A 225844-nucleotide genomic window follows, 5' to 3' on the forward strand; every position below is an offset into this window, starting at 1 on the left:
CGCGGTCGCACCGGCTACCAGTACGCGTCCGGGGAATCCGCCGAGACCGTCGACCCGGCGCGCGCGGGCCGGCTGCACATCCTGGAGGTGCAGCGGCTGATCCGGTTCATGCCCAAGCCCGTGATCTGCCTGGTGAACGGTTGGGCCGCCGGCGGCGGACACAGCCTGCACGCGGTGTGCGACCTGACGCTGGCCAGCCGCGAGCATGCGAAGTTCAAGCAGACCGACGCCGACGTCGGCAGCTTCGACGGTGGCTACGGCAGTGCCTACCTGGCCCGTCAGGTGGGCCAGAAGTTCGCCCGGGAGATCTTCTTCCTGGGCCGCACCTACAGCGCCGAACAGATGCATCACATGGGTGCGGTCAACGAGGTCGTCGAACACGCCGAACTCGAGAACGTGGCCCTCGAGTGGGCCGCCGCGATCAACGGCAAATCCCCGCAAGCGCAACGGATGTTGAAGTACGCGTTCAACCTCCTCGACGACGGCCTGGTCGGTCAGCAGCTGTTCGCCGGGGAGGCCACCCGGCTGGCGTACATGACCGACGAGGCGGTCGAGGGCCGCGACGCGTTCCTGGAGAAGCGGGATCCGGACTGGAGCCCGTTCCCGCGCTACTTCTAGCGATTTTGGCGTGATTTTCCACGCTGGGCGTGGGAAATCACGCCGAAATCCCTGAGTTAGGGTGCACTCGATGTCCAATCCGCTGCGCAGACTGACCGACGCCCTGGCGTTGGCCGGGATGCGGCCACCGCTGAGCCTGCCGACCGGCACCAACATCGATCTGCGCGGCAAGCGGGTGCTGCTGACCGGTGCGTCCTCGGGCATCGGCGAGGCCGCCGCCGAACAGTTCGGCCGGGCCGGGGCGACGGTGATCGTGGTGGCGCGCCGCCAGGAGTTGCTCGACGCGCTCGCGGCCCGAATCCGCGCCGACGGCGGCGCCGCCGAGGCCGTCACCTGCGACCTGGCCGATCTGGACGCCGTCGACGACCTCGTGAAAACCGTTGGCGACGTGGACATCCTGATCAACAACGCGGGGCGGTCCATCAGGCGGCCGATGGCCGAGTCCCTGGACCGCTGGCATGACCTGGAACGCACCATGGCGCTGAATTACTTCTCGCCGCTGCGGCTGATCCGCGGCTTCGCGCCCGGCATGATCGAGCGCGGCGACGGCCACCTGATCAACGTGGCCACCTGGGGTGTGATGAACGAGGCCGCCCCGCTGTTCGCGGCCTACAACGCCTCCAAGTCCGCGCTCGCGGCGGTGAGCCGGGCCATCGAGACCGAGTGGTCGCCCAAGGGCGTGCACTCCACGACGCTCTACTACCCGTTGGTGGCGACTCCGATGATTGCGCCGACCAAGGCCTACCAGGGGCTGCCCGCGTTGAGCGCGGCCGAGGCCGGCGAGTGGATGGTGCGCGCCGCCCGGACCCGGCCGGTGCGCATCGCCCCGCGGATGGCGGTCACCTCTCGAGCGGTCGACGTCGTCGCACCCGGTCTGCTGAACGCCATCATGAAGCGCCAGGGCATCCAGCCCAGCTGAGACCCGGCGCGAACGGGCGCAAAGTACGGAAAACCCGCGGCGTGTCAGGCGGGGACACGCCCGCTCGCGGGGGGTGGGGCTCGCGGGGGTGGGGGTCGCGGAGGTGGGGGTCGCGGGGGTGAGAGCGGGGGGTGGCGGGCATCGGGTAGACACATCAGCATGGAGATACTTGCCAGTCGCGTGCTGTTCCGGCCGGCCGATTACCAACGGTCGGTGCGTTTCTACCGTGACGACATCGGGTTGGCGGTGGCCCGCGAGTACGCGGGCGGCACGGTGTTCTACGCGGGGCAGTCGCTGATCGAGCTCGCCGGCCACGGCGCCCCGCCCGCCGGGACGCCGCCGTTCCCGGGCGCGCTGTGGCTCCAGGTCCGCGACGTCTACGCCGCCCAGTCCGAACTGCAGGGCCGTGGGGTGCCGATCACCCGCGAAGCCCGCCGCGAGCCGTGGGGCCTGCACGAGATGCAGGTCAGCGATCCCGACGGGGTCACGCTGATCTTCGTCGGGATCCCCGAGGACCATCCGTTGCGGCGCGACACCCGCGGCTAGGATCGTCGCATCGCTACTTTGCGCACACTCGTAGTTCCGCCGGGCCCGTCGGCGCAGTCGATGATGGCCGCGCTGAGCGCCGTCCTGGACGGGAGCGCCACCCCCGTGCTGCCGGTGCCCGGCGGGGACCTGCGCCAATACGAGCTGTTGACAACGTCTTTGCGGGTCGGCGAGGAGATCGACGACGATGTCGCGCTGGTGGTGCCCACCTCCGGCACGACGGGCACCCCCAAGGGGGCGATGCTCACCGCGCCGGCGCTGATCGCCAGCGCCACGGCCACCCACGACCGCCTGGGCGGTCCGGGCACCTGGCTGCTGGCGCTGCCCCCGCACCACATCGCCGGCGTGCAGGTGCTGATCCGCAGCGTGGTGGCGGGAACCACCCCCGTCGAGATCGACGTATCGGCCGGCTTCGACGTCGCCGCGCTGCCGGCGGCGGTGTCCGCGCTGATGATGGGTTCGGGCCGCAAGTACGCCTCGTTGGTCGGTGTGCAGTTGGCCAAGGCACTGGCCGAACCGGCCGCCGGCGCCGCGCTGGCGCAGTTGGATGCCGTGCTGCTCGGTGGCGGACCGGCCCCGGCCTGGGTGCTGGAAAGCGCTGCGGTGGCGGGAATTTCGGTGGTGCGCAGCTACGGGATGAGCGAAACCGCCGGTGGTTGCGTCTACGACGGGCTGCCGCTGGACGGCGTCCGCGTCCGCATCGACGACGACGACCGCATTGTGCTGGGCGGGTCGACGCTGGCCAAGGGCTATCGCAACCCCACCACCCCCGACCCGTTCGGCGAGCCCGGCTGGTTCCGCACCGACGACATTGGCGCCCTTGACGATTCGGGGGTGCTGCGGGTCCTCGGCCGCGCCGACGACGCGATCAGCACCGGGGGCCTGACGGTGCTGCCGCAGCCCGTCGAGGCGGCCTTGAACACCCATCCCGACGTGGTCGACTGCGCGGTGTTCGGCCTCCCCGACGAACGGCTGGGCCAACGGGTCGCGGTGGCCGTCGTGCTGGCCGAGGCCGCCGCGGCGCCCACCGTCGCCGAACTGCGCGAGCACATCACCCAAACCCTGGACCCCACCGCGGCCCCGCGGGAGGTCCACATCGTCGACGAGGTGCCGCGGCTGGGCATCGGCAAGGTGGACCGGCGGGCCTTGGTGCAGCGCTTCTCCATCGGCTGATCGAGCATGATGGAGACCATGCGTCGTGAAGTCAGCACCGCCGAAGACCTGCGCGAGATCGTGGGCCACCCCAACGAGTACGTCGCCAACAAGGTCGGCCGCAAGCTGGCGCCCATCCACCGGGACTGGCTGGCCCATTCGCCGCTGGGTTTCGTGGCCACCACCGACGCCGACGGGCGCGTCGACGTCTCCCCGAAGGGTGATCCGTCGGGCTTCGTCCAGGTGATCGACGAGACCACCATCGCCATTCCGGAACGCCCGGGCAACAAGCGCGTCGACGGCTATCTGAACGTGCTGCAGCGACCACAGGTCGGCACGCTGTTCGTCATCCCCGGTCGCGGCGACACCCTGCGGATCAACGGTCGGGCCACGGTGCTGGCCGACGCCGACTACTTCGACGCCATGAGCATCGCCGGCAAGCGACCGCTGCTGGCACTCGAAATCGCCGTCGAAGAGGTGTTCTTCCACTGCGCGCGGGCCTTCCTGCGCGCCGACGCATGGGTACCGGAGAGCTGGAATCCGACCGCACTGCCCAGCGTGGCGCAGATGGCGCAGGCGCTGCGGACCGGCATGAGCCTGGCCGAGTTGGAGGCCTACTACAACGAGGACAACATGCGCACAATGCTGTACTGACGAGCCACGGTCACCACACCGACATCAGCGCCACGTACACCGCGGTGCCGACCAGGATGCTCAGCAGGGCGTGACCGCGCCACCAGTGCAGTCCCGCGGTGACGACGACGGCGATCACCAGCCACAGCAGGTCCAGTCCGCCCGCCACCGCCCCGGGGCGCAGCGTGTAGATCACCAGCATCACCATGACCCCGAGCGGCATGTGCAGGCCGAGGTACTTCACCAGCACGCTGTGGCGCATCGGCGCCAGCCCGGCGAACGGCAGCGCCCGCAGCAGCCAGGTGATGGCCGCGGCGACCAGCACCAGCACCGCGATGTAGCCGTTGTCGGGCACCTCAGCCCACCCCGGCCGGGCGCCGCCAGAACCGCACCACGAGCGCGGTGGTGAACGCCGTGAACGCCACCAACAGCAGCTGCCCGGGCACCACGATCCAGGCGGCGATCGCGCACGCCGCGGCCGTCAGCGCCGTCAACCGGTCCGGTCGTTGCCGGTACGCCTCGATCGCCAGCACGATGAACAGCGCGGTGAGCGCGAAGTCCAACCCCTCGAGCCGATCGATGGGCAGCGCCGTCCCCACCAGGGCGCCCAGCGCCGCGGCCGTCACCCAGAGCCCCTGCAGAAACAGCTGCATGGTCACGATCGGCCGGGTGGTCCACGTCGCGGCCTCCGGGCTCACCGCCACCGCGTAGGCCTCATCGGACATCGCGTAGGTGCTGAACAGCTTCACCCACCAGCCGCGGACCCGCTCCAGCGGAAACGACAGCGCGTAGAACACGTGCCGCGAGTTCACGATGAACGCCGTCAATGCCACGGTCGCCACCGGCGCACCGGTCGCGGCCAGGCCCACCATCAGGAATTCCAGCGAGCCGGCGTAGATCACCGCGGCGAACACCGGGGCCCACCACCAGTCCAGTCCCGCGTTCACCACCAGCACCCCCAGCGCCATCCCCAACGGGATGAACGCCAGCCCAATCGGCACCGTGAGCCCCAACACGTCGCGCAGGGTGTGCCGGGGTGGACGATCGGACATGCCCAACAGTGTCGCGCCCGGCCAGGCGCTCCGGCGAACCGGTGGCATCGACGCAGGTAGTGGAGTTTCGTCAGGAACGCAAAAGGGTACAGACGGCCCATGACCACGCGGGTTCTCGTAGCCGACGACGACCTCGTCGTCCGCGACATGGTGCGCCGGTACCTGGAACGCGACGGCATGGTGGTTTCGGTGGCCGGCGACGGCCTGCAGGCGCTGCGGCTGCTGGAGAACGAGCGGGTCGACCTGGCGGTCATCGACGTCCTGCTACCCGGCTGCAACGGTCTGACGTTGGTGCGGCGTCTGCGCCAGGGGGGCGACTTCAGCGTCCCGGTGATCCTGTTGACCGCGCTGGGCGAGGAGGACGACCGCATCGCCGGCCTGGAGGCCGGCGCCGACGACTACGTGACCAAGCCGTTCAGCCCGCGCGAACTCGCGCTGCGGGTGCGTTCGCTGCTGCGCCGTGCCCCCGGCACCGCGGCCCAGCCCGCGGGCGAACTCACCGCCGGCGCCATCACGGTCTCCACGACGGCCCGCGCCGTCACGGTCGACGGTGAACCCGTCGGCCTGACCAACCGCGAATTCGACCTGCTGCTGTTCTTCCTCACCCACCGCGAAACGGTGTTCAGCCGCCAGGAGTTGCTCAACCAGGTGTGGCATTGGGACTACGGCGATCTTTCGACCGTGACCGTGCACGTGAAGCGGCTGCGCGCGAAGCTCGGCGACCATCACCGCATCCACACGGTGTGGGGCCGCGGCTACTTCTGGCGGAACCACGCCGCCATCCGGAACGCCGACAGTCACCGTGCCGGATGACCTGATCAAGATCGTCGGGCTGGCGCTGGCCTGCTCGGTGCCCGTGGTGCTCGCCGGCACCCTGCTGATCCGGCTGGCGCGGTCCTGGTCCTTGGCGGCCAGCATGGTGGCACTGGTGCTGATCCCGTTGGCCGCCACCTTCACCGGGGTGCTGGGCGTCAGCGGTTTCATGATGAGCGACACGCCGGCCAAGACGGCCGTGGTGGTGGTGATCGTGTCGGTGGTGACGATCCCGGCGGCGGTCATGCTGGGCCGCTATCAGGCGCGACGCACGGTGTGGGAGCGCGAGATTCGCGATGCCGAACGCGCCGCCGAGGACTCTCGGCGCAAGCTGGTCGCGTTCGTCAGCCACGATCTGCGCACCCCGCTGGCCGGAATCCGGACGGTGGCCGAGGCGCTCTCCGATGGCCTGGTGGATCCCGAGGACATTCCCCAGCACGCCAAACACATTGAGCAGGAATCGATTCGGGTTTCCGAGATGGTCGAGGACCTGTTCGAGATGTCCAAGATCAACGCCGGCGCCATTGCACCGGCGACCGACCTGGTGGAACTGGACCAGGTCATCGACGATGTGGCCGCCGCCTATCAACTCGTCGCCCAGCGCGCCGAGGTGGCGTTGCGCACGGTGCTGCCCACCGAACCGATCCGCGTCGTCGGTAGCCACCGCGACCTGACCCGGGTGTTGTCGAATCTGGTCGCCAACGCCATTGCCCACACCCCGGAGCGGGGCTCGGTGACCATGACGCTCGGCTGCGACGACGACGCCGCCTGGATCCGGGTGGACGACACCGGCTCCGGTATCCACGACGGGTCGCTGGCCCGGGTCTTCGACCTCGCCTATCGCGGATCCAACGAGCGGGTGCCGCGCTCGGATCCCTCGCTGCCCAACGGTTCCGGGCTGGGGTTGGCGATCGCGGCCGGCCTGATCACGGCCCACCGCGGCACGATAGCGGCGCGCAACACCGACACGGGCGCCCGGTTCGAGGTGCGGCTACCGTCGGACTGCTGAGGGCTACTCCGCCAGCGAGCCGGCCAGGCGCTCGGCCGCGGCCACGTAGTCCTCGATGAACTCCAGCACCACCTCGCGCGCGGGCTTGACCTTGTTCATCAGGCCGACCCCTTGGCCGACGAAGTAGGTCGCCAACGCCTGGGCGCCCTCGTGACCCGAGGCGGCCAGCTTGTCCACCCGCCGCAGTTCGGATTCGACGAGCATCGACTGCAGCGGCAGGGGCAGCGGCTTCTGCGCCCCCTCGTTGGGCGCCCACGCATCGGTCCAGTCCGAAACCAATTGGCGCGACGGCTTTCCGGTGCGCCCGGCCGACCTGATGGTGTCGCGCGAGGAGGCCGCCAGAAACTTCTGCACGGTGTACGGCGCGGTCTCGGCCTCTTCGGTCGTCAGCCACACCGAACCGGTCCACGCACCCGCCGCTCCCATCGCGACGCAGCCCGCCATCTGCTTGCCGGTCACGATGCCGCCGGCCGCGAGCACCGGTGTGTCGCTGCCCATCTCCGCGAGGGCGGCCAGTACCTCCGGCACCAGCACCAGGGTGGACACCTCACCGCAGTGCCCGCCGGCCTCGGTGCCCTGGGCGACGATCAGGTCCACACCCGCGTTGACCTGCTTGATCGCATGCTCCTTGGCGCCCACCAGCGCGGCCACCGGAACACCGGCGGAGCGGCCCGCCTCGATCATGTAGTCCGGCGGCACCCCCAGCGCGTTGGCCATCAGCTTGATGGGGTGCCGAAGCGCCACGTCCAACAGTGCCTCGCCGGTGTCCCCGGACAGGCTGCTGCCGCCGAGCCGACGATCCTCCTTGACCGGGATGCCGTGGCTGGCCAGCAGTTCGTCGACGTAGGTCTTGTACTTCTCGGGGATCCGATCGGCGAGTTGGGCACCCGTGACGCCCTCGCCCTTGCCCTCGTACTTGGCCGGCACGATGATGTCCACGCCGTAGGGCTTGCCCCGGACCTGCTCGTCGATCCAGGTGAGCTCCTGCTCGAGCTGCTCGGGCGTGTACGCGGTGCCACCCAGCACGCCGAGCCCACCCGCGTTGGTGACCGCCGCGACGACGTCGCGGCAGTGGCTGAAGGCGAAGAGGGGGAAGTCGATGCCGTACTGCTCGCAAATCGGTGTCTTCATTCGGCCAGTATGACTTTACAGGTGTCAAAAACTCAATCGCCGGCCACCGCATTCGACGTCAGGGCAGTTCAACGGGCCGCATCAGGTCCACGTGGGTGCGGCAGTGCGCGCAGGTCCCGGTGCCGGTCACCCGGCCCAGGGCATCGAACACCAGCCGCTGGAACGGCCTCGGGTGGTGTTGGGATTCGGCGTCCGGGTCGGCCACCAATGCGATGGCCGCGTAACACATTTCGAATTCACGGGCCAGCGCCGACTCCGGACAGCCGGTCAGGTTGATCAGGGTGCCGCCGTCGGCGACCTCGCCCAACCCGGTCACCGCCGACCGCAGTCCCGGACAGTACGGGTCCGGCACGACGACGGCACCCGGTCGCAACGTTGCAGTGCGGCTGCCCACCGTGCACGGCCCGAAGATCCGCCGCACCCCCAGGGAGCGCAACGCCCACATGTTGGCGCGGTAGGGCACCGCGTGCGGCGAGTTCTCGCGGTGGTGGCCGTGGCGGGGCAGGAAGGCCACTTCGCGATCGCCGACGATGCCGAAGGTGATGGGCCCGCTGGGCAGCCCGTAGGGCGTATCGAGGGTGACGGTACGCGCGTCCGTGCCGAAGAACGAGTAGAAGCCGCGGCCCCCGATGACTCCGAGCATCCGGCCATTCTGCGGCATGCGACGATCTGTGCATGGCCACCGTCGCGCAATGGATCCAGGGCGCCCGTCCGCGGACCTGGACCAACGCCATCGCCCCCGTGATCGCCGGCACCGGGGCCGCGGCCGCGCTGGGCGCCGCCGTGTGGTGGAAGGCCCTGCTGGCGTTGGTGGTCGCGGTGGCACTGATCATCGGGGTGAATTACGCCAACGACTATTCCGACGGCATCCGGGGCACCGACGACGAGCGCGCCGGACCGCTGCGGCTGGTCGGATCGCGGCTGGCCACACCGCGTTCGGTGCGCGCGGCGGCGGTGGCGAGCCTGGCGGTCGGCGCGCTTGCCGGGGTGGCGCTGGCGCTGGTGAGCAATCCGTGGCTGATCGCCGTGGGGGCGGTCTGCCTGGCCGGTGCGTGGTTCTACACCGGTGGTTCAAAACCCTACGGGTACAGCGGCTTCGGCGAAATCGCGGTCTTCGTCTTCTTCGGCCTGGTGGCGGTCCTGGGCACGCAGTACACCCAGGCGCTGCGGGTGGACGTGGTGGGGCTGGCGGCGGCGCTGGTGATGGGCTTGTTGTCCTCGGCGGTGCTGGTGGCCAACAACCTGCGCGACATCCCCACCGACACCACATCGGGGAAGATCACGCTGGCGGTGCGCCTCGGCGACGTCCGGACGCGCCGGTTCTATGTGGCGCTGCTGGTGCTGGCCGCCGCAATCACGGTGGCCCTGGCGTGGGTGACGCCGTGGGCGTTGCTGGGCCTGTTGGCCGCCGCCCTAGCGGTGCGCGCCGCGCGGCCGGTGGCCTCGGGCCGCACCGGTGCGGCGCTGATCCCGGTGCTGCGCGACACCGGGCTGACGATGCTGGTGTGGGCGATTGCGGTGGCGCTGGCGCTGGCGCTGGGCTGAGCAACCGGCCCGGGCGCGGGCCAGTCCCGGCCGGAACGCTCAGGCGGCCTGGTTGAGCAGCCCGACAATCGCGGCGCGCAACTGCACGACGTAGACGTGCTCGGTGATGACGCTCAGGGTGTAGCGGTCCCCGGCCCGCACGATGCCGAGCACCACGTGTTCGGTGCGGATCTCTTTGCTCTTGTGCGCCAAGGCTTCCCGAAGGGCAAGCTCGAGCGACTTCTTGGCCGACCGGTTGAACGGCAGGTGCCCGCGTCGGCGTCGGCGGCGCCCGGATTTGCCCAGGGCGGCGTCGAAGGCCCCCGGACCGAAGGACGCGCTGACCGCCTCGCGGACGGCGTGCAGATCGATGCCGATCGCACGCAACGCCTCGGCGTCATCCTCGGAGACGGCGGAATCGTCGGCCGCGAGCCGGGCGCGCACCCCGTCGGCCGTCAGCCCGTAACCGGCGAACACCGCGGCCAGGTCCTCCCCCGCGCTTTGCAACGCGCCCACCAACAGATGCTCCGGTCCGATTTCGCCGGCACCGAGGTCGCGCGCCTCCTCCTGCGCCAGCACGACGGCGGCGCGAGCGCTGCGGCTGAACCGCTCGAACATCGGCTACCTCCTCCGGTTGTACTTCTGGTGGACGGCCTGCCGGCTGACATCGAGCGCGTCGGCGATGGCCTGCCAGCTCCACCCCTGCTCCCGGGCGTTGGCGACGTGCAGCGCCTCGAGCCGTTCCTGCAGCCGCTGCAACGCACCCACCGCGCGCAATCCGACGGCGGGATCGATGTCGCCGAGCGCCTGATCGAGACCCGCGTCCTCCGGTTCCGGGACAGCAGTCATAACTGTCAAGCTAACTTGACATGTCGGTTCGTGTCAATGGATGTTGACAGATGCCCGAGGTAGTGACAGATGACATCCAATCTGTAATGTCTGTCGGGCGCGGCCGGGACGGACGTCGGGACGCCCCTGATGTCCGAGCGGCCAGCTTGAGGGAGAAACCATGGGACGTCCACTGCTGCAGGCACGGTCGGCGCTCGGCTTGGTCGGCCACCTCGGCCGCGGGGTCCAGCGGGTCGCCACCGACGCGGTCCTGGGCTCGCGGCTCGGCGCGCCGCGGGCGGTCGAGGATCTCGATGCCGCGACCCTGACCAAGATCATCGGCCGCCGAGTCACCGATGTCGCCGTGCTCGACGGTGATGCCGGCACCTCGTCGCGGGCGCGACTGGCGCTGACCGGTGACGGGGTGCCCAGCTCGGTGTTCGTCAAGATGCCCGCGAACAACCCCGCCACCCGGTTGATGGGCGAACTCGGCCGGCTGGCCGACACCGAGGTCCGGTTCTACCGCGAGCTGTCCCAGGAACTCACCGGGGTGCCGCGGGCCTACGGCACGTCCTTCGACCCTCTCACCGGCCGGTTCGTCATCGTCCTCGAGGACCTCGCCGTCGGCGGGTGCGAGTTCCCCGACACCTTGCATCCGCTGAGCCCCGCCCGGGCCGGTCTCATCGTGGAGCTGCTGGCGCAGCTGCATGCCAAGTTCTGGGGTCGGTTGCCGACTGGCCGCGGGCCGTTGGATTGGCTCTACACCGCCTCCGGCGACAGCACCTCCCTGCTGACCGGAGCACTGATGAACACCTCGGTGAAGCGGCTGGCCGACCGCACCGAGATCCCGGTCGAGAACGGCCGCTTCATCATCGACAACTACCGCGCGGTCGCGACCCTGATCGACACACCGCCGCATACCGTCATGCACGGCGACGCCCACCCCGGCAACGTGTACTTCCGCGACGGCGCGGCCGGGCTGCTGGACTGGCAGGCCGTCCGGCGCGGGCATCCGTGCCGCGAACTGGCCTACACGCTGATCACCGGCATGACCCCGGAGGACCGCCGGGCCTGCCAACGCGACCTGCTCGACCAGTACCGCGGGGCGCTGGCCGCCGGGGGCGGACCCGAACTGGCCGCCGACGACCTGTGGCTGCGGTTCCGGCAGGGTGCGCTGTACGCCTACGTCGCGGCGCTGATCACCGCGGGGCTGGGCGGCATGCAGGTCGAGGACATCGCGATGGAAGGGCTGCGCCGTGCCGTGGCCGCCCTCGATGACCTGGAGACGGTGGCGGCTCTGCAGGCTGCGCTGTAGGCGCGGGTCACGACGACGGCGGCGGGTCTTCGCCGCGCAGGCGGGCCTGCAGCTGTTCCCGGTCCCGGCGACGACGCTCGTCCACCGCGGCGATGCTGGCCGTGGCGCGGCGACGCAGCGGCGCGAACAGCCAGATCCCCAACGGCAGCGCGATCACCAACGCGAACAGCATGGCGACCACCAACGGGATGTCGCCGACCCCGATCAGGTGCGCGCCGTAGAAGATGACGGCAGTCAGCAGCCCCACCAACACCAAGCGCGCGCCGATGTAGGCGAGCACGTCGAGCACCATTGCACCGGTGGAGTCTTTGTCTGCCACGGGTCCGAGCCTACCGACACCGCGTATCATCGAACAAAGGAGGTTTACGTGCTCTACCTGCTCGTCATCCTGATCATCGGGGCCCTGGTGTACACCGGTTGGCGTTTCATGCGCGCACAGGCCAACCGGCCGCCGACCCGCGTCATCGGACCCGATGACGACCCAGAGTTCCTCTGGCGACTCAGTCACGGCGATAACAACCCGCGCTGACCACCGGCCGCCGGCGGCGGTGGCCGGTTTCAGGCCGGCCGGAACTCGGCGGGGAACCCGTCGGCGACCACGGCCGCCAATTCGACCAGCGCGTCCCGCGTCGATGGATGCAGCCGGTCCAGGCTGATCTCGGCACCCTCCTCCAGGTGCGGATCGAACGGCACCGTCCGCACCGCCCGACACCGCCGCGAGAAGTGGTCGACAACCTTCTGCATGTCGACCTTGCCCGAGCGCGGCCGCACCGCGTTGACGACGCAGACCGAGTTACGCACCAGCTGCTCGTGGCCGTGCGCATCCAGCCAGTCCAGCGTGGCCGAGGCGCTGCGCGCCCCGTCCACCGAGCCGGAGCTCACCACGATCAAGGTGTCGGCGGCCGAAAGCACCGCCGACATCGCCGAATGCATCAACCCGGTGCCGCAGTCGGTGAGCACCAGGCTGTAGAAGCGTTCCAACACCTCCAGCGTGCGGGCATAGTCCTGGGAGCTGAATGCCTCCGAGACCGCCGGATCGGTCTCCGAGGCCAGCACCTCCAGCCGGCTCGGCGATTGCGAGGTGTACCGGCGCACGTCGCTGTAGCGCTCGATGCCCTCGGCCTCGCGCAGTAGGTCGCGCACCGTCGCGGGGGTTTCCAGCGGCACCTTCTGGCTCAGGGTGCCGCGGTCGGGGTTGGCGTCCACCGCGACCACCCGGTCGCCCCGGATCGAGGCCAACGTCGCACCGAGCGTCGCGGTGATGGTGGTCTTGCCGACCCCGCCCTTGAGGCTGAGCACCGCGATCTGATAGCACCCCTGCAGCGGATGGTTGACGTGCGCGATGAGGTTGCGGCGGTGGGTGTCCTTGGGGCTTTCACCCACGTTGATGGTCTTGCCCGAAAGCACGTAGAGCAGCCGGCGCCAGCCGCTGGCGGGGGCCGGTTTGACGGGCCGGAGCAGCGCGCTGGTGGCCAGATCCGGATACGGCGTCTGCGGCACTTCCGGCCGGTACGGCGGCGGCAGGACCGCTCCGGGCGGGTGGGCGCCGGGCGGCGCGGGCGGCCACGGCGCGGGCGGCGGCCCCACGGGTCCCGGTGCACCCGGATAGTGGCCGACGACCGGGAATCCGGTCGGCGGTGTCGGATCGTTCCATTCCGCCGGCGGGGCCGGCGCACTGAAGCGCTGCTCGTGGCGGAATCCCGTGGGTGCCGGATAGCTGCGCTGCAGATCGGGGTCGGACGGTTCGGGCGCCGAATGCCGCGGCGCCTCGTCGGCGGACGGCGGGTCCGGCAACCAGGCGGGCGGGTCGTCGTGTTCTCTGCCGTGACGAGCATCCGCGCCGTGCGCCGGTTGGTCAGACAATGGCCCATTCCCCCTAGTCGATGTCTGGTGCGTGCACCTTATCGCAGGGAACTCCGCCGTCGCGCCCCCGGAAATCTCCGGCGGATACCGGTGCCGTCAGCCGACGCCGGCGTAGGAATGCAGGCCGACGGTGACCAGATTGATGAAGAACAGGTTGAACACCATCGCCACGAATCCGACCACGTTGATCCAGGCCGCCTTCTTGTCGCGCCATCCGGCGGTCGACCGGGCGTGCAGGTAGGCCGCATACACGACCCACGCGATGAACGACACCGTCTCCTTGGGGTCCCAACCCCAATAGCGTCCCCACGCCTCCTCGGCCCAGATGGCCCCGAAGATCACCCCGAAGCCGAACACCGGGAACGCGAAGATCGTGGTGCGGTAGGCGATCCGGTCCAGCGTCTGCGCATCCGGCAGCCGCGAGACGATCCGCGACATCACCCCGTCGCCCGAACTCTGGGGGTCGCCGAACCGGGACATCTTCAGCAGGAACAGCAGACTCGCCACGCCGGCGACCAGAAACACCCCGGAGCCCAGGCTCACCACCGAGACGTGGATCGGCAACCAGTACGACTGCAGCGCCGGCATGACCGGGGCGGCGTGGCTGTAGAGCCACTTGCCCGACACCGTCAGCAGGATCAGCACCGGCACCAGCACGAACACCCACAGCGCGCGGTACTGCGGACGCCGCAGCACCACCGCGGCCGCCGCCAGTCCGCAGAAGCTGGTGAGGTTGATGAACTCGTACATGTTGCCCCACGGCACCCGGCCGGTGGACATGCCGCGCAGCACTATGCAGGCCAGCAGGAAGACGATGCCGAGATAGACCAGCGCCAGGCCGGTGCGGCCGACCCGGTCGTCCAGAGAGCGGCGCGGGCTGTCGTCGACGACGACGCCGGGGGTGTTGCTGTCGGTGCTCACCGCCGCACCCGCCCCGGCGCGCACGAGTTCGCGCTCGTCGACCTTCTTGCTGCGGCTGTAGGCCAGCTCGACGGCCAGCAACAGCAGGGCCACCGTGAGGACCAGGACCGACGAGGTGAACGCCCAGTCCGAATACCGGGCCAGCTCGAGGTCCACGTGCTCGCTGTTCATCAGACTCTCTCCTTTGCCGCGCCCACTTCGACGACGGCCAACAACCGTTTCGTGAGCCGTTCGAACTCGTCGCCCCAGCCCGAATTGTCGGTGCGCGCCAACCCGCCCAGCTCGACGTTCACGGTACCGGTGACGTCCGGGTTCGCCGCACCGGCGGCCACGGCCGGGGTGAGGCGCACCCAGATCCGGCGCCGGCGGATCACCAGCGACACCAACAGTCCGGCCATCATCGTCAGCGAGAACACCAGCACCCACAGCTGACCCGGATCGTGCGACACCTGCAGGTTGACGAACGGCGTGACCCGATCGAAGCTCAGCACCGAACCGTCGTCGAGGCGCACGTCGTCGCCGACGCGCAGGTTGACCCGGTCGAGTTTCTCGAGGCGGCCCTGGTCGATGAGCTTCTGGTCGAGGCTGAACAGCGACTGCGGCCGCCCCGAGTCCAGGCCGGTGTCGCCGCGGTAGATGTCGATCGCCACGGCCGGGTTGTTCGGCGCCGGATAGCTCGAGGACAGCAGCGTGCCGTGCAGTTGTTCGGTGGGTGCCAGCAGACCCTGGACCGCGATCTGCTGTTTGCGGCGTTCGTCGACGTCGGGGTACATGCCCGCGGGCGGGTCGATCCGCACCACGCCCGAGGACAGCAGCGTGAGCTGGTCGTCGGGCCGCCACTGGATGGTCTGGGAGCGCTGCTCCCCGTTGGGGAACGTGACGGTGAACGTCGGCGCGTAGCCGTGGCCCTGCAGGTAGACCCGGTCACCGGCGACCCGCAGCGGATGGTTCACCGCCAACGCGTGCGGCTGCCAGTTGTCGGCGGCCAGCTCGTCGCCGGCCTGATAGGAGACGTTGGCCGCGAACGAGATGGCCTGGCCGCTGGGCAGATACTCCGCGTCGAAGTCGTGCACGCGCACGCAGATCGGCTCCAGGGACGTGCCGTCGACGGTGTTGCCGGCCCGGAACGAGTCGAAGGCCGCCGGTGAGGCCGAGCAGAACCCCGGGCCGCCGTCGGCGATGACGATCACGTTGCCCTCGTAGCCGAACATCTTGCCGAACGCGATCGCCACCAGCAGGCCCAGCAGCGAGAAGTGGAAGACCAGGTTGCCGAACTCGCGCAGGTAGCCCTTCTCGGCCGAGAGTTCGACGGCGCCTTCCGTACCGGCCCCGCCGGGGCGCACCACCTTGCGCCAGCCGCGCAACCGGCCCGCCATCGCGTCGGCGATCTGGCGCGCATCGCCGACGAGTTCGGCCTCGGCGTGCTTGGGCAGCCGCCCCAGATTGCGGGGCGCCGGCACCGGCACCGCGCGCAGCGTGCGGACGTGCTCGATCATCCGCGGCGTCAGACATCCCACCAGCGAGATGAACAGCAGCACGTAGATCGCGGTGAACCAGAAGCTGGAGAACACGTCGAAGAACTGGAAGCGGTCCAACCACACCCCGAGCGTGGGATGCGCGCCAAGGTACTCGTCGACCTTGCCGGCGTTGAGGCTGCGCTGCGGCAGCAGCGCACCCGGGATGGCCGCCAGCGCCACCAGGAACAGCAGCACCAGGGCGGTCCCCATGGATGTCAGCCCGCGCCAGGTGTTGCGAATCGTCGCCAGCACCCGCCGGATCATGCCGGTCAAATCGGCAACCTCACGTCGCTGATGAACGCGTCGCGCACCCAGGAGATGAATTCGTTCCACAGCCCGCTCACGAGCGCCAGACCGACGAGGATCAGCAACACCCCGCCGATGACCTGGATGGTGCGGGTGTGCCGGCGCAACCAGTCCAGCCCGCCGAAGGCCCACGACGAACCGAGGGCCAGCAGGATGAACGGGAGGCCCAGGCCCAGGCAGTAGGCGATCACCAGCACCACCCCGCGGGCGATCGTGGTGCCGTCGGTGGCCGAGGCCACGGTGATGACGCCGGTCAGGGTCGGTCCCAGACACGGCGTCCAGCCCAGCGCGAAGACCGCGCCGAGCAGCGGCGCCCCGGCGACCGTCGACAGCATCTTGGGGGTCAGGCGCGCCTGGCGCTGCAGGGTCGGGATGTACCCGATGAACGCCAGCCCCATGATGATGATCACCACGCCGCCGACCCGTTGCAGCACAAGCTGATTGGTGATCAGGGAGGTCGTCATGCCCAGTACCGCGACGGTGCCCAGCAGGAACACCGCGGTGAAGCCGGCCACGAACAGCAAGGCCGACCCGGCCACCCGCAACCGTTGCGTGCGCAGCTTGACCGCGCCCGCGGCAGCGTCGGTGTGCTCATCGACGCCGACCACCGCGGCCAGATACGACAGATATCCGGGCACCAGCGGGACCACGCACGGGGACGCGAACGACACCAGGCCGGCGAGCACGCAGAGCCCGAGCGCCAGCAGCAGCGGGCCCGAGGCGGCGAGTTCGGCGGCCCCGGTCACGGCTGCGGTCCCGGTGCTGGTTCGGCGGCCAGTCGCTGCACGACGGGCAACAGATCCTCGGCGAGCAGTTCACGCAGGAACACCGCGGCCACGCGGTGCTCGCGGTCCAACACGATGGTGGACGGGATGGCCGAGGTGGGGTACCGGCCGCCGAAGGCGATCATGGTGCGCATCGGCGGGTCGTAGATCGACGGGAACGTGATGTTGCGGTCCAGGATGAAGTCCTTGGCCGCGTCGCGGTCGTTGTCACGCACATCGATGCCGAGGAAGGCCACGCCGTCGTCGCGGGTGGCGTCGTACACCTGTTGCAGCTGGGTCATCTCCGTGCGGCACGGACCACACCACTGGCCCCAGACGTTGATCACCACCACATCGCCGGCGAACTCCGCGACGGAGCGCTCCCGCTCGGGGTCCATCAGGTCGGGTCCGCGGATCGGTCCGGGCTGTCCGCGGGATTGCGGCGGGTCGTAGAAGATGTCGGTCTTGCCGCCGGGCGCGACGAACTCGAACGTCCCGCCCTGGGCGACGGCGTCGTCGCCGGTGGCGCAGCCGGTCAGCGCGAGGCAGCCGGCCATCGCCAGCGCCACCAACGCAAAGATCCGACCGCGCCGACTCACAAGCCGGCCGCCGGTTCCGAATACGACACGTCGACCAACCGGTCACCGTCGAAGGTGAAGGTGGTCAGCGAGGCCAGGTTGCACTGTCGGCGACGCGGATCGTGCGCCAGGCGCGTGCCCTGCATGAAGCGGCGCAGCGTCTCGACGGGCAACTGGTGGCTGACGCAGACCGCCTCGTGGCCTTCGGCCTTGAGTCGGGCCCGGTCCACCGCGGCCGACATCCGCGCGGCGATCACCCGGTACGGCTCCCCCCACGACGGCGTCAACGGGTTGCGGACCTGCCACCACACCTTGGGGTGCCGCCACACCCCGTCGCCGGGCGACATCCGCTTGCCCTCGAAGTAGTTCGCCGATTCGATCAGGTCCTCGTCGGTGCCCAGCGACACCCCGTGATAATGCGCGATCGGTGTGGCGGTCTCCTGCGCACGCTCCAGCGGGGAGGCGATCACCACCGCAATGTCATTGTTCGCCAAGGAATCCGCGACGGCCTGGGCCTGGGCCCGACCCCGTTCGGACAGGTGGTAGCCGGGCAGTCGGCCGTACAACACACCCTCCGGGTTGTGCACCTCACCGTGGCGCATCACATGGACACGCGTCTTCGAACTCACTCAGGCCTCCGGGTCGGTAGCGGCAGCCGCGGCGCGGGCCGCCACCGGCAGCGCATCGGCGATTCGGGTGAATGCGTCGTCGTCGAGCGCCGCCGAGACGAACCACGCCTCGTAGGCGCTGCACGGCGGGTACACCCCGGCGTCGAGCAGAGCGTGGAAGAACGGCGGGAAGCGCCAGGTCTGGCTGGCGCGCGCGGCGGCGAAATCGATCACCGGATGCTCGGTGAAGAACACCGACAGCATGTTGCCGGCGCGTTGAACCCGGTGTGTCACACCGGCTTCGGCCAGCGCGTCGGTGAGCAATGTGGCCAGCCGGTCGGCGTTGGCGTCGAGCTTGGCGTAGACGGCGTCGTCGGCCGCGCGCAGCGTCGCCAGGCCCGCGGCCATCGCCACCGGGTTCCCCGACAGCGTGCCGGCCTGATAGACCGGGCCCAGCGGGGCCAGCCGGTCCATCACCTCGGCGCGGCCGCCGAAGGCCGCGGCGGGCAACCCGCCGCTCATCACCTTGCCGAAGGTGAACAGGTCGGCCTCGACCGGGTCGAGGCCGTACCAACCGCCGCGGCTCACCCGGAATCCCGTCATCACCTCGTCGAGGATCAGCAGCGCCCCGTGCTCGGCGGTGATCCGGCGCAGCGCGGCGTTGAAACCCGGCTGCGGCGGCACGCAGCCCATGTTGCCGGGGCTGGCCTCGGTGATGACGACGGCGATCTGGGCGCCGTGCTCGGCGAAGGCCGCCTCGACGGCGGCCACGTCGTTGTAGGGCAGCACGATGGTGTCGGCGGCCGTGGCGCCGGTGACCCCGGGCGAGGACGGCAGGCCGAGCGTCGCCACCCCCGAACCGGCGTCGGCCAGCAGCGCATCGACGTGGCCGTGGTAGCAGCCGGAGAACTTGATCACCTTGGAGCGGCCGGTGAAGCCGCGGGCCAACCGCACCGCGCTCATGGTGGCCTCGGTGCCGGAGTTCACGAACCGCAGCTTCTGCACCGGGGCGACGCGGTCGACGATCGCGGCGGCCAGTTCGGTTTCGGACGGGGTCGGGGCCCCGAAGGACAGGCCCTGCCCCGCGGCCGTCGATACCGCGTCGACGACGGCCGGGTGCGCGTGGCCCAGGATCATCGGACCCCAGGAACACACCAGGTCCACGTAGCGGTTGTCGTCGGCGTCGGTGAGCCAGCAGCCCCGCGCGGAGGTGATGAAGCGGGGCGTTCCGCCGACGGCGCTGAATGCCCGCACCGGCGAGTTCACCCCACCGGGGATCACCTCGGCCGCCGCGGCGAACAGCTTGGCGGACTGATCGGTATTGGCCATGGCCTCCAGTGTCCCAGCTGCCGTCGCCGGGATCTCCTACAGGGTGTAGTTGTTAGGCCGGGGTCAGCACGAAAACCGGGTGATCGGCCGCGTCGGGCAGCTCACGAAAGTACCCTTCAACGGTCTTTCCGAGCTTGGCGCGGTAGGCCGTCAGCACCGGCGGCCGCTGTTCGACCGGAATTTCGCTGGCGGTGAAATGCGCGGTTCCGGTGCGGTTGGCCACGCTGACCCGCGCGGTGGCGCGCACATTCTTGACCCAGTGCGCCTCGCCGCGGGTGGAGACCAGATAGCGCTGGCCGTCCACCAGGACCGTCGTGACCGGGATCTGCTGCGGTTCACCGGTGCTGCGCCGGGTCACCGTGAGGGTTTCCGCGCCGGCCAGTCCGGTGGCCATCGCGATGCGGTTCAACACCTTGGCGGTGAACCAGTTCTGCTTCAGATAAACCATGTTCGCAGCGTGCCGCAGCCCTGGTTCTACCGCAATGTCGAGGAGATAATGACCGGCATGCAACTTCCGCAGTGGCTGGCCCGGTTCAACCGGTATGTGACCAATCCCATCCAGCGGATCTGGGCGGGCTGGGCGCCGACGTTCGGGATTCTCGAGCACGTCGGGCGCAGGTCCGGCAAGACCTACCGGACCCCGTTGACGGTGTTTTCCACCGACGAGGGCGTGGCGATCCTGCTGACCTACGGTCCCGACCGGGACTGGCTCAAGAACATCACCGCCGCGGGCGGCGCCCGCATGAAACGCCGCGGCCGCACCTTCGCCGTGACGGACCCACGGGTGGTCAGCAAGGCCGAGGCCGCCCCGTATGTCCGGGGCCTGGGCAGCGGGCTGTTCCCCAGACTGCCGTTCGAGAACGCGGTGCTGCTGCGCCGGGTTTGACCCCAGGCCTCGCCGTCGCTAGTGCACCGACAGGAAGTCGGCGAGCGCTGCGGTGATGCCCGTGTGTGCGGGGCCGATCCAATGCAGGTGCGTCGGGCTGGTCGTCTCGTAGAGCGTCGCACACCGGATCGTTGCCGCGAAGTTCTGCGCGTGTCGAAATGAAACCGCGCCGTCGGAGCGAGATGCGGTTATCAGTGTTGGGACGGTCACCAGAGAATGAATGTGGGCACGGTAGTCGCTCAGCTGGCGGGTTGCTTGGCGGATGTCGTTGCCGAAACCATAACCCGAACCCATTGCGTTGAACATGGCACGCGCGCTCGCGCGGTCAGTCGGCGACATCTGCGGCCACCACTCGTCGTCGGGTAACCGCGTCAACGACTTCATCATCGTCCTCAGGCCGGCGTCGCTGGCCACCAGCCGCCGGATCGCGGCCCACGTCATCTTCTGCGTCACCGACCCGAAAACGCAGCGTGCTGCCGCACGCTCCATCAGGGTGTCCGGATAGGGCAGCACCGACGGCGCGCAACTGTGCAGAGTGAGTTTCGGGGCGAGCTCGGGCGCCAGTACGGCGGTATGCATTGCCTGTAGACCGCCGAAAGAGACTCCGACGGCACCGGCCGAGCGCTCAATACCGAGACGCCGGCACGTTTCGACGACCAGCGCTACAAACTCCGCCGCGGTCAAGGGGCCAACATCCGTGCCGCCGTATCCGGGACGCGAGAAGCACAGCACCCCGTGGCCGAGCGCGGTGTAGAGACGCTCACCGGTTGGCGTGGCCGCACTGGTGTGCCCGCCGGGAAACAGCAGTATCGGCGGCTTGGCCGCGGGCAGGTAGCGGACCTCGACCGGTCCTGCGCCGGTATTGACGATCTGCGTTCCCTCCACCCGGTCCATGATGGACCACGATGTCAGAAGCGGTAGCGCAAGACCCACACGCGGCGCCGCGCCTGGGCGCGCCACCGAGCGAAGACTTTAGCGATAACCCTTGTGGGCCAGGGTAATAGGGCAGTCTCGGGCGCTTGTGCCCCGAGCTGTCCTTCGACAAGTATCAGCCGCGGGTTGAGTTGGCCACCACATGCGGATCGCTGAATCCGAAGCCCCGGTATGCCGTCGAACGGATCAAACCGGAAGCGCTGCAAGCACTCTGCTCCACACCGATGCCTGCCGGCGCACATGGCCATCGCCGACGGGGAGCGCGGCCGGCTGCGGGGACCTACGGCACCGTGCAACGGTGTCGCTGCGCACCGCGGCTAGTCATTCGAACGGGCCATCGCGGGTCACCGCCGCTTCGGGTAGTTGGTGCCACCGATCCAGTACTGCCGGGAGCTCGGCCATCAGAAAGGCATAGAAATCGCGCATCTGGGTCAGGCGCGCACGAGCCGGGCTGTGATCGTCGGTGACGGCGATGCCGGCATCCGCGGCAGCCTGCATCAACCCCATCGTCTCGTTCTTACTGGTGAACAGGACGGCCCAGGCATTGTCCCGCAGCCGGTAGTGGTCACGGCGGCTGCCGGGTGCCGGAACCCGCTCGGCCAACCCGACCGACGTGAGCATCTTGAGCGCCCCCGAAATCGCCCCGGCGCTCGCATTGAGGGTTTCGGCCAGTTCACCCATCGTGACGCTGGACTGCTCGGTGAACAACAGTGTCGCCAACACCCGTGCGGTCATCCGCTGCAACCCGTTGTTGGTCAACACGACGGCGAGCTGCTCGGCCGCCTGTTGCAGATCGAGAGACGCGTCCACCTCGAATCCTCCTCACCCCAATACTCTTCACTAATTACTGAAAGTTTAGTACAGTCAGCCTCGGTGTTCCGGGAAGTCTGGTCGGAGATGTTGTAGCTCGCTGTGCGCGGTGCCCGCGCCGACCGGAAAGGCTACCGAGAACCCGATGCCCACGACGCCGAGCAGAGTCGCTCCACCACCTACCAGCACCGAAGTGATCCAGGTCGAAGAGCTGACGTTCACCTATCCGAAAGCGGCCCAACCGGCGGTGCGCGGTATGGATTTCACCGTAGGGCGGGGCGAGGTTTTCGGGTTCCTGGGCCCCAGCGGCGCAGGAAAGTCGACCACCCAGAAACTGCTCATCGGACTCTTGCGCGGACACGGCGGCCAGGCCAGCGTGTGGGGCTGCGATCCGCAGGCGTCGGGCCCGGATTACTACCAGCGGGTCGGGGTGTCCTTCGAACTACCCAACCACTATCACAAGCTGACCGGCCTGGAGAATCTACGCTTTTTCGCCTCCTTGTATGACGGGCCGACCGCAGACCCGATGGCGTTGCTGGAGTCGGTCGACCTGGCCGAGGCCGCAAATACCCGAGTTGGCAAGTACTCCAAGGGAATGCAGATGCGGCTGACATTTGCACGGTCGCTGATCAACAACCCCGAGTTGTTGTTTCTCGACGAGCCGACCTCGGGACTGGACCCGGTCAACGCCCGCAAGGTCAAAGACATCATTCTGGGACTCAAAGCCGAAGGCCGCACGATCTTTCTGACCACGCATGACATGTCCACCGCCGACGAGTTGTGCGATCGGGTGGCGTTCGTCGTCGACGGCGGCATCGTCGCGCTCGACACGCCCGCCGAACTGAAGATCGCCCGTAGTCAACGGCGGGTACAGGTGCAATACCGCACCCACGACGGGACATTGGCTACCGCCGAGTTCGCCATGGACGGTCTGGCCGACGACCCGGCGTTTCACGCCGTGCTGCGCAACCATCATGTCGAGACCATTCACAGCTGTGAAGCCAGCCTCGACGACGTCTTCGTCGAAGTCACCGGAAGGCAGCTGACATGACCCGCCTCGTTACGGCGCTGCGCCTGGAACTGACGCTGCAGACTCGACAGAAGTTCCTGCACGCCGGCCTCTTCTCCGGCCTGATCTGGCTGTCCGTGCTGTTGCCGATGCCGCAGCACCTGCGCCCGGTCGCCGAACCCTATGTGCTCGTCGGCGACGTCGCCATCATCGGATTCTTCTTCATCGGCGGTGCGGTCTTCTTCGAAAAGCAGGAACGTACCCTCGGCGCCATCATCTCCACACCCCTGCGGTTCTGGGAATATATCTGCGCCAAACTCATTGTGCTGGTGTCGATTTCATTGTTTGTAGCGATCGCGGTGGCAACAATCGCGGGCGGGTTCGCCTATAACCCGCTGCCACTGATCGCCGGGGTCGTGCTGGGCACCCTGTTGATGCTGATGGTCGGGTTCATCACCTCGTTGCCCTTCAGTTCAGTGACCGACTGGTTTCTGGCCGCGACAATCCCGCTGTCGATCATGCTGGTCCCACCACTGATCTACTACTCCGGGCTGTGGCCGAACCCCGTGCTGTACGCCATCCCCACCCAGGGCCCGTTGCTGCTGCTGGGCGCGGCGTTCGATCAGGTGGACCTGAGCACCGGTCAGATCATCTACGCAGTGAGCTATCCACTGCTGTGCCTGGCCGGTTTGTACCGGGTCGCCAAGGTGCTGTTCGGCCGGTATGTCATCGAGAGGTCGGGCGCGTGGTGACGGTCATGACTGGATTTCGTGCAGGCAGAGCCCTCGCCGCGTTCGGCCGCAACGACCTCCTCGGCACCTACCGTGATCCGCTGCTGGTCATGCTGGTGGTGGCGCCGGTGATCTGGACCACCGCCGTCGCCGTCCTCACTCCGATGGCCACCGATCTGCTGACGCAACGCTACGACTTCGATCTGGTGTCCTACTACCCGTTGGTGCTCACCGCATTTCTCCTGCTCACCAGCATCATCGTCACCGGCGGACTGGCAGCGTTCCTCGTCCTCGACGAGATCGACGCCGGCACTCTGACAGCACTGCGAGTCACCCCGGTGCCACTGGCGACGTTCTTCGGCTATCGCGCCGGCACCGTCATGGCCGTCACCACCATCTACGTCATCGCCACGCTGTCGTTCAGCGGAATTCTGGAACCGGGATTGATCCCGGCGCTGATACCGATCGGGATGGTCGCCGGCCTAGCCGCGGTAGTAACGCTGCTGATGATCGTGGCGGTGGCGAGCAACAAGATTCAGGGCATCGCGATGGTCCGCGCGCTGGGCATGCTCATCGCCGGACTGCCATGCCTACCTTGGTTCATAGACTCGGCGTGGCATCTGGCTTTCGGTGTTCTGCCGCCATATTGGGCGGCCAAAGCGTTCTGGGTAGCATCCGACCACGGCACCTGGTGGCCCTACCTGCTCGGCGGTGTGATCTACAACGTCGCCATCGCCTGGCCGCTGTTTCGCCGCTTCGTCGCCAAGAACACCTGACCGGCCACACCCCGGTTCATCAGCGCAGGTGGCGGTTGAGGCAGGCCCGCGCCGCGATCCCTGTCAGGAGTCGCCGAGCACCCCGTAGATCTCGCGGCGCGCGGTGTCGACGATGTCGATGATGCGCTGCTGCTGCTCGGCGGTGGCGGTGTAGGCGGACTGGCCGACGGCGCCCATCAGCTGGGTCACGGCGGTCGTGAGGGTGGCGTGGTGCGGTTCGTCGTTCTTGGCGTCATCGGCGATCTGTTGCCACGGCGGCGTCTCGATCTTCTCCGCGGCTGCGCGCCCGTCGTCAGTGAGCTCGAAAAGCTTTTTGCTGCCGTCGCTTTCGACTGAGGCGAGCAATCCCTCGTCGACCAGCAGTTGCAGGGTCGGGTACACCGAGCCGGGACTGGGACGCCACAGGCCCTGACTGCGTCCGGCGATCTCCTGAATCATCTCGTAGCCGTGCATCGGCCGCTCGGCGAGCAGCGTGAGGATGGCCGCGCGGACGTCGCCGCGGCGGCCGCGGCCGGCCCGCCGTGGGCCGCGCGGGCCGCCCGGCCCGAATCCGAAGCCCTTGCCGAAACCCCTGCCGAAGCCGCCGAACGGCATGACGGGGATGACGGGGCCGGGGAACCCGGCATCGGCGGCCTGCTCCCGGAGGTGGCGCTGACCCTCACGCGCCTGTCGATACAGCGTGCGCGGGTCGACACCGTAAATGCCGAAGCCCCCGGGCGGGGATCCAAATGGGTTGGTCATGTCGGTTTCCTTCGTCGCGAGGAAACGCCCGAATGCGCTCCCGATACATCAACGATATATCGGGAACTATCGTCTGGCAATGATTTTCTGTCGTCGATCAGGCGTGCCAGCTGAGCACCTCGCCGGTCCCCTGGGTCAACACGCTGGCGGGCATGACCCGCAATCGCCGGGGGCGCAGTCGCCAGGCGGCGAACTCCGGCGCGGTGGGCCCGCCCTGCCAGACCGGGATGATCGCGGGGTCGTAGCCGACGGGTTCGGGCGCATTCTTGAGCTTCTCCCACACCGCGGTGCGTCCGTCGTCGTCGAACACCCACTCCGCGCGGCACTCCGCGCTGCAGGTGTCGTGGTTGGGGGCCCAGTAATTGATCGAGATCTCGGGCTGCGCCGCGAGGTGGGCCCGCTTGATCGGCGTGGGACCGACGGCGATCCAACCCACCAGGTCGGTGCCGTCGAACTCCCAGAACGGATGCAGGACCCTGATGCGCGGGCGCCCCTCGGGATCCACGGTGGCCACCGATGCCCACACGATCGAATGGGCCATGTCGACAAACGCCGGCGCGATCTGCTCGAGGGAACTCATGCCCCCTTTATACGGAAATGGCCCGCAGCGCCGCAGGCAAGCTGGGCAGAAAATGCGCGGTGGCAAAGGCCCGGATCTCGTCCTCGGTTCCGATCGGCTGCAGGCTCGGCAACAGCAACGCCATCAACGAATAACGCAGGATCGCGTCCGCGAGCGCGGCCACCGTCGGCGCGCCGACCCGGTCGGCGAAGCCGGCGGGGAAGATGATGTGCAGGGCCGCAACGATTCTGGCCACCGCGGCAGCATAGTGCTCGTGCGCCAGCTCGAGTGCCAGCGCCGGGTCGTCGATGATCATCCGGTTGAGCACCCGATGGTCACGGAACTTCATGATGGCCGCCGTGAACGCCTCGATGTAGATATTGGCTTGGGGCCCAGCGCTTTTGATGTGCGCGGCGATCTCGGTGAACAGCGTCTCGTTCTCCCGGTCGATCACCGCGGCGACCAACTCGTCGCGTCCGGCGAAGCGGCGGTAGATCGTGGTGCGACTGACCTTGGCCCGGCGGGCGACGTCGTCGAGGGCGACGCGCCGGAAGCCGTGCCGCTCGAACTCCCCCACCGCCGCATCCAGGATGGCGGCGGTGGCCGTGTCGGACTTGCCGCCGGCTATGGCGTCACACCTTCGCGGGCATACGCCTTCTGGGCGTATTTGTTGTAGCGCACCGACATCGGCAGCCGGTCCCAGATCCAGTTCACCGGCCTGGAGCGCCACACCGCGGCGAACCGCTGATAGCGCCGCTCCTGCTTCTCGGTCCACGGCAGGTCGAGCATGTCGCGGGCCCGCGGCGGCAGCCCGCCGGTGGTCAGGAAGGCCGCCATCGGATTGAACACGGGCGCAACCAGTTTCCACACCAGCGGCGAGACCGCTTTGGGCTTGGGGAAGCCCTTGGTGACGTAGCCGACGCCATACTGCGCGGTCTTGTGCGGGACGACTACGGTCTCCAGCATCCGGTCCCAGTATGCGGTGAACTCGGCGTAGTCGGCGGGCAGGATGCTGTCGCTGACGCCGTAGCGGCGGTACCACGTCTTGGATTCGGCGTAGATCTGTTCCCGCTCGGCGTCGGTGAGCCGTTTGACGAAGGTGTCGGCGAAATAAAACACCTGCTCGACGAAGGTGGCGTGCGCCCAGAAGTAGGTCTCCGGATTTAGCGCATGGTAGCGCGACCCGTCGGGCATCTCGCCCTTGATGTCGACGTGGTAGTCGCGAACGTTGAGGCCCGCGTTCTTCTCGCCGGAGCCATACACCGTGTTGAAGATCGGCGGGATGGTCCGCTTGAGCCGTTCGGCGGTATCGGAGAAGAACACCGAATGGTCCAGCACGCCCTGCCCGAGTTCGGCGAGCATGTTCTGCAGCACGGCCGGCCGCGGACCGATCAGGTACATCCGGTTGTCGCCGAAATAGCGCCAGATCAGCGACTGCCCGCCCAGGGGCGCCGCATCGGGACGCGTCTCGGTATCCATCAACTCCGTCATGCGCACAGTGTTACAGATTTTGCACTCTGTACCAAGTGTGCGTGAGCGGCAGCACTGCTCGGGCGGGCGTGCGCAGAACCGGACCAAACCACGGCGGGTCGGCCGGGGACACGCCCGCTGGGCTTATTGGGGGGTGGGGCTGGGGGTTTAGCGGAACGCGCGCAACCGCAGGCTGTTGGCCACCACGAGCACCGACGAGGCCGCCATCGCGGCGCCGGCGATCATCGGGTTCAGCAGGCCGACCGCCGCCAGCGGGATCGCCGCCGCGTTGTAGAAGAACGCCCAGAACAGGTTGACCCGGATGGTGCGCAGCGTGCGCGCCGAGAGTCGCAATGCCCTCGGCACCGTGCGCAGATCGCCGCGCACCAAGGTGATGTCGCCGGCCTCGATCGCGGCGTCGGTGCCCGTGCCCATGGCCATGCCGATGTCGGCGGTCGCCAGGGCCACCGAGTCGTTGACGCCGTCGCCCACCATCGCGACGCGCTTGCCCTCGGCCCGCAGCGCGGCGATCACCTCGGCCTTGCCGGTCGGCAATACGCCGGCGATCACGTTCGACCGGTCGATGCCGACCTCGTCGGCCACCCGCTCGCTGACCGCGGCGCTGTCGCCGGACAACAGCATCGGCGTCAAACCCATCGCGGTGAGCTCGGCGATCGCCTGCGCACTGCTGGGCTTGACGGTGTCGGCGACCCGGATCGTGCCGCGCACCCGCCCGTCCCAGGCCACCTCGACCTCGGTGCCGGGCGCCCCCGGCTGCGGCGAGCCCAGCAGGTCGACGCCGGCCAACGTACCCGCGCGCGACACCCGCACCCGCACACCGGCCACGGTGCCGGCCACCCCGACGCCGGGTTCGTTGACGAAGTCGGTGACCGGCGCAACGGTCAGGTCGCGCTGCCGTGCGGCGGCGACGATCGCCGCGGCCAGCGGATGCTCGGAGGCGGCCTCGACCGCGGCCGCGCGGGCCAGCACCTCGTCGCGCTGCTCCCCGGAGTGGGCCTGCACCTCGGCGACGCTCATCGCCCCGGTCGTGACTGTCCCGGTCTTGTCCAGCACGACGGTGTCGATGCCGGTGACGGTCTCCAGCACCTGCGGGTTCTTGATCAGGATGCCCAGCTGCGCGCCGCGACCGGTGCCCACCAGGATCGCGGTCGGGGTGGCCAGGCCCAGCGCACAGGGGCAGGCCACGATCAGGACCGCCACCGCCGCGGTGAACGCGGCGCTCACCGCGCCGCCGAGCAGCAACCAGCCCAGCACCGTCAGCGCCGCGATCACCAGCACGACGGGGACGAACACCGCCGAGATCCGGTCGGCCAGCCGTTGGATCGAGGCCTTGCCGTTCTGCGCCTCGGTGACCAGCTGCCCCATCCGCGCCAGTTGGGTGTCGGCGCCGACCCGCGTCGCGCGCACCTGCACCCGGCCATAGGTGTTCACCGCGCCCCCGAGCACCGCAGCGCCGGGGCGCACGTCCACCGGAACCGACTCGCCGGTCATCGCCGCGGTGTCCAAGGCCGAGGCGCCCTCGACCACCACCCCGTCGGTGGCCACTCGCTCGCCGGGCCGGACCACGAAGACGTCGCCGACGGTCAACTCCGCCACCGGGATCTGGACCGGTGCGCCGTCGCGCAGCACGGTGGCGTCCTTGGCGCCCAGCGACAGCAGTTCGCGCAGCGCCGAGCCGGCCGAACGCTTGGCCTTGGCCTCGGCGTGACGACCGAGCAGCAGGAACACCGTGACGACCGCAGCCACCTCGAAGTACAGGTGCTCATGAAAACCGCTGAAGCCGCCGCCGGTATGGCCGGCCACGCTCACCACGGCGTAGAGCGACCACAGGTAGGCGGCCAGGGTGCCCAGCGAGACCAGGGTGTCCATGGTCGAGGACCGATGCCGGGCGGCCTGGGCGGCGGCGCGATGGAACGAGTAGCCACCCCAGAACACGATCGGGGTGGTCAGCGCCAGCAGCACCCACTGCCAGCCGGGAAACTGCCAGGCCGGGATCATCGAGACCAGCACCACCGGCAGCGCCAGCACCGCGGAGACGAGCAACCGCGGCCGCAGATCCGGTCCGGTGGCGTCCGGTCCGGCATCCTCGACCGCTGCCCCGCGGCCGATCACCGCGGCCTGGTAGCCGGCCTGCTCGACGGCGCGGACCAGGTCGGCCTCCGACACCCGTTCGCTGTGCTCGACGTGGGCCCGCTCGACCGCGAAGTTGACGCTGGCGCGCACCCCCTCGAGGTCGTTGAGCCCACGTTCGACCCGCGCCGCACAGGACGCGCAGGTCATCCCCGAGAGGCGAAGGTCGGTCACCAGGCTGGTTGCGGTCATTCCACCAATATACCCCTAGGGGGTATGAAGCGGGGGGTTCACCCGGCGGCGCGACGGAGCCGGGCCACGCCCAGAACCGCGAGTACCCCCGCCGCGGCGGCCAATAACAGCGACAGCGCCAACAGTGGCGGGTAATAGGTCACCGAGGTGGTGGCCGGCTCCCCCTCGAGCACCGGCGCCACCGGCGTCGTCGTCCCCGCGGCCAACCAGGCTGCGACGCAGCCGGCCGCCGCCAGCAGCGCCAAGCCGAGTTCGATCGTCGCGCGACGGCGTGCCGTCACGGGCGCCCGTCGGGGTTGGTGCGGGCCTCGATCAGCGGGGTCAGCTGCGCCCGCAGCTCGCGATGGTTGCGCGCCCACGCCTGGACCGTGCGCTTCCCCGTGAGCCGCAGCCCGATGCCGGTCCGGCCGCGCGGGACGCCGGTGAGCTCGCCGAGCGCGCGCGCGGACTGCCACTTCTCCACGGTCGCCCGGTCGGTGTCGGGCGGCCGTTCGCGTTCGGGTTCGGGCTCGGCGAGATCGGCCGGGTCCAGGCCCGCCTTCTTCATGGCGCGGCTGCTCAACGCGTTGCTCCGGTTGAGCACGCTGCCGTCGTAGTGCCGACGGCCGCCGTTGACGGGTTCCGGGTAAACCTTGACGATCTCGTCGAGGTTCACCGTCTGGGTGCCCTGCCGCAGGTGCGTGGCGGTCAGCTCGACCGACGTGTGAATCCGGGCGGCCTTGACCTGCAGGGCGACGAAGCCCGACACCAGGACGAGGAACGCGATCGGCACCACCCATTGGATTCCGAGCCCGCTGGAAAGCTGCACCAGCAGCATCGCGAGCGCGGCCACGGGCCCGGACAACAGCCACAGCCAGCTGGCGCCGGGCTCGGCGAACAGGATCTCCGCAGCCGGGGCGTCGGCGTCGTGGATCTCGGCGCCGTCGGGCATATCGTCCATGTCAGCCATCCGCGCCATCCGTCCCGGTCGTGACCGCCGGGGAGAACCATTGGGCCGCCGCGGGCCGCCGCAGCAGCATCGCACCGACGATGAGCGGCAGCAACGCCAGCAACGCGACGATATTGGTGCCGATGACCAGCGACAACACCGCCACCAAGACGATCGCCGCCAGGGCCAGCGCGACCGTCGCGCGCCGGAAGCGCTCGTCGCCGGCGCGGGTCTTGCCCGCCACGAACGCCAGCGCGGCGCCGGCCACCAGGCAGAAGACCCCGGCGCCGCGGTGCAGCGTCAGATAGTTGCGCAGCTCCTCGTCGGACATCGCGGCGTCCGCCATGGACCGGACGGTGTCGAAGCTCAGCGTGACCGACATCAGCCCGCCGAAGATCAGTAGGACGGCGCCGGCCAGCAGCAGCCAGACCGCGACGTCGACGACGCGGGGGCGCGCATGCGGAGAGGGTGGAGGAACCTGTCGATCAGTCATTGTCGGGTCAGCCTAGCGCGGCACTCAGCGCGTGAAGTAGGCGTGCGACGTCCGTCGATGCAACAGGTAGATGCCGCCCGCCACCAGCACGGCGCCGAAGATGCCCGTCACCGCGTAGATCGTCGCGCCGAACTCGGATCGCTGCGTGCCGAACAGGTTCATCGTGACGTACACGATCGAGCTGAGTCCGCCCGCCGTCAGCACCGTGCGGGCCCAGCGGTAACCGGCGCGCATCAGCACCAGGAACGTGCCCACCACCGCGACCAGGATGATCGCCACGAACACGGCGAAGGCGATCACGATCGGCACGCCCGTCGGCGCGGTCACCACATCGGTCAGGTAGCTCGTCACCAACAGCGGCAACGCCACCGCCCACAGCCAGAACGCGGTGTCGACGTCCTCGGGCCGGTCGGGGGGCTCCGGCGTCACGCCAGCCAGCCGGCGACGTCGGCCGCCCAATAGGTCAACACGATGTCGGCACCCGCGCGGCGGATGCTGATCAGCGATTCCAGCGCGGCGGCCCGCCCGTCGATCCAGCCGTTGGCGGCGGCCGCGGCGATCATCGAATACTCACCGGAAACCTGATAGGCGGCCACCGGTACCGGGGAAACCTCGGCCGCGGCGGCGACCACATCCAGATAGGCCATGGCGGGCTTGACCATCACTATGTCGGCGCCCTCGGCGATGTCGAGTTCGATCTCGTGCACCGCCTCGCGGGCGTTGCCGGGCTGCTGTTGATAGGTGCGCCGGTCCCCGGACAAGCTCGAGCCGACGGCCTCCCGGAACGGTCCGTAGAACGCCGAGGCGAACTTGGCCGCATACGCCAGGATCACCACATCGGGGTGGCCCGCGGCGTCGAGCCCGTCGCGGATCGCGCCGACCTGCCCGTCCATCATGCCGCTCGGACCCACCACGTGGGCCCCCGAATCTGCCTGTGCCACCGCCAATTGCACGTACTGCTCATTGGTGGCGTCGTTATCGACGCGGCCGCGCTCGTCGAGTACCCCGCAGTGGCCGTGGTCGGTGAACTCGTCGAGGCAGGTGTCCGCCATCAGGACCGTGGCATCGCCGAGATCGGCGGCCAGGTCCCGCAACGCGCGGTTGAGGATGCCGTTCGGATCGATGCCGGCCGACCCGGCGGCATCCTTGTCCTCGTCGCGCGGCACACCGAAGAGCATCAGCCCGCCCACCCCGGCGTCGACCGCCGCGGCGGCCGCCGTGCGCAACGAAGCCCTGGTGTGCTGCACCACGCCGGGCATCGAGGCGATGGGTCGGGGTTCCTCGATGCCGTCGGCCACGAACATCGGCAACACCAGATGCCGTGGCTCGAGCGTCGTTTCGGCGACGAGACGGCGCAGCGCCGGTGTCGACCGAAGCCGGCGCGGCCGCACCCGGGGATAACTCATGCGCTCAGCCTGGCCGGGCTCGTCAGCGCCTGCGGCTCTTCTTGCGCGGCGGCGGCAACGCACCCTCGGCGCGCAACCGGGCGGCGTGCTCGGCCAGCGCCTCCACCAACGGTCCGACCGCGGCGGTCTCGGGTTGCACGTCGACGCGCAGCCCGAACTCCGCGGCCGTCTCGGCGGTCTTGGGTCCGATGCACGCGACGATCGTGCGGGCGTGCGGCTTACCGGCGATGCCGACCAGGTTGCGCACCGTCGAGCTGGAGGTGAAGCAGACCGCGTCGAAACCACCGGTCTTGATCAGCTCGCGGGTCTGGGCCGGCGGCGGTGCGGCGCGCACCGTCCGGTAGGCGGTCACGTCCTCGATCTCCCAGCCGCGTTCGCGTAGGCCCTCGGCCAGCGTCTCGGTGGCGATGTCGGCCCGCGGCAACAGCACCCGGTTGACCGGGTCGAAGACGTCGTCGTACGGCGGGAAGTCCTCGAGCAGACCCAGCGACGACTGCTCGCCGGAGGGCACCAGCTCGGGGCTGATCCCGAAGGCACGGACCCGATCCGCGGTGGCCTCGCCGACGCAGGCAATCTTCACGCCGGAGAAGGCGCGCGCATCCAGGCCGAACTCGGCGAACTTGTCCCAGACCGCGCGCACCGCGTTGGTGGAGGTGAACACGATCCACTGATAGCGGCCGTCCACCAGGCCCTTGACGGCGCGTTCCATCTGCGCCGGGCTGCGCGGGGGTTCGACGGCGATGGTCGGCACCTCGACGGGGGTGGCCCCGTGGGTGACGAGCCGGTCGCTCATCTCGCCGGCCTGCTCCCTGGTGCGCGGCACCAGCACGGTCCAGCCGTACAGCGCGCGACTTTCCCACCAGTTCAGCTTGGCCCGATGGGCCACGGTGCGCCCGATCGTGACCACCAGCGACCCAGTCAGCGGGCCCGCCGGATCGGTGCCGCCGATGGCGGCCCGGTCGGTCAGCGCCGACAGCACGGTCTCGACGCTGCGCTGCGCGCAGGTGGTGCCCTGGGCGGTGACGACGCACGGCGTGTTCTCGGCCAGGCCGAACTCGATCAGCGTGCGCGCCGAGTCCGCCAGATGCTGCGGGGTGGCGTGCAGGATCAGCGGTCCCGGCGCGGCGGCCAGCGCGGCCCAATCCACCTCGGGCGCACGCACATCGGCCACGGTGTGCGACGAGCCGAGCGGCAGCCCGGCGTAGGTCGGCACGGCGGTCGAGGCCGGCAGGCCCGGGATGATCTCGAACACCATCTGCGCCTTGGCCACGGCGGTGACCTCGGCCAGCACCGAGTCCACCGACAGCGGATCGCCGGCGACCATGCGGACCACGTCCGCGCCGGTCTTGGCCTCGCTGATCAGCAGCTTGGCCACCTCGGCGGGATCGCCGAGCGCGGGGCGGATATCGGGCCCGATGTTCACCACCGGTGGCTCATCCTTCGCGGGTGCCTCGCCGTTCTTCTCCGGTGCTCCCTTGGGTTCCGGAGCCGGTGCCGGTCCGGAAGCCGGTGGCAGTTCCAAACCCACCACCGACAGGACCGGTTCAGGCACATCCGGGTCGGTGAAGACCAGCGCGGCGTTAGCCAGCACGGCTCGCGCCCGCATCGTCAGCAGGCCCGGATCGCCCGGTCCCGAACCGACAAACATGATGCGCCCCGGCTTCGGCTTACGCACTCGAGTCATCTGCAAACTCCTGCCCTTCCAGGCTTCGTAGGCCGTCAGCGACCCAACAGTTCGCGCGCACCCAGCTCGAATAACTCCTCGGTGACCGAGAGCCCCAGCTCTCGAGCCCGATCGGCCGTCCCGATACCGGACGCGCGGATCATGTCGGATCCGTCCACTGCCGCCACGCATGCGCGCAACGACAGCTCGTCAAAGACGTTGCCGTCCTCATCGATGGACTCGACCACTTCCGCGATCGCGCCCACCGGTGCGGAACAACCCGCCTCCATCTCGGCGAGCAGGACACGCTCTGCGGTGATTGCCGCGCGGGTGTCGGCGTCATCCAACTCCGCCAACAACTGCGCCAACTCGACATCACTGGATCGGCACTCGATCGCCAGCGCCCCTTGAGCCGGGGCCGGCAACATCTGCACCGGGTCCAGCGTCTCGGTGATCACGTGGAGGCGTCCGATACGGGCCAGTCCCGCCCGGGCCACCACGATGGCATCGAGTTCACCGCTGCTTACCCTGTTCAACCTGGTATCTAGGTTGCCTCGTAGGGGGCGAATTTCCAAACCGAGACCCAGTGCTCTAAGCTGTGCCCCCCTGCGGACGGACGACGTGCCGATGGTCGAGCCCGCCGGCAGCTCCCCCAGCACCATCCCGTCACGGGCCACCAGCGCGTCCCGCGGGTCCTCCCGGGGCGGGGACGCCGGAAGCAGGAAGCGGGGGTCCTGCGCGGTCGGCAGGTCCTTGTACGAGTGCACCGCACAGTCGACCCGGCCGTCGGCGATCGCTTCCCGCAACGCGGCGGTGAAAACGCCGACGCCGATCTCGGCGATGGGTGCCGACGAGAGGTCCCCGTCGGTGGCGATGATGACCAATTCGGCGGGGTGCCCGCGTGCGATCAACGCGTCGCGGATGGTACCGGCCTGCGTTGTCGCCAAGAGGCTGCCGCGGGTGCCGACCCGGATCACATCGGGAATCGAGGACGTCAAGTTGGTATTCGAGGTATTTTCCAAGCTACTCGGATGGTTCCGTCAACGCTTCGAAATCCGTTGCAACTAACGGCAATTCGCCAACCGTTGCAACCGCGTCGACGGCGGTGGGGTCTAGTTCGAACAGTTCGCGCAGCGCCTCGGCGTAGCTGTCGCCGCCGGGCGCACTGGCCAACTGTTTGACGCGGACGGTGGGCGCGTGCAACAGCTTGTCGACCACCCGTCGCACGGTGCGGGCCACCTCGTCGCGGTGGGCTGAATCCAGGCTCGGGAGCCGGTTGTCCAGGCGCAGCAGTTCGGACTCGACGACGTCGGCGGCGCGGCGCCGCAGCGCGGTCACCGTCGGCGTCACCTCCGCCATCCGCTGCCCCGCCAGGTAGGTCGCAAGCTCGGTGGCCACGATGGTGCGGGCCGCCTCGGCGTCCGCGGCGGCCGCGCGCGCCGACGGCTCGCGCTGGATGCGTTCCATGTCGACGACCCAGACGCCGGGCAGGCCCCCGACCGACGGGTCCACATCGCGCGGCATGCCGAGGTCGCAGACCACCAGCGGACGCGGCTTCGGCCCGTCGCTGTTGCGCTGGGCCAGCGCGTAGTGCATGTCGGCCAGCGACACGACGGGACGCACCGCGCCGGTGCTGCTGACCACCACGTCGACGTCGACGAGTGCGGCGGGCAGGTCGTCGAGGCTCATTCCGGTGGCTTCCACGCCCTGCTCACGCAGGTTCTCGGCCAGCCGCTGGGCCCGTGGCAACGACCGGTTGACCACGTGCACGCGCTCGATGCCCGCGCGCACCAGATGCGCCCCGGTCAGCGCGCCCATCGAACCGGCGCCCACCACCGCGGCGGTGCGGCCGGCCAGGCCGCCCAGGCGCGCCTCGGCCATCCCGAGCGCCACCGACACCACCGAGGCGCCCGCGGCGTCGATCCCGGTCTCGGAGTGCACGCGCTTGCCCACCGACAGCGCCCGCTGCGACAGTTCGTGCAGGGTGCGCCCGACGCTGCGGTTGACCTCGGCGGCGGCATAGGCGCGCCGCACCTGACCGAGCACCTGCTGCTCCCCGATGACCGCCGAATCGAGGCCGGAAGCCACCGAGAACAGGTGCTCGACGGCCGCCTCGGCGTAACGGACGTAGGCGTATTTGGTCAGGTCGTTCATCGGCATGCCGGCGTGGTCGGCCAGCACCTGGCCGATCGCGGACAGACCGCCGTGGAAGGCCTCGACCACCGCGTACACCTCGACGCGGTTACACGTCGAGAGCACCATGGCCTCGGTCACCAGCGAGGATTCCAGTATCCGATCGACGATTTTGGCCTGATCGGCCTCGTCGGTGGACAGCTGCTCCAGGACGGGTACCGGCGCACTGCGGTGCGAAACCCCGAAAAGCAGGACGCTCACGACACCGCCTCAGTCACCAACCGAGCACTCACCCGCACGCTCCCTTGCCGCTATCAGGTGAAATGAATTCAGCTCATTCTGGTTACAACCGTAGCCGCCCACCTGCGAACTCCCAAATTATCAGGTCGGTCCCTCGGCGTCATCGCACGTCGCCGCGTGCAGCCAGGTCGCGGCGCAACCTCGGCTCGTCGATTTCCCAGTAGCTGTGCTCGGTTCCGTCGAGTAACACCACCGGCAGCCGGTCGCCGTACTCGGCCCGCAGTTCGGCGTCCCCCGCCCGCGCGGCCTCGTCGACGTCGACGACGCTCAACTCGAAGTCCAACTCCCCGGCCAGCGCCGTGAGCTGATCACCGAGCCGACCGCAGATCTGACAGCCGGACCGGACCAGCAGGCAGACCTGCGCGGCGCTCATCTGCCGATGATGACATTTGGATAGGGTGACTGAGCAAGTCGAGAGCACAGAACAGGGGGTGTCCGTGGCAGGACCGCAGGCCGAGGGCGGGGACGCCACTGTGCCGGCCGCCGGCGCGGCCAGCGCCGAACTCGCCGTCGAATCGCTCACGGAGGACTCCGGAGCCCCGCTGCCGCCGCCTGCCGACCTGACCGCCGCGGCGTTCTTCGACGTCGACAACACCATGGTGCACGGCTCGTCGTTGGTGCATTTCGCGCGCGGACTCGCCGCGCGCAAGTACTTCACGTACCGCGATGTCCTCGGCTTCGTCTACGCGCAGGCCAAGTTTCAGCTCACCGGCCGGGAGAACAGCGACGACGTCGCCGAGGGCAAACGCAAGGCGCTGTCGTTCATCGAGGGGCGCACCACCGCCGAACTCTCCGCCGTCGGCGAGGAGATCTACGACGAGATCATCGCCGACAAGATCTGGCCCGGCACCCGTGATCTCGCGCAGATGCACCTCGACGCCGGTCAGCAGGTCTGGCTCGTCACCGCCACCCCCTACGAGTTGGCCGCGATCATCGCCGACCGGTTGGGCCTGACCGGCGCGTTGGGCACGGTCGCCGAATCCGTCGACGGGGTCTTCACCGGCCGGCTGGTCGGCGAGATCCTGCACGGCGCGGGCAAGGCACACGCGGTGCGCGCACTGGCGATCAGGGAGGGTCTGAACCTGCGCCGCTGCACGGCCTACTCGGACAGCTACAACGACGTGCCGATGCTGACGCTGGTGGGCACCGCGGTGGCCATCAACCCCGACGCCGAGCTGCGGGATCTGGCCCGCAAGCGGGGCTGGGAGATCCGCGACTTCCGCACCGCACGCAAGGCGGCCCGGATCGGGGTGCCCTCGGCACTGGCGCTCGGTGCCGCCGGCGGGGCGCTGGCCGCCATCGCCTCGCGGCGCCACGACAACTGAGCGACGGGGCACCGGTGCCCGGGTTGATAGGCTGCGCCTGACATTTGCCGAGCAAGGATGCACCAGCACACATGGCCATTGCCGAAGAGATCATCGGGACGCATTACCGCTACCCCGACAAGTTCGTCGTCGGGCGGGAAAAGATCCGCGAATACTCCGATGCCGTGCTGGACAGCCATCCGGCGCACCACGACGAGGCCGCGGGCCGCGAGCTCGGGCACCCGGGTGTCGTGGCGCCGCTGACGTTCATCGCCGTCGCGGGGCGACGCGTTCAGCTCGAGATGTTCAAGCAGTTCGACGTGGGGATCAACATCGCCCGCGTCATCCACCGGGACCAGAAGTTCAAGTTCCACCGCCCGGTGGTCGTGGGCGACGAGCTGTACTTCGATTCGTATCTGGATTCGGTGCTCGAATCGCACGGCACCGTCATCGCCGAGCTGCGCGCCGAGGTCACCGACGGCACCGGTGCGCCGGTGATCACCAGCGTCGTGACGATGATCGGTGAGGCCGCCAGCGATTCGGAGGCCAACGAGCAGGTCGCGGCGATCGCGGCGCGCCTCGGGCTCTGACCCCCGGGCTAGGGGCTAGCCCAGGAACGTGTTCCGCCGGTCGGCCAGCAGCTGATACAGCGTGTGCTGGATGGTCTCGCGGACGTGGTCGGTCAGTTCGAAGGTGATCATCGGGTCCTCGGCGGCGGACTCGTCGTAATCGGCGGTCGGGATCGGCGTGCCGAACTCGATGTGCCACTTCGACGGCAGCGGTACCAGCCCGGCGGGCCCGGCCAGCGGGAACAGCGGCGTGATCGGGAAATACGGCAGCCCCAGCAGCCTGGCCAGCAGTTTGACGTCGGCCATCATCGGATAGATCTCCTCGGATCCGACGATCGAGCACGGGATGATGGGCGCCTTCGCGCGCAGGGCCGCCGAGACGAAGCCGCCGCGGCCGAACCGCTGCAGCTTGTAGCGGTCCTTGAAGCGTTTGCCGAGGCCCTTGTAGCCCTCCGGGAACACCGCGGTCAGTTCGCCGCCGTCGAGCAACCGGTGGGCATCGGAGGTGCAGGCCATGGTGTGGCCGGCCTTACGCGCCGCGTGCCCGAGCACCGGCATGTCGAACACCATGTCGGCGGCCAGCAGCCGCAGATCCCGATTGGTCGCGTGATGGTCGTGCACCGCCACCGACAGCATCAGGCCGTCGAACGGCAACACCCCGGCGTGGTTGGCCACCACCAGCGCGGCGCCGTCAGTGGGCAGGTTCTCGATGCCGGTGACCTCGACCCGGAACCAGGACCGGAAGAACGGCCGCAGCAACGGCAGGAACACCGCCTCGTTGAGGTGCGGATCGAAGCCGAACTCGTCGACCACGTAGTCGCCGGTGAGTCGTTTGCGAGCAAATTCAGCAACGGCGGCGATCTTCTGCGCCAGTTCGTTGGGACCCTCGGCTTCGGCGCCTGCCGCACCGGAGCCCGCGCGGTGGGCGTCGATGTCCCGGACGACGGCGGCGATCTCTTCGGCCGCGGCCCGGCCACCGGGATCGGTGTGCAGCGACGGATGTCGGCGGGCCGCCTCGGCGCGCTGAACGGCCCTTCGCGCAGTTGTTGCACGATTCGAATTGCCGTGCAGCGGAATAACTTTGGCTTTGAAATCGCCCGCCACGCTCAATACCTTCTCCCCACCCGCATATCAGATCTCTAGCTACCCCACCGCTGCGCCAATGCAACCGCCCGTTTCTCCGTCGAGCGTACCCACCGGGGATCGATTATCGGCGTCAATCCACGACCACGTACGTAGTCATCGAATGCCTCCAGTGTGGTCCATTTCGGCTCGTAGCCCAACTCCGAACGCATCCGCGTGGTGTCCATGACCCGGCCATACGTCATGTAGCGAAGTTGGTCGCGATTGATCTCGCTGCCGCCGGCGGCCTTCAGGAGCGAGTCGACGATCCGGACTCCGAACGAGGGCAGCGGCAACGCCACCCGGCCCGCCCGCCGCACCGCCTGCGACATCATGATGATGCCGTCGGCGCCGATGTTGAAGGTGCCCGCGCGGCCCGCGATCGTCGCGCGCTCCAGCGCCCCGAGGGCGTCCTGCTCATGCAGCAGTTGCAACCGGGCGTCCCGACCCACGGTGGTCGGCACCACCGGCCCCGCCAGATAGCGCGAGAGCTGGGTGTCCATCGCCGGGCCGATCATGTTGGCCAGCCGCAGAATGGACACGCTGATATCGGGGCGACGCCTGCCCAAGCCGCGGGCGTACCCCTCGATGTCCATGCTGTCGCGGGCGAATCCGGCACCCAGCGGACGCCGGCCGCTGCTGTCTTCGGTGAACATCACCGGGTCGAAGGCGCTCGAGCCGTAGACCTCGGAGGTCGACTTGAGTACGACGGCACGGACGGTGGGCGCCTTTTGACACGCCGCGAACAGCTGCATCGCGCCCATCACGTTCAATTCCTTGAGCGTGGCCCGACCGCCGCTGCGGGGCGCATAGGACGCCGCCGCCGCATGCACCACGGTGTCGACGTCCCCGTTGCGGATCACCTTGGCAATGAACGGATTCCGGATGTCGGCCCGAACGAACTCGGCGCGACCCATCCGGCGGAGCAGATCCTTGCTGGGGGTGATCGCGTCCACGGCGATGACCCGCTCGACGGCCGGGTTGGCGGCCAGTCGAGCGGTCAGGAAACCGCCGAGAAAGCGACACGCACCGGTGACCAGAACGACCTTCGGATGCGCAGCGTCGGAGGTGTCGTCCGGTCCCATCTGGCTAGGCTACCGGCCGATCCGGCCGACAGCATGCCCACAGCCGGACGGGACGGCTACTTGCCGAGTTTTCTACGCTGCACGCGGGTGCGGCGAAGCAGCTTGCGGTGCTTCTTCTTCGACATACGCTTACGCCGCTTCTTGATGACTGAACCCATGTACTCCGCTACCTACCGATGCATAGACACGACTTAACCTGGCCACCCTACCGAAATCCGCCCGGATATCGAAAACGGGTGCCCAGTCTGACAACGCGGTGATCGACCGGGCTCAGCCCGCGTCGAAGTAGGAGGTCTCCAACAGGTCGTGCACGGCCTTGGCGTGCACGCGGAACGACCGGCCCACCCGCACGGCCGGCAGTTCGCCGTTGTGCACCAACCGGTAGACCGTCATCTTGCTGACCCGCATGAGCCCGGCCACCTCGGCCACAGTCAGAAACTGTGTCTTGGCCGGCTGCCCGTCTCCCGTTCCTGAATTCCCAGCGTCCCGCTTGGCACTCACCGAATCCCGTGCCGATGGCCCGTTCATAGACGTCATCGCAACCCAATCAATCAGGCACGGCCAGTTCCAGTGGCTTCCCCTCCGCTGGAACGAACGCGTGCATACACCCTGGAGAATAGCGGGGCAGATGGGGTTGCTGCGACGGGTGTGGGGTATTCCGTCGAAAATTGGTGAAACCGCCCAGAACTACTCCGTTGTGATTCCCAACTGCTCAGAGCGGGTTTTTGCGGCGGCCACCGCGTCGGCCACCGCCGCCCGCAAACCGCCGCGCTCGAGTTCGCGCAGACCCGCCGCGGTGGTCCCCGCCGGGGACGTCACAGTCGCGCGGAGCTGGGCCGCAGTGGTGTCCACACCGGCCGCCACGGCACCGTCGCCGGCGGGCCTACGGGCCTTGTCGAGGCCCTCCAGCAACATCGCCGCCGAGCCCGCCATGGTCTGCACCACCAGATCGGTGGCCACCGGCCGCGACAATCCCTGCGCCACGCCCGCGTCCACCAACGCCTCGACCATCAAGAAGAAATACGCCGGCCCGGAGCCGGAAACCGCCGTCACCGCGTCGAGCTGACTCTCGGCGACGGTGAGCACGCCGCCGACACAGTCGAACAATTCCGAGACACCCTTGAGCTGTTCGGGGGTCACGAAGCGGCCCTTGGCCAACGCGCTGACGCCGGCGCCGACCAGTGCCGGCGCGTTGGGCATCACCCGAACCACCGGGGACCCCGCCGGCAGCTTGGCTTCGAAGAATGCCGTCGTGACACCGGCGGCGACGCTGACGAAGACCTGCTCGGCGCTGTCGGCCTCGGCCTTGGCCGCGGCCTCGGCGACCTCATCGAGGATTTGCTCGACGTCGGAGGGCTTGACCGCGATCACCACGACGTTCGCGTGCTCGGCGGCATCGACCACCGGCGCTACCTGCACCGAATACGTTTCCGAGAGGTGCTTGGCGCGGTCGGGCATCTTTTCCGAGACGACGAGGTCCTTGACCTGCCGGCCCGAGCGCAACAGGCCCGCCAACAGGGCCTCACCCATACTGCCGCCACCGATGATCGCGATTCTGGCCATGGACGCAAACCCTATATCCGCGGGTGCGGCGATTCGGGGAGGAGGCGGGGGGCCCGGCCCGTCGAGGCGGCATCCTGGGGCGTCGAAATTGCCGCCAAGGCGCCGAGATTGCCCTACGGGCGAGAATCCGCGCGGATTTCCGCCGTCAGCTCAAGCTGGGCGCCGCAGGTTCAATCTCGAACGCCGGAGGTCGATCGCCGCGTTCACCCGTCGCAGCACGCCGGCGGACGAATCCTCCATCACGACTCGGATCACGATCCAGCCGAGGCGTTCCAACATCTCCAGCCGCCGGATATCGCGCACGTACTGCTGCCGGTCGGTCCGGTGCTGATCGCCGTCGTATTCGACCGCGATCATCAGTTCGGGCCAGCCCATGTCCAACCGAGCGATCGGGTAGCCGGCTTCGTCGCGCACCTCGATCTGGGTCTGGGGTGCCGGCAGGCCGTTGCGGATCAACAGCAACCGCAACGAGGTCTCCTTGGGCGATTCGGACCCCGGGTCGACGAGCGCCAGCACGGCCTCGGCCCGCCGCAGCCCGCGCACGCCCGGATGCCGAGCCGCCAACCCTTCGACCTCGGTGACCGTCACGCCGGTGGCACGCAGCAGCGCGTCGAGGGCGGCGACCGCGCGGTCGACGGGTTCGGTCCGCGCGATGTCGAACGCGGTGCGCGCGCCACTCGTGACGGGCAACCGCCCGACAAACGCGACCTCACCGGCCGGCAGTTCATCGTGACGACATCGAATCCCCTTGGGAGGACGGGTATTCGGATGTACCAGTTCAATGATCGGAGCTGTCACCCAGTGCGCGCCCAGCAGATGCGAGGCCGCCAACCCGGCCACCACCGCCGTGCGCCGCGACCAGAGCCAAGCGGCTGCGATCCTGACGTCGAGCGTCGGCGCCGTGGACTTCGCCAGGTAGACGTCCGGGAACACGCGCGCAAAACGCGTCCGGAGTTGATGGCGGTTCAGCACCCCGTCGGCAATCGCCCGGGATCCCACGAATGGCGCGGTCAAATCCATCGGCCCAGCGTGCCAATTCTCGACAATCGACGCCGACGGCCATCCACAGGCGCCCGTGCGTGCGCCGAGATTGCATCGTGGGCCTCCAGATTGCATTCCCGGCCCTGACATTGCCCCCAGGGCGGAAATCCGCGCGGATTTACGCCGTCAGCTCAAGCTGAGGGCCGTGAGTGCAATCTCGAACGCCGGGGGCACCCACGCGCACCCGCCCAAACCTCAGGGCGCGGGCACCATCGCCAGCTGTCGGGTCTGCACCACGATGCGGCCCGTGCTGTCCACCACCAGGTGGTCCTCGTCGAACCAGTCCTGCCCAATCTGGGTGGTGGTGCACATGATTCGCAGCCAGCCATCGGCGGGCAGACCCCGCAGGTACGCGGTGAGCTGAATGGTGGGCGCCCACCCGGTGCGGCCCACCGCAAACGTGACCGGCATCGAGATGTCGCCGCACATCAGCGCGAACAACACATCGGGTGCCTCCGTCCGCGGACGCACCCACAAGCGCGTCACGGGCGATTGTCCGGCCGGCACCGACCACAGACCGGCCATGTCGGGCCGAATGTCGCATCCCGCCGCGAGGTGATTGATCTCGGCCAACGGGTGTCCCGGTCCGATCGACTCGATCTCCGCGGGCGGCTCGGGCGCCATCTCGGCCGGCACCGGGTTGGTCGACAGCAGCGGGGCCGCGTCGTGCTCGGGGGCGGCCAGCGTGACCGAGGTGCGCACCGCGACGCGCTTGCCCTGAACCAGTTCGACGTCGACGAGGCTCACGGTGCGGCCGCGCTTGCGGATCCGGGCGAGGACCCGCACCGGCCCCGGATCCGGCGCCGACAAGAAGCTCGCCGACACCGCGACCGGCGCCGGCCCCGCACCCGTGGGGTCGACCGCGAGCCCGGCCGCCTTGGCGCACAGCGCGAGCATCACCCCGCCGTGGATCTTCGGCCCGATGGTCCAGTGCAGATTCAACTCCCCATCGAAGGCCACCGCGTCGGCGTCGCCGTCGGACTCCTCGGGGGCGGCCGGGTGCAGCGTCATGGCCCGGGCGAAGCTCGCGGGTCCCGTCATCGCAGCAGATACGTTCTGGCGAACTCCAGGGACTCCTTCAGCAGCGCCTCGCGCTCGGCTTCCGACCGCGCGTCCGAGGTGGTGACCTCCAGGATCACGTGGCCATTGAAGTCGCTGGCGGCCAGCATCTGACACACCTCCACGGTGGGTTGGGTGCCGCGGCCCGGCACCAGGTGCTCATCGGCGGAGGCGCCGTTGCCGTCGCACAGGTGCAGGTGCACCAACCCCTCGCCCATCCGGTGGGCCATCTCCAGCGCGTCGGTGCCGGCGGTCGCGGTGTGGGAGAGGTCCAGCGTGTAGTGCGCGTGGTTGCCGTCCAGCGGGTCGTAGGACGGCGCGAACGCCGAGATCCCCGCCCCGGGCCCGCCGCCGCGTTTGCGCATCCGCTCGATCGATGTCTGGCCGGCCCCGAACAACCGGTCGGCCCGGAACGGGAACATGTTCTCCACGGCCACCAGGATGCCGCTGGTCGCCTCGAGCTCGGCCACCTGGGTGCTGAACCCCTCGGCATACCGCCGCTGCCATCGGAACGGCGGATGCACGACGACGGTCTGGGCGCCCAGCTGCTCGGCGGCGCGCACGCTGCGGTCCAGTTTCGCGATGGGGTTCGGGCCCCACACCCGCTGCGAGATCAGCAGACACGGTGCGTGCACCGACAGCACCGGCATGTTGTACCGCTCGGAGAGCTCCTGCACGGCATCGATGTCCTGGCTGACGGTTTCGGCCCACACCATCAGCTCGACACCGTCGTAACCGAGGCGAGCGGCGTAGTCGAAGGCCGCCTCGGTCCGTAGCGGGTAGACCGAGGCTGTCGAGAGGCCGACCTTGATCGCGGGGCGCACGAATCGCGAGTGCTAGCTGGCCTGGAGCAGGGCCAGCGGACCGAAGGTGACCAGCGCCCCCACCGCGACGGCGGTCAGCGTGCTGCCGATGTCCTCGGTCTTACGCACGATCCGCACCCCGACCACCAGGCCCAGGATGACCAGCACACCGAGCACCAGCGCCACCAGGCTGTTCCATCGCCACAGCTGATTGAAGGCGATGAACAGGCCGCCGCCGAAGGCCACCGCCAGGATCGACTGCAGGGCGATCCAGCCGCCCCGCACCACCTGCTGCATGCGGGTCAGCGGTTCCTCGTCGGCCAGTTCGATCGCGGCTTCGGATTCCTCCGACGCCTCGAGTTCGTCCACCAGGTCGTCGGTCTTGCGGCTGCCCCGGCGGGCGGCGTCGTCGGCCACCGAGTCGCCACCGAACAGCGCACCGGCGTTCGAATGCAGATAGGACGCATCGCCGATGCCGAGTTCGTCGGGGCCGGCCTCGGTCAGGGTGTCGTCGGTGAGCGCGAGTTCGACCTCGGCGTCTTCGAGGTCGACGGGATCCGGGCTCATCAACTCGGCGCCGGCGCCGCGGTTGCGGGGGCCGCGCTCCGGTCCGGGCCGGTCCCGCTTACGGGTCGGGCGCGGATAGTGGCTGCGTTCCGGCGCGGTGACCGGACCCCGCCGCGGCAGCGGCTCCGACGTGCGCTGCAGGGGTTCGGGGACCGCGACGTCCTCGTCGGCCTCGGTGCGCACCGCCTCGGTGACGGGTTCCTCGACCGGCACCGCCGGGGCGGATTCGGTCTCGGCGGCCGTGTCGGTCTCGGCGACCACCGGCATTTCACCGGTGCGAATGACGGGGATCTCGCCGGTGAGTTCGGCGACGGTGACCGCGTCGCTGTTGCCGCGCCGACGACGCCGGCGGCCCCCTACCGGTGGTGCGCCGATGGTGCCGTTCTTGGCAAGCAACTCGGCGACCGATATCGAGCGGGCGCCGGGCTGTCCGTCGTCTGGTCCAGTCATCGTCTATCGCCTCGCCTGTCGACCGGGGTTTGCACCGCTGCGGTGCCGTCGGCTGCGCTGTCGAGTGAGCGCAGGATCAAGCCGCCCCGCAGCGCCCTCGGGCGACTACTTACCGCTTCCATTGATAGCGCTCGCATGCTTGCCTCCGCCACCAGTGCGTCCGCCGCAATCCTGCGGTGCACGCAAGGCGCCGACTCCTTCCAGTTTCTGCACAATCCGCCGCGGTCATCCTAGAGATCAACGCTATGAGTTTTCTGAGACCGCCGGCTGTCAGTCTCCTCTTTACCCGCAGCTCGCCGCCAGCAGGTGCAGCTGAGGCGCGACGCGCCGCCGAACACGCAGCATAGCCAGCCGCGCTGTTGGGCCGAAGGGCGCAACGTCGTCTACCGTTGGTGGGTGTGGCAGATAGCGCTTCTCCCGGTGAGGTCGAGCTGGACTTCCCGCGCGAGTGGGTGGAGTTCTACGACCCCGACAACGACGAACATCTGATCGCCGCCGACCTGACCTGGCTGCTGTCGCGCTGGACCTGTGTCTTCGGCACGCCGGCCTGTCAGGGCACCGTGGTGGGGCGACCCGACGACGGTTGCTGCTCGCACGGCGCCTTCCTTACCGACGACGACGACCGCGCCCGCCTCGACGACGCCGTGCAGCAACTGAGCGCCGAGGACTGGCAGTACCGGGACAAGGGTCTGGGCCGCAAGGGCTACCTCGAGATGGACAGCTATGAGGACGAGCCGACGCTGCGGACCCGCAAGTACAAGGGTGCCTGCATTTTTCTGAACCGTCCCGGGTTCGAGGGCGGTATCGGCTGCGCCCTGCACAGCAAGGCGCTGAAGATCGGCGTCGAGCCGCTGACCATGAAGCCCGAGGTGTGCTGGCAGCTGCCGATCCGGCGGACCCAGGAGTGGATCACCCGGCCCGACGACACCGAGATCCTCAAGACCACCATCACCGAATACGATCGCCGCGGCTGGGGGTCCGGCGGCGCGGACCTGCATTGGTACTGCACCGGAGACCCGGCGGCGCACGTCGGCAGCAAACCGGTCTTCGAATCCTACGCCCCCGAGCTGACCGAACTCCTGGGCGATAAGGCCTATGCCGAGCTGGCGGCAATGTGCAGGCGGCGTGCGGGTTTGGGGCTGATCGCCATCCACCCGGCGACCCGCGCCGCGCAGTAGTCGGCCGGTTACCGCTCGGCCGCCCGCAGCAAATCTCGCACCCCCGCGGGGCTGGCGATCTTGAGTTGATGTTCGTCGGCGAGCTTGCGTTTGACCTCGGCGGTGGCGGGCCAGCCGCGCGCGTGTACGGCCGCCACCATCGTGGTCCCACCGTGCACCTCGAGCGGGTAGGCCGCCACCACCGACATCTGCACCGCCGCCAGCATGGCGCTCAGCGCCGTCAGCGTGTAGTACGCGAAGTGATTGTGCGACAGCAGCTCCCAGTGGGCTTTCCGAACCATGTCGGCCACCGATTCGAACTGCATCAACAGCACGCCCTCGGGTGCGGTGGCCGCGGCCAACTGCGCAATCGCCGCACGCTGGTCTCGGTCGTGCATGGCGCCGAAGCAATCCACCACCACGTCGGCGGTCCCGGCGTAGACGGGTGTGAAGCCCAACTGCATCAGCAACGGCAGCCAGCTGCCGCCGTGCGTGCCACCGAACTGCCGCACCGCGTCCCCGCGCAGCAGGTCGGCGGCGTCGGCGGTGCGCACCGCCTGGGTGACGTGTTCGGACCGGGCCCGGATGCCCGGGTGACACGCGGGGGTGCCGATGACCGTCCCCTCCCCCGGGTGCACGGGCAGTTGCACCAGACCGCAGTCCTCGCACAGCACCACGGTCAACTCGCCGCGCACCAGCACCTGATGCAAACCCCCCGCCCCACAAGCGCGGCACGGCACGGCATCGATCCCCATGTCCGGCTCCCCCCCGAACGTAACCCCCGTCGGGCGTGACGCCCGATGGGCGAACACTAGCAAAAGTGCCGAGCCGGCCGTCAGCCTTCCAGCTTGTATCCCAGGCCGCGCACGGTGACCAAAAGCACCGGATTCGCCGGATCCGGCTCGATCTTGGAACGCAGTCGTTTGACATGGACGTCCAGCGTCTTGGTGTCCCCGACGTAGTCGGCACCCCAGACCCGGTCGATGAGCTGCCCGCGGGTCAGTACCCGGCCACTGTTGCGCAGCAGATACTCCAGCAGGTCGAACTCCTTGAGCGGCAACGTAATCGGCTCGCCGCCCACGCTGACCACATGACGTTCGACGTCCATCCGCACCGGGCCGGCCGCCAACACCCCGACGTCGGAGCCCACGTCGTCGACCTCCCCGCCGCGGCGCAGCACGGCGCGGATCCGGGCGATCAGTTCGCGCGCCGAATACGGTTTGGTCACATAGTCATCGGCGCCCAACTCCAGGCCGACGACCTTGTCGATCTCGCTGTCCCGTGCGGTCACCATGATCACGGGCACGCTGGACCGGGCCCGCAGTTGTTTGCACACGTCGGTGCCGCTCATCCCGGGCAGCATGAGGTCCAGCAGCACGATGTCGGCCCCGGACCGTTCGAACTCGGCCAGTGCGCTCGGTCCGTCGGTCACCACGGTGGCTTCGAAACCCTCCTTGCGCAACAGGAACGCCAAGGGATCGGCCAGCGACTCCTCGTCCTCAACGATCAGCACACTGGTCATCGCAGCAACGGTCCTCTCGTCAAACGTGCCTTACTCATCAACTAACCCTTCATCGCGGTAGGCCGGTACCGACAGCGTGAACGTCGATCCGGTGCCCGCTTTGCTCCACAACCTGATCGAACCGTTGTGATTGACCGCAACGTGTTTGACGATCGCCAACCCCAGCCCGGTGCCCCCGGTCGCGCGCGACCGCGCCTTGTCCACCCGGAAGAACCGCTCGAAGACCCGCTCCTGATCCGGCGGCGCGATGCCGATCCCGCGGTCGGTCACGGCGATCTCCACATTGCCGCCCCGACGGGATCGGGTGATCGAAACCGTGGACCCCCGTGGCGAATACGCGATGGCGTTGGAGATCAGGTTGGCCACGGCGGTGACCAAAAGCGGTTGGTTGCCCACCGCGTGAAGACCGGTGGGCGCATCGGTGGCGATCGTGATATCGGCATTCTCGGCCGCCAATCTGTAGCGCGAGATCGCCTCGGACACAACCAGATCGATGTCGACGGAATCGAAGCTGGGCAGCTTCTCGGCGCCCTGCAGCCGGGAGAGTTCGATCAGCTCGCCGACCATGTCCGCCAGCCGCTTGGACTCGCCGAGCACCTGTGCACCGAACCGGCGCACCGTCTCGGGATCGTCGGCGGACTCCAGGATCGCCTCGGCCAGCACCCCCATGGCGCCGACCGGCGTCTTGAGTTCGTGGCTGACGTTGGCGACGAAGTCGCGACGGGTGGCCTCCATGCGCGCCTGCTCGGACTGGTCGTAGACGAAGATCACCGCGAAGGTGCTGTCGTCGGCCAGTCGGCGGACGTGGCCGCGGATCGACATGCCCGGCCGGCTGATCGCGCTGCGGCGCCGCGGCGACAAATCCACCTCGTTGTCGGCCCCGGTGGCCAGTGTGCGCTGCACCGCCGCCCAGGCGCGGTCGTCGAGCAGTCCGTCGTGCACCGGACCCAACTCGCCGTGCCGGGCCCGTTCGTTGGTGAACACCACGTTGCGATACCGGTCGACGACGACGACGCCCTGGGGGGCAAGTTCGACGATGTGCCGGAGCATCTGCGCGATGGCGAATCCGGCTAGTTCGGCGGAACGCCGCTGCCGGCGCCCGACGACGCGGGGCCACAGCCAGGCGCCGATCGCGACTCCCATCGCCAGCGCCAACACGGCGACGACCCCGGCCAGGGTCAGTGCCGACACCACACTCACGCGATGATCGTACGCAGATGAGTGAACGTCATCCCAGCAGCAAGCGGCCAAAACGCGACAACTCACAGTCCCCAGACCAGGAGTTTGGGCGCCGTTCACCCGCGTTCATGTGAAGTTTGCCAACCGCTTGCCCAACGCGGGCCGCGGTGCCCCAGGACGCTACTTGCTGCCCTGGCTCGCCACCGCCGCGGCGCCGGCCGCGGCGGCCTCCGGGTCCAGGTAGGTGCCGCCGGGCAACTTGGGCTTGAGATTCTCGTCGAGGTCGTAGCGCAGCGGGATGCCGGTCGGGATGTTCAGACCCACCACGTCCTCGTCGCTCATCCCGTCGAGGTATTTCACCAGCGCGCGCAGCGAGTTGCCGTGCGCGGCGATCAGCACGGTCTTGCCGGCCTTGAGGTCCGGCTCGATGGCCCCGGTGTAATACGGCACGAACCGCGCCACCACGTCGGCCAGGCATTCGGTCAGCGGGCCGCCGCCGATGTCGGCGTAGCGCGGGTCGGCGTCCTGGCTGAACTCGCTGCCCTTCTCGATGGGCGGCGGCGGCGTGTCGTAACTGCGCCGCCAGGCCATGAATTGTTCCTCGCCGTACTTCTCTTTGGTCGCGGCCTTGTCCAATCCCTGCAACGCCCCGTAGTGCCGCTCGTTGAGCCGCCAGTCGCGGCGCACCGGGATCCACAGCCGGTCGGCGGCCTCGAGCGCCAGATGCGCGGTGGTGATGGCGCGTCGCAGCAGCGAGGTGTAGAGCACATCGGGCAGGACGCCCTGTTCGGCCATCAATTCGCCGCCGCGGACCGCTTCGGCCCGGCCCTGGTCGGTGAGGTCGACATCGACCCATCCGGTGAACAGGTTCGACGCATTCCATTCGCTCTGGCCGTGCCGGAGCAGCACCAACGTGGAGTCAGACATGCCCCGAATCCTCTCATGACCGCCGCGGCGCGGCGTGCGACCGGACCGCTATTCGTCGATCAGGTGCTCGAATGCCTCGAGGTTCTTCAACGACTCGCCGCGGGCCACCCGCCACGCCCATTCCTTCTGGATGGAGGACCGGAATCCCAGCTCCAACAAGGTGTTGAAGTCCGAATCGACGGCCTCGAGCACCTGTCCCAGCACCCGGTCGATCTCGTCGGCGGTGACCAGCTCCAGCGCCATCCGGCCCACCAGATAGATGTCGCCGACGTTGTCCAGGGTGTAGGCCACGCCGTACAGCCGGCCGTTGCGCTTGAGCAGGAACTTGTAGACCGCTTCGAAGTCCTCGTCGGGCCGGCGGCACACGAACGCCTCCACCCGCACCGAATGCTTGCCGATGCTCAGGATGGTGTTGGTGGTGAGCTTGCGCTCGCCGGGCAGCTGCACCACCAGGCCCGGCAGCCCGCCGTGGGCGCCCTCGTGGCGGGTGTAGCTCAGCTCCCGCTCGTCGAGTGCCTGCTCGATGAGCTTCTGCACGTCCTCGGATTGCGCGCTCATGCGCGCACTCCCCGCCGCCGGGTCCAACGCCGCCCGCGGCGCACCGACGACACCGAGAGCGTGTCGCGGGCCACCCGTTGGTGGGCCAGGTCGTAATCGGTGATGGCGCGGCGGTAGGCGCTCAGCAGCGCGTCGACGGTGTGGTCCCAGGAGAACGTCGACGCGTGCGCCACCGCGGCCTGGCTCATCGCGGCCAGATCGCCGTGCTGCAACAGCTCGCCCAGGGCGGCAGCCCACCGGTCCGGATCGTGGCCGTCCACCAGCGCACCGGTGTGCCCGTCGCGCACCGCCACCGGCAGACCGCCCACCGCGGCGGCCACCACCGGGGTGCCGCAGGCTTGGGCCTCCACTGCCACCAGGCCGAAGGATTCCGAATAGCTCGGCACGGCCACCAGGTCGGCCGCGCGGTACACGTTGACCAGGTTGTCGCGGGTCTGCGGCGGTAGGAACGTCACGCGGTCGCCGATACCCAGGTCGTCGGCGAGCCGCATCAGCCCGTCGGGGGCGGCCAGACCGCTGCCGGACGGCCCGCCGGCCACCAGTACCCGAACCCCGGGCAGCTTGGCCGCCGCGCGCAGCAACACATCGGGGGCCTTGAGCGGCTGGATCCGCCCGACAAACGCCACGGTGGGCCCGTCGGGCAGTCCCAGCGCGGCTCGCGCGGCGTCCTTGTCACCGGGGGTGAAGACCTGTAGGTCCACTCCGGGGTGGACGATGTCGATCCGCGACGGGTCGGCGTTGTGCAACGAAACCAGTTGGTTCGCTTCATCTTCGGTGTTCACAATGAGTCGGTCCGCCTCGTCGACCACCTGCTGCTCGCCCACCGCACGCAACGCGGGTTCGGGGGCGTCGCCCTCGGCCAGCGCGGCGTTCTTCACCGCGGCCAGCGTGTGGGCGGTGTGGACCTGCGGCACCGCCCAGCGGTCCCGGGCCAACCAACCGACCTGGCCGGAAAGCCAATAGTGCGAATGCACGATGTCGTAGTAGCCCGGCTCGTGGGTGGCCTCGGCGCGCAGCACACCCGCGGTGAACGCGCACAGTTGAGTGGGCAGGTCGTATTTGTCGAGGCCCTCGAACGGCCCGGCGACCACGTTGCGCACCACCACGCCCGGGGCGACCCGCACCAGGGGCGCATCGGTCGACGAGGTCGCGCGGGTGAAGATCTCCACCTCGACGCCGCGCTGCGCCAGGTGCAGCGCGGTCTGCAGGACGTAGACGTTCATGCCGCCGGCATCGCCGGTGCCCGGCTGGGCCAAGGGCGAGGTATGGACCGACAAAACCGCGACGCGCACACTTCATCCTTACACCAGGGCTCGGCGGCGCAGGTAAGCGCGGTCAGCGTGCGACCGCAGCCACCCGTGGGCGGGTGGCGCGCCGCAGCGCGCCCACCGGATCGGCGTAGAGCGCACTGAGCGACACCACGCCGGCACCGACCTCCTGCACCCGGTTGCCGAATGCGCTCACCCGGATCTCGCGCGGCGCCAGCACCGAGCGCCGGGCGAAGGCCTGTTCGACCCCCTTGACCGTGTCGCCGTACTCGGTGAAGGCCTGGCCGCCGACCACCAACTCGTCCGGGTTGAACAGATCCCGCAGCAGCGCCACCGCGTCGCCGAGCACCCGCGCCCGCTCGGCCAACAACCGGTGCGCCGCATCGTTGCCGCGCCGCGCGGCCGTCACCACCGCGGCGACGGTACCCACCTCCGAGCCCTGGCCGGACCCGATCCCGAGTCGACGGGCCGCGGCCACCACCGCCTCGTCGCTGACAGTGGACTCCAAAGCGCCTGAGCCACCGAGCAATTCCGATTGCACCGGCAGTGTGGCGATGGTGCCGGGACCGCTGCTGGGGCTGTGCACGCGGCCATCGATGATCAGGGCGTACCCGACGGTCTCCCGGGCGTAGACATAGAGACTGGTCGACGGCGCGGCCGAGCGACGCACGCCCAGCAGCAGTTCGGCCGCGCCCATCGCGTCGACGTGGGAAGCCACCGACACCGGCAGCCCCAGGGTGTCGGCGAGCACCGGGCCGACCGGCGCCTCCTGCCAGCCCAGCCGCGGATGGTCGACGGTGCCGAGGCCGGCGTCGACGATGCCGCCAGTCGCCACCCCCACCCACAGGGTCTGACGGCGATGCCAGCGGCTCAGGTAGCGCTGCACGCTGGCCGCCAGCGCCGCCAGCGCCTGGCCCTGCGCGCCGCGCGGCGTGGGGGTCTCGACGGCGTCGAGCGTGCGGCCGAACAGGTCGGTGGCCACGATGCTCGTGGTCTTGGCGCCGATGTGCACGCCGACCGTCAGGTACGGCTCATGGTTGACCTCCACCGGGACCCGGGGCCGGCCGATGGCACCGGAGGTGGCGAGGTCGGCGCGCTCACGCAGCAGTCCCGCCTCCAGCAACGCGGTGACCTGCCGATTGACGGTGGCTATCGAGAGTTTGGTGTTGCCGGCAATGGCGTCGCGGGCCACGGGGCCGCGCAACCGCACCGCGGCGAAGACCGCCGCGGCCGCGCCCTCGGGCAGTCGCAGGGCCGCCGGCACGACCTGATGCCGGGAGCGCAGCGCATGAAGATGGGAAACGGGGGCAAGGGTGGTACGCACGATTGTGTCCTAAGGGGTCCGGTTCGGTTGGGGCGTCGAGGAAACCGCGCCAACCCGACCGAAGTCAGGACTCGTCAGACGCGGTGAGCACCGGGACAACAACACGACAGCGCCCTGCACGCCATGGCGTGCGGAGCCGATGTTGCTCCCAGGAACCGGTTGGACACAAAGCAGAATTTAACACAGGAATTAGAGTTGGCACGATGAGCGAGAACCGTGACGGGACCCAGAGGGTCGCTGTGGTCACCGGAGCCAGCTCCGGGATCGGCGAAGAGACCGCGAAAACGCTTGCCGCCCTGGGCTTTCACGTGGTGGTTGCGGCGCGGCGGCATCAGCGGATCGAGGCGTTGGCCGCCGAGATCGGCGGCACCGCGGTGGTGACGGACGTCACTGACGACGCCTCGGTGGCGGCGTTGGCCGAGACCGTGCGGCGCCTCCCCGGCCCGCTGGCCGTGCTGGTGAACAACGCCGGCGGCGCCAAGGGCCTGGAACCGGTGGCCGACGCCGACCTCGAGCACTGGCGCTGGATGTGGGAGACCAATGTGCTGGGCACGCTGCGGGTCACCCGGGCGCTGCTGAACCAGCTGATCGATTCCGGCGACGGCCTGATCGTCACGGTCACCTCGATCGCGGCGTTCGAAACCTACGACGGCGGGTCCGGCTACGCCGCGGCCAAACACGCCCAGGGTGCGGTGCACCGCACCCTGCGTGGCGAACTGCTGGGAAAGCCGGTGCGGCTCACCGAAATTGCGCCGGGCGCGGTGGAAACCGAGTTCTCGCTGGTCCGCTTCGACGGCGACGAGAAGCGTGCCGATGCCGTCTACGCCGGCATCACGCCGCTGGTCGCCCACGACGTCGCCGAGGTGATCGGATTCGTCGCCGCCCGCCCCGCGCACGTCAACCTGGATCAGATCGTGATCCGACCCCGGGACCAGGCGCCGCACGGGCGGTTCAACCGCCGGACCCCGTAGGCACCGGCGCCTGCGTCGTCGCGGGGGCTTCGGTGGTCGGGGTGCCCGACAACGTCGGCGCATCCGTCGGTGTGGCCGGCGCGGTACTGGGCAACTGCTCGGTGGCCTCGGCATCGGACAGCGCCGACATCGCCTGCCAGTCGGGCCAGGAGATCACCCAGTCCCAGATGTCGCCGTCGGCGTAGGACAACTCGATGCGCGTGCCGGTGACCTCGACGGGATCGCCGTAGAGCGCCGAATGGAAGTACTGCTCGGCATCCTCGAGCGACAGATTGATGCAGCCGTTGGTGACATTGGCGCTGCCCTGGGCGCCCAGGCTCGCGGGGTTGGCGTGAATGAACTCGCCGTTGTTGGAGATCCGCACCGCGAACCGTTCCCGCAGGTTGGCGTAACCGGCGGCGGGATTGGTCATGTAGAAGTCCTCGTACTTCTCGGTGACCACGTGGATGCCGCTGCGAGTCACGTTGCGATCCACGTCGCCCTCGCCGTAGCTGCACGGGAAGTCCATGATGACCCCGACGTCGGTGAGCACCTGGAGCCGGTGACTGTTGGCGTCGGCCCGGACCACCTGGCGGCGGCCGATCGCGAAGTCCAGGGTCGAGTCGGCCGCCCCGTAGGCGCCGTCCCCGAAGTGCACGCCGTAGAGCGGGGCGTCCACGCGCACGGTCGCGCCCGCCGGGAGGTACTCCCGGGTGCGCCAATGCACCCGGGCGCCCCCGGCCTCGTCCGGCAACCAGGCCCAGCCGCCCTCCACCGGGGGTGCGACGCAGACCCGCAGCGCCCGCTCGACGGCCGCCTTGTCGCTGATCGCCCCGTCGAACTGCAGGATGATCGGCGCGGCCACCCCGACGGTCTGACCGTCGGCCAGCTGGAACTGGCCGCTGATCACCCGGCTGGGGGCCACCGTGGTGAAGCTGCCCGACACCGGGACCGCTCGACCGTCGCCCCCGATCACGGCACCGTCCCAGGTATAGGTCACGCCGTAACCGAGCGGCTCGGTGGTCATGAAGCTGGTGCGTTCGCGATCCAGCACGCCGGCGACCACCCGCCCGTCCGGGATTCGCAACGCGATTCGCTGAAACCGTCCGTAGCGGACCTGCAGGCGCACCGGCGAGGTCGGCAGCACATCGGTGGCGTCGACGGCCGGGGTGAACTCCACCTCCGGGGCCGGCGGCGCCCCGTCGTCGCCACCCGGTCCGTCCGGACCTCCGACGCAGGCGGCCAATGCCGCCGGGGCCAGCGCACCCAGTGCCAGCACACCGATCGCTCGTCGTCGCGTCACCGACGGCGGTAGCGCGGGATCGCGCGCGGGACTCACACCATAAAAGGGTACGGCCCCCACCGGCGCACGGTCAGATCACCGCGCCGATGATCACCGGTTCGGGCTCCAGCCGGATGCCGAAGGTCGCCAGCACACCGTCGCGCACCCGCCGCGCCAACGCGACGATATCGGCGCCGGTGGCGCTGCCTCGGTTGGTCAGGGCCAGCGCATGCTTGGTGGACAGCCGCGCCGGCGCGTCGGCCCCCGGGAAGCCCTTGCCGAAGCCGGCGGCCTCGACCAACCAGCCGGCGGCCAGCTTCACCTCGGCGCCGGCCGGATAGTGCGGGACGGCACCGTCGGCCTTCGCGGCGACGGCCTCGAAGGCCGCGCGGCTGACCACCGGATTGGTGAAAAACGAACCGACGCTCCAGGTGTCGTGGTCGGCCGCGTCCAGCACCATGCCTTTGCCGCGGCGCAGTGCCAGCACGGCCTCTCGCACCCGCGCCGGCTCCACCCGGTCACCGGCCGCGGCGCCCAGCGTGTCGGCCAACTCCCCGTACCGCAGCGGCGCGCTGCGACCCCGGTCGTCCAGCGCGAACTCGACCTCCAGCACCACGTGGTTGCCCGCGTCGGGTCCGTGCTTGAGCACACTGGTGCGATAGCCGAAACGCAGCGCCTCGGGACCCACCCAGGACACCTCGCCGGAGCGACGGTCCAGCAACCGGACGCGCGTGATGGTGTCGGCGACCTCGGCCCCATAGGCTCCGACGTTCTGCACGGGCGTGGCACCCGCCGAACCGGGGATGCCGGACAGGCATTCGAGCCCGCCCAGCCCCGCGTTCAACGACGCCACCACCACGTCATCCCAGGCGGCGCCGGCCTCGGCCCGCACCAGGTTGCCGTCGACGGCGATGTGGTCGGTGGCCACTCGCACCACCGTCAGATCCGCCCGATCACCGGTCAGCACCACGTTGGAGCCGCCGGCGAGCAGCAGAACCGGCTCGTCCCGCAGCGCGTGCAGGGCCGCCACAATCTGCTCGGTTTCGACCGCCGTGACGAGCCGACGCGCCACCGGCCCCACCCGCAGGGTGGTCAGGGACGCCAGCGGCACCTGCTCGGTCACCGCCGCGCCCGCGAATTGTGAACCGGCCACGGGCCGTAACGGTAGCGTGACCAGTCATGCCGCGTTCATTCGACTTGTCGGCCAACTACCAGGGCAACGTTGCGCAGGTGCATTCGGCGTTCGCCGACGAGCAATTCTGGCTGGCCCGGCTCGACGACTCCGGCGCCGACGACGCCACCCTGGATGCCCTCGTCATCGCCGCGGACGGCGCGATCGACGTCACCACCACCCAGGTGCTACGGGCCGATCGGCTGCCCGGTTTCGTCACCCAGTTGTATCGCGGCGACCTGCACATCACGCGCAAGGAGTCCTGGAGTGCGGTCGTCGCGGACCGCTCGACCGCGGCGATCGCGGCCCACATCCCCGGCGCTCCGGTGGCGGCCACCGGAGCCGGCAATCTCTACCCGGACGGCGCGGGCGCCAAGGTCGATCTGACGATCACGGTGGAGGTCAAAATCCCGCTGCTGGGCGGCAAGGTCGAGGGGTTCATCGGCAGTCAGCTCGCCGAGCTGCTGATCAGCGAGCAACGATTCACCACGGCCTGGATCCTGGACCGGCAACACTGAGCGGCAAGCCGACGCCGCATCGCCCGATCGGACAGCCGACCCGCGGCACCACCGGACACAACCGGTTGCGGCGGGCCGACCGGTGGCTGGTGCATTCACCGCGGGTGGTCGCGGCGCTGGCCGCGGCCGCCGATCCGCTGGTGGTCGACCTGGGCTACGGCGCCCTGCCGGTGACGACGTTGGAGTTGGCGGCCCGGTTGCGCGGGGTGCGTCCCGATGTCCGGATGGTCGGACTGGAGATCGATCCCGAGCGGGTCCGCGCCGGGCGCGCCGCCGCCACCGGTGCGGTGGACTTCGCGTTGGGCGGCTTCGAGCTCGCCGGCCTGCATCCGGTGTTGGTGCGCGCGTTCAACGTGCTGCGGCAGTACCCGGCCGAAGAGGTCCCCGGCGCGTGGTCAACCATGCGGGCCGCGCTGGCCCCCGGTGGCCTCATCGTCGACGGCACCTGCGACGAGTTGGGGCGACGGTCGTCCTGGGTGCTGTTGGACCGCGACGGCCCGGTGAGCCTGACGCTGGCGTGCGACCCGCGGCACATCGAACGCCCCTCGGATCTGGCCGAGCGGTTGCCGAAGGTGCTGATCCACCTCAACGTGGCTGGGCAACCGGTGCACGAGTTGCTCACCGCCGCCGACCGGGCCTGGGCGGCCACGGCCGCCCACGGCGTCTTCGGGCCCGGGGAACGCTGGCGGGCCATGCTGACCGCGCTGCAGGACGCGGGGGTGCCGCTGCAGCCGGTACGGCGCAAGATCCGCGACGCGGTGCTGACCGTGCCGTGGTCCGTCGTCGCCCCCGCCTGAGCCGGACTTCGGTCACCATATCTTTGCCTAGCCTAATTAACATTTCCGTCAGCCGCTGCACCGGTCGTGACTACGGATGTTCTCATTGCTGTCCGGCAGGCAAATTAGAAGATTGCTCAAATAATTCACTCACCTGCGCCCGAGTTCTCGATACCGGCGTTAAGCTACCGGACATGCGCGAAGGAACGTGTTCTAGTACGCCACGGCAGCCCTGCTCCCGCCGCGTCGGCCAGACCCGTAGTCAACTTTGCCAGAAGGGGTGATTACGACAATGAACAGCGACTTTTCGTCACGCTGCGCATTGCGGGCGGCCGTCCTCGGACGGCGACCCCATGACTTCTAGCGTGCTGCGTGAATACGACACCCCGTCTGAGGATCCGGCCGGTTCACCGGCGCAACTCGACGCCGCCGAGCAGCAGTCCTGGCAGCGGTTCCTGGACGCGTCCACGCTGCTGCTCGAGACGTTGAACCGCGAACTCAAAGCCGTACACCAGCTCACCCTCTACGACGTCCTGCTGCTGGACCGGCTCGCCAAGTCCGAGGGTGGCGCCGCCCGAATGAGCGACCTCGCCAATGACCTGGTGCTCATTCCGAGTCGGGTGACCGCGCAGATCCGCCGGCTGGAGACCCAAGGCTTGGTACATCGGCAGGCGTGCCGCAACGACCGCCGCAGCGTGATCGCCCGCATCACCGAGCGGGGCCGGTCTCGGCTCGGGCCGGCGCTTCGGACCTACGCCGAGGGCGTCCGCGCCCTGTACTTGAACCCACTCTCCCGCCAGCAGGCCGGGGCCCTCGGCGATAGCTGCCGCCGCGTCAGCACGGGTCTGAAGGCATCGGGATTGTTCCTGAAACCACCTCCTTCCTAGTGCGGTGCGCTGGGCGCCCGACCAAGGCGGGTGGCCTCCGGCCCGCCGCTGACCGTCCTGGCCGCCGGGGTCCGCGTCTAGCCTGAAACCATGCGTATTGCTCTCGCCCAGATCACCACCGGTACCGACCCGGCGGCCAACCTGGCGACCGTCGAGGAGATCAGCCACCGGGCCGCGGCCGAGGGCGCGAGCCTGGTGGTGTTCCCCGAGGCCACCATGTGCCGATTCGGGGTGCCGTTGGGACCGATCGCGCAGCCCCTCGACGGGCCGTGGGCCGACGGGGTGCGGCGGATCGCGGCGGCGGCCGACCTCACCGTGGTCGCGGGCATGTTCTGCCCGGCGCCCGATGGCCGGGTGACCAACACCCTGATCGCCGCCGGACCCGACGTCGATACGCATTACGACAAGATCCACCTCTATGACGCCTTCGGGTTCACCGAGTCGCGCACGGTGGCACCCGGCTTCACCCCGGTGACCATCGAGGTCGCGGGCGTCACGGTCGGCCTGACCACGTGTTACGACATCCGTTTCCCCGAGTTGTATGTCGAGTTGGCGCGTCGCGGTGCGCAGCTGATCACGGTCAGCGCCTCCTGGGGGTCGGGCCCCGGCAAGCTCGAGCAGTGGACCCTGCTGGCCCGGGCCCGCGGGCTGGACACCGCCGGCTACCTCGCCGCGGTGGATCAGGCCTATCCGGGCGACGAACTCGCGGCGGCCGGGCCCACCGGCGTCGGCGGCAGCCTGCTGGTCGGTCCGTACGGCCAGGTGCTGGCCGCGGCGGAGGCGGATCCGCAGCTCATCGTCTGCGACGTGGACGTCGAGACGGTCGCCAAGGCACGCGACGCGTTGGCCGTGCTGACCAACCGCTCGCCCTTCACTCAGCTCGATAGGGCAGAATCGCGCGGGTGACGAATCCGCCGCAGGGCAACGACCCGACGTGGGCCCGCCCCCCGCAAGGCACGCCCCCGCCCGAGTCCTTCAATCCCACCGAACGCATGAGCACCGCCCCGGGCGCCGAGGCCCGGCCCACCGAGCGGATGGAGCGACCCGCACCGGAACCGGATCCGGCCACCCAATACATCCCACGCCCGGATGCGCCCCCGCCGGGCGCGCCGGGAACCCCGCCGCCGGGCGCGCCGGGAACCCCGCCGCCGGTCGAACCGGAGCGGGGCAGCGCGCTGCGCAGGTTCTTCCGGGACCCGCTGTCGATCGTGCTGGTACTGGTGATCGTGGCCGCGTTGTCGATCGCCGGCGTGCTCGGCGGCGAGCTGTACGCCCGCAAACGCGCCAATAGCATTGTGGCCCAGGTGACTTCGTGCGTAGTGCAGGACGAAGCCACCGCGTCCTTCGGGGTGGTGCCGCCGTTCCTGTGGCAGCACGTCCGCGGCGACTACACCAATATCTCCATCGAGACCGCCGGTAACCAGGTCCGCGACGCCAAGGGCATGAAGGTCAACATCGAGATCGAGGATGTCCGGCTGCAGGAGACCGCGAACTCCGGGGGCACCATCGGATCGCTGGTGGCGACCATCACCTGGACCGCCGAGGGCATCAAGCAGACCGTGCAGGACGCGATCCCGCTGTTCGGGGGCATCATCTCGAGCGCCCAGACCAACCCGAACGACGGCACCATCGAACTGCGTGGCGCGCTGGGCAGCGTCACGACCAAACCGCGGGTCGAGGACGACGGCCTGGCGCTGGAGGTGCTCAGCGTCAGCGGGCTCGGGTTCAGCCTCCCGCGCGAAACCGTGCAGCCTGCGCTGGACATGTTCACCTCGCAGCTGACCAAGAACTACCCGATGGGTATCCACGCGGACAGCGTGACCGTCACCGACACCGGCGTGACGGCCCAGTTCTCGACCACCAACGCCGACATCCCGCTGAGCAACGAGGATCCCTGCTTCGCCGGTCTGTGACAGGCGGCCGTCAGGAAAGGCCGTCGAGCACCGCGGCGGTGCCCGACAACCCGAGCCGGGTGGCGCCGGCCTCGAGTAGCGCGATCGCATCGGCGGCCGTGCGGATCCCGCCGCTGGCCTTGACGCCGAGGTCGGCACCGACCGCGGCCGCCATGATCGAGATCGCGGTCACCGACGCTCCGCCGGCGGGGTGAAACCCGGTCGAGGTCTTGACAAAATCGGCGCCCGCGTCGGCCGCGGCGCGGCACGCCGACGTCAGGGTGTCGGCGTCGGCGAGCGAAAGCAGCGCCGCGGATTCGACGATGACCTTGAGCACGGCCGTCGGCACCGCCTTGCGGACCGCGGCCACCTCGGCGGTCACCGCGGCGAAATCCCCGCTCAGCGCGGCTCCGACGTCGAGGACCATGTCGACCTCGGCAGCGCCGGCGGCCACCGCCAGCGCGGCCTCGCGGGCCTTGATCTCGCGCAGATGCTTACCGGAGGGGAAACCGGCCACCGTGGCAACGGTCAGGTCGGCCGGGGCCGCCGCGACTGCGGCGTCGACCATCGACGGCGACACGCACACCGCGAAGGCGCCCACCGCCACGGCCTCGGCCACCAGCGCCGTCACCGCCGCGGTGGTGGCCTCGGGTTTGAGCAGGGTGTGATCGACGAGCGCGGCCACCCGCTCGCGGGTCCAATCCGACATCAGAAGGGCTCCTGGGTGCCGCCGGGGTTGCAACCGGTCTCGATCATGGTCGCGGGATCGACCTGAGGACGCCACGGCTCCAGATTCCAACTGGACTTGCCGGGGTGCGCGAACTCCGCCAGTTGCCAGTGGCACCGGAACTGCTCGTGCATCCCGGGGATGTCGGCCTCCGGTGCGGCCGCGAGCACCTGGCGCCACGCCGCCTCGCCCACGGCCCGGTTGCGCAACTGGCCGGCCTCGGCGCGGCCCACCGCGGTGGGGTACACGCGCAGACTTTTCAGATCCCCCCACTGGGCCCACTCGGCGTGCTCGATCAATGCCGGCGTCGGTGCGGCCTCGTCGGCGCCGGCGGTGGCGAGCGCCGGGCACATGGCGAGGCCGGACAACACCGCCAGGGTCGCGGTGACCAACGGCAGGCGCATCGCGCTCAGCGCGACTTTCCCTGGATCTCGAGGAGTTTGGGCTTGACGTCGACGAGGTAGACGCCCGCGGCCGTCGCACAGATCGCGGCCCCGAAGATGCCCTGGAACAGCAGCAGCAACAACAACCCGCCGCCGAGGATCAGCAGCCAGACCGGCTTGGTGAGCTTGTCGACTGCGGGGTAGGCGTCGGCGCCCTGCATAGCGGCGTGCACAAACGCATAGAGGCCGGCGCCGGCTGCGGCGATCATGACGACCAACACAATGACGCCCATTAGGTTGGCAAGAATCACCTCACCACCCTAATCGGGCGTCATCGGCTGGTCGACTCCAGGCTGTGCCGCTTCGTCGACCCGGCTACGGGTTTTACTTCTGGGTGACCTTCTTGGCCGGCGCCTTCTTGGCCGGAGCCTTGGCGGCGGCAGCCTTCTTGGCCGGCGTCTTCTTGGCCGGGGCCTTCTTGGCGGGCGCCTTCTTGGCGGCCTTCTCCACGGCGATCTCGGCTTCCAGCACGGCGTCATCGACGCGGCCGGGCAGATCGACACCGACCAGCTTGGCCGCCCGCTCGCCTACGGCACGGGTCTGCGCCGCAACGGTGCCCAGCGCATCCTGGGTGACCTCGACGGCCTGGCCCACGTAGCCCTCGGCACGCCCGGCGGCGTCCTCGATGACCGGCTGGTTGCGCAGCCGCTCAAGGGCGGCCTCGCCGCGCTCGACGAGCCGGTTGTAGGTGGTCTGTGCCTGCTCGGCGTAGCCCTCCGCGACGCGGCGGAGCTCGTCGGCGGTCAGCTTCTCACGCAGGTCGCCGAACTCCTTGGGCAGCTCTTCCTGCAGCTGCACCAACCGGTCCCGCGCCTCGTCGACGCGCCCGGTCAGCTTGGCGCGACGCTCCTCCGCGCGGCTGCCGACGTCGGTGCGGGCCCCTTCGGCACGCTCGCGCAGGGTGACGACGATCTCGTTGACGGTGGCCAGGGCCAGATCGGCGGCGCCGACGGCAGCCAGCAACGGGGTCTTCAGCTCTTCGATGGTCGGGTTCTCTGCCATGTTGATCATTCCTCTCGGTCGCAAAATCTGTGGTTTCCGGTGTTGGGCGGGTGTGCTTCGGTCGCGCTGTGGTTATTCAGTGGCCGACTCCTCGCCTGCGACGATCGCGTCCTGCTCAAGCGCCGCTTCGTTCTGTTGGATGAACGAGTTGTAGATGTCCAGTAACACCTGTTTCTGCCGCTCGGTGATCGCGGCATCGGTGACCACGGCGTCCCGCACCGCGTTGCGCTCGCCGGGTTCGAGAATTCCGGCCTGGACATAGAGCACTTCGGCCGAGACGCGCAGCGCCTTGGCGATCTGGTTGAGCACCTCGGCGGACGGCTTGCGGAGACCCCGCTCGATCTGGCTGAGGTAGGGATTGCTCACCCCGGCCTTCTCGGCCAACTGCCGCACCGAAACCTGCGCCGCCTCCCGCTGACTGCGGATGAAGCTGCCGATATCGGAGGCAGCATGGGTCACCACAGCGGCAAGATTTTCGTCCTGCGTCATGGCTTCCCTCTCGTCGGTGTGGGTGTCGCGGTTGCGGAGCGCATCGGGACAAAACCCGCTGTCACAACCTGACAGATTCCCACCCTACGACGGGGTGCTAACAATTGCAAGCACTAGCTAGCGCAGGTCAGAATATGATTTGGGCCACAGAGTAGATGACCAGGCCCGCCAACGCACCCACCACGGTGCCGTTGATTCGGATGAATTGCAGGTCGCGGCCCACGTGTAATTCGATGCGCCGGCTGGCGTCCTCGGCGTCCCAGCGCTCGATCGTCTCGGTGATGATCGAGGTGATCTCGACGCCGTACTGGCCCACCAGATGCTGGGCCGCGCGCACGATCCAGCTCTCGACCTTGTCGCGGAGTTCGGGGTCGTCGCGCAGGGATTCCCCGATGCGCACCACCGTGTCGGCGATCCTGGTCCGCAGCGCGCTGGAGGGGTCGTCGACGCCGTCGAGGACCAGCCGCTTGAGCGTCTTCCACGCGGTCTCGGCCGCCCGCGCGACCTCGTCGCGGGCCATCAACTGTTCCTTGACGTTCTCGGCCTTACCGATGGTGGCCGCGTCGTTCTGCAGGTCGTCAGCGAACTCGAACAGGAACCGGGTCGCCGACCGGCGCAGCTCGTGATCCGGATCGCGCCGCACCTTGTCGGTGAAATCCATCAGCTCCCGGTGGATGCGGTCGCCGACGAGTTGATCGACGAACTTCGGCGACCAACTCGGCGAATCCCGCGTCACCACGCGCTCGATGGTCTCGCCGGCGTTCAGCGACCACTGGAAGGCCCGGTCGCACAGCAACTGCAGCAGAGCCTCCTGTCGGTGCTCGGCGAGCAGTTGGGCGAGCACCCGTCCGACCGGCGGACCCCACTGCGGTTCGGCGATCCGACGGACGATCATCCGGTCGATGATCTGCTGGACGTCGTCGTCGTTGAGCAACTCCACGAGCACCCGCAACACGGTCGCGGATTCCTCGGCTACCCGGTGGGCGTTGGCGGGCTCGGCCAGCCACTTGCCCACCCGGCTGGGCACCTGCGCGTCCCGCAGCTTCGTCTCGACGACGTCGGGCGACAGGAAGTTCTCCCGGACGAACGTGCCCAACCCCTCGCCGAGCTGGTCCTTCTTGCGGCGGATGATCGCGGTGTGCGGAATCGGTATCCCGAGCGGATGCTTGAACAGTGCGGTGACCGCGAACCAGTCCGCCAGCGCCCCGACCATGCCGGCCTCGGCCGCGGCGCGCACGTAGCCCACCCACTCCGGGGCGGTGCCGTCGCGTTGCGCCCAGGTGCAGACCAGGAAAATCACCGTCGCGCCCAGCAGGAAGCTCAGCGCGACCAGCTTCATCCGGCGTAAACCGCGCTGGCGTTCCTCGTCGCCGGCCGGATCGGCTCCCGCGATGGACTGCACCAGCGAACCCCGCGCCTGCGACATCGCGGTGGCTCCCGCCAACAGCGACGGCAGGCTGGACTCGCCATTCTTCGATACCGGCACTTCCGGTCGTACTACCACCTGACCATCATCCGCTATCTCCGACGGGCGCCGCCCGAGCGACCCAAACCAGTTAATGTGACCGTCACCGGGGTCCGGAGCCCGTTGGCCCGTATCATGAAGGCCACCTAAGGGAACGGATCTGCACCACAGTGGCACAACAACCCCAACCGGGCGCTGTCCGGGTCGACGGCCGCAAGCGGCGCTGGCACCAGCACAAGGTGGACCGACGCAACGAGTTGGTGGACGGCACCCTGGAGGCGATCCGCAGCCGCGGCCGCGACGTCAGCATGGACGAAATAGCAGCGGAAATCGGAGTTTCGAAGACCGTGCTGTACCGGTACTTCGTCGACAAGAACGATCTGACGACGGCGGTGATGATGCGGTTCGCGCAAACCACCCTGATTCCCAACATGGCCGCGGCGCTGTCCACCGAACTCGACGGCTACGACCTGGTCCGGGAGATCATCCGGGTGTATGTCGAGACCGTCGCCGCCGAGCCGGAAATCTACCCGTTTGTGTTCGCAAACAGCTCCGCTAGCAAAAGCAAGGTGATCGCCGACAGCGAACGGATCATCGCCGGAATGCTCGCCGTGATGTTCCGCCGGCGCATGCAACGGGCCGGCATGAACACCAAGGGCGTCGAGCCCTGGGCCTACATGATCGTCGGCGGTGTCCAGCTGGCAACCCACTCGTGGATGTCGCACCGGCGGATGAGCTCCGACGAACTGATCGACTATCTGACCATGCTGTCGTGGAGCGCCCTGGTCGGCATCGTCGAGGTCGGCGGGTCACTGGAGCAGTTCAACAGCATGCCGCACCCCACCCCGATCGTGCCGCCCTCCTCGGACTAGGTCGCGCCGGGCTGCGGGTCATTTAGGCTCCGGGGCATGACTCTGCCCGAGCTTTGGACCCACCATCCGCAACAGATCCTGGCGTTCCAGGCCGGCGACCGGGTCGAAGACATCGACGCCAACTCCTCCCCCGGGTTCGACGGGACCAAGAGCGATGCCCCGGCGTTGCAGCAGCAACGCAACGAGCGTTTCGCCGAACTGCAGGAGATGCTGCATGCCAACGGCCGCAGCGGTGACCACCGCTCGGTGCTGCTGGTGCTGCAGGGGATGGACACCGCCGGCAAGGGCGGCATCGTCGAACATGTTGTGGGCGCCGGGAATCCGATGGGCATCCGCTACACCAGCTTCGGTGTCCCCACCGCCGAAGAGTTGCAACACCATTACCTGTGGCGGATCCGCAAGGCCCTGCCGGGCGCCGGGCAGATCGGGGTCTTCGACCGGTCCCACTACGAGGACGTGCTGGTGGTCCGCGTGCACAACCTGGTGCCGCCGCAGGTGTGGGGGGCGCGCTACGACGAGATCAACGCCTTCGAACGGGAACTGACCGACGCCGGCACGAGCATCGTCAAGGTCGCGATGTTCGTGTCGCTCGAGGAGCAGAAGCAACGCCTGGCCGACCGGCTGGCAAGCCCCGACAAGTACTGGAAGTACAACCCGGGAGACCTCGACGAGCGGGCGCTGTGGCCGCAATACCGGGAGGCCTATCAGGCCGTCCTGGACCAGACGTCCACGGCGCACGCACCGTGGTACGTGGTGCCCGCCGACAAGAAGTGGTACAGCCGCCTCGCGGTCACCGAACTCCTGATCGAGACGCTGAAATCCCTGGAATTGCCTTGGCCCCCAGCTGATTTCGATGTGGAGGCGGAGAAGAAGCGGTTGCTTTCTTCCGCGTAGCGACGAAACCCCGAGGGACGAGGGGTGAGGAGCTGCGCCGTCCAACCCCGCGTAGCGACGAAACCCCGAGGGGGCCGGAAAACACTTTCGCCGGGTGCCATCAATTGACGGCACCCGGCGAAAGAACGGCTGAAGGCTACTTCACCAGGGTGAACTGTCCGACGTTGGTGATGCCGCGCTTGAAGAAGTCCGCGCACCCCGTCAGGTAGTGCATGTAGCGGTCGTAGACCTCTTCGGACTGGATCTCGATGGCCTTGTCGCGGGCCTGCTCCAGGTTCGCGGCCCACATGTCCAGCGTGCGGGCGTAATGCGGCTGCAACAGGTGGGTGCGCTCCAGGGTGAAGCCGGAGTTCGCGGCGAGCTTCTCGATGTCCTCCACGGCCGGCAGCTGACCGCCGGGGAAAATCACCTCACCGATGAACTTCATGAACTTCAGGTCACTGATGGTCAACTTGATGTTGTTGTCCCGGAAGAACTTCTGGGTGTGGGCCAGGATGGTGTGCAGCAACATCCGGCCACCGTCGGCGGGCAGGATGTCATAGGCCCGCTCGAAGAACACCGGGTAGCGCTCGGCCTTGAAGGCCTCGAAGGCGCCGATGCTGACAATGCGATCGACCTTGTCGGTGAATTCTTCCCAGCCCTGCATCCGCACCTCGACCGAACGCTTGGTGTCGATCCCGGCCAGCATCTTGCGGCTGTACTCACTTTGGTTCTTGCTCAAGGTGATACCGATGACGTTGACGTCAAATTTCTCGACTGCCCGGCGCAGCGCGCCGCCCCAGCCGCATCCGACGTCCAACAGGGTCATCCCGGGTTCGAGGTTCAGCTTTCCGAGGGCGAGATCGAACTTCGCGTTCTGTGCCTCTTCCAGCGTCATGTCGTCGCGTTCGAAGTACGCGCACGTATATCCCATGGTTGGATCGAGAAACAGAGCGAAGAACTCGTCCGACACGTCGTAGATCGACTGCGATTCCTCGTAGTAGGGCGCAAGTTCAGGCTCGACCGATGACATGCTCTGTGACACTCCTTGTTGTTGACAACGCGCGGGTCTGAGCAAATGCTCGGACAAAGTGGCCATCCGGCGACAACCACGTCCCCGACACGGACCCGAAGGTCCACCGCCCGATAGGCTAACCAACCAGACGGTCAGACGCCAAAGTGCGTCCGCGCCCATTGTGGTCCATTGATCTCAATAGTTGTAGAACCCTCGGCCGGATTTTTTACCCAGCAACCCTGCCTCGACCATACGCTGCAACAGCGGCGGTGGGCCGTACAACGGCTCCTTGAATTCCTCGAACATCTTGTCGGCGATCAGCTTGAGCGTGTCGAGACCGATCAGATCCGACAACCGCAGCGGACCCATCGGGTGCGACAGCCCTGCTACCACTGCCTTATCGATGTCCTCGACGGTTGCCACACCCGCTTCGGCCATCCGCACCGCCGCCAGCAAATACGGCACGAGCAGGGCATTGACCACGAATCCGGACCGGTCGGAGCACCGCACCACCTGCTTGCCCAACACCGAGCCGGCAAACTCTTCGACGCGCGCGGCGGCGGCCTCGGTGGTCACCAATGTGCTCACGAGTTCCACCAGCGGCAACACCAGCACCGGGTTGAAGAAGTGCAATCCCAGCACCCGCTGCGGATTCTTGGTGGCCGCGGCGATCTTCATGATCGGGATGCTGGAGGTGTTCGACGCCAGCACCGCGTCCGGATCGGTGATCACGCTGTCCAACTCGGCGAACACCTTGGCCTTGACGTTCTCGTCCTCGACGATCGCCTCGATGACCAATTGCCGGTCCGCCATGTCGACCAGCGACGTGGTGTAGGACAGGCGGTCCACCGTCGCGTCACGGTCCTGCTCGGAGAGCTTGCCCTTGGCCACCGCACGCTCGAGCGACGCGGTCAGCCGGTCCCGGCCCCCGGCGAGCAGCTCCTCGGTGGGCTCGAAGACCAGGACGTCGACGCCGGCCCGCGCCGACACCTCGGCGATCCCGGCGCCCATCTGCCCCGCACCCACCACGCCTACCCGCTCAATTGCACCGCTCACAGATCATCCTTCGTCTAGGTACGCGACAAGCCCCGCTCAACAAAGCTGAGCGGGGCCTGCGCTGTCAAGCCGGAACTAACTCAGTGGCTACGGCTGGTCGGTTCCACTTCGCAAGCTCAGTGGAACTGTCCCTCTTCGGTCGAACCCGCCAGCGAGGTGGTCGAGCTGGTCGGGTCCACCGTGGTGGCGATGCGGTCGAAGTACCCCGCACCGACCTCGCGCTGGTGCTTGGTCGCGGTGTAGCCGCGCTCCTCGGCGGCGAACTCGCGCTCCTGCAGCTCGACGTAGGCGCTCATCTGGTTGCGGGCGTAGCCGTGGGCCAGATCGAACATCGAGTAGTTCAGGGCGTGGAAGCCGGCCAGCGTGATGAACTGGAACTTGAAGCCCATGGCCCCCAGCTCCCGCTGGAACTTCGCGATGGTCGCGTCGTCGAGGTGCTGCTTCCAGTTGAACGACGGCGAGCAGTTGTAGGCCAGCATCTGGTCCGGGAACTCGCTTTTGACGCCCTCGGCGAACTTCTTGGCCAGCTCCAGGTCGGGGGTGCCGGTCTCCATCCAGATCAGGTCGGAGTACGGCGCATACGCCTTGGCACGGGCGATGCACGGCTCCAGGCCGTTCTGGATCCGGTAGAAGCCCTCGTTGGTGCGCTCACCGGTGATGAACGGGCGGTCGCGCTCGTCCACATCGGAGGTGATCAGCGTGGCGGCCTCGGCGTCGGTGCGGGCGATGACGACGGTCGGCACGTCGGCAACGTCGGCCGCGAGACGCGCCGAGGTCAGGGTGCGGATGTGCTGCTGGGTCGGGATCAGCACCTTGCCACCGAGGTGGCCGCACTTCTTCTCCGAGGCCAGCTGGTCCTCCCAGTGCGAACCGGCCACACCGGCGGCGATCATGGCCTTCTGCAGCTCGTAGACGTTGAGCGCGCCACCGAAGCCGGCTTCACCGTCGGCGACGATCGGGGCGAGCCAGTTCTCCACCGAGGTGTCGCCCTCGACCTTGGCGATCTGGTCGGCGCGCAACAGTGCGTTGTTGATGCGACGCACCACCTGCGGCACCGAGTTGGCCGGGTACAGGCTCTGGTCGGGATAGGTGTGGCCGCTCAGGTTGGCGTCGCCGGCGACCTGCCAGCCCGACAGGTAGATGGCCTTGAGGCCGGCACGCACCTGCTGGACGGCCTGGTTACCGGTCAGCGCGCCCAGCGCGTTGACAAACTCCATGTCGTGCAACTGCTCCCACAGCACCTCGGCGCCGCGGCGGGCCAGGGTGGCCTCCTCGACGACGTGGCCCTGCAGCGCGACGACATCCTGTGGCGTGTAGGTGCGGGTGACGCCCTTCCAGCGCGGGTTGTTGTCCCAGTCATGCTGGATCTGTTCGGGGGACTTCGGCGTGCCAACAGTAGACATTGACTGCTCCTAGCGGATTCGATGAGATCAACTGCCAGGCGCGGAGGCGTTGCCGGGATCGCCGGCGTGTTAACGCCCCCGCCGCCTAACTGGTGTGTTAACAACACCATGCCACCGTCTATACGTGCAGGTCCACCCGTTTTCGTTGCCAATTTCGGCTAGGGCCCCCGGTCGTTTTGCAAAGTTTGCGAAGATTCTGTTGCTGAACCGGTTCAGTAGCTACTGAACGGTAACAACATTGCCGCAGGTCAACGTCGAAAATACCGGACAAGCGTACTGTTAGAGCGCGAACAGCGCCGCGACCGCTTTGACGTCGTCACCGACGGCGTATGTGAGGGTTGTAACAGTGCGGTCGGTCAGTTCCGGTCCGAACATCTCGGTCGAACCGGGCGGATAGACGTGCGAAACGATCTCCAGTTGGTCGGTCAGCGCCACCGGCGCATCGTGCTCGATCGTCACCCGCAGCGGCGCCGCCACCAATTCCGGGTGTCGATGCAGATGGTCTTCGATCACCGACCAGTACACGGCATTGTTCATGTGGTCGAACATGTCGATGTCCGACACTCGCACCGGGTACGGACGGATCTCGGTGGCGTCCTGGCGCGATCCGGCCTTTAGATAGGCCTTCCATCGCAACCGGTCCACATCCGTCGTGCGTCGCAAGCCCTCGAGGAAGTCGTCGGAGATCCGCGAGGGCGCCTGGGTGTCGCGGTTGACGTTGATCCAGAACGCCTCGGACTCCATCAGGCCGCCCTTGCGCCCATCTATGCGGACCCGCATCTCACACCATCGGTTGGAGGTACCCGAACACCAGCGACGCAACCGCAGGAAGTCCTGGAATTCGATGGGTCTGATGAGGTCGACCATGGTGCGCCGGACGATCCACGCGGGGTGGACTTCCTCGAATCCGAGTTCGCGCAGGTGGTCTTGGCCGATGTCCTGGATGTGCCGGCAGGCCGCGTCGAATTTGAGCCGCCCCGCGCTGTCGATGTCGCCGACCCGCAGTGGCCACTCCCGGTTGAACACGTCCGGGTGCGGATCGGGCACCGGCATCAAGGCCTTGGCCAATCCCGCACCGGTCATCACACTGCTTCCTGTCACAACTCCCCCTCACCGACCGTCCAGCCCCCCGGCTGTCCGCCGCGATCATGCCAGTACATGGGGTTCGGCAGCTAGCCCAGCCCGTTGCAAAGCGTGTGAAGGGCCGATTAGCAACCGAGTAGCCTGGTCTCCGTGTCCAAGACGTTCGTCGGCGCCCGGGTGCGGCAGCTACGTAACGAGCGCGGATTCAGCCAGGCCGCGCTGGCACAGTTGCTCGCCATCTCGCCGAGTTATCTGAATCAGATCGAACACGACGTGCGGCCCCTGACCGTGTCGGTGCTGGTGCGCATCACCGAGGTCTTCGGGGTCGACGCCACGTTCTTCTCCTCCCAGGACGACACCCGGTTGGTGGCCGAACTACGCGAGGTGACCCTGGACCGCGACCTGGACCTGGACGTCGAGGTCGCCGAGATCGCCGAGATGGTCAGCGCGCACCCGAAACTCGCGAAGGCCCTGGTGAATCTGCACGCCCGGTACCGCCGCACCACGGCCCAACTCGCCGCCGCCACCGAGGGCCGGTTCAGCCTCAACTCCGAAGGGAGCGGCACCGGATCCATCACGATGCCCCACGAGGAGGTCCGCGACTTCTTCTACCAACGGCAGAACTATCTGCACGAACTCGACGCCGCGGCCGAGGACCTCACCCTTCGGATCCATATGCACCGCGGCGACCTGGCCGGCGATATCGCGCAACGACTCTCGCAGTTGCACGGGGTGCGCATCGTCAAGCGCGTCGATCTCGGGGACACCGTCCTGCACCGCTACGACCCGCATACCAAGACCCTGGAGATGAGCACCCATCTTTCGACGGGCCAGCAGGTGTTCCGGTTGGCCACCGAATTGGCCTATCTGGAGTTCGGCGGTCTCATCGACGAGAAGGTCACCGAGGGCAAGTTCACCAGTGACGATTCCCGCACCCTGGCCCGGCTCGGGCTGGCCAACTACTTCGCCGCGGCCGTGGTGCTGCCCTACCGGCAGTTCCATGAGGTCGCCGAGAAGTTCCGGTACGACATTGAACGGCTCTCCGCGTTCTATTCGACCAGCTACGAGACCATCTGCCACCGGCTCTCCACGCTGCAGCGGCCCTCGATGCGCGGGGTCCCGTTCTCCTTCGTCCGAGTGGACCGGGCGGGCAATATGAGTAAACGCCAGTCCGCCACCGGATTTCACTTCTCCTCCGCCGGCGGCACCTGTCCGCTGTGGAACGTCTACGAGACGTTCGCCAACCCCGGCAAGATCCTGGTCCAGATCGCGGAGATGCCCGACGGCCGCAACTACATGTGGGTGGCGCGCACCGTGGAGCGTCGCGCGTCCCGCTACGGTCAACCGGACAAGACCTTCGCCATCGGCCTGGGCTGCGAACTGCGCCACGCCGAACGACTGGTCTACTCGGAGGGCCTGGACCTCTCGGGCGCGGTGTCCACACCGATCGGCGCCGGTTGTCGGGTGTGCGAGCGCGACAACTGTCCGCAGCGCGCATTCCCCGCGCTGGGTCGAGCCCTGGATCTCGACGAGCACCGCAGCACGGTGTCCCCCTACCTGGTGAAGCACTGAAACCGAAAGGCCTTCACAATGACGTTTGAACCCGCGCGCATCCCGGTCAGCAGCACCGTGCGCGACATCGGACCGATCAACTGGGCGATCTGCCGTCTGGGCGCTCGTGGTATCCGCGCCCCGCAGTTCCACCTGTTCAATGCGTTGTCGCGGCACAGCGCACTGTTCTGGGCCTGGCTCCCGTTCTCGGGGGTCCTGCTGTACTGGGGTCGGCTATCGCGTCAGGACGCCGAGATCGTGATCCTGCGGGTCGGGTCGCTGCGTGATTGCGAGTACGAACTGCAACAGCATCGACGGTTGGCGCGTTCGCGCGGTATCGACGACGGGTTGCAGCAGAAGATCTTCGCCGGTCCGGACGCCGACGGGCTCACCGATCGGCAGCGGACGCTGCTGCGCGCGACCGACGAATTCATTCTGGATCGGGCCGTGACACCGGCTACCTGGACCGCGCTGGCCGCCCACCTGAACACCAAGCAGCTCATCGAATTCTGCCTGCTGGCAGGCCAATACGACACGCTCGCGGCCACGATGAACACCCTGCAGTTGCCGCTGGACTTCCCGGACTAGGACGCCGATCCGCCGAAGGTGCTGGTCTTCTCGGCGGTGACCTGGAAGCCCTGCGGCGGTCCGCCGGCCGCCGCCAGGCAGGCCACCCCACCGTCGGTCAGCGCCAGGCACGTCCCGCCGTTGGAATCGATGCGGTGCCCGGCCGGCAACTGCCGGATGGGGCCGGGATAGGCCGGCGTACTGAACGGCGGGTTGCCCGCCGGGCGGGTCCCCACCGGTCCCGGTACCCGCGCGAAGATCTCGTTGTGGCGGTTCTCGACGCCGGGAAGCGGGCCGTCGCAGGCGATTTCACCCCCGCTGAACAGTGCCATCTTGCAGGTGAGACCGCCACTGACGGTGAACACCGGGAACAGGTTCTTCGGCCCGGATCCCACGAGGTAGCTGTCCTCGCTACCGACGAAGTCGTTGGGGTCGGGAAAGTCGGCGGGCAGGCCCGCGGTCGGCGGCCCGATCTCGGTGCCGTCGGCCGATACCGTCATCCACGCGGTCGCCGGAGTACCCTTGGTGCACACCGTCTTCGGGCCCTGCCCCACCGCACATTCGAAATCGGCGAAGCTGATCTTGTGTCCCACCTCGAGCACGCGCGCGGCCCCGCCGGTCGGCTTGACGAACTGTGGGGTCGCGGTCGCGCGCAGGCCCCGGTCGTGCTGATCGGCCGACAGCACGATCTCGTTGGCGGACACCGGCACGCCGGGCAGCGGACCGTCACAACCGGCCCTGCCCTGCGCGGGCCGCATCGCGCACAGCAGTCCGTCGGGAGTCTGGAAATACACCTCACCGCCGTTGGCCGAGGTGTCCAGGTAGCGCTCCACCGGTGCCATCTGGTAGCCGCTGAGGTCGGGCGCCTCGGGGGCGGCCGCGGCCGGGCCGGCCGCAAACAGCGCCAAGGGCGCCGCTATGGCCGCCGCCGCCAGACTCGCCGCAGATCGCATGATCAAAAGTTGATCATGTGCCCGGTGAGGCCGTGGAAACACTCCTGCAGGGCCTCGGACAGCGTTGGGTGGGTGTGGACGTTGCGGGCCAACTCGTTGACCGTCAGATCCCACTTCTGGGCCAGCGTCAGCTCCGGTAGCAGTTCGGCGACATCCGCGCCGATGAGATGTCCGCCGATGAGTTCCCCATACTTGGCATCCGCGATGAGCTTGACGAAACCGCTGGGGTCGCCGAGGCCGTGCGCCTTGCCGTTCGCGGTGAACGGGAACTTCGCGACCTTGACGTCGTAGCCCTCCTCGCGGGCCTGCTCCTCGGTGAGGCCGAAGCTGGCCACCTGCGGCTGACAGAACGTCGCCCGCGGCATCATCCGGTAGTCGCCGAGGGTCAGGGTCTCGGCCCCGGCGATGGTTTCGGCCGCCACCACGGCCTGCGCCTCGGCGACGTGGGCCAGTTGCAGCTTTCCGGTGACGTCGCCGATCGCGTAGATGTGGTCGACGTTGGTGCGCATGTAGTCATCGATACCGATGGCGTTGCGGTCCGTCAGCGAAACCCCGGCCGCCTCCAGGCCGTAGCCCTCGACGTTCGGTGCGAATCCGATGGCCTGAAGGACCTTGTCGGCCTTGAGTTCCTGGGTGTTGCCGTCCGTGCTCACGTGCACGGTCACCGAGGAGCCCTCGTCCTTGATCGCCTCGACCTTGGTCCCGGTGAGGATCTTCACGCCCAATTTCTTGTACTGCTTCGCGATCTCCTTGGAGACCTCGGCGTCCTCGTTGGGCAGGGCGCGCGGCAGGAATTCGACGATGGTGACGTCGACGCCGTAGTTCTTGAACACGTAGGCGAACTCCATGCCGATGGCACCGGCGCCGGCGATGATCATCGACCCAGGCAACTCCCGGGACAGGATCTGATCCTCGTAGGTCACCACGTTCTCCGACAGCGACGTGCCGGGTACCAGGCGGGTGCTGCTGCCGGTGGCGATGATCGCGTGAGAGAACTCGACCTGTTCGGTGCCGCCCTCGTTCAGCGCAACCTCGAGCGCGTTGGGCCCGGTGAACTTGCCGTAGCCATGGATCTCGGTGATCTTGTTCTTCTTCATCAAGAAGTGCACGCCGGCGACCCGCCCGTCGGCCACCTTGCGGCTGCGGTCGAACGCCGCGCCGTAATCGAAGGTGGCCTCCCCGGAGATCCCGAAGGTCTTGGCCTCCTTGGCGAACAGATGCGCGAGTTCGGCGTTGCGCAACAGCGCTTTAGACGGGATGCAACCGACGTTCAGGCAGACGCCACCCCAGTACTTCGGTTCGACGATGGCGGTCTTCAACCCGAGTTGAGCAGCGCGGATAGCCGCGACATAGCCACCGGGTCCAGCTCCGAGAACGACGACGTCATAGTGAGTCACGCGACCAGCCTAGTAGGCGGCCATGCTCACCCGCCTACGGTTGGGCGGTCAGGGCGTGATCCAGCGGAATACGTACATGCCGTAGAGCGCCGCGGCGCCGAGGCCGACCGCGAACGGCGTCGTCAGCACCGCAATCGACGTCACCGCCACCAGCGGTCGGTCCTGGACCATCGCCATCAGCAATGCGGCGACGGTGCAAACGATCACCGCCATCAGCACGGCGAATTCCGGCCAGGCCTTGTCCAGGGATTGGAACCACCAGTAATAGAAGCCCGCTCCGGCGGCGGCGGCCACCGCCCAGACGCCCAGCGTCAGCAGGATGAACTTCCACCGCTTGACTGCGATCAACTGCCCAGGAACCACGGTGGGCTGCGCGGGCACCGGCACCGGTTCGGAGCGTTCGTCGAGGTCAGAGCTGTCGTCGTCGGCGATATCGCGCGCCGCGTCGTCGAGTTCCGCCTCGGTCGCGGCGGACTCCTCGGGACCGCCCCACAGGCTCAGCGGTTGCGGGTGCGGACCGGTGTCGAAGATCGGCGCGGGATGCGGTTCGGTGAGCGGCATCGACCCGGTGTCCAGGCGCGGCGGCGTGAACCACGGTGATTTCGACTCAGGCATTTCGGACCACCTGGATCAACACGAGTACGGCGAACCAGCCCGGCGCGATCGCCAGCAGGAATGCCCCGAATGTGGTCACCCAGCGTTGGGCTGCGGTGAGGATCATCGCCAGGCCGAGTACGGTCGGCACCCCGAGGACCAGGGCGATGACGACGTCGGGCCGCAACGGCGCCTGAATCTGCAGCGCCGCGACGATGCCCAGCACGACGCCGACCGCGGCGCCGATCAGCATCGCGCCAGTCAGTTGCCACGCCCTCGGAAGGGGAATCACACCGAAAACAGTACGGCGCGATCCGGTGTCGACCCGGCTACCCGCGCGGCGTGGCACACACAGTTACCGATTTGGTACAGGACAGACATCTGCGGCCTCGGCCACCACCGCGCCACGCGGGCCGGGCGGGGCGAGTCCGCGTTCGTAGTCAGCCCCGGTGAGGGCCGGGACCTGCGCCAATGCTGTGAGTTCGGGTTCGGTGAAGGCCCGGCCCCGGGCCAGGAAACGCACCCCGTCGGGGACCTCGAGGCTGAACCCGCCACCGCGGCCCGCGACCAGGTCGATCACCAGCTGAGTGTGCTGCCAGGCGTCGAACTGCGGCCCGGAGATCCACACCGGCACGCCGTCGGGTTGCCGCTCACAGCTCACGTCGAGCAGCCCGAGCAACACGTCGCGGTCGCCCACGATGAAGTCGCCGTCGGGGTAGCACATCGGCGACGAGCCATCGCAACAGCCGCCGGATTGGTGGAACATCACCGGGCCGTGCCGCTGCTGCAGACCGCCGAGGTGGTCGGCGGCGGTGCGGGTGATCAGCACACGCGGGGGGACCGCCATGCACGCCACCCTACTGGTGCCGGGACAATGGCGACATGGCTGACGTGACGGCAACCGACCCGTACCTCTGGCTCGAGGACATCACCGGCGACGACGCCCTGGACTGGGTGCGCGCCCACAACGAACCCACCCTGGCCGAACTCCGCGACGAGCGCTTCGAGCAGATGCGTTCCGAGGCCCTCGAGGTACTGGACACCGATTCCCGGATCCCCTACGTGCGCCGCCGCGGTAAATTCCTCTACAACTTCTGGCGTGACGCGGCCAATCCACGGGGCCTGTGGCGTCGCACCACCTTGGCGCAGTACCGCACCGATACCCCCGACTGGGAGGTGCTCATCGACGTCGACAAGCTCGCCGAGGTCGACGATGCCAACTGGGTGTGGGCCGGGGCCGATGTCATCGAACCCGATTACAGCCGCGCGTTGGTCAGCCTTTCCCGGGGCGGGTCGGATGCGGCCATTGTCCGTGAATTTGACATGGCGACACTGGAATTCGTGTCCGACGGGTTCGAGGTGCCCGAGGCGAAGACACAGATCACCTGGGCTGACGCCGATGCCGTACTGATCGGCACCGACTTCGGGCCGGACTCCCTGACCGACTCCGGCTACCCCCGCATGGTGAAGCGGTGGCGGCGCGGACAGCCGCTGGCCGAGGCGCAGACGGTGTTCACCGCATCGAAACAGGACGTCATCGCGGCGGCCGCGGTGGACCGGACACCGGGTTTCGAGCGCACCTTCATCCGCCGCGCCGTCGACTTCTTCAACGACGAGGTCTACGAGTTGCGCGGGGAGGAGTTGATCCGCATCGACGCGCCCACCGACGCATCGGTGTCGGCCCACCGGAACTGGCTGCTGATCGAACTGCGCTCGCCCTGGTTCGCCGGCACCGTCGAGTACCCCGCCGGATCGTTGCTGGCCGCCGACTACGACGAATTCCTATCCGGCACAGCGTCGTTGACCGCGGTTTTCGAGCCGGATGCACACACCGCGCTGCATCACTACGCCTGGACGCGGGACCGGCTGGTGATGGTGACGTTGGCCGATGTGGCCAGCCGCGTGGAGGTGCTCACTCCCGGCAGCTGGGAGCGGGCCGCCGTGCCGGGCATCCCCGAGAACACCAACACCGTGATCGTGACCACCGACGAACTCTCCGATGAGGTGTTCCTGGACTCCAGCGGTTTCACCACCCCCTCCCAGCTGTTGTGGGGGCCGGCGGGCGGCGCACTCGAGGCCGTCAAGTCCGCGCCCGCGTTCTTCGATGCCGAACACCTCGAAGTGGTACAGCATTTCGCCGCCTCGGCGGACGGCACCGCGGTGCCCTACTTCGTCGTGGGCCCGTCCAACGCCGACGGCCCCCGGCCGACGCTGCTGGGCGGCTACGGCGGTTTCGAGGTCGCCAGGACGCCGGGGTACGACGGCGTGCTCGGCCGGCTCTGGCTCGCGCGCGGCGGCACCTACGTGCTGGCCAACATCCGCGGCGGCGGGGAGTACGGCCCCACCTGGCACACCCAAGCGATGCGGGAGAACCGCCACAAGGTGTACGAGGACTTCGCCGCGGTGGCACGGGATCTCGTCACCAAGGGCATCACAGACGTCGAACACCTGGGTGCCCAGGGTGGCAGCAACGGCGGGCTGCTGATGGGCGTCATGCTGACCCGGTACCCGGAATTGTTCGGTGCGCTGGTGTGCCAGGTGCCATTGTTGGACATGAAGCGGTTCCACCTGCTGCTGGCCGGTGCGTCGTGGGTCGCGGAATACGGCAATCCCGACGAGCCGTCGGACTGGGAGTTCATGGCCGAATACTCGCCATACCAGAATATTTCGCCCGAGGCCGACTACCCCGCGCTGCTGATGACCACCTCGACCCGCGACGACCGGGTGCACCCCGGCCACGCCCGCAAGATGACCGCCGCGCTGGAGGCCGCCGGGCACCGGGTGCGGTACTACGAGAACATCGAGGGCGGCCACGCGGGTGCGGCCGACAACGCGCAGACCGCGTTCAAGTCCGCCCTCAGCTACAACTTCCTGCACCGCATGCTGGGCTCGGTGGCGACCGAATAGACCTGCCCCGCGCCTGGCTGCGTCAGGTCACCGCATCCTCTGGCTCACGCTGGACCGGCTGGGGCCACGGCGACGGCCGCGGCCGCGGACGCACCTGCAGCGGCCACCAGAACCAGCGTCCGAGCAGGGTGGCGAGCGACGGTGTCATCAACCCTCTGATCACGAAGGTGTCGAAGATCAGGCCTATCGCGATCGTGGTGCCGACCTGGCCGATGACGATCAGATCGCTGACCGCCATTGTCGCCATCGTGAAGGCGAACACCAGGCCGGCGGCCGTCACCACGGGGCCGCTGCCGGCCATGGCGCGGATGATGCCGGTGCGCAATCCGGCGTGGACTTCCTCCTTCATTCTCGATACCAGCAGCAGGTTGTAGTCCGCGCCGACGGCCACCAGAACGATGACCGACATCGGTAGCACCATCCAGTGCAGGGGAAGTCCGATGACGTGTTGCCACAGCACCACCGACATCCCGAATGCGGTGCCCAAGCTCAGCGCCACGGTGCCGACGATGACCAGCGCGGCCACCAAGGCCCGGGTGATGATCATCATGATGACGAGGATCAACATGAGGGCCGCGGTGACCGCGATGAGCAGGTCGTAATCCGCGCCTTCCTGCATGTCGTCGAACATCGCCGCGGTGCCGCCGGCGTAGACCAGGGAGCCTTCCAGTGGAGTCCCCTTGATCGCCGCAGCCGCAGCCTTTTTGAGCGGTTCGATGCGGGAGATGCCCTCTTCGGTCAGCGGGTCACCCTGGTGAATGATGGTGAACCGGACGGCATGCCCATCCGGTGACATCATCAGATCCATGCCGCGGATGAAGTCGGCGTTGGTGAATGCTTCCGGCGGAACGTAGAACGAGTCGTCGTTCAGGGCTTCGTCGAACGCCTCGCCCATTGCGGAGCTGTCTTCCTGCTGTGCCATCGTCAGGTCCTGCTGAGCCTTCTGGACCTGATACTGGTTCAGCATCATCTGCTTCTGGTTTTTCATCGACTGGATCATCGCCGGCATCACGGCGGTCATCTGCAGCGTCAGATCGGCCATCCGGTCGAGGTCCGGCACCATGTCTTGGAAGTCGTCGGACATCGTCGACATCCCGTCGATCGTTTCGAAAATCGAACGCATGGCCCAACAGACCGGAATGTTGTAACAGTGTGGCTCGAAGTAGAAGTAGTTGCGTATCGGGCGGAAAAAGTCGTCGAAGTTGGCCAAGTGATCGCGCACCTCTTGCAAGGTTACGGAAGTGTCGCCCATCTTGTCAGCCATGCGCCGCGTAACCTCGGACAGTTCCACGGTGATGGAATGCATTGTCTCCATGGAGTCGACGGTGTTCTGCATCTCGTCGGCCTGAGCCAAGATGTTGTCGATGACGCGCTGTTGGTAGTCGTTGGCCATCAGCTGGCCGACGCCCTGCTGGCCGATCATGTACGGGATGGTCGTATGTTCGATCGGCTTGCCATCGGGCCGGGTGATGGCCTGCACCTGGGCAATTCCCTCGACGCCCGCGAGCGCCTTCGCGATCTTGTCGATCATCAGGAACCCTGCGGGGTTTCGCAGATCGCGGTCGGTCTCGACCATCAACACGTCCGGGTTCATCCGGGCCTCGGAGAAATGCCGAGTCGCCGCCGCGTAACCGACGTTTGCCGGTATGTCGTCGGGCAGAAACAGCCGGTCGTTGTAGGTCGTGTGATAACCGGGCAGCGCAAGCAGGCCGACCAGGCATCCCGCGAGGGCGATCACCAAGAACGCACCGGGCCAGCGGACGGTCGAGGTGCCGATCCGACGCCACGCCCGGGTCGACGTCTTGGCCTTGGGCTCCAGCACGTTGCCGAACCGACTAACCAACGAGATCATCGCGGGACCGAACGTCAAGGCGATCACGATGCCGAACACCATCGCCACGGACATCGGATAGCCCATGCTCTCGAAGTAGGGCAGCCGGGTGAAGTTCAGGCAGAAGGTGGCACCGGCGATGGTCAATCCGGAAGCCGCCACCACGTGCGCGGTCCCGTGAAACATCGTGTAGTACGCCGATACTCGGTCCTCACCGGATCGGCGCGCCTCCTGATAGCGGCCGACCAGGAAGATCCCGTAGTCGACCGCCGTCGCGATGGTCAGGGTGACCACCAGGTTGGTGGCGAAGGTCGTCAGCCCAAAAACGTTGTGATGGCCCAAGAAGGCGATCAATCCGCGCGCGCCCAGCAGTCCCATGGCAAGCATGCTGAGCAGGACCAAACTCGTTGTTATGGACCGGTAGATCACCAACAGCATGACCACGATGAGACCGAAGGTGAGCGTTTCGATCGTCCGCATGCTCTTGTCGCCCACGGCGTTCTGATCTGTCATCGTCGCTGCCGCGCCCGTCACGTACACGTCCACCCCTGGGGGCGTCGGGTGCCTTACGACGATGTCGCGGACGGACTGCACCGACTTGTTGGCCAAGGTCTCGCCTTGGTCGCCGGCGATATAGACCTGGGTGTAGGCGGCCTTGCCGTCGACGCTCTGCGCGCCGGCCGCGGTGAATGAGTCGGACCAGAGGTCCTGCACGTACTGGACGTGTTCGGTGTCCGCGCGCAGGTCGCGGACCATCTGCTCATAGAACGCGAGCGCTTCGATTCCCAGCTTGTCCTCGCCCTCGAGCACCACCATCACCGAACTGCTGGTGTCGTACTCCTCGAACGTGGTACCGATGCGCTTCATCGCGATCATCGACGGCGCATCCTGCGGACTCATCGAGACCGCGCGCTGCTTGCTCACCACCTCCAGTTGCGGCACCGCGGTGTTGAGCAAAGCGACGATGACAATCCACGCCAAGATGATCGGCAGTGCGAAGAGCCGGATCAGCCGCGGCAGCCATGCCCGCTTCGGTCGGGTGATGGGGTTCGGTTCTGTCGCGGGTTCGTCGACCGGTGCGGTCATGCGGACTTCACCAAACAGAACGTCTGGGCGTTGACACCCGTGACCATCTTTTCATCCTTGATTTCGTCGTCCACGGTGATCCGGCAGGTGATCGTCTGCCCGTCGGTTTGGGCAATGATGTTCGGCGCGACCGACGGTGCCGTGGTCTCCAGCGTCAAGGTCCACGGCAGCGCCACGGTTCCGGCGCGCACCGGCTTGCCGTCGAGGTCGAGATAGTTGACCACTGCGGTGCCCGAACCGAACACCTCGTAGGTCACGACCTTGGGGATGAACTTCTCCGCGGTGTCCGCGCCGATCGGCGTCACCAGGACCGGTTCGGAACCGAATACCGTCCGCAGCTGCGACACCGTGAGAAAGCCGACTACCGCCGCGACGACGATCATGGCCGGTAGCCAGACGCGCATGATCAGCTTCATCGCCGGCGTCCCCTCGGGCAGACGGCGGCCGACAGCACAGGTCGGAATCGATCGACGGCAGTCAATGTGGTGGCCTTCCGGCGTCGTGCGGACCCCGGGGCCGAACACGGGTCGCAGGGTTAATCAGAAAAGCTAACGAACTAACTGGATGAGGTCAATCCGCTTTGGTGTGGGTCGCATTACACTCGGATCGGTGACCGCGCATGAGTCCCCAGGTCGCCCGCTGCGTAAAGATGCCGAGCGCAATCGCAGACGGGTGCTCGCGGCGGCCCGTGATCTGTTCGCGGCCAGGGGCTTGGAACCCAACCTCAACGACGTCGCCCACCACGCCGGAGTTGGGGTGGGGACGGTGTACCGGCGGTTCGGCACCAAGGACGAACTGCTCGAAGCGATCTTCGTCGACGGCCTGGACCAACTCACCGAGCTTGCCGAAGCCGGCCTGCGCCGCGACGACCCCTGGGACGGCTTTGCGTGGTTCGTCGAGCAGATGTGTGAGCTCACCGCCACCGACCGCGGCCTTCGGGAGATCGCGTTCAGCAAGACATACGGCGGCGATCGAGTGATCGCGGCGCAGGAACGGCTCGGTCCGATAGTCGCGAAACTGGTTGAGCGAGCCCAACTCGCCGGGAGCCTGCGTGCGGACATCTCGGCCACCGACATGCCGATCATCAGCCTGATCGGCGGCATGGTCAGCGAGTTCGCGGGACACGTCGACAACCATCTGTGGCGTCGGTTCACCGCGCTGCTGCTGGACGGGATGCGCTGCAGCAACAGTAATCCGCCGTTGCCGGTGCCCGCGCTGGACGATCAGGGTCTCGACGCGGCGATGCACGCCTGGGAGCCCTAGCTTTCCGCTCGGGCCGGGCGCGAAAGCGCGGTTTCATCCGCGACTCGCCGTCGGGGCGGATAAAGCCGCACGCTCGGCGGACCCGAGGTGAACCCGCCGCCCGAAACTGGTGAATAGACACCCCTACGGCGGCCAGTAAGCTCTGGTTCAAAGTTTGCTGAGGGGAGCTGATCGTGTTCGTCGACGTCGAGCAGATGCGTGCCGGGGCCAACAAGTCCTACGCCGCCTCCGGGTTCGCCGACGAGGGTGTCCACGCGCTGTCGCGGGGGCGGGTGGGATCCGGGATGTTCGGCGACTTCGCCGCGGCCGAGCTGTTTCAGACGGCGGTCAGCGGGGCGCACAGCCAACACGTCGACAAGCTGCGCAACCAGGAACGACGCCTCGGGGTGCTCGGCGACAAAACGCACGTCACGGCATCGTGTTTCGTTGACATGGAACGACGGAACACCGAAGCCCTCGAAGCGGTCCAGTGGTCGCTTACCCAAGGCTGACCCACATCGACGTCGGCGCGCTGATCGCCGAAGTGGGCGGCGACCCGTGGCAGGTGATGGCCACCCTGGAAGCCGGTGACCCCGGCCAGATCTCCGAGCTGGCACGAGCGTTCTACGAAGCCGGCGCGTGCGCCGAGGAAACCAAGAACGAGTTCAAGGCGGCCACCGAACGCTTCCACGACTCGTGGAACCGGGAGAACGGCGAGCACCCCATCAACGACTCCGCCGAGGTGCACCGGGCCCAGACTCAGCTGTTCGTCCAGGCCGAACAACTCCCCCACATCGGCATCGACCTGCAGAACATCGCGGCCGATCTGGCCGAGGTGCAGCGCATGGGCAGCCTGAACATCGACAGCCTCAACGAGTACCTGGTGCAACTCGACGAGTTGATCGGCGCCGCGCTCGACGCGGACATGGACACCGACGGGTTCGAGAAACGCGCGATCGAGAAGACGAGCGCCACCCTCGGCGCCGTCGAGATCTACCGCGACAGCTATTCCGGAAAACTTCAAGAAGCGTTGACCGATCTGCGACACAAGCACGGATACGATCCGGCGGCCATCGACGATGTCGACGGTGACGGCGTACCGGGCGCCGAACAGCGCGGACAGTCCGCAACCGAGCACTACGACGCCAACCAGCGCGTCAAGGACGAAGAATTGGTCAATGCACCCGGCGAGATGACCCAGGGAAAGGCCGACGCGGCGGGACGTCTGCGCGACTTCGCCGCCGTCAACGACCCCGGCGCCACCCCGGAGGCACGGCGTCTGGCCGGCGAACGCCTCGACGACTTCCGGATGGCCAACTTCGTCGGACCGCTGCCGAAGGACCCGATGCTGGGCGGCGACGCCCGAACCCGCGCACGGCAGCGCCTGGACATGCAGCGCCAACTCGAATCGGGTCGGGTCCATCTGGGCGACGGCCAGTACCACGAAGTCGGCTCCATGACGCCCGACCAAGCCACCGAAACCCTCAACAGCGGTGAGCAATTCGCGCGTGTCACCGCGACGAGGCAGGCCTTCACCTTACTCACCGTCAACGGGATGTCTCCGGACGGCGCCAAGCAAGTCATCACGAACCTGTTGAACGGCACGGGTCGCCTCGCCACTGGAGCCGAGGCCTACGGCGACGCCGTGCCCCAGGGCAAACACGCGTTGGTTACCGGTTTGTCCCCGGATGATGCAAAGGTGTTGGCGAAGTACGCTGGCCGCCTCGTGAGGGTGACCGATTTGATCCAGTTCGGCATGGCCTTTGACGACTGGCAGAACGGCGGCAGCAACGAGGACTTCGGCCGAAGCACCGGCACTCTCCTTGGCGGCATGGCAGGGTCTTACGGTGCCACGCTGGCCGCGGGTTCATTCTTCGGCCCGGTAGGCACTGCCGTCGCCGCGGTAGGCGGACTGATCGTCGTCGGAGCTGCTGGTGGAAAGATCGGCGGCGGCGTGGGCAGCCTATTCGATCCCGCGCTGCTCAGTGGTGGCGGCGGAAGGAGTTGGTAGATGGCGAACACCTCGAACGACTTCTCAGCAGTCCTGGGCTACCTAGGTATCGCGGCGCTGGTGCTCGGTGGGGTGCTCAGCACTTTCCCGCTGTGGAAGTCAGCGACACTGTCGCCCGACTCCATCGAACGCCGTGTGTACTGGACTAGCACCACACTCGCGATCCTGTTGTTCTTTCTCTCGGCATTGCCGAATTGGCGGGCCGGCTTGTTCGTTTCGGTCGCGGCGGCGTCGGTTGTCGTGGCGGTCGCCCTGCGGTGGACCAACCACGTCAAAGTCGGAGGGCGCATCTACGGCACACGTCGAAACCGAGGCGCAGACCGTCCTCCCGCGCTGGCACCAAGGCACAATGACGGCTGAACCGCTCAGCTCGGCTCGCGCACGGTGCGTTGCCGCATCCCGCCCAACAATGCCACCAGCACGCCGACCACGACCAGACCGATGCCCGCGGCCAGCGCGATGTTGAGCCACTGATGCATGCTGTCGGTCGCGTGCCGGATCAACGCATCGGCAATCTTGCGGATGTCAGCGCTGGTCTCCGCCAATGCCGCATCGACATAACGCCGGCCCACCTCTAGGCCCGCCCAGCCCGCCGCGCCCACCAAAAGACCTGATATCCCCAGGGCAGCAAGGGTTTTACCGCGTGATCGGGACGTGGCCAGCGTAAGCAAGGCGAGAACGGCCGCCAGCACCGTCGCACCCACGCTCACCCACGGCCCCCAGGTGGCGACGACACGCAACTGGCCCGGTCGAATCGAATCCGGCGCGTTCTGGGTCAGCGGCACCGGCAGCGTCGAGGGCACCGCGATGTCGAATCGCTCGAGCGTCGCGCTGAACGAGCGATCCTGGAGCATCGGGGCCAGGTCGACCACCCAACGCCCCTGTGGATCCTCCCCCGAGGACACGGTGTCGGTGAACATCCAACGGTGCGCAAACCGGTTGGCCTGGGCGAACTGGGCGGGGAACGCCGATCCCGACGTATACGCCGATGCCACGTCGCGCAGCAGGTCCTGGTCGCCGGTGTAACCGAGGGCCACCACCTGCGTCGCCAATTCCCCGGCCACCGCCTGCTGCAGCGCTGGATCGGCGGCGGCCCGTTCGGTGAACGCGGCGTATCCGTCGATGTCGACCAGGTTGGTCTGGGCCCAGGCGGTCGGCAGCGCGACCGCCAGCGCCACTGTGGCCAACAGCCACAGCAATGCCGTGAGTACGAACCGCATGGGCCCCTCCCCGCTTCTTGTCGCACTCGAACTTACCGAGCACGGCCCGCACGGCGTCGGCCCGGCCGCACTTCGCGAAATTTCCGGGTTGCTGTCATTCACGGTGCGCGACGGGTGCGCCTGGAACCGACCCTGAGATGCCACGCCTACCGACCGGGCGCTGCGGCGCCGGCATGAGCGCACGATCCGGTCACATCGCCATGAACCGACCCCCATGCACCTGCGCATTCAGCGCGATTGTCGTCCACGTCAACCCCAAATACGTTGGGGCGTAGCGATGCAACCGTGCGGACCTCAAATAATAAATTCATACCCGCGCAGAGTCGGCGGCAACCCTTAGCTATGGCCTGATCGGCGCGCAACGTACGTCTGGTTGGCCCAATTTTCGTTGTGTACGGTCCCCCGTCATGGCGTCAACAGCACACCTGACAGTGAGTAACTCGCTTTCCGAAATCTTTTGCGATGACCTGAATATCAATTCAAACCGGATCAACCGGGACTCCCGACTGGTGAACGATGTCGGGCTGGACTGGCTGGGCTTCGCCATCGCGGCCGCAGCGATCGAGGCCAAGCTCAACATCATTCTGACTGAGCAGGACTTCGTGGGCGCCAACACAATCGGCGAACTCGATGACATTCTGGATGCGAAAACCGGTGGGGGAATCCGATGAGTAGGCTCGTTGAACACATGACGTCGGCACTGACGTCGTCACCTCACGACGTGCACGTGCTCGGTCCCGACAACGAGTCGTGGACAGCGCACTCGTGGGGTGAAGTGCACGTTCGTGCCGAGAACTTCGCCGAGGCCATACACGACCACGGTCCGGCGGAAGCCGTTGCGCTGATTGGTGAACCGAGCATCGAACTGTTATCGGCGATATTCGGCAGCTGGTTGGCCGGCGCCAGCGTGGCACTGTTGCCCGGGCCCGTGCGCGGCGCCGATCCAGCGCAGTGGTCCCAAGCCACGCTGAACCGCTGTCGAGACATCGGGGTCTCATCGGTGTACAGCCATGGTGCGCGACTGGCTGACCTGCAGTTCAGCGATGCCCGCGGTCATGTGCACGATGTCAGCGCCCTCGCCCATCCGCGTCGTTCGACCACGCTGCGCCCAGCCTCAACCGAGCGTCCGGCGATCTTGCAGGGCACCGCCGGTTCCACCGGGACTCCGAAGACCGCCCGACTTTCTCACGAGGCCGTGTTGGCCAATGTCAGTGGCATCACCGAGCGGGTGGGCATGCACCGCGACCGCGATTGCGGCCTTTCCTGGTTGCCGCTCTATCACGACATGGGTCTGATCTTCCTGCTGACCACCGCGATGTCGGGGTTGCCCGCGTGGCAGGCACCCACCTCGGCGTTTTCCGCCATGCCGTTCCGCTGGCTCGGCTGGCTCGACCACAGCCGCGCGACCCTGACCGCGGCACCGAATTTCGCTTACAACGTGCTCGGAAAGTACGCCCGCCGGTTGCCCGATTGCGACCTCAGTGCGGTGCGATTCGCCCTCAACGGGGGCGAACCCGTGGACTGCGCCGGCATGGTCCGGTTCGCGTCGGAACTGGGCCGGTTCGGCTTCGACGGGGGCGCGCTGTCACCGGCCTACGGGATGGCGGAGTCCACCTGCGCGGTGTCGATCACCCCGCCCGGCGACGGCCTGCTGGTCGACGAGGTCCGCGTTGACACCGCGGAGGGCGAGAAAGTGCAACGGCATGCCATTCTCGGTAACGCCGTGCGGGGCATGGAAATTCGGATCGAACCCGTGGACTTTCCCGTTGCCGAGGCCGCGGGGCGCGACGCGGGTGAGGTCCAGGTCCGCGGCGAGTCGATGATGACCGGCTATCTCGGCGATGCACCGCATGACGCCACGAGTTGGTTCGGGACCGGCGATCTCGGCTATTTCACCGACGACGGACTTGTGGTCTGCGGACGGGTCAAGGAACTCATTCACATCGCGGGCCGCAATGTGTTTCCCAGCGAGATCGAACGGATCGCCGGCCAGGTACCCGGTGTGCGCGAAGGCTCCGTGGTCGCGGTCGGGTCGGCCGAGAAGAGCGCCCGTCCGGGACTGGTCATCGCCGCAGAGTTCCGTGGCGGCGACGAGGAAGAAACCCGAACCACGCTGGTGCGCAAGGTGGCTTCCGAATGTGGCGTGGTGCCCGCCAAGGTGCTGTTCGTGGAGCCGGGGACGCTGCCGCGAACGTCGTCGGGCAAGTTACGCCGGCTCGAGGTCCAGCAGACCTTGGTGGCCGATCGCGGCTAAGTACCTGAGGGCGCGATTCCGCGTAGGTAGGCGGCCTGACCCAGATGCTGTGCGCAGTCGTCGATCACGCTGACCAACCGCACACTGGCGGTCACCGGCGGATCCCAGTTGTCGTCGACGACGCGCGCCAGCTCGCCATCGGTGAGGGTGTCGACGTAGTCGAGCGTCATCGCGTGCACGGCACGGTAATACCCGGCGAGTAATTCCGCGCTGGCGCGGACCTTGCCGACGTCGGCGCTGGAGTGCCCGTAGCCCATGGCGTCGCGCGGCAGGTCCAGTCCGAATCGGTCGACCCAGCCTTGCGCGGTCCACACCTGCTCCACGCCGGCGATGTCGGCGACCTGGAGATCCTGGCCGCGGGCGCTGTGCCAGATCAGCCAGGCGATGCTGTTGGCCTCCGGGGTCGGGCGGTAGAACGAAACCTCGTCCGTGAGCCCGTCGGTCAGCTCGTCGGAATGCTCGACAAGCCGAGTGAATGCGTCGCGCAACAGTTCCTGCACCGGTGCGTTAGGGGTGTCTGTCATGGCATCGACGCTACGCCGGACTACCGCGATGGTCGACGCAAACGCAGCCCCACCGAGTGGGCAACGAGATAGCAGACGGTGAAGATCCCCGCCGACATCACCGTGACGAGGCCGAATTGCAGGTATTGGCCGCGTGCGATCCGTTGGCGATGCATACCGTCGCCGAGCCCGACTACTGCCGCGGGAACGGTGAGAATGAACAACCCCAACAGGCCGTAACCCAACGATTCGCCGTCGATCAGATACCCCAGCATGTTTACTGATCCGATCCAGATGGCAAAAACGGAAAGCCACCACACCTTTGAAGCAGAGGTTCGCGGAGTGTAGGGGTCTTTGCCATCCCCGCTGACTGGCAGATCTTCCACGCTGTCAAACGCGATGACTCGATCACCGATCTTTATCAACTGCGTACGAAAGTAAGCGGGAAGCACTAAGCAAAAGACACAGAGCCCCGCCACGATCAGCCCAGTGCTGGCATTGGGAAGTGCAGCAATAAAGGCACAGGCTGCCGCTGAAAAAGTTCCACCCCAATAGATTTTGCGCTGCCTTGATAGGTCACCTCGGCTGCCATGGGGGATGACGGTTAGCGCGATACACGCCATTGTCAATACATAAAAGATCAGTGTGTGCGGCCGTTCGTTAGCTAGTTCGACTAGACCCCGCGTGTGGATGCTTACGGAATCGGCAAGAATCACTTCTTGATCCATTCGATAGTCTTTTCCACCGCGACTTGACCGCCGAACGCGCCCGCTGTCCCAAACACCAGAGCACCCACAAAGGCGCCCGGGGGCCCGGCCGCTGCTCCTCCAACCGAGGCGCCATAGGGAGCCAGCGCCCATGCGCCGGCTACCGCGCCCCCAGTTTCGGCCGCCACCTCAACAGGCGACCGATCATTGACGAAAATATCGTAGAGGCCTACGCCCAACGTGAGCGCGCTACTGACGCGTCCCATCCGTCTGCCAACGTCGCTCAACGCCCGGATATCCGCCTCGCTGAACGCAACCCCTGGACCCCAGTGGCGGCCGTTCGGAAGCAGTTCCGAGAATTCGTTCACTGCGTCCTTGCCGGCCCCGAACACCTTGCTCGCCGCGTTCGCCGCATCCAGATACTCCTGCGGCATCGCGCCCCGGGAAATCCCGTCGACCATGGCCCGCGCCCCATCCGGCGATACCCCGCAGTCTTGTAATTGCTGGTACAGCTTGGTCAAGACGTTGGCCCGATCCCGAACTTCCATATCGTTCATCAACCGCGTCGCATCATCAGCTGACATGTCCAACGGACTCCACGGCAGCTGACCGTCCTGGAGTTGACGCTGCAGTGTCAGACGCGTCCGGGCCCGGTCGCGCATATCCCCGCCCATCACCGTGTCTCGGGGCACCGGGCCGATCGAGTGGACCAGGTTGAAGTCTGCCAGCCGACTGCCCGCCAGGCGCGCGGCCTCGTCCTGCTCCCGGGCATCGCCGTAGCGCGCCGCGCCGTTGGCGGGATCGGTCACGCTTTGGTAGTCGTCAAGTCGGCGGTCGGCGGCAATCTGACCCATCGTCCAGTGCAGATGTCCGTGTGGATTCAGCCGCCGCGCCTCGTCGGCGACGGCCTGATCCTTGGCGAGCTGACCGGAGCGCTCGTACTCCGCCGCAGCTTCCTGCGGCGTATCCCCTGGCGTCCCGTCGGACCCGTCGATGGCTGCCGGGACATACCCGGCCCCCATCATTTCCGTTTCGGCGCCTTGGAGCACCACGATGTAGGCCCCGCGGGTGTAATCGACCTGCAACAGTGCGGCTTTGGTGAGCTGCTGAGCCTCGCCGATGAGCTCCGAAGCACGGAACGGCAGCTCGTTCACAACCGCACCGATCTCACCGTCGATGTCGTGCAGGTCGGCATTGAGATCCCGGATCGTGGCAGCACTGTCCCGCTGCGCCGTCGCCAGCGCAGCAGCGGTCTGCTGCAACGCCACCGCGATCTTGGCCAGCGCGTCCGGCTGCCCGCCCAGAGCGGCGCTGACCTTCTGCACCTCCGCGGCGTCGTTGATCGGATGCTCGACGGTGTCCTCCCGGTCCCAGGACTCTTCGAACTGCCGCTTGGCGATGTTGAACTGTTCATCGGCGTCCTTGAGGTGCCCGGCAGCCTCCCGGAACGCGTCTGCCAATCCGCTGATCTCCCCCGGGTCGCCCTCCTGCAGTTCGCGGTCGGCCTCCCACGGGTCCCCACCGGCGGCCGCGACCAGCGTCGCGGTATCCAGCCAGCGCAAATTGGGCTTGCTCATGCCCGCCCCCGCAATCCCCGCATCCGCACGCGGGAAAATCTACCGTCTGGACGAGAGACCACAACTCACCTTTTCCGAGCTGCGCATTCCGTGCAGAGAACAAGTGAATTGCGCCGGCCCAGCTAACCTCGATAATGGACTCATGTACGTCAACACCGCGGGCTTGCGCGCCGGGGGCACCGGCTCGTACAACTCCGCCGACCACGCGCATCAAAGCGCAGGCACGCTGTCCCGCACTGCGGTGACGTCGGGAATCTTCGGCACCTTCTCCGAGGCCAAAGCTTTCGGGCGAAGGGTCCTCGGCGTTCACTCACACCATGTGGGCCTGATCGAGCACCACACCGAGCAGCTCGGCAAGATCGGCGACCACGCCCGCTGCGTGGCCACGGGCTTCGACGACATGGAACGGCGCAACGAGGCGCAGATCCGCGCCGTCCGCGACGCGTTCTAAGCCGAAACTCCGCCGTGGAAGACGGCCTCGACGTTGTTGCCGTCCGGGTCGCGCACGAAGGCGCCGTAGTACTTGTCGTGATACTCGGGCCACAGCCGTGGTTCGTGCAACGACTCCGCGCCCAGGTCCAGCGCGGCCTCGTAGAACGCGAGCACCGCGTCGGCGTCGGCGGCCTGAAACGCGATGTGCACCTCGCGGTTCGGCCCATCGACGGCACCGGCGGCAGCATCGCCGATCCAGAACGCCGGGTGCCCGTCGCGGCCGTAACCGATGGCCACCTGATAATCCAGCTGTCGGCTGTAGCCGAGCACCCCGAGCACCCGGTCATAGAACTCCTGCGCGCGGGCCCAGTCCCGGCAGTTTATTCCGAAGTGATCGATCATCGAATCACCGTACATTTGGGGCATGACAAACGTCGCCCCCTTCGATCTCGTCATCCGCAACGGCACCGTCGTCGACGGGTTGGGCAATCCAACTCAGGTGGCCGATGTCGCCGTCCGGGACGGGGTGATCGCTGAGGTGGGCACGGTCACCGCCCCGGGCACGCGCGAGATCGACGCCGACGGCCTGCTGGTCACGCCGGGTTTTGTCGATCTGCACACGCACTACGACGGGCAGGCGATCTGGAGCGACCGGCTCACGCCCTCGTCCGCGCACGGGGTCACCACCGCGGTGATGGGCAACTGCGGGGTCGGGTTCGCGCCATGTCGGCCGGCGGACCACGCGGTCCTCGTCGACGTGATGGCCGGGGTCGAGGACATCCCCGGAGTGGTGATGGTCGACGGTCTGCCGTGGACCTGGGAGACGTTCCCCGAGTTCCTCGACGCGCTCGACGCGCGACGCCGGGACATCGACGTGGCCGCGTTCCTGCCGCACTCGCCACTACGGGTGTACGTGATGGGCCGGCGCGGTGTCGACCTGGAGGCGGCGAGCACCGAGGATCTGGCCCTGATGCGCAAGCTGGCGGCCGAGGCCGTTCAGGTCGGCGCGTTGGGGTTCGCGACGTCGCGCTTCACCATTCACAAGACCGAGAGCGGGCGACCGATCCCCAGCTACGACGCCGGCCACGCGGAGATCGAGGCAATCGCCCAGGGCATGGTCGACGCCGGCGGCGGACTGATTCAATTCGTCCCCGACCTGGTCGCCGGCGACTATCAGCCCGTCCTGCAGACGGTCTTCGACGTGGCCGCCGACGTCGGCCTCCCGGTGACGTTCACGCTCGCCATCGGCAACGCCGGACCGCCGTTCTTCCGGGACGCCTTGGCCATGGTGGAGAAGGCCAACGCCGACGGCGGGGACATCACCGCACAGATCTATCCACGTCCCATCGGTCTGGTGCTGGGCCTGGAACTCTCGGGCAACCCATTCGTGCTGTATCCGAGCTACCAGGAAATCGCCCAACTGCCGCTGCCGCAGCGAGTGGCAGAGATGCGGAAACCAGAAGTGCGGCAACGTATTCTGTCCGACAGTCCGGGCGAAGGGCATCCGCTGATGTTCGCCGCGCAACTGTGGGATTGGATGTTCCCGCTGGGAGACCCGCCGAACTACGAGCCGGACCCCGCCGACAGTATCGGCGCCCGGGCGCGCGCTCGCGGCGTCAGCCCGCTCGAGGAGGCCTACGACCGCGTCCTCGACGACGACGGGCACGCGATGCTGCTGGTGACGCTGGCCAACTACCGCGACAGTTCCCTGGACACCGTCGCCGAACTGATCCGCCGCGACGACGTGGTGCTGGGTCTGGGCGACGGCGGGGCGCACTACGGCATGATCTGCGACGCGTCGTTCCCGACCTACATGCTGACGCACTGGGTGCGGGACCGCGCCGCGGCCCGGCTGTCGATCGCCGATGCGGTGCGCGAGCTCACCTCGGTGCCCGCGCGCGTCGCCGGGTTGCGCGACCGCGGCCGGATTGCCAAGGGCTACAAGGCCGATCTGAACGTGATCGATGCCGAACGAATCCGGCTGCATCGGCCCGTGGTGGTCCACGATCTGCCCGCCGGCGGCCGCCGCCTGGACCAGACCGCCGATGGGTATGTGGCGACCATCGTCGCCGGCGAGGTCATCGCCGAAAACGGTGTTCCCACCAACGCCCGGCCCGGCAAGCTCATCCGCGGCCGCCAACCCGAACCCGAAGGGGCAGCATGAGTTCCGCGGTAGATCTGATCCGCCTCACCGAGGCGTTGTCCGGGTTCGATCAGGCCTTCCTGATCACCACCGGCGACGGCGGAAAACCGCACACCGTGATGATCGAACCCGTCCTGGTCGACGGCGTCCTCGACGCCGGTGCGGTGGGCGATCGCACCACCACCAACGTGGCCCAGCACGCCGACGTCACGCTGCTGTGGCCCCCGCGTGAGCCCGGCGGTTACGCGCTGCTGGTCGACGGCCGCGCCGAGCCCGCCAAAGGCGGTGCGCTGCGGGTGGTCCCGACCAAGGCGCTGCTGCACCGCAAGGCCGCACCCGGCTCGCCGGCCGCCGAAAGTGGCTGCCTGCACGACTGCGTCGTGTTCAAGGCCTAGCCGTGTCCAGAGTCAGACCCCACTGCTCCAGGTAGGGCTCCACCAGCGTCGCCACCACCCCCACGTCCGATACGGTGCCGTTGACGATTCCCACCGCTGTGGCCGATCCGTCGCGTTCGAGCCGGTACACGGGACTGCCGGAGTCGCCGGGTTGCGCGGTGGCGGTGAAGAATGCCAGGTTCTCCATGGCCTGCCGCGAACGGGCCGCATGCAGAGTCAGCGAAAAGTTGCCGCACTGCCGGCCGCTGATTCTGCCGTCGAAACACAACGTGTCCTCGGGGAGCAGCGTAGTGGTGACCCCTCTGACGCGGCGCTCGGCCAAAATCCATCCGTCACGCTGCAGTTCATCGTCGTGGAGCCGGATCGCTGCGATGTCCGGCCCCCATTCGCCCTCGTGCACCGAATGCGCGAACCGCCCGATCTTGCGGAGGTTGCCCTCGGTCCGATGGGACATCGTCACGCCACCCCCCCTGTCGCAATGCCCGGCGGTCAACGCGTAATGCGCCCCGTCGGCGCCGATGGCAAGGAACCCGAGAGTGCAAGCCTCGACGACGCGACCGAAAGAATCTTCGACATCGATTCCGATGCCGGGAGCGATCGCCGTGGCGGCAGGCGCGGGCTTCGATGCGTATCCGAGTACGAGGGCCACGCCCGCGGCCAGGCCGTACACCACGACGGAGAACACCCAGCCCGTCCGCCGGCCCCGGCCTGCAGCGTCACGGTTTGTCACAGCGGTAATGCTAAGTGGCAACCGCATCGGCCGTGCGCACCCTGACGGTCTCACCGTCGCGACCGGCCCGCGCGCCGCAACGCCGCAGTGCCTGGTCCAGTTCGGGGCCCGGCGGATTGTGGTGGCTCAGATGCACCGCGATGACATCGGTCTCGTCGTGGACCGCACCGGATTTGCGCAGGTCGGCCAGCGTGTTCTCGAACGCCGGAAGGTCATGGTGGTCGGTGCCGTGGTCGGTCTTGCGACCGAAGGTCTGCTCCAGGAACACCGCGCCGAACGCCGCGCCCGCGATGGCCTCGGACGTCTCGACCGGCAGTGGACCGGTGTCGGTGGCCCACAATAACCTTGCGCCCGAACTGGATACGTCGTACAACACCGCGGCATCGCCGCTGCGGACCCCCGTGTGCGCGGCGGCCAGCACTCGCACGGTGTAGTCGCCCCGGGGGCCGGCCAAGGTCAACTCGTCGCCGGCGTGCACCGTACGCAAGACAATGGGATCGGCCGGCCCGATCCAGTCGCGGCACTGGTCCAGCACCTCCGGCGGCCCGAACACCTCGAGCGGCCGCGCGGGCCCCGCCCACTGCCGCATGACCAGCGCGGCGGGTCCGACATGGTCGAAATGACCGTGGGTGAACAGGATTTGGCGCACACCGGCGAGGTTGCGACCCAGCCGCAGCGCGGCCCGCGGGGCCTCCGGTCCGCAGTCGAGCATCAGAGCGTCGTCGATCAGTGCGGCGGTCTGTCCCCGAATCTCCCCCGCTGCCAGCGCCCACCGACAGGAACGACAGTCGCAGAACGGGCTGGGCCAGCCGTCGGCGCTGCCGGTGCCCAACAGCAGCAGTTCCATCAGCGCCGCCGGCCCCGCACCGGCAGCACCGCGATGTCGCCGTCACGGTCGACAACGGTCACCTTGGCCTGGTAGACCTGCGCAATCCGTTGCGCGGTAAGCACTTCAGCCGGAGTCCCATCGGCGACGATCCGGCCCGCCTGCAGCATCACCATCCGGTCGGCGTACTGGCCGGCCAGTGTCAGATCGTGCATCGCGGCCACCACGGTGAGGCCGTCCGCGTCGCGCATCTGCTCGACGAGCTCGAGCACCTGCTGTTGATGACCTACGTCCAGGGCGCTGGTCGGCTCGTCCAGGATCAGCACCGAGGGCTGTTGGGCCAACGCGCGGGCGAGCACCACCCGCTGCAGTTCGCCGCCGGAGAGTTCGGTGACCGGACGATGGGCGACGTCGTGCAGATCCAGTCGCTCGATCGCGTCGCGCACCACCTGCCGGTCGGCGGCCGACGGCATCCCGAACCGAGGAATGTGCGGGGTCCGTCCGAGGGTGATCAGTTCGGTGACGCTGACCCCGTCGGGCACCGTGGGCCGCTGCGGCATCAGGGCGACCACCGCGGCGATCTGCGGGCGCCGCACCGTCTGCGGGTCCAGTCCCGCGACCCGCACCGTGCCCGTCAGCCGCGCCTCGGAACCCGCCGGGATCAGGCCGGCCAACACGTGCAGCAGCGTGGTCTTGCCCGCCCCGTTGGGCCCGACCACGCTGACCCATTCACCGCCGGCCACCGTCAGATCGACCGCTTGGAGCACCGTCTTGTCCCGCCGGACGACGGTCAGGCCGGTGCAGGTCACTTGCGGTTCGGAGGCGGTCACGACATGCTCCGGCTGCGGCGCAGGACCATCAGGAAGAACGGCGCTCCGATGGCCGCGGTCACCACGCCGATGGGCAGCTCCGCCGGGGCCAGCACCCACCGCGCCAGCACGTCGGCCAGCATCAGGAAGGCCGCCCCGAACAGCACCGACAACGGCAGCAGCAGCCGATGGCCGGGCCCGACCAACAACCGCACCGCGTGCGGCACCACGATGCCGACGAAACCGATCAACCCACTGACACTGACCACCGCGGCCGTTCCCAGCGTCGCCACCGCGACCAGCAGCAGCCGCACGCGCCGCGGATCCACCCCCAGGCTCGCCGCCTCGATGTCGCCGACGGCCATCACGTCGAGGATCCGGCCGAACAACAGGATCACCACGATCGTCACCACCACGTACGGCAGGGCCACGCTCACCTCGGTCCAGCCGTTGGTGCTCAACCGGCCCAGCAGCCAGCTGTACACCTGGCGCATGGAGTCGTCGTAACGCTGCTGCAGGAAGGTCTGACCGGCGTTGGCGAACGCGGCCACCGCAACCCCGGCCAGGATGATGACCACCTCGGTCCGGCCGCCGCCCACCCCGCGGCCCAGCAGGTAGGTGGCGGTCACCGCCAGCACCCCGCCGGCGAACGCGGCAATGGGCACCGCGAAAGTGGTTGCCGCCATGCCGAATACGATCATTGCGGTAGCGCCGAGGCCCGCACCGCTGGACACCCCCAGCAGGTAGGGATCGGCCAGCGGGTTGCGGAACACCCCCTGATAGGCGGCACCGGCGATGGCCAACGTGGCCCCCACCAGGGCGCCGAGCACCACCCGCGGCAGCCGGATCTGCCACAGCACCGCCTGCTGGGCGACGGTGAGCCCGTGCTCGACGTCGACTCCGGGGAGTCCGTCGATCAGCGCGAGCAGCACGCCCCGTGCGGGCAGGTTGGCCGGCCCGACGAAGATCGCGAGCACGGCGGCGCCGACCACGGCGATTACCGCCGCGGTCACCACCCACGCGCGGCGGGTCTCAGTTGGGCGCCGGGACAGCTTGGACCTCAGCGACCACGGCGCCGATCCGCTCGACGGTGTCGACGACGCGCGGACCCCAGCGGCTCGCGACGTCGGCGTCGAGTTCATAGATGCTGCCCGTGCGGACGGCGGCCACCTCGCCCCAGCCGGCGCGGTCCGCCACCGTTCGGGCGGTCACGCCGCAGCACTGCACGTCGGCCAGGAAGATCAACTCCGGATCGGCCGCGACGATGAATTCCTCGGACAGCTGCGGGTAGGCATCCGCGTCGCTGTCGTCGGCGATGTTGGTCAGCCCGAACAGTCCGTAGAGCTGCCCGATGAACGATGCGCCGGTCGCGGTGAACAGCGTCGGGTCCAGCTCGTGGTAGTAGCGCAGTTGGGCCGGCGGCGTGTTGTCGACGACCTCGGCGATCTGCCGACGCATGTGGGACACCAGTTCGGCGGCGTCGCCGATGCGACCGGTCGCCGCGCCGATCTGCTCGATCTGGGCATACGCGTCGTCGACCGTGGTGGGAGCGGGCTGGGACAGCAACGCAATCCCCGCGGCCTCCAGGCCGGCGACGAGGTCATCCGGGGCATCGGCGGTGATCACCAAATCGGGCTGATACGCCACGATCGCCTCGACGTTCGGGGTGTAGCCGGACAGGTCCTGCTGGGTCGGGGCATCGGCCGGATAGTTCGATTCGCCGTCCACGGCGATCACCTGTGGGCCCGCGCCGATCGCCCACAGCGTCTCGGTCGCCGAGGGACTCAGCGAGACCACACGTTGCGGATTGTCCGGCTGTTCGGTCTGCGCGGGCTCGGCTCCGGATCCGCAGGCGGCCACCAGGCCGACCGCCAGAGCGGCGAGGGACGTTGTCAATCGACGCGCGGTGTTCAACAGAGCCAGTCCTTCGTCCGAGGAGAGTACTGACCGCGGCTCAGCTGACCTGGCTTGTCCGACGCGAGCGGATGCGTCGGCGTCACAGTTGCGGGACAGCGCCGGACTGGTACCGGACTTCACTGGACACCACGGACCCGGCGGCGCCGGGTATCGGCGAGCCTATCCCACCCCGGCGGGTTCAAATCACCGCGCGTGCAACCGTGGCGCAGTCCCCCACCGCTGTGGCCTTACTAAATGACGTGACACTCATCGATGCACCCATAGCGCCCGACGACGACAAAGGCTCCGCGATCACGCCGCAGGCCCGCACGGCGCTGTGGGCCAGCCTGGTCGGCACCACCATCGAGTGGTACGACTTCTTCCTCTACGCCACCGCCGCCAGCCTGGTGTTCAACCACGCGTTTTTCCCGGATCAGTCGACGTTCGTCGGGACCATGCTGTCGTTCGCGACCTTCGCCGTCGGCTTCGTCGTCCGCCCCATCGGCGGCTTTGTGTTCGGCCACATCGGCGACCGGATCGGCCGGAAGAAGACGCTGGCGCTGACGATGGTGTTGATGGGCGTCGCGACCGCGCTGATGGGGGTGCTGCCCACCGCCGCCCAGATCGGCGTGCTGGCCCCGATCCTGTTGCTGCTGTTGCGCATCGTGCAGGGCTTCGCGCTCGGCGGCGAATGGGCGGGGGCGGTGCTGCTCGCGGTCGAACACGGACCGCCGCGGCGGCGCGGGCTGTTCGGCAGCATCCCGCAGGTCGGCCTGGCGCTCGGGCTCGCGCTGGGTACCGGGGTGTTCGCGCTGCTGCAGGTGGTGCTGCCCGATGATGCGTTCCTCACCTACGGCTGGCGGATCGCGTTCCTGTTCAGCATCGTGTTGGTGATCTTCGGCGTCGTGGTGCGGTTGCGGGCCACCGAGACCCCGGCCTTCGAGCGTGTCCGCGACAGCGGCGACCGGGCCGCGGTGCCGCTACGTGAGGTGTTCAGGCCGCCGGCGCTGCGCTCGACCGCGCTGGGCATGCTGTCGCGCTGGGGCGAGGGCGCGGCGTTCAACACCTGGGGCGTGTTCGCGATCGCCTACGCCACAAGCACATTGGGTCTGGAGAAGGTGCCCGTGCTGGTGGCCGTGACGGCGGCGTCCCTGCTGATGGCGGTGCTGCTGCCGGTGTCGGGCCTGCTGACCGATCGATTTGGCCCCAAGCGGATCTACACCGTCGGTATCGCCGCCTACGCCGTCGCCGTCTTCCCGGTGTTCGCGTTGTTCGGCACCGGCAACATGGCGTTCTACACGGTCGCCATGCTGCTGGTGTTCGGGGTGATCCACGCGCTGTTCTACGGGGCCCAGGGCACGTTGTACGCATCGCTGTTCCCGGCGCGGATCCGCTACACCGGCCTCTCCACGGTCTACCAGCTGTCCGGGATCTACTCCTCGGGCCTGACGCCGATGATCCTGACCGCGCTGATCGCCGCCGCGGGCGGGTCCCCATGGATCGCCTGCGCCTATCTGGTGACCACTGCGTCGATCAGCGTCGCGGCAACCCTGGCGCTCAAACCCACACCGCTGCGCGAACTTTAGGCGCCCTCCGGACTCCGGTGGCGCGCCTCCAGCGTGGTGCGTTCGTCGGCGTTCAGCGGGGGCATGGGCCGCTCGATCCCGACGGACACGAAAAAGCCCGGCCTGCAAGGCAGGCCGGGCTTTCCCGAAATAGAGCTGGACTTAGAAGTCCATACCGCCCATGCCACCGGTCGGGTCGCCCGCGGGTGCGGACGCCTTCTCCGGCTTGTCGGCGACGACGGCCTCGGTGGTGAGGAACAGCGCCGCGATGGACGCCGCGTTCTGCAGCGCCGAGCGGGTGACCTTCACCGGGTCGGCGACGCCGGCCTTGAGCAGGTCCTCGTACTCGCCGGTGGCGGCGTTGAGGCCGACGCCCGGCTTCGAGTTGCGAACCTTCTCGGCGACAACGCCCGGCTCCAGGCCGGCGTTGAAGGCGATCTGCTTCAGCGGGGCCTCGAGCGCAACCTTGACGATGTTGGCACCAGTGGCCTCGTCGCCCTCGAGCTTGAGGTCATCGAGCGCCGGAGCCGACTGCAGCAGAGCCACGCCACCACCGGCGACGATGCCCTCCTCGACGGCGGCCTTGGCGTTGCGGACCGCGTCCTCGATGCGATGCTTGCGCTCCTTGAGCTCCACCTCGGTGGCAGCCCCGGCCTTGATCACCGCAACACCGCCGGCCAGCTTGGCCAGGCGCTCCTGCAGCTTCTCGCGGTCGTAATCGGAGTCGCTGTTCTCGATCTCGGCACGGATCTGAGACACGCGGCCGGCGATGGCCTCGGAATCCCCGGCGCCCTCGACGATCGTGGTCTCGTCCTTGGTCACGACGATCTTGCGGGCCTGGCCCAGCAGCGCGATGTCGGCGGTCTCGAGCGACAGTCCGACCTCTTCGCTGACGACCTGGCCACCGGTGAGGATCGCCATGTCCTGCAGCATCGCCTTGCGGCGGTCACCGAAGCCCGGGGCCTTGACGGCGACGGACTTGAAGGTGCCGCGGATCTTGTTGACCACCAGCGTGGACAGGGCTTCGCCCTCGACGTCCTCGGCGATGATCAGCAGCGGCTTGCCGGACTGGATGACCTTCTCCAGCAGCGGCAGCAGATCCTTGACGGTCGAGATCTTCGAGCTGACCAGCAGGATGTAGGGATCCTCCAGGACGGCTTCCTGACGCTCGGCGTCGGTCACGAAGTAACCCGAGATGTAGCCCTTGTCGAAGCGCATACCCTCGGTGAGCTCCAGCTGCAGGCCGAAGGTGTTGGACTCCTCGACGGTGATGACACCCTCGTTGCCAACCTTGTCCATGGCCTCGGCGATCAGGTCACCGATGGTGGTGTCGCCCGCGGAGATGCCAGCGGTAGCGGCGATCTGCTCCTTGGTCTCGACCTCCTTGGCCGACTTGAGCAGGTTCTCGGTGACGGTCTCGACGGCCTTCTCGATGCCGCGCTTCAGGCCGAGCGGGTTGGCGCCGGCCGCGACGTTACGCAGGCCTTCGCGAACCAGGGCCTGAGCCAGCACGGTGGCCGTGGTGGTGCCGTCGCCGGCAACATCGTCGGTCTTCTTGGCAACTTCCTTGACCAGCTCGGCGCCGATCTTCTCGTACGGGTCCTCCAGCTCGATCTCCTTGGCGATGGACACACCATCGTTGGTGATCGTGGGGGCGCCCCACTTCTTCTCCAGGACGACGTTGCGACCCTTGGGCCCCAGCGTCACCTTTACCGCGTCGGCGAGGGCGTTAAGGCCCCGCTCGAGGCCGCGGCGGGCCTCTTCGTCATACGCAATTGTCTTGGCCATTGCGAAGTGTTTCCTCCGAATAGGGGATGCACGTTCTCTTTGGTCGGGTGCAGTGCCCGCGACGGACGGCGTGGGTGTGCTCCGCAGTGCGGCCCCGCGCCTCACCGTCCCGACCTAGCACTCACGAGTCGTGAGTGCCAACTGCATTCTTAGCACTCGACCAGGGAGAGTGCAAGACAGGAGGCCGTCCAACGTGGCCGGAGATTTGCACCAGCTATGCCGCGTCGCGTCGGCCGCCGAGCAATTGTCGCCGTCGGGCTGGATTGACCGGGAGGAACCCTGCCGGCTGTCGTCCCGACGGGCCGACGGCAACGGGCGCGCGGCAGGCCTGGGAGCACGTATGCTCCGACTCGATGTCACTGATCGTGCCGCCCTATCCCCCGGCTCGCTACACCAAGGCCGAACCCGAGGTCAGCGCCTGGGTCCGGCGAGCCGACCAACCCGCCGACTACGAGTCGTTCGGGCTGGTGCAGTACCACTACTTGGCCAACCAACAGCAGACCGACGGTGACTACGGCCTGTTCCGCGTCGAGATCGCCGCCAACGGCGGTGGGCCCGGACCGCACTATCACCGCGCCATGTCCGAGGCGTTCTTCGTGCTGTCGGGTTCAGTGCAGATCTACGACGGCACCGACTGGACGGCCGCCAACCCCAACGACTTCCTCTACGTGCCGCCGGGCGGCATCCACGGATTCCGGAACGAGTCGGACACCCCGGCCTCGATGCTCATGCTGTTTGCTCCCGGCGCGCCGCGCGAGCACTACTTCGAGGGCCTGGCCCAGCTCGGTGAGCTGACCGACGATGAACGCACGCAGTGGTTCATCGATAACGACAACTTTTTCGTCTGAGCGACACGGCCAGGCGATATGCGTCGGCGGAACCCCTTGCCCTAGACTGCCCTTCGACCAGAGAGGAGTCCTAGGGTGCGGGCTGACGCAGCGCCCAGCACCCAGGCGTTGCGGGGCTGGCAACGACGAGCTTTGGTGAAATACCTGGCCGCCAAGCCGCGCGATTTTCTGGCTGTAGCTACCCCGGGAGCCGGTAAGACGACCTTTGCCCTCCGCATCGCCGCGGAGCTGCTGGCCGAACGCACAGTGGACGCCGTGACCGTGGTCGTCCCCACCGAGCACCTCAAGATCCAGTGGGCATCGGCGGCGGCCCGGATGGGCATCGCCCTTGATCCCAGGTTCAGCAACTCCAGCGCGCAGACCTCCTCGGAGTATCACGGCGTCGTCGTCACCTACGCCCAGGTTGCCAGCCACCCCACCCGGCACCGGGTCCGCACCGAGAACCGCAAGACGCTGGTGATTTTCGACGAGATCCACCACGGCGGCGACGCCAAGACTTGGGGCGATGCGATCCGGGAGGCGTTCGACGACGCGACGCGGCGCCTGGCGCTGACCGGCACCCCGTTCCGCAGCGACGACAGCCCCATCCCGTTCGTCACCTACGAGACGGACCCCGCCGGGTTCCAACGTTCACAGGCCGACCACGTCTACGGCTACGCCGACGCGCTGGCCGACGGCGTCGTGCGCCCAGTGGTGTTCATGGCCTACTCCGGCGAGGCCCGCTGGCGTGACAGCGCCGGCGAGGAGCACGCCGCCCGGCTGGGTGAGCCGCTGTCGGCCGAACAGACCGCACGGGCCTGGCGCACCGCATTGAACCCGGCCGGCGAATGGATGCCCGCGGTGATTGCAGCCGCCGACAAACGGCTGCAGCAGAAGCGCGCGCACGTCCACGACGCCGGCGGCATGATCATCGCCTCCGACCAGACCGCCGCCCGCGCCTACGCCGACCTGCTGACCAAGATCACCGGCGAGGTGCCCACTGTGGTGCTCTCCGACGAGCCGGGTTCCTCGGATCGCATCACCGCCTACTCCGAATCGACCTCGCGCTGGCTGGTGGCGGTGCGGATGGTCTCCGAGGGCGTCGACGTGCCCCGCCTGTCGGTGGGGGTGTACGCCACCAGCGCCTCGACGCCGTTGTTCTTCGCCCAGGCCATCGGGCGGTTCGTACGGTCGCGGCGGCCCGGCGAGACCGCGAGCATTTTCCTGCCGTCGGTGCCGAACCTGCTGCAACTGGCGAGCGAACTCGAGGAGCAGCGCAACCACGTGCTGGGTAAGCCGCACCGCGAATCCGACGAGGATCCGTTGGATGCCGAGTTGCGTGAACAGCGCAAGGACGAACCGGACGACCTGGATAACGGCTTCGAGATGATGGGCGCCGAGGCCGAGTTGGATCAGGTGATCTTCGACGGCTCGTCGTTCGGCACCGCGACCCCGGCCGGCAGCGAGGAGGAGGCCGACTACCTCGGCATTCCCGGCCTCCTCGATGCCACCCAGATGCGCGATCTACTCAGTCGCCGCCAGGATGAGCAGCTGCAGAAGCGCACCGCCTCGGGCGAGCTGCCCAAGGTCGCCTCCACGCACGGTCAGCTGCGTGAATTGCGCCGCGAACTCAACGCCTTGGTCTCGGCCACGCATCACAAGTCGGGCAAGCCGCACGGCTGGATCCACAACGAGCTCCGCCGTCGCTGCGGCGGACCGCCCGTCGCCGCGGCCACGCGCGATCAGCTGCAGGAGCGCATCGAGGCCGTCCGGATGCTGCACCGCGAGCTCTAGGACGCGAATCAGCGAATCATCACCAGGCAGTTGTGGGTGTTGTGCGTCCCGCAACCCTTCTTGCTGCCCGGACAGGTGTCCCGGGTGCTGCCTCGGGTGTCGAGCGTCGTGATGCACAGCAGGCTGCACACGACCCAGGTCCCGAAGAACCCGCCGGCCATTGCGGAGACATCGCTTCCGGCAAGGCGTCGAAGGGCATCCTCGTCCTGCGAGGCCAATGCCGCGGCCTCGGCGGGACTGAGGTCAAGATCGTCGAGCGCATTCTGCCAATCGTCGCGCAGTTTGTCCCGGAACGACTCATCCTTGCTCAGTTGTTCAAGTACCGCGCGCAGCGTCTGTTCGGACATTCCGAGTTCCCCCCATCAGTGAATCTCCCAGGCAGTCCGCAACCGCCCCCAAACCAGATCTGGCGCCCCCGCCGGGTCTGCGATTCGCAGCAGAAAACTGCCGACACCAGCGTATCCGAGCATGAGGTCCGGCGTTGCGGATTGACCATGCTGTAATGCATAAATTCCGGTCCGATCGTCCACGCGAAAGTCCTGCAGCTGTCGGTTGAAAGAATCAGCCAGAGAGAGCCATTCAAGATCACCGAGGCTCTGATAACAGTCGAGCATCAGATGTCCCGCTCCGCTTACCCCATGGCATATCCCGGACTGTGTCGCACGGGTCTCACGCGCCAGCAGCGCCCGCGCCGCGCCGCGCGCAACCGGCGGGTAGTCGGCGTCCGGGAACATCCCGTCCAACAGCAGAAAGAACAGCGCGATACCGCCGCTGCCGTGACATTGCGCCTGCATTCCGGGCTTGGTGTCGCCGACGAATCGCTGCCAGGCCAGCGCCGGACCGACTTCGGAATCGATCGGAACCGCCTGGGTGCCAAGGTGTCTGGCGACCGCAATCGCGGCGCGTCGATACCGTTCATCTCCGGTCACGCGCGCCAATGCCGCCAGCGCCAACCCGACGCCGGCCGACCCGTGCAGTAGCCCCAGGTAGGGCAACACCGGTCCGCCCGGAGCCGCTGAGGCAACCTCCCAATAGACGCCGTCACCGGCGGTCAACGCCTGGTCCAGGACCGGCTCGGCCAGCGTGCGGGCGTCGTCGAGGAATTCGTTCGCACCGGTGGCCGCGTGGCAGGCCAACAAGCCGAGAATCGTCCCGGCACTGCCGTACATGATGTCGATGGTGTGGCAGGCCGCGCCGCGCAACCGCCGGAGTCGCATCGCCGCGGCATCGATATATCCCGGGCAGTCCAGCAACTCGGCCAACCGCAGCAGGAAGAACGCGACACCGGCCTCGCCGTTGTGGAAGCCGTGTTGGGCCCGCCCGCGGCCCCACGCCGGCCCGCACAGCCACTGCGCCGCGCCTCGGGCGGCCACACCGTAGCGATCATTCCCCGTGACGTGCGCCAACTCAGCCAAGAACAGGCCCACTCCGGCCGCGCCGCCGTAGAGGTCGGGGCTGCGTTCGCTGTCGTCGTTCCATTCGAAGCGACGCCGCCAGCACACCCCGGCGCCGTGCTCCTCGGCCTCCTCACAAAGCGCATCGCCGACCTCGCGGGCCAGCCGCGGGGCCTGGACGCGGTCCGAATCGGATCGGTTGCCGGACAGCGGTATCGAGTACGTTATCGAGTCGCGTGCATCGCGGGAGGGGGCGACACCGGCCGCCGCGGCAGCCAGGTCCGTCCGAGCGTCCCGCATCGACCGGTACCGATCAGCGCGCTCCCACGCGACGGCACGGTCGATGACCGCCGCGATCGCCGGTGGAAACCAGGGCGCCAATTCGGTGACCGGCCGACGCGAAAAGGGTTGCAGGACCTCGTCGCCGCGATTGTCGACGGATGCCCTGCCGACCGCCAGGTAATGCAGGACCGCGCCCCACGCGAAGACGTCGTCGGCGGGATCCGGGGGTCCCAACTCGAATTGCTCGGCCGAATAGAACGGCGGTGTACCGATGCTCAGCGGCGGTTCGGTATCGCGGCGGTACTCGTAGGCGATGCCGAAGTCGATGAGCTGATAGGCCCCATCCGGGGTCTTGATCACATTGGCGGGTTTGAAATCCCGGAAGACCAGCCCGATTTCGTGGAGTCCGGCCAGTGCATCGGCAGTCGCCAGCCCGACCGCGACGAGGTCGTCCAGTTTCATCCGGCCGTCGAGCGGATCCTGTTCGGCGAGCACCGAATCGAGCGGAGTCCCGTCCAGATACTCGATCACCAGGTAGAAGTCCCCGTCGATCTCGAATCCGTCGAGGCACTGCGGCAGACCCGGACTATCGGCGTAGCGGGTGAGAATGTGCTGCTCGTTGATCGCCCAGTCGCGGGCGTCGCGGCCATACGCATCCAGACCGACGTCATGCCAGGATTCCTTGACCAGGCACAGCCGGGCCGGCCGCACCCCGACGTCGACGGCTCGAAAGACCCCGCCGCGGGCGCTTTGCGCCAGCGCATCGGTGATCAGGTAGCGGTCGTTGAGGAACCGTCGGCGCGCCGGCAGCGGCACCCGGACACCGGCGGCTTCGAATGGATCGACGATCTGGGAGTGCGGCGGGCGGTAGAAGTCGAGGCGGGTGTCGTCCGCCAGCCGTCCGGCCGGGTCGAGCAGGTCGTATGCGCCATCGGTGCGCCCGAACGCCTCGGATTCCGGTAGGCGGCGAATGGACCCGTAGCGGTAGTGGACCAGACTGCCGGGGTTCAGCGGACGGTCCGACGGTATGCGGGGGCCGCTGTGGCCCGCGGTGGCGGCATCGAGGTCGACCGCCAAGGCGACCGCGGTGGCATCGTCATGGGGGTAGACGGTGATGAACTTGCCGATTTGCGTCGTGCCGAAGGCGCTCGAGTTCATTGCTGCCAGCAGGCTCAGCGTCGACACCACCTTGAATCGGACCCCGGCGCCGAGCAGGACGTCCAGCGCGGCTTCCAGCACCGCCGGTGCCGAAAACGGCGTGGCCGAAACGTGCAGTTTCCAACCCTGGTCGGGCCACTGGCCCACCCCGAACGACTGCTGGCTGAAGAGGTCCTCGTGGATGATCCACGGGACACGACGGTCGAGCAGTTGCCGGATCGGATCCTCGGCCACCGGAATGTCGTTCCAGTCCACCTCGGATCGGCGCACCGAGCGATGCAACGCCACAGGCAATGCAAGCACGACTGGACACGCCACCACAGCGGTCCGAGCGATTTCGGCGTGATTTCACCCGATCACCGCGGCAAATCACGCCGAACTTCGCCCGGCAGCACCGGAAACAGTTGGTGGCTGCCGCGAATCCCCTTCAGATCGACCTCGCGCGGCGGGCCCAGTTCGATCGCCGCGCCGTCCTCGATTGCGGTGCGCACCGCATCGGTGATCAGGATCTCCCCGCCGCCGGCCTGATCGGCCACCCGCGCGGCGATCGCGACATTCCTGCCGAAGAGATCGTCGCCGCGGCGCACGGAGCTACCCAGGTGGATGCCGATGCGGACGCGCATCGCACGACGACGATCGGCGCCGTTCTCGAGCGCCCGCTGAATGTCGATGCCGCACAGCACCGCCTGCGTGGCGGCGGCGAAGACGATCATGAACCCGTCGCCCTGATTCTTGACCACGTGCCCGCCGTGTGCGGTGACGCACTTGGTGACGAGCCGGTTGTGTCGTTCGAGAACCTTGACCCACTCGCGGTCACCCAACGCCTCGTTGAGTTCGGTGGAACCCTCGATGTCGGAGAACGCGATGACGACGTCCCCGTCGGCGGTCAGGCGTGCCAGGTCTGGCCGCTCGACCTGCGCCCACCCGGCGAGATCCTCGATCGAGTTCCGGACGGTGGCGCCAACGCCCTTGTTCAGCAACGAGTCCGCGGTCTGCCACACCGTCTTGATCGCGAGCGGCGCGACACCGAGTCGACGACGTCGGCGGCCCTGCTGCTCACGGACGCGTTCGAGTTCCGCGCGCGCGGCCGCCAATTGCCGGCGCGAGACGATCAGCAGCACCGTCAGCGTGATGATCGCGGCGAGCGCCACCACGGCCACCGCCACGGCTGACACCACGACCACATCCATCGTCCGACCTTAACCGAGCGATTTGGGTGCGCGCAGGCGCGCTACCCGCCGCCCAGCGCACCCAAATCGCCTAAAGGCCCAGCAACTCCGGCAGGTCCGCGACCGAGTCGACGACATGGTTGGGTTGCATCGCGAACTCGTCGGCGGCCCACCGGTCCAGCGTGGCCTGCCGGAACTTGCCGGTCCGCACCAGCACGCCGGTCATCCCGACGACCTGCCCGGCCAGCACGTCGTTGTTGAGATCGTCGCCGACCATGTACATCTCGTCGGGTTCCACCCCGAGTCGCGCCGCCGCGGACAGGAATCCTTCGGGGGCGGGTTTGCCGACCGCGATGGCCTGGCGGCCACTGACCGCCTCCAGGCCCAGCAGATAGGTGCCGGTGTCGATCCGTAGCCCCGCGCTGGACTCCCACGACGTGCTGCGGTGCATCGCGACCACCGGCACCCCCTGCGCCATCCAGTCGTACACCCACGACAGCGTGACGTGGTCGTACTCCGGCCCGGCGCCACCGAGGAGCACCACGTCGGGCGCCTCGGGCATGGGACCGCCGCGGTAGTCGACCAAGGACACCACGTCCAGGCCGGGCATGTCGCCCGCGATGTCACCGCTGTTGACCAGGAAACACCGCGCGTCCGGGTAGCGGTCGCGGACGAAGTCGGCGGTCAGCACCGCGGCAGTGACGACCTCGTCGGGCCCGACGTCCATGCCCGCGTCGGTCAGCAGATCGGCGATCTGCACCCGGGTGCGGGTCGTGGTGTTCGTCAGGTACGCCCGGGCGATCTGCCGGTCGGCGAGCAGTTGCAGGGTTTCGGCGGCGCCGTCGATGGGCCGCCACGACGTCACCAGCACACCGTCGATGTCAAAGAGCACTCCGCCGATCGCCATGGTGCGACCCTAGGCGCCGCCCGCCCCGGCGGCTAATTGTGGTGTGCCCACACACTCTCGGCGACCCACGGCGACGCCGTCGCCGCCACCGTCCAGGCGGATTCGGCCGGCACGTCGAGCACCTCGTAGCGCTTGGTACCGGCGGCGGTGGCCGCCACCAGCGTCGCCACCTTGGCCCGCCGCTGAAAGTACGTCTGGCGCACCGTCCATCCGATGATGCCGTCGGTCTGCACGCAGTCCCGGCGCCGTTCCACGCTGCCGCTGCGGGCCACCAGCCAACGCCCGTCCACCCGGTGCCCCAGTGCCCGCACGCGGTCGATCGCCAGCAGCACGCACAGCACGGTCAGCACCGCCCACAGCGGCCACACCCATCCGGGTGCCCCCACCGTCAACCCCGCGATCACCGCGGCGATCAGCGCCACCGCGGGCACCACCAAGGCGCGAAACCACCGTCGGCGCACCGCGGCCGGGCCGTGTGCGATCAACGGCCCCGACACCACCTCGGCAGACCCGACCAGATCGGTCAGCACCCGCTGCGCGGTCGCCGTCGGGCACGGCGGCAGCAGCAGGGAGGACTCCCCCATGCCCGACACGCCCGTCATCACCGCGTCCAGCCGGGCCCCGCCCATCGCACGCACCAGCAGCGGTTCGCGCAGCGTGCCGCCGCGAAGCCGGCGCAGGTCGTAGGTGTATTCGCGGACCCGCAGCAGGCCGTGGGTCAGGTGCAGGGTGTCGGTGCGGTGGGTCAGCACCAGATTGCCGTAGGTCAGCAGCGACCGCACCACCGCGAGCACCACCGATGCCAGCAGCACGACCACCAGCACTGCGGCAACGGCTGTCGCCGTGCCGAACCGCGCGGCGGCGTCCACCCCGGACTGCACGACCGCCGATTCCCGCAGGGTGTCGGCGAACCCGGCCTGAAACATCAGCCCGACCGCGGCCAGAATCATCAGCAGACCGGACGCACTCAGCGGGCTGTACCGCAGCCAGGACGGCTTCCAGGAGGCGAGCACCACCGCGGCGGCCGGTGGTCGCTCCGGATCGCCCTGCTGACCGGCCTGCACCGCGTCGGCGAGCAGCATCGCGCGCAGCTGTTGGACCTGACTCGTTTCGACGGCGTCGAGTTCGAAGACGCCGTCCCCGGTGGCCTGCTGACCGGTGCTGACCCGCAACACCGTCAACCCCAGCAGCCGGTGCAACAGCCTGGCCTCGGTCTGCACGGAACGGATTCGGTTGCGCGGCACCGAGAGTGCATTGCGTTGCAGTACCCCGGTGCGCAACGAGACATCCTGGTCGTCGATCCGGTAGGTGGTGGTGAACCACCGGGCCAACCCGAGCGCCACGATGGAGCCCACGCCCAGCAGCATCCACACCGGGCTGCCGGTCGCCGAGCCCAGCACAATCGAGCCGATCAGCAGCGGCAGCTGACGCAGCACCTCGTGTACCGGGTGCACCAGCAGCATGCGCGGTGAAAGTCGCTGCCACTCAGGGGCATTCGCGGTGCTGTAGGGCGGCGCCGTCATGTCGCATCGTGGGCGCCGAGCGCGGCGATGTCGGTCAACTGCGCGACGACATAGTCGGCCACCGGCGCGTCCAGCGCGACGATGTGTACCGCGCCGGCCGAGGACGCGGTCGTCACCGTCACATTGGCCAACCCGAACAGGCGGTCCAGCGGCCCGCGGTAGGTGTCGACGGTCTGCACCCGGGAGATCGGCGCGATCCGGCGCTCCTGGGTCAGCCAACCGGTGCGGGTGTACACCGCCTGCGGGCTGATCTCCCAGCGGTGCACCCGGTAGCGCCACAGCGGGGCGACCACCACCGACACCACCGCGCCCAGCACCGTGAACAGCGCCACCACCGCGTGCAGCCACAGCCAGCGGCCGTCGACGGCGAACCAGATCAGTTGCGCGAAAGTGAAGATCACCCACGGAATCGCCGCGCCCAGGGCCCACACCACCGGCGCGCTGCGACTGGGCGGATACGCCGGATCCCTCATCATCTGCACTGGTGCACCCATGGGTAGAGCATGGCTGGCCGGGACACCGGTTGTCGACCGTCGGCGAAAGCCCGCCACGTATCTTCTAGACATGAGCCAGAAATGGACCGAAGCCAACGTCCCAGACCAATCCGGCCGCGTCGCGATCGTCACCGGTTCGAACACGGGCCTGGGTTATGAGACCGCCCGCGTGCTCGCGGCCCGTGGCGCCACCGTGGTCCTCGCTGTCCGCGACGTCGACAAGGGCAACGCGGCCGCCGCCAAGATCCTCGGCCTGACGCCGCGCGCGGAGGTCTCGGTGCAGCCACTCGATCTGGGATCTCTGCATTCGGTGCGCACCGCGGCGGCCGAGCTGAAGTCCGCCCATCCGCGCATCGATTTGCTGATCAACAACGGCGGGGTGATGTACCCGCCGAAGCAGGTCACCGCCGACGGCTTCGAATTGCAGTTCGGCACCAATCATCTCGGCCACTTCGCGCTCACCGGCCTGCTGCTCGATCAGCTACTGGAGGTCGAAGGTTCCCGGGTGGTGGTGGTCGCGAGCATCGCGCACAACATCCAGGCCGGCATCCGCTTCGACGACCTGCAGTGGGAACGGGGCTACAACCGGGTGGCCGCCTACGGTCAGTCCAAGCTGGCCAACGTGATGTTCGCCTATGAACTGCAGCGTCGACTCGCCGCCGCCGGGGCGCCGACCATCGCGGTCGCCGCCCACCCCGGGATCTCCAACACCGAACTCATGCGCCACATCCCCGGCAACCGACTGCCCGGCTTCAGCCAGCTCGCCGGCCTGGTGACCAACAGCGCGGCCATGGGTGCGCTGGCGACACTGCGGGCCGCCACCGATCCGGCGGTCGCCGGCGGTCAGTACTACGGCCCCGACGGGTTCCGGGAACTGCGCGGCCATCCCGTGCTGGTGACGTCCAACAAGATGTCCCAGGACGTGGCGGTGCAGCAGCGGTTGTGGGCCGTCTCGGAGGAACTCACCGGCGTCAGTTACGGCGTCTGACGTGCGCACCGTCGCGGAGCATCAGCGGATCGTCGCCGACCTCATCAGCGCGCGTCCCCCGATGACGCTGCCGTTGACCGAGGCCGAGGCGCTGGTGTTGACCGCCGATGTGGTGGCGACGCTGTCGCTGCCCGGTTTCGACAACTCGGCCATGGACGGCTACGCGGTGCTGGCCGACGACGTCGCCACCGCCAGTGCCGAGAACCCGGTGAAACTGCCTGTGGCCGAGGATATTCCGGCGGGCCGGACCGACGCGCTGACCCTGCATCCGGGCACCGCGCACCGCATCATGACGGGTGCACCGCTGCCCGCGGGCGCCACCGCGGTGGTGCCGGTCGAGGCCACCGACGGGAGCACCGAGACCGTCGAGATCCGCGCCGCTGCACCACCGGGACGCCACATCCGCCGCGCCGGCGAGGACGTCGTCGCGGGCACCACGGTGCTGCAGGCCGGTCAGCCGGTCACCCCGGCGGCGCTGGGTCTGGCGGCCGCGCTCGGCATCGGCACCCTGGCGGTCCGGCCGCGACTGCGGGTGCTGGTGATGTCGACCGGCACCGAGTTGGTGGCCCCGGGCACGCCGCTGCAACCCGGGCAGATCTACGAGTCCAACGCGGTGATGCTGGCGGCCGCGGTCCGCGAGGCGGGCGCCGAGGTGGTGGCATCGCCGATGGCCGGCGACGACGTCGACGAGTTCCGCGCGGCGCTGGAAACCCACCTCGGGGACTCGGACCTGATCATCACCACCGGCGGGGTCAGCGCCGGGGCCTACGAGGTGGTCAAGGACGCACTCGGCGGCCAGGTGGACTTCGCCAAGGTCGCGATGCAGCCCGGCATGCCCCAGGGCGCCGGTTTCGTCAGGGTCGGCGGGCCGGCCGGTGAACGCTCGGTGCCGATCATCACCCTGCCGGGCAACCCGGTCAGCGCCCTGGTGTCGTTCGAGGTGTTCATCCGGACCCCGCTGCGCGCCGCCATGGACCTGCCGCACCCGGCGCGCCGGCAACTGCGGGCGGTGCTCACCGAGGCGTGCACCTCGCCGGGCGGCAAACGACAGTTCCGCCGCGGCGTGCTGGATCGTGCGACGGGCACCGTCACCAGTTATGGGCCGCCGGCCTCGCATCACCTGCGCTGGCTGGCGTCGGCGAACTGCCTGCTGGAGATACCCGAGGAGATCACCGACATCGAGGCCGGCACCGCGGTGCGGGTGTGGGACCTCGATGGCGACTAGGGCCGCTGTCCACCCGACTACATAGAATGGCCGACGTGGCCAGACGCCCCCGCCCGTCCGATGCTCCGCGCTTCGACCTCGCGCACTTCAGCCAGCTCGTCCGATCCCAGGTCCCGCCGATGCACCCGGCCGGAGTGCCGTTCGTCGGAGCGAGCCTGGCCGTGGCCGCGCTCGGCCGCCGACGCCGGTGGGTCTGGACGGCCGGACTGGCCGCCGCGGCCGCCAACGCGGCCTTCTTCCGGCACCCCAGCCGGGTCCCACCGACGCGTCCGGGGGTCATCGTCGCGCCCGCCGACGGTCAGGTGTGTCTGATCGAGAACGCGACCCCGCCGCCCGAACTCGGCCTGCCCGATGCGCCCCGGCTGCGGGTGAGCATCTTCTTATCGGTGCTCGACGCGCACGTGCAGCGCGCGCCGGTCGGCGGTGAGGTGGTCACCGCGATTCACCGCCCGGGCCTGTTCGCCAGCGCGGACCTGCCCTTCGCCAGCACCGACAACGAGCGCAACAGCCTGGTGATCAAGACCGCCGACGGCCACGACGTGGTCGTCGTGCAGATCGCGGGCCTGGTGGCCCGCCGCATCGTCTGCGACGTCGGCGTCGGGGACAAGCTCGACATCGGCGACACCTACGGCCTGATCCGGTACGGCTCGCGGCTGGACACCTACCTGCCCGACGGCGCGAACGTGCTGGTCTCGTGCGGGCAGCGGACCATCGGCGGCGAAACCGTGATTGCCGAGATGCCGTGAAACCACGCATTAACCCCGGGCAGGCCACGCGACTGTTGCCCAGCGCGATGACGGTCGCCGCCATCTGCTTCGGGCTCTCGGCGGTCAAGTTCGCGCTCGACGGCCGACCCACCGAATCGATGGCGTTCCTGGCCGTCGCCGCGATCCTGGACGCGCTGGACGGCCGGATGGCGCGGCTGCTCAACGCGACCTCGAAGATGGGCGAGGAGATCGACTCGCTGGCCGATGCGGTCAACTTCGGGGTGGCGCCGGCACTGATCGTCTACGCCACGCTGCTGTCCGAGGCGCGGATCGGCTGGATTGTCGTGCTGCTCTACGCGGTGTGCATCGTGCTGCGGCTGGCGCGCTACAACGCGATGTTGAGCGGCGAGCAGCCCGAATACGAGAAGCAGTTCTTCACCGGCATGCCCGCCCCCGCCGGGGCGATCGGCGCGATCGGGCCGTTGGCCGCCAAGATGCAGTTCGGCGACGGCTGGTGGACCTCGGAGATCGCGGTGTCGGCGTGGATGATCGGCGTCTCGCTGCTGGTGGTCAGCACCATCCCGATGCGCAAGATCCACACCTTCGCGATCCACCCGCGGATGGTGGTCCCGCTGTTGGCGCTGCTGGCCATCGGCGTGGCCGCCTCGATCCAGTACGGCTACCTGGTGATCCTCGCGATCATCTTGGCCTACGTCATCCACATCCCGTTCGCGGTGCGCACCAAGGACTGGCTGTCCAAGCATCCCGAGGTCTGGGACGACAAGCCCAAGCAGCAGCGGCAGGCCCGCCGCGCCATCCGCCGCGCCGCCCACCCGAACCGCCGGCTCGCGGGCCGCCGGTCGGCCGCGCGGCTGGGCCTGCGCAAACCGGGTGGGCCGTGACTCAACTGTCGCTGACGGCGCGGCTGAACAACTCCGCCCTCGACGCTCGCCGTGGCGTCGTTCGCCTACACCCGGAAGCCATTGCCGCCCTTGGCATCCGGGAGTGGGACGCGGTCTCGCTGACGGGCGCGCGGACCACCGCGGCGGTGGTCGGCGTGGCCGGTCCGGGGGTGCCCGCCGGGACCGCACTGCTCGACGACGTCACGCTGTCGAACGCCGGCCTGCGCGAGGACACGACGGTGGTGGTCGCGCCGGTGACGGTGTACGGCGCCAGGTCCGTCACGGTCACCGGCTCCAGCCTGACCACGCATTCGGTGTCCCCGGCAACGTTGCGCCAAGCCCTGCTCGGCAAGGTCATGACGGTCGGTGACACGGTGTCGCTGCTGCCGCGCGACCTGGGCCCCGGCACGTCCACCTCGGCCGCCAGCACTGCGTTGGCCGCCGCGGTCGGCATCACGTGGACCTCGGAGTTGCTCACGGTCAGCGCGGTCGACCCGCCGGGCCCGGTCAGCGTGCAGCCCAACTCGGTGGTCAGCTGGGGCGACGCCGAGGAACGCGCCCCGGCCGGCACCGCGGCCCCGACCGCGCCCGCCGCGGCGGCGGCGGAACATCCCCGCGTCGAACTCGACGACCTCAAGGGTTCGCACGCCCAGGCCGGCAAGCTCACCGAGTGGCTCAAGCTGTCGCTCGACGAGCCGGAACTGCTCAAGACGCTGGGAGCGGCACCGCATCTCGGCGTCCTGGTGACGGGCCCGGCCGGTGTCGGCAAGGCCACCATGGTGCGCACGGTGTGCGCGCGGCGCCGCGTCGTCGAACTCGACGGGCCCGCGGTCGGAGCGTTGGCCGCCGAGGACCGGCTGGGCACGGTCGCCGAGGCGGTGGCCGCGGTCCGCGACGGTGGCGGCGTCCTGCTGATCACCGACGCCGACGCGCTGCTGCCCGCGGGCCGCGACGGGCGCCCCGAACCCGTCTCGAGCCTCATCCTGACCGAGTTGCGCAGCGCGGTCACCAGTGCCGGTGTCGCCTTCGTCGCAACCTCGGCGGTGCCCGATGCCCTGGACGGGCGGTTGCGCGCGCCGGAGTTGTGCGATCGCGAACTCGGCCTGACGCTGCCGGATGCCGCCACCCGCACCCAACTGCTCGAGGTGCTGCTGCGCGGCGTGCCCACCGAGCCGAAAACCGGCCTGGAATTGTCTGAGATCGCCGGTCGCACACCGGGTTTCGTGGTCGCCGACCTGCAGGCCCTGGTCCGGGAGACGGCGCTGCGGGCGGCGTCGCGGGCCAGCGCGGACGGTCAACCGCCGGCGCTGACACAGGAGGATCTCATCGGCGCGCTGAGCGTGATCCGGCCGCTGTCCCGCTCGGCCACCGAGGAGGTCTCGGTGGGCTCGGTGACGCTCGAGGACGTCGGGGACATGGTGGCCACCAAGCAGGCGCTGACCGAGGCGGTGCTGTGGCCGCTGCAGCACCCCGACACCTTCGCCCGGCTCGGGGTGGACCCGCCCCGCGGCGTGCTGCTCTACGGCCCGCCGGGCTGCGGCAAGACGTTCGTGGTGCGCGCGCTGGCCAGCACCGGCCGGCTGTCCGTGCACGCGGTCAAGGGCGCCGAGTTGATGGACAAGTGGGTCGGCTCCTCGGAGAAGGCCGTGCGCGACCTGTTCAAGCGCGCCCAGGACTCCGCGCCCTCGCTGGTGTTCCTGGACGAGATCGACGCCATGGCCCCGCGCCGGGGACAGAGTTTCGACTCCGGGGTCACCGACCGGGTGGTGGCGTCGCTGCTCACCGAACTCGACGGCATCGAACCGCTGCGCGACGTCGTGGTGCTCGGGGCTACCAACCGTCCGGACCTGATCGATCCGGCGCTGCTGCGACCGGGCCGGCTGGAGAAGCTAGTGTTCGTCGAGCCGCCGGACGCCGAGGCCCGCCGCGACATCCTGACCTCGGCCGCGAAATCGGTGCCGCTGGTCACCGAGGGCGATCAGGCCGTCGATCTCGATGCCATCGCCGCCGAACTCGACGGCTACAGCGCGGCCGACTGCGTGGCGCTGCTGCGGGAGGCGGCGCTGACGGCGATGCGCAGGTCGATCGACGCCGCCGACGTCACCCTGGCGGATGTGCAGACCGCGCGCGCGACCGTCCGGCCGTCGCTGGACCCGCTCCAGGTCGAGGCGCTGCGCGCGTTCGCCGCCGGGCGATGACCCCCGGCGCCGCGGCGCTCTGACCGCACGCCCGGGATTACCGGCGCACGCGGGCTGCGACGCCATCCGTAGAATGCCTAACGACAAAGCCCAAAATTTCCGCTGCGCCCGTGTTCAACGGAAGCGGCTGACACCCCGACCCATGCCAGATCGCCACGCGCTGTCACAACGATTAGGCGCGTAGCCACCGAACGATCGGAGTGCCTTGCTCGCCGTCCTGCTCGGCCACGCGGTCGCTGCCACTGCCGCGCCGCTGTTGGTGAACAGGTGGGGACGGCGCGCGTTCTACCCGCTGGCACTGGTGCCGCTGCTGTCCCTGATCTGGGTCGTGGCGTACTGGCCGACCCCGGCCAACGAGGGCGACGCGGCACATCAGGTGCGCATCGACTGGGTGCCGGAGCTGTCGATGGACATCGATCTGCGCTTCGACACCCTCGCCGCGATCATGAGCGTGCTGGTGCTGGCCATCGGCGCGTTGGTGCTGTTCTACTGCGGAAGCTACTTCCACCACCGCGACGGCCGCATCGAGAACCGGCTGCCGAGCTTCGCCGCCGAACTCGTCGCCTTCTCGGGCACCATGTTCGGCCTCGTCGTCAGCGACAACATGCTGATGCTCTACGTCTTCTGGGAACTGACCACGGTGTTGTCGTTCCTGTTGGTGGGCCACTACGCCGAGCGGGCCACCAGCCGCCGCGCCGCCACCCAGGCGCTGCTGGTGACCACTTTCGGCGGGCTGGCGATGCTGGTGGGCATCGTCATCCTCGGCGAATACTCCGGCACCTACCTGCTCTCGGAGTTGGTGGCCAATCCGCCGACCGGCCTGGTGATCGACATCGCGCTGGTCCTGGTGCTGATCGGCGCGCTGTCGAAGTCGGCGATCGTCCCGATGCACTTCTGGCTGCCCGGCGCCATGGCCGCGCCCACCCCCGTCAGCGCGTACCTGCACGCCGCGGCGATGGTCAAGGCCGGCGTTTACCTGATCGCCCGGATGACGCCCGGGTTCGCCGATGCGGCGCCCTGGCGACCGATGATCGTGGCGCTGGGGCTGTTGACCATGCTGCTGGCCGGTTGGCGGGCCGTGCGCGAGTACGACCTCAAACTCATCCTGGCCTTCGGCACGGTGAGCCAACTCGGATTGATCACCGTGCTCGTCGGCGCCGGCGGCGGCAATCTGATGCTCGCCGGCCTGACCATGCTGTACGCCCACGCGATGTTCAAGGCCGCGTTGTTCATGGTGGTCGGCATCATCGACCACTCCACCGGGACCCGCGACATCCGACGGCTGGCCTGGCTGGGCAACCGGGCACCGGCCCTGTTCGCGATCGCGGCGCTGGGCACCGCCAGCATGGCGTCGTTGCCGCCGTTCCTGGGGTTCATCGGCAAGGAAGGGGCCTTCGAGACGCTGCTGCACAGCCGGTCCCTGGGCGGTTGGGCGCCCTACGTGTTGGCCGGCGTCGTGCTGGGTTCGGTGTTCACCACCATCTACAGCGTTCGGTTCCTGTGGGGAGCCTTCGCCCGCAAGGGTTTGCGCGGACCCAGCATCCGGGTCGCCGAACTGCACCGGCCCAAGGTTTCGTTCATGTTGCCGCCGGCCGTCCTCGCGGTGGCCGGCCTGGGCTTCGGCCTGGTACCCGGCGCGTTGGAGCGCATGCTGGGCCCGTACGCCGCATCGACGGGGACCCTCGGCTACCACCTGGCGCTGTGGCACGGCCTGAATCTGCCGGTGCTGCTGTCGGCCCTGGTGCTGGCGGCCGGCGCGGCGGCGTTCTACTTCCGCGCCTGGCTGCGGCGCAACCGCATCGGCTATCTGCCGTTGGGCAACGCCGACCGGATCTATGACTTCACGCTGCGCGCGCTGGACTTCCTGTCGATCAAGCTGACCGGCTCCACCCAGCGCGGTTCGCTGCCCACCACCCAGGCGATCATCCTGCTCACCCTGGTGCTGCTGCCCATCGCCGTGCTGATGCTGGGAGCCCGGGACCGCCCCGAGATCGCGGCCTGGGACGAGCCCCTGCAGATCATCGTCGGAGTGCTGATGGTCTGCGGGGCCCTCGGCGCGGCGGTGCTGCGCAACCGGTTGGCCGCGGTGCTGCTGGTGGGCCTGACCGGATACGGCTGCGGTGCGATCTTCGCCTTCCACGGCGCACCCGATCTGGCGCTGACCCAGTTCCTGGTGGAGACCCTGACCCTGGTGGTGTTCGTGCTGGTGTTGCGGGCCCTGCCCGCCGAGGCCGAACTGGCCCAGATGCGCCGGTTCCGGCTGCCGCGGGCGCTGCTGGCGATCGCCGTCGGTGCCACCGTGACCGCGCTGACCACCTTCGCGATGGCGGCCCGCAACGGCCGGCCCATCGCCGACCTGTTGCCCGATGCCGCCTACCTGCGCGGCCACGGCTCCAACACCGTCAACGTCATCCTGGTCGACATCCGCGCCTGGGACACCCTCGGCGAGATCTCGGTGTTGGTGGTGGCGGCCACCGGCGTCGCCTCGCTGGTGTTCCGTAACCGGCGCTTCGGGGTCGCGCCGCGCATCGCCGATGCGGGCCAGCCCGACATCGGCATGATCAGCACCAGCTACAGCCCCGCCGTCGGCGACATCACCTGGCTGCGCGGCAGCGAGTACCGCGATCCCCGGGCCCGCTCGCTGGTGCTCGAGGTCGCCACGCGCCTGATCTTCCCGATGATCATGGTGCTGTCGGCGTACTTCTTCTTCACCGGCCACAACACCCCCGGCGGCGGCTTCGCCGGCGGGCTCACCGCGGGACTGGCGTTGGTGCTGCGCTACCTCGCGGGCGGCCGCTATGAACTCGGCGAGGCGCTGCCGCTGGACGCGGGGAAGATCCTCGGGGTGGGCCTGGGTCTGGCCGCCGGCACCGCGGTCGGATCGCTGCTGCTGGGCGCGCCGCCGCTGTCGTCGGCACTGATCGAGTTCGACGTGCCGATCCTCGGCCACATCAAGTTCGTCACCGCCTTGTTCTTCGACCTCGGCGTCTATCTGATCGTCGTCGGGCTGGTGCTTGATGTGTTGCGCAGCCTCGGTGCGCGCCTGGACGAAGAGGTCTCCAACTGGTCCCAGGCTCCGACGGCGGTGCGCCGGTGACCACCTACCTGGTGCAACTGTGCCTGATCGGGGCACTGATCAGCTGCGGCATCTACATGCTGCTGGAACGCAACCTGACCCGGATGCTGCTGGGTCTGCTGCTGGTCAGCAACGGCATGAACCTGCTGCTCCTGTCCGCCGGCGGCCGCGCCGGTAATCCCCCGGTCTACGGGCGCAGCAGCGCCGAGGGCACCGCCACCGCCGACCCGCTGGCCCAGGCGATGATCCTGACCGCGATCGTGATCACCATGGGCGTGGCCGCGTTCGTGCTGGCGCTGACGTATCGCTCCTACCGACTGACCACCGCCGAAGAGGTCGCCGACGACATCGAGGACACCAGCATCTCGAAGGCCGCCGAAACCGCCGACATCTCCGATGAAGTCGACGACGACGTCGACGAGGCCGCCATCACCCATCCCGACACCGACGAACCCGATGAACTCGATGCCCTGCCGGGCCGGGAGGGCTCGCGTTGATCCCCGAAAGCCTGGGCCCCATGCTGGCCCCACTCCCGGTGCTGATCTCGTTGATCGCCGCGGCCTCGACGCTGATCGCCGGCCGTCGGCCGCGCCTGCAGCGGTTCATCACGCTGTTCTCGCTGGCCGGGATCGTGGTGGTGTGCGCCGCGCTGCTGTACATCGCCGACCGCTACGGCACCATCGCGGTGCACGTCGGCGGTTGGGGCGAGTCCGAACCCGGCATGGGACCGCTGGGCATCACGCTGGTGGTGGACCGGCTTTCGGCCATGATGCTGGTCGTTTCGACAATGGTGCTGCTGACCGTCGTCTACTACGCCATCGGGCAGGGTATCCGCGACGGCGACGAGCAGCAGCCGGTGTCGATCTTCCTGCCGACCTATCTGGTCCTGGCGGCCGGCGTCTGTTACGCATTCCTGGCCGGTGACCTGTTCAACCTGTTCATCGGTTTCGAGGTGCTGCTGACCGCGAGCTTCGTGCTGCTCACGATCGGCGCGAGCAAGGACCGGGTGCGCGCGGGCATCACCTACGTGATGGTCTCCATGGTGTCCTCGCTGATCTTCCTGTTCGGCCTGGCGCTGGTCTACGCGGCGACCGGGACGTTGAACATGGCCGAACTCGCGCTGCGCCTCGACGACGTCAGCGACGGCACCCGCAACGCGCTGTTCGCCGTCCTGCTGGTCGCCTTCGGCATCAAGGCCGCGGTCTTCCCGCTCTCGACGTGGCTGCCCGACTCCTACCCCACCGCACCCGCACCGGTGACCGCGGTGTTCGCCGGCCTGCTGACCAAGGTCGGTGTCTACGCGATCATCCGCGCGCATTCGCTGCTGTTCCCGGGCGGCGCGCTGGACCGGATTCTGATGGTCGCGGCGCTGCTGACGATGCTGGTCGGCATTTTGGGCGCCATCGCCCAGAACGACATCAAACGTCTGCTGTCCTTCACCTTGGTCAGCCACATCGGCTACATGGTGTTCGGCGTCGCGCTGTCCACCCAGCTGGGGATGGCCGGTGCCATCTACTACGTGGCCCACCACATCATCGTGCAGACCACGCTGTTCCTGGTGGTGGGCCTGATCGAGCGGCAGGCCGGCGCCTCCACGCTGCGCCGGATCGGTGGGCTGGCCGCGGCCAGCCCGGTGTTGGCGTTCGTGTTCGTGGTGCCGGCGCTGAACCTCGGCGGCATCCCGCCGTTCTCGGGCTTCATCGGCAAGGTCGCACTGCTCGAGGGCGGCGCCGAGGTCGGATCGGTGCTGGCCTGGCTGCTGGTCGGCGGATCCGTGGTCACCAGCCTGCTGACGCTCTACGTCGTCACCCGGGTGTGGACCAAGGCGTTCTGGCGCGAACGGGTCGACGCCCCCGAGGGCGAGTTGTCGGCGGCCTCACCGTCGGCGCTGCTCGAGGACGCCGATGACGACGTCGTCTTCGCCGACCGCGACGATGTCGGCCGGATGCCCATCGGCATGCTGTTGCCGACGGGGGCGCTGATCGTGGCGGGGCTGTGCCTGACCGTGTTCGCGGGACCGATCTTCAGCTACAGCGACCGGGCGGCGGCCCAGGTGATCGACCGCAATCAGTACATCTCGTCGGTGGTGGGTGATCGCCCGTGAAGAGGTTCACCGTGCGGTGGCTGGCGCTGCGGCTCTGGATGCTGATCTGGCTGATGCTGGTCTGGGTGCTGTTGTGGGGCAGTTTTTCCCCGGCCAATGTGATCGGTGGTTTCGCCATCGCGTTGGTGGTGACCGTGCTGCTGCCGTTGCCGCCCGTCCCGGTCGAGGGGCGGGTGCACCCGCTGTCGCTGGCCTACCTCATCGTGCGAGTCGCGTGGGCGCTGGTGCAGTCCAGTACCCAGATCGCGTGGCTGACGATCAGGCCGACGGGACCGCCGATCACCGCGGTGCTGCGGGCGCACCTGAACCTCAAGTCCGATCTGGTGCTCGCGCTCGCGGTCAACATCATGAACGTGATCCCGGGTTCGATCGTGCTCGAGATCGACCAGGAACGCCGGATGGTCTACGTCCACGTGATCGACGCCAGCACCGAGAAGGCGGTCAGCAAGTTCTACCGCCAGGCGGCGTGGGTGGAACGATTGTTGATCCGGGCCTTCGAGCGCGACGAGGAATGGCGGCCGGCCGCGCACGACGAGGCGGGACACGACGGGAATGCGGAGGTCGAGCGCGCATGATGATCGTCTGGATCCTGGCCGGCATCATGTTGTCGTCGGCCGCGGCCATCACGATGTTCCGGCTGCTGGCGGGGCCCAGCACGCTGGATCGGTTGGTGGCCCTGGACACCACGATCGCCCTCACCATGTGCGGCATCGGCACCTGGGCCGCGTTCAGCCTGGACACCACGGTTACTTACAGCATGGCCGCGCTGTCGCTGATCAGCTTCGTGGGCTCGGTCAGCATCGCGCGGTTCCGCGTGCCGGACGCCCCCGATACGGAGGTCTCGCGATGAATCTCACCGACTTCTTCGCCGGGGCGCTGATTCTGAGCGGCTCCGCGCTGGCGCTGACCGCGGCCATCGGCGTGGTCCGATTCCCGGACACCCTGGCGCGCATGCACGCCGCCACCAAGCCCCAGGTGCTCGGCCTGCTGCTGGTACTGGCCGGCGCCGCGACGCGCCTGCAGGGCAACGCCGACATCGGGATGTTGATCCTGACCGGTCTTTTCACCGTGATCACGGCCCCGGTGATCGCCCAGCGGGTCGGTCAACTCGCGTATCGGGAACAGAATCTCCAGGATCGGCTCACGGTCGATGAGATGCGCAACGAGACCGACGAGGACACCGCACCGCAGCGATAGCGTCTAGTCCGGCGCGGTGGCCTGAAACCGCGCCATCGCGTCGACGGTCTCCACGGCTTCGCGCAACGCCGCCAGCCGCTGCGCCGGGCCGGGCGCGGCCAGCACCGCATAGCGGTCGGCCGGCCCGATCGGGACGCAGCCGGCCAGCGCGTACAGCCGCGGCCCCGGCTCCTCGGGCAGTTCGCCCAGCACCGCGGACCGGCTCGCGAGCTGGATCTCCCGGGCGCCGGCCAGGAATTCCAGCAGCGACCAGATGTCGTCCTCGAGCACCGCGAGATCGGCGGCGCCGACGTCACCAGGCTCGTCGGGCCAGTCCCTGATCACCGCGCGCGGGAACGGATCGTCGGGCAGCCATTCGGTTACTTGGAACCGTTCCTGCACACTGCATTTCAACTGATAGCGGCCCCCGCCGTGATCGGCGAACTGTACGATCCGGGCCAGCGCGCCGACGTCGTTGCGCTCGTCGCCACCGCCGACCTCGCGCCCGCGCGCGATCAGGACCACCCCGAACGCCGGGTCCGCACTGTCCAGACAGGCCCGCACCAGGGCCGCATAGCGCGGCTCGAAGACCCGCAGCGGCAGCGACTCACCGGGCAGCAGCGCCGACTGCAGGGGGAACATCGGCGTCGTCGGCTGGGCCGTCATGATGACGAGCTTATTCGTCCAACTCGGCGACGATCGCGTCGACCACCGCGCGCAGATCGCCGTCGTGCTCCTCGGCGACCCGATGCTGGCGCTGATACGAGGCGCCGATGCGCGGGATGTCGGCCACGCTGTCGAGTTCGGCGACGCAGTCCAACGACCGGGCGATCGGCTGCAGCCGGGTCAGGACGTCATCGAGATCCTCGGTCACCAGCCGCTCGTTGCTGTCCGCATCGAGGATGATGACCGCGTCGAGGCCGTACCGCGCGGCGCGCCACTTGTTCTCCTGCACGTGCCACGGCGGCATGGTCGGCAGCGCCTCGCCGGCGTCGAGGCGCCGATCCAGGTCCACGATGAGGCAGTGCGTCAGCGCGACCAGCGCGGCCAGTTCCCGGACGTTGGAGATGCCGTCGAAGATCCGCACCTCGATCGTGCCGAGATGCGGCGACGGTCGGACGTCCCACCGGACCTCGTTGATCTGATCGATGATGCCGGTTTTCTTCTGGTCGGCGACGAAACCCTCGAACTCGCGCCAGGTTTGGAACTGGAACGGCAGCCCCGCGGTGGGCAACTGCTGGAACATCATCGACCGGTTGCTGGCGTACCCGGTGTCGGCGCCGGCCCACCACGGCGAGGACGCCGACAGCGCCAACAGGTGCGGGTACTGGTTGAGCAGCGCGGAGATGATCGGCATCACCTTGTGCGACGACGACACCCCGACGTGGACGTGCACCCCCCAGATCAACATCTGCCGGCCCCACCACTGGGTGCGTTTGATCAGCTCGGCGTAGCGCGGGGCGTCGGTGAGTTGCTGCGAATCCCACGTGGCGAAGGGATGCGTGCCCGCGCAGAACAATTCCATGTTGCGGGCCCGCACCACCTGCTTGACCGAGCTCAGGGTGCCGCGCAGATCGTTCACCGCCTCGGCGGTGTTGCGGCAGATCCCGGTGACCAATTCGATGGTGTTCCGCAGCAATTCTTGGTGGACGTGCGGGTTCTCACCGAATTCGGCGATCACCTCCGCGGCCTCGTTGCTCAGGTCGCGGGTGTCGGCATCGACGAGGGCGAACTCCCATTCGACGCCGACCGTGGGCCGGTAGGAGCCGGCGAAGTCGATCCGGTTATTGGCCGGAGATGACACCGCAGGCCACTCGCTTACCGGCGTCGCCGGTGGCCATGGTGGTCTCATCCGGGCCCGGAGTGCCGTTGACCTGGTTGTACCGCTCCGGCGGGATGTTGGCGAAGTTGTCCGCCTGCTCGTGGATCATGATCGCGGTCTGCTCACCGCTGAGCAGGTCCTCTTCGGTGAAGGCGTCGGTGGTGGTCACCAGCAGCGCCGAGCCGTCCTCGCGCACCTGCAGCGAGGTCAGGTCACCGCTGGCCGGGTGTCCGCTGTGACCGGGCACCTGGAAATGTCCACCGGCCGAAAGGAAGTCGCCGGGCGCGCCGCCGTCGGGCGCCACCGAGTTCGGCTCACACTTGCCGACCGAATGGATGTGCAGGCCGTGGAAACCGGGCGTCAGCTTCCCGGTGCCGGTGGTCTCCACGGTGACGGTGGCGTGGCCGCTGCTGAACTCGAACCTGGCGGTCGCGACCTGCGCGCCGGAGGCGTCGTTGATCGGCACCGTGAGCTTGTCGGCGCCGCCACCGTGGCCGTCGTCGACTCCGGACGGGGCCGGTGAGCCGGTCCAAACCGACGGCGTGGTGCCGGGCGCGTCGGAGGGGTTCTCTCCGGGCGGCGAGCAGGCGGCCAGCAGGGCAAGGGGGGCAGCAAACAGGACTGCAGCGGCGGGCTTGAGCATAGGCAGAAGCCTAACCTGTGACGACAACGATCACGCCCGGTGGCTGCTCCATTAGTTCGGGAAGTCGGGGCTCAACTGGGGCTTCCAGCGCTCGACCGACGTCTTCGGCGGCGGCTTGCTCGCCCTCGGCATCGCCGAAGTACACCGTGGTGACCTCCACGCTGGGCAGCGTCAGGTTGCCGGTCTCGGTGACCGGGAAGCCCTCGTCCCGCAACCGGGTCGCCGCCCGATCGGCCGCGCCCGCGACCTCGGAGATGTTGTAGACCCGCACGTCGGCCCGGGGCGCGGGCTCCGCTTCGGCGGGTTCCTCGGTCGGACTGGGCGTCGCCGAGGTGGTGGTGACGGTGGCCGCCGAGGTGCCGTCCTCGTCGTCGCCTCCGCCCAGGGCCTGGAAGCCGACCAGCAGAAAGATGACTCCCAGGAAGAGCAGCACCATCACCATGGCGCGCAGGGGTAGGCCGGAGGAATCCGGGACGCGCTCGTTCATCCGGCCCAGCCTAGCGGGTACGACGTAGTGGTTCGCGGAGCCTGCGGAGCGAACCGCGGAGGAGTCCGGCAATCCAGCCTGAGCCGGGCCACCCGGGTGCAGCGAAAATCAGGTGACCTCGAAGCCCAGCCGGCGGGCGGCGCGCGCCTTCTGCCGGCTGGCCCGCAGTCGGCGCAGGCGCTTCACCAGCATCGGGTCGGCGGCTAGTGCCTCCGGCCGATCCACCAGCGCGTTGAGCACCTGGTAATAGCGCGTCGCCGACATCGAGAACAGCTCTTTGATTGCCTCTTCCTTCGCGCCGGCGTACTTCCACCACTGCCGCTCGAAGGACAAAATGTCGTGCTCGCGACGGGTCAGCCCATCGGTGAGCTCAGCGTCATCACCCGACCGCTCAGCCCTTGCCATGGCGCCGTCCATATCGTCTTTTGGCCCTTTCGCCACCCGAATCACATCGCTACCTACTGCGCGAACATTCAACCACGCCCGCAACAGTTGACACGGGACCAAACGCCGCGCGTCGGCTGACTTAAGCTTGCCGACCATGGCAGTCAGACCAATTGTGATCGTGGGAGATCCGGTCCTACACACGGCGACCCAACCCGTCCCGGTCGGGCCGGACGGTTCGCTGCCGGCCGAGTTGGCCGATCTCATCGCCGACATGTACGACACCATGGACGCCGCGTACGGGGTTGGCTTGGCCGCCAATCAGATCGGCGTGTCGCAGCGCGTATTCGTCTACGACTGCGCCGACGAGCGGGGCAAGACCGCCCGCCGTCGCGGCGTGGTGGTCAATCCGGTGCTGGAGACCTCCGAGGTCCCCGAGACCATGCCCGACCCGGAGGACGACGACGAGGGCTGCCTCTCGGTGCCCGGCGAATCGTTCCCGACGGGCCGGGCCGACTGGGCGCGGGTGACGGGGCTGGACGCCGACGGGACCCCGATCAGCATCGAGGGCGAGGGCCTGTTCGCGCGGATGTTGCAGCACGAAACCGGGCACCTCGACGGCTTCCTGTACCTCGACCGGCTCATCGGGCGGCATGCCCGCGCGGCGAAGAAGACCGTCAAGCGCAACGGCTGGGGAACACCCGGGCAGTCCTGGATGCCCGGCGAGGTCCCCGACCCGTTCGGGCACTGACCATGCCGGTCGAGTTGCCCGCGGTGGGCAGTCGGGTCAGCCTCCGGTACCGGCTGCCCGCCGGTTCGGCCTCGCCGCTGACCGACGTCGTGGGCTATCTCGACAGTGCGGGCCCAGAGGTGGTGGTGCGCACCAAATCCGGTGAGCTGATCACTGTGGCCGCGGCCGACATCGTCAGCGTGCGTGAGCTTTCCCACATTCCGGTGCGCAACTCGCAGATCCGCGCGCTCGAGCACGCCGCGGCGATGGCCTGGCCCGGCGTCGAGCAGCAGTGGCTGCACGGCTGGTTCCTGCGGGCCGGCCACGGCGCCACCAGCCGCGCCAATTCCGCCGTCCCGCTGGAGGTATCGGCTCAGCTGGCCGCGGTCGCCGAGGTCGCCGACTGGTATCGCGCGCGCGGGCTGGCCGCCTGGCTGGCGCTGCCGGAACGGCTGCTGTCGGTCCGGTCGGAGGGCGTCAAGCACACCCGGGTCATGGTGCGCGACATCGACATCACACCGGTGCCCGAATCGGTGCGGTTCGCCGAGGTGCCCGATGCGGCGTGGCGCCGGGGGTACCAACGGGATGTCCCGGTCGAGGTGCTCACCGCCGTCGTCGACGGCGAGGTGACCTTCGCGACACTCGACGACGCCGCGGTGGGCAGGGGTGCGGTGACATCGGCGCCCGACGGCACCCGGTGGCTCGGCATCTCCTCGGTGCGGGTCGCCGCCGAGCAGCGCGGACGCGGGCACGCCCGCGCCGTGTGCGAGGCATTGCTGGCGTGGGGCGCCGCCCGCGGGGCCGGTCGCGCCCACGTCCTGGTGCGCTCCGAGAACGCCGCGGCGGTCGCGTTGTACACCGGGCTGGGTTTCCGCCTGCATCACAGCCACCGATACGTGGCGGCCGAGTCGCTGCTGGGCTTTACGATTTAGCGCATGAGCCAACCCGCCGAACCGCGAAAGCGGCTGTGGCAGCGCATGACGCTGGCCCGCTGGCGGAAGACGGGGGTGGTGGCGCTGTTGGCGGTGACGGCCGCCTTCGGCGGGCTGCGCGAGGCCGACCACGTCACCCCGGTCGCGCTGGAATCGCGTTATGACGCCGGCCCCCTGGCGATCACCGGTCATTCGGTCGAGGTGGCGTCCGGGGTGCCGTGGTTGCGCATCGACCTGGCCCCGGAATGCCGATTCGTGGTGCTCGACGCGACCATCACGAACAACGCCGACGGGGCCGCGCCGATCGCCGAGCAGCGGTTCCTGTCGGGGAATGCCGACGATTGCCGGGACTTCGGCGCGCCCGCGCCCACCGACGCCGTCCTGCTGGCCAATCTACCGAACCGGTACGCCGGCTCGTTCCGGGTGCGCGACGGTCAGACGGTTCCGATTGCCGAGCCCGGTTTCACCGAGCGATTCCGGCTGGCGTGGGTGGTTTCGGCGGCCGATCTGGCCGGGGTCTCCGACCTGAAGTTCGACTTCCGGAACATGACGCGCGGCTACTCCACGTTCCGGATCTCGCGCCAATGGTTCGCCGACGAGGACCGCTACGGCGAGCTCACGGTGGCCAACCCGGTGACCGCGTGACCGGCCGGACCCTGCTGCCGCCGGCGCGGGTGGGGCTGGCGTTGGCCCTGGTGGCCGCGGCCATGCTGCTGTGGAAGAACATGCCCACGAAGACGGACACCTGGGCGCCGATCGCGGTGGACGCGCGCGTGGGCGAACGCGTCGTCGGCCGCGATCTCGCGGTGACGGTGCACCGCGTCGACCTGGTGAGCGCGCTGACGCTGCAGCAGCGCGGGCAACCGGTCCGGGTGCCGGCCACCGCGGCGTGGCTGGTGTTCTCGCTCACCTACGAGCCCTTGCACAACGACGGGCGCCCCGTGCTGCAGCTGGTCGCCGACGGCCGCAACTACCAATCCAACCTCGGCTCGTTCCGCGGACCGGCCGTGGCCGCCGGGACCTCCAAGCGCGGGGTCGCCGCGTTCGAACTGCCGAACATCCCGGCCGCGGCGGTCTTCAAGGTGGCCAACCAAACCCGGGAACGCTGGGGCAACCCGCTCGACGCCCCGCTGGACTCGCAGATCGCGCTGCCGGTCGACGTCGCGGCGCTGTCGTTGCACGATGCGGCGGACCTCGACGCCCTGGCGGCCGGATGAGGTCCTGGTTGACCCGGCACCGCTGGGCGTTCCCGGTGATCGCGGTGACCATCGCGCTGATCGGCGCCACGGTGATCTACCCGATGTGGTGGCGCAACATGGGCTATCTGCAGGCCGCCGAGAACGTCGCTGCCGGCGACTCGGTCGACATCGACGGCGTGCGGTGGCGGCTCGCGCCGCTCGCCCCGCCGGATTTCGTCGACGCCGACACCGCCCCGGGCACCCGCCCGGTGCTTTACGTGCTGACGCATGAGGTCGACGGGCGGTCCTCGACGGTGCCGGATCGCTACGCGAAGTGCGAAGTGGCATTCGTCGACGACGCGGGCCGACGCTGGTTGCCGCGGGCCCTGCCGTTCGGCTCCTACCCGTGGCTGGAAGCCGAGGGGCTGACGGCGGACTGTCGCAAGCCGCTGCCGTTGGTCGCCTACGCGCAGGTACCGGCAGACGCCGAGATCAGCGCGGTCGAATTGCTGTTGAGCAAGTTTGCCGACGAGAACCTGCGGGTGGCGCCGGATGTGTCGGAACTAACGACGGTCGTCCGATTCGACACCCGCTGAACGCAATTCGCCCGCCTGGGCGCGCACCTGGTCGACGCAGTACAGGTAGGTGGCGGCGACCAGGCAGATCCGCAGCGGTTCGATGAGCGCGCCGATGCCGATCCGGATCGCGTCGGCGAAGCTCTCCCACCACGGCCACGGGTGCGGCCCCAGCAGCACCGCGATCCACCGGAACAGATAGCCGTCGGTGACCTTGATGTCGAAGTACGCGCCGCCGGGCGCGAGCACCAGCAACCCGATGTAGGCCGCCACGAAGAACGAGATCGGCAGCAGCCCGCCGTGCAGGATCAGCCGGCCCGCGTCGACGATGGAGCCGAACCGGCCGAGCTGGCCGCGGATGAATTCCAGCAGCCGGGACTGCAATTCGCCCGGGACCCGCTGCCAGCGCGGCTGCAGGACGGTGCGACTGAGTTCCAGCGCGTGGGCGGCGACGACGTCGGCGCGGTGCCCGAGCATCACCCGCCGGGCCCCGGCCCACGTCGGCGTGAACGGGGTGCCGTACACCGAGGCGGTGATCGCCAGCCAGGCCAACGACAGTCCCAGCACGGGGACCAGCAGCGCGGTCAGCGCACCCACCCAGGACCACCACTGGTTGAGGATCGCGAAGTGGGAGAACACCTCGGCGCGCGTTTCGTCGAGCCACACCATCGCGCGCCGCTCGGCGATCCACTTCGGCGAGCCGAACAGGGCCGCCGCGCCAGCCTGCAGCGTCAGGAAGATCCACAGCACCTCGAAGTACACCGCGAGCGCCATGGTCCAGCGGGGCAGCTTGCCGCGGAATCGGGTGATCAGCTGGCGCAACACGAACGCCACCGCGATCACCACCCAGACGTCGCCGCCGACCTGCCCCGAGGTGACTTCCCGGACGGCCTCCGCATCGCCCTGATAGACGGTGGTGAAGTCGACGGTGGTGACGTAGATGTAGTAATCCTCGTAGATCAGCTTCCAGGTCGCATAGATCACCAGAAACGGCAGGATCGCCGTCATCAGGATGTCGGTTGTCCCCCTTGCGTTCTGGCCGTCGTCGCCGACGTGCTGCAGGCCGGGGGTCACCGCGCGGATCGCCAGGAACATGCCGAGGAAGGTCAGCAACCGGACGATGGGCGCCAGCACCACCACCAGGCTGCCCCAGGTCCGGCCGTGCGACAGGCCCACCTCGATGGCGCCCTGCAGCACCCAGTACCGCACGAACCAGCCCACCAGATACAGCGCGACCAGTGTCGGCCAGGTCTGCCACCACAGCCGGACCGTGTCCGCCGCGATCGTGCGCATCTTCGCTCCCCCCTTCCGGCGGGAACAATAGCGCGAAGCGCGAGGCCCTACGATCTGATCCATGCGCCTGGCCACCTGGAACGTCAACTCCATCCGCACCCGCGTGGACCGGGTGGTCGACTGGCTGGGCCGGGCCGACGTCGACGTGCTGGCCATGCAGGAAACCAAGTGCACCGATGCCCAGTTCCCGACGATGCCGTTCGCGGCGCTGGGCTACGAGGTCGCCCACGTGGGCCTCAACCAGTGGAACGGCGTGGCCATCGCGTCCCGGGTGGGCCTGGAAAACATCGAGGTCGGGTTCGAGGGGCAGCCGACGTGGTCGGGCAAACCCGATGTGGAGGCCGCCGCCGAGGCGCGCGCACTGGGTGCGACGTGCGGCGGAGTGCGGGTGTGGAGCCTGTATGTGCCCAACGGGCGCACGCTGGAGGATCCGCACTACCGCTACAAGCTGGAATGGCTCGCGGCCCTGCGGGATACGGCGGCCGGTTGGCTGCGCGACGATCCGGCGCTGCCGATCGCGTTGGTCGGCGACTGGAACATCGCCCCGCAGGATGACGACGTCTGGGACATCACCGCATTCGAGGGCCGCACGCACGTCTCCGAGGCCGAGCGCGCCGCGTTCGACGCCATGACCGAGGCCCAATTCACCGATGTGGTGCGGCCTTTCACCCCCGGGCCCGGCGTCTACACCTACTGGGATTACACCCGATTGGCATTCCAGAAGCGCCGCGGCATGCGGATCGACTTCATCCTTGGCTCACCGGCGTTGGCCGAGCGGGTCACGCACGCCGAGATCGTCAAGGACGAACGCCGCCCGGGCAAGAAGGGCAGCATCGCGCCGAGCGATCACGCGCCGGTGTTGGTGGAGTTGGCGGACGGGTAGTCGCAGCGGCGACACCACCAACCCGGGGCGCCTCGCCCCGGCGGTTCCATTCACCCTGAATTTATTCATTTCGCGGCCCACCACCCGGTGTTACTTTTTCTTCTCGGGACCTGACCCACTTTTCCCATGGCCCCGCAATTGCCGTTGCAAACAACGGCTCCGCTGATGCCCCCATTCGCGTTGGCGGTGCGCTCCCCTCCCGACCACAACGAATACGAGAGACGACGTGGCAACCGGCCAAAAAAGAATCTTCAACGATGTGACCGAAACGGTGGGCAATACCCCCGTGGTGCGATTGAATGAGCGCTTCGCCGTGGCGAACACCGAGCTACTTTTGAAGCTCGAATATTACAATCCGACCGCGAGTGTGAAGGACCGACTCTCGGTCGGCGCGATCAATTTCGCGGAGCAAAGCGGCCAACTGCCCCCGGGCGGCACAATCGTGGCTGCCAGCAGCGGAAACCTCGGTATTGGACTCGCCGCGGCCGGGGCCAGTCGCGGTTATCGCGTGGTCATAGTCATTTACGAAGACACCAGTTACGAGCGCAAAGTCGTCATCCAGAACCTGGGCGCAGAACTGGTGTTGACACCCAAGGAAGACGGCGTGCGCGGGTCGGTCGAGGAAGCCGAGAGAATTGCCGAGCAAACACCCGGTGCATTCTTCGTGAACCAATTCATCATTCCCATCAATCGCGAGATTCATCGGCAAACGACCGGGCCGGAAATATGGGCGGACACCGCCGGAGACGTCGATGCTGTGGTCATCGGGGTCGGCTCGGGCGGAACAATCAGTGGGATCGGCTCATTCCTGAAAGAAAAGAACCCCGGTATCAGGATATTCGCCGTCGAACCGGATAATTCCGCGGTGCTCAGCGGCGAGAAATTCAATCCCCACAAGATCTACGGACTGGGCCCCAATTTCAAGAGCCCGAATTTCGCGGACGAGGTCGTCGACGAGGTGCTGCGCGTCACCGAGGACGACGCCGCTGCCACCGCCCGCGAGCTTGCCAGATACGCCGGAATCCCCGCCGGCCTCAGCGGCGGAGCAGCGGTCGCCGCCGCCAGGCAAGTTGCCGAACGTCGAGACCCCACCATCCGCACGATCCTCACGCTTGTTCCCGACTCCGCGGATCGCTACATATCCAGCTATCTGTTCCAGGACACCTTCGATGAGAACGGAGCGTTTCGTACCCATGTCTCAGTCTGAGCAGGATCAACTCGAAGCGCGCGCCGCGCGCCTGCGGCAACCGGGTAAGCAATTCAGTTTGGGATTCTTCACCCAGGTACCCAGCCCCGCCGACCGGCCGGCGAAGAGAACCTATGACGAACTCATCGAAAGCATCGTTGCCGCCGAAGAACTCGGGTATGAGAGCGTCTGGATCGGGCAGCACCATTTCAGCCCCGAGGACGGCAGCGTGCCGTCGCCGCTGGTCGTATTGGCGGTTGCCGCGGCACGGACGACGCGGATCCAGCTGGCAACAGCGGTCATAGCGTTGCCGTTCGAACACCCGATCAGGCTCGCCGAGGATCTCGCGGTGCTGGATGAGGTATCGGGTGGCCGAGTCCAAATCGGACTGGGCGGTGCCCGAGGGGACCTGCAGGCCTTCAATGCGTTCGGCGTCGACTTCAACGCCCGGCACGAGCTGTTCGATCGCAATCTCGAGGTCCTGCATCATCTGCTGGAACAGCGCAGTGTCCGCGATTTCGGCCAGACCCCGACGGTTCAGTTGAGCACCACGGATGCCCCGTTCGAGCGCAATTCTGCGGGGCGACTGTCGGCCTCCGACTCGGTGGCCGGCCAGCTGGCGAGCGCAGACCTGGAGCCCAAGCACCTCTTTCCCAACGTGCCGAGTCTCAGAAGCAGGCTGTGGCAGACCGCCAGCAGTGAGGACCGCGCGCGAAAGATCGCCCAGAACGGAAACGGACTCCTGATCGGTGCGTTCCACGACCATGTCATCTTCCATCAGCTTCGGTTCATCGTCGGTTACCTCGAAGAATGGCTGGCGATCAATGGGAATCTGGAAGAAGCCCGAATCGGTGCGCAGCGGTTCACCTTTCACGGCGAGAATGCCGACGCGATAGCGCGCGCCCTCGCTCCGGACGTGGCGTCGACGCAACGGGGGCTGGCGGCTCGTTTCCCGCAGCTGGGGTCCGCGTCCCCGGAAGAGTATCTACGCACCGTGGCGCGGACGGGCACCGCGCAGGAGATCGTCGCGCAACTCCTGGACGATCCCGCGTTGTTGGGTTTCATCACCGACTTCTTCCCGACCACGGGGCTGTTCCCATCCGTGCGGACAGGCACCGCCGGAGCGGATCTGGACATCGAACGCTTGCGGGTGTTCGCCGAGGAAATCGCGCCGGAACTGGGCTGGAAGCCGGCAGTTGCCCCATAGTCGTAGCTCCACCACCCCCTCACGTCACATTAGGAGACCGCCCGTGCTAAACCTCGAATTCATCCGGCAGTCAAGCGCATTGGGATATGCGCTGTTATTCGGTCCGGGTATCGTGCTGTTGCTCATCGCCCTCGTGGTGAAGGGAGCGGTCCGGACGACCCACAACTACGTGATCTCCGGTCGACTGCTGGGCTTCGGGTTCGGGGTGGCGTCGCTCATCTCGGTGTGGACGTGGTCGATGGCGGTGATGCTGTCGTCGGCCCAGGCCTACACCTGGGGCACTTCGGGTCTGGTCTGGTTCATCGTGCCCAACGGGCTCGCGGTGATCATCATGGTGCCCTTCGCCTTGAAACTGCGCCAGAAGATGCCGTCCGGATACACCCTCGCCCAGTTCATTCGGGCGCGGTTCCAGAACTCGGTCAGCAGCGTGGCGACGTTGGTGTTCCTGATCGGCGCGCTGCTCGGCGTCATCATGATCAACCTCGCCGGTTTGGTGCTGGTGATGAACAAGATCTTCGGGCTCACCCCGATCAGCATCGTCATCACCGGCATCGTCGTGGTCACCGTGTACTCGTATCTCGGCGGACTGACGACGTCGGCGGTCACGGGAACCTTGAACACGCTGCTCCTCGGCGTCGGGTCGTCCGTGGTGGTGCTCTTCGTCCTGGCCAAGGCCGGCGGCGCGGAGCTTGTCTTCAACGAGGTCCAGGCCCGCGGCGATCAGCACCTGAACCCCTTCAACCCGGTCACCGCCGCGAGCTTCGGCCTGGCCTTGGCGCTGGGGTTGCTGACCAACGTCATCGCCGATCAGTCGTTCTGGCAACGTGTTTGGGCGATCCGGCCCAAGGACCTCGGCCGCAGCTTCTTATGGGCAGGCGTGTGGTTCTACCCCATCCCGATGGCACTGGGCCTCCTCGGCTTCATCGGTGTCGCCTACGGCGTGACGCCCGAACAGCTGGGGTCGCTGGGTGCGGGAGCGATCGGTCCGCACGTCATCGCAAGTCTCGGCCTGCCGGTGTTCATCATCGCCCTGTACACGCTGGTGGTCGTCAACGCGTGCTTCGCGGCCATCGACGGCGCCCTCTCGGGGGTGACGTCGCTGGTCGCGGTCGACATCGTCAATCGGTACTGGCCCAAGGTGTCCGAGCGCACGCTGCTCACCATCACCAAGACCAGCATGATCGTCGCGGCCGCGGTCGCCGGGGGTGTGGTGCTGACCGGTATCGACTACGTGAATCTCGTGACCACGGTGTACTTCTACGGCACCAGCCTGCTCATTCCGGTGACCCTCAGCATCTTCTGGTCGCGCATGACCGGGACGGGATACGTGGCCGGCGTGCTTGCGGGTATCGCGGTCGGCGGACCGCTGCGGGAGACGCTCGGGCCCACTTACGGCCCGCTTTTCGGGATCATCGGTTTGATTGCCGCGTCGGCGATCGTCTCGGTCGTGGTGAGCTTGCGCGCCAACACCCGCTTCGACTTCGACAGCCTCGCCGAAGGTTCGGCGGCACTGCTCGAACGCGACGCCAGAACCGCTGCCGCGAGCAGGCCCACGGATGATCCCGTTGCCGGTGACGCCGTCACCGCCGGACAGCAATAAGAGCAGAAAGGCATTGTCGTGACCCTCTTCTACCTCGGCGCGGGCATCAGCCTGGTGCTTGCCGTCAGCTACCTGATCGTCGGGACGCTGAGCTTCCTCCGGATCCGGCGACAGTTGGCGGACGGTACGGGCGTCGACGCGACCGATGACGAACTGGACTCGTCCGAAGTCGCACTGGTTCCGGGCTTCACCTGGAAGGCCACCTTGGCGGTATTGACGTCGTTTGTCGTGCTGATCATCGCCTCCTACAGCGGCACCTTCTGGTACGTGCTGGCATTCAGCGGACTCGGCACCGCCGCAGCGGTGATCGTGGCGTTCATCATCGAACTTCGCGGCGACCGGGCGCACGTGCGCGCTGAGACGGCGACCTCAGCGCCGCAGAACTAGTGCCTCGTCCGCCTTCTTCCCCAGCACCTTCTGCACGGTGTGCCGGTCGATCTGATCGAGGGTCAGGACCGCTTGCGGCCGCGTGATGCGCGCCATGTCCTCAGCACTCGGCTGCGGCACGTCGAGCAGAATGTCCCGGGCGGTGTCGATGTCGATGTTCGTGTGAATCCACTGCGCGCTGTCGGTCCGGTGGTCGGCGGTGACGAACCAGTTGGCGATGAACAGGCGTTGGCGCGGTATCAGTGTCCAGACCTTCTGACGAGCCAGTGCCGACCGTCCACCAGGTCGGGTGATTGCCAGCCACGCGAGCTTGCGGTCGGAGACGCCGGACAGTTCCCAGAACGCCCACCCGCGCGCCGTGATGCCCGTCGGTAGGTCGTCGACCCTGGCGCGTTCGGCCAGGCCGGGGATCAGCGGGCGGAAATCAGGCAGGTCGTCGTGGCTGGTCATCAGTCGTCTCATCCTTGCCGGCGGGCGCCTGCACCGCGGGGGCGCACGTTTCGTCAGCCATTCCCGTCACTCTGGCACAGCGCAGTGACACGCTCCGTCCCGCAGCCACGGGCCCAGCACCCCGGTCCGGCGAGTCCTCCACGCGCGCATTTCCGATGAGTCAACGTCACACCCCGATGGCATACTCGAACGCATGTTCGATATGGAGTCGTTGCCGCGGGTCGGGGCGGTGTCTGAGCTGGACACCCGCGGCCTCATCGACGCCATCGGCGCCACGGCCCGACTCGAGGCCGCGACCACCGCGCGCCGCCTGGCCGCGGTCGCGGAGTTGTTCGACCGTCGCCTCCACGAGGTCGACGCGTCCGAGCGCGAACAGTGGCTCATCGACGGCCACGAGCAGGTCACCGCCGAGGTCGCCGCCGCGCTCGGCATCAGTTCCAAGCGCGCTGCCGGCCTCGTCCGCGTCGCCACCAGCCTGTACGAACGCCTGCCGCGCGTGGCCGCCGTGTTCGCCGAAGGCCGCGTCGACTACCGGGTGATCGCCGCAATCGTCTCGCGCACCGAACTGATCCTCGACGACGCCGACGTGGCCCGCATCGACAGCGCCCTGGCGCGCCAAGTCCACCGCTGGAACCGGCTGTCGCGCAACAAGCTCACCGAAGTACTCGACACGGCCGTCATCACCATCGATCGCCTCGCGCGTAAACCGGCCCGCAACCCCGCCGAGGACCGCGAAGTCGGAATCGGACCCGACCGCGCCGGGATGGCCGAACTCTGGGGCACCGTTCACACCCCCGATGCCATCGCCTTTGATGCGCGCCTCGAGCACCTTGCCGACACCGTCTGCGGCAACGATCCGCGCACCAAAGCCCAACGCCGCGCCGATGCCGTGGGCGCGCTGACCGCCGGCGCCACCCGGCTACCGTGCCAGTGTGGCCGCGAGGATTGCCCAACCTTCAGCGAACCCGCGCCACCGCAGCCCGAAGTCGTCGTCACCGTCATCACCGACGCGACCCAAACCATTGGCTACGCGCCCGGATTCGGCGTTCTCGACGAGAAGGCACTGGCTGAAGCAGTCGCGCGGGCCACCGCAAAGGTACGCAAGCTCGCCCACCCCGGTGAGGCCGCCGCCGAGACCGGCTACCGGCCCTCGACCGCACTGGCCGACTTCATCCGCTGCCGCGATCTGACCTGCCGCTTCCCCGGCTGCGACGCCCGGGCCGAGGTCTGCGACATCGACCACACGACCCCTTGGCCCTACGGCCCCACCCACCCCTCCAACCTCAAACTTCTCTGCCGTCGCCATCATTTGCTCAAAACTTTCTACACCGGCCCCCGCTGGTGGCAGGACACCCAGCAACCCGACGGCACCGTCACGTGGACCTCCCCCACCGGTCACACCTACACCACCAAACCCAATGGCGCCCTGTTCTTTCCGGTCCTGGCCAAACCCACCGGAGCACTCACGCTGACCAGCAGTCCACCGCCCGGTCCGATGCGCGGGGCAGCCATGCCCACCCGCGCCACGACCCGCGCACAGGAACGCCTCGCCCGCATCACCTACGAGCGCAACCGCAATGCCATGCACTACGCACTGAACCCTGAACCGCCCCCACCCTTCTGAGCCCGCACTAGCGGAACGCTGCACCGCCCACTATGGTGAGCGACGTCAAACCCACACGGGAGTGCGCACCGAGCGCGCTGAGAGGACGACTGGGGTCGTCGACCGTACGAACCTGACCGGGTAATGCCGGCGTAGGGAGTGCACTGAAATGAGTGTTTCTTTGGGCCCGATTTCGGGCAGCAGCAAGATCTATCGGGACCTGCCCGACGGCGCCCGGGTGCCGTTTCGGCGGGTACATCTGAGCAACGGCGACCACCTGGACCTGTACGACACCTCCGGTCCCTACACCGACCCGGCCGCCGTGATCGACCTGGAGGCGGGCCTGCCGAGGCGGTCGGTGACCCGGGATCGCGGTACCCAGCTGCAACGCGCCCGCGCCGGCGAGGTCACCGCCGAGATGGCGTTCATCGCCGAACGCGAGGGTGTCCCAACCGAACTCGTCCGATCGGAGGTGGCCGCGGGTCGCGCGGTGATCCCCGCCAACCACAACCACCCCGAGATCGAGCCGATGATCATCGGCAAGGCGTTCGCGGTGAAGATCAACGCCAACATCGGCAACTCCGCGGTGACCTCGTCCATCGCCGAGGAGGTCGACAAGATGGTGTGGGCCACCCGCTGGGGTGCCGACACCATCATGGACCTGTCCACCGGGAAGAACATCCACGAGACCCGCGAGTGGATCCTGCGCAACTCCCCCGTCCCGGTCGGCACCGTGCCGATCTATCAGGCGATGGAGAAGGTGGACGGCGACCCCACCCAGCTCACCTGGGAAATCTACCGCGACACCGTGGTCGAGCAGTGCGAACAGGGCGTCGACTACATGACGGTGCACGCCGGGGTGCTGCTGCGGCACATCCCGCTGACCGTCGACCGGGTGACCGGAATCGTCTCGCGCGGCGGTTCGATCATGGCCGCCTGGTGTCTGGCGCACCACACCGAATCGTTCCTGTACACGCACTTCGCCGAACTCTGCGAGATCTTCGCCCGTTACGACGTGACGTTCTCCCTGGGTGACGGACTGCGGCCGGGCTCGATCGCCGACGCCAATGACGCGGCGCAATTCGCGGAGCTGCACACCCTCGGCGAGCTCACCAAGATCGCGAAAAGCCATGGCGTGCAGGTCATGATCGAGGGTCCCGGCCACGTGCCGATGCACAAGATCGTCGAGAACGTCCGGCTCGAGGAGGAACTGTGCGAGGAGGCGCCGTTCTACACGCTCGGCCCGCTGGCCACCGACATCGCGCCGGGATATGACCACATCACCTCGGCCATCGGCGCCGCGATCATCGCCCAGGCCGGTACCGCGATGCTCTGCTACGTCACCCCCAAGGAGCATCTGGGCCTGCCCAACCGCAAGGACGTCAAGGACGGCGTGATCGCCTACAAGATCGCCGCGCACGCCGCGGACCTGGCCAAGGGGCATCCCCGCGCCCAGCACCGCGACGACGCCCTGAGCACGGCGCGTTTCGAGTTCCGCTGGGAGGACCAGTTCAACCTCGCGCTGGATCCCGACACCGCGCGCGAGTTCCACGATGAGACGCTGCCGGCCGCGCCGGCCAAGACCGCGCACTTCTGCTCGATGTGCGGGCCGAAGTTCTGTTCGATGCGCATCACCCAGGACATCCGCGACGCCTACCCGGACGGCACTGCCGGCGAGATCGAACGCGGCATGGCGGCCAAATCCGCCGAGTTCGCCGCGCATGGCAATCGGGTGTATCTGCCGTTGGCGGCGACCGTGCCAGAATCGTGACCATGAAGCCGCTCCCGCTGCCGCCGCCCGGGCAACCGCCGCTGTCGGTGCTGACCATCGCCGGTTCCGATTCCGGCGGCGGCGCGGGCATTCAGGCCGACTTGCGCACGTTCGCGATGCTCGGTATGCACGGCTGTGTGGCGGTGGCGGCGGTGACCGTGCAGAACACCGTGGGCGTCAAGGCCTTTCACGAGATACCGCTGGACATCATCGCGGGCCAGATCCAGGCGGTGACCTCCGACATAGACGTCCGGGCCGCGAAGACCGGGATGCTGGCATCGGCCGAGATCATCGGGTGTGTCGCCGAGACCTGGCGCGCCGAGGGGCTGGCCGGGACCGTGCCGCTGGTCGTCGACCCGGTGTGCGCGTCGATGCACGGCGACCCGTTGGTGCACCCCTCGGCGCTGAATTCCATTCGCACCGAGTTGTTTCCGATCGCCACGCTGGTCACGCCCAACCTCGACGAGGTCCGCCTGCTGGTCAACATCGACGTGGTCGACGAGGCGTCCCAGCGCGAGGCGGCCCGGGCGCTGCACGCGCTGGGCCCACGCTGGGCGCTGGTCAAGGGCGGCCACCTGCGGTCCTCGCGGATGAGTCCGGACCTGCTGTTCGACGGTACCGATTTCCACGAGTTCGACGCGCGCCGCGTCGACACCGGCCATGACCACGGCGCCGGGGACACCCTGGCCGCGGCCACGGCATCGGCGCTGGCGCACGGCTACTCGGTGCCCGAGGCGGTCGCGTTCGCAAAGGCCTGGGTCACCGAATGCCTCCGCGCGGCCTATCCGCTGGGGCGCGGCCACGGTCCGGTGAACGCCCTGGTCCGGCTGCGCGGACTCGCCGATGGATCTTGACGCGATCGCGGGCATCGCGCACCCCCCGGCAACCGATCCGGCGGGCACGGTGCTGCTGACCCACGGCGCGGGCGGCAGCCGCGAGGCACCGCTGCTGATCCGGCTGTGCGACGAATGGGCCCGCCGGGGTTGGCTCGCGGTGCGCTACAACCTGCCCTACCGGCGGCGACGCCCCAAGGGCCCGCCGTCCGGCTCGGCCACGACCGACCAGGCCGGCGTCGCCGAGGCCATCGCGATGGCCCGCGAACTCGGCCCGGGCCCGGTGCTCGCCGGCGGGCACTCCTACGGCGGCCGGATGACCTCCATGGTGGTCGCCGACGGTGCCGCCGTCGACGTCCTCACGCTGTTCTCCTATCCGCTGCACCCGCCCGGCAAGCCCGAGCGGGCCCGCACCGAACACCTGCCGGCCATCGCGGTGCCGACCGTGTTCACCCACGGCACCGCCGACCCGTTCGGCAGCATCGCCGAACTGCGTGCGGCCGCGACCCTGCTGCCCGGATACACCGAGATCGTCGAGGTCACCGGGGCGCGCCATGACCTGGGCTCCAAGACCCTGGACGTGCCCGCACTGGCGGTCGAAGCCGCCCTGCGGGCACTGAGGTAGCGACAGCGCCCTTCCATCTTACTCGTCGGTAAGATACCGTTACGGACATGGCTGTGCCGCAGTACGAGTTCATCATCGTGGGCGCCGGATTCGGGGGCATCGGGGCGGCGATCCAACTGCGCCGCCTCGGCTACGACAACCTCGTGATCCTCGACCGCGAGGACGACCTCGGCGGCACCTGGCACGTCAACCACTACCCGGGTCTGGCCGTCGACGTGCCGACCACCACCTACAGCTATTCCTTCGAACCGAACCCGAACTGGTCGCGGCTCTACACCCCCGGCCCGGAGATCAAGCAATACGCGGCCGACATCGCCGACAAGTACGACGTGCGCGGCTACATGCGGTTCAACACCGTCGTCGAATCCGCCCGCTGGGACGACGAGGCCAAGACCTGGGCCGTGACGCTGCGCGACGGGGACGTCCTGACCACGCGGTATCTGATCACCGCGACGGGTTTCCTGTCCCAGCCCAAGACCCCCGACATCCCGGGCATCACGACGTTCGAGGGGCGGGTCATCCACACCACGGACTGGGACGACGACTACGACCCCGCCGGTCAACGGGTGGCCGTGATCGGCACCGGGGCCACCGCGGTCCAGCTCATCCCCGAATTGGCCCGGCGCGCCGCCGATCTCACGGTGTATCAGCGCACCCCGATCTGGGTGGTACCGAAGATCGATGTGCGGTTCGGGCGGCTGGCGCGCGGGTTGTTCACCCGGGTGCCGGCGACCCAGCGCGCGGTGCGGGCGATCACCGACGCCGTCTACGAGTTCCTGGTCTACGTGGGTGTGCTGCGCTACGACAGCGTCGGGCGGCTCAACGTCGCCGCGCGGGTGCTGGCACACGTGCACCGATTCGCCTCCATCCGGGATCGGCAGGTGCGCCGCAAGCTGACCCCCGATTACGAATTCGGCTGCAAGCGACCGACGTTCTCCAACACCTATTACCGGACCTTCGCCAAGCCGCACGTCCATCTGCAGGCCGACGGGATCGAGCGGATCGAGGCCGACGGGATCGTCAACGCCGACGGCACCAAGACCGTGATCGACACCTTGGTGTTGGCCACCGGGTTCGACCTGTGGGAGGCCAACTTCCCCGCGATCGAGGTCATCGGCCGCGACGGGCGCAATCTGGGCAAGTGGTGGCGCGACACCAGATTCCAGGCGTATCAGGGCATCACGGTACCGTTCTTCCCGAATTTCCTGAGTCTGGCCAGTCCGTACGCGTTCCTGGGGCTGAACTTCTTCAATACCATGGAATACCAGATGCGGCACATGGACCGGCTGTTCGGCGAGCTGCAACGCAGGGGTGCAACGGTTTTCGAGATCACCGCGGATGCCAACGCGCGCTACCTGGACCAGATGACCGAGATGCTCGGCGACTCGCTGTTCACCACGGGCAACTGCGCCACGGCCCGCTCGTACTATTACAATCCGGCCGGTGAGGCAACACTGCTGCGGCCGATGACCACCAAGTCCGCGCTGACCGAGGCCTCGACCTACCCCGTCACCGACTACGAATTCAGCTGAACAGAAAGGTTCATCCGTGTCCGGAGAATCAAGCAAGTCTGCCACCATGCCAAAAATCGCCGGTTTGGCCATCGCGGCGACCGGGCTGGCGCACTTCGTGCGTCCGCAGCTGTTCGAGCCGATGTCCAAGCCGCTGTTCCCGCACAACACCCGCCGGCACATCTACACCAACGGCAGCATCGAGACCGCCCTGGGCCTCGGGATGATCAGCCGCAAGACGCGCAAGCTGGCACTTCTCAGCGGGGCCGGTTACCTCGGCTACCTCGGCCTCACCGCGGCCCGCAGCACCCGCTAAACCCCGAGCGTCACATGCATCAGCCGCCGCACGCTGGCCTGGACATGAGCCGAGTCGTCATAGGAGACAAGCCGACCCAGGTCTATCACCAGCGCCATGGCGGCATGCACGGCGAACCGCGCCGCACCCTGGCTGAGCTCCGGCCGCACCGAGGTCAGTAGCCGGGTCCACGAGTCGATGGTGGAGCGCTGCACATTGCGCAGCAGCTCCTGATCGGCCGCACCCAGATTGACCCGCTCGGTGTAGTACACGTACGCCAGCTCCGGGCTGGCGAACGAGCTCGCGACGTAGGCCGCGATCAACCGCTGCAACGCCTGCCGCGGATCGCCGACACCGGCCAGCACCGAGGCCAGCTCGCCCGAGACGCGGTCGGCCCCGCGGTGGAACACCGCCGAGAGGATGTCCTGCTTGCCGGGGAAGTACCGGTAGATCGCCGAGGTGGGAATGCCTACGGCCGCGGCGATCTCGCCCATGCTGGTCTCGTGGTAGCCCTGCCGGTCGAACAGCAGCAGCGACTGCTGCAGCAGCGCCTCGTAACGGCTGATGGTGTGCGGTTCGGCCATCGGCCGCGGTTCGACGGCGGGCTCCTTGGCGGCCTCGGCGGCGGTCGGCAGGTCCGCGGCGAGCACGTCCTGGGCCAACCGCACCAGCAAGGTCCGCACCTGGGCCACGGGCAGTTTCGCGCGATGGTCGGCGATGCTGCCGACCACGCTCAACGCCCCCGACGACAACATCCGGCGTTCGAACGACGGCAAGGTGGGCCGCAGCTGACGCATCGGCTGCTGGATCCGGCGGTTGACCAGCCGGATCTGCGCCAGCAGTTGCGCTTGGTCCTCGCCCTGCAGGTAGCGACCCTCCCACCGGTACAGCCCGCCAGACTCCCGGTTGGCGATCGCGACATCGACGATGGCCTCGATCACCTTGGCCTGCAATTCGGTGGCCGATCCGGTGGCCGCCTCGTCCTCGCAGAACTCGGTCGCGTCCACCAGTTGCTGACCCAGGGTCAGGACCGCGGCGCGGAACAGGTCGTACTTGTTGGCGTAGTGCCGGTACAGCGCCGTGGCGGTGATGTCGAGCCGCGCGGCAATGTCGTCCATGCCCACCGCGTGGTACCCGCGGGCGCTGAAGGCCGCGGCGGCGACGCGCGCAATCTGGGCCTTACGGTCCTTCGGACGTCGACGAACGCCGTCGGCGGTGGCGGCTCGGCTTGTCGGCACGCACCCACATTAGACCCGGCGCGCCGTTTGCATCGCCGAACGCAAGGCCCGGATTCGCCCACCTCCGCGCCGAACGCCGGTTAACATAGTGGCAACACAACGAAGGGGACCCCATGCTCGCCAAGCTTCGTCAGGTGCTGAGTTACCAGTTCACCATCGCGGAACTCCTCGGGCTGGGCATCATCCTCGGCACCCCCTACTTGATCATCGGGGCAATCTGGTCGATGACCCACACCGCTCACCTCGAGCATCTGCAGGGTGCCGATCTGGTGGTCTCCTTCCTCGGTTCCATCGTCTCCTGGCCGGTCCTGCTGTTTTCGAATGTGTGCATGACATGACCGGTCCGCGCCCGTTGACCACCGCCGACACCCGGATCACGATCGGGCGCCGCACCGCGCGCTGGGATGACCGCGAACCCACGGTCGCCGACGCAATGGACTTCTGGTCGTTCGCGGCCGGCGCCGCCAACGTCGTGATGCAACTGTCGCGGCCCGGCGTCGGCCACGGCGTCGCGGAAAGCAAGGTCACTTCCGGCAGCCTCATGCACCATCCGTGGAAACGGGCCCGGACCACCTTCAGCTATCTGGCGGTGGCGATCCTGGGCACCGACGCCGACCGCGCCGCGTTCCGCGCGGCGGTCGACGGCGCCCACCGACTGGTGCGCTCCACACCCGAGAGCCCGGTGCAGTACAACGCGTTCGATCGGGATCTACAGATGTGGGTCGCCGCCTGCCTGTTCGTCGGGTTGGAGGACACCTATCAGCTGCTGCGCGGTGAGCTCAGCGCCGAGCATGCCGAGATCTTCTACCGTTCGGCGTTCACCCTGGGCACCACTTTGCAGGTCGGCGAGGAGCAGTGGCCGCCCACCCGGGCGGGCTTCGACGACTACTGGAACACCGCCTGCGCGCAGGTGGCCATCGAAGACACGGTCCGCGCGTATCTGAACGATCTGCTGAACCTGCGGATGATCACCGGGCTGCTGCGCCCAGGCTTCGGACCGCTGCTGCGTTTCCTCACCGCCGGCTTCCTGGCGCCGGTGTTCCGCGAGGCGCTCGGCGTGCCGTGGTCGCCGCGCCGGCAGCGCTGGTTCGAGCGGCTGTTCCTGCTGGTGTCGCTGGCCAACCGGTTCCTGCCGAAGTTCATCCGCCAGGGCGGCAGCCAGCTGCTGTTGTCGGATATCCGCAGGCGAACCCGACGGGGGAAGAGGTTGATCTGATGGGCGGAGAACTCACGACGCGCCGACTGTTGGCGATGATCGCGGCCGGCCTGGTGCTGTTGGTCGGGGTGCTGGCCCTGTGGCAGCCGGTGCACCTGTCCGAGTTCGACAACTATGGATTGCAGATCAGTTGCGGCTCCGGCTTTTTCAGCGACATGTCGCATCCCGAGATCGCCGACGGTGGGCCCGGTCCGCTGACCGAGCGGTGCGAGTCGGCGCTGCTGGTCCGCCGGGCCTGGGCGATCCCGACCGCGGTACTGGGCGCCGCCGTGTTGCTGACGCTGGCGCTGCGGGGCACCCGGGTGGTCAGCCCGCAATCCCGGCAATGAGCCGCTCGCACACCGCATCCATCTCCGCGCGCGCGGCGTCGCGGTCCTCGGCCCGGGAGACATAGAGCGCCGCCTCGTCGAGGGCGCCCAACAGCACGTGCGCGGTCGGCCGCAGTGGTTGCTCCGGGATCTCGCCGGCGGCGATGGCCTGCCCGAGCATCGTCTCGATGACACCGAGCCCGTACTTCAGACCGATCGCGCGCCAGCGTTCCCACCCCAACACCGACGGCGCGTCGATCAGAACGATCTGCTGGACATCCGGCGCCACGCAGTGATCGAGGAACAACCGCGCCCCGAGCCGCATCGCGGCCAGCGGCCCCGCCGGGTCGGCCGCGGCTATCGCGGCGCCCACGTCGGCCACCAGGTCCGTCTCCACCGCCTCGTGGACCGCCGCGAACAGCTCGGCCTTGTCGGCGAACTGGTGGTACAGCGCACCCCGGGTGACCCCGGCCGCGGCCACGATCTCCTGGGTGGACACCTCGCTGAAGCCCTTGTCGGCAAACAGCTTCCGGGCGGCCGCCAGCAGCTGCGCGCGGGTGGCCGCGGTGCGCTCGGCCTGAGTCCTGCGGGCTGAACCCTTGACTTTCATACTGCGTGTACGTAACTTTCATACTCAGTGTTTGTAAGTTGTCTTGGTCGAAAGGATAGCCCACCATGGCGCACCTCACGCTGCCCCAGGCGACGATCCCCTACCGCGAATTGGGCCCGGCGGATTCGTCGCATCCGCCGGTGCTGTTCGTGCACGGCGCGCTCGTCGACTCCAGGCTGTGGTCGGGCGTCGCCGAACGGCTCGCCGAACAGGGGTTCCGCTGCGTGCTGCCGGATCTGCCGCTGGGCGCGCACCGCACGCCGGTCACCGACCGCGCCGCGCTGTCGCCGGCCGGGGTGGCCGAGCTGATCCACGATTTCCTGATCGCCCTGGACCTGCACGATGTCACGCTCGTCGGCAACGACACCGGCGGCGGCGTGTGCCAATTCCTCATCGACGCCCACCCCGAGCGGATCGGTCGGCTGGTGCTCACCAACTGCGATGCCTTCGACAAGTTCCCGCCGTTCCCGTTCAACGCGATCTTCGCGCTGATGAGCTCGACGGTCTCGGTGCGCGCGTTGACCGCGCTCACCGCGGTCAAGGCGGTGCGGCACTCCCCGGTGGGTTACGGACTGCTGGCCGAGTCGCCGGATCCCGCGCTGACCGCGTCCTGGATGGAGCCGGCGCGCACCGACCCGGCCATCGCCGGCGACTTCGCGGCGCTGACCCGTGCGATCGGGCGCACCGACCTGACCGCGGTGGCACCGCGCCTGCACCGGTTCACCAAACCGGTGCGGCTGGTCTGGGGCACCCGCGACCGGTGCTTCACTCCCGAGCTGGGCCGCCGGCTGGGCGCACTGTTCCCCGATTCCGCCCTCGTCGAGGTGTCCGACGCGAGTACCTTTGTGCCGCTGGACAACCCGGGCGCGGTGGTCGAGGCGATCGCGAGCTGCTGACGCGCCCTGTCCCCCGATCGGGGGACACCGGGTTCATCCGGTGGACCGGCCGATCACCCGATCCCGGCAAAGCCGCCGCGGCCCTACGTTTTTCGTATGACCGCAGCCCTGGACACCTCGCCGCAGCAGGGCCGATTCCCGCAGCTGATCACGCACGGCACGTTCTACAGTGCCGGCACCCAACTCAGCAACGTCGCGGTGGTGCTGCCGTTCATCTGCGCGGGCCGCGGGATGGGGTGGGTGGCGGCGCTGCTGTACCCGGCGTACTGCATCGGCAAGGCCGTCGGCAACGCCGTGTCCCCGGGCGTCCTGCAATGGTCCCACCAGCAGCGCCATCTCGTGGTGGCGACCACGGTGGCCGCCATGGCGGTCCTCGTCGGCCTCACCGCCGCGGTGTCGACGGGCGGCGGGGCCGTACCGGTGGCGCTGCTGGCCACCTCCGCACTGCTCGGGCTGGGGTCGGGGCTGTCCAACGTCGCGTTCACCGACATCGCCTCGAGCCGCCTGTCCGACGGGCGCCGCGGTGACCTGCTGCTCGGTCAGAGCGCTGCCGGGTCGCTGCTGGCCACCGCGGTCACCCTGGTCCTGGTGCCGGTGTTGGTGCGCGGCGACGCCGCGGCCCAGAGCGTGTCCCTGCTGTGGTTCGGCGCGGCCGGCCTGGCGGCCGCGGGCGTGGCGGCGTTGTTCGTCGGCCCGGTTCGGATGCCGACGCCCGCCGTGCGTCAGTCGCTGTCGGACACGATGCGCGACGGCATCCGGGCCGCCCGCTCCCTGCCCTGGTTTCGCCGCTACGTGCTGACCCAGCTGATGTTCGTGCCGGTCTCGCTCGGGACCACCTTCTACAGCCTGCGGGCCGCTCAGGGGCAGGACAAGCTGCCGATGCTGATCGTGGTGTCGAGTGCCGCGCTGCTGGGCGGCTCGGCGCTGTGGCGCGCGGTGTACCGGATCTTCGGCGTGCGGGGCATGCTGCTGGGCAGCGCGCTCATGAGCACCGCGGCCGCGGTGGCCACCCTGCTTGCCGAGCTGCTGGACATGTGGTCCTCGGGATGGCTGCTGGCCGTGGTGTTCCTGTTGGTGACCATGGCCAACCAGGCGGTCTACACCGCGTCGATGACGTGGGTCGGCCTGCTCGCCGACAGCCGCGACCGGGCCGCCCTGATCGGCCTGGGCTCAGCGCTGATCGCCGTCGCGACGTGTCTGATCGGTGCGCTGGTCGGTCAGATCGCCCTGGACCGCTCCGGCAGCGCACCGGTGGTCATCATGCTGGTCCTCAGCGTGGGCGCGGTGCTCGTCGCGCGGCGCGCACCGCGCTCATGACGCCGCCACCTCGTGGCGGGTCCGGTCGGCCGGCACCGGAACGCCGTTGCGGCCGGCGAGCTCCTGCGCGTACAGCCCGACGATGTAGCCGACCCCGGCGCCGTGGATCCCCAGCGCGGTCGGATCGACGTTGTCGATGGTGTCCCCGGCCTTGTGGTAGTTCGGGTCGAACGGCTGCCCGGGGTCACCGCCCCACAGTTCGGCCTCCTCGGCGTCCATCTCGTCGTCGGCCCCGGTGAACAACCCCCCGGAAGGGATGCCGGCCAACGTGAACGGGGCGTAGTCCGACCGGCCGTCGAACGACGTGTCCCGACCGGGTTTGCCGACCGAGTCCAGATAGGCGACCAGCGCGCGCTCGATGCCGGCCGAACCCTCGGGCACCCACGGCGAGCGGTCGGTGCGGTTGCGCGGCTGGGACTGATCGCCGTCGTAGGTGAAGTAGCCGGGATTGGGCGAGGCGATCATGTCGAAGTTCAGGTACATCGCGATCGCGGTGAGCTCCTCGAGATCGAGCGATTCGATGTAGCGGTTCGATCCGACCAGGCCGAGTTCCTCCGCACCCCAGAACGCGAACCGCACCGCGTGGCGGATCGGGGGCGCGCTGCCGAGCTGCAACGCGGCCTCGAGCACCCCGGCCACCCCGGAGCCGTTGTCGTTGATGCCGGGCCCCTCTTCCACGCTGTCCAGGTGCGCGCCCGCCATCACGACGTTGTCGGTGTCCCCGGTGGTGGTCTGCGCGATGACGTTGCGGGCGGTGTGCGTGGTGGTTTCGGCCCGGACCTTGATCGTCACCGGGCCGGGGTTCGCACGCAACTGCGCGCCGTCGGCCTTGGCGACGCTGACCACAGGGATCTTCACGTCGGTCTTCTCGCCCAGCGTTCCGCCCATCTCCTTCTCGTCGACGTTGTTGGCGATCACCACACCGGCCGCCCCGGCGGCCACCGCGTGCGCGACCTTCTGCGTGAACGGGCACACCCCGCGGTCGATCAGCACGATCGACCCGGCCACCGGCAGCCCGTCGAAATCCGGTTTGGCGCAGCCCGGCGCCTCGCTGACCCGCACCGGAACCAGGTCAGCGGTCAGGCCCTCGGGCGGCGTGCCGACGGCGTACTGCAGCGCCCGGGCCTCGAAATCGGTCGCCGCCCGCGTCAGGGTGCCCGGCTCGGACTCGAAGACCCGCACCTCGAACTCCGGGGTGCTCACGTCGAACCCCGCTTCCCGCAACGCATTCGCGACATAGTCGACGCTGGCCTCAAAGCCCGGCCAGCCGGAGGCCCGGTTGCCGTCGTGGTCGTCGGCGATGTCCTGCAGCCGCTGCAGGTGGGCCATCAGCGCATCGGTGTCGATGCGCTCGGCGAGCGTCTCGGCGAACTCGGCGGCCGCCGCCGGATCGGCACCGCTGGGGCCGGTCTCCCGCCCGCATCCGCCGAGCGCGGCCACGACGGCGAATGCGGAGAGCGTGGCGAGCGCGGCCCGCGACCTGTTACCCATGGCGCCTACGTTAGCGACGCCACGCGTCGACGATCAGATCGGCAACCGCGCGCATGCCGGCGGCGTTGGGGTGCAGCGGGGCCGGTTTGCCGTACAGGTAGGCCAACGGAAAGCCCGCCCCGGTGGTCCACGGGTCCGCTGACCAGGCATGGTGGTCGCGGCTGGCGGCCGCCGCCGCACGATCTCGCAGCCCGTGTCGGCGGCGGCCGCGGCGGTGATCGCGGCCAGCCGGTCGGCCAGCTGCCGACCCGACTCGGCGTCGCGGTCGGTCAGCGGCGGGGCGGGCTGTCCCGACGGCGGCAGCAACGTCAGATAGTCGACGAACAGCACCCGCGCCTCCGGGACCTGGGCGCGCACCGTCTGCCCGACGGCACGCATCGACACCTCCAGCGTCCGCAGCGCCGCGTCGCGCGCCGCCGGGTCCAGCAGTGCACGCAACCGCGCTCCGAGCAGCGGCACCCGCCGCAGCGGCCGCGGCACGGTCGCGGCCGCCAGCATGGGCACATAGCCGATGTCGTTGCCGCCGATGGTGATCGTCACCAGCTGGGCGCGCGCGCCGGGCCCGTCGAGGGCCTCGAGTTGCGGCGGCGCACCGAACTGCGGCTCGCCCAGGATGTTCGCCGTGGTGGCACCGGAATAGGTGACGTCGATCAGCGACAGGCCCAGCGCCGCGGCCACCAGGTGCGGATAGTTGCGAGCCGAGCGCCCCGCGAGCCGGGGCGAGTTCGGTGCCCGCGGCGCGATGCCCGGCCCGGCGGCCATCGAACTGCCCAGCGCCACATAATAGTTCTCGGCGGAGCTCTCGCGCGCGCTCATAGCGCGGGGCTGGAGGCCTGCGCCCAGAACCGCTTCGGGATCCGGCCGGCCAGCCGGGCCAGATGTCCGGCGGTGACCGCCGCGGACATCGCGGCGGCCATGGTCGGCGGATCCGTGGCCCGGGTGACGGCGGTGGCCAGCAGCACCGCATCGCAGCCCAGTTCCATCGCCAGGGCCGCGTCGCTGGCGGTCCCGATCCCGGCGTCGAGCACCACCGGCACCCCGGCCGCGGCGACGATCATCTCGATGTGGTGCGGATTGGCGATGCCAAGTCCGGTGCCGATCGGCGAGCCCAGCGGCATCACGGCCGCGCAGCCGATGTCCTCGAGGCGCCGCGCCAGCACTGGGTCGTCGTTGGTGTAGGGCAGCACCACGAACCCGTCGTCCACCAATTGTTCTGCGGCCCGCACCAATTCGACGGCATCGGGCAGCAGGGTGCGCTCGTCGGCGATGACCTCCAGCTTCACCCAGTTGGTCTGCAGCGCTTCGCGCGCCAGCTGCGCGGTGAGCACGGCCTCGGCCGCGCCGCGGCAACCCGCGGTGTTGGGCAGCGTCATGATGCCGAGCCGGTTGAGCAGATCCAAGACCCCGGTGCCGGTTTCGGCGTCGATGCGGCGCATGGCCACGGTCGTCAGTTCGGTGCCGGAGGCAACGAGCGCCTCCTCGAGTACCGCGAGGTTGGCGGCACCGCCGGTGCCCATGATCAACCGCGAGCCGAACTTGCGGTCCGCGATCGTCAGCATCGCATCAGCCACCCTGCACCGCCGTCACCACTTCCACTCGGGCGCCGTCGGAAAGCACGGTGTGCCAATCGGATCGGGGCAGTACCGCCCAGTCCAGGGCCACGGCAATCCCCTTGTCCGGGAAACCGAGGCGGTCCATCAGCGCCTCCACCGTGGTGGCCTCGTCGAGCTCGACCTGTTCGTCGTTCACCAGGATCATCACGGGACAACACTCACTTTCAATTCGTTGGCAATGCGTTCGGCGGTCCAGGGGGCAAGTAGGAAACCCGAGCGGCCGTGCCCGGCGGCCACCAGCGTGCGCTCGTCGAGGCGCTGCACGATCGGGAGATTGTCGGGGGTCATCGGCCGCAGCCCGGCACCGCACTCGGCCAGTTCGTAGTCGCCGAGGGCCGGCATCACCTCGCAGGCGTCGTCGAGCAGTTCCCGCACCCCGGCGACCGCGGGCGCGGTGTCGCGGCCGTGTTCGTACTGGGTGGCGCCGACCACCACGCCGTCGTGCCGCGGCACCAGATACACCTGCCGGCCGTGCACCCGGGCGCGAATGACGCGGCGCGGCACCGGCATGCTGCCCTTGCGCCGGCGCAGCCGCAGCACCTCGCCCTTGACCGCGCGCACCGGCAGGCCCGGCCAGAGCGACGGCGCATCCAACCCGTTGGCGATCACCACGGTCTCGGCGTCGACGTCGGCGAGATCGTTGACCGGTCCGGCCCACTGCACCCCGATTCGCTCGCAGTGGTCCGCGAGCCCCGCCACCACCGCGCGGTTGTCCACCGCCAGTTCGGTACCCGCGCAGAAGCCATGCCGGATGCCCTGCGCGAGCAGCGGTTCGATATCGCGCGCCGCGGTGGTCGGCTGCACCGGGTGGCCTTGGGCGGCCAACCAGTCCCCGACGGTCTTCAGGTCGGCGGCGTCAGCGCGGTCCACGGCCACCACCAACGACTCATGGGCGGTCACCACCTCCGGCGGCAGGCCGTCCAGATACGAGCCCGGACCCGCGGCGCGCCACAGCGCCAGCGAGGCCAGCCCGATGCGCAGCAGTTCCTCTTCGCCGGGCCAGCCCTCGCTGTGCGGGGCGAGCATGCCGCCGGCCACCCAGGAGGCCCCCGGCACCTCGGTGCGGTGCACCCGGACCGCCCAACCGTCCTGCGCGGTCCGGCGGGCCACCGACAGTCCGATGACGCCACCGCCGATGACGGCCACGCTCCGAGCGCAATCTCGGGGGCTCATGCTTCCTCCCTTCGCCGGCATGACCCGGATCAGGTGCGACGGTAAGGACCGGTTGCCGTCGAACGCGACGAGCAGGTCCACTCTCAGCCCGGTCCGCCGGGCTCCCGTGATTCCTCTTGACCAGGGTACTCACCACCCGGGCGATAGCCTGAACGGCGTGACCCCACCCATGCCGCTGCCGTTGGATCGACTGGCCACCGCCCGCTTGTATCTGTGCACCGATGCGCGCCGCGAACGCGGCGACCTCGCGGAGTTCGCCGAGGCCGCCCTCGCCGGCGGGGTCGACATCATCCAGCTGCGCGACAAGGGCTCGCCCGGGGAGCGGCAGTTCGGTCCGCTCGAGGCCGCCCACGAACTCGCGGCGCTGGAGATCCTGGCGGACGCGGCCCGCCGGCACGGCGCGCTGTTCGCCGTCAACGACCGCGCCGACATCGCCCGCGCCGCCGAATCCGATGTCCTGCACCTCGGCCAGGACGACCTGCCGCTGTACGTCGCGCGCGACATCATCGGCGCCCGGCAAGTGATCGGCCGGTCCACCCATGACGAGGCGCAGGCGCGGGCCGCGATCGAGGAATCGGTGGACTACTTCTGTGTCGGTCCCTGCTGGCCGACGCCGACCAAACCGGGCCGCGCCGCCCCGGGCCTGGAGCTGATCCGGACCGTCGCGGCCTGGCGGCCCGGCAAACCGTGGTTCGCCATCGGCGGCATCGATGAACAGCGACTACCGGAGGTCATCGAGGCCGGTGCCCGCCGGGTGGTGGTGGTGCGGGCGATCACGGCCGCCGACGACCCGGCGGCGGCCGCGCGACGGTTGGTGGCGGCGCTCGAGGCTAACGGAACACCGGGATAGTGGCCGCGACCTCGCGCAGCCGCGGCCAGCTGGCCGCGAACCCCGGATGCAGCGGCAGGTCGGTGACCTCGTCCTCGGCGACCCAGCGCAGCTCGGAGCTCTCCCGGTTGGGCACGGTGTCCAGCGGTGTCGGCGCGTCGGCGATCACGGTCGTATAGGTCCAGTGCGTATCGCGGCCACTGGATCCGACCTCGGCGGTCACCACGCTGATGCGCACCGTGACCTGAGCGGCGGCCAAGCCCGCCTCCTCGTGGGCCTCGCGCACCGCGGCCTCCTCGACGGTTTCGTGGCTGTCGCGGGCTCCGCCGGGCAGGCCCCAGGTGCCGCCCTGATGGCTCCACGGGGCCCGGTGCTGCAGCAGCACGACGGCCGTGCCATCGGCCCGCGGCGCCCGCAACAACAGCCCCGCCGCACCGTGGCGGCCCCAGTAGTGCGCCCCGTTATCCGAAACCACCCAGCCGTCACCATCGCCACGCACGGGCCTAAGGATAGGCGGACGCGGATTTCGGTTGGTGCCCTGCTCGGTGGCGCTCTCGGGGCGATCACCTCCCATCCGCCACACGAGCCTCATAGAATCGCCTGTGGAGACGGATCGGGACGCACAGAACGCACATCGGATTCCAGAGTGAAGGGGCCGCAGCCGTGACGGTGGAGCTGGCGCACCCGTCCACTGAGCCGCTGGCGTCCCGGTCGCCCGACGAGCCGGCGCACCCGCGCTGGTGGTTCCTCTGGACCACCCCGGGCCGCATCCTGGCGCTCGGCGTCATCCTCGCCACCCTGGGGGTGGCCAGCGCGTTCGCCACCTCGACCACGATCGACTACCGACAGCAGGCGTTGACGACGGTGCTCAACCACACCGAGCCGTTGTCGTTCGCGGCCGGTGAGTTGTACACCACGCTGTCGGTCGCCGACGCCGCGGCCGCGACCGCCTTCATCGCCGGGGCCGAACCGCGGCCGGTCCGGCAGCGCTACGAGCAGGCCATCACCAACGCCGCCGCGGCGCTCACCCGCGCGGCCAGCGGCCTGACCGACGAGTCGATGCGCGAGCTGACCGCGCAGATCAACGCGAACCTGGCGGTGTACACCGGGGTGATCGAGACCGCGCGCACCAACAACCGGGCCGGCAACCCGGTGGGCTCCTCGTACCTGTCGGAGGCCTCGTCGCTGATGCAGGAGACCATCCTGCCCGACGCCCAACGGCTCTATCAGGAGACGTCGTCCCGGGTGGACGAGGAGACCACCTCCTCGACCCGGATCCCGTCCCCGGTGATCCTGATCGTCACCGCCACCATTCTCTTCGGCGCGTTCGCGCACCGCTGGCTGGCGCGGCGCACCCGGCGCCGGGTCAACATCGGGCTGGTCGCGGGCGGGCTGGCCATCATGGTCATGGTGGTCTGGGTGGGCACCGCGCTGGTGATCTCGACCGCGGTGAGCCGCAGCGCCCAGAACACCGCGGCCGCGTCCTTGAAGACCGTGACGAATCTGGCGATCGCGGCCCAGCAAGCGCGCGCCGACGAGACGCTGTCGCTGATCCGGCGCGGCGACGAGGACGTCCGTAAGCAGTCGTACTACCAGCGCATCGAGACCATGCAGCAGCAGCTCGCCGAGTATCTCGAGCGCGACGACGCGATCGACAAGACGGCGCTGGCCGAGGCCGACGAGCTGCTGGCGAAGTGGCGCGCCGCCGACGAGCGCATCAACGCCTACATCTCGGTCGGCAACTATCAGGCCGCGACCCAGGTGGCGCTCGGCACCGGCCAGGACGACTCCACCCCGGCGTTCGACAAGCTCGAGGCGGCGCTGTCCGACGGCATCGAGAAGAGCCGCGAGCGGCTGCGCAGCGACATCGCCCGCGCCCGCCGGACCTTGGCGGGAGCCACCGTGGGCGCCGTGGTGCTGTCGCTGGGCGCGGCCATCGCCGTCGCGCTCGGGTTGTGGCCGCGCATGGGCGAGTACCGATGATCGCCGGCCTGCGACGACTCGGCGCCGCGCTGGCCGCGGTCGCGGTGTCCGCCGCCCTGGTGACCGGGTGCGCGCAGCCCGCGCCGCCACCGGCGGTGCCCGGACTGACGTTGGCGCCGCCGACGCCGGCCGGACTCGAGGAGCTGATACCGGCGGGTCCCGCGCTGCCCGACGCCGACGAGCAGGACTGCGATCCCACCGCGAGTCTGCGGCCGTTCCCCGACCGCGAGCAGGCCCGGGCCGCCGTGGCCAACATCCGCAACCGCGGCCGGTTGATCGTCGGACTCGACATCGGCAACAACCTGTTCTCGTTCCGCGACCCCATCACCGGGGCCATCACCGGATTCGACGTCGACATCGCCGGCGAGGTGGCCCGCGACATCTTCGGCACCCCGACGCAGGTCGAATACCGGATCCTGTCGTCGGCCGGCCGGATCACCGCACTGCGCAACAATCAGGTCGATATCGTGGTCAAGACCATGACCATCACCTGTGAACGACGCGAGCTGGTGGAGTTCTCGACGGTGTATCTGACGGCCTACCAACGGATTCTGGTGCCGCGCGACTCGTCGATCACCCGCGCCTCGGATTTGTCCGGGCGGCGGGTCTGCGCGGTCGAGGGCACCACGTCGTTACAGCGGATCCGGGAGATCGCCCCTCCGCCGATCATCATCTCGGTGGTGACGTGGGCGGACTGCCTGGTGGCCATGCAGCAGCGTCAGGTCGACGCGGTCAGCACCGACGACACCATCCTGGCCGGCCTGGCCGCCCAGGATCCGTTCCTGCACATCGTCGGTCCGAGCATGGCCCAGGAGCCCTACGGCATCGGCATCAACCAGGACAACACCGGGCTGGTGCGCTTCGTCAACGGCACCCTGGAGCGGATCCGACGCGACGGCACCTGGAACACGCTGTACCGCAGGTGGTTATCGGTGCTCGGCCCGGCGCCGGCGCCCCCGACCGCGAGATACCGGGACTAGGTCGGCCGTGGCGGAAAACGAGGACGAGGGACCGAGCACCCAGCCGGCCGACGTGCTGCTGGACTCGGCCTCGACGCTGCGCCCGATGGCCACCCAGGCCATCTTCCGGCCCCAGTTCGACGACGACGACTACCCGTCGGACACCGCGGGCACCGAACCGCACGACCACCCGACCACGGCCACCCGGGCCATCGCGCCGGCACGGCGCCTCGGCGGCGGTCTGGTCGAGATCCCCCGGGTGCCCGAGATCGATCCGCTCGCCGCCCTGATGACCAATCCGGTTGTCGCCGAATCCAAACGGTTCTGCTGGAACTGCGGCAAACCGGTGGGCCGGTCCAGCCCGGAGGGCAAGGCCCTGTCGGAGGGCTGGTGCCCGCACTGCGGCAGCGCCTATTCGTTCCTGCCGCAGCTGGGACCCGGCGACATGGTCGCCGACCAGTACGAGATCAAGGGTTGCGTCGCGCACGGCGGGCTGGGCTGGGTGTATCTGGCGGTCGACCACAACGTCAACGAACGACCCGTGGTGCTCAAGGGGTTGGTGCATTCCGGCGACGCCGAGGCCCAGGCCATCGCGATGGCGGAGCGGCAGTTCCTCGCCGAGGTCGTGCACCCGTCGATCGTGAAGATCTTCAACTTCGTCGAGCATCCCGACAAGCACGGCGACCCGGTCGGCTACATCGTGATGGAGTACGTCGGGGGCACCTCGCTCAAGCAGGGTCGTGACGACCGACTGCCGGTGGCCCAGGCCATCGCCTACATGCTGGAAATCCTTCCGGCGCTGGGCTATCTGCATTCCATCGGGCTGTGCTATAACGACCTCAAGCCCGAGAACATCATGCTCACCGAGGAACAGCTCAAGCTGATCGACCTCGGTGCGGTCTCGCGGATCAACTCGTTCGGCTATCTGTACGGCACTCCCGGTTACCAGGCCCCGGAGATCGTGCGCACCGGACCGACCATCGCCACCGACATCTACACCGTGGGTCGGACCCTGGCCGCGCTCACGCTGAAGATGCGCACCAGGCACGGCCGGTATGTCGACGGGTTGCCCGACGACGATCCGGTGCTGGCCGAGTACGACAGCTTCGAGCGGGTGCTGCGGCGCGCGATCGACCCGGATCCGCGGCGCCGGTTCGCCACCGCCGACGAGATGTCCGGACAGCTGCTCGGCGTGCTGCGCGAGGTGGTCGCGTCCGACAGCGGGTTGCCGCGGCCCGGACTGTCCACGGTGTTCAGCCGGTCCCGCTCGACGTTCGGGGTCGACCTGCTGGTCTCGCACACCGACGTCTACCTCGACGGCCGGCCGCACTCGGAGAAGCTGACCGCCGCCGAGATCGTCACCGCGCTGCCGGTGCCGCTGGTCGACCGCAGCGACGTGGCGGCCACGGTGCTCTCGGCCAACGTGCTGTCCCAGCCCGTTCAGACGCTGGACTCGCTGCGGGCCGCCCGCCACGGCGCGCTGGACTCCGAGGGCATCGATCTGAGCGAGTCGATCGAGTTGCCGCTGATGGAGATCCGCGCGCTACTGGACCTCGGCGATGTCGCCAAGGCCGCCCGCAAGCTCGACGACCTGGCCGAGCGGGTCGGCTGGCCGTGGCGGCTGGTGTGGTTCCGCGCCGTCTCCGAGCTGCTGACCGCCGACTACGATTCGGCGACAAAGCATTTCACCGAGGTGCTGGATCTGTTGCCGGGCGAGCTGGCCCCCAAACTGGCGCTGGCGGCCACCGCCGAACTGTCCGGCAGCACCACCGACCAACATTTCTACCGGACCGTCTGGCGCACCGACGACGGTGTCATCGCGGCGGGGTTCGGCCTGGCCCGGGCGCAGTCGGTGGCCGGCGAGCGCGACGCCGCGATCAAGACCCTCGACCAGGTGCCCGCCACCTCCCGGCACTTCACCACCGCGCGGCTGACCAGCGCCGTGACGCTGCTGTCGGGCCGGTCGGTCAGCGAGGTCACCGAACAGCAGATCCGCGACGCCGCCCGCCGGGTCGAGGCGCTGCCGGAGACCGAGCCGCGGGTGCTGCAGATCCGCGCCCTGGTGCTGGGCACCGCGTTGGACTGGATCGTGGACCATGAGGCCAGCACCAATCACATTCTCGGTTTCCCGTTTACGCTGCACGGCCTGCAGCTCGGGGTCGAAGCGTCGCTGCGGGCGCTGGCCCGCCAGGCCCCGAGCCGCGCGCACCGGTACGCGTTGGTGGACATGGCCAACACCGTGCGGCCCACCAGTACGTTTTGACGGTCCGACCCCGGGGGCGGTTCAGCGGGCCAGCACGCCGCGCAGGAAGAGTTGCACCGCGTGGTGCAGGTGACGCTCCTGTTCCCGGCGACTGCGGTACACCCCGTAGTCGGCCAGCCGGGCGGGCAACACCTCCACCATCGCCAAGAAATGTTCGGCCGCCAATTCGATGTCGTCGACGTCGAGTTCGCCGGCGGCGGCGTGCGCGCGCAGCACGTCCATCACCTGCTGTTGTCGGCGGGCCCACCCCAATGATCCGGCACTGAGGGCGAACTCCGGGAACCGGTGGGCTTCGTTGCGGGCGACCTTGTGCAGCAGGACGATGTCCGGGTCGACGGCACGCTTGAGTGCCCCACGGGCAATCGCGGTCAACGCCACCTCCAGGTCCTCGTCGTCGACATTGGGATAGACCTCGTTCTCCACAGCGCGGGTAAAGGCCCACGGGATGACATCGAGGAACACCGCGCGTTTGTCCGGGTAGCGGGCGTAGAGCGTGCGCTTGGTGATCCCGGCGGACTTGGCGATGGCCTCCATCGTGGTGGCGTCGTAACCGGTCTTCAAGAACGTCGCCACCGCGGCTGCACGGATCTGTTGATGCAGCACAGCGGCCTGCGCCTGGGTGGGTCGCCCGCGCCGTGTCTGCATCCGTGGAAGTCTACGTCCGGCTCAACCGCGTGGTATTCCGGCGAGCTTGTCGGCGAACTTGGCCTCCGCCTCGGCACGCAGCCGCAGCAGATGCTGGGACGGGAACATGTCCGGTGCCGGTTCCCGGTCTTTGAGCAGCAGCCGCGCCAGCGTCACCTTGTGCACCTCCGTGGGCCCGTCGGCCAAACCGAGCACGAAGGATTCCACCAGATGCTGCACGAAGGGCATCTCATGGGTGGTGCCCAGCGAGCCGTGGAGCTGCAACGCCCGGGCCGACACATCATGGAGCACCTTCTGCATCATCGCCTTGACCGCCGAGATGTCGGCGCGTACCGCCTGATAATCGTTGTGCTGGTCGATCTTCCACGCCGTCTGCAACGTGAGCAGCCGGAAAGCCTCGATCTCCATCCAGGAGTCGGCGACCATCTCCTGGACCAGTTGCTTGTTCGAGAGCATCTCGCCCTGGGTGTAGCGGGAGACTGCGCGTTCACAGAGCATGTCGAAGATGCGACGAACCAGCCCCACGGTGCGCATGGCATGGTGGATGCGCCCCCCGCCGAGGCGGGTCTGGGCCACCACGAACGCGCCGCCGCGCGGGCCGAGCATGTGGTCGTCCGGTACCCGGACATCCTCATAGCGGACATAACCTTCGCGCCCGCCGCCGCCGGCCGGTTGATAGCCCAGACCGATGTCGCGCAGCACGTTGATACCGGGTGTCTCGGCGGGCACGACGAACATCGAATGACGTTCATAGGGCGGCGCTTCCGGGTCGGTCACCGCCATGACGATCAGAAACGACGCCATCGACGCGAACGACGAGAACCACTTCTCGCCGTTGATCACCCAATGATCGCCGTCGTGAATCGCGGTGGTGGTGAACACCTTCGGGTCCGCTCCGCCCTGCGGCTCGGTCATCGAGAAGCAGGAGATGATGCGGTTGTCCAGGAGTGGTTCGAGGTAGCGCTCCTTGAGCGCCGCGGTGCCGTAGTGCGCCAGGATCTCGCTGTTGCCGGAGTCGGGGGCGTGCGAACCGAACACGATGGGCGCGCACTCCGAGCGGCCCAGGATCTCGTTGAGCAATGCCAGTTTCACCTGGCCGAAGCCCGGTCCCCCCAGATGCGGACCGAGGTGGGTGGCCCACAGTCCACGCTCTTTGACGATGCGTTGCAGCGGTGGGATCAAGGCCTGCCGGACCGGATCGGTCAGATCGTGGGATTCCTTGACTATCAGATCAATCGGTTCGCATTCGGTGCGCACGAAATCCTCGACCCAGTCCAGTTGCTCCGCCCACTGCGGGTCGGTGGAAAAGTCCCACGTCATCGAGCTGTTCCTTTCTGATTCCCACGCAACGACGCCGCCTCCTCGGTGGCATGACTGAGCACCTGATTACGGTTCTCCAACTCCAGGGCGGCCGCCAGGCTGCCGGCATCGGTGTTGACCTGCAGTGCCCGCTTGGTCAACTGCACCCCCAGCGGCGCCAATCGCGCGATCCGGGAGGCCAATTCGAGTGCCGTGGGGTCGAGTTGATCGGGGGGCACGAGCTGACTGACCAACCCGCGCCGGTCGGCCTCCGCCGCGGAGACGGTGCGGCCGGTCATCATCCAGTCGGCGGCCACGCTGGTACCGACGATGCGGGGCAGGTGGTAACTCATCCCCACCTCGGCGCCGGACAGCCCCAGCAGAATGGCCGCGTTTCCGAAGGATGCCACCGAGGAACAGATTCGAATATCGGCGGCCAGGGCAAGGGCCAATCCGGCGCCCACACATGGTCCGTTGACCGCGGCGACCACCGGTTGCGGCAGCCCGGTGAGAGCCTGGGCCAGCGCCGCCATCCGCTCCTGGAACCGCAGGCGGTCGATAGCGGGATCGGTGGCCTCGAGCATGCCCGGACCGAAATCGCGCAGGTCGATGCCGGAGCAGAAGCCGCGCCCCGCTCCGGTGAGCACGACGACCTTGACCGCGGCGTCGGCCGTCAGTTCGGCACACGTGCGCGTCAATTCGACCAGCATGGTCTCGTTGATCGCGTTGAGGCATTTCGGGCGGTTCAGGCGCACGAGTGCGACGCCGGCGCTCGGCGTTTCCAGGGTCAGCGTCGCGGCGGTCACGTCCAGGCCTCGTCGCCGGCGATCGTCGTGCGGTGCAACGTGCGTTCCGAGGACGGATCGTAGGGCAGTGCGCGGTGCAGTATCGCGGTGTTGTCCCAGATCACAACGTCTCCGACCGTCCATTCGTGGCGGTAGCAGAACCGCTCCTGGGTGGACCAGGCCAACAACTCGTCGAGCATCGCCGCACTCTCCGCGCGGCTCATTCCGACGATGTGGTCGGCCGTCGCGCCGATGACCAGCGACCGGCGGCCATCCCGGCGCCGCCACACCAGCGCCGTTTCCCGGCTCGGTCCGGCCCGCCACGCGGCCAATTGTTCGTCGGTGGGGTTGGGTTCGACGCGCCGTTGCGTCGCCTCGAAACTGTGCACCACGCGCAGGTCGGCGTAGCGCTTGCGGTCGTGGGCCGGCAGGTTCTCGTAGGCGGCGTAGGTGTCGGCGAACTCCGTCCCGCCGCCGACCATCGCCACGTGCCGCGCGGTCAGCATCGTGAACTTGGCCGGCACGGCGTGCGCCGTGTCGTCGATATGCCAGTCGAAGGTCCCCCGCAGGTACGCGGCCATCTTGGTCTTCGCCGGGTCCAGCGACACCGTGAAGATCTCCTTGCCACCCGGTGCCAGTACCTCTCCGAGCCTTCGACTGAAGGCCAATTGCGCGTCGTCGTCGAGGTTGGCGTTTCGGATCAGCACCACACTGCGCCACCGCAACGCCTCCCGGCAACTGCTGATGACCGACTCGTCGAGAACGCCGTCGAAGCCCCGCAACTCGGCGCCCAATTCCGGCTGCAGCGCATACATCTCAGACATCGGTGCACTCCTATTCCTCGGCTGGTCCGCACTCTGAGCGGTTCAGGATCCGCGCTGCGCGGCCGAGCAGTCGGGGCAGCGCAGCCGCCATTGCCTCCGTGGCAGGATCGCGGTGGCGACGGCGGTTGTGTTTGATGATCAGCGCCCACGTCGCTGCTGATTTGAAGCACGCCAGCGCTTCGAACCACGCCAGGTCGCAGATGTCGCGCCCGAGCGTCCGGCGGTACCGCGCGGCGAGTTCGGAGGTCGCCGGCGCCGCGCCGACATGCGGGGTGTCGCGTCGATACGTCGCGGGATCGCAGTTGATCAGGAACCAGCCCAGGTCGACCCGGGGATCCCCCAACGACCAGATCTCCCAGTCGATCACCGCATTGATGTGATCGGCATCAGCCAGGAGGTTGCCGAGCCGGAAATCGCCGTGCACGATCGCCGGGGCCAGCGGTGTCGGCAGTGTCGAGAGCAGCGCGGCACCGACAGGATGCCAGCCCGGAACCAGCGCCGGATCGACCGTCTGCAGGGCGCGCGACCAGCGGTCGACCTCGTCGCGCAGACCGACGACCGGATCCTCGCCCAGGCCCACCGACGCCGGATCGATCCGGTGCAGACGGGCCAGCACCACCGCCGCGGCGCGGAACCGCGCGGCGAGGGTGGTCCCGGCCTCGGCAACCCGGCCAAGGTCGAACAACGGCTCCACCGAGGCACCGTCGACGAGGGACATCACGAACAGCGGCGGTACCTCCGGTGGGGCGCCGGCATCCTCCCAAAGAACCTCGGGCACCGGCACGTCCGTGACGCTGAGCGCGCGCAGGATCCGGGCCTGCCGCAACACGTCACGGTGTGCGATGGGTTCCAACCCAGCCGGTGCCACCTTCACCACCACCGGCCGCTGCCGGTACACGCCGCGGTAGGTCAGGCTGGAGGCGCCGCCCGGCATGGGGCGAAGCTTCGAGACCGAAAGGGGGCCGAGTCGGTCCTCGAGCCCCTGCACCGCCGCGCCGTTCAGGTCAGCCAGCCGATCTCGCGAAGGAAGGGTTGGGTGTGGGCGACCCGGCCGGTCAACGACTTCGGGTCACCGGTACACAACACCAGTGCGGTCTGCGTGATCAGCTCGATGTCCTCGGTATCGGTCTTCGCGAGATCGAGACTGCCCGCACCGGGGGTCGCCACCGGATTCGACGGCGCGGCGGCGTTCACCGCGATGCCGTCGGCATAAAGTTCGGCCGCAAGGCTTTTCGTCAGACGGTTCAGGGCCGCCTTGACGGTGCCGTACACACCGAAGCCGGCGTTGACGTCGAAGTCGGAGAACGGCGGGCCTACCGGCGGTTCGGCGCCCACCGAGGTGATGTTGAGGATCCAGCCGGCACCACGTTCACGCATGACGGGAACCGCCAGCTGGGTCAGGTGCAGCGGGGCCAGCAGGTGCATCTCGACCATCAGCTGGGCCCGCCGCTCCGGGAAACCGTCGAGCGGTCGCAGGAACGTGACGGCGGCGTTGTTGACGACGATGTCGGGCGCACCGACCCCGTCGATCACGTCGGCGAACATCCGCGCGCGGTCCTCGGATCGCGATAGATCGCACGCCACCGCAACCGCCGACCCGCCCTCGGCCTGTATCTCGCGCACCGTCTGCTGCAGCGAGCCAACGTATTTCGGGTCCGGTTCCATGGTGCGGGCGGTCACCGCGACGGTGGCGCCCGCCTGCGCCAGCCGTTGTGCGATCGCCTTGCCCAGGCCCCGACTGGCGCCGGTGACCAGCGCCACCTTGCCCGCACAGCTACCCGACATCGGCGTCCCCATCTCTCGTTCAGCTGCCATAGCGCAGCTTGATGCTGTGGTAGCGGTCCTGCAACTGCCGGACCCGCTGCTGCCGGCTCACCAGAGCGGTGTCGGCCGGCAGCGCGTCGCGCACCTCGGCCCGGTTGACCACCCGGGTTCGGAAGCGTGCGGGATGCCGGCTCATCAGGTTTCGGTAGGTGAGATTGCCGCGGGCGAAACCCTGCGTGTCCAACCAGTTGTGCACCCCCGGATCGTCGTGGGCGAGCACCAGCCGCACCACGCCGTCGCTGTCCACCGCGGTGCGCGCCGGGGTGTAGCTGACGGGTCGATACAGGAAGTCCATACTGCCGACGAAGACGCCGCTCATCCCGAAGATCCAGAAGCCGTCGTGGTTGTCCATCTCGACGATCAGCGACTCGTCCGGGGCCAGCTCCCACACCAGGTGCGCCGCCATCCGCCCCCGTTTGGTGTCATCCGCAGAGTCGGCCGACTTTTCGGGCGGGAAGGCGTTGAGGTGGGCCGGATCGCACACCCCCCCGGAGTACCGCCACGAATGCTCGGGCCAATCGCGCATGGCCCCGGTGAGAAAGTCGCCGGCCCATTCCATCGCCTCGATCAGCCGCTCCGGACCCGGCACCGGCCGCGGACTGTCCATCCCCAGCCTTTCGATGGACAGTGTCGTCGGCGTCTCGAACCAGGCATCGAAGGCCTCCCGGATCAACAGTTTGCGGGTGTCCGGTGTGGTCGGCAGCCAATTGGTGTCGCGCTCCGGCCCGCCGAGGATCAACTCGAAGTTGCCCTCGGTGTCGGTCCGGATCTGGTGACCGAAGATGTTGCATTCCGGGATGTCTCCGAACGGTTCGTGCAGGCTGGGCCAGTCGGTGCCGGGAATCCGGTCGGGCCGCGCACCCTGGACGGTGACGTTGAGCCAGCGGGCGCTGCCGCGCCGCCCGGCGATCCGGTAGGTGTGATCCCCGTCGATCCACGCTTGCCGGTAGGTGAAATCGGCGACATCACCGCCCAATTTTCGGTTCGGGGTGCAGAACGGATGCAGCTGCGGGTAGGCGGGATCCTTGGTCTCCAGTGCGAGATCGAACGCCTGGCCCAGGTTTTGGGTGAGGAACCGGAAGGCGTCGGCCCGCATGACCGGCGCCGCCGGGTTGGCGTCCTTGAACACCCGCGCGCCGGCCGCCTTGAGCTGATCGCAGAAGCTGTCCCAGGCATCGCGCAGATCAGCGTCGACGGGTCCGTCACCGTAGGCCATGACTCAGGCTCCCAGTCCGGTCAAGATCTCCGAGACTCGCCGCGCTGCGCGCTCGGTCGCGGCGCGCGCACCCTCGGCCTCGATGCGCGGCCCCACCAACTCGATGTCGAAGACGCCCCCGTAGCCGGCGTCGAGAACGTCGCCGATGATGCGTTGCAGCGGTATCGCGCCGTCGCCGGGGACCGCCCGGCACGGCGCCGTGCGGTCGCCCAACACGTAGTCGCTGACTTGCACCAGCCCGGTGTTCGGCAGCGCGCGGCGCAGCAGCCTGCCGAGGTCGGCCTCCGCCCAGCAGGCGTGCAGTTCGATGCACATGCCGATGCCGGCGATGTCGGCCAGGGCGATCAGATCGGCCAGGGTGTGGGCGATGTGGATGTCGGCGTTGAACGGCGAGGCGTTCTCGACCAGCAGCGTCACCCCCGCGGCAGCGGCGGCCGCGCGCCCCGCATCGATGAGGCTGGTGAACTTCTGGGCCGCCTCCTCCCACGTGAGTGAGCCCCGGCCGCCGGTGAGGACGTAGAGCCAGCGCGCACCCAGTGCCGCCGCACATGCGATGGCGCGCAACAGGTTTGCCGCTGCTTCCCCGGTGTCGCGTTCCAGGTCGGGGAACGTGGCGAACGGATGGTTCACGGCGTCCACCCGGGGGCCGCCGGTGGCCAGCCGGCTGCGGGTTTGCGCAACGGTGCCGGGTTGCAGCAGCGCCGCGGTGACCAGCGTGCAGTTCTGCACACCGATGCGGGCGCAGTGGTCGAGGAACGCCGGGGTGCCCTCCTCGAGGAACGCGACCTGGTGCAGACCCACCCGCGGGTGCACGCTAAACCCGGCTCTCGATCTCGACGCCGAAACGCTCACGAAACGGTCGGAACTCCTCGTGCAGCGCGTCCAGATCTTCGCCGATGTCGGTCAGCACTGTCGTCGAATAGCGGAACTTGCCGTGCCGGTCGCCCTGGTTGGCGCTCAGGTAGCCGCGCATTGCGTCTTCGGCCGCCCCCGACAGTTCCCGGCCGGCGAACTCGTAGCAGCCTCGAACGGTGCCGATCTGGTCGGCGACGAAGTCCCGGTAACGGACGTGGTGGATTCGCGGGTCGTCGACCATCGGATGCGTCATGGTGTTGGCGATGCTCGCCCGGGTCAGCTCCAGATGCTTCTTCACCTCGGCCCGCAGGTCGATCGGGCCGACGATGCCCTCGGAGATGTCGGCCATCATCATCGTGCGCGAGGCGGCCACTTGGACCGGATCCCGATGCAGCCACACCAGTTTCGCGTCGGGATAGGTCTCGAAGAGCTCTTGGAGCCGGAATCCGTGGAACCCCTTCAGCGCCCAGTACCGCCGCGGTCGGCCGTACTGGAACTGCTGCAGCATCGCGCGGTGTATCCGGTACTGCGCGGCCGCGTCCGTCGGCAGGCCCTGCACCAGCGATTGCATCGGTACCCGCCACCACGCGGTCGGGGTGAGCACCCGGAAGTCAAAGGCCCAGGTGCGCTCATCCTCCGGCAGGCCGTCGCCGAGCATGTCGTTGTAGGGATGCGAATGCAGCCATTTGGGTAGTTTCGCGTTGATCTCCCGCCAGTCGTCGTCTGCGCGCGCGCGACGCGGATCGTCGGGGCCGGCCAGTCCCGGCGGCGGCGATGGATACATGACCTCCCAGAACCTGAGCGCGCGGGCGGCGGGATCCACCGACATCAGCGCGTGCATCAACGTTGTGCCCGTGCGCGGTTCACCGGTCACGAACAACGGTCGTTCGATCACTTCCTCGGCGATCGGGTAGCGGCTTCGATCCGCGAAGAACTCCAACCGCGACGTCAGCAACCAGTGACAGACCTCGGCGGCCTGCCGTTTGGCGTCGGCGTCCGCCAGCACGCTGTTGAGATGGTCGACGGCGCGGCCGAAGCGCTCCGCAAGCGTGGGGTCGCCCCAGTCGGCGGCGCCGACTTGCCGTTGTGCCCTGGCGAGCATCCGCTGCGCGTCCAAGTGAGTTTCGTTCACGTGCACAGCGCCGGATCCCCCACCAACTCGAGCAGTTCGTCCTCGGTTTCCCGCACCTTGGCCGCCGAGCGCGCACCGAACTCGAGGCCGGCCATGCCGCCGTACTCCATCAGCTTGAACACCCGCATTCCGGCCTCGCAGAATCCCTTCATCTGCTGCGCGACGTGTTTCGGTGTACCACAAGGGAAGATGTCTCGGATCGCCTGAGTATCGACCTCCGCGCAGAACCGGATGATCCGCTCCCTCGACAACGCCACCGGGTTGAAGTCCATGACGCCCCGCCAGTCCGGACCCATCGGGTGGTCGTAGCCGAACTGACGCAGATCGGCGGCGGTGAGCAGCAGGATGATCGACTTGACCAGGGGCGCCTGGAGCATGCCGGCGATCTCGTCGTCGTCGCCGATGAGGCAGATTTGCGTGATCGCCGGGACGATCGCCATCGGATCGCGCCCGGCGCGTTCGGCGGCGGTGCGGACCACCGTCAGCTTCGCGGCGTAGTCCTCCGGGGTGTACGCGCCGTTGGGCCACCAGCCGTCGGCGTGCCGACCGGTGATGTCCAACATGCGGGGACCTTTCGCGCCGATCCAGATCGGCGGACACTCACCGTCGTGGAGCTCGGTATCCAGGCGCGCGTGCTCCAGCCGGTAGAACTCGCCCTCGAAGTCCACCGGTCCGTCGCTGCGCCACAGCAGTTTGATGACCGTGATCGCCTCCTCGAACCGACTGACCGGCTTGGCGAAGTCGAAGCCATAGGGGACGGTGTTCTCCAGTTCGCCGGAGCCGAGCCCCAGGATGAACCGCCCTCCGGAGAGGTGATCGATGGTCACCGCCGTCTGCGCCAGCATCGCCGGATGCCGGCGCACGGTATCGACCACCGTGGTGACCACCGGAGTCTGCGTCGTCAGCACCGCCGCCGCCGCGGCCACGGCCATCCCGTCCAGATGTCGGTGCGGCGACGGCGACAGTGTCGCGAGGTCCGTGAATTCGGGAGTCCAGATCGAATCGGGCCAGAAGCTCACCATGTGGTCGGGCAGCCAGATCGAGTGGTACCGCCCCGAGTCGTAGTCCCGCAACGACTCGATGCCCAGCGGCAGGGTGGTCCGGAGGAACGCGGCCGGCTGCACCCGCACGAGCATGCCCTCCCGTATCTACCGGGCGCCGGTCCGCACCCGCGGCCCCACCGTCCCGACCACCGTAAAATATACGGCCATGGTACATATAACTGCGGTGCGTGTCAGTGGCTTCACGCGACTTCCAGCACCGCCACACACGCCCGCGCGATCGCGAGTTCCTCGTCGGTGGGGATCACCAGCACCGTGGTGGGCGAGTTCTCCGCCGAGATCACCCGCGCGCCGCGCGCCGGACTCTCGTTGAGGTGCTCGTCGATCTCCACCCCCAGCGGCGCCAGCCCGGTCAGGGCGTCGCGGCGGACCTTCGCGTCGTTCTCCCCCACGCCGGCGGTGAACGTGATGACGTGGGTGTCGCCCAGCACCGCCAGGTAGGCACCGATGTACTTGCGCAGCCGGTGGATATAGACGTCGTAGGCCAGCCGGGCGTGGGCGGCCTCGGGTTCGCTGCCCGCGGCGATGATGCGGTGTAGTTCCCGAAAGTCGTTGTCCCCGCCCATTCCCAACACCCCGGAGCGGCGGTTGAGCATGGTCTCGATGTCCTCGACCGCCATGTCCGCGGTGCGCGCCAGGTAGAAGATGATGCCCGGGTCCAGATCGCCGCTGCGGGTGCCCATCACCAGACCCTCCATCGGGGTCAGCCCCATCGAGGTGTCCACCGGCCGGCCACCGGCGATCGCCGAGGCCGAGGCGCCGTTACCGAGGTGCAGCACAATCTGATTCAGCTTGTCCAGCGGCATGTCTAGGAACTCGGCGGCCTGTTCGCTGACGTACTGATGTGAGGTGCCGTGGAAGCCGTACCGCCGGATCCGCCACTTCTCGGCGACCGCACGGTCGATCGCATAGCTGGCCGACGCCGCCGGCAGATCGTGGAAGAACGCGGTGTCGAACACCGCCACGTGCGGCAGGTCCGGCAGCATCTTGCGGGCCACCTCGACGCCGAGCACCGCCGGCGGATTGTGCAGCGGGGCCAGCGGTGCCAGCTCACGGGCCTTGGCCACCACCGCATCGTCGATCAGCGTCGGCTCGTAGAGTTCGCGACCGCCGTGCACCAGGCGGTGCCCGACCGCCACCAGCCCGACGGTCTCGAGGTTTCCGCCGGCCTCGTCGAACATGTCGAAGATCAGCCGCAGCGCGGCGTCGTGGTCGGCCACCGGGGTGTCCCGTTCGACCTCGCGGCAGCCGAACTCCAGCCTGGCCCGCGACTGTTGTTCTCCGATCCGCTCGACGATGCCAGCGGCCATCTCGATACCGCTATCCGGTTGTACCAGGCTGAATTTCACCGATGACGATCCGGAGTTGACCACCAAGACCGTCCGGTTCGACGAGCGGTGTTGGTCCGCGAGTTTCATCTACTTCTTCCCCTGGGCCTGGATCGCGGTGATGGCGACGGTGTTGACGATGTCTTCGACCAGCGCGCCGCGGGACAGGTCGTTCACGGGCTTGTTCAGACCCTGCAGCACCGGGCCGATCGCGATGGCACCCGCGCTGCGCTGCACGGCCTTGTAGGTGTTGTTGCCGGTGTTGAGGTCCGGGAAGATCAGCACGGTGGCGTGGCCGGCGACCGCGGAGTCGGGCATCTTGGTGGCCGCCACCGACGGCTCGACCGCCGCGTCGTACTGGATCGGGCCCTCCACCAACAGCTCCGGCGCCCGCTGCCGCACCAATTCGGTGGCGGCCCGCACTTTCTCGACCTCGGCACCGGAGCCGGAGCTGCCGGTCGAATACGACAGCATCGCCACCCGCGGTTCGATGTCGAACTGCGCGGCCGTGCGCGCCGAGCTGATCGCGATGTCGGCGAGTTGCTCGGCGGTGGGGTCCGGCACGATCGCGCAGTCGCCGTAGGCGAGCACGCGGTCGGACAGGCACATCAGGAAGATGCTGGACACCGTCGAAATCCCGGGCGCGGTCCGCACGATTTCCAGGGCCGGGCGCACGGTGTGGGCGGTGGTGTGCGCCGCGCCGGAGACCATGCCGTCGACCAGGTTGTTGTGCACCAGCATGGTGCCGAAGTACGACACGTCGTGGATGATCTCGCGGGCCTGCTCGACCGTGACACCCTTGTGCTTGCGCAACTCGGCATACTGTTCGGCGAACTGGTCGCACAGTTCGCTGGATCGCGGGTTGAGCACCGTGGCCGCGGTCAGGTCGACGCCGAGTTCGGCTGCCCGCAACCGGATCTGGGCGTCGTCGCCGAGGATCGTCAGGTCGGCCACGCCGCGGCGCAACAGGTGACCGGCGGCCTGCAGAATGCGGTCCTCGTCCCCCTCTGGCAGCACGATGCGCTTGGGGTCCGCACGCGCGCGTTCGACCAACCCGTACTCGAACATCTGCGGCGTGGTGACATCCGGGATCGGCAGCGCCAGGTGGGTCAACATGTCCTCGACGTCGACGTGGCGGGCCATCAACTCGATCGCGGTGTCGATCTTGCGCTGCGAGGTCACCGTGACCCGGCCGCGGGTCGCGGCCACCGCGCTGGCGGTGTCGAAGGTGCCCAGGCCGGTGGCGATGATGGGCAGCCGCGAACCGAGCCCGTCGACCAGCGCGGCGATCGCGGGGTGCAGTTCGAGTCCGCCGTTGAGGATCATGGTCGACAGCGACGGAAACCCTTCGGCCGCATTGGCACTCATCAACGCGAGCACCACGTCGGAGCGATCTCCGGGGGTGATCACGGCCATATCGTCCCTGAGCCGTTCCAGGACGTGATCGGCGGTCATCCCGGCCACCATGACGTCGAGCACCTCGCGGCCGAGCAGGGCCTCGTCGCCCTTGATCAGCGTGCCGCCCACCGCATCGCGCAACTCCGCGACCGACGGCGCGAACAGCAGCGGCTCCTCGGGCAGCACGAAGGTCTTCGGCTCGAAGTCGGCCAGCTCCGCGGCCACCTCCGCCATCTGGTCGGGGTCGCAGCGGTTGGCGACCACCGCCGCGGTGTGCGCGTACTGGCCGGCGATCTCGGCCAGGCAGACGTTGACCGCCTGGGCGACCTCCTGCGGGCTGCGGCCCTTGGCGCGCACCGCCAGCACCACCGGGGCCCCCAGGTTGGCCGCGATGCGGGCGTTCATCTCCAGCTCGCTCGGGGTTGCGACGTCGGTGTAGTCGCTGCCGATGATCACCACCGCGTCGCAGTGCTGGGCAACGGCGTGGAACCGGTCCACGATCACCCCGATGGCGGCGTCGGGATCGTCGTGCACCTGCCGGTAGGTCACCCCCACGCAGTCCTCGTAGCTCAGGCCCGCGGTGGTCCGCGCCAGCAGCAGCTCGAGGATGTAGTCGCGGGCCTCGCCCTCCCGGACGATCGGCCGGAACACCCCGACCCGCGGGACCGTCACGGCCAGCCGATGCAGAATGCCCAGCGCAATCGTCGATTTCCCGGTGTCACCCTCGGGGGAGGCGATGTAGACGCCCGAGGTGCGGCCGTTGTCGCCGATGCCCACGCGGCTAACCCAGTTTGCGCAGTCGCGGCGCGAGATCGCGCTCGAACAACTCCAGGAAGCGCCGCTGATCGTGGCCCGGGGCGTGGAACACGAGATGATTCAGGCCCCAATTGACGTACTCGGCGACCTTCTCGACCGCCTCGTCGGGATCCGAAGCCACGATCCAGCGCTTGGCAACCTGCTCGATGGGCAGCTCGTCGGCGGCCTTCTCCATCTCGATCGGGTCGTCGATCGAATGCTTCTGCTCGGCGGTCAGCGACAGCGGCGCCCAGAACCGGGTGTTCTCCAGCGCCAACTCGGGATCGGTGTCGTAGGAGATCTTGATTTCGATCATGTGGTCGATCTGCGCAGGGTTGCGTTCGGCGGCCGCGGCCCCCTCGGCGACGGCGGGGATCAGCTTGTCTTTGTAGAGCTCGGCGCCCTTGCCGGAGGTGCAGATGAAGCCGTCGCCGGCGCGGCCCGCGTACTTGGCCACCACCGGACCGCCGGCAGCGATGTAGATCGGCACCCCGCCCTCGGGGACGTCGTAGATCGAGGCGCCCTTGAGCCGGTAGTACTCGCCGTCGAAGTCGACGCGGTCGCCGAGCCACAGCTCGCGCATCAATCGCACCGACTCACGCAGCCGCGCGAACCGCTCCTTGAACTCCGGCCACTCCCCGGCGTAGCCGGTGGCGATCTCGTTGAGCGCCTCGCCGGTGCCGACGCCCAGGAACACCCGGTCGGGGTAGAGGCAGGCCATCGTGGCGAACGCCTGGGCGATCACTGCAGGGTTGTAGCGGAAGGTCGGGGTCAGCACCGAGGTACCCAGTTGCAGCCGCTCGGTGCGCTCCCCGACCGCGGTCAGCCACGCCAGCGAGAACGGCGCGTGCCCGCCCTCGTGTCGCCAGGGCTGGAAGTGGTCGCTGACGGTGGCGCTGTCCATCCCGTGCGCCTCGGCCAGCACCGCCAATTCCACGAGTTCACGCGGCGCGAACTGCTCCGCCGATGCCTTATAGCCCAGTTTCAGTTCCCGCTTGAGTTCAGCCACGTCTACTGTTCTACCCTCCCGCTAAACTCTGGGGGATGGCACCTGCGCGGGACGGGCTGATTCAGGTCTCCGATCTTGTCCACGTGGCCCGCACCGAGTTGGTGAACTGGGCCCTGATCACGGGCGCCGACGGCGTCGTCATGATCGATGCGGGCTTTCCCGGCCAGCGCGGCGAGGTGCTCCGATCGCTGCGCGAGCTGGGCTTTCGCGCCGCCGACGTGACCGCCATCCTGTTGACCCACGCCCACGTCGACCATTTCGGCACCGCGATCTGGTTCGCCGCCGAGCACCGCACCCCGGTGTACTGCCACGCCGCCGAGGTGGGCCACGCCAAACGGGAGTATCTCGAACAGGTGTCGCCGGTGGCCCTGGCCCGGCACGCCTGGCAACCGCGCTGGGTGAAGTGGTCGTGGGACATCATCGGCAAGGGCGCGTTGATCCGCGCGGGCATTCCCTCGGCGCGCGTGTTCACCGAGGAGGTGGCCGCGACGCTGCCGGGGCAGCCGATCGCGATCCCGACGCCCGGACACACCAGCGGGCACTGCTCGTATCTGGTCGACGACGTGCTGATCTCCGGCGACGCGCTGGTGACGGGGCATCCCACCACGGGCCGGGGCGGACCCCAGTTGCTGCATTCGGTGTTCAACCACGACGACGCGGGCTGCCGCCGCAGCCTGGCCGCGCTGGCGTTGCTGGAGACCGAGGTGCTGGTCCCCGGGCACGGCGACATTTGGCGTGGACCCATTCAGGAACTGGCCCGACAGGCCCGAAGTTGACACGTGTAAAGTTCGGCGGCATGGACAACATCCGGGGCAAGACCATCGTCATCACCGGGGCCGCCCGCGGGATCGGCTACGCCACCGCCAAGGCGCTGCTGGCCCGCGGCGCCCGGGTCGTCATCGGCGACCGGGACGTCGCGGTGCTCGATCACGCAGTCACCGAACTGCTGCGGCACGGACAAGTCACCGGCTATCCGGTGGACGTCACCGATGCCGAGTCGTTCGCGGTGTTCCTGGACAAGGCCCGCGCCGACGGCACCGGGCAGATCGATGTGCTGATCAACAACGCCGGCGTGATGCCGGTCGGGCCGTTCCTCGAGCAGACCGAGCAGGCCATCCGCACCTCCATCGAGGTCAACTTCTACGGCGTGCTGACCGGCTGCCGGCTGGTGCTGCCGGAAATGGTCAAGCGCCGCGGCGGGCACATCGTCAACATCGCGTCGCTGGCGGGGATGATCGCCGTGCCCGGCCAGGTCGTCTACGCGGGCACCAAGTTCGCGGTGGTGGGGCTGTCCACCGCGATGGCCGACGAGTTCGCGCCGCAGGGTGTCCACGTCAGCTGCGTGCTGCCCACCTTCACCAACACCGAGTTGATCTCGGGCACCAAGGCCACCGGCGCCCAGAAGCCGGTGCAGCCCGAGGACATCGCGGCCGGCGTGGTCAAGGTGCTCGACAAGCCGTCGATCACCCACCTGTCGGTGCCGGGGCCGCTGCGCGCGGTCAGCGCCCTCACCCAGCTGCTCGGCCCCCGGGCGCGGCGGTGGCTGGCCCACAAGCTGGGCAACGACACCGTGTTCCTCAACTACGACACCGGTGCGCGGTCGAGCTATGAGCAGCGCGCCCAGAGCGCGATCGGCGTCGCCGAAAAAACCGAGGACAAGCGCCCCGGGCAGCCCTAGGGGCCCGGCCCGGCCCGCATGATCGCCGCGAGGTCGCTGCGCGAGCTGGCGCCCACCCGCTGACAGGCGCGGTACAGGTGGCCCTCCACGGTGCGCACCGAGGTGACCAGCCGGTCGGCGATCTCCTTGTTCGACAGGCCCGCGGCCACCAGTTCGGCCACCTCGCGCTGCCGGCCCGTCAACGGGGTCGGCGAGACCGGGCTGCGGGTGGCGGGAGTGCACAGCCCGCCGCAGTCCTGGGCCAGCTGCGCGGCCACGGCGGCCGCATACAGCCCGCGGCTGCGCAACTGCGCCCCGGTGAAGGCCACCGCGGCCTGCGCCGCCGCGTCGGCGGCGGCGGCGCGGTCGCCGATCCGCTGGTAGGCGCTCGCGACCGCCAGCAGCGCCTCGCCGTTCTCCGCGAGCAGGCCGGCGGCGTGCGCGGCCACCGCGTCGGCCAGCGGAAGGCGCAGCGCGGCGGCCAATTCGGCGGTGCGGGTGGCGATCTCGGCAAGGTCGCGCTGGGCACCCCACTGCACGGCCGCCTGCAGACAGGCCAGTTCGTGGGTCGGCTGAGCCCGCTCCCGCGCGACCGTCGCCTCCGCAAGCACCGTGCCCACCGCCTCGGTCAGCGAGCCCGCGGCGGCCTGCACCCACCCCGTCGCCACGGCCAACGCGGTCTGCATGAACAGGAATTCGGGACGCACGCTGCGGCGTAGCTCGTCGAGCAGCTCCGCGGCCGCGTCGGCCTCCCCCAGCTTGGCGTGCGCCTCGGCCAGCCCGAAGACGCAGGCGGCGCGCAAACCCGTGGTGACACCGTGGTTTTCCACCCCGGCCAGCGCCTCGTGCAGTTTCTTGGTCGCGGCTCCGACATCCCCGCACATCAACTCGCTGACGCCGACCATGAACACCAGGTTGGCGTAGGCCAGGCTGGGCACGTCCTGCGCCAGCTCCGACAACAGCGCGGCGGCACGCTTGCATTCGTCGAGCCGCCCGGTCAATCGACAGGCGCGGGCGTAGACCCCGGCGAACCAGAACCGCATGTGCGAAGCCTCATACGAGCCGGTGGCCCGGTCCAGCGCCGCGCGCGCGACCGGCCCGATGTCCTCGGCGTGGCCCAGCGCCCCGGCGGCCATGATCAACGCCACTGCGGCCAGCATCGCGTTGAGATCCGTCAACTCCGGGGCAGCCAGCGCATAGCGGGCCTTGCGTTCGGCCTCGGCACAGCGCGCGAAGACCGCGTCCACGCAGGCCTCGACCGAGTACCGGGTGGCCCGCTCCGCGTCGGTCTCCGGCCCGCCGGCCAACTCCGCGAGCAGCCGCTCGGCCGCCTCGGGCCGGCCCAGCATCCAGATCAGGTTCGCCGCCCGTAGCGTCGTCCACCGGTGCCGGTCTGCCCCGCGTTCGCTCAGGACCCGCAGCGCGTCCTCGGCGGCGGGACCGTCGCCGGCCAGAAAGCGGTTCACCGCGGTGATTTCGGCCGCCTCGGTCGACCCCGCCGCGGCGGCGGCCGCGGCGAACCGCTGAGCGAGATCGAGGTCGAGCAGCGCCATGGTGTGCCGGGCCGCCTCGGCGTAGAGCCCGGGGTCCGGCGGCAGGTCGGATTCCAGCCGCAGCAACGCGCGCCGGACGCTGCCCTGCGGATCGCCCTCGGTGGGCCCGGTCATCCGCTGCACCAGCGCGCCACGGATTTTCGACAGGTACATCTCGCCGGCGGCGGCCCGCCGCAACTCACCGAACAGCGGATGCACCAGCCGGGCGCTGAGCGTGCCCGCGGTCCGTTCGACGGTGATCAGGTGCGCCCGTTCGGCGGCTTCCACCGCCGCGTGCCCCACCAAGTCGGTCAGGATGTCCACCGCCAGCGGCTCGCATTGCGACAGCGCGTCGACCACCGTGCCCAATTCCGGTGCGAGCCGGTCCAGTTGGTTTCCCACCAGGTCGCTCATGTTCTGCGACACCGCGACGTCGCCGTCCCAGATCCAGACGCCCTTGACCTTGCGCACCCGGCCGGCGGCGACCTGATCCTTCAACAGCTGCCGCAGGAACAGGGCGTTGCCGCCGGTGAGGCGCCAAAACCGTTGCGCACTATGGGCATCGACCGGGCCCTCGAGCGTCGCCTCGACCATCGCCCGGGTGCCCGCGGGACACAACGGCTCGAGGTCCAGCCGGGCCAGCAGGCCGTCCTTCCACAGCGCGCGGACCGCGTCCGGTTCCCCGGCCCCGGTGCGGACCGTGACCACCAACCGCGCCTGCCGGCTCTGCGCGATCTGATGCACGACGTGCGCGGAGAAGCCGTCCAGCAGGTGGGCGTCGTCGACGCCGAGCAGGATCGGCCCGGGCCGCTGTCGGGCCACCAACGCACTGATGACCTGCCGCACACCGGGATTGGGATCGCTGATGTGCTCGCCGAGGGTCGCGGTGAACACGCCCAGCGGGATCGGCCGGGCCGATGCGGTGCCGACGATCCAAGTGGTCTGGGTGCCCGCGGCGGCGGCCTGGGACAGCAACTCACGGGCGAGCCTGGTCTTGCCCACCCCCGCTGGACCGGCTACCACGACCCCCGTGAAATTACCGACCCCGTTCAGCGCGCGGCGCAGGGTCGCAAGTTCACGTTCCCGCCCCGTCAGCGCGTCAACGCTGATCACGGGGGAGACTATAACGCGATCAGGCCAGCGCTTGGTCCAGATCCGCGATCAGGTCCGCAATGTCCTCCAGGCCCACCGAGAGTCGGACCACCCCGTCCCCCAACCCGATCGTGGCGCGACCCTCCGGGCCCATCGCCCGGTGCGTGGTGGTCGCCGGATGGGTGATCAGCGATTTGGCGTCGCCGAGGTTGTTGGAAATGTCGATGACCCGCAGCTTGTCGAGCACCTCGAACGCCCGGCGCTTCCCCCCGTCGCCCGGCGCCTCGAGTTCGAAGGTGATCACGGTGCCGCCGCCGCTCATCTGGCGCTTGGCCAGATCGTATTGCGGATGCGAGGGCAGAAACGGATAGCGCACCCAGCGCACCGCCGGGTGCTGCTCGAGGAACTCGGCGATGCGTTGCGCGGCGGCGTTGCTGTGGTTGACCCGAACAGCAAGGGTCTCAAGGCCTTTGAGCAGTATCCAGGCGTTGAACGAACTGATCGAGGGGCCGGTGTGACGCATCAGCGTCTGCACGGGACCGTCGATGTAGTCCTGATCGCCGAGGATCGCCCCGCCGAGCACCCGGCCCTGACCGTCGATGTGTTTGGTGCCGGAGTACACCACGACGTCGGCACCCAACGGCATGCCGCGCTGCAGCAGCGGGGTGGCAAAGACGTTGTCCAGCACCACCTTTGCGCCCGCGGCGTGGGCCATCTCGCTGACCGCGGCGATGTCGACCAGGGACTGCATGGGGTTCGACGGGGTCTCGAAGAAGACCGCCTGCGTGGGCTTGCTCAACGCGGCTTCCCACTGGTCGAGGTCGTCGCCGTCGACGAACTCGGTCTGCACGCCCCAGCGCGGCAGGATCTCGTTGCACACCACGAAGCAGGACCCGAACAGGCTGCGCGCGGCCACCAGTCGGTCACCGGCGCCCAGCAACGCGCCCAGGGCGGTGAACACCGCGGCCATGCCCGTCGCGGTGGCGAACACCGCCGGCGCATCCTCGATCAGCCGCAACCGCTCCTCGAACATCGCGATGGTCGGATTGCCGTAGCGCGAATACACAAAGCGGTCCACCTCGCCGGTGAACGCGCGTTCGGCGTCGGCCGCGCTGGCGTAGGTGTAGCCGGAGTTGAGGTACATCGCCTCGGCGGTCTCCTCGAACTGGGATCGCAACACCCCGCCGCGCACGCCGATGGTGGCCTGGCCCAGGCCCGCGGGCAGCGGCTTCGGGATCCGCACCGACGGCACCTCCGGCGGGGTCACGACTGCACCCACGGCAGGCCGAGGGCCTTCCACCCGGCCCCGCCGCGGTGGCGCTGCGCATCGAGGTGCCCCTCGAACCCGTCGAGCACGTTGTAGGACGGCGCGATACCCGCCGCCGTGGCCGCCTCGGCCGCGCCGATCGACCGGTTGCCCGAACGACACAGGAAGATCACCGGACGGTCCCCGGCCGTCACTCCCGCGGCCTGCAACTCGGCCACGAAGTCGGCGTTGTGCGCGCCGTCGGTGCGGTTCCACTCCACGAACACCACCTCGCGGCCCAGGCTCGACACGTCGGGGACGCCCACGAACCTCCACTCGGCATCGGTCCGGCAGTCGACCAGGGTGGCCTCGGGATTCTCATTGAGCATCGACCAGGCCTGCTCGGGCGTGATGTCTCCGGCGTAACTCACCGGAGCAAGTTTTCCACACGTCAGGAAACCGGCGAACACACCCGCCAGGACCCGTCCTCGAGCACGAACGACGTGTCCGTCTCGATCATGGTGTCCTTGTCGTTGTCGTAGTAGTAGACGACGTTCGCGGTGGCCCGATCGCCGTCGACGTCGACCGCCAGCACGTTGCCCACGTAGCGGGCGCCGTGGGCGGCCACCGACTCGCGCTGGTTGGCCAGCACGGCCGCCTCGGTGCCGGCCTCCTGCGCGCAGGTGTAGGTGCGGAAATCCTCGTAGTCGAGGCGCTGCAGCGCATCGTTCTGACCGATCGCGGCCCGCACGATGCTCTCGTGCAGGGCGTCTTCGTCGCTGTTGGACCAGGTCATCACGCCGATGCCGATGACGACGAGCACGATGACGGCCAGCGCGGCCAAGAACGGCGTGACGCTGGCGCCGTCGGAGTCGGGTCTCGGATCGATCACTGCGGGCTCCCTCGTAGTGCGTGCGACGCCTTGCGGGCCCGGTCACGCGCGGTGGCAACGGCCGGTGCCGTCGCCACCACCACCTCGAATCTGCTGCGGCCCGCTCCGGGGGCTCCGGGCGGCGCCGGGAACAACAGTACGTCGGACTCCGGGACGTCCAAGGCCGCGGCCAACTCGGCGCGGGACCCGGGCCGGTAACTGACCTCGACCGCGCCCGGGGAAATCATGATGGTGTCCACCGGCAGCCCCAACACGGCCCGGGCGTGCAACTCCAACGCCGAGAGCCGCTGGGTGCGCAGCGTCACCAGCGCACTGTCGTGCGGCAGCACGGTGACGTCGGAGAAGTACACCTCGTCGCCGCACACCAGCAGTTCCACCCCGAACAGGCCGCGCCCGCCCAGGGCGGTGACCACCCGCGCGGCGATCGAACGCGCCGAATCCAACGCCACCGCCGACATCGGCAGCGGTTGCCAGGCCTCCAGGACGCCGTCGACGTGGCGGTGCCCGATCGGTTCGCAGAACTGGGTGGGCGTGGCGTCGCCGCTGCGGACCGCCAGCAGGGTGACCTCGTCGTCGACCTCCACCAGGGACTCGACGAGCACCCGGTTGTGGGTGATGTGTCCGGCCGCCGAGACCGCGCGTCGCCACGCCGCCGCGATGTCGTCGGCGCGCAGCAGCACCGACTGTCCCTCGCCGGGCAGCGCAATCAGCGGCTTGACCACCAACGGATAACCGGCGTGGTCGGCGATCGCGCCGAGTTCGTCGACCGAACCGGCGAACCAGAACGGTGCCGTCGGCAGGCCGAGTTCGTCGGCGGCCAGCCGGCGCAGCCCCTCCCGGTCCAGCGTCAGCCGGGCCCGGCGCGAACCCGGGACCACCTCGATGCCCGCCGCTTCGGCACCGGCCAGCGCGTCGGTGGCCACCGCGTCGGTGGCCGGGACCACGTGGTCCGGTCCGAACCGCTCGATGGCCGCGGTCAGGGCCTCGGGATCGGTGAGTTCCACGACCGCGGATTCGTCGGCGATCGCCAGCGCCGGCGCGTCCGCATGCGAGTCCACGGCGATCACCACCGCCCCGAGCCGCTGGAAACTCACCACCACCTCGCGGCCCAGCTCACCGCTGCCCAGCAGCAGGACTCGCGGCGACCACATGGTCCCCACAATAGGCGTCGCGCGCCGGTCGAAAGGTTAGGCGGTCGAACGATCTGGGTACCTTGGGCCCGTGAACTGGGATCGCCTTGCCGCCGTCGTGACCGGGCCCCGATCGTGGGTGCTGGCCCTGTTGATCGCCCTCGCCTCGGGTCTGCTGCTGGGACTGGCCGGCAGCAACGACGCGGCCTCGCAGTCGCCGATCGCGCTGCCGTCCTCGGCGGAGGCGGCCCGCGCGGCCGAGGCCGCGACGGGCTTCCCGGGCGGGGACCGCGCACCGGCGATCCTGGTGGTGACCCGCGGCGACGGGGCCGTGCTGGCACCCGCGGACCTCGGCGCCGCCGAGGCCGCGTATCAGCGGATGCAGCAACAGAGCGGCGCACCGGCGGGCGGACCGCCGGTCACGGTGTCCGAGGACGGTCGCGCCGCGCTGGCCGCGGTCCCGATGGATACCACGCTGTCCGGGTTCGAACTGCGCGACGCCGTGGACAGCGTCCGGGCGGGCGCCGGCGACGGCCTGCCGCCGCAGTTGCGCGCCGAGGTCACCGGCGGTCCGGCCTTCGGCGCCGACATCGCGGGCGCGTTCTCGGGGGCCAACATCACGCTGCTGGCGGTGACGGCCGCGGTGGTCGCGCTGCTGCTGATCCTCACCTACCGCTCCCCGGTGCTGTTCCTGGTACCGCTGGCGGTGATCGGATTCGCCGACCGCGCCGGCGCCACCCTGGGCGCGACGGTCACCTCATGGGCGGGCCTGATCCCCGACGGTTCCACCTCCGGCATCACCAGCGTGCTGGTGTTCGGTGCGGGCACCAACTACGCGCTGCTGCTGATCTCCCGGTACCGCGAGGAGTTGCGCTCCGCGCCCGACCACCGGCAGGCGTTGCGTACCGCGGTGCGCGCCGCGGGGCCGGCGATCCTGGCCAGCAACGCCACCGTGGTGCTGGCACTGCTGACGCTGCTGCTGGCCAGCGCCCCCAGCACCCGCAGCCTGGGCCTGCAGGCCGCCGCGGGACTCGTTGTCGCCGCGGCGTTCTCGCTGCTGCTGCTGCCGCCGCTGCTGGCGCTGTTCGGGGTGCGGCTGTTCTGGCCGTTCATCCCGTCGCGGCAGGATCGCGCGCTGACCGAAACCGGGGTGTGGCACCGCATCGCGACGGCGGTGGCCCGGCGCCCGGTCGCGGTGCTGGTGGCCTCCTTCGCCGGCCTGGCGGTGCTGGCCTGCGGCCTGTTCGGCACCCAGACCGGGCTGTCGCAGACCGAGCAGTTCCGCGTCAAGGCCGAATCGGTGACCGGCTACGAGACCCTGGCGCAGCACTTCCCCAGCGGGTTGACCGACCCGACCCGGGTGATCGCGGCCGGCGACCGCGCCCCGCAGATCGAGGCGGCCATCGCCGGCACCGACGGCGTGGTGTCGGCCACCCCCGGCGGCGACGACGGCGCGGGCCTGACCCAGTGGTCGGTGGTCACCGACGCGGCGCCGGCCAGCGACGAGGCGTTCGAAACCATTGCCGCCCTGCGCGATTCGGTGCAGGCGGTCGATCCGCAGGCGCTGGTCGGCGGGTCCGACGCGCAGGCGTTGGACGCGCGCGATGCCGCCGTGCGCGACCGGCTGGTGATCATCCCGGCGATTCTGCTGGTGGTGCTCGCGGTCCTGCTGGTGCTGCTGCGCTCGATCGTCGCCGCGCTGCTGCTGGTCACCGTGACGGTGGCGTCCTCGGTGGCCGCGCTCGGGCTGGGCGGCTGGGTCAGCATCCACCTCTTCGGCTTCCCCGCCCTGGACAACACCACCCCGCTGTTCGCGTTCCTGTTCTTGGTGGCCCTCGGCGTGGACTACACGATCTTCCTGGTGACCCGGGCTCGCGAGGAGACCCGCAGTTTCGGCACCCGCACCGGGATCGTGCGCGCGGTCTCGGCGACCGGCGCGGTGATCACCAGCGCCGGCATCGTGTTGGCCGCGGTGTTCGCCGTCCTCGGGGTGCTGCCGCTGATCGTGCTGACCCAGCTGGGCATCATCGTGGGCCTGGGCATCCTGCTGGACACCTTCCTGGTGCGCACCGTGGTGATCCCGGCGCTGTTCACGTTGCTCGGCCCGAAGGTGTGGTGGCCGAGCCGCATCGACCCGGTTTCGGACGCCGAGGACCCCGCCGCCGGCTACTCCTCGACGCGCTCGTCGCCGTGATGCAGGTCGATCACCCCGGCGCGCGACAATGCCAGCAGGCTCACCACCAGCACCCACGCCGGGAACAGCAGCGTGACCCACATGCTGGCGTCGCTCGCGATCAGCAGCACCGCCGCGGTGGCGTACGTGCCGAAGACCAACCACTTCGACATCAGCCCGGTCTTGAGCCAAATGGTGGCCAGCGAGATCATGAACACCGCCGCCATCCGTAGCGCATAGGTCTTGGCCAAGGCCAGCAACAGGGCTTGGCCGAACACCGCCACGTCGCCGCGGGCGCTGGCTTCGACGCCGACCGCGCGCCCGGCCACCAGCGCGCTGCCCACCGCGGCGGCCGCAAAGATCATCGCCAGGAACAGCAGACCACTGCCGAGCAAGACCGAGGCGAAGAAGCGATCCTCGTAGCGCCCGAGCCCATCGCGGACCACCCCGATGAACCACAGGAACGCGATGCCGGCCAGCGGCATCAGCACCGCGGCCACCTTGAGGTTCGTCCTCGCACCGTCGAGCCACGGCGAGCCCGACCCCGACTCGTCCGGTATCGACGTCCGGATCAGCACCATGGCCGCGCCGAACAGGACCGCGAACAGCACGCCGGCCAGACCGGCCGCACGCGGAGTGGACAACCGGCGCGCCCGACGGGGCAGGTTCGCGGTCATCTACCGACTCCTAGGGTTGGCCGGGCAGCAGGCGAATCATCAATCCGTGGGCCTCGGCGAGCAGATTGTCGTCGCCGTCATGCAATTCGGCGTTGACGAAGGCCTTGCGGTCCTCGGCCTCCCGGATCCAGCCGCGCGCGCGCAACTCGGTGTCGATCGGCGTGACCTTGCGGTAGTCGACATGCAGGTAGGCGGTGCGGCTGATCGGGCGGCCGGCGGCGTGGATGACCATTCCGAACAGCGAATCGAACAGCAAGGGCAACACCCCGCCGTGTACGGCGTAGTTACCGCCGACGTGGAAACGGCTGAACGTGACCCGCACCCGCACCCCGTCGGGTTCGAAGGCGTCGACGAACCACGGCGGCATCAGCAGGCTGCCGGCGCCGGGCAGAGCCGGCACCCGGCTGGCCGGGCCGACCCCCTCGGCGGACTCGAACGGCGCGAGTTGCTCGATCAGCTTCTCGACCCGGTCGGCGGCGTCGTCCCAGGTCTCCGCGGCCGGCGCGGCCGAGACCGCCAGATCCTGCAGTCGGCGCATGCCGGCCAGGAACCGGGCGAATCCGGGCCCCGGTTCGGCGGGTTCGAACACCGGGAAACCGCCGTGGCGCTCGTAGTCGGGGCTGACCCGCCGCGGGTCCGGTCCGAAGTCAGCCGACACTAGCGGGACGCCAGGACATCGCGCCGGACGATGGTCTGATCCCGGCCCGGACCCACCCCGACGCACGAAATGTGGGCTCCGGCTAGGTCTTCCAGGCGCAGCACATAGTCGCGCGCCTTGGCGGGCAGCTCGTCGAACTCGCGGGCCTCGGTGATGTCCTCCCACCAGCCGGGCAGTTCCTCGTAGATCGGCTCGGCGCGCGCGATGTCGGCCTGGGTCATCGGCATCTCATCGGTGCGCTTGCCGTCGATGGTGTAGCCGACGCAGATCGGCACGGTCTCCAGGGAGGAGAGCACGTCGAGCTTGGTCAGGAAGTAGTCGGTGATGCCGTTGACCCGGGTGGCGTAGCGGGCGATGACGGCATCGAACCAGCCGCACCGGCGGTCCCGTCCCGTCGTGACACCGACCTCGCCGCCGGTCTTGGACAGGTATTCGCCGTACTCGTCGAACAATTCGGTGGGGAACGGACCCGAGCCCACCCTGGTGGTGTAGGCCTTCAGGATCCCCAGCACCGTGGTGATCCGGGTGGGCCCGATGCCGGAGCCGACTGCGGCGCCGCCGGCCGTCGGGTTCGACGAGGTGACATACGGGTAGGTGCCGTGGTCGACGTCGAGCAGCGTGCCCTGGGAGCCCTCCAGCAGCACGGTCTCGCCGTTCTCCAGGGCGTTGCCCAGCAGCAGGCGGGTGTCGGCAATGCGGTGCTTGAAGCCCTCGGCCTGCTCGAGCAGGGCGGCCACCACCTCGTCCGCGTCCAGCGCCTTGCGGTTGTAGACCTTCACCAGGATCTGATTCTTCAGCTCCAGGGCGGCCTCGATCTTCTCGGCCAGCAGGGTCTCGTCCAGGACGTCGGCGACCCGGATCCCGATCCGCGCGATCTTGTCCTGGTAACAGGGCCCGATGCCGCGGCCGGTGGTGCCGATCTTCTTGCTGCCCGCGTAGCGCTCCACCACCTTGTCGATGGCGACGTGGTAGGGCATCAGCAGATGCGCGTCGGCCGAGATCAGCAAACCGCTGGTGTCCACGCCGCGGTTGTCCAACCCGTTCAACTCGGTGAGCAACACCCCCGGATCGACGACGACACCGTTGCCGATGACGTTGGTGACCCCGGGCGTCAGAATGCCGGACGGTATGAGGTGCAGCGCGAAATTCTCGCCGCTGGGCAGCACGACGGTGTGCCCGGCGTTGTTGCCTCCCTGATAGCGCACAACCCACTGCACCCGCCCACCGAGTAGATCGGTGGCCTTACCCTTGCCCTCGTCGCCCCACTGGGCGCCGATGAGGACGATTGCCGGCATGGCATTTCTCCTGGTTATTGTGTTCCAGCCGGTGACCCACCTTATCCGAGTGCGGGAGCAGGAGCTGCGTTGACTGTTGTGTTGCTGTTCGGCGGCCGCCGGGCACCCCGCCCACTCCGCGCCGTGCCGGGCGTTGCTGTCGGCACCGGGAGCGCGGCCACCGAGGCCATCGATGCGGCCACCGCGACCAATGGCCGGGTGGTCGTGGTGGGCTCCCCCGCCGACCTGGCCGCGGTGCTGACCCGGCTGCTCAAGACCGAGCGGCTCGACGTCGAGGTCGCCCACGTGCGCCGGTCATTCCGCGCCCGCCGCGCGCTGACCGGTGCGGCACAACGGATTCCGTTGATCCGCGACGAGACTGGCACGGTGCTGGTCGGCGCGGCGCGCTGGTTGCCGCCGCCGGAGGCCGACGGGCTGGTGGGCGAGGGCATCGTCGACGACTCGGTGTTGTTCGACGGGACCGTGACCGAGGTCCGGATCGAGCCGATACCGACCGTGCCGGGGTTGCGGGCGCGGGTCCTGATGCCCCGATCGAGCCGCACCGGCTGGCTGGTGGGGCGCGCCGCACAGCTGGGCACCACGGGCGCGTCGGTGGTCCGCGACGGCGTGCCGGTGCCCCGTCCGGTGCGTCGCTCGACGTTCTACCGGCACATCCAGGGCTGGCTGCGGGTGTCATGAGGACCCGGCGGCCGGCGGTGCGCCCCAGCCCGGTTTTCCTGCTGATCCTGGCGGTCACCGGCCTCGGCGGCGCGCTGGCCTGGGTTTCGGGCGCCGTCGGGGCGTCGAATCCGCCGCTGGCACATGCCGGGGTGTTCCTGTTCGTGATCGCGGGCTGGGTGGTCTCGCTGTGCCTGCACGAATTCGGCCACGCGTACACCGCGTGGCGGTTCGGCGACCATGACGTGGCCGGCCGTGGCTACCTCACGCTGAACCCGCTGAAGTACTCCCACCCGATGTTGTCGCTGGGGTTACCGCTGCTGTTCATCGCGTTGGGCGGCATCGGCCTGCCCGGCGGCGCGGTGTGGCTGCGTACCGGCGCGATGACCAAGGCGCAGCGCACCGTGGTGAGCCTGGCCGGACCGTTCGCCAATCTGGTGCTGGCGGTCCTGTTGCTGGGCGCCGGCCGGGTCCTCGCGACCCCCGAGCGGTCGGTGTTCTGGGCGGGCGTGGCGGTCCTGGGCCTGCTGCAGGTGATGGCGGTCGTGCTCAACCTGCTACCGGTGCCGGGCCTGGACGGCTACGGCGCGCTGGAACCGCACCTGAGCCCGGAGACCCAGCGCGCCCTGACCGGCTTCAAGCAGTGGGGTGTGCTGCTGTTGGTGCTGGTCCTGCTGGCGTCGCCGCTCAACCAGTGGTTCTTCGGTCTGGTCTACCGCCTCTACGCGCTGCTCGGCGGCGTCGGCGCGTTGGCCTCGGCGGGCTTCGACCTGGCGCTGTTCTGGTCGCTGCGCTGACGCGCCCGCGCGACCCTGCTTGCAAACCATGCAGGAATACGCATACATTCGAGCCCATGGGTGCCGGCCACGAACACAGTCACACTGACACCAGGGTCAGTCGGATGCTCATCGCGGCGGGCATTCTGGCGGTCTTCTTCGTCCTGGAACTGACCACCGCGCTGATGATCAACTCGATCGCGCTGCTGGCCGACGCCGGTCACATGCTCACCGACCTGGTCGCGATGTTCATGGGCCTGACCGCGGTGTTGCTGGCCAAACACGGTCCGGTCGCGCCCGGGCGGACCTACGGCTGGCACCGCGCCGAGGTGTTCACCGCGGTGGCCAACGCGGCGCTGCTGCTCGGGGTCGCCGGATTCATCCTGTACGAGGCGATCGACCGGCTCGGCGACGCGCCGGCGGTGCCCGGCGTCCCGCTGATCGTCGTCGCGCTGGCGGGACTGGTCGCCAACGGCGCGGTGGTGTTGCTGCTGCGGGCGGATTCGCAGCACAGCCTCGCGGTCAAGGGCGCCTACATGGAGGTCATCGCCGACACCCTGGGCAGCGTCGGCGTGCTGATCGCCGGCATCGTCACCGTCACCACCGGGTGGGCGTACGCCGACGTGGTGGTCGCGGTCCTGGTGGCGCTGTGGGTGCTGCCGCGGGCGTTCTCGCTGGCCCGGACCGCCCTGCGGATCCTGTCCGAGTCGTCGCCGCCCCACATCGACGTCGACGAGCTGCGGTCCGCGCTGCAAGCCGTCGACGGCGTCAGCGAGGTGCACGACCTGCACGTCTGGACCCTGGTCCCGGGGCGAGACATGGCCACGGCGCACCTGACCAGCGGCGCCGATTCGGCCCGGGTGCTCGTCGATGCGCGCGCGGTGCTGGCCGCCCGCGGCCTCGCGCATGCGACCGTGCAGGTGGAGCCGCCGGGCGGGGCCACCGACTGCGGCGCCGACTGTTAGCTCAGGCCCAGTTCGCGGCGCGCCGCCGGATCGCAGTCGTCCAGCAGGTCCAGGCAGCGCGCGTGTTCGGCGGTCTCCCCGATCACGTCGGCCGCCCGCGCCAGGGTGGCCACGCAGCGCAGGAAGCCCCGGTTGGGCTCATGCGAGTACGGCACCGGCCCGTAGCCTTTCCAGCCGTTGCGGCGCAGCTGATCGAGTCCGCGGTGATAGCCGGTGCGGGCATATGCGTAGGCGGTCACCGCCTTGTCGTCCGCGAGCGCCTGTTCGGCCAGCGTCGCCCAGGCCACCGAGGCCGACGGGTGCGCTGCCGCCACGGTCTCGGGATTCTCACCGGCCGCCAAGCCGTCCTCGGCTTCGATGTCCCCGGGAAGCAAAACCGGGTCTGGCCCTAAAAGATCACCCATCCGTGTCATGGCCCCATTGTGCCGTGTGGCCTGGGCAGGAGCGGGACGTGGGCGCAGCGCTAGGCTGAGTCCGAGTATTTTCACTCCCAGCCCAGCAAGCGCGAAACCGTGGAGGACCGCAGCACCGATGTCGATTCCACCAGGATCCGATCCGGACGACGAGTCGAGTCGGCCGGACGAGGACCTCGAGACCGAGATCTTCGAGGCCCAGGACGACCCCGATGCCGGGGCGCCGCTGCCGTCGGTGAACCCGGGCGAGCGTCGGTTCACCGCGCCCTCGGGCATGGACGACGGCTCCACCCAGATCATCGGGCGGCCGTCGCCGGATCCGGTGACCGAGGTGTTCGGTGCTGTCGACGGCGGCGCGGCCGCCCAGGACGTCGGCGATACCGGCCCGAAAGCCGCCACCCCGCAAGCCATTCCACCCCGCCCCGGCGGCCCGAACCCACCCAAGCAGCGCAGCTGGGGGTGGGTGATCGCGGTGGTGCTGGTGATCGCCGCACTGGTCGCGGTCGCCGTGTTGGTCACCGTGCTGCTGACCCGCGGCACCTCGCTGGGGACCTCGCAGGAGGACCGGGTTCGCGAGACCATCCGCACCTACGACACCGCGATCGAGAAGGGTGATCTGGCCACCCTGCGCAGCATCACCTGCGGGCAGACCGCCGACGAGTACCGCAGGGTCGACGAGGCCAAGTGGACCGAGACCCACCAGCGCATCGCCGATGCCGGCCAGTACCCGGTGATCGCCAGCATCGATCAGGTGATCGTCAACGACGGCCACGCCGAGGCCAATGTCACGACGTTCGTGGAATACGATCCCAGCACCCGCTCGACCCGCAGCCTCGATCTGCAGTTCCGCGACGATCAGTGGAAGATCTGCCAGGACGGCAGCTAGTCAGGGCTGGCTCACCACACGCGATTCGATCGGATTGTGTCGAGACGGTAGTCGCTGACCGGAGTCGTGTAGAGCCGCTCGGCAAGGCCACGCGCTGCAGCTACCGGGCCTCGGGGATCCTGGACGATCTCGCCGCGGGTGTTTCCGTGGCCGACCACCACACCGACAAGGTCCTGGTTGAGATAGCGGGTGAGTTCCTGAAACTGGGCGATGACACCCTGCGTGGCGCCGACATAGGTTTCCTCACAAGAGATCAGAACTCCCACCTTCTTGTCCATGATGTTCGAAACGACGCTGTCCTGCTGGGGTGCGCTGTCCGAGGTGTAGCAGAACAACCGATCGAACACCGTCTTGAGGCGCCCGGGCATGCCGTAGAAGTAGAGCGGCATGGCATAGATCAGACCAGCCGCGGGAAGCATCTTGTCCAGCAACAACTCTGCGTATCGGTCGTCCAGAGAACACTGCTGATCCTCTGGTCGCCGACACCGGCGGCAGTTGTCGAGCATCAGCTGTACGTAGTCGTCAAGGAAGACGTGTTCGACGGTGTGGCCGGCGGAGCCGGCACCGTCCACGGCGGCGTGCGCCAGCACGTGGGAGTTGCCGTCATGACGCGGGCTGGCGCTGATGATCAAAGTTTTCATGTTCTGCTGAGTCCTTTGAAGAAGGTGCACGCGGCGAATGTGGGGCGCTCTCGATATCCGTTCGACATTGCCTATCCGTGGCGCTGCAGACCCTCCCCCCGCTCGCGGAGCTCGGCGCGCCGCACGCGCCGACCGAACGGCCTGGCCGCAGCACCGATACGGTCCCGCTCTTCTTCGGACAGACCGCCCCAGGTCCCGAAGTGCTCGGGGAACCGCAAGGCGTGCTCGCGGCAACGTCGCCGGACCGGGCACCGCTCACACACCGCCTTGGCATTGAGTTGCCGCGCCCGCCGGCGTCGGCCGCGCTCACCGTCGGGGTGGAAGAACAGCGGGTCCTGACCGGCGCAGGCGGCGTCGCGTTGCCATCCCCAGGGATCGGTCGGGTCCGGCGCGTGCGGGTTCATTCGATCTCGAGCACCTGCGCCAGCAGCCGCATAAGTCGCAGTCCGCCAATACTATTGGCGGAATCGTCGAGCGCCGGGCCGTAGATGCCGACCCCGGCGCGGCGCGGGACCACGCCGATCATCGCGCCCGAGACCCCGCATTTGGCCGGGATGCCCACCTCGCAGGCGTAGCGCCCGGACGCCTCGTACATGCCACTGAACAGCATGAGCCGGCGCACCAGTCGCACGTGCCAGGCCTGCAGCATGCGACCGCCCAGGTGCACGTCGACGCCGTCGGCCAACACCCGGCCCGCGCGGGCCAGGTCGACCACGTCGACCTCGATGGCGCACATCTGGCAGTACGCCCACAGCAGTTCCTCGACGTCGGTCGAGACCAGGCGGTGGCTGCGCAGAAAATAGCCGAGTGCGCGATTACGGTCCGAGAGCGCCAGTTCGGACCGGGCCGTGCTGTCGTCGACGGCGATGGTCGGGTTGCCGGTGAGCGCGCGGATGAAGTCGACCACCACCGCGACCCGCTCCGCGGGCCGCTCGCCCGGCAGCATGTCGACCACCACCAGCGCACCGGCGTTGACAAACGGATTGACGGGCACGCCGGACCCCCGGATGAACGTTTCCAGCGAGTTGTAGGAGCCGATGCCCTGATCGCGGCCCACCCGCGCGAAGACGTGGTCCTCGCCGCGGTGGTGCAGCGCCAACAACAGCGTGAAGATTTTCACCACGCTCTGAATGGTGAACTGGGCGTTGATATTTCCTGCTGTCAGGATCCTGTCGTCACCCAGGTCGACCGCCACCGCAAGGTCGTCGGCGCTGGCCCGGCCAAGCTCGGGCAGGTAGGTCGAAACCGCCCCGCCCGCGAGGTGCGGGCGTACCTCGTCCACCAGTGTGGTCAACCAGTTCTCTGTAATCACCGTCATGATCCGCCGTTTCCGTACCGTGCATTCGCGCGCCCGGTGCGGCCGAAGCCGCACCGGGCGAGTCCGTCTCCGTGGCCAACCGGCCTAGTAGTACACCAGGTGATCGGCCCGCTCGGCATCGCTGACCGGCAGGTGATCCTTTTCCCATTCCATCCGCTTGGTGGCGGTGTAGTCCTTGATGAAGTCCGCGCTGAAGACCTCGTGGGTCAGCTCATCTGCCTCGAAGGCCTCGACCGCCTCGAGCAGGGTGCGCGGCAGCCGCGAGATCTCGTCGCGATCCGACGCCAACTCGGTGATGGCCGGGCCCGGATCGATCTCGTTGGCGATGCCATCGAGTCCGGCCGCCAACAGGAAGGCCCCGGCCAGATAGACATTCGCCGATGCGTCGGGGTTGCGGACCTCGATCGCCGGCCGGTTCTCCGGCAGCCGGATCATGCAGGACCGGTTGTTGGGTCCGTAGGCGATCTTGATCGGCGCCCACGACACCGACCCGTCGACGAGCCTGGGGGTCAGCCGCTTGTAGGAGTTCACCAACGGGTTGGTGATGGCCGTCAAGGCACGGGCATGCTTGAGCAGTCCGCCCACGAAGTACTTGGACTCCTTGGACCACTCCTCTTCGCCGGGAATGGCGGGATTGCCCAGTCGCAGCACGCTTTCACCCGAGCCATCCACCGAGTACAGGCCGAGGTTGAAGTGCGCACCCGAACCCCACAGGTTGGCAAAAGGTTTTGGCATGAACGTCACAGCCAGCCCGTGCCGCTTGGCGATCTGGTGCATCATCAACCGGAAAAGCGTTACCCGGTCCGCCATTGCGAGCAGATCCTGGTAGTAGAAGTCGATCTCGAACTGCCCCACGCCGCCCTCCGCGCCGAGCGCGAACGCCTTGAGTCCGATCTGTTCCATGGTCTGCACGACGTCGTCGAGGAAGTCGGCCACGTCGTAGGAGGTTTCGACGTCGTAGGCGGGACTGGGCTCGATGCCGCCGGTGACGGTCAGTGAGCCGAAGCCGGCCGAGCTGATGTCCTCGGGCCGGTACACGTAGAACTCGGGCTCGATGCCCAGCGTGCAGCGGTAGCCCTGATTCGCCGCGCGCTCGATCTGCTTCTTCAGGATCGACCGGGGGCACAGCGAGAACGTCTCACCCGAGTCCGACCACATGTCCGAGGCCATCCAGGCAAAGCGGTTGTCCCACGGCAACACGGTGAGGGTGTCGAGGTCCGGCAGTGCAGTGACCTCTTGCTCGACGGGGTCCATCTCGCCGATTCCATTGATCCCGCGCGGGGTGTACCGCGCGAAGCCCGCCATCAGTTCCGGCAGCATGCCCACCGGATGGCTCTTGGCGCGGTTGCGTCCGAAGATGTCGGCCCACGAGGCGGTGACATAACGCACTCCGGCGTCCGCCAACTCCTTGGCCTTTGCCGCGTGGGACGGGTCAATTGCGTTGAGGGTATCCATATTGCTGTTTCTCGCTTTTCTTCTCTTTATCGGTGTTGAGCAGTTCGTTAGTTGGGGTAGATGTTGACGGTCACCACCTCTACCGAATACGGGGATTTCAGTGGCCTATCCGATCCGCCAGCGGACCTTGCTCATGTCCATCTCTTGGATGGGCATGAATTCGCCGTACCGCTCCGGCGGCGCACTGGCGATCCGGGCGCCCTCCGGACCGAAGTTGTAGGCCGGTTCCGGGTTCAGTTTCAAGAACATCAGGTAGACCGTTGCCGCCACGCTGGTGGACACGATGAACCCGAAGTCCGCACCGTCGAACAGCCTTGCGCCCGGGCCGACGTACCAGCCGGTGTTGACGAACAGCATCCCGACGCTCACCGCCGAGATCCAGGCGATCACCGCACGGTGATTCAGGCCCGCGGAGGACCAGTACCGGCCGCCCATCTGTCCACGGTTGTAGACCTGCAGCGAATCCGGGTCGTAGTAGCCGCGGTTGTTGAAGTAGCCGATCAGGTTGATGACGCTCCAGGGCGCTCCCAGCACGATCAGGATGGCCAGATACGAGCTCACGATCGCCGAAAGCTGTTGGTAGAACGCGCCAACGAAGACCAGCGCGGTCGACACCATCGACAGGTAGATCGTCGCCCGCACGCGGCTGATCCCAGGAACGATCGACGAGAAGTCGAGCCCCATGTTGTAGATGTTGATGACCGCCTGGGCGGTTCCCGGGATGAAAGCCAGGTACAGCGCGAAGAACAGGAACCAGTACGGCACGTTGTTGGCGAATTCGGTCGCGTAGGCGTTGAGCGGGTCCTTGAAGGTGACGGCGGTGTAGGCACCGAACATGAACGCCCCGCCCATCCCGAAGAAGCCGCCGACCCAGGCCGCCGCGACGGAGTGCCGGGGCGGGTACTTCTTGGTCGAGATGTGCCGCGTCCAGTCGCCCACGTAGGGGCCGTAGGAATTGACCGTGCCCGCGCAGGCCAGCATGCCGAGGATCCAGGTGGGCCAGAAGCTGCCCAGCACATAGTCGCCGCCCGCGTAGCTGGGATCGAAGTTCTTCGAGGCAACGAAGACGTAGACGATCATGATGGTGCCGGCGGTGGGCACCATCCACTTGGTGAAGGTCACCATGTTGGCGTGGCCCAGCACCGCGATGATGGTCATCACGACCGCCACCAGGGCGTAGGCGACGATCAGCAACGCCACCGTGACGGCTTGGCTTTCGATGCCGAAGATTCGGACCACGCTGCGCGCCAGCACCTCGCCGGCCGCCCAGATACACAGCGCGGCGAAAACGATGTCCGCGGTGATGCCCAACGCCGAACCGATCATTCGCCCGAGCGCGCCGAAGTGCGCACCGCTGGCCACCGGGTTGTTGCTCCCGCTGCGCAGCCCGAGCAGTCCCATCGGCGCCATCAGCGTGGCGCCGATCGCCGATCCCACCACGATGGCGCTCGCCGAGGCCCACCAGCCCAAACCCAGCGAGACCGGCACCCAGCCGATGACGATGATCCCGAAGGTCATGCTGCCACCGAACAGAATCCACAACAGGTTCCGGGGGCGGGAGTGCCGGTTCTCGTCGGGGATGTACTCGATTCCGAAGCTCTCTACTTTCCCGACCGCGTCCACCGGGGCCGCGGGCAGCTCCGTGGGATCAGCGACTTCTTCTTGCATATCGAAATTCCTTTGGTCTCAACGGAATACCTAGGTTGAATAAATCGATCGTGATGCCTGCGCGCACGCGGGAACTACGCCGTCGTCAACGCCTCCCACGCCTTGAGGAACGGCTCGCGGGGGGCTCTGGCCACGCCTCCCCCGATCTGCCGGCCCGACCGGCCCGCGATACCGATGTCCAGGAACGGGGTGATGCCGGTGGGCTGGATGATTCTCTCGACGTCCAGCCCCAGCGGGGTCCCGCGATAGTTCAGGACGGGGATCAGAAAGTCGGGACTCTCGGTCACGGTGATGTCGTACATCGCGGTGGTGCGCGCGACCATCCGTACCACGCTGCGTCCGCTCGATCGTTGCAACGGCAGCCCGGCAGCCTGGGCAATGCCACCCAGGCCGACTACCTCGGTGATGATGCTCTCACCGCCCATGAACTCGATGTCGTCGGCGTCGTATCCGGATTCCAGCCGAAAGTCCTCGAAGGTGGGCAGCGGCCCGGTGAACCAGGTGTCGCCGGTGCCCGAGGTCTGGATGCCGAACTGCGCACACGAGAACGCCATCGCGGTGACGACGCTGGAGTTGGCCACGCCGCACATGGCGTTGGCCATCACCTTGCTCGCCGCCATCGAAAGCCGCAGGAAGAAGTAGTCGTCGCACAGCGAATCGAGCGCGTACTCGAGTTCCTGACCCAACTGCTTGGCGCCGACGAGCAGCCGGCGCAGGAACAGCAGCGTCGCGGCCGCGTTGCGGCTGTGCAACTCGTCGCCCATGGTCAGCGCGCGGGCCATGATCGGCTTGAGTCGCAGCGGTTCGGTCTGCGCGGCGATCAGGGTGTTCAGCGCCGGCGCCACCTGCAGCCGCAGCGTCTCGAGGTTCTCCCGGGTCGCGGCGGTATAGCTGCCGTAGTTCAGGCGGTCCACGCTGTCACCCTCGTACAGCGTGCAGTAGGCCCGCTCACCGGTGGCCTCGTTCGCGACGACGACCACCGGCATGGACGCGGTGGTGACCCCGGCCAGCGATCCCACGCAGCCGAACTCCTGACAGCCGCGCACCACGATCGCGCCGCTGTCGAACGCGGCGACCGCCGCGGCCTCGTCGGGTGCCAGGCCCTCGTAGAGCGCCCCGCCGATGATCGCGGCCCGCTGACCGCCGGTGTAGGCGGCGAACGGCATCGTCGGGCCCGAGGTCAGCACGGTGGTCTTCGGCAGCCCCATCGCGCTCTGCGCGCTTTCGATCCCCAGCAGCACCGGGTCGGCGGCCAGCAGCGCATCGACCGCTTCGCGGTTGGCTCTGGCGCGGGTACTCGACATGGGGCAGCCTCCTGGTAAAACGTTTTGTCACAGCGACCGAGGCCGGCGGCGGGCAATCGTGAGGGGAGTCCAACCGTCGATCCAGGCGATGTCCGTTCGGGTAGCCAAATGGTTTTGGCTCAGTGGTTTGTGACCGTAGTCACGGCTGGGCGCGCCTGTCAAGGGGGTCACCACATTTGGGTGTCGGGCCCGTTCGGGCCGCGCCGGCAGGCCTAACGGGGCGTGCTGGATGCCCGAGCAACGAACTCCGTGGGCATCAGTCGGGTCGGGAAGGCACCCGGCCCGCTCTCGAGTCGCTCGATCAAGAGTTCGGCGGCGGTCTCCCCCGTGCGGAACGGGAAGAGGTTGGTCGCCGAGATCTGCGGCGAGGTCAGGGCCAGCGAGCGATCATCGACCGCGGAGGCGATGGCTAACTCCTGCGGCACGCGCACACCGGCGCGCGAGGCGGCATCCAGCAGCGCCAGGGCGAGGTCGTCCGAGCTGGTGTAGACCGCGTCGACGGGCGCCGCCAACAGCTCGGTGAAGGCCTCGTCCACGGCGGCCCTGTCCAGCGAACCCACCGTGACGATGCGCTCCGGTGCGCCGTGTTCGGCCGCCCAGGAGCGGTACCCGGTCAGCACGTCTTTCACATAGGAGCGCCGCGTCCGGTCGGCCACCAGGGCGGGCCGGCGCCGGCCCTGCTCGGCAAAGTGATCGAGCACCGTTCTCGTGGCCCCGGCGTGGTCGTTGTCGACCGTCAGGACCTCGCGGGTCTCGTGCAGGGCGACCCCGATCGTGACCATCGGGACGTCGGTCCGGAAGACCGGCTCCTCGCCGTGCGGGTCCACGATGATCGCGCCGTCGATGGCAAACCCGTTGAGGACATTGGCCTTGCCGCCCGACGGCGACACCACCAGCGCATACCCCGAGCTGTCGGCGGCCGCGGCCGCGCCGTTGATGAGCTCGAGAAAGTACGCCGAGTGCGGGAGGGACGGGCCCGGGGTGTCGCCGAGGTCCGGCATCTGGATCGCGATGATCCGGCTGCGACGGGTGACCAGCTGCTGGGCGTGCACATTGGCCTGATAGCCCAGCTGGCTGGCCGCCTTGAGCACCTTGATGCGGGTTTCCTCGGCGATGCGGCCCCGGTTGTTCAGGACGTGGGAGACGGTCGTCGGCGAGACTCCCGCCGCCGCGGCCACGTCGACAATTCCTACCACCGGCCTACCACCGTCACCTCGCTACCTGGGGTCACCCCACGATAGCGAAGCGCCCCGGTCGGCTACCCGGCGGAGACCGAGCGACCCGCGCTGTGCAGGTCGTTGCAGGCCTCGATGACGCGCTCGGTCATCGACGCCTCGGCCTTCTTCAGGTAGCTGCGCGGATCGTAGGCCTTCTTGTTGCCGACCTCGCCGTCGATCTTGAGCACCCCGTCGTAGTTGTTGAACATGTGCGCCGCGACCGGGCGGGTGAAGGCGTACTGGGTATCGGTGTCGACGTTCATCTTCACCACGCCGTAGCGCAGCGCGTCCTCGATGTCGGACTTGGCCGACCCGGATCCGCCGTGGAACACGAAGTCGAACGGCTTGGCGTCCGCGGCCAGCCCCAGCTTGGCGGCGGCGACCTTCTGGCCCTCGGCCAGGATCTCGGGCCGGAGCTTCACGTTGCCGGGCTTGTACACGCCGTGCACGTTGCCGAACGTCGCGGCCAGCAGATACTTGCCGTGCTCGCCGACGCCCATGGCCTCGACGGTCTTCTCGAAGTCTTCGGGCGTGGTGTACAGCTTCTCGTTGATCTCGGCCTCGACGCCGTCCTCTTCACCGCCGACCACGCCGATCTCGATCTCCAGGATGATCTTGGCCTCGACGGACAGCTTCAGCAGCTCCCGCGCGATGGTCAGGTTCTCGTCGATCGGCACCGCCGAGCCGTCCCACATGTGCGACTGGAACAGCGGGTTCTGCCCCTTGGCCACCCGCTCGGCCGAGATGGCCAGCAGCGGCCGGACGAAGGTGTCCAGCTTGTCCTTGGGGCAGTGGTCGGTGTGCAGGGCCACGTTGATGGGGTACTTCTCGGCGATCACATGGACGAACTCGGCGAGCGCCACCGCGCCCGTGACCATGTCCTTGACGCCGAGACCGGAACCGAACTCGGCCCCACCGGTGGAGAACTGGATGATGCCGTCGCTGCCGGCATCGGCGAAGCCCTTGATGGCCGCGTTGATGCTCTCGGACCCGACACAGTTGATCGCGGGGAACGCGAATGAGTGCTCCTTGGCGCGGCCCAGCATCTCGGCGTAAACCTCGGGAGTGGCGATAGGCATGGAACTTCCTCCTGGCTGTCTGGCGTCTTGGTGCGTCCATAGCAGTATCTCAGTTGGGCCGTGAGCAGCGCAGGCGAGTGTGTCGCAACGAGCCCCCGGCCGCGCGTTTACCGATCTGCGGGCGACCACCGGTATGTTTGAACCCCATGACCAGCACCACCCTGGCCCTCATGCCGGACTTCCTCGATCCGATCACGCTGATCGGTTATTTCGGCACCTGGGCCCTGCTGGGGCTGTTGCTGGTGGTTTTCGTGGAGTCCGGGGTGCTGTTCCCGGTGCTGCCCGGCGACTCGCTGCTCTTCATGGCCGGCATGATCGCCGCGGGTACGGCGGCCGCCGCCCAGGACGGCACGGTGCAGGCCAACTTCGCGCTGTGGCAGTTGCTCGTGTTCATCCCGATCGCCGCGGTGGCCGGCAGCCAGGTCGGGTACTGGATCGGGCGCAACGTCGGGACCGCGATGTTCAAGCCGAACGCGCGCTTCCTCAAACAGAAGTATCTCGATGAGGCGCACGCGTTCTTCGAGGCCCGCGGCCCGTTCGCCATCGTGGTCGCCCGGTTCATCCCGATCGTGCGGACGCTGGCGCCGATCACCGCGGGTGCGGCCCGGATGAACTACGCGGTGTTCACCCTTTTCAATGTCATCGGCGCCCTCATCTGGGGCATCGGCCTGACCCTGCTGGGCTACTGGCTCGGGCAGTTCGAGGTGGTGCAATCGCTGCTCGAGCCCATCATCATCCTGATCGTGGTGATCTCGGTGCTACCGATGGTCTACGAGTGGTACCGGCGTCGCCGCGAAGCCGCCCAAAGGTGAGTTCGGGCCACTTTGTGCGAGTGACTGCCGGCATTTCGTAAATCTCGGCGAGACTCATCACCCCAGATTCAGCACCCGGGCCAACTCACGCAGGTCCGGCCGGGGATCGGCCATCGGATTGTCCCCGAGCACCTGGATGACGACGTGGTCGGCGCCGGCGTCCAGATGGGCGCTGACGACCTCGGCGGCCTGCTCGACCGAACCCATGCCGACGACGGCGCGCTTCAGCCGCTCCGAGCAGCCGCGCACCAGGTCGGACTCGTCGAAGCCCTGCCTCAGCCAGGAGTTGCGGTAGTTCGGCAGCCCGCTATAGACCTCGAGGTGCCCGTGCGCGCGCCGCAGTTGGTCCTCGTCGTCGCCGCCGATGGCCACGGCCTGTTCGGAGACCACCCACTTGTCCGGGCCGAGGATGTCCCGGGTGACCTTGGTCTGGGCCGGCGTCACCAGGTACGGGTGGGCCCCGTCGGCGTGCGTGCCGGACAGTTCGATCATCTTCGGCCCCAGCGCGGCCAGCAGCACCGGCGGACGCCCCACCCCGGGCTCGATCTGCGGTGCCACGGCGGCCATCTTCTCGAGATAGCCGCGCATGGTGGCCAGCGGTTTCGCGTACGTCCCGCCGATGCTGTGTTCGACCAGCGGGGCGTGGCTGACGCCGAGCCCGAACGCGAACCGACCCGGGTACACCGCGTTCAGCGTGCGCGCCCCGGTTTCGGCGGCCGAGGGCACCCGCACGTGGAGGTTGGCGATCCCGGTCCCGATCACCAGCCGGTCGGTGGCGGCCAGATATGCCGCGGACTGGCTGAAGCACTCCTTGCCGCCGACCTCCGGCAGGAACAGCGAGCCGTAGCCCATCTGTTCGATGTCGCGCGCGACGGCTTGCGCGTCGGGCATGGCCCAGGTCTCACTGGCCCACCAGACGCCGATGCGGGAGGGGAAGTCGATGCGGGCACGATCGGAGGAGGTCATGTCTGCGATCTTAGGCAGCGAGTTCGTCGAACAACTCCCGGAGCCCGGTCAGCGAGTGCGCCGGCAGGAACACATCGCAGTACGGCAGCGCCGCGGCCATCGACCCGGCGGCGGGGACGAACTCGACACCGGCCGCGCGCGGGTTCAACCACACCACCCGCTCGGCGCGCCGTCGCAGCCGCGCCATCGCCCGGTCCAGCACCTCGGGCGGGTCGGCATCCCAGCCGTCGGAGGCGATCACCGTCACCGCACCGCGCAGGGCGCTGCCGTGCGGTCCCCGGACCAGTTCGTTGACCGCCCGGCCCAGGTGCGTGCCGCCGTAGCGGTCGGCGACCTTGTCGTTGGCCCGGGCCAGGGCGGCCTCCGCGGAGCGGTGGGACAGCGCGGGGGTCAGCCGCGTCAGCGAGGTCGAGAACGCGAACACCTCGGGGCGGGCCGCCTGGCGCCGCAGCACCAGCGCCCGCATCAGGTGCAGGTAGATCCCCACGTAGGGCTGCATCGACCGGCTCACGTCGCAGAGCAACACCACGCGCCGCGGCCGTTGCCGACGCCGGGTGCGGAGCAGGTGCACCGCCTCCCACCCGGTGGTCCGGGACGCGCGGATGGTCCGGCGCAGATCGATGCGCCGGCCCCGGCGACTGGTCTCGCGCCGACGGGTGCGGCGCTGCGGCCACCGCGGCGCCGCGCGCTCCAACCAGTCGCCGATGATGCGCAGATCGGCCTCGTCGAAGGTCTCGAAGGCCTGATCGGCGCGCACGACCAGGCGGCTGGGCAACGCGTCGGGCAGTGCTACCGCCGGCTCGACCGGCGCCGCGGCGGCGACCCCGGTCAGCGACGTCGGCCGGGTCAACCACGGCAGACCGGGTCCCTCCAGCCGCGCGGCGTCGGCGTCGGAAAGCCCCGACGCCGGCGAAACCGAGCCCGCGGCACGCGATTTCAGACTCACCGGATCGGTCCCCAGCACCGCATCGGCGAAGGCCGCGGCGAACACCTCGTCGAATGCCGGCAGATCCTCGGACCGGTTGACCAGCGTCAGCCGCGCCGACCAGTAGACCTCGCGACGCGACCGCGCGGTGGCACCGAGTGCGGCCACGAAATCGGCCGGGCCGCTGGCGGATACGCGTACCCCTCGACCGCGTAACCGGCCCACCAGGGCCACCGCCAGCGCCGCCCGGTCCACCCCTCGCAGCAACGGCGCAGCACTCATCGGCGGTCGCGTCGTCCCTGTCGGTGCAGCAGCAGCCGGCCGACGGTGAAGATCGCCGCGGCCGCGGCGAACAGCGCGGCCACCACCGGTCCGTAGCGCTTGAGGGCCTGGCCGCCGGCGAGTTCGAGCAGGTCGATGGGTGCGGCCTCCTCGCGCGGCGGCGCGACAGCCTGGACGGTCGGCGTCGAAGGCGCGGCCGCCGGGGCGCCGCCGGTGGCGAGTTCGGCCTCCAGCGAGTCGACGAACTGACCGAGCAGCTTCTCCGAAACCTGTTGCAGCATACCGCTGCCGAACTGTGCGAGCTTGCCGACGACCTTGAGATCGGTGTCGACGGTGACCCGGGTCCGCTCCCCCGCCTCGTGCAACTCGGCCGTGACGGTCGCGGTCGCGTTGCCGGTGCCGCGGGCCTCCTTGCCCTTGGCGTCGATGACCGCCCGGTACCGCTGCGCGTCCTGCTCGACGAAGCGCACCCGGCCGCTGAACTCGCTGGTCACCGGGCCCACCTTGACCTTGACCTTGCCCAACACCTCCTCGCCCTCGCGGCCGCCGAAGGTCGCGCCCGGCATCAACGGGATCACCTGCTCGAGATCGGTGAGCACCGCCCAGGCGCGGTCGACGGGGGCGCTGACGGTGAACTCGTTGGCAATCTTCATGACTGGGTCCTCTCCTGGGTGACTTCCTGGGCGGCGTCCGCGGTCGCGTAGTCGGTGAGCGCCGCGTTGATCAACTCGCGATCGTCCGGGGTCTTCGCGAGCGCGCCCAGGCTGTTGGTCAAGGCCACGCTCTGGTCGGCGACCAGGTCGCCGACCCCGAGGGCGGCCAGCGCCGCGACCCAATCGATGGTCTCGGCCAGTCCGGGCGGCTTGTCCAGATCGAGATCGCGCGCGCCGCCCACGAATTGGGCCGCGTTCTCGATCAGTGCCGCGGTGGCCCCGGGGACGGTGCGCCGCACGATCGCGGCCGCCCGGACCGGGTCGGGATAGTCGATCCAGTGGTAGAGGCAGCGCCGGCGCAGGGCGTCGTGCAGATCGCGGCTGCGGTTGGAGGTCAGCACCACCACCGGCGGCCGCGCCGCGGTGAAGGTGCCCAGTTCGGGCACGGTGACGCTGGCCTCACCGAGGAACTCGAGCAGCAGCGCCTCGAATTCGTCGTCGGCCCGGTCGATCTCGTCGATCAAGAGCACCGGCGGGATGGGCCCGGGGTGGCGCACACACTGCAGGATCGGGCGGTCCACCAGGTACGGCTCGGTGTACAGGTCGGCCTCGTCGATGCCGGTGCCGCGGGCCTCGGCCAACCGGATCGACAACAGCTGCCGCTGATAGTTCCAGTCGTACAACGCCTCGGCCGCGGTCAGGCCCTCGTAGCACTGCAGCCTGATCAGCGGTGCGCCCAGCACCGCGGCCAGGGTCTTGGCGGCGGTGGTCTTACCCACCCCCGGTTCCCCCTCGAGCAGCAGCGGCCGCCCCAGTGTCGTGGCCAGATAGCAGGCCGCCGCGGTCCCCTCGTCGAGCAGGTGATCGTGGGCGTCGAAGCGGCGCACCACCTCATCGATATTGGCGAAGGCACCCGTTGGCGTCATCGCGACGCCGCGGCGTACGAATCCCGACAGCCGGTGCCACAGAACCAGTAGTCGTCGCCGTCGCGGCGCAGGTGCGGTGTCGCGGCCAGCACCGCGACCGTCATACCGCACACCGGATCGATCGCCGTCGGCGCGGCCACGGCCTGCTGCGGCCGGTCCCGCAGCCCACCTCGTCGCACCTCGGCGATCACCTCGGCCAGGATCGACACCGCGATCTCGGGCGCGGTCTTGGCGCCGATGTCCAGGCCGATCGGGGTGTGCACCCGGTGGGCCTCCTCGGCGGTGACCGCGGCCGCGTCCAGGACGGCGGCCCCGCGCACCCGGCTGGCCACCATCCCGACATAGCCGACCCCGGCGTCCAGGGCGGCGCGGATGATCTCGGCCTCCGGCCCGCCGTGGCTCGCGATCACCACCGCGGTGCCGGCCGCCACCTCGGCGAGGTCCGCCTCCGGTGCCGTCGCGCGCACCGCCTCGTATCCGACCGTGCCGCACACCTGTGCCAGCGCCTCGGCGATCGGCGTCGTGCCGTAGACCCAGACCTGCGGTGCCGGCATCTCGGGCACCAGGAAGATCTCCAGCGCACCGCCGGACAGGCACGGGTTGACCACGACGCTGGCGCCGGGCGCGTCCGGGAAGTGCACCTCGCCGTCCGGAAGCACCCGCAGCAGCAGCGATTCGCCGTCGCTCAGCGCACCGAGACCGGCCTGACGGACCGAATTCTGCGCGCACACGCCGCCGACGAAGCCCTCGATTGTGCCGTCGGCCAACAGGATCGCCTCATCCCCGGGCCGCGCGGAGGCCGGCGGTTGTGCACGGACCACCGTCGCGTGTACGAACGGGGTCCGTGTCCGGCGCAACTCGGCGACGCGATCGGTCACTGCCATGGCACCTCCTAGATGGGCGGGGTGGCCCGGCCTTGCATGGCCTCCCACACGCGCGACGGGGTCAACGGCATGTCGGCATGCCGAATGCCGAACGGCGCCAACGCATCCACCACGGCGTTGACGACCGCGGGCGGCGAACCCACGGTGGCCGACTCGCCGATGCCCTTGGCCCCGATCGGGTGGTGCGGTGACGGCGTGACGGTGTGCCCGGTCTCGAAGTGCGGCACCTCCATGGCCGTGGGGATCAGGTAGTCCATCAACGAACCGCCGAGGCAGTTGCCGTCCTCGTCGAACGCGATCATCTCCATCAGCGCCATGCCGATGCCGTCGACCAGCCCGCCGTGGATCTGCCCCTCGATGATCATCGGGTTGATCCGGGTGCCGCAGTCATCGACCGCCAGGAAGCGGCGCACCGTCACCACCGCGGTGCCCGGGTCGATGTCCACGACGCAGAAGTACGCGCCGTACGGATACGTCAGATTCTCCGGGTTGTAACAGATCTGGGCATCCAGTCCGCCCTCGATGCCCTCGGGCAGATCACCCGCGCCGTGCGCGCGCATCGCGATGTCGGCCATGGTCACCGACGCCGACGGATCGCCCTTGACCCCGAAGCTGCCCTTGCGCCACTCGAGGTCGGCGACCGAGGCCTCGAGCATGCCCGAGGCGATGATCTTGGCCTTGTCGCGGACCTTGCGGGCGACCAGCGCGGCCGCGGCCCCCGATACCGGGGTGGAGCGGCTGCCGTAGGTGCCCAGCCCGAACGGCGTCTGGTCGGTGTCGCCGTGCACCACCTCGATGTCGTCGGGCGGAATGCCGAGTTCTTCGGCGACGATCTGCGCGAAGGTCGTCTCGTGGCCCTGTCCCTGACTCTGCACCGACAGGCGCACCACGGCTTTGCCGGTGGGGTGCACCCGCAGCTCGCAGCCGTCGGCCATGCCCAGGCCCAGGATGTCCATGTCCTTGCGCGGCCCGGCGCCGACGGCCTCGGTGAAGAACGACATCCCGATGCCCATCAGCTGGCCGGCCTCGCGCTTGCGCCGTTGCTCCGCCCGCAACTCGTCGTAGCCGATCATGTCCATGGCCAACCGCATGGTGGTCTCGTAGTCCCCGGAGTCATACACCCAGCCGGTCTTCGAGGTGTACGGGAACTGTTCGGGTTTCAGCAGATTGCGCAGCCGTAGCTCGGCGGGGTCCATCTTCAGCTCGAAGGCCAGACAATCCACCAGCCGTTCGACGAGGTACACGGCCTCGGTGATCCGGAACGAACAGGCATAGGCCACCCCGCCCGGCGCCTTGTTGGTGTAGACCGCGGTCATGTGCGCGTAGGCGGCCTCGAGGTCGTAGCTGCCGGTGAACACCCCGAAGAACCCCGCCGGGTACTTCACCGGTGCGGCCGTGCCGTTGAACGCGCCGTGATCGGCCAGCACATGCGAGCGGATCGCCAGGATCTTGCCCTCGGCGGTGGCGGCGATCTCGCCCACCATGATGTAGTCGCGGGCGAAGCCGGTGGAGGTCAGGTTCTCGCTGCGGTCCTCGACCCATTTGACCGGCCGGCCCAGCACCAGCGATCCGACGATCGCGCACACGTAGCCGGGGTAGATCGGCACCTTGTTGCCGAAGCCGCCGCCGATGTCGGGAGAGATGACCCGGATCTTGTGCTCGGGCAGTCCCGCGACGAGCGCGTACAGCGTGCGGTGCGCGTGCGGGGCCTGGGTGGTCGACCACAGCGTGAGCTTGCCGCTGACCGGATCCAGATCGGCGACCGCGCCGCAGGTTTCCATCGGTGCCGGATGCACCCGGGGATAGACCATCTCCTGGGTCAGCACCACGTCGGCCTTGGCGAACACCGCCTCGGTCGCGGCCGCGTCGCCGGTCTCCCAGTCGAAACAGTGGTTGTCGGTCTTGCCCTCGAGATCGGTGCGGATCACCGGCGCCTCGGGATCCAGCGCCCGCCGGGCGTCGATCACCGGATCCAGCGGTTCGTAGTCGACGTCGATGAGTTCCAACGCATCTCGGGCGGAGTAATGGTCCTCGGCGACGACGAACGCCACCTCCTGACCCTGGAACCGCACCTTGTCGGTGGCCAGCACCGCCTGCACGTCGTTGGACAGCGTCGGCATCCACGCCAGGCCTTTCTCGGCCAGGTCCGCGCCGGTGACGACGGCCTTGACTTTCGGATGGGCCTGGGCCGCAGAGACATCGATGCTGTTGATGCGGGCGTGCGCATACGGTGAGCGCAGGATCGCCAGATGCAGCATGCGCGGCAGCGTCACGTCGTCGACGTAGGTGCCGCGGCCGCGGATGAACCGCGGATCCTCCTTGCGCAGCATCCGACCGTAGCCGCAGGGCTTCTGGTTGTTGTCGGCGGTGTCTTCGGGCCGAACCTCGACGGTGGTCATGCTTGGCTCCCGGCTTCGAGCAGGGGTTCGGCGGCGTCCCCGCCGAGGGTCGCCTCGGTCTGCACGTCCGGAGCGAAATCCGCCCGCTGACTCTTCGCGGCCCACTGGATCGAGCGCACGATCGTGGTGTAGCCCGTACATCGGCAGATCTGACCCGAAATCGCTTCCCGGATCTCGTCTTCGGCCGGATCCGGATTGCGGTCCAGCAGCGCACGTGCGGTGATCATCATGCCCGACGTACAGAATCCGCACTGCAACCCGTGGCACTCCATGAAGCCCTGCTGCACCGGATCCAGCTTGCCGTCGACCTCGAGGCCCTCGACGGTGCGGACGCTACGCCCGGCCGCCATCGCGGCCAGCATGGTGCACGATTTCACCGGGTCACCGTCGACCTCGACGACACAGGTGCCGCAGTTGGAAGTGTCGCAGCCCCAGTGTGTTCCGGTCAGGCCGAGATTGTCCCGCAGAAAATGCACCAGCAACGTGCGGGGCTCCACCTCCGCGCTCATCTGCTCGCCGTTGACCGTCATCGTTACCTGCATCGTTCAATCCCCTTGCCGCGCCGACATGGTGAGCGCACGCTCGACCGAGCGGCGCAGAGTTCGGATGGTCAACTCACCCGCGAGGTGACGCTTGTAGTCGACGCTGCCCCGCATGTCGCCCACCGGATCGCAGGCCGCGGCGGCCGCGACGCCGGCTTCGGCGAAGGTGTCCTCGGTGGCGGGTCTGCCCGCCAGAGCCGCCGAGAGTGCCCGCAGGGCCTCGGCGTCGGGGTTCACCGCGGTCAGACCCACCCGGGCGGCCACGATCGTCGGCGCCGCCGCGTGGTCGTCGAGGCTCACCTGGGCGCCCGCGGCGGTCACCGCCCAGTCGCCCACCCGCCGTTCGACCTTCGCGTACGCACTCGAGGTGCGCGCGCGCAGCGGGATCCGGATCTCGAGCAGCATCTCGTTGTGCGCGAGGGCGGTCTCGTACGGGCCCTGCAGGAAGTCGTCGATGCCGATCTCGCGTTCGCCGCCGGGACCGCGCGCCAGGCAGGAGGCCCCGAGCACCGCGCACACCGTGGTCAGATCCTCGGCCGGATCGGCCTGACACAACGAGCCTCCGACGGTGCCGCGGTTGCGCACGACGGGATCGGCGATCACCTTCTCGGCGTCGCGGAAGATCGGTAACACCCGGGCCAGGTCCTCGGAGTCCAACACCTCGCGGTGCCGGGCCATCGCACCGATCCGGACCGTGCCGGCCTCGTCCACCGTGATGTGACCGAGTTCGGTCGCGAGGTCGTTGATGTCGACCAGATATTCGGGGTTGGCGATCCGCAGTTTCATCATCGGCAGCAGGCTGTGCCCGCCGGCGACGATCATCGCGTCCTCGCCGAGGCGATCCAGCAGGCCCACGGCCTGATCGATGCTGGTGGCACGTTCGTACTCAAAGGGCCCTGGTACCTGCATGTGACAAACCTCACACTCGCGGCTGGGCCCCCAGTCTCGGCAATGCCGACGCGGGTGTCAACAGCTGGTTAAGCGATCACTGAAGAAGGTCGCTGAACAGCCCTAATGGGTCTCGCCGTGAATGGGTCCGTCGGTCTCGGTCAGCGGCCGTCCCGCACCGCCCCAGTGGCGGGCGATGATTTCGGCCGCGATGGACACCGCGGTCTCCTCGGGTGTCCGGCCGCCCAGATCGAGCCCGATCGGGCTGGCCAGGCGGGCGATCTCGGCCTCGGTCAGCCCCGCTTCGCGCAGCCGGGTCAGCCGGTCGTCGTGGGTGCGCCGCGACCCCATCGCCCCGACGTAGGCCACCTCCAGGCGCAGGGCGACCTCGAGCAGTGGCACGTCGAACTTCGGATCGTGGGTCAGCACGCAGATCACCGTGCGAGCGTCGACGGCGCCGGCGGCCACCTCGGCGGCCAGATACCGGTGCGGCCAGTCGACGATCACCTCGTCGGCCGTGGGAAACCGCGCCGGGGTGGCGAACACCGGGCGCGCGTCGCACACCGAGACCCGGTAACCCAGGAACGAGCCCTGGGCCGCGACGGCCGCGGCGAAGTCGATCGCGCCGAACACCAGCATCCGCGGGCGCGGGGCGTGGCTGCCGACGAAGACCTCCATCCCCTCCCCGCGGCGCTGACCGTCCGGACCGTAGGTGAGCACCTCGCTGCGACCGGCGTCCAGCAGGCCGCGGGCGTCATCGGCGACCGCCGCATCCGCGCGCGCGGAACCCAACGATCCGTGCGCCGCGTCGGGCCGGACCACCAGGCGGCGTCCGAGCCACGCCGGGTCCGGATGCGCGATCACGGTCGCGATCGCGACCGGGCGGTGCGCTTCGATGTCCTCGGCGACGGCGGCCAACTCGTCAAACGTGCGCTGCGACACCGGCTCGACGAAGATGTCCAGGGTGCCGCCACAGGTCAGGCCCACCTCGAAGGCGTCGTCGTCGCTGACCCCGTAGCGCTGCAGAACCGGTACCCCCGTACCGATCACCTCGGTCGCCAGCTCGTAGACCGCGCCCTCGACGCAGCCGCCCGACACCGATCCGCTGACCGTCCCGTCGGCGGCCACGACCATCGCCGCTCCGGCGGGCCGCGGTGCCGAGCGGAAGGTGCGCACCACGGTCCCCAGCCCGGCGGTCTCGCCGGACCGCCAGCGGGCTAAGAGGTCGCTCAGCACATCTCGCACGCCCCCAATGTAGGACACGTCTACTCTCACACTCGTGACACCGGCGCAGCTGCGGGCTTTCTCAGCGGTCGTACGCCTCGGTTCGGTGCGCGCCGCCGCCGAGGAACTCGGGGTGTCCGACGCCGGCGTCTCGATGCATGTGGCGCAGTTGCGCAAGGAACTCGACGACAAGTTGTTCGTCCGGACCGCATCGGGGCTCGCGTTCACCCCCGGCGGCCTGCGCCTGGCGAGCCGGGCCGTGGAAATCCTGGGCCTGCAGCAGCAGACCGCGATCGAGGTGACCGAGGCGGCGCACGGCCGGCGGCTGCTGCGGATCGCGGCCTCGGCGGCATTCGCCGAACATGCCGCGCCGGGCCTGATCGAGTTGTTCTCGTCGCGCGCGGCCGATCTGTCGGTCGAACTCAGCGTCCATCCCGCCGCGCGCCTGCGCTACCTGGTCGAGTCGCGGGCCGTGGATGTGGCGCTGGGCCCCGCCGACGGCCCGCCCGACGACGCCGTCGCGGTCCGGCCGTTCCTGAAATACCAGCTGATCGCGGTCGCCGCGCCCGGTTCCCCGCTGAGCGCCGGCGCACCCACCCCCGCGCTGCTGCGGGAACAGCACTGGATGCTGGGCCCGGCGGCGGGCAGCCCCGACGGCAAAATCGCGGGGATACTGCGAGGTTTGGCGATCCCGGAGACTCAGCAGCGGATCTTCCAGAGCGATGCCGCCGCGCTCGACGAGGTGCGCCGAGTCGGCGGCGTGACCCTGACGATCGGCTTTGCCGTGGCCAAGGATCTGACCGCCGGGGACCTGGTGCACATCGACGGACCGGGGCTGCGGCATTCGGGGCAGTGGTCGGCGACCACGCTGCCGCCGGCGGCCCGGCAGCCCGCGGTGTCCGAACTCATGCGGTTCATCACCACCCCGCGCTGCACCCAGGCGATGATCCGCGGCACCGGTGTCGGCGTGCGCCGGTTTCGGCCCAAAGTGCATGTGACACTGTGGAGTTAGGGCCGCGTTGACTCCTCGGAATCCTGCAGCGCGCGGATCAGGCTCGCGGCGTCCCACGGCCCCCGGTGCCGCTTGCCGTTGACGAAGAAGGTTGGGATCGCCGTAAGGTCCATCACCTCGGCGTCCTCGACGTCGTCCTCGACCCGGTGTCGCACCGTCGGCGAGCGCAGATCCTCGTCGAAGCGGTGGATATCGCATCCCACGCTGTCGGCGTAGCGGTACAGGTGCTCCCATTCCAGGTGGTCCTGGAACCGGAACAGCACCGGTGCGATGTCGAAGAACTTGCCCTGCAGTGCCGCGGCCTCGCTGGTCAGCGCGGCGTCCCGGGCCCGGGGATGCTCCTTCTCCAGCGGCAGGTGCCGCCACACGTACCGCAGTCGGTCACCGAAGTGCGCCCGCACCTCGTCGATCGAACCGGTGGCACGGCTGCAGAACGGGCATTCGAAGTCGCCGTACTCCACCAGCGTCAGCGGTGCGTCCGGGTTGCCGACGATGTGGTCCCGCGTCGGGTCGACGGGACGGACCAGCGTGGCACCCAACGGCGCCGGCGGGTTGAGCCGGTCGGTGACCCGAAAGATGGCCCATCCCAACAGGAATGCCAGCACCGAGGCAACCAGCACACCGACGCGGGCCTGATCCTGCTTGGCCGGATCGTCGATCGCCAGGTCGATGATGAACAGCGAGATGGTGAAACCGATGCCCGAGAGCGCCGCGCCGCCGGCGATCCGCCGCAGCGTCAGCCCCGGCCCCAGCTCGCCGATCCCCAGCGTGCGCACCAACGCGGTGGCGCCGGTGATGCCGACGAGTTTTCCGACCACCAGACCCGCGATGATGCCCCAGGTCAGCGACGAGGCGGCGGCGGCCGACAGCGTGGCGTGGTCCAGCCGGACCCCGGCGTTGGCCAACGCGAACAGCGGCAGCACCACGAACGACACATACGGGCCGAACGCGGTCTGCAGCCGTTCGTTGATCGAGATCGAGTCCCGCAGACTGCGGGTCGCCGCGCGGGCGTACTCGGAGTTCGGCGACTGCCGAAACGCCCGGATCACCTCGACCGCGGACTCCACTGTCTGCCGTTGCGGCAGGAACACCGGAATCAGCAGGGCCACACCCACCCCCGCCAGCGTGGGGTGCACGCCCCCGGCCAGCAGCGCGACCCACAGCGCCAAGGCCAGCACCGCATACGCCGGGCCCCGTCCGGCCGGCAGCAGCCGCACCAGCGCGATCGCCACCAGCAGCACCATCGCGACCACCAGCGCCAGGATGTTCAGGTCGTCGGAGTAGAACACCGCGATCACCACGAGCGCACCGATGTCGTCGACGACGGCCAGGGTCAGCAGAAACGCGCGTAGCCGGCCCGGAAACCTCGGGCCGATGACGGCCAGCGCGCCGACCAGAAACGCGGTGTCGGTGGAGATCACCACGCCCCACGCGCGGGCGTCGGGCCCGCTCGGATTCAGCAGCAGGAAGATGATGGCGGGCAGGATCAGCCCGGCCATGGCGGCCAGGACCGGCACCACGGCCCGTGCGCGGTCGGTGAGCTCGCCGATCCGGAATTGGCTGGCGACCTCCAGACCCACGATGAAGAAAAAGAAGGCCATCAGGCCGTCGTTGACCAGGTGCTTGACGGTCAGCTCGGCGTGGCGCTGGCCGAAGCTGATGCCGAGGTCGGTGTTCCAGAACGCCCAATAGCTCTCGGCCCACGGCGAATTGGCCCAGACGATCGCAATCACCGTGAACAACAACAGCAACGCCGCCGCACTGTTCTCGCCGCTGCGCGGCGAGGTGGGATCGCGCCCGAATTTGCCGGGCCGCAACCGGATCCCGGTCATGGTCGGTGAGAATACTCGAATCAGGCGTTGCCCGCCTTGAGTCGGCCCGAGAGCACGTGGGCCTGTTCGAGCAGCAGCGTCCCCAGTTCGTGACGACGGTCCGGCTTGAAACGGGTCTCGACGCCGGTGAGACTCAACGCCCACGCGGGTCTGGCGCTGCGGTCGAACACCGCCGCGCCGATCCCCCAGCTGCCCTCGACGATCAGGGCGGGGTTCACGGCGTAGCCGGTGGTCCGGGTGGCGGCCAGCCGGGCCCGGACCGCAGGCTCGCAATGGTCCGCGCCAAACGTCGGCTCGAGCCGAACGCGCGCGAAGTACTCGTCGATCTCGCGGTCGGACAGATGGCTCAGGATCGCCAGCCCCGCCGAGGCGACGCCCAGCGGGAACCGGATTCCGACGTGCAGGACGTGGGAGCGGACCGGGAAGCTGCCCTCTTCGCTGAGCACACAGACTGTTTCGTCACCGCGACGCGCCGACAGAAAGGCGCTCTCGCCGGTCGCACGGGCCAGCCCGATGACCAAGTCGCGGGCCTGCTCGACGATGTCGTACCGGTTGGCGGCGCCGGCGCCGAGCAGGTACAACTCCGGGCCCAACGTCCATCGGCCGGTCACCACGTCCCGGTCGATCAGCCCCTCCGCGGCCAGCGAGGTGAGCAAGCGGTGCGCGGTCGGGCGCGCCAGCCCCGCGGTCTTGGCCAGTTCGGTGGTCGACGCGCCGGCCGGTTCCTCGGTCCCCACGGCCCGCAACAGGGCGCCCACGCGCGCCACCACGTGCGAAGACTGAACCCGCGGAGCCACGGCGGCCAGTTTAGCGTTCATCTGGTGAACGCCACCGATCCACTCGATCACCACGTGAACAGTTGGCGGCCTTTCGCGAGGGAAGCTTGATCCCGATGGCGGTGGGCCTGTTCACTTGAGGCGACAGCACGGGTGTTTGCAGAGTGGACATCGCGACGACAACACGGTTTGAGGAGAGACCCACCATGACTTCGAAGGTGTATGCGTCGGCGGCCGATGCGGTCGCCGACATCACCGCCGGCGCCTCCCTGGCGGTGGGCGGCTTCGGGCTGTGCGGCATTCCGGATGTGCTCATCCAGGCCATCGCCGACTCCCCCGCCACCGACCTGGAGGTGTTCTCCAACAACTGCGGCGTCGACGGCCTCGGGCTGGGGGTGCTGTTGGAGTTGGGCAAGGTCCGCCGCGTCACCGCCTCGTATGTGGGGGAGAACAAGGAATTCGCCCGGCAGTATCTGGCCGGCGAACTCGAGGTCGAGTTGACCCCGCAGGGCACCCTGGCCGAGCGGTTGCGCGCCGGCGGCGCCGGCATCCCCGCGTTCTACACCCCGGCCGGCGTCGGCAGCCCGGTGTCCGACGGCGGCCTGCCGTGGCGCTACGCCGCCGACGGTTCGGTCGCGGTGGCCTCGCCGCCCAAGGAGGTCCGGGAGTTCAACGGCAAGCGCTACGTGCTGGAGGAGTCGATCAACGCCGACTTCGCCCTGGTGCACGCCCAGCGCGCGGACACGCTGGGCAACCTGGTGTTCAACAAGACCGCGATGAACTTCAACCCGCTGGCGGCGATGGCCGGCAAGATCACCATCGTCCAGGTCGAGGAACTGGTCGAACCCGGCGAGATCGACCCCGGCGCAGTGCATTTGGCCGGCGTGTTCGTGCAGCGCATCGTCCACACCGGGCCGCAGGACAAAAAGATCGAGAAACGTACCGTGAGCGACGCACAGAAAGCAACCGCCAAATGACCGATGCCAGCACCGTGACCGGCTGGTCCCGCAACGAGATGGCCGCCCGCGCCGCCAAGGAGATGGTCGACGGCGAGTACGTCAACCTCGGAATCGGGCTGCCCACCCTGATTCCCGGCTACCTCTCCGGCGACGTGCACGTGATCCTGCACTCGGAGAACGGGATCCTGGGCACCGGCCCCTACCCCACCGACGACGCCGTCGACGCCGATCTCATCAACGCGGGCAAGGAGACCGTCACCGTCAATCGCGGTGCGGCATACTTCGATTCGTCGCTGTCGTTCGGCATGATCCGGGGCGGTCACATCGACGCGGCCGTGCTCGGCGGCATGGAGGTCTCCAAGACCGGCGACCTGGCCAACTGGATGGTGCCCGGCAAGATGGTCAAGGGCATGGGTGGCGCAATGGATCTGGTGCACGGCGCCCGGCGGGTGATCGTGCTGATGGAGCACACCGACAAGGCCGGCAACTCCAAGATCGTCGACGTGTGCAGCCTGCCGTTGACCGGTCAGGGCGTCGTCAACCGGATCATCACCAACCTGAGCGTCATCGACGTCGTCGGCGACGGCACCCTGAAACTGCGGGAACTCGCCCCCGGTGTGACGGTCGAGGATGTGGTCGCGGCCACCGCGGCCGAATTGACCATCGCACTCGATTAATCCGCGTCGTCGCCCAGGGTGTGGGCGGCCTCCATCAGCATCCAGCCCGACAGCTGCACCGACAGGTCCCGTTCGGGCGCGGCGGAGGCGTTGACCGCACCCGCCACGAACTGCGCCTCCTCCCCCTCGGCGACCTCGGCCGCCGGGATGACCGCGGAGCGGTCCCAGAACGGGCCGAACAAGGGCAGCCCGGCCACGGTCTGACGGTGGTCCCACGCCGAGCGTGCCGAGGCCAGCACGATCTTGCGCGCGGTGTCGCGGGCCGCCGCGGTCTGCGCGTCCGCGCCGGGCAACGTCGTGGCCGCCTGCGCGAGATAGCGGACGGTGATCCCGGAGAACAGCCCGCCGTCCCCGCCGCCGGCGCCCTTGAGCACCCCGGCCGGGGCCATGTGTTCGTCGATCGCGGCGATCAGCCGGCAGGCCCGCTGCAGGTGCCGCGGTTCCCCGGTGCGCACCGCGAGTTCGGCTTCCAGCCCCACGACCACGCCCTGGCAGTAGGTGTACTGCGCGCGCACCAGCGACCCGGATTTGATGCCGTCGAAAATCAGCAGGGTTTCCGGATCCAGCAGCGTCTCCTCGATCCAGTCGGCCATCTGCTGCGCGCGGCGCAGCCGATCGCCGTAGCGCGCCAAGAAGATTCCGGCCGGGCCGTTGGCCGGCGCGTTGAAGAACTGATCCTGCTTGCGCCACGGGATGCCGCCGCCGTCCTCGGGCACCCAGGCGTGTACCAGTTGGTTCGTCAGCTTGGTCAGCGGTCCCGGTTTGACCACGCCCGCCAACCGGCCCGCGCGTTCGAGCGACAGCGCGAGCCAGGCCATGTCGTCGTAGTAGTTGTTGACCCAACCGGTGTTTCGAATCCACTGGCCGCGGATCTGGCGATTGATCATCTCCACCCGCTCGGGCTTCGGGTCGCGGATCTCGGCGTCCACCAGGCAGTCCAGCAGGTGCGCCTGCCACCAGTAGTGCCAGGTCTTGAACCGTTTGTCGGTGCCCGTCGGCGGCCAGGCCACGACACCGAGTTGAGTGCCGGGCAGACCCCAGAGCTTCTTGAGGTGCCGGTTGGCGATCGCGGCCTCCGCCGAGGCTGCACGGTTGGCCCATACCTGATCCATAAAGGCATCCTGCCCTACCAGGCGCGGCCGAGGTCACCCCACTGGCTGATCCATTTGTGCATCGCGATGCCGGCCGCGACCGACGCATTGATGCTGCGCGTCGAACCGAACTGCGCGATCGAGACCACGACCGCCGCGCCCGCGGCGGTCTCGGCCGTGATGCCCGGGCCCTCCTGACCGAACACCAACAGGCAGTCGCGGGGCAGCTCGGTGTGTTCGAGCCGGACCGAGCCGGGCACGTTGTCGACGGCCACCACCGTCAAACCGGCGCCGGCGGCGAAGTCGAGCAGTTCGGCGGCGCTGTCGTGGTGCTGCAGCCGCTGATAACGGTCGGTCACCATGGCACCGCGCCGATTCCAGCGTCGCCGCCCGACAATGTGCACGGTGTCCACGGCGAAGGCATTCGCGGTGCGGACCACCCCGCCGATGTTGGCGTCGTTGCCGAAGTTCTCGATCGCGACGTGCAACCGATGGCGACGCTCGTCGATGTCGGCGATGATCGCCTCGCGGGTCCAATAGCGGTACTGGTCCACGACATTGCGGGTGTCGCCGTCGCGCAGTAGCTCCGGGTCGTAGCGTGGATCGTCCGGTGGCTCGCCGACCCACGGCCCGACGCCATTGGTCACCGGACCCCATTCGGTGGGGCCCGGTCCCTGGGCGGAACCCGCGGGGTTCATCGCCCACCGCCGCGGTCGTCGCGGTCGTTGTTGGCGAGCCACACCGCGGCCCGGGTGCCTACCACCGACACGGTGGCGTAGAGCAGCGCCTCGTTGATCTCCCCCTGGGTGCACAGCGACGCCTCGAGTTGCACCGAGTCGTAGGACGCATCGGGCAGCACCAGCACCGAGGACCCGTAGACCGAGCAGGCCGGGCTCAGCCCGGGCGGCGGCAGCGTCGGGGCCACCAGCACCATCATCGGGCCGCCGCGCGCGGCCGAGTCGTCGCGATAACGCGCACCCAGGGCCTGGATCCGCAGCCCGAGCAGCATGTACCCGCCGCCGGTGAACGCGTCCGCGTCACCGAGCGCCGCGGGCGTCAGCGCAGTGCCGTCGGCGCGCCACGCCTCGACGCTGGTCGCGGACAACTCCAGACCCGAGTCGGCGGCGTTGGTCGGCGGCAATCCCACCGGATACGCCGCTGGGTAGGCGACGACGGTGCCGGGGATACGCTCCCGGGGTGAATATGCATAGACCCCCCGGACCTGGGACTGATCGCGAATGGGGCCGAGACATACGGTGCCGGACAGTCGGTCGGGCGCCGCGGTCGCCAGTGGTCTGATGTCGGAGCCGACGACGCGCTGACAGCTGCCGAGGCCGGTCGCCTCGATCGGGTGGATGAGCCCGCCGTAGAGGCCGAACCGGAGGTCCTCGGGCTTGGCATGGTCGGCCTCGGGATCGGCGTCGGCGACCGCGGCATCGATGTCGACGAGCACGTGATCGGCCGCGAATCGCAGGTTGGCCACCGAGATGTTCCAGCCCAGCACCTGCTGCGCCGCCCCGATGTCCGCGGTGCTCGCACCGTAGGTGGCCGCGGTGCCGGGGTCGTGGCCGCAGGAGGTCAGCAGTAGCGCTGCAGCCACCAGGATGGCTCGTAGGGTGTCCACGGTAGCTCCAGCACGTCGGTCAGTGCCTCGAAACTGACCGAGGCGTACTTGGGTTGCACTGTAGACCGCGGCCGGCCCGCGCCCCCAGTCACACCGACTTCCGCGCCCCGGCACCGCACCTTCCAGCAAATTTTACCGGCGTTGCGGATGCATCGATCGCAAATTTTCACCGAGCCCAAATTTCGCCGCGATCCGACCCCTCGCGGCGATCCAGCGCACAGCGCGGGATGGCGCCGAACGCCTGCCGCTCGGGCGCCGCCGAGAAAACTCGCGCCACCGCGTCTCGGCGGCCGGCGGCCCACCGCGACAGCCCCGGGGCGCAAGTTGTACGCGCTCGTGCAATTTGGGCAAATCCACAATGGCTGGTTGGAAATTGGACCGCGGACACCCATTTCGGAAAGTTTTCGCCGCGAAATCGATACCTCCGCTAATCAATTGCCCGTATTCATGAGGACGTCATCTGCACTTTCGCCCCACGGTGGGTCTGATCAGCAAGAATGACCCAGCCTCGACGGCGGTTCGCGAGATAATTATGGGTAGCAATAAAACGGGTCGGGGTACTCGCAAAGAAGAACTCAGCTCCGCGCAACATCGGTGCCGGACTGACCGACAGATAGGAAAGCCGTGAATCATCAGCTTACCGAATTGCACGCCCCATCGGTGCGCCTCGAATCCAGCGCCCACTGGTGGGACCCCGACACGGAGTGCACTTTGGTGCTTGCCCGGCCGGGGGACGAACCGGCGCTGTGGCAGGAATACCTCGCCGGAGCCGATTACAGCTACCGTAAACACGGTGTCGAATGCGCGCTTGACATCGAGGAAATCCAAGACGGTAGCGACACCGCGCTGTTCTTCGTAGCTATTGACAGCAACAAGCGCATCGTGGCCGGTGTCCGCGCCAAGGGTCCGCTGATCGATGCCGATGATTCCCACGCCGTGGTGGAGTGGGCCGGCCAGCCGGGGCTGCCGGCGGTGCGCAAGATGATCGACGACCGCGCCCCGTTCGGCATCCTCGAGATGAAGTCCGCGTGGGTCACCGATGAGCCGGGCCATGCCCGCGCATTGACCCGCGCCATCGCCCGGTCCGGCTTCCATGCGATGGCCGTGATGGATATCCAGTTCTGCATGGCCACCGCCGCGGCCTACGTCCTGGACCGGTGGCGATCCTCGGGCGGCGTGGTCGCCGCCCACATCCCACCGACGCCGTATCCCGACGACCGGTACGAGACCACGATGATGTGGTGGGACCGCAGCACCTTCGCCAACCACGCCAAGCCCGAGCAGGTCGCCAAGATCCTGCGCGAGACCGCCATGCTGCGTCGGGAAACCCTGAGCCAGGGGGCGTCGGCATGACCGCGGTACTCGAACCCCTGCTGGCGCCGCGCACCGTCCCGGCGCCCGAGCGGACCCCCGCGATCGCGGATTTGCCGGCGGCGCCGCGCAATCCGCTGCCCTACCGGCAGCGCCTGGCCGCGGTGAAGTCCTATCACACCGGCACCGAGATCCTGCGGGACGCGGGCGGTCCGGTGACCCGGATCGTGTTGGCGCCCCGGTGGTTGATGTCGCCCATCGTGCTGGCCACCTCGCCGCAGGCGATCCGGGATGTGCTCGGTGTGCGCGACGGCACCGTCGACAAGATGTCACCGGTGTTCGCCGAACTGCGCGCGATCCTCGGGGAGAATCTGGTGAATCTGCCGCACGACCGGTGGCTGCCGCGGCGCCGCACGATCCAGCCGGTGTTCACCAAGCAGCGCATCGCACAGCTCGGCACGCACGCGACCGCGGCCGCGGACTCCGTCGTCCGCGACTGGCAGCACGGCGCCGAGATCGACCTGGGCGCCGAATCCCGGAAGCTGACGATGCGGGCGCTGGGCCGGTCGGTCTTCGGCATCGACCTGGCCGACCGGACCGAGGCCATCGAGGAGCATCTGCAGACGACGCTGACCTACGCGGTGCGCCGCGCCCTGCGGCCGGTCCGGGCGCCCGGGTGGCTACCGACGTCGGCGCGACGTCGGGCACACCGCGCCAGTGCCGAGTTGCACGGCCTGGCCAACGACATCCTGCAGCAGTGCCGGGCCCAGCCGGAGCGGGAGGCGCCGCTGGTGCAGGCGTTGATGGCGGCCACCGACCCGGTCACCGGCCGCGGGTTGACCGACCGGGAGATCTGCGACGAGCTGATCATCTTCCTGTTCGCCGGCCATGACACCGTCGCCACCACCCTCACCTATGCGCTCTGGCAGCTCGGGCGTAATCCGCACATCCAGCAGCGGATGGCCGATGAGGTGCACCGGCTCGGCGATCGGATGCTCACCGGCGCCGACCTGCCGGGTCTGGAGTACACCAGCCAGGTGGTCAAGGAGGCGCTTCGGCTGTGCCCACCGGCGCCCACCGGCACCCGCACGGCAACCCGCGACCTGAACGTCGGCGGGTACCGGGTGCCGGCCGGCACCACCCTGGCGTTCGGCCGGATGGCCGTGCAACGGGATCCGGCGTTGTGGGACAACGCGCTGGTCTTCGACCCGGACCGGTTCGCGCCGGGCCGGGCCGCCGGGCGCGACCGTTGGCAGTATCTGCCGTTCGGTGGGGGGCCGCGGTCCTGCATCGGCGACCACTTCGCGATGATGGAGGCGACGCTGGCATTGGCGATGTTGATCCGGGAGGTCGAAATCGATTCGCTCGAGGACACCTTTCCGCTCGCCGTCCATTTCACGCTGGTCGCCGACGGCCCCATCCCGGCCCGGCTGCGCAGGCGCCGATGAGTAGTTCCGACCCCACCCGATGGCGGCCGGTCATCCTCGACGAGGACGTCGCCGAGGACCGGGATGCGTTGGCCCGGCTCCGCGGCGACCCCGCCGTGGAGTTCCTCGACCATCGGTCGGCGCAACTGGCGGGGCTGCATGAGCTGCGCCCGCCACCCGGGGACGACGTGCTCGGCGAGCGGCACCGCTGGGTGCACTACCCGTGGCGTCGGACGGTCGTGGGCCTGCTGGGGCCCCGGGCGTTCCGGACGCTGCGCCTGGACCGCAACCGGAACCTGATCACGGCCGCCGAGCAGCAGCGGCTCGGCCGGCTGTCGATCGGGGTGGCCGGCCTCAGCGTCGGTCATGTCATTGCACACACCCTTGCCGCGCAGGGACTCTGCGGGCAGCTGCGGCTGGCCGACTTCGACCTGCTGGAGGTGTCCAACCTCAACCGGGTCCCGGCCACGGTGCTCGATCTCGGCGTCAACAAGGCGGTGGTGACCGCGCGGCGGATCGCCGAACTGGATCCCTACCTCCCAGTCACGGTGTTGCCAGCCGGGGTCACCCGGGACACCGTGGACGGGTTCGTCGACGGACTCGACGTGGTGATCGAGGAATGCGATTCGCTCGACATCAAGGCCGTGGTCCGGGAGGTCGCCCGACGGCACCGGGTGCCGGTGCTGATGGCCACCAGCGACCGCGGCCTGATCGACGTGGAACGCTTCGACCTCGAACCCGAACGGCCCATCCTGCACGGCCTGTTGGGGGCGGTCGACGCCGAGACGCTCGCCGGGATGTCGGCGCGCGACAAGATCCCGCACATGCTGGGGCATCTCGACGTGCCGCGGGCCTCGGCGCGCGCGGCCGCGTCGATGGTCGAGGTCGGCAGGACCCTGACCACCTGGCCGCAGCTGGCCGCCGACGTGGTGCTCGGGGCGACGACGGTCGCCGAGGCGGTGCGCCGCCTCGGCCTCGGCGAGCCGTTGCCGTCCGGGCGCACCCGCGTCGACGTCAGCGCCGCACTGGACGGACTCGCCGAGCCCCCGCCGGTCCCCGACCCCACCGGCACGCCGGCACCCGAGCCTCCGGAGGTGCCCGCCGACGTGGTGGCGCGGATCGCCGCGGCGGCCAACCGCGCCCCCTCGGGCGGCAATGCGCAGCCGTGGCGGATTGTGACGCAACCGGATTCGGTGTCGGTGCGGCTGAATCCCGACTATCGGGCGACCATCGACGTCGGCCACCGCGGCAGCGCGGTGGCCGTGGGCGCCGCGGTGTTCAACGCGCGCGTCGCCGCGGCGGCCCACCGAATGCTGGGCCCGCTCAGCTGGCAGCAGGACCCGCTGACCGCGACGCTGCGGCTCGAACCCGGCGAGGACGCCGCGCTGGCCGACCAGTACGAGGCGATGTGGCACCGGGAGACCAACCGCAACCGCGGCGCGGGCGGCGCATTGGACCGCGACGCCCTCGATGACTTGCAGTCCGCGGCCCTGGCCGAGGGGGCCCGGCTGCAGATGATCGCCGCCGGGGCCGACACCGAGGCACTGATCGACATCCTCGCGGCCACCGACCGGATCCGGTACCTGACGCCGCGGCTGCACCACGAGATGATCAGCGAATTGCGTTGGCCCGCAGACCCCGAACCGGACTCGGGCATCGAGGTGGGACTGCTCGGTCTCGACGACAGCGACCTGGCGGTCCTGGAGGTGCTGCGCCGGCCCGACGTGATGGCCCACCTGGCCGACTGGGAGGCCGGATCCGCGCTCGGCGACGAGGTCGGCGAGCGGATCCGGGTCAGCTCCGGACTCGGCGTGGTGTGGGTCGACGGGCGCACGTTGGGCGACTACGCGCGCGGCGGTGCCGCGGCCGAGGCGGTGTGGATTGCCGCGGCGGCCCGGGGGCTTGCGGTGCAACCGATCTCGCCGGTCTTCCTGCACGCCCATGACGAGGACGAACTGCAGGAGGTTTCGGCCGACTTCGCGCCGCACCTGCACGAACTGTCCGGCCGGTTCCGCCGGCTGGTCGGGGTTCCCGCCGATGCGGGCCTGATCCTGCTGCTCAGATTCGCCGCGGCGCCGCCCACCGCGGGGCGCAGCCGGCGCCGGGCCCTGACGCTGTCCCATCGACCGGAGAGGTGAGGATGCCGCGCAGTCTCGAATTGGTCGTGACGTCGGTGGCCACCCAGCTGATGGCGGCCGATTCGGCCAACGTCATCCCGGTGATCGAACGCATCCTGGCCGACCTGGTGGCCTACTTCGGCGTCGACGTGAGCTTTCTGCGGCGCAACGATCACGACATCAAGGCGTCCATCCTCGTCGCCGAGTGGCCACCGAGACCCTATGTGCCCGATCCGGATCCGCTTGCCGTCATCTACTTCGCCGATGCCGACCCGGTGTTCGCGATCTCCGAGCACGGCAAGAAACCGCAGGTGTTCCGCCCCGAACCGAACACCGACGAATACCAGCAGACCATCGAGGGCGGCGGGGGCGTGCCGCACAGCTCGATGGCCGCGGCACCGCTGGTGTCGGGTGATCTGACCACCGGGGTGCTCGGCTTCGTCAAGTTCGGTGACCGGCGCTGGTCCCAGGAGGAACTCAACGCGCTGGAGGCCATCGCGTCCCTGTTGGCGCAGGTGCAGGCCCGGATCAAGGCCGAGCAGCAGCTGCGGTACCTGGCCGAACACGACGACCTGACCGGGGTCTACAACCGCCGCAATCTGATCGCTCATCTCGAGGACCGGCTGCAACCCGGCCAGACCGAGCCCGTGCCGTTGTTGTTCCTCGACCTCGACCGGCTCAAATCCGTCAATGATTACCTGGGCCACACCGCGGGCGACAAGTTCATCCAGGTCTCGGCCCAACGGCTGCGCCAGGAGACCGGGTCGGACTGCCTGATCGCCCGGCTCGGCGGCGACGAGTTCGTGGTGGTGCCGGTGGCGACCATGTCCCCCGCGGCCGCCCAGGAGCTGGCCCACCGGCTGCACACCGCGTTGAGCGAGCGGGTCGCGGTCGACGGCGAACTGTTGTCCCGCACCGTCAGTATCGGTGTGGCCATGGGAAATCCGGGCCAGCATTCGGCCTCGGACCTGTTGCGCCGCGCCGACCAAGCTGTGCTGGAAGCCAAGGATTCCGGCGGCAACGCGGTCAGCGTCTTCACCGAGGACATGGAGTTGCGCACGGCGCTGCGCAACGACGTCGAATTGCACCTGCAGGGCGTCATCGAGGGCGATGCCCTGGTACTGCACTATCTCCCCGAGATAGACATGCGCACCGGCGAGGTGTTGGCGGCCGAGGCCCTGGTGCGCTGGCAGCACCCGACCCGCGGACTACTGTTTCCCGACTCCTTCATCGGGGTGGCCGAATCCATCAACCTGGCAGGCGAATTGGGCCGCTGGGTGCTCCGCACCGCGTGCGCGGAGTTTCGCCGGTGGCGCGCCGGCGGCGTGGGACTCGACGCCGTGCTCCGGATCAACGTCTCCCCCGTGCAACTGGTGGCCGCCGGGTTCGCCGAAACCGTGGAGGGCATCCTGAGCGAGTTCGGGTTGCCCGGCAACGCGGTCTGCCTCGAGCTCACCGAAAGTCTGGTGGTGCAGGACATCGAGGCCACCCGGATCACCCTCGCGGCCCTCAAGGAGGTCGGGGTGCAGATCGCCATCGACGACTTCGGCACCGGCTACAGCGTGCTGTCCCATTTGAAGTCGCTGCCCGTCGACACCCTCAAGATCGACCGCAGCTTCGTTCGCGACCTCGGCAACAGCGCCGGGGATCTGGCGATCGTGCGGGCCATCATCGCGCTCGCGGAGGCCTTCGGACTCGACCTGGTGGCCGAGGGCGTCGAGACCGTCGCGGGCGCACAAACCCTGTTGGAGCAGCGCTGCTACCGGGCACAGGGCTATCTGCTCTCGAAGCCGTTGGAAGGCCCGGCCATGGAAGCCCTACTGGCGCAGGGACGTATCCAACTGCCCTTCCCCGCTGCCGAGCCGCTACCGCGGTAGCGACTCCGGCGCCGCGGACAGCAACTCCAGCCGTCCGAATCGGCTCGCGGGCCGGGTCACGAAGGCCAGCTCCGCGCGTGCGCCGGTGGTCTCGGACGGCCACGACAGCTCGGTCACGTCCTCGCGCAGCGCCATCACCACCCCGCGGCGCGCGCGCACCAACTCGGTGCCCACCTCGGTCGCCAGCACCACCCCGACCACCCGACCGTCGTCGAATACCAGCTCGACCAGCACATCGGCCGGGTTCGACGCAATGTCGTGGCGAGCCATCTCGTCGGCGAGCCAGTCCCCGACCGAGACCGGCTCGGCCCCGAAGTCCACGGCACCCACCGGGAACGCCTCGATGTCCGCACCGACGCCGTGGTAGCGGGTCATCAGCCGCGGGTCCGCGACCTCCGTGGACAGCACGCCACCGACCGCGTCGATGCACTGCGCGGCCCAGCTGCGCAGTGCCGACCCGACGAAAGTGACTGTCCCGATGGGAAATTCGCGGTCGCTTGGGGCCGGACCGGTGATGCGGCGCAGCGGCA

232 protein-coding genes, 4 pseudogenes and 3 riboswitches (2 of these 239 cut by a window edge) are annotated in these 225844 nt (G+C 68.7%); of the genes and pseudogenes, 91 read left to right on the forward strand and 145 right to left on the reverse strand.

The window, feature by feature from the left end; genetic code table 11:
• The 5 genes from RCP80_RS19720 to RCP80_RS19740 form a co-directional block, all read left to right on the forward strand.
• Positions 1-618, forward strand: partial view of a 1,4-dihydroxy-2-naphthoyl-CoA synthase gene (locus RCP80_RS19720; protein ID WP_308479282.1) — the 3' portion only. 300 nt of this gene lie to the left of the window's left edge; only the last 618 of its 918 coding nucleotides appear in the window; the start codon falls outside the window, past its left edge; it ends in the stop codon at positions 616-618.
• 70 nt (positions 619-688) lie between these two features.
• Positions 689-1537, forward strand: coding sequence for an SDR family oxidoreductase (locus RCP80_RS19725; protein ID WP_308479283.1), 849 nt, complete (start codon positions 689-691; stop codon positions 1535-1537).
• Between the two features lie 159 nt (positions 1538-1696).
• The gene (locus RCP80_RS19730; protein ID WP_308479284.1) at positions 1697-2083 is read left to right on the forward strand and encodes a VOC family protein; all 387 of its coding nucleotides are present in this window, start codon (positions 1697-1699) and stop codon (positions 2081-2083) included.
• 63 nt (positions 2084-2146) lie between these two features.
• A complete protein-coding gene (gene menE, locus RCP80_RS19735; protein WP_308482937.1) occupies positions 2147-3256 on the forward strand; it encodes an o-succinylbenzoate--CoA ligase in 1110 nt (369 codons plus the stop codon).
• An 18-nt stretch (positions 3257-3274) separates the two neighbouring features.
• Positions 3275-3889, forward strand: coding sequence for an MSMEG_1061 family FMN-dependent PPOX-type flavoprotein (locus RCP80_RS19740; protein ID WP_308479285.1), 615 nt, complete (start codon positions 3275-3277; stop codon positions 3887-3889).
• 10 nt (positions 3890-3899) lie between these two features.
• Here RCP80_RS19740 and RCP80_RS19745 read toward each other — a convergent pair whose 3' ends face one another.
• Entirely contained in the window at positions 3900-4223 is a 324-nt protein-coding gene (locus tag RCP80_RS19745) for a branched-chain amino acid transport AzlD family protein (protein ID WP_308479286.1), read from the reverse strand.
• A 1-nt stretch (position 4224) separates the two neighbouring features.
• Positions 4225-4920 carry an AzlC family ABC transporter permease gene (locus tag RCP80_RS19750; RefSeq protein WP_308479287.1) on the reverse strand — a complete coding sequence of 232 codons (696 nt, stop codon included), beginning with the start codon at positions 4918-4920 and terminating at the stop codon, positions 4225-4227.
• Positions 4921-5019: 99 nt separating this feature from the next.
• On the opposite strand from RCP80_RS19750, the gene RCP80_RS19755 reads away from it, so the two are divergent.
• Complete coding sequence (locus RCP80_RS19755; RefSeq protein WP_308479288.1) at positions 5020-5733, forward strand: response regulator transcription factor; 714 nt, start codon at positions 5020-5022, stop codon at positions 5731-5733.
• Positions 5723-6742: a sensor histidine kinase gene (locus RCP80_RS19760; protein WP_308479289.1), complete on the forward strand. Its 1020-nt coding sequence runs from the start codon at positions 5723-5725 to the stop codon at positions 6740-6742. The genes RCP80_RS19755 and RCP80_RS19760 overlap by 11 nt, the downstream gene beginning before the upstream one ends.
• Positions 6743-6745: 3 nt before the next feature.
• Here the strand turns inward: RCP80_RS19760 and RCP80_RS19765 are convergent, their stop codons facing one another.
• Complete coding sequence (locus RCP80_RS19765; protein WP_308479290.1) at positions 6746-7873, reverse strand: NAD(P)H-dependent flavin oxidoreductase; 1128 nt, start codon at positions 7871-7873, stop codon at positions 6746-6748.
• 58 nt (positions 7874-7931) lie between these two features.
• On the reverse strand, positions 7932-8516 hold the full coding sequence (locus RCP80_RS19770; RefSeq protein ID WP_308479291.1) for a phosphorylase family protein: 585 nt from the start codon (positions 8514-8516) through the stop codon (positions 7932-7934).
• 32 nt (positions 8517-8548) lie between these two features.
• On the opposite strand from RCP80_RS19770, the gene RCP80_RS19775 reads away from it, so the two are divergent.
• A complete protein-coding gene (locus RCP80_RS19775) occupies positions 8549-9418 on the forward strand; it encodes a 1,4-dihydroxy-2-naphthoate polyprenyltransferase (protein WP_308479292.1) in 870 nt (289 codons plus the stop codon).
• A gap of 39 nt (positions 9419-9457) precedes the next feature.
• Here RCP80_RS19775 and RCP80_RS19780 read toward each other — a convergent pair whose 3' ends face one another.
• Together RCP80_RS19780 and RCP80_RS19785 are read right to left on the reverse strand one after the other, a co-directional pair.
• Positions 9458-10015 carry a Clp protease N-terminal domain-containing protein gene (locus RCP80_RS19780; protein WP_308479293.1) on the reverse strand — a complete coding sequence of 186 codons (558 nt, stop codon included), beginning with the start codon at positions 10013-10015 and terminating at the stop codon, positions 9458-9460.
• A 3-nt stretch (positions 10016-10018) separates the two neighbouring features.
• Positions 10019-10246, reverse strand: coding sequence for a helix-turn-helix domain-containing protein (locus tag RCP80_RS19785; protein ID WP_308479294.1), 228 nt, complete (start codon positions 10244-10246; stop codon positions 10019-10021).
• Positions 10247-10406: 160 nt separating this feature from the next.
• Between RCP80_RS19785 and RCP80_RS19790 the strand changes: the two genes are divergently transcribed.
• Positions 10407-11540 carry a phosphotransferase gene (locus tag RCP80_RS19790; protein ID WP_308479295.1) on the forward strand — a complete coding sequence of 378 codons (1134 nt, stop codon included), beginning with the start codon at positions 10407-10409 and terminating at the stop codon, positions 11538-11540.
• A 7-nt stretch (positions 11541-11547) separates the two neighbouring features.
• On the opposite strand, the gene RCP80_RS19795 is transcribed toward RCP80_RS19790, so the two are convergent.
• Entirely contained in the window at positions 11548-11832 is a 285-nt protein-coding gene (locus tag RCP80_RS19795; protein ID WP_308482938.1) for a DUF4229 domain-containing protein, read from the reverse strand.
• Positions 11833-11907: 75 nt separating this feature from the next.
• Between RCP80_RS19795 and RCP80_RS19800 the strand changes: the two genes are divergently transcribed.
• Positions 11908-12069: a hypothetical protein gene (locus RCP80_RS19800; RefSeq protein WP_308479296.1), complete on the forward strand. Its 162-nt coding sequence runs from the start codon at positions 11908-11910 to the stop codon at positions 12067-12069.
• Between the two features lie 29 nt (positions 12070-12098).
• Here the strand turns inward: RCP80_RS19800 and RCP80_RS19805 are convergent, their stop codons facing one another.
• From RCP80_RS19805 to RCP80_RS19840, 8 genes are all read right to left on the reverse strand, one after another.
• Positions 12099-13403, reverse strand: coding sequence for a MinD/ParA family ATP-binding protein (locus RCP80_RS19805; RefSeq protein WP_373693383.1), 1305 nt, complete (start codon positions 13401-13403; stop codon positions 12099-12101).
• Between the two features lie 96 nt (positions 13404-13499).
• Positions 13500-14495, reverse strand: a complete 996-nt coding sequence (gene ccsB / locus RCP80_RS19810; protein ID WP_308479297.1) for a c-type cytochrome biogenesis protein CcsB — start codon at positions 14493-14495, stop codon at positions 13500-13502.
• Positions 14495-16105, reverse strand: a complete 1611-nt coding sequence (gene resB / locus RCP80_RS19815; protein ID WP_308482940.1) for a cytochrome c biogenesis protein ResB — start codon at positions 16103-16105, stop codon at positions 14495-14497. Before resB ends, ccsB begins: the two co-directional genes overlap by 1 nt.
• A gap of 5 nt (positions 16106-16110) precedes the next feature.
• A complete protein-coding gene (locus RCP80_RS19820; RefSeq protein ID WP_308479298.1) occupies positions 16111-16893 on the reverse strand; it encodes a cytochrome c biogenesis CcdA family protein in 783 nt (260 codons plus the stop codon).
• A complete protein-coding gene (locus RCP80_RS19825; protein ID WP_308482941.1) occupies positions 16890-17468 on the reverse strand; it encodes a TlpA disulfide reductase family protein in 579 nt (192 codons plus the stop codon). The genes RCP80_RS19820 and RCP80_RS19825 overlap by 4 nt, the downstream gene beginning before the upstream one ends.
• A 38-nt stretch (positions 17469-17506) precedes the next feature.
• Complete coding sequence (locus tag RCP80_RS19830) at positions 17507-18118, reverse strand: histidine phosphatase family protein (protein WP_308479299.1); 612 nt, start codon at positions 18116-18118, stop codon at positions 17507-17509.
• The gene (gene hemL, locus RCP80_RS19835) at positions 18119-19426 is read right to left on the reverse strand and encodes a glutamate-1-semialdehyde 2,1-aminomutase (protein WP_308479300.1); all 1308 of its coding nucleotides are present in this window, start codon (positions 19424-19426) and stop codon (positions 18119-18121) included.
• A gap of 52 nt (positions 19427-19478) precedes the next feature.
• A complete protein-coding gene (locus RCP80_RS19840) occupies positions 19479-19874 on the reverse strand; it encodes a nitroreductase/quinone reductase family protein (RefSeq protein ID WP_308479301.1) in 396 nt (131 codons plus the stop codon).
• 57 nt (positions 19875-19931) lie between these two features.
• On the opposite strand from RCP80_RS19840, the gene RCP80_RS19845 reads away from it, so the two are divergent.
• Entirely contained in the window at positions 19932-20312 is a 381-nt protein-coding gene (locus RCP80_RS19845; protein WP_308482942.1) for a nitroreductase family deazaflavin-dependent oxidoreductase, read from the forward strand.
• 18 nt (positions 20313-20330) lie between these two features.
• Here the strand turns inward: RCP80_RS19845 and RCP80_RS19850 are convergent, their stop codons facing one another.
• Complete coding sequence (locus tag RCP80_RS19850) at positions 20331-21206, reverse strand: alpha/beta fold hydrolase (protein WP_308479302.1); 876 nt, start codon at positions 21204-21206, stop codon at positions 20331-20333.
• Between the two features lie 360 nt (positions 21207-21566).
• Positions 21567-22037, reverse strand: a complete 471-nt coding sequence (locus RCP80_RS19855; RefSeq protein ID WP_308482943.1) for a GbsR/MarR family transcriptional regulator — start codon at positions 22035-22037, stop codon at positions 21567-21569.
• A gap of 163 nt (positions 22038-22200) precedes the next feature.
• On the opposite strand from RCP80_RS19855, the gene RCP80_RS19860 reads away from it, so the two are divergent.
• The 3 genes from RCP80_RS19860 to RCP80_RS19870 are packed head-to-tail and all read left to right on the forward strand — an operon-like array spanning position 22201 to position 24571.
• On the forward strand, positions 22201-23106 hold the full coding sequence (locus RCP80_RS19860) for an ABC transporter ATP-binding protein (RefSeq protein WP_308479303.1): 906 nt from the start codon (positions 22201-22203) through the stop codon (positions 23104-23106).
• Positions 23103-23816: a fluoroquinolone export ABC transporter permease subunit gene (locus RCP80_RS19865; RefSeq protein WP_308479304.1), complete on the forward strand. Its 714-nt coding sequence runs from the start codon at positions 23103-23105 to the stop codon at positions 23814-23816. The genes RCP80_RS19860 and RCP80_RS19865 overlap by 4 nt, the downstream gene beginning before the upstream one ends.
• A gap of 5 nt (positions 23817-23821) precedes the next feature.
• Positions 23822-24571, forward strand: a complete 750-nt coding sequence (locus tag RCP80_RS19870; protein ID WP_308479305.1) for an Rv2686c family ABC transporter permease subunit — start codon at positions 23822-23824, stop codon at positions 24569-24571.
• A gap of 63 nt (positions 24572-24634) precedes the next feature.
• Here RCP80_RS19870 and RCP80_RS19875 read toward each other — a convergent pair whose 3' ends face one another.
• From RCP80_RS19875 to RCP80_RS19940, 15 genes and pseudogenes are all read right to left on the reverse strand, one after another.
• Complete coding sequence (locus RCP80_RS19875) at positions 24635-25312, reverse strand: PadR family transcriptional regulator (protein WP_308479306.1); 678 nt, start codon at positions 25310-25312, stop codon at positions 24635-24637.
• A 97-nt stretch (positions 25313-25409) separates the two neighbouring features.
• Entirely contained in the window at positions 25410-25892 is a 483-nt protein-coding gene (locus tag RCP80_RS19880) for a pyridoxamine 5'-phosphate oxidase family protein (RefSeq protein WP_308479307.1), read from the reverse strand.
• A gap of 52 nt (positions 25893-25944) precedes the next feature.
• Positions 25945-26070, reverse strand: a pseudogene (locus RCP80_RS26015) (TetR/AcrR family transcriptional regulator); the annotation flags it as partial.
• A gap of 264 nt (positions 26071-26334) precedes the next feature.
• Positions 26335-26601, reverse strand: a pseudogene (locus RCP80_RS26020) (helix-turn-helix domain-containing protein); the annotation flags it as partial.
• Positions 26496-27362 (reverse strand): oxygenase MpaB family protein, encoded by an 867-nt coding sequence (locus RCP80_RS19890; RefSeq protein ID WP_308479308.1) that lies wholly within the window; start codon positions 27360-27362, stop codon positions 26496-26498. The pseudogene RCP80_RS26020 and the gene RCP80_RS19890, both read right to left, overlap by 106 nt.
• A gap of 147 nt (positions 27363-27509) precedes the next feature.
• Complete coding sequence (locus RCP80_RS19895) at positions 27510-29684, reverse strand: heavy metal translocating P-type ATPase (RefSeq protein ID WP_308479309.1); 2175 nt, start codon at positions 29682-29684, stop codon at positions 27510-27512.
• A gap of 38 nt (positions 29685-29722) precedes the next feature.
• The gene (locus tag RCP80_RS19900) at positions 29723-29965 is read right to left on the reverse strand and encodes a hypothetical protein (RefSeq protein WP_308479310.1); all 243 of its coding nucleotides are present in this window, start codon (positions 29963-29965) and stop codon (positions 29723-29725) included.
• Entirely contained in the window at positions 29962-30624 is a 663-nt protein-coding gene (locus RCP80_RS19905) for a transport-regulating membrane protein Mce1N (RefSeq protein WP_308482945.1), read from the reverse strand. The genes RCP80_RS19900 and RCP80_RS19905 overlap by 4 nt, the downstream gene beginning before the upstream one ends.
• A 1-nt stretch (position 30625) precedes the next feature.
• A complete protein-coding gene (locus tag RCP80_RS19910) occupies positions 30626-31105 on the reverse strand; it encodes a hypothetical protein (protein ID WP_308479311.1) in 480 nt (159 codons plus the stop codon).
• Positions 31106-31129: 24 nt separating this feature from the next.
• Positions 31130-31534 (reverse strand): hypothetical protein, encoded by a 405-nt coding sequence (locus RCP80_RS19915; RefSeq protein ID WP_308479312.1) that lies wholly within the window; start codon positions 31532-31534, stop codon positions 31130-31132.
• Positions 31531-32511 (reverse strand): porphobilinogen synthase, encoded by a 981-nt coding sequence (gene hemB, locus RCP80_RS19920; protein WP_308479313.1) that lies wholly within the window; start codon positions 32509-32511, stop codon positions 31531-31533. Before hemB ends, RCP80_RS19915 begins: the two co-directional genes overlap by 4 nt.
• A gap of 22 nt (positions 32512-32533) precedes the next feature.
• On the reverse strand, positions 32534-34195 hold the full coding sequence (locus RCP80_RS19925; RefSeq protein WP_308479314.1) for a bifunctional uroporphyrinogen-III C-methyltransferase/uroporphyrinogen-III synthase: 1662 nt from the start codon (positions 34193-34195) through the stop codon (positions 32534-32536).
• A gap of 35 nt (positions 34196-34230) precedes the next feature.
• Entirely contained in the window at positions 34231-35151 is a 921-nt protein-coding gene (hemC, locus tag RCP80_RS19930) for a hydroxymethylbilane synthase (RefSeq protein ID WP_308482946.1), read from the reverse strand.
• 46 nt (positions 35152-35197) lie between these two features.
• Positions 35198-36568 (reverse strand): glutamyl-tRNA reductase, encoded by a 1371-nt coding sequence (locus tag RCP80_RS19935; RefSeq protein WP_308479315.1) that lies wholly within the window; start codon positions 36566-36568, stop codon positions 35198-35200.
• A 139-nt stretch (positions 36569-36707) separates the two neighbouring features.
• Positions 36708-36980 (reverse strand): glutaredoxin family protein, encoded by a 273-nt coding sequence (locus tag RCP80_RS19940; protein WP_308479316.1) that lies wholly within the window; start codon positions 36978-36980, stop codon positions 36708-36710.
• Positions 36981-37044: 64 nt separating this feature from the next.
• On the opposite strand from RCP80_RS19940, the gene RCP80_RS19945 reads away from it, so the two are divergent.
• The gene (locus tag RCP80_RS19945) at positions 37045-37932 is read left to right on the forward strand and encodes an HAD family hydrolase (RefSeq protein WP_308479317.1); all 888 of its coding nucleotides are present in this window, start codon (positions 37045-37047) and stop codon (positions 37930-37932) included.
• 71 nt (positions 37933-38003) lie between these two features.
• Complete coding sequence (locus RCP80_RS19950) at positions 38004-38501, forward strand: FAS1-like dehydratase domain-containing protein (RefSeq protein ID WP_308479318.1); 498 nt, start codon at positions 38004-38006, stop codon at positions 38499-38501.
• A gap of 15 nt (positions 38502-38516) precedes the next feature.
• Here RCP80_RS19950 and RCP80_RS19955 read toward each other — a convergent pair whose 3' ends face one another.
• The 10 genes and pseudogenes from RCP80_RS19955 to RCP80_RS20000 all read right to left on the reverse strand — a co-directional run.
• The gene (locus RCP80_RS19955; RefSeq protein ID WP_308479319.1) at positions 38517-39584 is read right to left on the reverse strand and encodes a lysophospholipid acyltransferase family protein; all 1068 of its coding nucleotides are present in this window, start codon (positions 39582-39584) and stop codon (positions 38517-38519) included.
• Positions 39585-39619: 35 nt separating this feature from the next.
• Entirely contained in the window at positions 39620-40687 is a 1068-nt protein-coding gene (locus RCP80_RS19960; RefSeq protein WP_308479320.1) for an SDR family oxidoreductase, read from the reverse strand.
• Between the two features lie 56 nt (positions 40688-40743).
• Complete coding sequence (locus tag RCP80_RS19965; RefSeq protein ID WP_003402602.1) at positions 40744-40845, reverse strand: 30S ribosomal protein bS22; 102 nt, start codon at positions 40843-40845, stop codon at positions 40744-40746.
• 112 nt (positions 40846-40957) lie between these two features.
• Positions 40958-41224: a helix-turn-helix domain-containing protein gene (locus RCP80_RS19970; RefSeq protein ID WP_308479321.1), complete on the reverse strand. Its 267-nt coding sequence runs from the start codon at positions 41222-41224 to the stop codon at positions 40958-40960.
• Between the two features lie 150 nt (positions 41225-41374).
• A complete protein-coding gene (gene proC, locus RCP80_RS19975) occupies positions 41375-42250 on the reverse strand; it encodes a pyrroline-5-carboxylate reductase (RefSeq protein ID WP_308479322.1) in 876 nt (291 codons plus the stop codon).
• 150 nt (positions 42251-42400) lie between these two features.
• The gene (locus RCP80_RS19980; protein ID WP_308479323.1) at positions 42401-43270 is read right to left on the reverse strand and encodes a type IV toxin-antitoxin system AbiEi family antitoxin; all 870 of its coding nucleotides are present in this window, start codon (positions 43268-43270) and stop codon (positions 42401-42403) included.
• Positions 43271-43486: 216 nt separating this feature from the next.
• Positions 43487-44332, reverse strand: a complete 846-nt coding sequence (locus tag RCP80_RS19985; RefSeq protein ID WP_373693384.1) for a thioesterase family protein — start codon at positions 44330-44332, stop codon at positions 43487-43489.
• Positions 44329-45174 carry a sugar phosphate isomerase/epimerase family protein gene (locus RCP80_RS19990; protein ID WP_308479324.1) on the reverse strand — a complete coding sequence of 282 codons (846 nt, stop codon included), beginning with the start codon at positions 45172-45174 and terminating at the stop codon, positions 44329-44331. The genes RCP80_RS19985 and RCP80_RS19990 overlap by 4 nt, the downstream gene beginning before the upstream one ends.
• A 12-nt stretch (positions 45175-45186) precedes the next feature.
• The gene (locus RCP80_RS19995; RefSeq protein ID WP_308479325.1) at positions 45187-46170 is read right to left on the reverse strand and encodes an Rv0497 family membrane protein; all 984 of its coding nucleotides are present in this window, start codon (positions 46168-46170) and stop codon (positions 45187-45189) included.
• Positions 46167-46504, reverse strand: a pseudogene (locus RCP80_RS20000) (Ppx/GppA phosphatase family protein); the annotation flags it as partial. The pseudogene RCP80_RS20000 and the gene RCP80_RS19995, both read right to left, overlap by 4 nt.
• Before the next feature lie 64 nt (positions 46505-46568).
• Between RCP80_RS20000 and RCP80_RS20005 the strand changes: the two are divergent.
• A complete protein-coding gene (locus tag RCP80_RS20005; protein ID WP_308479326.1) occupies positions 46569-47348 on the forward strand; it encodes a DUF3109 family protein in 780 nt (259 codons plus the stop codon).
• Positions 47349-47356: 8 nt separating this feature from the next.
• Here RCP80_RS20005 and RCP80_RS20010 read toward each other — a convergent pair whose 3' ends face one another.
• The 7 genes from RCP80_RS20010 to RCP80_RS20040 all read right to left on the reverse strand — a co-directional run bounded on the left by RCP80_RS20010 (position 47357) and on the right by RCP80_RS20040 (position 54105).
• On the reverse strand, positions 47357-48082 hold the full coding sequence (locus tag RCP80_RS20010; RefSeq protein WP_308479327.1) for a hypothetical protein: 726 nt from the start codon (positions 48080-48082) through the stop codon (positions 47357-47359).
• Positions 48083-48162: 80 nt separating this feature from the next.
• Complete coding sequence (gene regX, locus RCP80_RS20015; RefSeq protein ID WP_308479328.1) at positions 48163-48849, reverse strand: two-component sensory transduction protein RegX; 687 nt, start codon at positions 48847-48849, stop codon at positions 48163-48165.
• Between the two features lie 30 nt (positions 48850-48879).
• A complete protein-coding gene (locus RCP80_RS20020; RefSeq protein ID WP_308479329.1) occupies positions 48880-50049 on the reverse strand; it encodes a sensor histidine kinase in 1170 nt (389 codons plus the stop codon).
• A 159-nt stretch (positions 50050-50208) separates the two neighbouring features.
• Positions 50209-50955 carry a phosphoglyceromutase gene (locus RCP80_RS20025; protein WP_308479330.1) on the reverse strand — a complete coding sequence of 249 codons (747 nt, stop codon included), beginning with the start codon at positions 50953-50955 and terminating at the stop codon, positions 50209-50211.
• A 48-nt stretch (positions 50956-51003) separates the two neighbouring features.
• The gene (locus RCP80_RS20030; protein WP_308479331.1) at positions 51004-51513 is read right to left on the reverse strand and encodes a type III secretion system chaperone family protein; all 510 of its coding nucleotides are present in this window, start codon (positions 51511-51513) and stop codon (positions 51004-51006) included.
• Positions 51510-52805, reverse strand: a complete 1296-nt coding sequence (gene mshA, locus RCP80_RS20035; RefSeq protein ID WP_308479332.1) for a D-inositol-3-phosphate glycosyltransferase — start codon at positions 52803-52805, stop codon at positions 51510-51512. The genes RCP80_RS20030 and mshA overlap by 4 nt, the downstream gene beginning before the upstream one ends.
• Positions 52806-52848: 43 nt before the next feature.
• Complete coding sequence (locus RCP80_RS20040) at positions 52849-54105, reverse strand: ROK family protein (protein ID WP_308479333.1); 1257 nt, start codon at positions 54103-54105, stop codon at positions 52849-52851.
• A gap of 203 nt (positions 54106-54308) precedes the next feature.
• Between RCP80_RS20040 and RCP80_RS20045 the strand changes: the two genes are divergently transcribed.
• On the forward strand, positions 54309-55076 hold the full coding sequence (locus RCP80_RS20045) for an SDR family oxidoreductase (RefSeq protein ID WP_308479334.1): 768 nt from the start codon (positions 54309-54311) through the stop codon (positions 55074-55076).
• On the opposite strand, the gene RCP80_RS20050 is transcribed toward RCP80_RS20045, so the two are convergent.
• Both RCP80_RS20050 and RCP80_RS20055 read right to left on the reverse strand, forming a co-directional pair.
• The gene (locus tag RCP80_RS20050; protein ID WP_308479335.1) at positions 55057-56394 is read right to left on the reverse strand and encodes a L,D-transpeptidase; all 1338 of its coding nucleotides are present in this window, start codon (positions 56392-56394) and stop codon (positions 55057-55059) included. The two genes, RCP80_RS20045 and RCP80_RS20050, sit on opposite strands and share 20 nt — an antisense overlap.
• Before the next feature lie 34 nt (positions 56395-56428).
• Positions 56429-57490: a UDP-N-acetylmuramate dehydrogenase gene (locus RCP80_RS20055; protein WP_308479336.1), complete on the reverse strand. Its 1062-nt coding sequence runs from the start codon at positions 57488-57490 to the stop codon at positions 56429-56431.
• Between the two features lie 26 nt (positions 57491-57516).
• On the opposite strand from RCP80_RS20055, the gene RCP80_RS20060 reads away from it, so the two are divergent.
• The 5 genes from RCP80_RS20060 (at position 57517) to RCP80_RS20080 (ending at position 61602) form a co-directional block, all read left to right on the forward strand.
• A complete protein-coding gene (locus RCP80_RS20060) occupies positions 57517-58026 on the forward strand; it encodes a DUF2505 domain-containing protein (protein WP_308479337.1) in 510 nt (169 codons plus the stop codon).
• Positions 58027-58052: 26 nt separating this feature from the next.
• Entirely contained in the window at positions 58053-58823 is a 771-nt protein-coding gene (locus RCP80_RS20065) for a class I SAM-dependent methyltransferase (RefSeq protein WP_373693549.1), read from the forward strand.
• A gap of 332 nt (positions 58824-59155) precedes the next feature.
• Positions 59156-59689, forward strand: coding sequence for a MarR family winged helix-turn-helix transcriptional regulator (locus tag RCP80_RS20070; RefSeq protein ID WP_308479338.1), 534 nt, complete (start codon positions 59156-59158; stop codon positions 59687-59689).
• A gap of 90 nt (positions 59690-59779) precedes the next feature.
• Positions 59780-60595 (forward strand): carbon-nitrogen hydrolase family protein, encoded by an 816-nt coding sequence (locus RCP80_RS20075; protein ID WP_308479339.1) that lies wholly within the window; start codon positions 59780-59782, stop codon positions 60593-60595.
• Positions 60592-61602, forward strand: a complete 1011-nt coding sequence (locus RCP80_RS20080) for an LmeA family phospholipid-binding protein (RefSeq protein WP_308479340.1) — start codon at positions 60592-60594, stop codon at positions 61600-61602. The genes RCP80_RS20075 and RCP80_RS20080 overlap by 4 nt, the downstream gene beginning before the upstream one ends.
• Before the next feature lie 10 nt (positions 61603-61612).
• On the opposite strand, the gene deoC is transcribed toward RCP80_RS20080, so the two are convergent.
• The 6 genes from deoC to RCP80_RS20110 form a co-directional block, all read right to left on the reverse strand.
• A complete protein-coding gene (gene deoC / locus RCP80_RS20085; protein ID WP_308479341.1) occupies positions 61613-62290 on the reverse strand; it encodes a deoxyribose-phosphate aldolase in 678 nt (225 codons plus the stop codon).
• The gene (locus RCP80_RS20090; RefSeq protein ID WP_308479342.1) at positions 62290-62712 is read right to left on the reverse strand and encodes a DUF2599 domain-containing protein; all 423 of its coding nucleotides are present in this window, start codon (positions 62710-62712) and stop codon (positions 62290-62292) included. Before RCP80_RS20090 ends, deoC begins: the two co-directional genes overlap by 1 nt.
• Before the next feature lie 5 nt (positions 62713-62717).
• On the reverse strand, positions 62718-62984 hold the full coding sequence (locus RCP80_RS20095; protein WP_308482949.1) for a DUF2516 family protein: 267 nt from the start codon (positions 62982-62984) through the stop codon (positions 62718-62720).
• 91 nt (positions 62985-63075) lie between these two features.
• Positions 63076-63753, reverse strand: coding sequence for a heparin-binding hemagglutinin (locus tag RCP80_RS20100; protein WP_308479343.1), 678 nt, complete (start codon positions 63751-63753; stop codon positions 63076-63078).
• Positions 63754-63825: 72 nt separating this feature from the next.
• Positions 63826-64242, reverse strand: a complete 417-nt coding sequence (locus tag RCP80_RS20105; RefSeq protein ID WP_308479344.1) for a helix-turn-helix domain-containing protein — start codon at positions 64240-64242, stop codon at positions 63826-63828.
• Between the two features lie 127 nt (positions 64243-64369).
• Entirely contained in the window at positions 64370-65668 is a 1299-nt protein-coding gene (locus RCP80_RS20110; protein WP_308482950.1) for a DUF445 domain-containing protein, read from the reverse strand.
• Between the two features lie 209 nt (positions 65669-65877).
• On the opposite strand from RCP80_RS20110, the gene RCP80_RS20115 reads away from it, so the two are divergent.
• Together RCP80_RS20115 and RCP80_RS20120 are read left to right on the forward strand one after the other, a co-directional pair.
• The gene (locus RCP80_RS20115; RefSeq protein ID WP_308479345.1) at positions 65878-66579 is read left to right on the forward strand and encodes a TetR/AcrR family transcriptional regulator; all 702 of its coding nucleotides are present in this window, start codon (positions 65878-65880) and stop codon (positions 66577-66579) included.
• Between the two features lie 36 nt (positions 66580-66615).
• Complete coding sequence (locus RCP80_RS20120) at positions 66616-67473, forward strand: polyphosphate kinase 2 family protein (protein ID WP_308479346.1); 858 nt, start codon at positions 66616-66618, stop codon at positions 67471-67473.
• A gap of 136 nt (positions 67474-67609) precedes the next feature.
• Here the strand turns inward: RCP80_RS20120 and RCP80_RS20125 are convergent, their stop codons facing one another.
• From RCP80_RS20125 to RCP80_RS20140, 4 genes are all read right to left on the reverse strand, one after another.
• On the reverse strand, positions 67610-68485 hold the full coding sequence (locus RCP80_RS20125; RefSeq protein WP_308479347.1) for a cyclopropane mycolic acid synthase family methyltransferase: 876 nt from the start codon (positions 68483-68485) through the stop codon (positions 67610-67612).
• Between the two features lie 177 nt (positions 68486-68662).
• The gene (locus RCP80_RS20130) at positions 68663-69523 is read right to left on the reverse strand and encodes a 3-hydroxybutyryl-CoA dehydrogenase (protein ID WP_308479348.1); all 861 of its coding nucleotides are present in this window, start codon (positions 69521-69523) and stop codon (positions 68663-68665) included.
• A 116-nt stretch (positions 69524-69639) separates the two neighbouring features.
• The gene (aceA, locus tag RCP80_RS20135; RefSeq protein ID WP_308479349.1) at positions 69640-70926 is read right to left on the reverse strand and encodes an isocitrate lyase; all 1287 of its coding nucleotides are present in this window, start codon (positions 70924-70926) and stop codon (positions 69640-69642) included.
• Positions 70927-71205: 279 nt separating this feature from the next.
• Positions 71206-72009 (reverse strand): acyl-[acyl-carrier-protein] thioesterase, encoded by an 804-nt coding sequence (locus RCP80_RS20140; protein ID WP_308482951.1) that lies wholly within the window; start codon positions 72007-72009, stop codon positions 71206-71208.
• A 150-nt stretch (positions 72010-72159) separates the two neighbouring features.
• Between RCP80_RS20140 and ramB the strand changes: the two genes are divergently transcribed.
• Together ramB and RCP80_RS20150 are read left to right on the forward strand one after the other, a co-directional pair.
• Positions 72160-73581 (forward strand): acetate metabolism transcriptional regulator RamB, encoded by a 1422-nt coding sequence (gene ramB / locus RCP80_RS20145; RefSeq protein ID WP_308479350.1) that lies wholly within the window; start codon positions 72160-72162, stop codon positions 73579-73581.
• 18 nt (positions 73582-73599) lie between these two features.
• Positions 73600-74148: a carboxymuconolactone decarboxylase family protein gene (locus RCP80_RS20150; RefSeq protein ID WP_308479351.1), complete on the forward strand. Its 549-nt coding sequence runs from the start codon at positions 73600-73602 to the stop codon at positions 74146-74148.
• On the opposite strand, the gene RCP80_RS20155 is transcribed toward RCP80_RS20150, so the two are convergent.
• The 5 genes from RCP80_RS20155 to RCP80_RS20175 all read right to left on the reverse strand — a co-directional run bounded on the left by RCP80_RS20155 (position 74145) and on the right by RCP80_RS20175 (position 77918).
• Positions 74145-75080 (reverse strand): hypothetical protein, encoded by a 936-nt coding sequence (locus tag RCP80_RS20155; RefSeq protein ID WP_308479352.1) that lies wholly within the window; start codon positions 75078-75080, stop codon positions 74145-74147. The genes RCP80_RS20150 and RCP80_RS20155 overlap by 4 nt on opposite strands.
• Before the next feature lie 2 nt (positions 75081-75082).
• Complete coding sequence (lpdA, locus tag RCP80_RS20160; RefSeq protein ID WP_308479353.1) at positions 75083-76477, reverse strand: dihydrolipoyl dehydrogenase; 1395 nt, start codon at positions 76475-76477, stop codon at positions 75083-75085.
• 48 nt (positions 76478-76525) lie between these two features.
• Positions 76526-77092 carry a hypothetical protein gene (locus RCP80_RS20165; RefSeq protein ID WP_308479354.1) on the reverse strand — a complete coding sequence of 189 codons (567 nt, stop codon included), beginning with the start codon at positions 77090-77092 and terminating at the stop codon, positions 76526-76528.
• Positions 77085-77363 carry a putative holin gene (locus tag RCP80_RS20170; protein ID WP_308479355.1) on the reverse strand — a complete coding sequence of 93 codons (279 nt, stop codon included), beginning with the start codon at positions 77361-77363 and terminating at the stop codon, positions 77085-77087. The genes RCP80_RS20165 and RCP80_RS20170 overlap by 8 nt, the downstream gene beginning before the upstream one ends.
• A gap of 63 nt (positions 77364-77426) precedes the next feature.
• On the reverse strand, positions 77427-77918 hold the full coding sequence (locus RCP80_RS20175; RefSeq protein ID WP_308479356.1) for a DUF779 domain-containing protein: 492 nt from the start codon (positions 77916-77918) through the stop codon (positions 77427-77429).
• A 35-nt stretch (positions 77919-77953) separates the two neighbouring features.
• On the opposite strand from RCP80_RS20175, the gene RCP80_RS20180 reads away from it, so the two are divergent.
• Complete coding sequence (locus RCP80_RS20180) at positions 77954-79978, forward strand: prolyl oligopeptidase family serine peptidase (RefSeq protein ID WP_308479357.1); 2025 nt, start codon at positions 77954-77956, stop codon at positions 79976-79978.
• A gap of 22 nt (positions 79979-80000) precedes the next feature.
• On the opposite strand, the gene RCP80_RS20185 is transcribed toward RCP80_RS20180, so the two are convergent.
• Both RCP80_RS20185 and RCP80_RS20190 read right to left on the reverse strand, forming a co-directional pair.
• Entirely contained in the window at positions 80001-82895 is a 2895-nt protein-coding gene (locus tag RCP80_RS20185) for an MMPL/RND family transporter (protein ID WP_308479358.1), read from the reverse strand.
• Positions 82892-83311, reverse strand: coding sequence for an MmpS family transport accessory protein (locus RCP80_RS20190; RefSeq protein ID WP_308479359.1), 420 nt, complete (start codon positions 83309-83311; stop codon positions 82892-82894). Before RCP80_RS20190 ends, RCP80_RS20185 begins: the two co-directional genes overlap by 4 nt.
• Before the next feature lie 169 nt (positions 83312-83480).
• Here RCP80_RS20190 and RCP80_RS20195 point away from each other — a divergent pair, with 169 nt between their 5' ends.
• From RCP80_RS20195 to RCP80_RS20210, 4 genes are all read left to right on the forward strand, one after another.
• On the forward strand, positions 83481-84158 hold the full coding sequence (locus tag RCP80_RS20195) for a TetR/AcrR family transcriptional regulator (protein ID WP_373693385.1): 678 nt from the start codon (positions 83481-83483) through the stop codon (positions 84156-84158).
• A 173-nt stretch (positions 84159-84331) separates the two neighbouring features.
• On the forward strand, positions 84332-84649 hold the full coding sequence (locus tag RCP80_RS20200) for a DUF2563 family protein (RefSeq protein WP_308479361.1): 318 nt from the start codon (positions 84332-84334) through the stop codon (positions 84647-84649).
• The gene (locus tag RCP80_RS20205; RefSeq protein ID WP_308479362.1) at positions 84628-86148 is read left to right on the forward strand and encodes a putative alpha/beta hydrolase; all 1521 of its coding nucleotides are present in this window, start codon (positions 84628-84630) and stop codon (positions 86146-86148) included. Before RCP80_RS20200 ends, RCP80_RS20205 begins: the two co-directional genes overlap by 22 nt.
• Positions 86149-86508, forward strand: a complete 360-nt coding sequence (locus tag RCP80_RS20210; RefSeq protein ID WP_308479364.1) for a hypothetical protein — start codon at positions 86149-86151, stop codon at positions 86506-86508.
• Positions 86509-86513: 5 nt separating this feature from the next.
• Here the strand turns inward: RCP80_RS20210 and RCP80_RS20215 are convergent, their stop codons facing one another.
• Positions 86514-87368 (reverse strand): hypothetical protein, encoded by an 855-nt coding sequence (locus RCP80_RS20215; protein ID WP_308479365.1) that lies wholly within the window; start codon positions 87366-87368, stop codon positions 86514-86516.
• Between the two features lie 350 nt (positions 87369-87718).
• On the opposite strand from RCP80_RS20215, the gene RCP80_RS20220 reads away from it, so the two are divergent.
• Positions 87719-88039 carry an acyl carrier protein gene (locus tag RCP80_RS20220; protein ID WP_308482952.1) on the forward strand — a complete coding sequence of 107 codons (321 nt, stop codon included), beginning with the start codon at positions 87719-87721 and terminating at the stop codon, positions 88037-88039.
• Complete coding sequence (gene mbtM, locus RCP80_RS20225) at positions 88036-89622, forward strand: long-chain-fatty acid--ACP ligase MbtM (RefSeq protein ID WP_308479367.1); 1587 nt, start codon at positions 88036-88038, stop codon at positions 89620-89622. Before RCP80_RS20220 ends, mbtM begins: the two co-directional genes overlap by 4 nt.
• Here the strand turns inward: mbtM and RCP80_RS20230 are convergent.
• The 3 genes from RCP80_RS20230 to RCP80_RS20240 are packed head-to-tail and all read right to left on the reverse strand — an operon-like array spanning position 89619 to position 92409.
• Positions 89619-90146 (reverse strand): mycothiol transferase, encoded by a 528-nt coding sequence (locus RCP80_RS20230; RefSeq protein ID WP_308479369.1) that lies wholly within the window; start codon positions 90144-90146, stop codon positions 89619-89621. The two genes, mbtM and RCP80_RS20230, sit on opposite strands and share 4 nt — an antisense overlap.
• Positions 90147-90166: 20 nt before the next feature.
• Entirely contained in the window at positions 90167-90853 is a 687-nt protein-coding gene (locus RCP80_RS20235; RefSeq protein ID WP_308479370.1) for a hypothetical protein, read from the reverse strand.
• Positions 90838-92409, reverse strand: coding sequence for a putative alpha/beta hydrolase (locus RCP80_RS20240; RefSeq protein ID WP_308479371.1), 1572 nt, complete (start codon positions 92407-92409; stop codon positions 90838-90840). Before RCP80_RS20240 ends, RCP80_RS20235 begins: the two co-directional genes overlap by 16 nt.
• A 142-nt stretch (positions 92410-92551) precedes the next feature.
• Here RCP80_RS20240 and RCP80_RS20245 point away from each other — a divergent pair, with 142 nt between their 5' ends.
• Positions 92552-92860 (forward strand): DUF2563 family protein, encoded by a 309-nt coding sequence (locus RCP80_RS20245; protein ID WP_308479372.1) that lies wholly within the window; start codon positions 92552-92554, stop codon positions 92858-92860.
• Here the strand turns inward: RCP80_RS20245 and RCP80_RS20250 are convergent.
• Complete coding sequence (locus RCP80_RS20250) at positions 92857-93243, reverse strand: VOC family protein (protein WP_308479373.1); 387 nt, start codon at positions 93241-93243, stop codon at positions 92857-92859. The genes RCP80_RS20245 and RCP80_RS20250 overlap by 4 nt on opposite strands.
• Before the next feature lie 22 nt (positions 93244-93265).
• Here RCP80_RS20250 and RCP80_RS20255 point away from each other — a divergent pair, with 22 nt between their 5' ends.
• Positions 93266-95005 (forward strand): N-acyl-D-amino-acid deacylase family protein, encoded by a 1740-nt coding sequence (locus tag RCP80_RS20255; RefSeq protein ID WP_308479374.1) that lies wholly within the window; start codon positions 93266-93268, stop codon positions 95003-95005.
• Complete coding sequence (locus RCP80_RS20260) at positions 95002-95379, forward strand: pyridoxamine 5'-phosphate oxidase family protein (protein WP_308479375.1); 378 nt, start codon at positions 95002-95004, stop codon at positions 95377-95379. The genes RCP80_RS20255 and RCP80_RS20260 overlap by 4 nt, the downstream gene beginning before the upstream one ends.
• Here RCP80_RS20260 and RCP80_RS20265 read toward each other — a convergent pair.
• From RCP80_RS20265 to RCP80_RS20285, 5 genes are read right to left on the reverse strand one after another with little or no spacing between them, the layout of a single operon-like run.
• Positions 95369-96109, reverse strand: a complete 741-nt coding sequence (locus tag RCP80_RS20265) for a chymotrypsin family serine protease (protein ID WP_308479376.1) — start codon at positions 96107-96109, stop codon at positions 95369-95371. The genes RCP80_RS20260 and RCP80_RS20265 overlap by 11 nt on opposite strands.
• 10 nt (positions 96110-96119) lie before the next feature.
• Entirely contained in the window at positions 96120-96956 is an 837-nt protein-coding gene (locus RCP80_RS20270; RefSeq protein ID WP_308479377.1) for an MBL fold metallo-hydrolase, read from the reverse strand.
• Positions 96956-97765: an ABC transporter ATP-binding protein gene (locus RCP80_RS20275; protein WP_373693386.1), complete on the reverse strand. Its 810-nt coding sequence runs from the start codon at positions 97763-97765 to the stop codon at positions 96956-96958. Before RCP80_RS20275 ends, RCP80_RS20270 begins: the two co-directional genes overlap by 1 nt.
• Positions 97762-98760 (reverse strand): FecCD family ABC transporter permease, encoded by a 999-nt coding sequence (locus RCP80_RS20280; RefSeq protein ID WP_308479378.1) that lies wholly within the window; start codon positions 98758-98760, stop codon positions 97762-97764. Before RCP80_RS20280 ends, RCP80_RS20275 begins: the two co-directional genes overlap by 4 nt.
• A 16-nt stretch (positions 98761-98776) precedes the next feature.
• The gene (locus RCP80_RS20285) at positions 98777-99640 is read right to left on the reverse strand and encodes an ABC transporter substrate-binding protein (protein ID WP_308479379.1); all 864 of its coding nucleotides are present in this window, start codon (positions 99638-99640) and stop codon (positions 98777-98779) included.
• 43 nt (positions 99641-99683) lie between these two features.
• Positions 99684-99824: riboswitch (cobalamin riboswitch) on the reverse strand.
• 85 nt (positions 99825-99909) lie between these two features.
• Between RCP80_RS20285 and RCP80_RS20290 the strand changes: the two genes are divergently transcribed.
• The gene (locus RCP80_RS20290; RefSeq protein ID WP_308482954.1) at positions 99910-101226 is read left to right on the forward strand and encodes an MFS transporter; all 1317 of its coding nucleotides are present in this window, start codon (positions 99910-99912) and stop codon (positions 101224-101226) included.
• 141 nt (positions 101227-101367) lie between these two features.
• On the opposite strand, the gene groL is transcribed toward RCP80_RS20290, so the two are convergent.
• Complete coding sequence (gene groL, locus RCP80_RS20295) at positions 101368-102993, reverse strand: chaperonin GroEL (protein ID WP_308479380.1); 1626 nt, start codon at positions 102991-102993, stop codon at positions 101368-101370.
• Between the two features lie 353 nt (positions 102994-103346).
• Here groL and RCP80_RS20300 point away from each other — a divergent pair, with 353 nt between their 5' ends.
• Positions 103347-103841 carry a cupin domain-containing protein gene (locus tag RCP80_RS20300; RefSeq protein WP_308479381.1) on the forward strand — a complete coding sequence of 165 codons (495 nt, stop codon included), beginning with the start codon at positions 103347-103349 and terminating at the stop codon, positions 103839-103841.
• Positions 103842-103916: 75 nt separating this feature from the next.
• Positions 103917-105614: a DEAD/DEAH box helicase gene (locus RCP80_RS20305; RefSeq protein ID WP_308479382.1), complete on the forward strand. Its 1698-nt coding sequence runs from the start codon at positions 103917-103919 to the stop codon at positions 105612-105614.
• An 8-nt stretch (positions 105615-105622) separates the two neighbouring features.
• Here RCP80_RS20305 and RCP80_RS20310 read toward each other — a convergent pair whose 3' ends face one another.
• From RCP80_RS20310 to RCP80_RS20335, 6 genes are all read right to left on the reverse strand, one after another.
• Entirely contained in the window at positions 105623-105961 is a 339-nt protein-coding gene (locus tag RCP80_RS20310) for a hypothetical protein (protein WP_308479383.1), read from the reverse strand.
• Between the two features lie 15 nt (positions 105962-105976).
• The gene (locus RCP80_RS20315; protein ID WP_308479384.1) at positions 105977-108718 is read right to left on the reverse strand and encodes a class III lanthionine synthetase LanKC N-terminal domain-containing protein; all 2742 of its coding nucleotides are present in this window, start codon (positions 108716-108718) and stop codon (positions 105977-105979) included.
• A gap of 86 nt (positions 108719-108804) precedes the next feature.
• Complete coding sequence (locus RCP80_RS20320; protein WP_308479385.1) at positions 108805-109638, reverse strand: adenylate/guanylate cyclase domain-containing protein; 834 nt, start codon at positions 109636-109638, stop codon at positions 108805-108807.
• 70 nt (positions 109639-109708) lie between these two features.
• Positions 109709-110524: an HAD-IIA family hydrolase gene (locus RCP80_RS20325; RefSeq protein ID WP_308479386.1), complete on the reverse strand. Its 816-nt coding sequence runs from the start codon at positions 110522-110524 to the stop codon at positions 109709-109711.
• A 32-nt stretch (positions 110525-110556) separates the two neighbouring features.
• Positions 110557-112047, reverse strand: a complete 1491-nt coding sequence (locus RCP80_RS20330) for a PH domain-containing protein (RefSeq protein ID WP_308479387.1) — start codon at positions 112045-112047, stop codon at positions 110557-110559.
• A complete protein-coding gene (locus RCP80_RS20335) occupies positions 112044-112541 on the reverse strand; it encodes a PH domain-containing protein (RefSeq protein ID WP_308479388.1) in 498 nt (165 codons plus the stop codon). The genes RCP80_RS20330 and RCP80_RS20335 overlap by 4 nt, the downstream gene beginning before the upstream one ends.
• A gap of 70 nt (positions 112542-112611) precedes the next feature.
• Between RCP80_RS20335 and RCP80_RS20340 the strand changes: the two genes are divergently transcribed.
• The 11 genes from RCP80_RS20340 to mnhG all read left to right on the forward strand — a co-directional run bounded on the left by RCP80_RS20340 (position 112612) and on the right by mnhG (position 124938).
• Positions 112612-113529 carry an SDR family NAD(P)-dependent oxidoreductase gene (locus RCP80_RS20340; RefSeq protein WP_308479389.1) on the forward strand — a complete coding sequence of 306 codons (918 nt, stop codon included), beginning with the start codon at positions 112612-112614 and terminating at the stop codon, positions 113527-113529.
• Between the two features lies 1 nt (position 113530).
• On the forward strand, positions 113531-114754 hold the full coding sequence (moeA, locus tag RCP80_RS20345) for a molybdopterin molybdotransferase MoeA (protein WP_308479390.1): 1224 nt from the start codon (positions 113531-113533) through the stop codon (positions 114752-114754).
• Positions 114755-114789: 35 nt separating this feature from the next.
• Entirely contained in the window at positions 114790-115500 is a 711-nt protein-coding gene (locus RCP80_RS20350; RefSeq protein ID WP_308479391.1) for a phosphatidylserine decarboxylase, read from the forward strand.
• On the forward strand, positions 115497-116363 hold the full coding sequence (pssA, locus tag RCP80_RS20355; protein WP_308479392.1) for a CDP-diacylglycerol--serine O-phosphatidyltransferase: 867 nt from the start codon (positions 115497-115499) through the stop codon (positions 116361-116363). The genes RCP80_RS20350 and pssA overlap by 4 nt, the downstream gene beginning before the upstream one ends.
• The gene (locus tag RCP80_RS20360) at positions 116360-118561 is read left to right on the forward strand and encodes an AAA family ATPase (RefSeq protein WP_308479393.1); all 2202 of its coding nucleotides are present in this window, start codon (positions 116360-116362) and stop codon (positions 118559-118561) included. Before pssA ends, RCP80_RS20360 begins: the two co-directional genes overlap by 4 nt.
• 205 nt (positions 118562-118766) lie before the next feature.
• On the forward strand, positions 118767-121658 hold the full coding sequence (locus RCP80_RS20365) for a Na+/H+ antiporter subunit A (protein ID WP_308479394.1): 2892 nt from the start codon (positions 118767-118769) through the stop codon (positions 121656-121658).
• Positions 121655-122134: a Na(+)/H(+) antiporter subunit C gene (locus RCP80_RS20370; RefSeq protein ID WP_308479395.1), complete on the forward strand. Its 480-nt coding sequence runs from the start codon at positions 121655-121657 to the stop codon at positions 122132-122134. Before RCP80_RS20365 ends, RCP80_RS20370 begins: the two co-directional genes overlap by 4 nt.
• A 20-nt stretch (positions 122135-122154) precedes the next feature.
• Complete coding sequence (locus RCP80_RS20375) at positions 122155-123741, forward strand: Na+/H+ antiporter subunit D (protein ID WP_308479396.1); 1587 nt, start codon at positions 122155-122157, stop codon at positions 123739-123741.
• 11 nt (positions 123742-123752) lie between these two features.
• Positions 123753-124316, forward strand: coding sequence for a Na+/H+ antiporter subunit E (locus RCP80_RS20380; RefSeq protein ID WP_308482955.1), 564 nt, complete (start codon positions 123753-123755; stop codon positions 124314-124316).
• The gene (locus RCP80_RS20385) at positions 124313-124591 is read left to right on the forward strand and encodes a monovalent cation/H+ antiporter complex subunit F (RefSeq protein WP_308479397.1); all 279 of its coding nucleotides are present in this window, start codon (positions 124313-124315) and stop codon (positions 124589-124591) included. The genes RCP80_RS20380 and RCP80_RS20385 overlap by 4 nt, the downstream gene beginning before the upstream one ends.
• Positions 124588-124938 carry a monovalent cation/H(+) antiporter subunit G gene (gene mnhG, locus RCP80_RS20390; protein ID WP_308479398.1) on the forward strand — a complete coding sequence of 117 codons (351 nt, stop codon included), beginning with the start codon at positions 124588-124590 and terminating at the stop codon, positions 124936-124938. The genes RCP80_RS20385 and mnhG overlap by 4 nt, the downstream gene beginning before the upstream one ends.
• Positions 124939-124941: 3 nt before the next feature.
• Here mnhG and RCP80_RS20395 read toward each other — a convergent pair whose 3' ends face one another.
• From RCP80_RS20395 to RCP80_RS20415, 5 genes are all read right to left on the reverse strand, one after another.
• The gene (locus tag RCP80_RS20395) at positions 124942-125583 is read right to left on the reverse strand and encodes an LON peptidase substrate-binding domain-containing protein (protein ID WP_308479399.1); all 642 of its coding nucleotides are present in this window, start codon (positions 125581-125583) and stop codon (positions 124942-124944) included.
• Positions 125584-125593: 10 nt separating this feature from the next.
• Positions 125594-126769, reverse strand: coding sequence for a glutamate--cysteine ligase (locus RCP80_RS20400; protein ID WP_308479400.1), 1176 nt, complete (start codon positions 126767-126769; stop codon positions 125594-125596).
• Complete coding sequence (gene sodC, locus RCP80_RS20405; protein ID WP_308479401.1) at positions 126702-127382, reverse strand: superoxide dismutase[Cu-Zn]; 681 nt, start codon at positions 127380-127382, stop codon at positions 126702-126704. Before sodC ends, RCP80_RS20400 begins: the two co-directional genes overlap by 68 nt.
• Before the next feature lie 10 nt (positions 127383-127392).
• Positions 127393-127869 carry a LytR C-terminal domain-containing protein gene (locus RCP80_RS20410; protein WP_308479402.1) on the reverse strand — a complete coding sequence of 159 codons (477 nt, stop codon included), beginning with the start codon at positions 127867-127869 and terminating at the stop codon, positions 127393-127395.
• A gap of 108 nt (positions 127870-127977) precedes the next feature.
• Positions 127978-128286: a nucleoid-associated protein NapA gene (locus RCP80_RS20415; protein WP_308482956.1), complete on the reverse strand. Its 309-nt coding sequence runs from the start codon at positions 128284-128286 to the stop codon at positions 127978-127980.
• A gap of 124 nt (positions 128287-128410) precedes the next feature.
• On the opposite strand from RCP80_RS20415, the gene RCP80_RS20420 reads away from it, so the two are divergent.
• From RCP80_RS20420 to RCP80_RS20440, 5 genes are read left to right on the forward strand one after another with little or no spacing between them, the layout of a single operon-like run.
• The gene (locus tag RCP80_RS20420) at positions 128411-129004 is read left to right on the forward strand and encodes a peptide deformylase (RefSeq protein ID WP_308479403.1); all 594 of its coding nucleotides are present in this window, start codon (positions 128411-128413) and stop codon (positions 129002-129004) included.
• 2 nt (positions 129005-129006) lie between these two features.
• On the forward strand, positions 129007-129915 hold the full coding sequence (locus tag RCP80_RS20425) for an N-acetylglutamate synthase, CG3035 family (protein WP_308479404.1): 909 nt from the start codon (positions 129007-129009) through the stop codon (positions 129913-129915).
• 3 nt (positions 129916-129918) lie between these two features.
• Entirely contained in the window at positions 129919-130560 is a 642-nt protein-coding gene (locus RCP80_RS20430; protein ID WP_308479405.1) for a hypothetical protein, read from the forward strand.
• On the forward strand, positions 130557-131132 hold the full coding sequence (locus RCP80_RS20435) for a hypothetical protein (RefSeq protein ID WP_308479406.1): 576 nt from the start codon (positions 130557-130559) through the stop codon (positions 131130-131132). The genes RCP80_RS20430 and RCP80_RS20435 overlap by 4 nt, the downstream gene beginning before the upstream one ends.
• The gene (locus tag RCP80_RS20440; RefSeq protein ID WP_308479407.1) at positions 131129-131689 is read left to right on the forward strand and encodes a hypothetical protein; all 561 of its coding nucleotides are present in this window, start codon (positions 131129-131131) and stop codon (positions 131687-131689) included. Before RCP80_RS20435 ends, RCP80_RS20440 begins: the two co-directional genes overlap by 4 nt.
• Here RCP80_RS20440 and RCP80_RS20445 read toward each other — a convergent pair.
• Positions 131657-132961, reverse strand: a complete 1305-nt coding sequence (locus tag RCP80_RS20445) for a hypothetical protein (RefSeq protein WP_308479408.1) — start codon at positions 132959-132961, stop codon at positions 131657-131659. The genes RCP80_RS20440 and RCP80_RS20445 overlap by 33 nt on opposite strands.
• A 61-nt stretch (positions 132962-133022) precedes the next feature.
• On the opposite strand from RCP80_RS20445, the gene RCP80_RS20450 reads away from it, so the two are divergent.
• From RCP80_RS20450 to RCP80_RS20470, 5 genes are all read left to right on the forward strand, one after another.
• Positions 133023-133844 (forward strand): exodeoxyribonuclease III, encoded by an 822-nt coding sequence (locus RCP80_RS20450; RefSeq protein WP_308479409.1) that lies wholly within the window; start codon positions 133023-133025, stop codon positions 133842-133844.
• 226 nt (positions 133845-134070) lie between these two features.
• Positions 134071-135051, forward strand: a complete 981-nt coding sequence (locus RCP80_RS20455) for a PLP-dependent cysteine synthase family protein (protein ID WP_308479410.1) — start codon at positions 134071-134073, stop codon at positions 135049-135051.
• Positions 134957-136237 carry an LLM class flavin-dependent oxidoreductase gene (locus RCP80_RS20460; RefSeq protein WP_308479411.1) on the forward strand — a complete coding sequence of 427 codons (1281 nt, stop codon included), beginning with the start codon at positions 134957-134959 and terminating at the stop codon, positions 136235-136237. Before RCP80_RS20455 ends, RCP80_RS20460 begins: the two co-directional genes overlap by 95 nt.
• 43 nt (positions 136238-136280) lie before the next feature.
• The gene (locus RCP80_RS20465; RefSeq protein ID WP_308479412.1) at positions 136281-137837 is read left to right on the forward strand and encodes a sodium:solute symporter family protein; all 1557 of its coding nucleotides are present in this window, start codon (positions 136281-136283) and stop codon (positions 137835-137837) included.
• An 18-nt stretch (positions 137838-137855) separates the two neighbouring features.
• The gene (locus tag RCP80_RS20470; protein ID WP_308479413.1) at positions 137856-138224 is read left to right on the forward strand and encodes a hypothetical protein; all 369 of its coding nucleotides are present in this window, start codon (positions 137856-137858) and stop codon (positions 138222-138224) included.
• Here the strand turns inward: RCP80_RS20470 and RCP80_RS20475 are convergent.
• Complete coding sequence (locus tag RCP80_RS20475; protein WP_308479414.1) at positions 138207-138674, reverse strand: hypothetical protein; 468 nt, start codon at positions 138672-138674, stop codon at positions 138207-138209. The genes RCP80_RS20470 and RCP80_RS20475 overlap by 18 nt on opposite strands.
• Before the next feature lie 193 nt (positions 138675-138867).
• Between RCP80_RS20475 and RCP80_RS20480 the strand changes: the two genes are divergently transcribed.
• From RCP80_RS20480 to RCP80_RS20505, 6 genes are all read left to right on the forward strand, one after another.
• Entirely contained in the window at positions 138868-140298 is a 1431-nt protein-coding gene (locus tag RCP80_RS20480) for an HNH endonuclease signature motif containing protein (RefSeq protein WP_308479415.1), read from the forward strand.
• A 45-nt stretch (positions 140299-140343) separates the two neighbouring features.
• Positions 140344-140453: riboswitch (TPP riboswitch) on the forward strand.
• Entirely contained in the window at positions 140447-142048 is a 1602-nt protein-coding gene (gene thiC / locus RCP80_RS20485; protein WP_308479416.1) for a phosphomethylpyrimidine synthase ThiC, read from the forward strand. It overlaps the preceding riboswitch by 7 nt.
• A gap of 2 nt (positions 142049-142050) precedes the next feature.
• Positions 142051-142902: a bifunctional hydroxymethylpyrimidine kinase/phosphomethylpyrimidine kinase gene (gene thiD / locus RCP80_RS20490; RefSeq protein ID WP_308479417.1), complete on the forward strand. Its 852-nt coding sequence runs from the start codon at positions 142051-142053 to the stop codon at positions 142900-142902.
• The gene (locus tag RCP80_RS20495) at positions 142892-143506 is read left to right on the forward strand and encodes an alpha/beta hydrolase family protein (protein WP_308479418.1); all 615 of its coding nucleotides are present in this window, start codon (positions 142892-142894) and stop codon (positions 143504-143506) included. Before thiD ends, RCP80_RS20495 begins: the two co-directional genes overlap by 11 nt.
• 47 nt (positions 143507-143553) lie before the next feature.
• Positions 143554-145038: a flavin-containing monooxygenase gene (locus RCP80_RS20500; protein WP_308479419.1), complete on the forward strand. Its 1485-nt coding sequence runs from the start codon at positions 143554-143556 to the stop codon at positions 145036-145038.
• A 46-nt stretch (positions 145039-145084) separates the two neighbouring features.
• Positions 145085-145333 (forward strand): DoxX-related protein, encoded by a 249-nt coding sequence (locus RCP80_RS20505; protein ID WP_308479420.1) that lies wholly within the window; start codon positions 145085-145087, stop codon positions 145331-145333.
• Here RCP80_RS20505 and RCP80_RS20510 read toward each other — a convergent pair.
• The gene (locus RCP80_RS20510) at positions 145330-146550 is read right to left on the reverse strand and encodes a TetR/AcrR family transcriptional regulator (protein ID WP_308479421.1); all 1221 of its coding nucleotides are present in this window, start codon (positions 146548-146550) and stop codon (positions 145330-145332) included. The genes RCP80_RS20505 and RCP80_RS20510 overlap by 4 nt on opposite strands.
• A 113-nt stretch (positions 146551-146663) precedes the next feature.
• Here RCP80_RS20510 and RCP80_RS20515 point away from each other — a divergent pair, with 113 nt between their 5' ends.
• The 3 genes from RCP80_RS20515 to RCP80_RS20525 are packed head-to-tail and all read left to right on the forward strand — an operon-like array spanning position 146664 to position 148095.
• On the forward strand, positions 146664-146888 hold the full coding sequence (locus tag RCP80_RS20515) for a hypothetical protein (protein ID WP_308479422.1): 225 nt from the start codon (positions 146664-146666) through the stop codon (positions 146886-146888).
• Complete coding sequence (locus tag RCP80_RS20520; RefSeq protein ID WP_308479423.1) at positions 146885-147766, forward strand: oxygenase MpaB family protein; 882 nt, start codon at positions 146885-146887, stop codon at positions 147764-147766. Before RCP80_RS20515 ends, RCP80_RS20520 begins: the two co-directional genes overlap by 4 nt.
• Positions 147766-148095, forward strand: a complete 330-nt coding sequence (locus tag RCP80_RS20525; protein ID WP_308479424.1) for a hypothetical protein — start codon at positions 147766-147768, stop codon at positions 148093-148095. Before RCP80_RS20520 ends, RCP80_RS20525 begins: the two co-directional genes overlap by 1 nt.
• On the opposite strand, the gene RCP80_RS20530 is transcribed toward RCP80_RS20525, so the two are convergent.
• Positions 148073-148684 carry a TetR/AcrR family transcriptional regulator gene (locus RCP80_RS20530; protein ID WP_308479425.1) on the reverse strand — a complete coding sequence of 204 codons (612 nt, stop codon included), beginning with the start codon at positions 148682-148684 and terminating at the stop codon, positions 148073-148075. The genes RCP80_RS20525 and RCP80_RS20530 overlap by 23 nt on opposite strands.
• 65 nt (positions 148685-148749) lie before the next feature.
• Here RCP80_RS20530 and RCP80_RS20535 point away from each other — a divergent pair, with 65 nt between their 5' ends.
• Entirely contained in the window at positions 148750-149580 is an 831-nt protein-coding gene (locus tag RCP80_RS20535; RefSeq protein WP_308479426.1) for an alpha/beta fold hydrolase, read from the forward strand.
• A gap of 96 nt (positions 149581-149676) precedes the next feature.
• Positions 149677-150897, forward strand: a complete 1221-nt coding sequence (locus RCP80_RS20540) for an MDR/zinc-dependent alcohol dehydrogenase-like family protein (protein ID WP_308479427.1) — start codon at positions 149677-149679, stop codon at positions 150895-150897.
• Here RCP80_RS20540 and RCP80_RS20545 read toward each other — a convergent pair.
• From RCP80_RS20545 to thiO, 5 genes and pseudogenes are all read right to left on the reverse strand, one after another.
• Entirely contained in the window at positions 150892-152388 is a 1497-nt protein-coding gene (locus RCP80_RS20545; RefSeq protein ID WP_308479428.1) for a M28 family metallopeptidase, read from the reverse strand. The two genes, RCP80_RS20540 and RCP80_RS20545, sit on opposite strands and share 6 nt — an antisense overlap.
• A 10-nt stretch (positions 152389-152398) precedes the next feature.
• A pseudogene (locus tag RCP80_RS20550) lies at positions 152399-153204 on the reverse strand (SGNH/GDSL hydrolase family protein).
• A complete protein-coding gene (gene thiG, locus RCP80_RS20555) occupies positions 153201-153947 on the reverse strand; it encodes a thiazole synthase (RefSeq protein ID WP_373693550.1) in 747 nt (248 codons plus the stop codon). Before thiG ends, RCP80_RS20550 begins: the two are co-directional and overlap by 4 nt.
• Positions 153948-153951: 4 nt before the next feature.
• Entirely contained in the window at positions 153952-154149 is a 198-nt protein-coding gene (gene thiS / locus RCP80_RS20560) for a sulfur carrier protein ThiS (RefSeq protein WP_308479430.1), read from the reverse strand.
• Entirely contained in the window at positions 154146-155174 is a 1029-nt protein-coding gene (thiO, locus tag RCP80_RS20565) for a glycine oxidase ThiO (RefSeq protein ID WP_308479431.1), read from the reverse strand. Before thiO ends, thiS begins: the two co-directional genes overlap by 4 nt.
• Positions 155163-155292: riboswitch (TPP riboswitch) on the reverse strand. Its footprint overlaps the gene before it by 12 nt.
• 51 nt (positions 155293-155343) lie before the next feature.
• Here thiO and thiE point away from each other — a divergent pair.
• Positions 155344-156024: a thiamine phosphate synthase gene (thiE, locus tag RCP80_RS20570; RefSeq protein WP_308482957.1), complete on the forward strand. Its 681-nt coding sequence runs from the start codon at positions 155344-155346 to the stop codon at positions 156022-156024.
• On the opposite strand, the gene RCP80_RS20575 is transcribed toward thiE, so the two are convergent.
• Positions 156005-156502, reverse strand: coding sequence for an NUDIX hydrolase (locus tag RCP80_RS20575; protein WP_308479432.1), 498 nt, complete (start codon positions 156500-156502; stop codon positions 156005-156007). The two genes, thiE and RCP80_RS20575, sit on opposite strands and share 20 nt — an antisense overlap.
• Positions 156503-156666: 164 nt before the next feature.
• Between RCP80_RS20575 and glnX the strand changes: the two genes are divergently transcribed.
• Genes glnX through RCP80_RS20590 form a run of 3 tightly spaced genes read left to right on the forward strand, consistent with a single transcriptional unit; the run spans position 156667 to position 161208 of the window.
• The gene (gene glnX, locus RCP80_RS20580) at positions 156667-157986 is read left to right on the forward strand and encodes a protein kinase G-activating protein GlnX (RefSeq protein ID WP_308479433.1); all 1320 of its coding nucleotides are present in this window, start codon (positions 156667-156669) and stop codon (positions 157984-157986) included.
• Positions 157983-158966, forward strand: coding sequence for a glutamate ABC transporter substrate-binding protein (locus tag RCP80_RS20585; RefSeq protein WP_308479434.1), 984 nt, complete (start codon positions 157983-157985; stop codon positions 158964-158966). Before glnX ends, RCP80_RS20585 begins: the two co-directional genes overlap by 4 nt.
• Positions 158967-158973: 7 nt before the next feature.
• Positions 158974-161208, forward strand: a complete 2235-nt coding sequence (locus tag RCP80_RS20590; protein WP_308479435.1) for a serine/threonine-protein kinase PknG — start codon at positions 158974-158976, stop codon at positions 161206-161208.
• A 21-nt stretch (positions 161209-161229) separates the two neighbouring features.
• Here RCP80_RS20590 and RCP80_RS20595 read toward each other — a convergent pair whose 3' ends face one another.
• The 13 genes from RCP80_RS20595 to fgd form a co-directional block, all read right to left on the reverse strand.
• Positions 161230-161853, reverse strand: coding sequence for a TetR/AcrR family transcriptional regulator (locus RCP80_RS20595; RefSeq protein ID WP_308479436.1), 624 nt, complete (start codon positions 161851-161853; stop codon positions 161230-161232).
• A 21-nt stretch (positions 161854-161874) separates the two neighbouring features.
• On the reverse strand, positions 161875-163173 hold the full coding sequence (locus RCP80_RS20600; protein WP_308479437.1) for an acyl-CoA dehydrogenase family protein: 1299 nt from the start codon (positions 163171-163173) through the stop codon (positions 161875-161877).
• Positions 163170-163958 (reverse strand): enoyl-CoA hydratase/isomerase family protein, encoded by a 789-nt coding sequence (locus RCP80_RS20605; RefSeq protein ID WP_308479438.1) that lies wholly within the window; start codon positions 163956-163958, stop codon positions 163170-163172. Before RCP80_RS20605 ends, RCP80_RS20600 begins: the two co-directional genes overlap by 4 nt.
• Positions 163955-164761, reverse strand: a complete 807-nt coding sequence (locus RCP80_RS20610) for a TauD/TfdA dioxygenase family protein (RefSeq protein WP_308479439.1) — start codon at positions 164759-164761, stop codon at positions 163955-163957. The genes RCP80_RS20605 and RCP80_RS20610 overlap by 4 nt, the downstream gene beginning before the upstream one ends.
• Before the next feature lie 10 nt (positions 164762-164771).
• Positions 164772-165695: a phosphotransferase family protein gene (locus RCP80_RS20615; protein WP_308479440.1), complete on the reverse strand. Its 924-nt coding sequence runs from the start codon at positions 165693-165695 to the stop codon at positions 164772-164774.
• A 65-nt stretch (positions 165696-165760) separates the two neighbouring features.
• Positions 165761-166546 (reverse strand): SDR family NAD(P)-dependent oxidoreductase, encoded by a 786-nt coding sequence (locus tag RCP80_RS20620; RefSeq protein ID WP_308482958.1) that lies wholly within the window; start codon positions 166544-166546, stop codon positions 165761-165763.
• 19 nt (positions 166547-166565) lie between these two features.
• On the reverse strand, positions 166566-167801 hold the full coding sequence (locus RCP80_RS20625) for a hypothetical protein (RefSeq protein ID WP_308479441.1): 1236 nt from the start codon (positions 167799-167801) through the stop codon (positions 166566-166568).
• A gap of 3 nt (positions 167802-167804) precedes the next feature.
• Positions 167805-168602, reverse strand: a complete 798-nt coding sequence (locus tag RCP80_RS20630) for a sugar phosphate isomerase/epimerase family protein (protein ID WP_308479442.1) — start codon at positions 168600-168602, stop codon at positions 167805-167807.
• Between the two features lie 13 nt (positions 168603-168615).
• A complete protein-coding gene (locus tag RCP80_RS20635) occupies positions 168616-169758 on the reverse strand; it encodes a sulfotransferase family protein (RefSeq protein WP_308482959.1) in 1143 nt (380 codons plus the stop codon).
• A gap of 26 nt (positions 169759-169784) precedes the next feature.
• Positions 169785-170918 (reverse strand): LLM class flavin-dependent oxidoreductase, encoded by a 1134-nt coding sequence (locus RCP80_RS20640; protein ID WP_308482960.1) that lies wholly within the window; start codon positions 170916-170918, stop codon positions 169785-169787.
• 113 nt (positions 170919-171031) lie between these two features.
• Positions 171032-172267: an acetate kinase gene (locus RCP80_RS20645; RefSeq protein ID WP_308479443.1), complete on the reverse strand. Its 1236-nt coding sequence runs from the start codon at positions 172265-172267 to the stop codon at positions 171032-171034.
• Positions 172268-174352, reverse strand: a complete 2085-nt coding sequence (gene pta / locus RCP80_RS20650; protein WP_373693387.1) for a phosphate acetyltransferase — start codon at positions 174350-174352, stop codon at positions 172268-172270.
• Between the two features lie 4 nt (positions 174353-174356).
• Positions 174357-175379, reverse strand: a complete 1023-nt coding sequence (gene fgd, locus RCP80_RS20655) for a glucose-6-phosphate dehydrogenase (coenzyme-F420) (RefSeq protein ID WP_308479444.1) — start codon at positions 175377-175379, stop codon at positions 174357-174359.
• Between the two features lie 35 nt (positions 175380-175414).
• On the opposite strand from fgd, the gene RCP80_RS20660 reads away from it, so the two are divergent.
• Positions 175415-176155 (forward strand): MBL fold metallo-hydrolase, encoded by a 741-nt coding sequence (locus tag RCP80_RS20660; protein ID WP_308479445.1) that lies wholly within the window; start codon positions 175415-175417, stop codon positions 176153-176155.
• Between the two features lie 20 nt (positions 176156-176175).
• Entirely contained in the window at positions 176176-177057 is an 882-nt protein-coding gene (locus RCP80_RS20665) for an SDR family oxidoreductase (RefSeq protein ID WP_308479446.1), read from the forward strand.
• On the opposite strand, the gene RCP80_RS20670 is transcribed toward RCP80_RS20665, so the two are convergent.
• Genes RCP80_RS20670 through purT form a run of 5 tightly spaced genes read right to left on the reverse strand, consistent with a single transcriptional unit; the run spans position 177054 to position 182949 of the window.
• Complete coding sequence (locus RCP80_RS20670) at positions 177054-179681, reverse strand: helix-turn-helix transcriptional regulator (RefSeq protein WP_308479447.1); 2628 nt, start codon at positions 179679-179681, stop codon at positions 177054-177056. The genes RCP80_RS20665 and RCP80_RS20670 overlap by 4 nt on opposite strands.
• A 19-nt stretch (positions 179682-179700) precedes the next feature.
• Positions 179701-180912: an O-succinylhomoserine sulfhydrylase gene (locus RCP80_RS20675; RefSeq protein WP_308482962.1), complete on the reverse strand. Its 1212-nt coding sequence runs from the start codon at positions 180910-180912 to the stop codon at positions 179701-179703.
• An 11-nt stretch (positions 180913-180923) separates the two neighbouring features.
• Positions 180924-181337: a rhodanese-like domain-containing protein gene (locus tag RCP80_RS20680; RefSeq protein WP_308479448.1), complete on the reverse strand. Its 414-nt coding sequence runs from the start codon at positions 181335-181337 to the stop codon at positions 180924-180926.
• A gap of 20 nt (positions 181338-181357) precedes the next feature.
• The gene (locus RCP80_RS20685) at positions 181358-181798 is read right to left on the reverse strand and encodes an Rv0361 family membrane protein (protein ID WP_308479449.1); all 441 of its coding nucleotides are present in this window, start codon (positions 181796-181798) and stop codon (positions 181358-181360) included.
• Complete coding sequence (purT, locus tag RCP80_RS20690; protein WP_308479450.1) at positions 181795-182949, reverse strand: formate-dependent phosphoribosylglycinamide formyltransferase; 1155 nt, start codon at positions 182947-182949, stop codon at positions 181795-181797. The genes RCP80_RS20685 and purT overlap by 4 nt, the downstream gene beginning before the upstream one ends.
• A 97-nt stretch (positions 182950-183046) precedes the next feature.
• Here purT and RCP80_RS20695 point away from each other — a divergent pair, with 97 nt between their 5' ends.
• Positions 183047-185122 (forward strand): MMPL family transporter, encoded by a 2076-nt coding sequence (locus RCP80_RS20695; RefSeq protein WP_308482963.1) that lies wholly within the window; start codon positions 183047-183049, stop codon positions 185120-185122.
• On the opposite strand, the gene RCP80_RS20700 is transcribed toward RCP80_RS20695, so the two are convergent.
• Genes RCP80_RS20700 through RCP80_RS20710 form a run of 3 tightly spaced genes read right to left on the reverse strand, consistent with a single transcriptional unit; the run spans position 185095 to position 187731 of the window.
• Positions 185095-185778 (reverse strand): hypothetical protein, encoded by a 684-nt coding sequence (locus RCP80_RS20700; RefSeq protein ID WP_308479451.1) that lies wholly within the window; start codon positions 185776-185778, stop codon positions 185095-185097. The two genes, RCP80_RS20695 and RCP80_RS20700, sit on opposite strands and share 28 nt — an antisense overlap.
• A gap of 10 nt (positions 185779-185788) precedes the next feature.
• Positions 185789-186436 carry a PaaI family thioesterase gene (locus tag RCP80_RS20705; protein ID WP_308479452.1) on the reverse strand — a complete coding sequence of 216 codons (648 nt, stop codon included), beginning with the start codon at positions 186434-186436 and terminating at the stop codon, positions 185789-185791.
• Complete coding sequence (locus tag RCP80_RS20710) at positions 186436-187731, reverse strand: adenylosuccinate synthase (RefSeq protein WP_308479453.1); 1296 nt, start codon at positions 187729-187731, stop codon at positions 186436-186438. Before RCP80_RS20710 ends, RCP80_RS20705 begins: the two co-directional genes overlap by 1 nt.
• 69 nt (positions 187732-187800) lie before the next feature.
• Here RCP80_RS20710 and RCP80_RS20715 point away from each other — a divergent pair, with 69 nt between their 5' ends.
• Genes RCP80_RS20715 through RCP80_RS20725 form a run of 3 tightly spaced genes read left to right on the forward strand, consistent with a single transcriptional unit; the run spans position 187801 to position 190129 of the window.
• A complete protein-coding gene (locus tag RCP80_RS20715) occupies positions 187801-188409 on the forward strand; it encodes a peptidase M50 (RefSeq protein WP_308479454.1) in 609 nt (202 codons plus the stop codon).
• The gene (locus tag RCP80_RS20720; RefSeq protein ID WP_308479455.1) at positions 188406-189185 is read left to right on the forward strand and encodes a site-2 protease family protein; all 780 of its coding nucleotides are present in this window, start codon (positions 188406-188408) and stop codon (positions 189183-189185) included. Before RCP80_RS20715 ends, RCP80_RS20720 begins: the two co-directional genes overlap by 4 nt.
• Before the next feature lie 56 nt (positions 189186-189241).
• Positions 189242-190129: a cation diffusion facilitator family transporter gene (locus RCP80_RS20725; protein WP_308479456.1), complete on the forward strand. Its 888-nt coding sequence runs from the start codon at positions 189242-189244 to the stop codon at positions 190127-190129.
• Here the strand turns inward: RCP80_RS20725 and RCP80_RS20730 are convergent.
• Positions 190126-190542, reverse strand: coding sequence for a DUF3151 domain-containing protein (locus RCP80_RS20730; RefSeq protein ID WP_308479457.1), 417 nt, complete (start codon positions 190540-190542; stop codon positions 190126-190128). The genes RCP80_RS20725 and RCP80_RS20730 overlap by 4 nt on opposite strands.
• A gap of 118 nt (positions 190543-190660) precedes the next feature.
• Here RCP80_RS20730 and RCP80_RS20735 point away from each other — a divergent pair, with 118 nt between their 5' ends.
• Positions 190661-191428: an Rv0361 family membrane protein gene (locus tag RCP80_RS20735; RefSeq protein ID WP_308479458.1), complete on the forward strand. Its 768-nt coding sequence runs from the start codon at positions 190661-190663 to the stop codon at positions 191426-191428.
• A gap of 11 nt (positions 191429-191439) precedes the next feature.
• On the opposite strand, the gene RCP80_RS20740 is transcribed toward RCP80_RS20735, so the two are convergent.
• From RCP80_RS20740 to fbaA, 8 genes are all read right to left on the reverse strand, one after another.
• Positions 191440-192069, reverse strand: coding sequence for a flavodoxin family protein (locus RCP80_RS20740; RefSeq protein WP_308479459.1), 630 nt, complete (start codon positions 192067-192069; stop codon positions 191440-191442).
• 71 nt (positions 192070-192140) lie between these two features.
• Positions 192141-192473, reverse strand: coding sequence for a WhiB family transcriptional regulator (locus tag RCP80_RS20745; RefSeq protein WP_308479460.1), 333 nt, complete (start codon positions 192471-192473; stop codon positions 192141-192143).
• Positions 192470-193387, reverse strand: coding sequence for a glutaminase A (glsA, locus tag RCP80_RS20750; protein WP_308479461.1), 918 nt, complete (start codon positions 193385-193387; stop codon positions 192470-192472). The genes RCP80_RS20745 and glsA overlap by 4 nt, the downstream gene beginning before the upstream one ends.
• Before the next feature lie 84 nt (positions 193388-193471).
• The gene (locus RCP80_RS20755; RefSeq protein WP_308479462.1) at positions 193472-194842 is read right to left on the reverse strand and encodes a glutamine synthetase family protein; all 1371 of its coding nucleotides are present in this window, start codon (positions 194840-194842) and stop codon (positions 193472-193474) included.
• Positions 194843-194947: 105 nt separating this feature from the next.
• Entirely contained in the window at positions 194948-196510 is a 1563-nt protein-coding gene (locus RCP80_RS20760) for a purine-cytosine permease family protein (RefSeq protein WP_308479463.1), read from the reverse strand.
• A gap of 74 nt (positions 196511-196584) precedes the next feature.
• The gene (locus RCP80_RS20765) at positions 196585-197814 is read right to left on the reverse strand and encodes a YlbE family protein (RefSeq protein ID WP_308479464.1); all 1230 of its coding nucleotides are present in this window, start codon (positions 197812-197814) and stop codon (positions 196585-196587) included.
• A gap of 212 nt (positions 197815-198026) precedes the next feature.
• Complete coding sequence (locus tag RCP80_RS20770; protein ID WP_308479465.1) at positions 198027-199010, reverse strand: LacI family DNA-binding transcriptional regulator; 984 nt, start codon at positions 199008-199010, stop codon at positions 198027-198029.
• Between the two features lie 62 nt (positions 199011-199072).
• The gene (fbaA, locus tag RCP80_RS20775) at positions 199073-200110 is read right to left on the reverse strand and encodes a class II fructose-bisphosphate aldolase (RefSeq protein WP_308479466.1); all 1038 of its coding nucleotides are present in this window, start codon (positions 200108-200110) and stop codon (positions 199073-199075) included.
• Between the two features lie 146 nt (positions 200111-200256).
• On the opposite strand from fbaA, the gene RCP80_RS20780 reads away from it, so the two are divergent.
• Positions 200257-200922: a DedA family protein gene (locus RCP80_RS20780; RefSeq protein WP_308479467.1), complete on the forward strand. Its 666-nt coding sequence runs from the start codon at positions 200257-200259 to the stop codon at positions 200920-200922.
• 57 nt (positions 200923-200979) lie between these two features.
• Here RCP80_RS20780 and RCP80_RS20785 read toward each other — a convergent pair whose 3' ends face one another.
• From RCP80_RS20785 to RCP80_RS20825, 9 genes are all read right to left on the reverse strand, one after another.
• Positions 200980-201888 carry an LLM class F420-dependent oxidoreductase gene (locus tag RCP80_RS20785; RefSeq protein WP_308479468.1) on the reverse strand — a complete coding sequence of 303 codons (909 nt, stop codon included), beginning with the start codon at positions 201886-201888 and terminating at the stop codon, positions 200980-200982.
• 10 nt (positions 201889-201898) lie between these two features.
• Complete coding sequence (locus tag RCP80_RS20790; protein ID WP_308479469.1) at positions 201899-203095, reverse strand: VWA domain-containing protein; 1197 nt, start codon at positions 203093-203095, stop codon at positions 201899-201901.
• Positions 203092-203748 carry an SRPBCC family protein gene (locus RCP80_RS20795; RefSeq protein WP_308479470.1) on the reverse strand — a complete coding sequence of 219 codons (657 nt, stop codon included), beginning with the start codon at positions 203746-203748 and terminating at the stop codon, positions 203092-203094. The genes RCP80_RS20790 and RCP80_RS20795 overlap by 4 nt, the downstream gene beginning before the upstream one ends.
• A complete protein-coding gene (locus tag RCP80_RS20800; RefSeq protein ID WP_308479471.1) occupies positions 203745-204674 on the reverse strand; it encodes an AAA family ATPase in 930 nt (309 codons plus the stop codon). Before RCP80_RS20800 ends, RCP80_RS20795 begins: the two co-directional genes overlap by 4 nt.
• Positions 204671-205558 (reverse strand): XdhC family protein, encoded by an 888-nt coding sequence (locus RCP80_RS20805; protein WP_308479472.1) that lies wholly within the window; start codon positions 205556-205558, stop codon positions 204671-204673. Before RCP80_RS20805 ends, RCP80_RS20800 begins: the two co-directional genes overlap by 4 nt.
• A gap of 8 nt (positions 205559-205566) precedes the next feature.
• Positions 205567-207957 (reverse strand): aerobic carbon-monoxide dehydrogenase large subunit, encoded by a 2391-nt coding sequence (locus tag RCP80_RS20810; protein WP_308479473.1) that lies wholly within the window; start codon positions 207955-207957, stop codon positions 205567-205569.
• On the reverse strand, positions 207954-208499 hold the full coding sequence (locus RCP80_RS20815; protein WP_308479474.1) for a (2Fe-2S)-binding protein: 546 nt from the start codon (positions 208497-208499) through the stop codon (positions 207954-207956). The genes RCP80_RS20810 and RCP80_RS20815 overlap by 4 nt, the downstream gene beginning before the upstream one ends.
• A gap of 3 nt (positions 208500-208502) precedes the next feature.
• Positions 208503-209408, reverse strand: coding sequence for an FAD binding domain-containing protein (locus RCP80_RS20820; protein ID WP_308479475.1), 906 nt, complete (start codon positions 209406-209408; stop codon positions 208503-208505).
• Between the two features lie 102 nt (positions 209409-209510).
• Complete coding sequence (locus RCP80_RS20825; RefSeq protein ID WP_308479476.1) at positions 209511-210632, reverse strand: XdhC family protein; 1122 nt, start codon at positions 210630-210632, stop codon at positions 209511-209513.
• 34 nt (positions 210633-210666) lie between these two features.
• Between RCP80_RS20825 and RCP80_RS20830 the strand changes: the two genes are divergently transcribed.
• The gene (locus tag RCP80_RS20830; RefSeq protein ID WP_308479477.1) at positions 210667-211623 is read left to right on the forward strand and encodes a LysR family transcriptional regulator; all 957 of its coding nucleotides are present in this window, start codon (positions 210667-210669) and stop codon (positions 211621-211623) included.
• On the opposite strand, the gene nhaA is transcribed toward RCP80_RS20830, so the two are convergent.
• Both nhaA and RCP80_RS20840 read right to left on the reverse strand, forming a co-directional pair.
• Positions 211620-213455 carry a Na+/H+ antiporter NhaA gene (gene nhaA / locus RCP80_RS20835; RefSeq protein ID WP_308479478.1) on the reverse strand — a complete coding sequence of 612 codons (1836 nt, stop codon included), beginning with the start codon at positions 213453-213455 and terminating at the stop codon, positions 211620-211622. The genes RCP80_RS20830 and nhaA overlap by 4 nt on opposite strands.
• 20 nt (positions 213456-213475) lie before the next feature.
• Positions 213476-214273: an IclR family transcriptional regulator gene (locus RCP80_RS20840; protein ID WP_308479479.1), complete on the reverse strand. Its 798-nt coding sequence runs from the start codon at positions 214271-214273 to the stop codon at positions 213476-213478.
• Positions 214274-214437: 164 nt separating this feature from the next.
• On the opposite strand from RCP80_RS20840, the gene RCP80_RS20845 reads away from it, so the two are divergent.
• Together RCP80_RS20845 and RCP80_RS20850 are read left to right on the forward strand one after the other, a co-directional pair.
• Positions 214438-215208: a CoA transferase subunit A gene (locus RCP80_RS20845; RefSeq protein WP_308479480.1), complete on the forward strand. Its 771-nt coding sequence runs from the start codon at positions 214438-214440 to the stop codon at positions 215206-215208.
• A complete protein-coding gene (locus RCP80_RS20850; RefSeq protein ID WP_308479481.1) occupies positions 215205-215867 on the forward strand; it encodes a 3-oxoacid CoA-transferase subunit B in 663 nt (220 codons plus the stop codon). The genes RCP80_RS20845 and RCP80_RS20850 overlap by 4 nt, the downstream gene beginning before the upstream one ends.
• Here RCP80_RS20850 and RCP80_RS20855 read toward each other — a convergent pair.
• The 3 genes from RCP80_RS20855 to RCP80_RS20865 are packed head-to-tail and all read right to left on the reverse strand — an operon-like array spanning position 215864 to position 218582.
• Positions 215864-216979, reverse strand: coding sequence for a glycoside hydrolase family 76 protein (locus tag RCP80_RS20855; protein ID WP_308479482.1), 1116 nt, complete (start codon positions 216977-216979; stop codon positions 215864-215866). The two genes, RCP80_RS20850 and RCP80_RS20855, sit on opposite strands and share 4 nt — an antisense overlap.
• A gap of 14 nt (positions 216980-216993) precedes the next feature.
• Complete coding sequence (locus RCP80_RS20860) at positions 216994-217656, reverse strand: TrmH family RNA methyltransferase (protein WP_308479483.1); 663 nt, start codon at positions 217654-217656, stop codon at positions 216994-216996.
• The gene (locus tag RCP80_RS20865) at positions 217653-218582 is read right to left on the reverse strand and encodes a hypothetical protein (RefSeq protein WP_308479484.1); all 930 of its coding nucleotides are present in this window, start codon (positions 218580-218582) and stop codon (positions 217653-217655) included. Before RCP80_RS20865 ends, RCP80_RS20860 begins: the two co-directional genes overlap by 4 nt.
• 624 nt (positions 218583-219206) lie before the next feature.
• Here RCP80_RS20865 and RCP80_RS20870 point away from each other — a divergent pair.
• From RCP80_RS20870 to RCP80_RS20885, 4 genes are read left to right on the forward strand one after another with little or no spacing between them, the layout of a single operon-like run.
• Positions 219207-219935 carry a hypothetical protein gene (locus RCP80_RS20870; RefSeq protein WP_308479485.1) on the forward strand — a complete coding sequence of 243 codons (729 nt, stop codon included), beginning with the start codon at positions 219207-219209 and terminating at the stop codon, positions 219933-219935.
• Positions 219932-221341, forward strand: coding sequence for a cytochrome P450 (locus RCP80_RS20875; protein ID WP_308479486.1), 1410 nt, complete (start codon positions 219932-219934; stop codon positions 221339-221341). The genes RCP80_RS20870 and RCP80_RS20875 overlap by 4 nt, the downstream gene beginning before the upstream one ends.
• The gene (locus RCP80_RS20880) at positions 221338-223458 is read left to right on the forward strand and encodes an Rv1355c family protein (protein WP_308479487.1); all 2121 of its coding nucleotides are present in this window, start codon (positions 221338-221340) and stop codon (positions 223456-223458) included. The genes RCP80_RS20875 and RCP80_RS20880 overlap by 4 nt, the downstream gene beginning before the upstream one ends.
• 2 nt (positions 223459-223460) lie before the next feature.
• Positions 223461-225314 (forward strand): bifunctional diguanylate cyclase/phosphodiesterase, encoded by a 1854-nt coding sequence (locus RCP80_RS20885; RefSeq protein WP_308479488.1) that lies wholly within the window; start codon positions 223461-223463, stop codon positions 225312-225314.
• Here RCP80_RS20885 and RCP80_RS20890 read toward each other — a convergent pair.
• On the reverse strand, positions 225303-225844 hold the 3' portion of the coding sequence (locus RCP80_RS20890; protein ID WP_308479489.1) for a hypothetical protein. 283 nt of this gene lie beyond the right edge of the window; only the last 542 of its 825 coding nucleotides appear in the window; its start codon lies off the right edge, out of view; its stop codon occupies positions 225303-225305. The two genes, RCP80_RS20885 and RCP80_RS20890, sit on opposite strands and share 12 nt — an antisense overlap.

It is taken from the genome of Mycolicibacterium sp. MU0053, assembly GCF_963378095.1.
Classification (GTDB): domain Bacteria; phylum Actinomycetota; class Actinomycetes; order Mycobacteriales; family Mycobacteriaceae; genus Mycobacterium; species Mycobacterium burgundiense.

Coding starts and splice junctions, on each gene's coding strand:
- RCP80_RS20245 (WP_308479372.1), top strand. CDS start 92,552: ATGTACGTCAACACCGCGGGCTTGCGCGCCGGGGGCACCGGCTCGTAC.
- RCP80_RS20090 (WP_308479342.1), bottom strand. CDS start 62,712: ATGCGCCTGCCGTTGGTCACCGCGACCCTGGCGGTGTTGTCCGGCCTC.
- RCP80_RS20875 (WP_308479486.1), top strand. CDS start 219,932: ATGACCGCGGTACTCGAACCCCTGCTGGCGCCGCGCACCGTCCCGGCG.
- RCP80_RS19845 (WP_308482942.1), top strand. CDS start 19,932: ATGCAACTTCCGCAGTGGCTGGCCCGGTTCAACCGGTATGTGACCAAT.
- RCP80_RS20150 (WP_308479351.1), top strand. CDS start 73,600: ATGACGTTTGAACCCGCGCGCATCCCGGTCAGCAGCACCGTGCGCGAC.
- RCP80_RS19965 (WP_003402602.1), bottom strand. CDS start 40,845: ATGGGTTCAGTCATCAAGAAGCGGCGTAAGCGTATGTCGAAGAAGAAG.
- RCP80_RS20520 (WP_308479423.1), top strand. CDS start 146,885: ATGACCGGTCCGCGCCCGTTGACCACCGCCGACACCCGGATCACGATC.
- RCP80_RS20755 (WP_308479462.1), bottom strand. CDS start 194,842: ATGGATACCCTCAACGCAATTGACCCGTCCCACGCGGCAAAGGCCAAG.
- RCP80_RS19985 (WP_373693384.1), bottom strand. CDS start 44,332: ATGACGGGACCCGCGAGCTTCGCCCGGGCCATGACGCTGCACCCGGCC.
- RCP80_RS20450 (WP_308479409.1), top strand. CDS start 133,023: ATGCGCCTGGCCACCTGGAACGTCAACTCCATCCGCACCCGCGTGGAC.
- thiD (WP_308479417.1), top strand. CDS start 142,051: ATGAAGCCGCTCCCGCTGCCGCCGCCCGGGCAACCGCCGCTGTCGGTG.
- RCP80_RS20125 (WP_308479347.1), bottom strand. CDS start 68,485: ATGTCATCGGTCGAGCCTGAACTTGCGCCCTACTACGAGGAATCGCAG.
- RCP80_RS20440 (WP_308479407.1), top strand. CDS start 131,129: ATGAGGTCCTGGTTGACCCGGCACCGCTGGGCGTTCCCGGTGATCGCG.
- RCP80_RS19850 (WP_308479302.1), bottom strand. CDS start 21,206: ATGGACCGGGTGGAGGGAACGCAGATCGTCAATACCGGCGCAGGACCG.
- RCP80_RS20010 (WP_308479327.1), bottom strand. CDS start 48,082: ATGGGGATCGATGCCGTGCCGTGCCGCGCTTGTGGGGCGGGGGGTTTG.
- RCP80_RS20635 (WP_308482959.1), bottom strand. CDS start 169,758: ATGCTCGCCAGGGCACAACGGCAAGTCGGCGCCGCCGACTGGGGCGAC.
- RCP80_RS20525 (WP_308479424.1), top strand. CDS start 147,766: ATGGGCGGAGAACTCACGACGCGCCGACTGTTGGCGATGATCGCGGCC.
- RCP80_RS19775 (WP_308479292.1), top strand. CDS start 8,549: ATGGCCACCGTCGCGCAATGGATCCAGGGCGCCCGTCCGCGGACCTGG.
- RCP80_RS20480 (WP_308479415.1), top strand. CDS start 138,868: ATGTTCGATATGGAGTCGTTGCCGCGGGTCGGGGCGGTGTCTGAGCTG.
- glsA (WP_308479461.1), bottom strand. CDS start 193,387: ATGACGGTGATTACAGAGAACTGGTTGACCACACTGGTGGACGAGGTA.
- RCP80_RS20780 (WP_308479467.1), top strand. CDS start 200,257: ATGACCAGCACCACCCTGGCCCTCATGCCGGACTTCCTCGATCCGATC.
- RCP80_RS19960 (WP_308479320.1), bottom strand. CDS start 40,687: ATGGGACCGGACGACACCTCCGACGCTGCGCATCCGAAGGTCGTTCTG.
- RCP80_RS20400 (WP_308479400.1), bottom strand. CDS start 126,769: ATGAGACCACCATGGCCACCGGCGACGCCGGTAAGCGAGTGGCCTGCG.
- RCP80_RS20600 (WP_308479437.1), bottom strand. CDS start 163,173: ATGACGTGGGACTTTTCCACCGACCCGCAGTGGGCGGAGCAACTGGAC.
- RCP80_RS20620 (WP_308482958.1), bottom strand. CDS start 166,546: ATGTCGGGTAGCTGTGCGGGCAAGGTGGCGCTGGTCACCGGCGCCAGT.
- RCP80_RS20815 (WP_308479474.1), bottom strand. CDS start 208,499: ATGCAGGTAACGATGACGGTCAACGGCGAGCAGATGAGCGCGGAGGTG.
- RCP80_RS20500 (WP_308479419.1), top strand. CDS start 143,554: ATGGCTGTGCCGCAGTACGAGTTCATCATCGTGGGCGCCGGATTCGGG.
- RCP80_RS20535 (WP_308479426.1), top strand. CDS start 148,750: ATGGCGCACCTCACGCTGCCCCAGGCGACGATCCCCTACCGCGAATTG.
- nhaA (WP_308479478.1), bottom strand. CDS start 213,455: ATGACCGGGATCCGGTTGCGGCCCGGCAAATTCGGGCGCGATCCCACC.
- RCP80_RS20030 (WP_308479331.1), bottom strand. CDS start 51,513: ATGAGCGCGCAATCCGAGGACGTGCAGAAGCTCATCGAGCAGGCACTC.
- RCP80_RS20140 (WP_308482951.1), bottom strand. CDS start 72,009: ATGACCGGTGCGGGATTGGCCAAGGCCTTGATGCCGGTGCCCGATCCG.
- RCP80_RS19925 (WP_308479314.1), bottom strand. CDS start 34,195: ATGACTCGAGTGCGTAAGCCGAAGCCGGGGCGCATCATGTTTGTCGGT.
- RCP80_RS20410 (WP_308479402.1), bottom strand. CDS start 127,869: ATGAACGAGCGCGTCCCGGATTCCTCCGGCCTACCCCTGCGCGCCATG.
- RCP80_RS19995 (WP_308479325.1), bottom strand. CDS start 46,170: ATGACTGGACCAGACGACGGACAGCCCGGCGCCCGCTCGATATCGGTC.
- fbaA (WP_308479466.1), bottom strand. CDS start 200,110: ATGCCTATCGCCACTCCCGAGGTTTACGCCGAGATGCTGGGCCGCGCC.
- thiE (WP_308482957.1), top strand. CDS start 155,344: ATGCCGCTGCCGTTGGATCGACTGGCCACCGCCCGCTTGTATCTGTGC.
- RCP80_RS20495 (WP_308479418.1), top strand. CDS start 142,892: ATGGATCTTGACGCGATCGCGGGCATCGCGCACCCCCCGGCAACCGAT.
- RCP80_RS20545 (WP_308479428.1), bottom strand. CDS start 152,388: ATGGGTAACAGGTCGCGGGCCGCGCTCGCCACGCTCTCCGCATTCGCC.
- RCP80_RS20255 (WP_308479374.1), top strand. CDS start 93,266: ATGACAAACGTCGCCCCCTTCGATCTCGTCATCCGCAACGGCACCGTC.
- RCP80_RS19790 (WP_308479295.1), top strand. CDS start 10,407: ATGGGACGTCCACTGCTGCAGGCACGGTCGGCGCTCGGCTTGGTCGGC.
- RCP80_RS20795 (WP_308479470.1), bottom strand. CDS start 203,748: ATGAAGATTGCCAACGAGTTCACCGTCAGCGCCCCCGTCGACCGCGCC.
- RCP80_RS20585 (WP_308479434.1), top strand. CDS start 157,983: ATGATCGCCGGCCTGCGACGACTCGGCGCCGCGCTGGCCGCGGTCGCG.
- RCP80_RS20845 (WP_308479480.1), top strand. CDS start 214,438: ATGACTTCGAAGGTGTATGCGTCGGCGGCCGATGCGGTCGCCGACATC.
- RCP80_RS20060 (WP_308479337.1), top strand. CDS start 57,517: ATGCCGCGTTCATTCGACTTGTCGGCCAACTACCAGGGCAACGTTGCG.
- RCP80_RS20730 (WP_308479457.1), bottom strand. CDS start 190,542: ATGACACGGATGGGTGATCTTTTAGGGCCAGACCCGGTTTTGCTTCCC.
- RCP80_RS20810 (WP_308479473.1), bottom strand. CDS start 207,957: ATGACCACCGTCGAGGTTCGGCCCGAAGACACCGCCGACAACAACCAG.
- RCP80_RS20540 (WP_308479427.1), top strand. CDS start 149,677: ATGACCGCAGCCCTGGACACCTCGCCGCAGCAGGGCCGATTCCCGCAG.
- RCP80_RS20765 (WP_308479464.1), bottom strand. CDS start 197,814: ATGTCGAGTACCCGCGCCAGAGCCAACCGCGAAGCGGTCGATGCGCTG.
- RCP80_RS20420 (WP_308479403.1), top strand. CDS start 128,411: ATGGCAGTCAGACCAATTGTGATCGTGGGAGATCCGGTCCTACACACG.
- RCP80_RS20215 (WP_308479365.1), bottom strand. CDS start 87,368: ATGCGGTTCGTACTCACGGCATTGCTGTGGCTGTTGGCCACAGTGGCG.
- RCP80_RS20610 (WP_308479439.1), bottom strand. CDS start 164,761: ATGTCTGAGATGTATGCGCTGCAGCCGGAATTGGGCGCCGAGTTGCGG.
- RCP80_RS20025 (WP_308479330.1), bottom strand. CDS start 50,955: ATGTCTGACTCCACGTTGGTGCTGCTCCGGCACGGCCAGAGCGAATGG.
- RCP80_RS19905 (WP_308482945.1), bottom strand. CDS start 30,624: ATGGACGATATGCCCGACGGCGCCGAGATCCACGACGCCGACGCCCCG.
- RCP80_RS20855 (WP_308479482.1), bottom strand. CDS start 216,979: ATGGATCAGGTATGGGCCAACCGTGCAGCCTCGGCGGAGGCCGCGATC.
- resB (WP_308482940.1), bottom strand. CDS start 16,105: ATGATCCGGCGGGTGCTGGCGACGATTCGCAACACCTGGCGCGGGCTG.
- RCP80_RS20320 (WP_308479385.1), bottom strand. CDS start 109,638: ATGGATGTGGTCGTGGTGTCAGCCGTGGCGGTGGCCGTGGTGGCGCTC.
- RCP80_RS20515 (WP_308479422.1), top strand. CDS start 146,664: ATGCTCGCCAAGCTTCGTCAGGTGCTGAGTTACCAGTTCACCATCGCG.
- RCP80_RS19755 (WP_308479288.1), top strand. CDS start 5,020: ATGACCACGCGGGTTCTCGTAGCCGACGACGACCTCGTCGTCCGCGAC.
- RCP80_RS19865 (WP_308479304.1), top strand. CDS start 23,103: ATGACCCGCCTCGTTACGGCGCTGCGCCTGGAACTGACGCTGCAGACT.
- hemL (WP_308479300.1), bottom strand. CDS start 19,426: ATGGCCAATACCGATCAGTCCGCCAAGCTGTTCGCCGCGGCGGCCGAG.
- RCP80_RS20725 (WP_308479456.1), top strand. CDS start 189,242: ATGGGTGCCGGCCACGAACACAGTCACACTGACACCAGGGTCAGTCGG.
- RCP80_RS20165 (WP_308479354.1), bottom strand. CDS start 77,092: ATGCCTGAGTCGAAATCACCGTGGTTCACGCCGCCGCGCCTGGACACC.
- RCP80_RS20720 (WP_308479455.1), top strand. CDS start 188,406: ATGAGGACCCGGCGGCCGGCGGTGCGCCCCAGCCCGGTTTTCCTGCTG.
- RCP80_RS19780 (WP_308479293.1), bottom strand. CDS start 10,015: ATGTTCGAGCGGTTCAGCCGCAGCGCTCGCGCCGCCGTCGTGCTGGCG.
- RCP80_RS20375 (WP_308479396.1), top strand. CDS start 122,155: ATGCTGGCCCCACTCCCGGTGCTGATCTCGTTGATCGCCGCGGCCTCG.
- RCP80_RS19725 (WP_308479283.1), top strand. CDS start 689: ATGTCCAATCCGCTGCGCAGACTGACCGACGCCCTGGCGTTGGCCGGG.
- RCP80_RS20745 (WP_308479460.1), bottom strand. CDS start 192,473: ATGAACCCGCACGCGCCGGACCCGACCGATCCCTGGGGATGGCAACGC.
- RCP80_RS19940 (WP_308479316.1), bottom strand. CDS start 36,980: ATGAGCGCCGCGCAGGTCTGCCTGCTGGTCCGGTCCGGCTGTCAGATC.
- RCP80_RS20790 (WP_308479469.1), bottom strand. CDS start 203,095: ATGAGTGCTGCGCCGTTGCTGCGAGGGGTGGACCGGGCGGCGCTGGCG.
- RCP80_RS19770 (WP_308479291.1), bottom strand. CDS start 8,516: ATGCTCGGAGTCATCGGGGGCCGCGGCTTCTACTCGTTCTTCGGCACG.
- RCP80_RS19890 (WP_308479308.1), bottom strand. CDS start 27,362: ATGACGGAGTTGATGGATACCGAGACGCGTCCCGATGCGGCGCCCCTG.
- RCP80_RS20430 (WP_308479405.1), top strand. CDS start 129,919: ATGAGCCAACCCGCCGAACCGCGAAAGCGGCTGTGGCAGCGCATGACG.
- RCP80_RS20100 (WP_308479343.1), bottom strand. CDS start 63,753: ATGGCAGAGAACCCGACCATCGAAGAGCTGAAGACCCCGTTGCTGGCT.
- deoC (WP_308479341.1), bottom strand. CDS start 62,290: ATGTCGGATTGGACCCGCGAGCGGGTGGCCGCGCTCGTCGATCACACC.
- thiO (WP_308479431.1), bottom strand. CDS start 155,174: ATGAGCCCCCGAGATTGCGCTCGGAGCGTGGCCGTCATCGGCGGTGGC.
- menE (WP_308482937.1), top strand. CDS start 2,147: ATGGCCGCGCTGAGCGCCGTCCTGGACGGGAGCGCCACCCCCGTGCTG.
- RCP80_RS19840 (WP_308479301.1), bottom strand. CDS start 19,874: ATGGTTTATCTGAAGCAGAACTGGTTCACCGCCAAGGTGTTGAACCGC.
- RCP80_RS19860 (WP_308479303.1), top strand. CDS start 22,201: ATGCCCACGACGCCGAGCAGAGTCGCTCCACCACCTACCAGCACCGAA.
- RCP80_RS20310 (WP_308479383.1), bottom strand. CDS start 105,961: ATGTCCGAACAGACGCTGCGCGCGGTACTTGAACAACTGAGCAAGGAT.
- RCP80_RS19895 (WP_308479309.1), bottom strand. CDS start 29,684: ATGACCGCAACCAGCCTGGTGACCGACCTTCGCCTCTCGGGGATGACC.
- RCP80_RS20800 (WP_308479471.1), bottom strand. CDS start 204,674: ATGACGCCAACGGGTGCCTTCGCCAATATCGATGAGGTGGTGCGCCGC.
- RCP80_RS20820 (WP_308479475.1), bottom strand. CDS start 209,408: ATGCAGGTACCAGGGCCCTTTGAGTACGAACGTGCCACCAGCATCGAT.
- RCP80_RS20425 (WP_308479404.1), top strand. CDS start 129,007: ATGCCGGTCGAGTTGCCCGCGGTGGGCAGTCGGGTCAGCCTCCGGTAC.
- RCP80_RS20120 (WP_308479346.1), top strand. CDS start 66,616: ATGACTCTGCCCGAGCTTTGGACCCACCATCCGCAACAGATCCTGGCG.
- RCP80_RS20185 (WP_308479358.1), bottom strand. CDS start 82,895: ATGACCGCACCGGTCGACGAACCCGCGACAGAACCGAACCCCATCACC.
- RCP80_RS20260 (WP_308479375.1), top strand. CDS start 95,002: ATGAGTTCCGCGGTAGATCTGATCCGCCTCACCGAGGCGTTGTCCGGG.
- sodC (WP_308479401.1), bottom strand. CDS start 127,382: ATGCTCAAGCCCGCCGCTGCAGTCCTGTTTGCTGCCCCCCTTGCCCTG.
- RCP80_RS20395 (WP_308479399.1), bottom strand. CDS start 125,583: ATGACGGCCCAGCCGACGACGCCGATGTTCCCCCTGCAGTCGGCGCTG.
- groL (WP_308479380.1), bottom strand. CDS start 102,993: ATGGCCAAGACAATTGCGTATGACGAAGAGGCCCGCCGCGGCCTCGAG.
- RCP80_RS20850 (WP_308479481.1), top strand. CDS start 215,205: ATGACCGATGCCAGCACCGTGACCGGCTGGTCCCGCAACGAGATGGCC.
- RCP80_RS20230 (WP_308479369.1), bottom strand. CDS start 90,146: ATGACAGACACCCCTAACGCACCGGTGCAGGAACTGTTGCGCGACGCA.
- RCP80_RS20235 (WP_308479370.1), bottom strand. CDS start 90,853: ATGGATCAAGAAGTGATTCTTGCCGATTCCGTAAGCATCCACACGCGG.
- RCP80_RS20700 (WP_308479451.1), bottom strand. CDS start 185,778: ATGACCGCGAACCTGCCCCGTCGGGCGCGCCGGTTGTCCACTCCGCGT.
- RCP80_RS19880 (WP_308479307.1), bottom strand. CDS start 25,892: ATGAGTTCCCTCGAGCAGATCGCGCCGGCGTTTGTCGACATGGCCCAT.
- RCP80_RS20110 (WP_308482950.1), bottom strand. CDS start 65,668: ATGTCGCAGGCGCGGGGTTCGCTGGTGCAGTCCATCGCGGGAGCCGAT.
- RCP80_RS19750 (WP_308479287.1), bottom strand. CDS start 4,920: ATGTCCGATCGTCCACCCCGGCACACCCTGCGCGACGTGTTGGGGCTC.
- RCP80_RS20860 (WP_308479483.1), bottom strand. CDS start 217,656: ATGAACCCCGCGGGTTCCGCCCAGGGACCGGGCCCCACCGAATGGGGT.
- RCP80_RS20190 (WP_308479359.1), bottom strand. CDS start 83,311: ATGAAGCTGATCATGCGCGTCTGGCTACCGGCCATGATCGTCGTCGCG.
- RCP80_RS20340 (WP_308479389.1), top strand. CDS start 112,612: ATGAGCCAGAAATGGACCGAAGCCAACGTCCCAGACCAATCCGGCCGC.
- RCP80_RS20155 (WP_308479352.1), bottom strand. CDS start 75,080: ATGCGATCTGCGGCGAGTCTGGCGGCGGCGGCCATAGCGGCGCCCTTG.
- RCP80_RS20660 (WP_308479445.1), top strand. CDS start 175,415: ATGGCACCTGCGCGGGACGGGCTGATTCAGGTCTCCGATCTTGTCCAC.
- RCP80_RS19785 (WP_308479294.1), bottom strand. CDS start 10,246: ATGACTGCTGTCCCGGAACCGGAGGACGCGGGTCTCGATCAGGCGCTC.
- RCP80_RS20105 (WP_308479344.1), bottom strand. CDS start 64,242: ATGACGCAGGACGAAAATCTTGCCGCTGTGGTGACCCATGCTGCCTCC.
- RCP80_RS20880 (WP_308479487.1), top strand. CDS start 221,338: ATGAGTAGTTCCGACCCCACCCGATGGCGGCCGGTCATCCTCGACGAG.
- RCP80_RS20710 (WP_308479453.1), bottom strand. CDS start 187,731: ATGCCGGCAATCGTCCTCATCGGCGCCCAGTGGGGCGACGAGGGCAAG.
- RCP80_RS19795 (WP_308482938.1), bottom strand. CDS start 11,832: ATGGTGCTCGACGTGCTCGCCTACATCGGCGCGCGCTTGGTGTTGGTG.
- RCP80_RS20335 (WP_308479388.1), bottom strand. CDS start 112,541: ATGGGTGCACCAGTGCAGATGATGAGGGATCCGGCGTATCCGCCCAGT.
- RCP80_RS20885 (WP_308479488.1), top strand. CDS start 223,461: ATGCCGCGCAGTCTCGAATTGGTCGTGACGTCGGTGGCCACCCAGCTG.
- mnhG (WP_308479398.1), top strand. CDS start 124,588: ATGAATCTCACCGACTTCTTCGCCGGGGCGCTGATTCTGAGCGGCTCC.
- thiC (WP_308479416.1), top strand. CDS start 140,447: ATGAGTGTTTCTTTGGGCCCGATTTCGGGCAGCAGCAAGATCTATCGG.
- RCP80_RS20645 (WP_308479443.1), bottom strand. CDS start 172,267: ATGAAACTCGCGGACCAACACCGCTCGTCGAACCGGACGGTCTTGGTG.
- RCP80_RS20475 (WP_308479414.1), bottom strand. CDS start 138,674: ATGACCAGCCACGACGACCTGCCTGATTTCCGCCCGCTGATCCCCGGC.
- RCP80_RS20095 (WP_308482949.1), bottom strand. CDS start 62,984: ATGGGCGTCATTGTGTTGGTCGTCATGATCGCCGCAGCCGGCGCCGGC.
- RCP80_RS20740 (WP_308479459.1), bottom strand. CDS start 192,069: ATGAAAACTTTGATCATCAGCGCCAGCCCGCGTCATGACGGCAACTCC.
- RCP80_RS20175 (WP_308479356.1), bottom strand. CDS start 77,918: ATGGCGGTCCCCCCGCGTGTGCTGATCACCCGCACCGCCGCCGACCAC.
- RCP80_RS20385 (WP_308479397.1), top strand. CDS start 124,313: ATGATGATCGTCTGGATCCTGGCCGGCATCATGTTGTCGTCGGCCGCG.
- RCP80_RS19825 (WP_308482941.1), bottom strand. CDS start 17,468: ATGGCCGGCTGCCTCGCGCTGACCGGCTGCGCCACCGGCGACGACGCC.
- mbtM (WP_308479367.1), top strand. CDS start 88,036: ATGAGTAGGCTCGTTGAACACATGACGTCGGCACTGACGTCGTCACCT.
- RCP80_RS20330 (WP_308479387.1), bottom strand. CDS start 112,047: ATGACGGCGCCGCCCTACAGCACCGCGAATGCCCCTGAGTGGCAGCGA.
- RCP80_RS20760 (WP_308479463.1), bottom strand. CDS start 196,510: ATGCAAGAAGAAGTCGCTGATCCCACGGAGCTGCCCGCGGCCCCGGTG.
- RCP80_RS19870 (WP_308479305.1), top strand. CDS start 23,822: ATGACTGGATTTCGTGCAGGCAGAGCCCTCGCCGCGTTCGGCCGCAAC.
- RCP80_RS20240 (WP_308479371.1), bottom strand. CDS start 92,409: ATGAGCAAGCCCAATTTGCGCTGGCTGGATACCGCGACGCTGGTCGCG.
- RCP80_RS20595 (WP_308479436.1), bottom strand. CDS start 161,853: ATGCAGACACGGCGCGGGCGACCCACCCAGGCGCAGGCCGCTGTGCTG.
- RCP80_RS19875 (WP_308479306.1), bottom strand. CDS start 25,312: ATGACCAACCCATTTGGATCCCCGCCCGGGGGCTTCGGCATTTACGGT.
- purT (WP_308479450.1), bottom strand. CDS start 182,949: ATGTGGTCGCCGCGAGTCCTGCTGCTGGGCAGCGGTGAGCTGGGCCGC.
- RCP80_RS20325 (WP_308479386.1), bottom strand. CDS start 110,524: ATGGCGATCGGCGGAGTGCTCTTTGACATCGACGGTGTGCTGGTGACG.
- RCP80_RS20785 (WP_308479468.1), bottom strand. CDS start 201,888: ATGACCTCCTCCGATCGTGCCCGCATCGACTTCCCCTCCCGCATCGGC.
- hemB (WP_308479313.1), bottom strand. CDS start 32,511: ATGAGTTATCCCCGGGTGCGGCCGCGCCGGCTTCGGTCGACACCGGCG.
- RCP80_RS20250 (WP_308479373.1), bottom strand. CDS start 93,243: ATGATCGATCACTTCGGAATAAACTGCCGGGACTGGGCCCGCGCGCAG.
- RCP80_RS20530 (WP_308479425.1), bottom strand. CDS start 148,684: ATGAAAGTCAAGGGTTCAGCCCGCAGGACTCAGGCCGAGCGCACCGCG.
- proC (WP_308479322.1), bottom strand. CDS start 42,250: ATGGCCAGAATCGCGATCATCGGTGGCGGCAGTATGGGTGAGGCCCTG.
- RCP80_RS20445 (WP_308479408.1), bottom strand. CDS start 132,961: ATGCGCACGATCGCGGCGGACACGGTCCGGCTGTGGTGGCAGACCTGG.
- RCP80_RS20505 (WP_308479420.1), top strand. CDS start 145,085: ATGCCAAAAATCGCCGGTTTGGCCATCGCGGCGACCGGGCTGGCGCAC.
- RCP80_RS20075 (WP_308479339.1), top strand. CDS start 59,780: ATGCGTATTGCTCTCGCCCAGATCACCACCGGTACCGACCCGGCGGCC.
- RCP80_RS20665 (WP_308479446.1), top strand. CDS start 176,176: ATGGACAACATCCGGGGCAAGACCATCGTCATCACCGGGGCCGCCCGC.
- RCP80_RS20180 (WP_308479357.1), top strand. CDS start 77,954: ATGGCTGACGTGACGGCAACCGACCCGTACCTCTGGCTCGAGGACATC.
- RCP80_RS20045 (WP_308479334.1), top strand. CDS start 54,309: ATGAGCGAGAACCGTGACGGGACCCAGAGGGTCGCTGTGGTCACCGGA.
- RCP80_RS20840 (WP_308479479.1), bottom strand. CDS start 214,273: ATGAACGCTAAACTGGCCGCCGTGGCTCCGCGGGTTCAGTCTTCGCAC.
- RCP80_RS20300 (WP_308479381.1), top strand. CDS start 103,347: ATGTCACTGATCGTGCCGCCCTATCCCCCGGCTCGCTACACCAAGGCC.
- RCP80_RS19950 (WP_308479318.1), top strand. CDS start 38,004: ATGGCCATTGCCGAAGAGATCATCGGGACGCATTACCGCTACCCCGAC.
- RCP80_RS20805 (WP_308479472.1), bottom strand. CDS start 205,558: ATGGCAGTGACCGATCGCGTCGCCGAGTTGCGCCGGACACGGACCCCG.
- RCP80_RS20415 (WP_308482956.1), bottom strand. CDS start 128,286: ATGGACGGCGCCATGGCAAGGGCTGAGCGGTCGGGTGATGACGCTGAG.
- RCP80_RS19910 (WP_308479311.1), bottom strand. CDS start 31,105: ATGACTGATCGACAGGTTCCTCCACCCTCTCCGCATGCGCGCCCCCGC.
- RCP80_RS20625 (WP_308479441.1), bottom strand. CDS start 167,801: ATGGCCTACGGTGACGGACCCGTCGACGCTGATCTGCGCGATGCCTGG.
- RCP80_RS20070 (WP_308479338.1), top strand. CDS start 59,156: ATGACTTCTAGCGTGCTGCGTGAATACGACACCCCGTCTGAGGATCCG.
- aceA (WP_308479349.1), bottom strand. CDS start 70,926: ATGTCTACTGTTGGCACGCCGAAGTCCCCCGAACAGATCCAGCATGAC.
- ccsB (WP_308479297.1), bottom strand. CDS start 14,495: ATGAACAGCGAGCACGTGGACCTCGAGCTGGCCCGGTATTCGGACTGG.
- RCP80_RS20735 (WP_308479458.1), top strand. CDS start 190,661: ATGTCGATTCCACCAGGATCCGATCCGGACGACGAGTCGAGTCGGCCG.
- RCP80_RS20615 (WP_308479440.1), bottom strand. CDS start 165,695: ATGCCGGGCGGCGCCTCCAGCCTGACCTACCGCGGCGTGTACCGGCAG.
- regX (WP_308479328.1), bottom strand. CDS start 48,849: ATGACCAGTGTGCTGATCGTTGAGGACGAGGAGTCGCTGGCCGATCCC.
- RCP80_RS20210 (WP_308479364.1), top strand. CDS start 86,149: ATGGCGAACACCTCGAACGACTTCTCAGCAGTCCTGGGCTACCTAGGT.
- RCP80_RS19980 (WP_308479323.1), bottom strand. CDS start 43,270: ATGGATTTGACCGCGCCATTCGTGGGATCCCGGGCGATTGCCGACGGG.
- RCP80_RS19730 (WP_308479284.1), top strand. CDS start 1,697: ATGGAGATACTTGCCAGTCGCGTGCTGTTCCGGCCGGCCGATTACCAA.
- RCP80_RS19740 (WP_308479285.1), top strand. CDS start 3,275: ATGCGTCGTGAAGTCAGCACCGCCGAAGACCTGCGCGAGATCGTGGGC.
- RCP80_RS19970 (WP_308479321.1), bottom strand. CDS start 41,224: ATGACGTCTATGAACGGGCCATCGGCACGGGATTCGGTGAGTGCCAAG.
- RCP80_RS19765 (WP_308479290.1), bottom strand. CDS start 7,873: ATGAAGACACCGATTTGCGAGCAGTACGGCATCGACTTCCCCCTCTTC.
- RCP80_RS20270 (WP_308479377.1), bottom strand. CDS start 96,956: ATGGAACTGCTGCTGTTGGGCACCGGCAGCGCCGACGGCTGGCCCAGC.
- thiG (WP_373693550.1), bottom strand. CDS start 153,947: ATGCTGACGATCGCGGACCGCAAGTTCGGCTCGCGGTTGATCATGGGC.